The sequence below is a fragment of the Corynebacterium sp. ACRQK genome, assembly GCF_022345965.1.
GTDB lineage: Bacteria > Actinomycetota > Actinomycetes > Mycobacteriales > Mycobacteriaceae > Corynebacterium.
In genome coordinates, this window is the sequence record NZ_JAKRMU010000003.1 from 57,010 (window position 1) to 269,978 (window position 212,969).

Annotated in this window: 201 protein-coding genes, 1 tRNA gene and 4 pseudogenes (1 of these 206 running past the window's edge); 77 read left to right on the top strand and 129 right to left on the bottom strand. The window is 62.0% G+C overall.

From position 1 onward, the window contains the following. The 10 genes from MHX63_RS04445 to MHX63_RS04490 all read left to right on the top strand — a co-directional run. Positions 1–520, top strand: partial view of a ribose-phosphate diphosphokinase gene (locus tag MHX63_RS04445; RefSeq protein ID WP_370643976.1) — the 3' portion only. Its footprint begins 452 nt before the window's first position; the window shows 520 of its 972 coding nt (coding positions 453–972); the start codon falls outside the window, past its left edge; its stop codon occupies positions 518–520. 280 nt (positions 521–800) lie between these two features. After that, positions 801–1,436, top strand: a complete 636-nt coding sequence (locus MHX63_RS04450) for a 50S ribosomal protein L25/general stress protein Ctc (RefSeq protein WP_239387413.1) — start codon at positions 801–803, stop codon at positions 1,434–1,436. A gap of 164 nt (positions 1,437–1,600) precedes the next feature. Continuing rightward, the gene (gene pth, locus MHX63_RS04455; protein ID WP_239387414.1) at positions 1,601–2,182 is read left to right on the top strand and encodes an aminoacyl-tRNA hydrolase; all 582 of its coding nucleotides are present in this window, start codon (positions 1,601–1,603) and stop codon (positions 2,180–2,182) included. Then, positions 2,182–2,907, top strand: a complete 726-nt coding sequence (gene pth / locus MHX63_RS04460) for an aminoacyl-tRNA hydrolase (RefSeq protein ID WP_239387415.1) — start codon at positions 2,182–2,184, stop codon at positions 2,905–2,907. The genes pth (MHX63_RS04455) and pth (MHX63_RS04460) overlap by 1 nt, the downstream gene beginning before the upstream one ends. Positions 2,908–3,135: 228 nt before the next feature. Continuing rightward, complete coding sequence (locus tag MHX63_RS04465) at positions 3,136–5,700, top strand: acyltransferase family protein (protein ID WP_239387416.1); 2,565 nt, start codon at positions 3,136–3,138, stop codon at positions 5,698–5,700. 27 nt (positions 5,701–5,727) lie between these two features. Continuing rightward, a complete protein-coding gene (locus MHX63_RS04470; RefSeq protein ID WP_239387417.1) occupies positions 5,728–7,374 on the top strand; it encodes a peptide chain release factor 3 in 1,647 nt (548 codons plus the stop codon). Positions 7,375–7,456: 82 nt separating this feature from the next. Further along, positions 7,457–9,883: an MMPL family transporter gene (locus tag MHX63_RS04475; RefSeq protein WP_239387418.1), complete on the top strand. Its 2,427-nt coding sequence runs from the start codon at positions 7,457–7,459 to the stop codon at positions 9,881–9,883. A gap of 26 nt (positions 9,884–9,909) precedes the next feature. Next, positions 9,910–10,572, top strand: coding sequence for a TetR/AcrR family transcriptional regulator (locus MHX63_RS04480; RefSeq protein ID WP_239387419.1), 663 nt, complete (start codon positions 9,910–9,912; stop codon positions 10,570–10,572). Between the two features lie 126 nt (positions 10,573–10,698). Then, entirely contained in the window at positions 10,699–11,421 is a 723-nt protein-coding gene (locus MHX63_RS04485) for a TetR/AcrR family transcriptional regulator (RefSeq protein WP_239387420.1), read from the top strand. A 54-nt stretch (positions 11,422–11,475) separates the two neighbouring features. Then, positions 11,476–12,195: a nicotinamide riboside transporter PnuC gene (locus tag MHX63_RS04490; protein WP_239387421.1), complete on the top strand. Its 720-nt coding sequence runs from the start codon at positions 11,476–11,478 to the stop codon at positions 12,193–12,195. Here the strand turns inward: MHX63_RS04490 and MHX63_RS04495 are convergent. Together MHX63_RS04495 and ppk2 are read right to left on the bottom strand one after the other, a co-directional pair. Beyond that, a complete protein-coding gene (locus MHX63_RS04495) occupies positions 12,192–13,271 on the bottom strand; it encodes an enoyl-CoA hydratase/isomerase family protein (protein ID WP_239387422.1) in 1,080 nt (359 codons plus the stop codon). The genes MHX63_RS04490 and MHX63_RS04495 overlap by 4 nt on opposite strands. A 54-nt stretch (positions 13,272–13,325) precedes the next feature. Beyond that, on the bottom strand, positions 13,326–14,306 hold the full coding sequence (gene ppk2 / locus MHX63_RS04500) for a polyphosphate kinase 2 (RefSeq protein ID WP_239387423.1): 981 nt from the start codon (positions 14,304–14,306) through the stop codon (positions 13,326–13,328). A gap of 109 nt (positions 14,307–14,415) precedes the next feature. Between ppk2 and MHX63_RS04505 the strand changes: the two genes are divergently transcribed. Further along, the gene (locus MHX63_RS04505) at positions 14,416–15,696 is read left to right on the top strand and encodes a glycosyltransferase 87 family protein (RefSeq protein WP_239387424.1); all 1,281 of its coding nucleotides are present in this window, start codon (positions 14,416–14,418) and stop codon (positions 15,694–15,696) included. Between the two features lie 29 nt (positions 15,697–15,725). On the opposite strand, the gene MHX63_RS04510 is transcribed toward MHX63_RS04505, so the two are convergent. From MHX63_RS04510 to MHX63_RS04550, 9 genes are all read right to left on the bottom strand, one after another. Beyond that, positions 15,726–17,207 carry an L-serine ammonia-lyase gene (locus MHX63_RS04510; RefSeq protein WP_239387425.1) on the bottom strand — a complete coding sequence of 494 codons (1,482 nt, stop codon included), beginning with the start codon at positions 17,205–17,207 and terminating at the stop codon, positions 15,726–15,728. Positions 17,208–17,263: 56 nt separating this feature from the next. After that, positions 17,264–17,593, bottom strand: a complete 330-nt coding sequence (locus MHX63_RS04515; protein WP_239387426.1) for a putative quinol monooxygenase — start codon at positions 17,591–17,593, stop codon at positions 17,264–17,266. A gap of 90 nt (positions 17,594–17,683) precedes the next feature. Next, positions 17,684–19,537: an alpha/beta-hydrolase family protein gene (locus MHX63_RS04520; protein ID WP_239387427.1), complete on the bottom strand. Its 1,854-nt coding sequence runs from the start codon at positions 19,535–19,537 to the stop codon at positions 17,684–17,686. Further along, positions 19,524–21,356 carry an ABC-F family ATP-binding cassette domain-containing protein gene (locus MHX63_RS04525; RefSeq protein WP_239387428.1) on the bottom strand — a complete coding sequence of 611 codons (1,833 nt, stop codon included), beginning with the start codon at positions 21,354–21,356 and terminating at the stop codon, positions 19,524–19,526. Before MHX63_RS04525 ends, MHX63_RS04520 begins: the two co-directional genes overlap by 14 nt. After that, complete coding sequence (locus MHX63_RS04530) at positions 21,349–22,389, bottom strand: 4-(cytidine 5'-diphospho)-2-C-methyl-D-erythritol kinase (RefSeq protein ID WP_239387429.1); 1,041 nt, start codon at positions 22,387–22,389, stop codon at positions 21,349–21,351. The genes MHX63_RS04525 and MHX63_RS04530 overlap by 8 nt, the downstream gene beginning before the upstream one ends. Continuing rightward, a complete protein-coding gene (gene rsmA, locus MHX63_RS04535) occupies positions 22,386–23,321 on the bottom strand; it encodes a 16S rRNA (adenine(1518)-N(6)/adenine(1519)-N(6))-dimethyltransferase RsmA (protein ID WP_239387430.1) in 936 nt (311 codons plus the stop codon). The genes MHX63_RS04530 and rsmA overlap by 4 nt, the downstream gene beginning before the upstream one ends. Positions 23,322–23,415: 94 nt before the next feature. Then, on the bottom strand, positions 23,416–24,615 hold the full coding sequence (locus tag MHX63_RS04540; protein WP_239387431.1) for a resuscitation-promoting factor: 1,200 nt from the start codon (positions 24,613–24,615) through the stop codon (positions 23,416–23,418). 301 nt (positions 24,616–24,916) lie between these two features. Next, positions 24,917–25,834 (bottom strand): TatD family hydrolase, encoded by a 918-nt coding sequence (locus MHX63_RS04545; protein WP_239387432.1) that lies wholly within the window; start codon positions 25,832–25,834, stop codon positions 24,917–24,919. A gap of 22 nt (positions 25,835–25,856) precedes the next feature. After that, positions 25,857–27,140 (bottom strand): CynX/NimT family MFS transporter, encoded by a 1,284-nt coding sequence (locus tag MHX63_RS04550; RefSeq protein ID WP_239387433.1) that lies wholly within the window; start codon positions 27,138–27,140, stop codon positions 25,857–25,859. A 136-nt stretch (positions 27,141–27,276) separates the two neighbouring features. Between MHX63_RS04550 and MHX63_RS04555 the strand changes: the two genes are divergently transcribed. After that, positions 27,277–27,957: an HAD family hydrolase gene (locus MHX63_RS04555; protein ID WP_239387434.1), complete on the top strand. Its 681-nt coding sequence runs from the start codon at positions 27,277–27,279 to the stop codon at positions 27,955–27,957. Between the two features lie 4 nt (positions 27,958–27,961). Here the strand turns inward: MHX63_RS04555 and metG are convergent, their stop codons facing one another. The 3 genes from metG to rsmI form a co-directional block, all read right to left on the bottom strand. Then, the gene (gene metG / locus MHX63_RS04560) at positions 27,962–29,800 is read right to left on the bottom strand and encodes a methionine--tRNA ligase (protein WP_239387435.1); all 1,839 of its coding nucleotides are present in this window, start codon (positions 29,798–29,800) and stop codon (positions 27,962–27,964) included. Between the two features lie 48 nt (positions 29,801–29,848). Continuing rightward, positions 29,849–31,534, bottom strand: a complete 1,686-nt coding sequence (locus MHX63_RS04565; protein ID WP_239387436.1) for a BCCT family transporter — start codon at positions 31,532–31,534, stop codon at positions 29,849–29,851. 170 nt (positions 31,535–31,704) lie between these two features. Then, positions 31,705–32,628 carry a 16S rRNA (cytidine(1402)-2'-O)-methyltransferase gene (rsmI, locus tag MHX63_RS04570; RefSeq protein WP_239387437.1) on the bottom strand — a complete coding sequence of 308 codons (924 nt, stop codon included), beginning with the start codon at positions 32,626–32,628 and terminating at the stop codon, positions 31,705–31,707. Positions 32,629–32,638: 10 nt separating this feature from the next. Here rsmI and MHX63_RS04575 point away from each other — a divergent pair, with 10 nt between their 5' ends. Next, on the top strand, positions 32,639–34,309 hold the full coding sequence (locus MHX63_RS04575) for a dolichyl-phosphate-mannose--protein mannosyltransferase (protein WP_370643978.1): 1,671 nt from the start codon (positions 32,639–32,641) through the stop codon (positions 34,307–34,309). Between the two features lie 10 nt (positions 34,310–34,319). On the opposite strand, the gene MHX63_RS04580 is transcribed toward MHX63_RS04575, so the two are convergent. From MHX63_RS04580 to MHX63_RS04605, 6 genes are all read right to left on the bottom strand, one after another. Beyond that, positions 34,320–35,102: a zf-HC2 domain-containing protein gene (locus tag MHX63_RS04580; RefSeq protein ID WP_239387438.1), complete on the bottom strand. Its 783-nt coding sequence runs from the start codon at positions 35,100–35,102 to the stop codon at positions 34,320–34,322. 36 nt (positions 35,103–35,138) lie between these two features. After that, positions 35,139–35,561 (bottom strand): DoxX family protein, encoded by a 423-nt coding sequence (locus MHX63_RS04585; RefSeq protein ID WP_239387439.1) that lies wholly within the window; start codon positions 35,559–35,561, stop codon positions 35,139–35,141. A 16-nt stretch (positions 35,562–35,577) separates the two neighbouring features. Beyond that, on the bottom strand, positions 35,578–36,948 hold the full coding sequence (gene glpR, locus MHX63_RS04590; RefSeq protein WP_239387440.1) for a gephyrin-like molybdotransferase receptor GlpR: 1,371 nt from the start codon (positions 36,946–36,948) through the stop codon (positions 35,578–35,580). Between the two features lie 109 nt (positions 36,949–37,057). Next, a complete protein-coding gene (locus MHX63_RS04595) occupies positions 37,058–37,771 on the bottom strand; it encodes a GNAT family N-acetyltransferase (protein WP_239387441.1) in 714 nt (237 codons plus the stop codon). 7 nt (positions 37,772–37,778) lie between these two features. Further along, on the bottom strand, positions 37,779–39,080 hold the full coding sequence (glp, locus tag MHX63_RS04600) for a gephyrin-like molybdotransferase Glp (RefSeq protein ID WP_239387442.1): 1,302 nt from the start codon (positions 39,078–39,080) through the stop codon (positions 37,779–37,781). An 11-nt stretch (positions 39,081–39,091) separates the two neighbouring features. Continuing rightward, positions 39,092–40,009, bottom strand: coding sequence for a UTP--glucose-1-phosphate uridylyltransferase (locus MHX63_RS04605; protein ID WP_239387443.1), 918 nt, complete (start codon positions 40,007–40,009; stop codon positions 39,092–39,094). Between the two features lie 86 nt (positions 40,010–40,095). Here MHX63_RS04605 and MHX63_RS04610 point away from each other — a divergent pair, with 86 nt between their 5' ends. Both MHX63_RS04610 and mscL read left to right on the top strand, forming a co-directional pair. Further along, entirely contained in the window at positions 40,096–40,719 is a 624-nt protein-coding gene (locus MHX63_RS04610) for a 5-formyltetrahydrofolate cyclo-ligase (protein WP_239387444.1), read from the top strand. A gap of 51 nt (positions 40,720–40,770) precedes the next feature. Then, positions 40,771–41,205, top strand: a complete 435-nt coding sequence (mscL, locus tag MHX63_RS04615) for a large conductance mechanosensitive channel protein MscL (protein ID WP_239387445.1) — start codon at positions 40,771–40,773, stop codon at positions 41,203–41,205. Between the two features lie 253 nt (positions 41,206–41,458). Here mscL and MHX63_RS04620 read toward each other — a convergent pair whose 3' ends face one another. From MHX63_RS04620 to MHX63_RS04645, 6 genes are all read right to left on the bottom strand, one after another. Next, on the bottom strand, positions 41,459–42,100 hold the full coding sequence (locus MHX63_RS04620) for a molybdopterin-binding protein (RefSeq protein WP_239387446.1): 642 nt from the start codon (positions 42,098–42,100) through the stop codon (positions 41,459–41,461). Positions 42,101–42,185: 85 nt separating this feature from the next. Beyond that, complete coding sequence (locus MHX63_RS04625) at positions 42,186–43,655, bottom strand: S1C family serine protease (RefSeq protein ID WP_239387447.1); 1,470 nt, start codon at positions 43,653–43,655, stop codon at positions 42,186–42,188. A 134-nt stretch (positions 43,656–43,789) separates the two neighbouring features. Next, positions 43,790–45,214 carry a HAMP domain-containing sensor histidine kinase gene (locus MHX63_RS04630; protein ID WP_239387448.1) on the bottom strand — a complete coding sequence of 475 codons (1,425 nt, stop codon included), beginning with the start codon at positions 45,212–45,214 and terminating at the stop codon, positions 43,790–43,792. Between the two features lie 125 nt (positions 45,215–45,339). After that, the gene (locus MHX63_RS04635; RefSeq protein WP_034988140.1) at positions 45,340–46,035 is read right to left on the bottom strand and encodes a response regulator transcription factor; all 696 of its coding nucleotides are present in this window, start codon (positions 46,033–46,035) and stop codon (positions 45,340–45,342) included. Positions 46,036–46,179: 144 nt separating this feature from the next. Then, the gene (gene rpmF / locus MHX63_RS04640; RefSeq protein ID WP_011273951.1) at positions 46,180–46,347 is read right to left on the bottom strand and encodes a 50S ribosomal protein L32; all 168 of its coding nucleotides are present in this window, start codon (positions 46,345–46,347) and stop codon (positions 46,180–46,182) included. A 66-nt stretch (positions 46,348–46,413) separates the two neighbouring features. Next, entirely contained in the window at positions 46,414–46,677 is a 264-nt protein-coding gene (locus MHX63_RS04645; RefSeq protein WP_005293662.1) for a type B 50S ribosomal protein L31, read from the bottom strand. A gap of 461 nt (positions 46,678–47,138) precedes the next feature. Here MHX63_RS04645 and rpmB point away from each other — a divergent pair, with 461 nt between their 5' ends. The 6 genes from rpmB (at position 47,139) to MHX63_RS04675 (ending at position 50,118) form a co-directional block, all read left to right on the top strand. Then, positions 47,139–47,375: a 50S ribosomal protein L28 gene (gene rpmB / locus MHX63_RS04650; protein ID WP_005293665.1), complete on the top strand. Its 237-nt coding sequence runs from the start codon at positions 47,139–47,141 to the stop codon at positions 47,373–47,375. Positions 47,376–47,377: 2 nt separating this feature from the next. Continuing rightward, on the top strand, positions 47,378–47,542 hold the full coding sequence (gene rpmG / locus MHX63_RS04655; RefSeq protein ID WP_005279910.1) for a 50S ribosomal protein L33: 165 nt from the start codon (positions 47,378–47,380) through the stop codon (positions 47,540–47,542). Between the two features lie 3 nt (positions 47,543–47,545). Continuing rightward, the gene (gene rpsN / locus MHX63_RS04660; RefSeq protein WP_005293669.1) at positions 47,546–47,851 is read left to right on the top strand and encodes a 30S ribosomal protein S14; all 306 of its coding nucleotides are present in this window, start codon (positions 47,546–47,548) and stop codon (positions 47,849–47,851) included. A 15-nt stretch (positions 47,852–47,866) separates the two neighbouring features. Next, positions 47,867–48,115 carry a 30S ribosomal protein S18 gene (rpsR, locus tag MHX63_RS04665; protein WP_005293672.1) on the top strand — a complete coding sequence of 83 codons (249 nt, stop codon included), beginning with the start codon at positions 47,867–47,869 and terminating at the stop codon, positions 48,113–48,115. Between the two features lie 263 nt (positions 48,116–48,378). Then, positions 48,379–49,128: an RDD family protein gene (locus tag MHX63_RS04670; RefSeq protein ID WP_239387449.1), complete on the top strand. Its 750-nt coding sequence runs from the start codon at positions 48,379–48,381 to the stop codon at positions 49,126–49,128. A gap of 45 nt (positions 49,129–49,173) precedes the next feature. Next, positions 49,174–50,118: an AEC family transporter gene (locus MHX63_RS04675; RefSeq protein ID WP_239387450.1), complete on the top strand. Its 945-nt coding sequence runs from the start codon at positions 49,174–49,176 to the stop codon at positions 50,116–50,118. Here MHX63_RS04675 and MHX63_RS04680 read toward each other — a convergent pair. From MHX63_RS04680 to MHX63_RS04760, 17 genes are all read right to left on the bottom strand, one after another. After that, entirely contained in the window at positions 50,107–50,580 is a 474-nt protein-coding gene (locus MHX63_RS04680) for a CD225/dispanin family protein (protein WP_239387451.1), read from the bottom strand. The genes MHX63_RS04675 and MHX63_RS04680 overlap by 12 nt on opposite strands. A 94-nt stretch (positions 50,581–50,674) precedes the next feature. Beyond that, entirely contained in the window at positions 50,675–51,133 is a 459-nt protein-coding gene (locus tag MHX63_RS04685) for a DUF2752 domain-containing protein (RefSeq protein WP_239387452.1), read from the bottom strand. Beyond that, positions 51,124–52,317, bottom strand: a complete 1,194-nt coding sequence (locus MHX63_RS04690; protein ID WP_239387453.1) for an acetyl-CoA C-acetyltransferase — start codon at positions 52,315–52,317, stop codon at positions 51,124–51,126. Before MHX63_RS04690 ends, MHX63_RS04685 begins: the two co-directional genes overlap by 10 nt. A 105-nt stretch (positions 52,318–52,422) precedes the next feature. Further along, positions 52,423–53,064: a CoA transferase subunit B gene (locus tag MHX63_RS04695; protein ID WP_034988126.1), complete on the bottom strand. Its 642-nt coding sequence runs from the start codon at positions 53,062–53,064 to the stop codon at positions 52,423–52,425. Further along, the gene (locus MHX63_RS04700) at positions 53,061–53,837 is read right to left on the bottom strand and encodes a CoA transferase subunit A (protein WP_239387454.1); all 777 of its coding nucleotides are present in this window, start codon (positions 53,835–53,837) and stop codon (positions 53,061–53,063) included. Before MHX63_RS04700 ends, MHX63_RS04695 begins: the two co-directional genes overlap by 4 nt. Positions 53,838–53,885: 48 nt before the next feature. Beyond that, on the bottom strand, positions 53,886–55,580 hold the full coding sequence (locus tag MHX63_RS04705; RefSeq protein ID WP_239387455.1) for an AMP-binding protein: 1,695 nt from the start codon (positions 55,578–55,580) through the stop codon (positions 53,886–53,888). 85 nt (positions 55,581–55,665) lie between these two features. Further along, on the bottom strand, positions 55,666–56,562 hold the full coding sequence (locus MHX63_RS04710; protein ID WP_239387456.1) for a CoA ester lyase: 897 nt from the start codon (positions 56,560–56,562) through the stop codon (positions 55,666–55,668). Beyond that, positions 56,555–57,055 (bottom strand): MaoC family dehydratase, encoded by a 501-nt coding sequence (locus tag MHX63_RS04715; RefSeq protein ID WP_239387457.1) that lies wholly within the window; start codon positions 57,053–57,055, stop codon positions 56,555–56,557. The genes MHX63_RS04710 and MHX63_RS04715 overlap by 8 nt, the downstream gene beginning before the upstream one ends. A gap of 84 nt (positions 57,056–57,139) precedes the next feature. Then, positions 57,140–58,309, bottom strand: a complete 1,170-nt coding sequence (locus MHX63_RS04720) for an acyl-CoA dehydrogenase family protein (RefSeq protein WP_239387458.1) — start codon at positions 58,307–58,309, stop codon at positions 57,140–57,142. Between the two features lie 75 nt (positions 58,310–58,384). Then, on the bottom strand, positions 58,385–60,493 hold the full coding sequence (locus MHX63_RS04725; RefSeq protein ID WP_239387459.1) for a biotin carboxylase N-terminal domain-containing protein: 2,109 nt from the start codon (positions 60,491–60,493) through the stop codon (positions 58,385–58,387). Positions 60,494–60,541: 48 nt separating this feature from the next. Beyond that, positions 60,542–62,158 carry an acyl-CoA carboxylase subunit beta gene (locus MHX63_RS04730; protein WP_370644102.1) on the bottom strand — a complete coding sequence of 539 codons (1,617 nt, stop codon included), beginning with the start codon at positions 62,156–62,158 and terminating at the stop codon, positions 60,542–60,544. A 193-nt stretch (positions 62,159–62,351) separates the two neighbouring features. Further along, positions 62,352–62,966 carry a TetR/AcrR family transcriptional regulator gene (locus MHX63_RS04735; RefSeq protein ID WP_239387460.1) on the bottom strand — a complete coding sequence of 205 codons (615 nt, stop codon included), beginning with the start codon at positions 62,964–62,966 and terminating at the stop codon, positions 62,352–62,354. 50 nt (positions 62,967–63,016) lie between these two features. Then, positions 63,017–63,826: a hypothetical protein gene (locus tag MHX63_RS04740; protein WP_239387461.1), complete on the bottom strand. Its 810-nt coding sequence runs from the start codon at positions 63,824–63,826 to the stop codon at positions 63,017–63,019. A gap of 82 nt (positions 63,827–63,908) precedes the next feature. Beyond that, positions 63,909–64,724, bottom strand: coding sequence for a hypothetical protein (locus MHX63_RS04745; RefSeq protein WP_239387462.1), 816 nt, complete (start codon positions 64,722–64,724; stop codon positions 63,909–63,911). Positions 64,725–64,841: 117 nt separating this feature from the next. Next, positions 64,842–66,428: a bifunctional phosphoribosylaminoimidazolecarboxamide formyltransferase/IMP cyclohydrolase gene (gene purH, locus MHX63_RS04750; protein ID WP_239387463.1), complete on the bottom strand. Its 1,587-nt coding sequence runs from the start codon at positions 66,426–66,428 to the stop codon at positions 64,842–64,844. 25 nt (positions 66,429–66,453) lie between these two features. After that, complete coding sequence (gene purN, locus MHX63_RS04755) at positions 66,454–67,020, bottom strand: phosphoribosylglycinamide formyltransferase (protein ID WP_239387464.1); 567 nt, start codon at positions 67,018–67,020, stop codon at positions 66,454–66,456. Continuing rightward, positions 66,965–68,722 (bottom strand): DUF6350 family protein, encoded by a 1,758-nt coding sequence (locus tag MHX63_RS04760; RefSeq protein ID WP_239387465.1) that lies wholly within the window; start codon positions 68,720–68,722, stop codon positions 66,965–66,967. The genes purN and MHX63_RS04760 overlap by 56 nt, the downstream gene beginning before the upstream one ends. Positions 68,723–69,165: 443 nt before the next feature. Here MHX63_RS04760 and MHX63_RS04765 point away from each other — a divergent pair, with 443 nt between their 5' ends. Further along, a complete protein-coding gene (locus tag MHX63_RS04765; protein ID WP_239387466.1) occupies positions 69,166–69,924 on the top strand; it encodes a M23 family metallopeptidase in 759 nt (252 codons plus the stop codon). Positions 69,925–70,092: 168 nt separating this feature from the next. Here MHX63_RS04765 and MHX63_RS04770 read toward each other — a convergent pair whose 3' ends face one another. The 3 genes from MHX63_RS04770 to MHX63_RS04780 all read right to left on the bottom strand — a co-directional run bounded on the left by MHX63_RS04770 (position 70,093) and on the right by MHX63_RS04780 (position 75,453). Beyond that, on the bottom strand, positions 70,093–70,893 hold the full coding sequence (locus MHX63_RS04770; RefSeq protein WP_239387467.1) for an SGNH/GDSL hydrolase family protein: 801 nt from the start codon (positions 70,891–70,893) through the stop codon (positions 70,093–70,095). Between the two features lie 60 nt (positions 70,894–70,953). Further along, positions 70,954–72,654: an acyl-CoA synthetase gene (locus MHX63_RS04775; RefSeq protein ID WP_239387468.1), complete on the bottom strand. Its 1,701-nt coding sequence runs from the start codon at positions 72,652–72,654 to the stop codon at positions 70,954–70,956. 117 nt (positions 72,655–72,771) lie between these two features. After that, on the bottom strand, positions 72,772–75,453 hold the full coding sequence (locus tag MHX63_RS04780) for an ATP-dependent helicase (RefSeq protein ID WP_239387469.1): 2,682 nt from the start codon (positions 75,451–75,453) through the stop codon (positions 72,772–72,774). Between the two features lie 103 nt (positions 75,454–75,556). On the opposite strand from MHX63_RS04780, the gene MHX63_RS04785 reads away from it, so the two are divergent. Then, positions 75,557–75,883 (top strand): chorismate mutase, encoded by a 327-nt coding sequence (locus tag MHX63_RS04785; RefSeq protein ID WP_239387470.1) that lies wholly within the window; start codon positions 75,557–75,559, stop codon positions 75,881–75,883. A 14-nt stretch (positions 75,884–75,897) separates the two neighbouring features. On the opposite strand, the gene MHX63_RS04790 is transcribed toward MHX63_RS04785, so the two are convergent. The 3 genes from MHX63_RS04790 to MHX63_RS04800 all read right to left on the bottom strand — a co-directional run bounded on the left by MHX63_RS04790 (position 75,898) and on the right by MHX63_RS04800 (position 79,074). Then, positions 75,898–76,755: a S1 family peptidase gene (locus MHX63_RS04790; RefSeq protein WP_239387471.1), complete on the bottom strand. Its 858-nt coding sequence runs from the start codon at positions 76,753–76,755 to the stop codon at positions 75,898–75,900. Between the two features lie 123 nt (positions 76,756–76,878). Next, positions 76,879–78,138 carry a phosphatase PAP2 family protein gene (locus MHX63_RS04795; RefSeq protein ID WP_239387472.1) on the bottom strand — a complete coding sequence of 420 codons (1,260 nt, stop codon included), beginning with the start codon at positions 78,136–78,138 and terminating at the stop codon, positions 76,879–76,881. Between the two features lie 180 nt (positions 78,139–78,318). Continuing rightward, positions 78,319–79,074, bottom strand: a complete 756-nt coding sequence (locus tag MHX63_RS04800) for an NADPH-dependent oxidoreductase (protein WP_239387473.1) — start codon at positions 79,072–79,074, stop codon at positions 78,319–78,321. Between the two features lie 174 nt (positions 79,075–79,248). Between MHX63_RS04800 and MHX63_RS04805 the strand changes: the two genes are divergently transcribed. The 6 genes from MHX63_RS04805 (at position 79,249) to MHX63_RS04830 (ending at position 84,953) form a co-directional block, all read left to right on the top strand. Then, a complete protein-coding gene (locus MHX63_RS04805; protein ID WP_005293749.1) occupies positions 79,249–79,809 on the top strand; it encodes a LemA family protein in 561 nt (186 codons plus the stop codon). Positions 79,810–79,921: 112 nt separating this feature from the next. Next, entirely contained in the window at positions 79,922–81,037 is a 1,116-nt protein-coding gene (locus MHX63_RS04810; protein WP_239387474.1) for a M48 family metalloprotease, read from the top strand. A gap of 13 nt (positions 81,038–81,050) precedes the next feature. Then, entirely contained in the window at positions 81,051–81,497 is a 447-nt protein-coding gene (locus MHX63_RS04815) for a DUF1990 family protein (RefSeq protein ID WP_239387475.1), read from the top strand. Positions 81,498–81,686: 189 nt separating this feature from the next. After that, entirely contained in the window at positions 81,687–82,874 is a 1,188-nt protein-coding gene (gene sucC / locus MHX63_RS04820) for an ADP-forming succinate--CoA ligase subunit beta (protein ID WP_239387476.1), read from the top strand. A 36-nt stretch (positions 82,875–82,910) separates the two neighbouring features. Next, positions 82,911–83,807 carry a succinate--CoA ligase subunit alpha gene (gene sucD / locus MHX63_RS04825; protein WP_239387477.1) on the top strand — a complete coding sequence of 299 codons (897 nt, stop codon included), beginning with the start codon at positions 82,911–82,913 and terminating at the stop codon, positions 83,805–83,807. 33 nt (positions 83,808–83,840) lie between these two features. Next, complete coding sequence (locus tag MHX63_RS04830) at positions 83,841–84,953, top strand: glutathione S-transferase C-terminal domain-containing protein (RefSeq protein ID WP_239387478.1); 1,113 nt, start codon at positions 83,841–83,843, stop codon at positions 84,951–84,953. A gap of 193 nt (positions 84,954–85,146) precedes the next feature. Here the strand turns inward: MHX63_RS04830 and MHX63_RS04835 are convergent, their stop codons facing one another. Next, positions 85,147–85,338 (bottom strand): hypothetical protein, encoded by a 192-nt coding sequence (locus MHX63_RS04835; protein ID WP_239387479.1) that lies wholly within the window; start codon positions 85,336–85,338, stop codon positions 85,147–85,149. A gap of 271 nt (positions 85,339–85,609) precedes the next feature. Beyond that, positions 85,610–86,320, bottom strand: a complete 711-nt coding sequence (locus MHX63_RS04840) for an IS6-like element ISCef5 family transposase (protein ID WP_035004237.1) — start codon at positions 86,318–86,320, stop codon at positions 85,610–85,612. A 41-nt stretch (positions 86,321–86,361) separates the two neighbouring features. Between MHX63_RS04840 and MHX63_RS04845 the strand changes: the two genes are divergently transcribed. From MHX63_RS04845 to MHX63_RS04855, 3 genes are all read left to right on the top strand, one after another. Further along, on the top strand, positions 86,362–86,637 hold the full coding sequence (locus MHX63_RS04845; protein ID WP_239387480.1) for a CueP family metal-binding protein: 276 nt from the start codon (positions 86,362–86,364) through the stop codon (positions 86,635–86,637). 94 nt (positions 86,638–86,731) lie between these two features. Continuing rightward, complete coding sequence (gene trxA / locus MHX63_RS04850; protein ID WP_099299417.1) at positions 86,732–87,055, top strand: thioredoxin; 324 nt, start codon at positions 86,732–86,734, stop codon at positions 87,053–87,055. A gap of 320 nt (positions 87,056–87,375) precedes the next feature. Beyond that, positions 87,376–88,326 carry a replication protein RepA gene (locus tag MHX63_RS04855; protein WP_099299418.1) on the top strand — a complete coding sequence of 317 codons (951 nt, stop codon included), beginning with the start codon at positions 87,376–87,378 and terminating at the stop codon, positions 88,324–88,326. Between the two features lie 556 nt (positions 88,327–88,882). Here the strand turns inward: MHX63_RS04855 and MHX63_RS04860 are convergent. Both MHX63_RS04860 and MHX63_RS04865 read right to left on the bottom strand, forming a co-directional pair. Continuing rightward, positions 88,883–89,119 (bottom strand): antitoxin, encoded by a 237-nt coding sequence (locus MHX63_RS04860; RefSeq protein WP_144691027.1) that lies wholly within the window; start codon positions 89,117–89,119, stop codon positions 88,883–88,885. 69 nt (positions 89,120–89,188) lie between these two features. Next, positions 89,189–90,733: a type ISP restriction/modification enzyme gene (locus tag MHX63_RS04865; RefSeq protein ID WP_370644169.1), complete on the bottom strand. Its 1,545-nt coding sequence runs from the start codon at positions 90,731–90,733 to the stop codon at positions 89,189–89,191. A 62-nt stretch (positions 90,734–90,795) separates the two neighbouring features. Between MHX63_RS04865 and MHX63_RS10480 the strand changes: the two are divergent. From MHX63_RS10480 to MHX63_RS04885, 6 genes and pseudogenes are all read left to right on the top strand, one after another. Then, positions 90,796–91,015: pseudogene (locus MHX63_RS10480) on the top strand (hypothetical protein). Positions 91,016–91,135: 120 nt separating this feature from the next. Continuing rightward, complete coding sequence (locus MHX63_RS04870) at positions 91,136–92,056, top strand: IS3 family transposase (protein WP_370644084.1); 921 nt, start codon at positions 91,136–91,138, stop codon at positions 92,054–92,056. A gap of 55 nt (positions 92,057–92,111) precedes the next feature. Further along, positions 92,112–92,159, top strand: a complete 48-nt coding sequence (locus MHX63_RS10485) for an erythromycin resistance leader peptide (RefSeq protein WP_011116968.1) — start codon at positions 92,112–92,114, stop codon at positions 92,157–92,159. A 99-nt stretch (positions 92,160–92,258) separates the two neighbouring features. Beyond that, complete coding sequence (locus MHX63_RS04875; RefSeq protein WP_011117480.1) at positions 92,259–93,113, top strand: 23S rRNA (adenine(2058)-N(6))-methyltransferase Erm(X); 855 nt, start codon at positions 92,259–92,261, stop codon at positions 93,111–93,113. Positions 93,114–93,277: 164 nt separating this feature from the next. Then, a pseudogene (locus MHX63_RS04880) lies at positions 93,278–93,695 on the top strand (transposase family protein); the annotation flags it as partial. Positions 93,696–94,048: 353 nt separating this feature from the next. Continuing rightward, on the top strand, positions 94,049–94,312 hold the full coding sequence (locus MHX63_RS04885) for a hypothetical protein (RefSeq protein ID WP_011117479.1): 264 nt from the start codon (positions 94,049–94,051) through the stop codon (positions 94,310–94,312). An 861-nt stretch (positions 94,313–95,173) separates the two neighbouring features. On the opposite strand, the gene MHX63_RS04890 is transcribed toward MHX63_RS04885, so the two are convergent. Further along, positions 95,174–95,767, bottom strand: a complete 594-nt coding sequence (locus MHX63_RS04890; protein WP_011117489.1) for a recombinase family protein — start codon at positions 95,765–95,767, stop codon at positions 95,174–95,176. Beyond that, positions 95,767–96,021: a hypothetical protein gene (locus MHX63_RS04895; protein WP_034659529.1), complete on the bottom strand. Its 255-nt coding sequence runs from the start codon at positions 96,019–96,021 to the stop codon at positions 95,767–95,769. Before MHX63_RS04895 ends, MHX63_RS04890 begins: the two co-directional genes overlap by 1 nt. 188 nt (positions 96,022–96,209) lie before the next feature. On the opposite strand from MHX63_RS04895, the gene MHX63_RS04900 reads away from it, so the two are divergent. From MHX63_RS04900 to MHX63_RS04915, 4 genes are all read left to right on the top strand, one after another. After that, on the top strand, positions 96,210–96,755 hold the full coding sequence (locus tag MHX63_RS04900) for a TetR/AcrR family transcriptional regulator (protein ID WP_034997557.1): 546 nt from the start codon (positions 96,210–96,212) through the stop codon (positions 96,753–96,755). After that, positions 96,752–97,111: a multidrug efflux SMR transporter gene (locus MHX63_RS04905; RefSeq protein WP_048733039.1), complete on the top strand. Its 360-nt coding sequence runs from the start codon at positions 96,752–96,754 to the stop codon at positions 97,109–97,111. Before MHX63_RS04900 ends, MHX63_RS04905 begins: the two co-directional genes overlap by 4 nt. Next, entirely contained in the window at positions 97,108–97,437 is a 330-nt protein-coding gene (locus tag MHX63_RS04910; RefSeq protein WP_003849969.1) for a multidrug efflux SMR transporter, read from the top strand. The genes MHX63_RS04905 and MHX63_RS04910 overlap by 4 nt, the downstream gene beginning before the upstream one ends. Before the next feature lie 99 nt (positions 97,438–97,536). Continuing rightward, complete coding sequence (locus MHX63_RS04915) at positions 97,537–97,851, top strand: NIPSNAP family protein (protein WP_174232238.1); 315 nt, start codon at positions 97,537–97,539, stop codon at positions 97,849–97,851. Between the two features lie 157 nt (positions 97,852–98,008). On the opposite strand, the pseudogene MHX63_RS04920 reads toward MHX63_RS04915, so the two are convergent. After that, positions 98,009–98,273: pseudogene (locus MHX63_RS04920) on the bottom strand (IS6 family transposase); the annotation flags it as partial. 116 nt (positions 98,274–98,389) lie between these two features. Continuing rightward, a complete protein-coding gene (locus tag MHX63_RS04925; protein ID WP_239387482.1) occupies positions 98,390–99,949 on the bottom strand; it encodes a SulP family inorganic anion transporter in 1,560 nt (519 codons plus the stop codon). 169 nt (positions 99,950–100,118) lie between these two features. On the opposite strand from MHX63_RS04925, the gene MHX63_RS04930 reads away from it, so the two are divergent. Further along, positions 100,119–100,523 (top strand): MerR family transcriptional regulator, encoded by a 405-nt coding sequence (locus tag MHX63_RS04930; RefSeq protein WP_239387483.1) that lies wholly within the window; start codon positions 100,119–100,121, stop codon positions 100,521–100,523. 333 nt (positions 100,524–100,856) lie between these two features. Here the strand turns inward: MHX63_RS04930 and MHX63_RS04935 are convergent. Further along, positions 100,857–100,933 (bottom strand) — tRNA-Met (locus MHX63_RS04935). A 96-nt stretch (positions 100,934–101,029) separates the two neighbouring features. Beyond that, a complete protein-coding gene (locus tag MHX63_RS04940; protein WP_239387484.1) occupies positions 101,030–104,092 on the bottom strand; it encodes a UPF0182 family protein in 3,063 nt (1,020 codons plus the stop codon). A 132-nt stretch (positions 104,093–104,224) separates the two neighbouring features. On the opposite strand from MHX63_RS04940, the gene MHX63_RS04945 reads away from it, so the two are divergent. Continuing rightward, complete coding sequence (locus MHX63_RS04945) at positions 104,225–104,785, top strand: PPA1309 family protein (protein ID WP_239387485.1); 561 nt, start codon at positions 104,225–104,227, stop codon at positions 104,783–104,785. Between the two features lie 24 nt (positions 104,786–104,809). Here the strand turns inward: MHX63_RS04945 and MHX63_RS04950 are convergent, their stop codons facing one another. Continuing rightward, a complete protein-coding gene (locus tag MHX63_RS04950; protein ID WP_239387486.1) occupies positions 104,810–105,889 on the bottom strand; it encodes a PDZ domain-containing protein in 1,080 nt (359 codons plus the stop codon). Positions 105,890–106,033: 144 nt separating this feature from the next. Here MHX63_RS04950 and MHX63_RS04955 point away from each other — a divergent pair, with 144 nt between their 5' ends. Continuing rightward, positions 106,034–107,530, top strand: coding sequence for a zinc-dependent metalloprotease (locus MHX63_RS04955; protein ID WP_239387487.1), 1,497 nt, complete (start codon positions 106,034–106,036; stop codon positions 107,528–107,530). On the opposite strand, the gene MHX63_RS04960 is transcribed toward MHX63_RS04955, so the two are convergent. Next, positions 107,531–108,121 carry a M48 family metallopeptidase gene (locus tag MHX63_RS04960; RefSeq protein ID WP_239387488.1) on the bottom strand — a complete coding sequence of 197 codons (591 nt, stop codon included), beginning with the start codon at positions 108,119–108,121 and terminating at the stop codon, positions 107,531–107,533. It lies immediately after the preceding gene. A gap of 131 nt (positions 108,122–108,252) precedes the next feature. On the opposite strand from MHX63_RS04960, the gene MHX63_RS04965 reads away from it, so the two are divergent. Then, positions 108,253–109,134, top strand: a complete 882-nt coding sequence (locus MHX63_RS04965; protein WP_239387489.1) for a hypothetical protein — start codon at positions 108,253–108,255, stop codon at positions 109,132–109,134. A gap of 27 nt (positions 109,135–109,161) precedes the next feature. Here MHX63_RS04965 and MHX63_RS04970 read toward each other — a convergent pair whose 3' ends face one another. The 7 genes from MHX63_RS04970 to MHX63_RS05000 form a co-directional block, all read right to left on the bottom strand. Next, entirely contained in the window at positions 109,162–111,252 is a 2,091-nt protein-coding gene (locus MHX63_RS04970; protein ID WP_239387490.1) for an ATP-dependent DNA helicase UvrD2, read from the bottom strand. Between the two features lie 11 nt (positions 111,253–111,263). Beyond that, a complete protein-coding gene (locus MHX63_RS04975; protein ID WP_239387491.1) occupies positions 111,264–112,346 on the bottom strand; it encodes a TrkA family potassium uptake protein in 1,083 nt (360 codons plus the stop codon). A 23-nt stretch (positions 112,347–112,369) separates the two neighbouring features. Next, positions 112,370–115,990, bottom strand: coding sequence for a UvrD-helicase domain-containing protein (locus MHX63_RS04980; protein WP_239387492.1), 3,621 nt, complete (start codon positions 115,988–115,990; stop codon positions 112,370–112,372). Continuing rightward, positions 115,991–119,356 carry an ATP-dependent DNA helicase gene (locus tag MHX63_RS04985; protein ID WP_239387493.1) on the bottom strand — a complete coding sequence of 1,122 codons (3,366 nt, stop codon included), beginning with the start codon at positions 119,354–119,356 and terminating at the stop codon, positions 115,991–115,993. Positions 119,357–119,429: 73 nt separating this feature from the next. Beyond that, on the bottom strand, positions 119,430–120,374 hold the full coding sequence (locus MHX63_RS04990) for a TIGR02569 family protein (RefSeq protein WP_239387494.1): 945 nt from the start codon (positions 120,372–120,374) through the stop codon (positions 119,430–119,432). Beyond that, positions 120,338–121,282: a DUF3152 domain-containing protein gene (locus MHX63_RS04995; RefSeq protein WP_239387495.1), complete on the bottom strand. Its 945-nt coding sequence runs from the start codon at positions 121,280–121,282 to the stop codon at positions 120,338–120,340. Before MHX63_RS04995 ends, MHX63_RS04990 begins: the two co-directional genes overlap by 37 nt. A 19-nt stretch (positions 121,283–121,301) precedes the next feature. Further along, the gene (locus tag MHX63_RS05000) at positions 121,302–121,565 is read right to left on the bottom strand and encodes a DUF3107 domain-containing protein (RefSeq protein WP_239387496.1); all 264 of its coding nucleotides are present in this window, start codon (positions 121,563–121,565) and stop codon (positions 121,302–121,304) included. An 80-nt stretch (positions 121,566–121,645) separates the two neighbouring features. Here MHX63_RS05000 and MHX63_RS05005 point away from each other — a divergent pair, with 80 nt between their 5' ends. From MHX63_RS05005 to MHX63_RS10490, 4 genes are all read left to right on the top strand, one after another. Next, positions 121,646–123,007 (top strand): DEAD/DEAH box helicase, encoded by a 1,362-nt coding sequence (locus MHX63_RS05005; protein ID WP_239387588.1) that lies wholly within the window; start codon positions 121,646–121,648, stop codon positions 123,005–123,007. Continuing rightward, positions 123,004–124,302 (top strand): hypothetical protein, encoded by a 1,299-nt coding sequence (locus MHX63_RS05010; protein ID WP_239387497.1) that lies wholly within the window; start codon positions 123,004–123,006, stop codon positions 124,300–124,302. The genes MHX63_RS05005 and MHX63_RS05010 overlap by 4 nt, the downstream gene beginning before the upstream one ends. A gap of 365 nt (positions 124,303–124,667) precedes the next feature. Further along, the gene (locus tag MHX63_RS05015; protein WP_005293852.1) at positions 124,668–124,934 is read left to right on the top strand and encodes a WhiB family transcriptional regulator; all 267 of its coding nucleotides are present in this window, start codon (positions 124,668–124,670) and stop codon (positions 124,932–124,934) included. Positions 124,935–125,028: 94 nt separating this feature from the next. After that, positions 125,029–125,103, top strand: a complete 75-nt coding sequence (locus tag MHX63_RS10490) for a 50S ribosomal protein bL37 (RefSeq protein WP_011274008.1) — start codon at positions 125,029–125,031, stop codon at positions 125,101–125,103. Between the two features lie 93 nt (positions 125,104–125,196). Here the strand turns inward: MHX63_RS10490 and MHX63_RS05020 are convergent, their stop codons facing one another. From MHX63_RS05020 to MHX63_RS05035, 4 genes are all read right to left on the bottom strand, one after another. Continuing rightward, positions 125,197–125,568, bottom strand: coding sequence for a PH domain-containing protein (locus MHX63_RS05020; protein WP_239387498.1), 372 nt, complete (start codon positions 125,566–125,568; stop codon positions 125,197–125,199). 114 nt (positions 125,569–125,682) lie between these two features. Further along, a complete protein-coding gene (gene rsrA, locus MHX63_RS05025; RefSeq protein ID WP_239387499.1) occupies positions 125,683–125,946 on the bottom strand; it encodes a mycothiol system anti-sigma-R factor in 264 nt (87 codons plus the stop codon). Between the two features lie 6 nt (positions 125,947–125,952). Next, positions 125,953–126,582: a sigma-70 family RNA polymerase sigma factor gene (locus MHX63_RS05030; RefSeq protein WP_239387500.1), complete on the bottom strand. Its 630-nt coding sequence runs from the start codon at positions 126,580–126,582 to the stop codon at positions 125,953–125,955. A 33-nt stretch (positions 126,583–126,615) separates the two neighbouring features. Continuing rightward, positions 126,616–127,248 (bottom strand): SOS response-associated peptidase, encoded by a 633-nt coding sequence (locus MHX63_RS05035; RefSeq protein WP_239387501.1) that lies wholly within the window; start codon positions 127,246–127,248, stop codon positions 126,616–126,618. 72 nt (positions 127,249–127,320) lie between these two features. Between MHX63_RS05035 and aroA the strand changes: the two genes are divergently transcribed. Beyond that, positions 127,321–128,610 (top strand): 3-phosphoshikimate 1-carboxyvinyltransferase, encoded by a 1,290-nt coding sequence (gene aroA, locus MHX63_RS05040; RefSeq protein ID WP_239387502.1) that lies wholly within the window; start codon positions 127,321–127,323, stop codon positions 128,608–128,610. Beyond that, positions 128,611–129,618, top strand: coding sequence for a ribosome small subunit-dependent GTPase A (gene rsgA / locus MHX63_RS05045; RefSeq protein ID WP_239387503.1), 1,008 nt, complete (start codon positions 128,611–128,613; stop codon positions 129,616–129,618). Between the two features lie 8 nt (positions 129,619–129,626). On the opposite strand, the gene MHX63_RS05050 is transcribed toward rsgA, so the two are convergent. Together MHX63_RS05050 and MHX63_RS05055 are read right to left on the bottom strand one after the other, a co-directional pair. Next, positions 129,627–130,133, bottom strand: a complete 507-nt coding sequence (locus tag MHX63_RS05050) for a hypothetical protein (protein WP_005293871.1) — start codon at positions 130,131–130,133, stop codon at positions 129,627–129,629. A 3-nt stretch (positions 130,134–130,136) separates the two neighbouring features. Next, positions 130,137–130,547, bottom strand: coding sequence for an HAD family hydrolase (locus MHX63_RS05055; RefSeq protein ID WP_034984727.1), 411 nt, complete (start codon positions 130,545–130,547; stop codon positions 130,137–130,139). A gap of 136 nt (positions 130,548–130,683) precedes the next feature. Between MHX63_RS05055 and MHX63_RS05060 the strand changes: the two genes are divergently transcribed. Continuing rightward, the gene (locus MHX63_RS05060; protein ID WP_239387504.1) at positions 130,684–131,184 is read left to right on the top strand and encodes an Rv3235 family protein; all 501 of its coding nucleotides are present in this window, start codon (positions 130,684–130,686) and stop codon (positions 131,182–131,184) included. On the opposite strand, the gene secA is transcribed toward MHX63_RS05060, so the two are convergent. The 9 genes from secA to MHX63_RS05105 all read right to left on the bottom strand — a co-directional run bounded on the left by secA (position 131,181) and on the right by MHX63_RS05105 (position 142,186). Continuing rightward, on the bottom strand, positions 131,181–133,784 hold the full coding sequence (secA, locus tag MHX63_RS05065) for a preprotein translocase subunit SecA (RefSeq protein WP_239387505.1): 2,604 nt from the start codon (positions 133,782–133,784) through the stop codon (positions 131,181–131,183). The two genes, MHX63_RS05060 and secA, sit on opposite strands and share 4 nt — an antisense overlap. Positions 133,785–133,969: 185 nt before the next feature. Beyond that, positions 133,970–134,662: a ribosome hibernation-promoting factor, HPF/YfiA family gene (hpf, locus tag MHX63_RS05070; RefSeq protein WP_239387506.1), complete on the bottom strand. Its 693-nt coding sequence runs from the start codon at positions 134,660–134,662 to the stop codon at positions 133,970–133,972. 130 nt (positions 134,663–134,792) lie between these two features. Continuing rightward, entirely contained in the window at positions 134,793–135,470 is a 678-nt protein-coding gene (locus MHX63_RS05075; protein WP_239387507.1) for a ComF family protein, read from the bottom strand. Between the two features lie 11 nt (positions 135,471–135,481). Continuing rightward, positions 135,482–137,215: an MtrAB system accessory lipoprotein LpqB gene (lpqB, locus tag MHX63_RS05080; RefSeq protein ID WP_239387508.1), complete on the bottom strand. Its 1,734-nt coding sequence runs from the start codon at positions 137,213–137,215 to the stop codon at positions 135,482–135,484. Further along, positions 137,208–138,944, bottom strand: a complete 1,737-nt coding sequence (gene mtrB / locus MHX63_RS05085) for an MtrAB system histidine kinase MtrB (protein ID WP_239387509.1) — start codon at positions 138,942–138,944, stop codon at positions 137,208–137,210. Before mtrB ends, lpqB begins: the two co-directional genes overlap by 8 nt. Positions 138,945–138,950: 6 nt before the next feature. Next, entirely contained in the window at positions 138,951–139,628 is a 678-nt protein-coding gene (gene mtrA, locus MHX63_RS05090; protein ID WP_370644081.1) for an MtrAB system response regulator MtrA, read from the bottom strand. Positions 139,629–139,633: 5 nt separating this feature from the next. Continuing rightward, on the bottom strand, positions 139,634–140,284 hold the full coding sequence (locus tag MHX63_RS05095) for a dTMP kinase (RefSeq protein WP_239387511.1): 651 nt from the start codon (positions 140,282–140,284) through the stop codon (positions 139,634–139,636). A gap of 2 nt (positions 140,285–140,286) precedes the next feature. Further along, a complete protein-coding gene (gene ahcY, locus MHX63_RS05100) occupies positions 140,287–141,726 on the bottom strand; it encodes an adenosylhomocysteinase (RefSeq protein WP_239387512.1) in 1,440 nt (479 codons plus the stop codon). 79 nt (positions 141,727–141,805) lie between these two features. Next, positions 141,806–142,186, bottom strand: a complete 381-nt coding sequence (locus MHX63_RS05105) for a DUF4259 domain-containing protein (protein ID WP_239387589.1) — start codon at positions 142,184–142,186, stop codon at positions 141,806–141,808. Positions 142,187–142,340: 154 nt separating this feature from the next. Here MHX63_RS05105 and MHX63_RS05110 point away from each other — a divergent pair, with 154 nt between their 5' ends. Next, the gene (locus MHX63_RS05110; protein ID WP_239387513.1) at positions 142,341–143,150 is read left to right on the top strand and encodes a hypothetical protein; all 810 of its coding nucleotides are present in this window, start codon (positions 142,341–142,343) and stop codon (positions 143,148–143,150) included. On the opposite strand, the gene manA is transcribed toward MHX63_RS05110, so the two are convergent. The 3 genes from manA to MHX63_RS05125 are packed head-to-tail and all read right to left on the bottom strand — an operon-like array spanning position 143,128 to position 146,041. Further along, positions 143,128–144,210, bottom strand: coding sequence for a mannose-6-phosphate isomerase, class I (gene manA / locus MHX63_RS05115; RefSeq protein ID WP_239387514.1), 1,083 nt, complete (start codon positions 144,208–144,210; stop codon positions 143,128–143,130). The two genes, MHX63_RS05110 and manA, sit on opposite strands and share 23 nt — an antisense overlap. A 9-nt stretch (positions 144,211–144,219) precedes the next feature. Beyond that, positions 144,220–145,596 (bottom strand): phosphomannomutase/phosphoglucomutase, encoded by a 1,377-nt coding sequence (locus MHX63_RS05120; RefSeq protein ID WP_239387515.1) that lies wholly within the window; start codon positions 145,594–145,596, stop codon positions 144,220–144,222. Positions 145,597–145,612: 16 nt separating this feature from the next. Continuing rightward, a complete protein-coding gene (locus tag MHX63_RS05125; RefSeq protein WP_239387516.1) occupies positions 145,613–146,041 on the bottom strand; it encodes a DUF3499 domain-containing protein in 429 nt (142 codons plus the stop codon). A gap of 82 nt (positions 146,042–146,123) precedes the next feature. On the opposite strand from MHX63_RS05125, the gene MHX63_RS05130 reads away from it, so the two are divergent. After that, positions 146,124–146,576 carry a metallopeptidase family protein gene (locus MHX63_RS05130; protein ID WP_239387517.1) on the top strand — a complete coding sequence of 151 codons (453 nt, stop codon included), beginning with the start codon at positions 146,124–146,126 and terminating at the stop codon, positions 146,574–146,576. Here MHX63_RS05130 and MHX63_RS05135 read toward each other — a convergent pair whose 3' ends face one another. From MHX63_RS05135 to MHX63_RS05150, 4 genes are all read right to left on the bottom strand, one after another. Continuing rightward, positions 146,577–146,942, bottom strand: coding sequence for a WhiB family transcriptional regulator (locus tag MHX63_RS05135; RefSeq protein WP_296110280.1), 366 nt, complete (start codon positions 146,940–146,942; stop codon positions 146,577–146,579). It abuts the gene before it with no gap. Positions 146,943–147,267: 325 nt separating this feature from the next. After that, entirely contained in the window at positions 147,268–148,350 is a 1,083-nt protein-coding gene (locus MHX63_RS05140; protein ID WP_239387518.1) for an NDP-sugar synthase, read from the bottom strand. Positions 148,351–148,425: 75 nt separating this feature from the next. After that, a complete protein-coding gene (locus tag MHX63_RS05145; protein ID WP_239387519.1) occupies positions 148,426–149,295 on the bottom strand; it encodes a glycosyltransferase family 2 protein in 870 nt (289 codons plus the stop codon). Positions 149,296–149,306: 11 nt separating this feature from the next. After that, complete coding sequence (locus MHX63_RS05150) at positions 149,307–150,131, bottom strand: sugar nucleotide-binding protein (protein WP_239387520.1); 825 nt, start codon at positions 150,129–150,131, stop codon at positions 149,307–149,309. 47 nt (positions 150,132–150,178) lie between these two features. On the opposite strand from MHX63_RS05150, the gene MHX63_RS05155 reads away from it, so the two are divergent. Continuing rightward, positions 150,179–151,846, top strand: a complete 1,668-nt coding sequence (locus MHX63_RS05155; RefSeq protein ID WP_239387521.1) for an LCP family protein — start codon at positions 150,179–150,181, stop codon at positions 151,844–151,846. Continuing rightward, positions 151,846–152,427, top strand: a complete 582-nt coding sequence (locus MHX63_RS05160) for a TIGR03089 family protein (RefSeq protein WP_239387522.1) — start codon at positions 151,846–151,848, stop codon at positions 152,425–152,427. The genes MHX63_RS05155 and MHX63_RS05160 overlap by 1 nt, the downstream gene beginning before the upstream one ends. On the opposite strand, the gene MHX63_RS05165 is transcribed toward MHX63_RS05160, so the two are convergent. From MHX63_RS05165 to MHX63_RS05200, 8 genes are all read right to left on the bottom strand, one after another. After that, positions 152,420–153,154, bottom strand: coding sequence for an ABC transporter permease (locus MHX63_RS05165; protein ID WP_239387523.1), 735 nt, complete (start codon positions 153,152–153,154; stop codon positions 152,420–152,422). The genes MHX63_RS05160 and MHX63_RS05165 overlap by 8 nt on opposite strands. Next, on the bottom strand, positions 153,154–154,086 hold the full coding sequence (locus tag MHX63_RS05170; protein WP_239387524.1) for an ATP-binding cassette domain-containing protein: 933 nt from the start codon (positions 154,084–154,086) through the stop codon (positions 153,154–153,156). Before MHX63_RS05170 ends, MHX63_RS05165 begins: the two co-directional genes overlap by 1 nt. A 20-nt stretch (positions 154,087–154,106) precedes the next feature. Further along, the gene (locus MHX63_RS05175; protein ID WP_239387525.1) at positions 154,107–154,847 is read right to left on the bottom strand and encodes an ABC transporter permease; all 741 of its coding nucleotides are present in this window, start codon (positions 154,845–154,847) and stop codon (positions 154,107–154,109) included. Between the two features lie 28 nt (positions 154,848–154,875). Further along, positions 154,876–155,811 (bottom strand): ABC transporter ATP-binding protein, encoded by a 936-nt coding sequence (locus MHX63_RS05180; protein WP_239387526.1) that lies wholly within the window; start codon positions 155,809–155,811, stop codon positions 154,876–154,878. A 59-nt stretch (positions 155,812–155,870) separates the two neighbouring features. Further along, positions 155,871–157,031, bottom strand: a complete 1,161-nt coding sequence (locus tag MHX63_RS05185) for an HNH endonuclease signature motif containing protein (protein ID WP_239387527.1) — start codon at positions 157,029–157,031, stop codon at positions 155,871–155,873. 169 nt (positions 157,032–157,200) lie between these two features. Next, positions 157,201–157,884 carry a response regulator transcription factor gene (locus tag MHX63_RS05190; RefSeq protein ID WP_239387528.1) on the bottom strand — a complete coding sequence of 228 codons (684 nt, stop codon included), beginning with the start codon at positions 157,882–157,884 and terminating at the stop codon, positions 157,201–157,203. Then, positions 157,885–159,105: a sensor histidine kinase gene (locus MHX63_RS05195; RefSeq protein WP_239387529.1), complete on the bottom strand. Its 1,221-nt coding sequence runs from the start codon at positions 159,103–159,105 to the stop codon at positions 157,885–157,887. A gap of 15 nt (positions 159,106–159,120) precedes the next feature. Continuing rightward, positions 159,121–159,903, bottom strand: a complete 783-nt coding sequence (locus MHX63_RS05200) for an SDR family oxidoreductase (RefSeq protein WP_239387530.1) — start codon at positions 159,901–159,903, stop codon at positions 159,121–159,123. Between the two features lie 1,657 nt (positions 159,904–161,560). On the opposite strand from MHX63_RS05200, the gene MHX63_RS05205 reads away from it, so the two are divergent. Next, entirely contained in the window at positions 161,561–162,013 is a 453-nt protein-coding gene (locus MHX63_RS05205) for a hypothetical protein (RefSeq protein WP_239387531.1), read from the top strand. Positions 162,014–162,047: 34 nt separating this feature from the next. Here MHX63_RS05205 and purE read toward each other — a convergent pair whose 3' ends face one another. The 4 genes and pseudogenes from purE to MHX63_RS05225 all read right to left on the bottom strand — a co-directional run bounded on the left by purE (position 162,048) and on the right by MHX63_RS05225 (position 165,147). Further along, positions 162,048–162,560 (bottom strand): 5-(carboxyamino)imidazole ribonucleotide mutase, encoded by a 513-nt coding sequence (purE, locus tag MHX63_RS05210; protein WP_370644170.1) that lies wholly within the window; start codon positions 162,558–162,560, stop codon positions 162,048–162,050. 9 nt (positions 162,561–162,569) lie between these two features. After that, positions 162,570–163,799 (bottom strand): annotated as a pseudogene (locus MHX63_RS05215) (5-(carboxyamino)imidazole ribonucleotide synthase); the annotation flags it as partial. Next, positions 163,796–164,308: a hypothetical protein gene (locus MHX63_RS05220; protein ID WP_034971233.1), complete on the bottom strand. Its 513-nt coding sequence runs from the start codon at positions 164,306–164,308 to the stop codon at positions 163,796–163,798. The gene MHX63_RS05220 and the pseudogene MHX63_RS05215, both read right to left, overlap by 4 nt. Next, complete coding sequence (locus MHX63_RS05225) at positions 164,305–165,147, bottom strand: biotin--[acetyl-CoA-carboxylase] ligase (RefSeq protein ID WP_239387532.1); 843 nt, start codon at positions 165,145–165,147, stop codon at positions 164,305–164,307. The genes MHX63_RS05220 and MHX63_RS05225 overlap by 4 nt, the downstream gene beginning before the upstream one ends. Before the next feature lie 85 nt (positions 165,148–165,232). Between MHX63_RS05225 and MHX63_RS05230 the strand changes: the two genes are divergently transcribed. The 3 genes from MHX63_RS05230 to MHX63_RS05240 are packed head-to-tail and all read left to right on the top strand — an operon-like array spanning position 165,233 to position 167,390. Next, a complete protein-coding gene (locus MHX63_RS05230; protein ID WP_239387533.1) occupies positions 165,233–166,597 on the top strand; it encodes an acyl-CoA carboxylase subunit beta in 1,365 nt (454 codons plus the stop codon). Positions 166,598–166,607: 10 nt separating this feature from the next. Next, complete coding sequence (locus MHX63_RS05235) at positions 166,608–166,802, top strand: acyl-CoA carboxylase subunit epsilon (RefSeq protein ID WP_034984823.1); 195 nt, start codon at positions 166,608–166,610, stop codon at positions 166,800–166,802. Between the two features lie 3 nt (positions 166,803–166,805). Next, positions 166,806–167,390: a nucleoside triphosphate pyrophosphatase gene (locus tag MHX63_RS05240; protein WP_239387534.1), complete on the top strand. Its 585-nt coding sequence runs from the start codon at positions 166,806–166,808 to the stop codon at positions 167,388–167,390. Positions 167,391–167,395: 5 nt separating this feature from the next. Here MHX63_RS05240 and MHX63_RS05245 read toward each other — a convergent pair whose 3' ends face one another. The 3 genes from MHX63_RS05245 to MHX63_RS05255 form a co-directional block, all read right to left on the bottom strand. After that, entirely contained in the window at positions 167,396–168,628 is a 1,233-nt protein-coding gene (locus MHX63_RS05245) for a bifunctional 2-methylcitrate synthase/citrate synthase (protein ID WP_239387535.1), read from the bottom strand. A gap of 19 nt (positions 168,629–168,647) precedes the next feature. Next, a complete protein-coding gene (prpD, locus tag MHX63_RS05250) occupies positions 168,648–170,144 on the bottom strand; it encodes a 2-methylcitrate dehydratase PrpD (RefSeq protein ID WP_239387536.1) in 1,497 nt (498 codons plus the stop codon). 123 nt (positions 170,145–170,267) lie between these two features. Continuing rightward, positions 170,268–171,332, bottom strand: a complete 1,065-nt coding sequence (locus MHX63_RS05255; RefSeq protein WP_239387537.1) for a Cj0069 family protein — start codon at positions 171,330–171,332, stop codon at positions 170,268–170,270. A 151-nt stretch (positions 171,333–171,483) separates the two neighbouring features. Here MHX63_RS05255 and MHX63_RS05260 point away from each other — a divergent pair, with 151 nt between their 5' ends. Genes MHX63_RS05260 through MHX63_RS05280 form a run of 5 tightly spaced genes read left to right on the top strand, consistent with a single transcriptional unit; the run spans position 171,484 to position 176,975 of the window. Next, entirely contained in the window at positions 171,484–172,350 is an 867-nt protein-coding gene (locus MHX63_RS05260; RefSeq protein ID WP_239387538.1) for a sulfurtransferase, read from the top strand. 56 nt (positions 172,351–172,406) lie between these two features. After that, positions 172,407–174,200, top strand: a complete 1,794-nt coding sequence (locus MHX63_RS05265; protein ID WP_239387539.1) for an acetyl/propionyl/methylcrotonyl-CoA carboxylase subunit alpha — start codon at positions 172,407–172,409, stop codon at positions 174,198–174,200. A 22-nt stretch (positions 174,201–174,222) separates the two neighbouring features. Continuing rightward, positions 174,223–174,783 carry a hypothetical protein gene (locus MHX63_RS05270; RefSeq protein WP_239387540.1) on the top strand — a complete coding sequence of 187 codons (561 nt, stop codon included), beginning with the start codon at positions 174,223–174,225 and terminating at the stop codon, positions 174,781–174,783. A 36-nt stretch (positions 174,784–174,819) separates the two neighbouring features. Then, on the top strand, positions 174,820–176,370 hold the full coding sequence (glpK, locus tag MHX63_RS05275; RefSeq protein ID WP_239387541.1) for a glycerol kinase GlpK: 1,551 nt from the start codon (positions 174,820–174,822) through the stop codon (positions 176,368–176,370). A 23-nt stretch (positions 176,371–176,393) separates the two neighbouring features. Further along, positions 176,394–176,975 (top strand): DUF1707 domain-containing protein, encoded by a 582-nt coding sequence (locus tag MHX63_RS05280; RefSeq protein ID WP_239387542.1) that lies wholly within the window; start codon positions 176,394–176,396, stop codon positions 176,973–176,975. On the opposite strand, the gene MHX63_RS05285 is transcribed toward MHX63_RS05280, so the two are convergent. Next, positions 176,956–178,188: an amidohydrolase gene (locus MHX63_RS05285; protein ID WP_239387543.1), complete on the bottom strand. Its 1,233-nt coding sequence runs from the start codon at positions 178,186–178,188 to the stop codon at positions 176,956–176,958. The two genes, MHX63_RS05280 and MHX63_RS05285, sit on opposite strands and share 20 nt — an antisense overlap. Positions 178,189–178,245: 57 nt before the next feature. Between MHX63_RS05285 and MHX63_RS05290 the strand changes: the two genes are divergently transcribed. Together MHX63_RS05290 and MHX63_RS05295 are read left to right on the top strand one after the other, a co-directional pair. Continuing rightward, entirely contained in the window at positions 178,246–179,058 is an 813-nt protein-coding gene (locus MHX63_RS05290) for a purine-nucleoside phosphorylase (protein WP_239387544.1), read from the top strand. Beyond that, positions 179,055–180,590 (top strand): phospho-sugar mutase, encoded by a 1,536-nt coding sequence (locus tag MHX63_RS05295; protein WP_239387545.1) that lies wholly within the window; start codon positions 179,055–179,057, stop codon positions 180,588–180,590. Before MHX63_RS05290 ends, MHX63_RS05295 begins: the two co-directional genes overlap by 4 nt. On the opposite strand, the gene upp is transcribed toward MHX63_RS05295, so the two are convergent. After that, positions 180,561–181,199: a uracil phosphoribosyltransferase gene (gene upp, locus MHX63_RS05300; protein ID WP_239387546.1), complete on the bottom strand. Its 639-nt coding sequence runs from the start codon at positions 181,197–181,199 to the stop codon at positions 180,561–180,563. The genes MHX63_RS05295 and upp overlap by 30 nt on opposite strands. A gap of 157 nt (positions 181,200–181,356) precedes the next feature. Here upp and MHX63_RS05305 point away from each other — a divergent pair, with 157 nt between their 5' ends. Genes MHX63_RS05305 through MHX63_RS05320 form a run of 4 tightly spaced genes read left to right on the top strand, consistent with a single transcriptional unit; the run spans position 181,357 to position 184,027 of the window. Next, positions 181,357–181,599 carry a hypothetical protein gene (locus MHX63_RS05305; RefSeq protein ID WP_239387547.1) on the top strand — a complete coding sequence of 81 codons (243 nt, stop codon included), beginning with the start codon at positions 181,357–181,359 and terminating at the stop codon, positions 181,597–181,599. Between the two features lies 1 nt (position 181,600). Then, on the top strand, positions 181,601–182,521 hold the full coding sequence (locus MHX63_RS05310) for a C40 family peptidase (RefSeq protein WP_239387548.1): 921 nt from the start codon (positions 181,601–181,603) through the stop codon (positions 182,519–182,521). Between the two features lie 32 nt (positions 182,522–182,553). Next, positions 182,554–182,724, top strand: a complete 171-nt coding sequence (locus MHX63_RS05315; RefSeq protein ID WP_005291698.1) for a hypothetical protein — start codon at positions 182,554–182,556, stop codon at positions 182,722–182,724. 40 nt (positions 182,725–182,764) lie between these two features. Next, the gene (locus MHX63_RS05320; protein ID WP_239387549.1) at positions 182,765–184,027 is read left to right on the top strand and encodes a hypothetical protein; all 1,263 of its coding nucleotides are present in this window, start codon (positions 182,765–182,767) and stop codon (positions 184,025–184,027) included. A gap of 3 nt (positions 184,028–184,030) precedes the next feature. Here MHX63_RS05320 and MHX63_RS05325 read toward each other — a convergent pair whose 3' ends face one another. From MHX63_RS05325 to MHX63_RS05390, 14 genes are all read right to left on the bottom strand, one after another. After that, positions 184,031–184,315 carry a hypothetical protein gene (locus MHX63_RS05325; RefSeq protein ID WP_239387550.1) on the bottom strand — a complete coding sequence of 95 codons (285 nt, stop codon included), beginning with the start codon at positions 184,313–184,315 and terminating at the stop codon, positions 184,031–184,033. Positions 184,316–184,674: 359 nt separating this feature from the next. Beyond that, on the bottom strand, positions 184,675–185,592 hold the full coding sequence (locus MHX63_RS05330; protein ID WP_239387551.1) for a hypothetical protein: 918 nt from the start codon (positions 185,590–185,592) through the stop codon (positions 184,675–184,677). 93 nt (positions 185,593–185,685) lie between these two features. Continuing rightward, on the bottom strand, positions 185,686–185,943 hold the full coding sequence (locus tag MHX63_RS05335; protein WP_239387552.1) for a hypothetical protein: 258 nt from the start codon (positions 185,941–185,943) through the stop codon (positions 185,686–185,688). Between the two features lie 26 nt (positions 185,944–185,969). Beyond that, entirely contained in the window at positions 185,970–186,539 is a 570-nt protein-coding gene (locus tag MHX63_RS05340; protein ID WP_239387553.1) for a hypothetical protein, read from the bottom strand. A gap of 168 nt (positions 186,540–186,707) precedes the next feature. Further along, the gene (locus MHX63_RS05345; protein ID WP_239387554.1) at positions 186,708–186,941 is read right to left on the bottom strand and encodes a hypothetical protein; all 234 of its coding nucleotides are present in this window, start codon (positions 186,939–186,941) and stop codon (positions 186,708–186,710) included. A 49-nt stretch (positions 186,942–186,990) separates the two neighbouring features. Further along, a complete protein-coding gene (locus MHX63_RS05350) occupies positions 186,991–187,776 on the bottom strand; it encodes an ATP-binding cassette domain-containing protein (RefSeq protein WP_239387555.1) in 786 nt (261 codons plus the stop codon). After that, on the bottom strand, positions 187,777–188,772 hold the full coding sequence (locus MHX63_RS05355; RefSeq protein WP_239387556.1) for an ABC transporter permease: 996 nt from the start codon (positions 188,770–188,772) through the stop codon (positions 187,777–187,779). It lies immediately after the preceding gene. Continuing rightward, positions 188,769–189,794 (bottom strand): sugar ABC transporter substrate-binding protein, encoded by a 1,026-nt coding sequence (locus tag MHX63_RS05360; protein WP_370644079.1) that lies wholly within the window; start codon positions 189,792–189,794, stop codon positions 188,769–188,771. Before MHX63_RS05360 ends, MHX63_RS05355 begins: the two co-directional genes overlap by 4 nt. A 63-nt stretch (positions 189,795–189,857) precedes the next feature. Next, on the bottom strand, positions 189,858–191,177 hold the full coding sequence (locus MHX63_RS05365) for an adenosine deaminase (protein WP_239387557.1): 1,320 nt from the start codon (positions 191,175–191,177) through the stop codon (positions 189,858–189,860). Positions 191,178–191,224: 47 nt separating this feature from the next. Beyond that, positions 191,225–192,307 carry a YhjD/YihY/BrkB family envelope integrity protein gene (locus MHX63_RS05370; protein ID WP_239387558.1) on the bottom strand — a complete coding sequence of 361 codons (1,083 nt, stop codon included), beginning with the start codon at positions 192,305–192,307 and terminating at the stop codon, positions 191,225–191,227. 100 nt (positions 192,308–192,407) lie between these two features. After that, positions 192,408–193,439, bottom strand: coding sequence for a tryptophan--tRNA ligase (gene trpS / locus MHX63_RS05375; RefSeq protein WP_239387560.1), 1,032 nt, complete (start codon positions 193,437–193,439; stop codon positions 192,408–192,410). 11 nt (positions 193,440–193,450) lie between these two features. Continuing rightward, on the bottom strand, positions 193,451–194,308 hold the full coding sequence (locus MHX63_RS05380; RefSeq protein WP_239387562.1) for a trimeric intracellular cation channel family protein: 858 nt from the start codon (positions 194,306–194,308) through the stop codon (positions 193,451–193,453). Further along, positions 194,302–195,300: an exodeoxyribonuclease III gene (locus MHX63_RS05385; protein WP_239387563.1), complete on the bottom strand. Its 999-nt coding sequence runs from the start codon at positions 195,298–195,300 to the stop codon at positions 194,302–194,304. Before MHX63_RS05385 ends, MHX63_RS05380 begins: the two co-directional genes overlap by 7 nt. 59 nt (positions 195,301–195,359) lie before the next feature. Further along, positions 195,360–196,604 (bottom strand): MFS transporter, encoded by a 1,245-nt coding sequence (locus MHX63_RS05390; protein ID WP_239387564.1) that lies wholly within the window; start codon positions 196,602–196,604, stop codon positions 195,360–195,362. Positions 196,605–196,822: 218 nt separating this feature from the next. Here MHX63_RS05390 and MHX63_RS05395 point away from each other — a divergent pair, with 218 nt between their 5' ends. The 3 genes from MHX63_RS05395 (at position 196,823) to MHX63_RS05405 (ending at position 202,251) form a co-directional block, all read left to right on the top strand. Beyond that, positions 196,823–199,051, top strand: a complete 2,229-nt coding sequence (locus MHX63_RS05395; RefSeq protein WP_239387565.1) for an NADP-dependent isocitrate dehydrogenase — start codon at positions 196,823–196,825, stop codon at positions 199,049–199,051. A gap of 637 nt (positions 199,052–199,688) precedes the next feature. Further along, complete coding sequence (locus tag MHX63_RS05400; protein ID WP_239387566.1) at positions 199,689–201,020, top strand: O-acetylhomoserine/O-acetylserine sulfhydrylase; 1,332 nt, start codon at positions 199,689–199,691, stop codon at positions 201,018–201,020. Positions 201,021–201,054: 34 nt separating this feature from the next. Then, a complete protein-coding gene (locus tag MHX63_RS05405) occupies positions 201,055–202,251 on the top strand; it encodes a homoserine O-acetyltransferase (protein WP_239387567.1) in 1,197 nt (398 codons plus the stop codon). Here MHX63_RS05405 and MHX63_RS10495 read toward each other — a convergent pair. From MHX63_RS10495 to MHX63_RS05425, 4 genes are all read right to left on the bottom strand, one after another. Then, positions 202,248–202,607: a DUF3017 domain-containing protein gene (locus tag MHX63_RS10495; RefSeq protein ID WP_239387568.1), complete on the bottom strand. Its 360-nt coding sequence runs from the start codon at positions 202,605–202,607 to the stop codon at positions 202,248–202,250. The genes MHX63_RS05405 and MHX63_RS10495 overlap by 4 nt on opposite strands. Beyond that, complete coding sequence (locus MHX63_RS05415; protein WP_239387569.1) at positions 202,600–203,457, bottom strand: bifunctional methylenetetrahydrofolate dehydrogenase/methenyltetrahydrofolate cyclohydrolase; 858 nt, start codon at positions 203,455–203,457, stop codon at positions 202,600–202,602. The genes MHX63_RS10495 and MHX63_RS05415 overlap by 8 nt, the downstream gene beginning before the upstream one ends. 74 nt (positions 203,458–203,531) lie before the next feature. Beyond that, positions 203,532–204,161: a hypothetical protein gene (locus tag MHX63_RS05420; RefSeq protein WP_239387571.1), complete on the bottom strand. Its 630-nt coding sequence runs from the start codon at positions 204,159–204,161 to the stop codon at positions 203,532–203,534. 90 nt (positions 204,162–204,251) lie between these two features. Continuing rightward, entirely contained in the window at positions 204,252–204,767 is a 516-nt protein-coding gene (locus MHX63_RS05425) for a tRNA (cytidine(34)-2'-O)-methyltransferase (RefSeq protein ID WP_239387572.1), read from the bottom strand. 30 nt (positions 204,768–204,797) lie between these two features. Between MHX63_RS05425 and MHX63_RS05430 the strand changes: the two genes are divergently transcribed. Beyond that, positions 204,798–206,087, top strand: coding sequence for a trans-acting enoyl reductase family protein (locus tag MHX63_RS05430; protein WP_239387573.1), 1,290 nt, complete (start codon positions 204,798–204,800; stop codon positions 206,085–206,087). Positions 206,088–206,097: 10 nt separating this feature from the next. On the opposite strand, the gene MHX63_RS05435 is transcribed toward MHX63_RS05430, so the two are convergent. Next, positions 206,098–207,375 (bottom strand): alpha-hydroxy acid oxidase, encoded by a 1,278-nt coding sequence (locus tag MHX63_RS05435; protein ID WP_239387574.1) that lies wholly within the window; start codon positions 207,373–207,375, stop codon positions 206,098–206,100. 171 nt (positions 207,376–207,546) lie between these two features. Then, the gene (locus MHX63_RS05440) at positions 207,547–209,340 is read right to left on the bottom strand and encodes a S9 family peptidase (RefSeq protein ID WP_239387576.1); all 1,794 of its coding nucleotides are present in this window, start codon (positions 209,338–209,340) and stop codon (positions 207,547–207,549) included. Positions 209,341–209,441: 101 nt separating this feature from the next. Here MHX63_RS05440 and MHX63_RS05445 point away from each other — a divergent pair, with 101 nt between their 5' ends. After that, entirely contained in the window at positions 209,442–210,641 is a 1,200-nt protein-coding gene (locus tag MHX63_RS05445; RefSeq protein WP_239387577.1) for a DUF4272 domain-containing protein, read from the top strand. Positions 210,642–210,689: 48 nt separating this feature from the next. On the opposite strand, the gene MHX63_RS05450 is transcribed toward MHX63_RS05445, so the two are convergent. Together MHX63_RS05450 and MHX63_RS05455 are read right to left on the bottom strand one after the other, a co-directional pair. After that, on the bottom strand, positions 210,690–212,126 hold the full coding sequence (locus MHX63_RS05450; RefSeq protein ID WP_239387578.1) for a prolyl oligopeptidase family serine peptidase: 1,437 nt from the start codon (positions 212,124–212,126) through the stop codon (positions 210,690–210,692). Positions 212,127–212,206: 80 nt separating this feature from the next. Then, positions 212,207–212,969, bottom strand: a 763-nt coding sequence (locus tag MHX63_RS05455) for a helix-hairpin-helix domain-containing protein (RefSeq protein ID WP_239387579.1), incomplete at its 5' end; no start/stop codon positions are given.

Sequence of the window (212,969 nt, forward strand, 5' to 3'; positions counted from 1 at the left end):
GGATCACATGCACGCCATGCCGATCCTGACTGACTACGTGAAGGCCAACTACAACCTGGACAACATCTGCGTGGTCTCCCCCGACGCTGGCCGCGTGAAGGTGGCCGAGAAGTGGGCCAACGTGCTGGGTGATGCCCCGCTGGCGTTCATCCACAAGACCCGCGACGTGGACGTGGCCAACAAGGTCACCGCCAACCGCGTGGTTGGTGACGTGAAGGGCCGCACCTGTGTGCTGTTGGATGACATGATCGATACCGGTGGAACCATCGCCGGCGCCGTCGGCGTGCTGCGCGAGGCTGGTGCGGGCGACGTGATCATCGCCACCACCCACGGCGTGTTCAGCGGTCCGGCGCGCGAGCGTCTGAGCAGCTGTGGCGCCCGTGAGATCATCACCACCGATACTCTGCCGCAGTCTACCGAGGGGTGGGATAACCTGACGGTTCTGCCGATCGCCCCGCTGGTGGCCAAGACCATTCACGAGATCTTCGAGAATGGCTCCGTGACCACACTGTTTGAGTAGTTTTAATCCCCGGTTGGGGGTGTGCTAACATACTTTCGAATCTCGGCGAGGGCTGAATTCTCACCCAGAATTTGGCCGTTATCGGCGCGAAAAGCACACTCCCCCTTCTTTTTGTGTGGCGTAACCTTTCAAAGCGAGTCCGCTCGCGTGCGGGTGCGTGACCAATAAAACTGTGGGATGCATACACGCCGCGAGATATCGCGGCATTTTTTATGTCCGCGGTTGAAACGCAAGAGCGATTCAGAGCACATCTGAAGCACAAAAATCGAAGGAGAAAATCATGGCTGACATTACCCGCCTGAAGGGCGAGCTGCGTACCGAGTTCGGCAAGGGCGCTTCCCGCCGCCTGCGTCGTGACTTCCGCGTTCCGGCTGTTGTCTACGGCAACAAGCTGGACCCGATGCACGTTCACGTGGACATCCTGGAGTTCCAGGCCATCCTACGTAACGAGGGCGTGAACGCCGTTCTGGAGCTGGAGATCGAGGGCCAGGACCACCTGGTCATGATCAAGGCTGTGGATCAGAACGTACTGACCCTGGACGTGGACCACGCTGACCTGCTGAACGTTAAGCGCGGCGAGAAGGTTGAGGTTGACGTTCCGGTTATCTTCACCGGTCAGCCTGCTCCGGGCGCCCTGGTCACCCAGGAGGCAGATGTCATCACCATCCTGGCCGACGTTCTGAACATTCCGGAAGAGATCACCGTCGACATCGAGGGCAAGGAAATCGGCGACCAGGTTCTGGCCGGCGACCTGCAGATGCCGGGCAACGCATCCCTGGTCTCCGAGGAAGACACCCTGATCATCAACGTCGTGGAGCCGGAGGAAGAGGAACTGCCGGAGCCGGACGAGGAGGGCGAAGGCGCCGAGGGCGAGGCAGCCGAGGGCGAGGCAGCCGAGGGCGAGTCCGAGGAGTAATCCACTCCCCCTTCCCCCCCCCACTGGGCCACACCGCGTGCAATTCTCGCACCGGGTGGCCCCTTTTGTTGCCCTTTTTATTGACGCCACCCCACGGCCGCGGGGGCTGTCCGGGGTGGACAGTACAATGACCGTCAGTGAGCTAGAGAGAGGGTTGGGAGACGGTGGCGTCACCAAATAAGAAACAACAAACCAACAGCGATACATGGCTGATCGTCGGCCTGGGCAACCCCGGCGATAAATACGCCAACACCAGGCATAACGTTGGGCGAATGGTGATCGGCGAACTGCTGGATCGGCAAGTACCGGTGGCCAGCCTGAATACCCACAAGAAGACGAACACGGACATCGCCGAGGTGACTATCGCGGGGCGCAAGATAGTGCTGGCGCAGCCGCGGACCTACATGAATGTGTCGGGCGGGCCGGTGCAGCAGCTGGCGGCGTTTTTCAAGATCCCGGCGGGTAACATCATCGTCGCCTACGACGACCTCGAGGGCGATCCGGGGGCGGTTAAGTTGCGGCAGTCCGGTGGCGACAAGGGGCATAACGGATTGAAGTCCATCACGAAGTCCCTGGGCACGAAGGACTACTGGCGCCTTTCGTGCGGCATTGGGCGGCCACCCGGACGCATGGATCCAGCGGCCTATGTGTTGAAGCCCTTCCCCAAGTCGGAGGCGGCGGATGTGGCGATCATGTGCGCTGACGCAGCCGACGAGGTTGAGCGCACCCTCGGTGTGGGAAACTAGTGGCTGTGTCATTCCTCCAGTCTTTATTTTCCGTTTTTCGCAAGAGCTCCGCACTACAGGAGCCGGTAGATAAAAGCGCAGGTAAGAAGCCTGCGAAGCGTTCCAAGCTCACCGTCGGGCAGCTGCAAGAGTTTGCCCCTGAATGGATTGTGATCGGCCTGGGAAACCCCGGAACCAAGTACGCGGAAACCCGACACAATATCGGCTATTGGCCGATTGATCGCCTGGTTGAGCGGTACGAGACGCAGTGGCTGCCGGTGGAGGGCCAGAAGGCTCATGCGGCGTTGATCACGGTGGAAGAAACCCCCGTGCTGCTACTGCGCTCTACGACGTACATGAATAACTCTGGTGAAGCGGTGGGTCCGCTGGCTTCCGCTTTGAGTCTGCCGGCAGAGCGAGTCATTGTCTGCCACGACGAGTTGGATATCGCCACCGGCCAGGTGCGCATCAAGGATAAAGGCGGAGAGGGCGGCCACAATGGGCTGCGCTCAATGACTGCCGAGCTAGGCACCCAGCACTACGTGCGCGTCCGCATGGGCATCGGTCGCCCGCCCAAGGGAACGTCGGTGATTGATTTCGTTTTGAGCCCGTTCGAGGATGCGGACATCGCCCCAGAGAGCGGGTGGATGGAAAATACTCTTCGAGCTTCGGTGGACTCAGTGACTCTCATCGTGAACAATGGCACAGACATTGCACGAAACGATATCCACACACGCAAGCACTAATAAGTGCTGCGGTGCAGGTAGCGCGCAGTAACGAGGATACTCGCGGTTTTTCGAGCTAACTAGCGTTAGTATTGTTGAATCAATGCACTCGATCTTGCCTTTGGGAGATGCAAAGTGAAGCAGGTTTTTGGACTACTGCGCGCTGTTCGTAACGATCGAACAGGTTCAGCGAAGTCGTCCCCCGACCAGCAGAAACACCAGGAATCTGGTGTATCTTCCGGGGCTTCTGTGTCTTCTAAACCGTCTGCGGATTCCGAACCGTCTGCGGATTCCAAGCCTTCCGAGGAGAAGACCTCTGCAGAGAAAAAGCCTGCCGCTCCGAAGCCACCGAAGGCTTCCGCTCCCCAGAAGCAAAAGCCACCGAAGGCAACCGCAGCCTCGCAGGATCCCAAGAAGTCCACTACGGCTGCGAAGGCTCCTAAAGCAGACAAAAACAAGAAGCAGACAAGCACTAGCCCCAAGCAGGCTGCTACTACCCGACCAGCTGCGGCTGCTCCGGCCATCAAACTCGGTAGCGTAGGCGCGCCGCCTGCCCCGGGGGTTGCACCTGGCGTGACGCGACAAGCACCTGCACCCAAGAAGTCAACGCCTCCCGCAAAACCTGCGCCCAAGAAGTCAACGCCTCCCGCAAAACCTGCGCCCAAGAAGTCAACGCCTCCCGCGAAACTTGCACCCAAGCAGGCCGCCAAGCCGGCGCCCAAAAAGACGCCTGCAGCAAAGGCCACGCCGACTGCAAAGCCGAAGGCGGAGCCGAAGCCGGTGCCACCAGCGGCGGAGAAGTCGGCGTCACAACCAAAGAAACAGCCCGAACCGAAACAGGTGGCGACGGCACAACCTGCGCCACAGCAGAACAAGGTGCCGGAAGCGCTGGCGATCCCGCCGGAGAACAAGACGATTAAGAAAGATCGCCGTGCTCGCCTGCGCCAGGTAAAGGGACTCGATGGCTTGCGTGGCCTCGCCGTGCTCGCAGTGGTGATCTACCACTTCTTCGGCGATGTTCTGCCCGGCGGTTACCTGGGCGTGGACCTGTTTTTCGTCCTATCGGGCTTCCTGATCACCTCGCTGCTGGTGCGCGAGTACCGGGTAAACAACACGATCAGCCTGAAAGACTTCTGGATCAGGCGTTTCCGACGAATCCTTCCTGCCGCGCTGGTCACGCTGTTTATCGTCACCGCAATCGTCACCGCCATAGGTGGGGACATTGCCGTGGGCATCCGCGAGCAATTCCTGGGCACGCTGTTCTTCGTCAACAACTGGACGCAGATCGCTACCTCCCAGTCGTACTTCGCGGAAAACGAGGTTCAGGTTTTCGCCCACTACTGGTCGCTGGCGGTCGAAGAGCAGTTCTACATCATCTGGCCGCTGGTGACACTCGGCATTTTCGTGTTCACCCAGCGTCGGCTCCACCGCAGTCCGCGCCGCGTCCCGATGCTGATGACGGCGCTGCTTGCCGTGCTTTCCGCTGCAGCCATGGCGCTGCTGTTCACCCCCGGCGAGGATCCGACGCGCGTCTACTACGGCACGGATACGCACGCTTTCGGCCTGCTCATCGGTGCTTTCCTTTCGCTGGCTGTCACCTCCACACGCAACGATCCAAGGGTGGATTCCTGGCCGTCGGCAGGAAAGTTTGAGGCGCGAGCTGCAGGAGCCATCGGTGCCCTTGCCCTTATCGGCTACGTCATCCAGCTGCTGTTTATGGGCGACGCCCTGGCAGTGACCTACCAGGGCGGCCTGCTGCTGACCAGCGTGCTGGGCGTGCTGATGATCTGGGGAGTGATCCGCGAGACCGGCCCGCTGACGTGGGTCTTCCGTACCAATGTCATGCGCTGGCTCGGCCAACGCTCGTTCTCGTTGTACCTGTGGCACTGGCCAGTCATCATGATTCTGCGCGCTCTTTTTGACGCCGACGGTCACATGGACCACAAGTGGATTCTGGGACTGGTAGCGGTGCCGATCGCACTGCTGATCTCCGAGATTTCCTACCAGCACGTGGAAAACCCCTTCCGCCGCCGCGGCTACAAGCAGACGTGGAAGGACTACTGGGCTTCCCGCCCGAGCTTCCAGGAGATCAACGAAGGCTTTAAGAAGGTCGCTTGGCCCGTCGTACCATTGCTTGTCGTGGCCTGTGTCGGCGGTGTGGTCTACGGAGTGGTGAACTCCAACGATAAGACTGCACTGGAACAGGAACTGGACCAGCTACAACGTATGAACCAAGAGGCTAACAAGGGTAAGGCCCCCACCCCGGCCACTCCACCGCCTCCGAAGGAGAAGAAGGCCGCGGCCGTGCAGGGCAAGGACATCACCGCCGTGGGTGACTCTGTGATGCTGGCAGCCAGCGAAGCGCTGAACACGAACTACCCGGGCATCTACATCGATGCGGACGTTTCCCGCCACTACACCGCCGGCATAGATGTTCTGCGTCAACTGAACGATTCCGGCGAGCTGCGCAAGAACGTGTTCCTTGGCTTCGGAACCAACGGCTCAGCCTTCCCGGGACAGCTGGAGGAGATGATTAACCTCATCGGCCCCGACCGCCAGATCTTCATGGCCATGCCCTACGGCGATCGAGAGTGGATGGCACAATCCCGCCAGGAAGTGCTGGATGCAGCCAAGGCTCACGACAACGTCTACATCGCGGACTGGTGCGGCCACGCGCAGTCCCACCAGAACCTGCTGTTTGAAGATGGTGTTCACCCGATGCCCGAGGGCGCGCAGGAGTATGCGAAATCCTTCGACGAGGCGCTGGCACAGGCTGCAGACCATAAGAAGAAGACCACGACTACCTGCGCCTAATGCCCACCCGCTAGACTTGTGGGCATTATGAGTACAACCGCATCCGAAGCCTCGCGCCGCCGCACATTCGCCGTCATCGCCCACCCGGATGCCGGTAAATCGACCCTCACCGAGGCGCTAGCTCTGCATGCCCACATGATCAAAGAAGCCGGCGCCGTGCACGGCAAGGCCGGCCGCAAGTCCACCGTCTCCGACTGGATGGATATGGAGAAGGACCGTGGCATTTCCATCGCCTCCTCCGCGCTGCAGTTTGAGTACGCCCCTGAGGGCCACGACGGCGAGCCCTTCATGATCAACCTGGTAGACACCCCGGGCCACGCGGACTTCTCGGAGGATACCTACCGAGTTCTGTCTGCCGTGGATGCCGCGGTGATGCTCATTGATGGTGCGAAGGGTCTGGAGCCACAGACGCTGAAGCTGTTCCGTGTGTGCAAGGCCCGCGGCCTGCCGATCGTGACCGTCGTGAACAAGTGGGACCGCCCCGGCCGCAGCCCGCTGGAGCTGGTGGACGAGATCGTCAACGAGATTCAACTGCAGCCCACTCCCCTGTTCTGGCCGGTTGGCGAAGCTGGTGACTTCCGCGGGTTGGCGCGCATCAACGACGACGGGGAGGCCGAGGAGTACATCCACTTCCTCCGCACCGCAGGTGGATCGACCATCGCCCCGGAGGAACACTACAACCCGGAGCAAGCCGCAGAGCGGGAGGAAGACGTATGGGAAACTGCCGCTGAAGAAGTAGAGTTGCTGGCCGCCGACGGTGCGTTGCACGACCAGGAGCTGTTCCTGGAGTGCACCACTTCCCCGCTGATCTTCGCCTCCGCGATGCTGAACTTCGGCGTGCACCAGATTCTGGATACCCTCTGCGCGTTGGCGCCCGCCCCAGCGGGCCGCGATTCCGACCCGAAGGTGCTCGAAGCCGCCGCGGGCGGAAACTCCGTCGCGGTGGAGGAGCACCGCGACCCCACCGATGATTTTTCGGGCGTGGTGTTCAAGGTGCAGGCCGGCATGGACCGCAACCACCGCGACTCCTTGGCGTTCATGCGCGTGGTCTCAGGTGTGTTCGAACGCGGCATGCAGGTCACACATGCTCAGTCCGGCCGGTCTTTCTCCACGAAGTACGCCCTGACCGTCTTCGGCCGTACCCGTGCCACCGTTGAGGCCGCCTACCCCGGCGATATCGTGGGTCTAGTCAACGCGGGTTCGCTCGCCCCGGGAGACACGATCTACGCCGGCAAGAAGGTGCAGTTCCCGCCCATGCCGCAGTTCGCACCGGAGCACTTCCGCACACTGCGCGCGAAGTCGCTGGGCAAGTACAAGCAGTTCCGCAAGGCCCTCGAGCAGCTCGATTCCGAAGGTGTTGTGCAGATTCTGCGCAACGACGCGCGTGGTGACGCCAACCCGGTCATGGCCGCCGTCGGCCCGATGCAGTTTGAGGTTATGCAGGCCCGCATGGACGTTGAGTACAACGTGGAGACCGTGGCCGACCCCGTCCCTTACTCTGTCGCTCGTCGTACTGACGCCGAGTCCGCGCCGGTGCTGGCCAAGCAGCGAGGCGTGGAGATCTTCACCCGCACAGACGGGGAGCTGATTGCCCTATTCGGCGACAAGTGGAAGCTAGCCTTCGTGGAGAAGGAACACCCGGAGGTGACGATGGAGACCCTGGTTGCCGACTAGGCGGAGTAGCGATTCGTCGCGACCCCATCTAAATATTTGCACAAGTCTTGCAAAGTTTCACATGCTGTGCAATATTTTACGCATGGCAAAATTCCTGTATCGCGTAGGCCGCTCCGCCTACCTTCATAAGTGGCGCTTCCTCGCCGTCTGGCTGATCGTGCTGATCGGCGTGGGCACCGCCTCCGCACTGTTAACCAAACCAACCTCGCAGTCCTTCACCATCCCCGGCCTGGAATCCATCGAGACCCAGGACAGGATCAAGGAAGAATTCCCCAACGGCAAAGATGCTGATCAGCTAGAGGCCGCCACGGGCAAGCTCGTGATTCAAGCCCCTGAAGGTCAGACTCTTGCCCAGGGCGAGGCTGCACAGTCGACCGAGGACATCCTTCAAGCACTGCAAGAGCTTGATTTCCTGAAAGACAAAGAAAAGCTCGTCTCCCCCGTGCTGGCCAGCGAAAGCATGCACCAGCAAATGGCTCCCATGAAGCAGAAGCAGGGAATGCCGAAGGAGCAGATCGCCTCTGACATCGCCGCGCTAAGCCCGCTGAGCCCCGACCAGCGCACTGGCACCATCGAGATTTCCTTCGATGCGAAAACTGCAGCAGACGTGCCCGCAGAGGACGTGCAAAAATTCGAGGAAGCAGTAAAGGACAACGAGGGCAACCTCAAGGTTGGCTGGAACGGTAACGCATTCCAACAGCCAGAGATGAGCATGGCCTCCGAAGCCATCGGCCTAGCGGTCGCCGCTATTGTTTTGATCGTCACCTTCGGCAGCCTCGTGGCCGCAGGCCTGCCGCTGCTCTCCGCAGTGATCGGCGTGGGCACGGGTATTGGCATCGTCATGGCCGCCACCTCCGTCACGGACAGCATCAACTCCATGACCCCCACCCTGGCCTCCATGATCGGCCTGGCCGTGGGCATCGACTATGCGCTGTTCATCCTCTCCCGCTTCCGCAACGAGCTGATCGCCCATGTGGGTGGTCAAGATCTGGAACCGAAGGAACTACACCAGAAACTCAAGACGATTCCCGTCAAGGAACGCGCCCACCTGGCCGGCCTCGCAGTCGGCAAGGCTGGTTCCGCTGTCGTGTTTGCCGGCCTTACGGTGCTAATTGCACTGGCAGCACTGTCCATCATCAACATCCCGTTCCTCACCGCGATGGCCTTGGCCGCTGCCGGCACCGTTGCCATTGCCGTGATCGTCGCGATCACCCTGCTGCCCGCCATCATGGGCCTCATTGGCACGAAGGTATTCGCGGGGCGCGCGCCTTTCGTCAAGGCTCCGGACCCAGAGAACGAGAAGCCGACCATGGGGCTGAAGTGGGTGCGCATCATCCGCAAGAAGCCCGCCCTGTGGTTGGTAGGCGCTGCAGTGTTGTTGATCCTGCTGGCCATCCCCGCAATGAACCTGCGTCTGGCTATGCCTTCCGATGGTTCTATGGCCAAGGGCACTCCCAACCGCGTCGCCTACGAAATGACGGAAGATGGCTTCGGTGCAGGCCGCAACGCCCCGATGGTAGCCCTCGTGGAATACCCTGACCTCAATGACAAGGAAAAGGCCGCCGCCACCCAGGAGGCCGTCGCGACCCTCCAGGGCACCGAAGGTGTGGAGAACGCACAGGTAGTGCAGACCAACGGCGATCCGCACAACCCAGCCGACCTGGGTACTGCGGCTCAGGTGATGATCACCCCGTCCTACGGTGCAACAGATGCCCGCGCCGCCGATGTCCTGGAGCAGATGCGTGCCGAGGAAGCCGGCTATAACGAAGAAACCGGCGCAACCTATGCCATCACCGGTGTCACCCCAATGTACGAGGACATTTCTCAGCGGCTTTCGGACGTCCTCATCCCCTACATCGCCATCGTCCTCGTGTTGGCTTTCATCCTGTTGATGATCGTCTTCCGCTCCATTTGGGTGCCACTGATCGCGGCGTTGGGCTTCGGCCTGTCGGTGGCTGCTACGTTCGGCGTCACCGTCGCACTGTGGCAGGAGGGCTTCGGCGGCATCATCGACGACCCGCAGCCCATCATCTCCTTCCTGCCAATCATGCTGATCGGTATTGTTTTTGGCCTCGCAATGGACTACCAGGTCTTCCTGGTCACCCGTATGCGCGAGGGCTGGGCGCACGGCAAGACCGCCGGCAACGCCACCGCCAACGGCTTCAAGCATGGCGCGCGCGTGGTCACTGCAGCCGCGCTCATCATGATTTCGGTCTTCGCTGCCTTCATGATGGCCGACGAGCCGTTTATTAAGGTGATGGGCTTTGCGCTGGCCGCCGCCGTATTCTTTGACGCCTTCATCGTCCGCATGACCTTTATTCCAGCAACGATGTTCCTTCTCGGTGAGCACGCGTGGAAGTTCCCCAAGTGGCTAGCGAAGATCGTTCCCGCTGTCGACGTCGAGGGCGAGAGCCTGGTGGGATTGAACGCTGACGGTAGCCGCACTCCGGATACACCTACCGAGTCAGGTGAGGCAGATCCGCGAGACGCACAGGCAGCAGTAAAGTAAGGCGTCACTCGAGAAAGGTTGTGAAAGTGAACTTCGAAGGCGGAAAGAGCGTAGAGGCAGCAACGCCGAGCCTACGGGATCGCAAAAAGGCCGAAACCCGTGAGCGCATCGCCTGTGCCGCCGTTGACTTGCTAGTCAACGAGGGAGCGGAGAATGCTAACATCGCGAAGATCGCAGAAAGAGCTGATATTTCCCCGCGCACTTTTCACAACTATTTCCCTCATCGAGACGCTGCTTTACTATTCACGCTTAATCAATTCGTTGAGGAAATGGTTGGCATGGTGGATACTGCACAACCTGGGCAACAATTGATATCGATTGGCGAGAATATCGCGGTGGACTTCTTTAACCGAACGACGGGCAGCCCGAACAGCATTCAAACCCTCTCCCGCCTTGCGGACCACTTACTCTCTATCCCCGCCCAAGCTCGTACAGAGCTTTTCACAGAGAACGATGGCCTTCCCCGCAACGCCGTGGAGTTCTTCTCTCCGCTCGTACAGGCTTTTCAGCAGTACAGCGAGCGCGAAGGTCGGACGCTCAACACCGCCCACGCGCTGTTGCTCATCAATTCGATCATGGTTGTACCCACAGTTTTCGTGGAACTCAACGAGAGTGGGGAATGTGCGACGGAAGAAGAGATTCGAGGCGCTTTCCAACTACTAGCGGGAGGGCTTTCGCAGCTCGGCTAGCTGAGATGAGAAACAGTTAAATACCCGGCCTCCGTTTTGTTAATATCAGATTTGCTACGCTAGCCCGCATCGTACGATGTCCATCAAATCGGATCATCTGGGCATATTGAAAGGTTTCTCACTCACATGTCATCGAGTTCGACGATCCCCGAGCCCTCCGCTTCCCGGCGCGAACAGAAGAAGGCCGAAACAAAGCAGAATCTCATCGATGCAGCTATTGAGCTGTTCATGAGCTACGGCCCGGAGGAAGCGACGGTCCAGGCCATTACTAAGCGGGCGGGCGTATCCACACGCACATTCCACAACTACTTCGAGCGTCGCGACGATGTCTTCGCCTACTACCTGCACGAAGTCTTCGAACACTTCGCTCACCGCATCCGAGAGATTGCGGTGGACCATCCCACCGGCCGAATCGTGGACATCATGCGAGATGCAATGTGGATCTACTGCTTCCCTCCGCAAGGCGATCAAGGGGGCTCGGCCAGCCAGACAGACTCTGCCGACTCTGCCGAGGTTTCCGAGCTAGTGGATCCCGTTACACCGGATATCCGCAAGTTCAAACCCCTGCTCATCATGCTGGAGAATCCGCAGGATAAGGGCAGCAGTGAGCACCTGGATGTGGATCTGCCTACCCTCACGGCCCCGGGAACTAAGGCGCTGTGCGATGTCGCCCCCGACCTCTCCCCCTTTAAGGCATTCCTGTTGCTGGATGTTTCCTTCAGCATCGCCATGCGCGCCATGGAGGCATCTGTAGACGAGAAGCTATCCGGTGGCCTCAGCCCCGAGGAGCTCTACAACCAGGCCTTCGACATGCTGGCTCGTGTCGATCGCATTGAGGACGAAAAGTAGGCACCTCACCGAGAATCAAACCCGGTTTCCTTTGCCCAGACCGGATAAGGGAAGATGGGCACTGTGGAATCAGAGGGAATCTTTACAACACTGCTTAACGCAACGCTGGTCATCGGCGGCTACCCGATCCTCTGGCGCGAAATCATCGGCAATCTCTTCGGTCTAGCCTCCGCCGTCGGCGGGATGAAGCGCGTGGTGTGGGCCTGGCCCGTGGGAATCGTCGGCAACGTGCTGCTGTTCACGGTGTTCCTGGGTGGGCTGTTCCACACCCCGCAGGATCTGGACCTCTACGGGCAGGCAGGCCGCCAAGTGATGTTCCTCATCGTTTCGCTGTACGGCTGGTATCAGTGGAGCCGCGCCCGCACGGCAGGCATGCGCGAGCCTGATAACACCGACCCCTCCCGCTCCATCGTCAGCGAGCCCGCCGCCGACAGCGCCGCAGTGCAACCCAGCTGGGCCAGCACCAAGGAACGCCTCGGCATGCTCGCCTTTGCGGTGATCGGCACCGTAGTCTTCGCACTGATCTTCGACGCGCTAGGTTCGTGGGGGCCGTGGGCAGACGCCTGGATCTTCACCGGCTCCATCCTGGCCACGTTTGGCATGGCCCGCGGATGGACCGAGTTCTGGCTGATCTGGATCGGCGTGGATATTGTCGGCGTACCCCTGCTGCTCGCCGCGGGCTACTACCCCTCCGCGGCGCTATACGTGGTCTACGGCGCGTTCGTGCTGTGGGGATTCTTCGTGTGGCTGCGGGTGCAACGTACAAGAGCCTAGCCCAGCAGCGCCCGCCATTTCTCCACGTCCACGTCATCCGTGGAAGCCGGCTCGAACTGCGCGTTGTGATCCTTGTGTTCCAGCACTGCGCGCACTCCCTCGATGAAGTTCGGCCCCCGGCGCAGCTCACCACCGACCTTGAATTCCATATCCAGCGCCTCGCGCAACGTTGCGCCCTCCGCGCGGCGGAAAAGCTCCACCGTGGCCACGAGGCTCTCCGGGTTAGCACCCTTCAGGGAATCGATCACCTTGATTATAAACTGCGCCAATTCGGCGTCCGAAACAGAACCCTCATCCCGCACGATCCGGGCTTCGATGTCTGCCCAAGAACCTTCGGCGAAGGTCCGCTCGATCCAGTCCGCATGCTTCTGCAGCATAGAGGTCGGCTCGTCCAGTTTCTGCGGGTCGAGCGCGTTAGACCGCAGCGCTTCCGGAAGGACACCCGAGTGGAGGTCCGATTCGAATGCATGCACATCCGCCACAAGGTTCGTGGCCAGGCCGGTGTACAACATGTCCGCAGGGCTCAGGCGCCACCCCGTCGTGGCAATAAACAACCCCACTGCGGGCGAGCAATCCAGGTGCGTCAGCCGGTAAGACATACCCACGTCGGGCACAAACCCGATCGCAGCCTCCGGCATTGCCCCCAGGGTGCGCGGAGTGACCACGCGGTGCGAGCCATGCATGGAAATACCCATGCCGCCGCCCATCACGATGCCTTCCAGCAGCGCAATGACGGGCTTGTTTACCCGCGACAGCCGCTCGTTGAGGTCATATTCTTCCTCAAAGAAAGAGTCCCCGAAGCGGTACATGCGCTTCATGTCCCGCATCCGCACATAACGCACGTCCCCACCTGCGCAAAAGGCCCGGTCGGAGGACGACTTAATCACGATGAACTGAATCCAGTCATCGTCGACCCATTTGTCGACCGCCTCGCGGATTAGGCGGATCATCTCCACGTTTAAGGAATTCAGAGCCTTAGGGCGATTCAGCTCGATAACCCCGACGTGACCTGCAACGACGGTGGTTACTTCCGCGTCCGGATCGTACGTCGGGTGTTTCCTTCTCTTGTCTGCCATGTCACCATAATTACAGGAACGACAAGGAAGTGCAGCCTAATTTAAATCTAAGGGCTACTTAGATTTCTTGCCCTTCTTGGACTTCTTGCCCTTTTTCTTTTTGTCGCCCTTGTTCTTTTTGGACGCCGCAGCCCCCTTGTCCTCGGACTTCGACTTCTTCTTGGAGTTCCCCCCGGACTCAGCCTCCTGGACTTGCTTGGCTTCTTCAGCTTGCTGCTTCAGCAGATCCTTTTCCAGCAGCTTCGCAACGTCAGGCACGTAGCGGAACTGGGTGCGCGGCGGGCGCTCGTAGGTGGAGTCGGATGCCGGGCGCTCCGGAATCTTCGGCACGTTCTTTTCCACATACTCCCAGGGGATCGTGTTCAGCAGGTGGGTGATCACGTTGATGCGGGAACGCTTCTTGTCCTCGGACTCCACGGTGTACCACGGGGCGGACGGGATGTCGGTGTGTACGAACATCTCATCCTTCGCACGGGAGTAGTCCTCCCAGCGCGTGATGGACTGCAGGTCCATCGGGGACAGCTTCCACTGGCGCAGCGGGTCGGACTGGCGGGACTGGAAGCGACGAATCTGCTCTTCGTCGGACACGGAGAACCAATACTTGCGCAGGATGATGCCATCCTCCACCAACAGGCGCTCGAAGATTGGAGCCTGGTGCAGGAAGCGACGGTATTCCTGGGTGGTGCAGAAGCCCATCACGCGTTCCACGCCGGCACGGTTGTACCAGGAGCGGTCGAAGATGACGATCTCTCCGGCGGTGGGGAGCTTCTCGATGTAGCGCTGGAAGTACCACTGGCCCTTCTCGCGCGAGTTGGGGGCTGGCAGAGCCTCAATGCGGCAGACGCGCGGGCTGAGGTACTGGGTGATGCGCTTGATCGCAGACCCCTTACCCGCTGCATCGCGCCCCTCCATCACGATGACGATGCGGGCTCCGGTTTCCACCACCCACTGCTGCATTTCGACGAGTTCAGCTTGGAGCCTTTTGAGCTCCTTTTCATAGGCCTGTTTGTCCAGCTTGGGAAGTCTATCGCTCATTGTTCCAAGTTTAGTTCTTCGCAGGCCGAACGCCTAATATTTTCTTAGCTTTGAGCATTGGTGAGCCTGGGCGAGAGCGACCTCACAGATAGTGCAATAATTAGCCCTTATGCAGACAATGGAAGCCGCTTCGGCGCGGTTGGATAACTATCGGCACCTCAAGATCAGCCTCCCGGTTAAGATCGCGCTGTGTGTGCTGCTAGTGCTTTCTGTCATACCGAAAATCTTCAACACTCGTGGCTTCCACTACTACCTGGATCTGGACGTCTACCGGGTGGGAGCCCAGCGTGTTCTGGACGGCCAAGAGCTCTACAGCGGCCACTTTCACATTATTGGCGATACATACCTGCCGTTTACCTATCCTCCAATTTCGGCACTGCTGTTTACTCCCCTCGCGGTAATTCCTTTTAACCTGGCCGCAGTCCTGCTGGTCTGTGCCACGGTGACCGTCACCTGGTGGGTGCTCGCCCACACCGTGCACGCGGCGGCGCGCCTGGATCGTGCCTCCGCCGGGTGGGTGTCGGTGGTGCTCACCGCAGTGTTGATCCACTTGAGCCCCATCCACACCAGCTTGGCCTATGGGCAGATCAACGTTCTGCTGATGGGTATGGTCTTCGTCGATGCGCTCGTTGTGCCTCGTCGCTACCGCGGCCTGCTCACGGGCGCTGCGGTTGCTATCAAATTGACGCCCGCAGTTTTCGGCCTGTGGTTCCTTCTGCGCAAGGACTGGGGTTCCATCCTGCGCATGGGCGCAGGCACGCTCGGCACTACGGCTCTAGCCTGGCTTATCCTGCCGCGGGACTCTCTGGAGTATTGGACGCACACGCTGCGCGAAACCGGGCGTATCGGCAACCACGAATACGCCCTGAACCAGAGCATCAACGGTCTGCTGTACCGCTTCGGCTTGCGTACGGACGATTCTTCCAGCTTGCTGTGGGTAGTGCTGGTATGCGTTTCGCTGGCAGTCATCACCTTCGTCATGATCAAGCTGCTCCGGGTACAGGCACCGATCGTTGCGCTGTGCGTCAATTCCCTGTTTGCACTGCTGGCCAGCCCAGTCTCCTGGAACCACCACTGGTCGTGGGCTCCGGTGCTACTGGTGGCTCTGGCCTGCTACGCGATTGCGAATCCCACTTCCCCGCTGGCCACTCCGCGCTGGCTGTGGATTGCGCTGGTTGCCCTGGGCTTTGTCGCTTTCGCCTTCGAGCCCACCGTTTTCGTGCCCTTCCAGGAACAGCGCGAATTAGAGTGGAATGCCTGGCAGGCACTCCTGGGTAACTCCTACCTGTGGTGGACAATCCTGGCCCTGCTGGTGATGGCGATTCGCCTAGCGCTTTACCGCGATAAAACTCCAGGCTCTCGGGTCGACTCTGCGGCGAAAGGGGCTTGAGTAGCTTAAGGGGCTCAAGCCCCTTGCTCCTAGCACTCCGGCACGTTCACGGAGACGTTCGTCGCCAACCCACCGCCGGCCGTTTCCTTGTACTTTTCGGACATGTCCCTGCCGGTCTGCCGCATGGTCTCAATGACCTCATCGAGGGTGACGTGATGGTCCCCGTCACCGCGCATCGCCATTTTGGCGGCATTGATGGCTTTACCGGCGCTGATGGCGTTTCTTTCGATGCACGGGATCTGCACCAAGCCCCCAATGGGGTCACAGGTGAGCCCCAGCGAATGCTCCATCGCGATCTCCGCCGCGTTCGCCACCTGTCGCGGAGACCCTCCCAGCACCTCCGCCAGCCCGGCGGCGGCCATGGAGGCCGCAGAGCCGACTTCACCCTGGCAGCCAACCTCTGCGCCAGAGATGCTGGCGCGCTCCTTGTAAAGCGAACCGACCGCACCCGCGGCCAGCAGGAATCGCCGGTTCACCTGAAACGGGTCCTGCTTTCCTGCGGGCGTGAACTCACGGGCGTAGAACAGCACGGCGGGGATGATGCCCGCAGCGCCATTCGTCGGCGCGGTAACCACCCGCCCGCCGGCCGCGTTCTCCTCGTTCACCGCCAGGGCAACCAGGTTCACCCAGTCCTCGGAGAACTCCGCAGTGCGATGCGGATCTTCCTCCATCAACTGGTCGTACCAACGCTTCGCACGGCGGCGAACCATCAAGGCTCCCGGCAAAACTCCGGCGAAGGTAACGCCGCGCTTGGCACAATCCTGCATGGCTTGGGCAATCGCATCCAAGTTCGCGTCGATCTGCTCGTCGGTGCGTAGCGACTGTTCGCAGCGCCGCTGCACCTCCCCCAGGCTGATGCCCGCATGCTCTGCCAGGGAGATCAGCTTGTCACCGGACTCGAACAGCCATGGCCCGCTGAGCTCGTCCAGGGTGGGGACTTCCTCCTCTGTGCGGATGAATCCACCACCGATGGAGTAGTAAGTCTGCTTCAGCGGCTCGGACAGCCCGCTGACCACGAATGTCATGGCATTCGTGTGTATCGATCGGCGCACGGTAGGCCGCAGCACAATGTCTTCGAAACCGCAGGTGACGGGCAGGCTCTTATCGCCCGCCAGGTAAATGGTGCGAGTATCGCGGATCTCATCCAGCCGGGACTGCATGTAGTCCGGATCCACCTGCGCCGGATCGGCACCGTCCAGCCCCAGCAGGCAGGCCCCCAGGGTGCCGTGGCCGGCACCCGTGGCCGCCAACGAGCCATAGAGGACGACGCTGATGGTCAGCGAGTGTTCCCCCTCCTCGGGCAAGCTCACCACGTCCGCCAGCTTGTCGGAGCCCAGCAGGCACAGCCCTTCCTCGGTTGCTGAATCGGCGGCCCGGGGAGACGTGGCGTCATTACCCAAAAAAGCCTTGACCCGCTGCGCGAAGGACAGACCCGCGCGCATCGGCCCGACGGTGTGCGAAGAAGACGGGCCGACGCCGATCTGGAAGAGGTCGAAAACGCTGACAGTCATATTGATGCTGAGGGGAGTAGGTTAAGGAGGTGGGGTTAAGGGGGCGAGACTAAGGGCTAGTTATCCTCGACGCGGAACTCTGCCATCCGATCCCACTCGGTCTTGCCTGGGATCTTCGTGTTGATGATCTCCGGAGTTTCCAGCAGGTACTTCGGCATCTCGTCGCAGGCGCGCTTGAAGTGCTCGGACTCGACGTGTGCGACATCGGCATCGTCCTGGAAAGCCTCGATCAGCAGGTACTCGTTTGCGTTCTCCGGATCGCGGAACCAGTCGAAGAAGATGTTGCCTTCCTCGGCGCGGGTGGCCTCGGTGAACCAGGAAACCTTCTGTAGGAAGTTGTCGGTGAACTCGGGGCGGACCTTGTACCTAACGTTGATAAGGATCATGGTGCCCCACCCTACGCTGTGCACCCGAGTGTTGGCAGATGTCCAGCTGACCCGACATGTCCGGCCCTACATCCGGCCCTTTCTCCGTCTCTAGCCGTTGTCCACGCCGACTTCCTTCTCCGGGCCTTGCGATTCCATCGCCTCGTCCAGCTGCTCCCGCAGCTCCTCGGCGCGCTGCGGGTTGAAGTCCCGCCCGCCGACCATCGCCAGCATCCCGTCCAGCACGCTGTTGCCGTAGTTGTGCCCGTGGCCATTCGGCACGTTGGCCGCAACCGGAAGATCCATAGTGACCTGCCAGAAGGTAACAAACGGGATCCAGGACATTGACGGCGAGCGGTCGAAGCCCGCCGGTTCCTTCAGCCAATCAGGTTCCTGGGCGATCAGCGATGGCGACCACCACACCACCGGGTCCGAGGGGTGCTGGATAAACAGGATTCGAGGTTGGTGCCAGCCCGCACGCGAGGTCAGATCTTCTTCTCGACGCCACCGCCAGATCTCGTCGGAGTTCTCCGCAAAGCGGACATTCAGCCCGCCCGCGTATTCGGCAGAGACTTGCGGCGAGCCGGGGTCGCGCCGATCCACCAGGTCGTGCCACAACTTGTTGGAGTTCGGCGGCCCCACCCACAGCAGGCCATCCACGCTAGAGACGATGTCGCGCACACCGGAGAAGGCTCCGCCACCGGCATTGGTACCCAGCGATTCACCGTAGACGTACAGCTTCGGACGATCGTTTTCCGGCAGAGTGTGCCACCAGTCCACGACGGTGGAAACCAGCGCCTCTCCCGCATCTTCCACGCGCTGCTGGTCAGCGATGAACTGTACGCCACTAGGCAGGTAGGAATACTGGGCCGAGGCGATCGCGGAATCGCCGTCGAACATCAGCTCGAAGGCTTGGGCGGCCGTGGGGTTCACCCACCCGGTTCCGGTCGCAGGCACCACGAGCAACGCCTCACGGTCCTTCGCGCCCGTTCGCTTCAGCTCTTCGACCACGCTTTGCGCGCGGGCAATGTCCGTATCCTCCGCACCGTTTTTCAGGCTGGCGTAAACACGGATGGGTTCCTTGCTGGGCCGACCTGTCAGCGCCTCCAGCTCATCTTTGTACAGACCCAAGCCCACGAACCTAGTACCGAAGGCGCCCAGATCCTCCCATTTGTGGGGCGACTGCGGGCTACCAGAGCGCTCTGGCACCTGGGGTTGCTTTAGATCTTCCCGAATCTCCTGGTCCCGGACCGAGAACACCCGTTCGGTGGCGCTGACAACCGTGCCGGGAACGACGGTATCCACCAGGAAAAGCAAGGCCATGCCGACGGCCAGCCAGGCGAACAGCGGGCGGGTAACGCCACCCAAACGGCGCCCCACAGGGCCATCTTCCAACGCCTCGATCAGCCACAGCAGCCCCTTACCCACCAGCACGATCAGCGCCCACAGTCCGATGCCGATGGGCAGCACAAGCAGGAACTCCACCGCCGTATAAGCCTCCGCGTCCATCAGGTGTGCCAGCTCCTGCTGCCAACGCACGGCGAAGGAAACCCACACAAGTAGTGCCAGAACCACGACGGCCACGAAGCCGATTTCCAGGCCGTTCTTCAGCTTTCGCATCCCTCGGTCGCTAAGCTCCAGCTTGAGCTGCAGCTTCTCTAGCAGACCCAAGGCCTTGCGCCGACCCCGCCCCATGGGCTCGTTGAAGCGCCGTTGCAGGAATGCCTCCCACAGCCAGTGGAGGAACACGCCAACGGTGTAGCCGGTGCCACCGGAGATACCTGCAACCACGCCCTGAAACAGCCAGTCACGCGGCAGCAGCGAGGGCGTGAGCGAAGCCGCGAACAACAGCGCGCCGACGATCACACCGCCGGGATCCACATGAGCCTCCCACTGATCCCTGGCGGCGCTCAGTCTTCCTGCGATCTCCTCCTCTGCGGAGGAGGCGACATCAGCTATCTTCAAGCTTCTCCCCGATTTCCAGCCACTGCATCTCCAGTTCGCCGTGTTCCTCCTGATTGGCCTTCAGATCCCTATCCAGCGTGGCCAGCTCGTCAGTCACGGGCTCGCCGGTGGCTGCCTTCTCTGCCACCTCGTTCATCTTCTCGTGGATGGAGTTGATCTTCTGCTCGATCTTGGCCATCTTCCTTTCCAGCGCACTCATTTCCTTGGTGAGCGCGTGAACTTCCTTGGCGCCGAGACTGGGGCGTCCAGAAGAAACAGCGCCAGAACCGGCAGCGTCGAAGGTCAGAGTGTTCTTGCGCCCCTCGTCGCTGGCCTCCTGCTTGCGGCGTTCCAGATACTGCTCAATGCCGCCGGGCAGGTTCGTAAGCCGGCCATCGCCGAACAGCGCCCACGTAGAATCACAGATGCGCTCGATCAGGTAGCGGTCGTGAGAAATCACCACGAGCGTGCCGGGCCATTCATCCAGCAGGCTTTCCAGCTCCTGCAGAGTGTCGATGTCCAGGTCGTTCGTCGGCTCGTCTAGCAGCAGAACGTTCGGTTCGGCCATCAACACGCGAGTCAGCTGCAGCCGGCGCTTCTCGCCGCCCGAAAGGTCCCCGATGGGCGTGCGCTGGCGCTTCGCGCTAAAGCCCAGCCGCTCGGCCAGCTGGGAGGCGCTGATTTCCTTGTCGCCGAAGGTCACGTAGCTGGCAACGTCCTCGACGGACTCGATCAGGCGTTTCGTGGGGTCCAAGTCGTCCAACTCCTGCCGCAGCCAGCCCAGGCGCACGGTCTTGCCCTCAATGCGGCGCCCCTGCTCCAGCGGCGCCTCGCCGGCCAGGGTGCGCAGCAGGGTTGTCTTGCCGGAACCGTTCACCCCCACCAGGCCGATGCGCTCGCCGGGGCCTAAGCGCCAGGTCAGGTCATCAACCAGGGTGCGGCCGTCCGGGGTGGTGATGCGCGCGTCCTCCAGCTCAATGACCTTCTTGCCCTGGCGGCGTGCAGAGAAGCTCATCAGCTCCACTTTGTTGCGCATCGGCGGCACGTCCGTGATCAGAGACTCGGCAGCCTCGATGCGGTAGCGCGGCTTCGAGGTTCGCGCGGGTGCCCCGCGGCGCAACCACGCCAGCTCCTTGCGTGCGAGGTTCTGGCGGCGCTGCTCGGCCGCGTCCGCCTGCCGGGCGCGCTCGGCGCGGGCGAAAGTCCAGTCGTTATAGCCACCCTCGTAGACGTCCACCGCGCCGTCGTGCACCTCCCAGGTGTGGTTGGCTACGGTATCCAGGAACCAACGGTCGTGGGTAACCACAACCAGCGCGGTGTTGCGCCCCAGTAGGTGCTCGGCTAGCCACTGCACGCCTTCAACGTCCAGGTGGTTGGTCGGCTCATCAAGGATCAGCAGGTCCAGGTCCTGCACCAGCGCGGCGGCCAGGCCGGTTCGGCGCCGCTCACCACCGGACAGCGAGCGCACAGGGGTATCCAGCCCCAGACGGGCGATCTCCAGCCCGTTGAGTACACTGCGGACCTTTGGGTCGCCTGCCCATTCATATTCCTGCAGGCCTAGCGGTTCCAACACTGCCCCGGCGACGGTCGTGTCTTCCGGTGCATCGCGCAACACGTCCTGGGTGACCATGGCCATGCGTAGGTCGTTGTTGTGGCTCACGCGCCCGGAGTCCGGCTCGTCTTTCCGGCTCAGGATGTTCAGCAGGGTGGACTTGCCACCGCCGTTGAGCCCGACCACGCCGATGCGGTCGTTGCTGTCCACGCCGAGGCTCACGTCGTCGAGCAGAGTCTTGAGCCCGTAGCTCTTCGAGACTTTTTCTAGGTTGATGAGGTTACTCACGTACTTCTTCCCTTTTTATGACGCCCGCAGCCGCAGCTGGGGAACTTGTCGTCATCGTGGAGCTGGCTTTCCCGGCCACGCTAACGGCTGTGGCCACTTCCACCGCATCGTCAGCGGATGCGCACAGCATGGCGACCGTGGGCCCGGAGCCGGAGACAAGCGCGGCGATGGCACCGGCCTCCTCGGCGGCCTTAAGAGTCTCGCGCAGGCTAGGCAGCAAACTGATGGCCGGGGCTTGCAAGTCGTTAACCAGCAGCTTTCCCACTTCTTCCGGGTTGCCTATCCGCAACGCAGCGATCAGATCCTCGGGACTTCCGGCTCGCGCTGCCTTGGGGCTGGCCTCCGGGGCTGTGGCGCGCTGCTGGTCCAGCTGCTTAAACACTTCCGGGGTGGATAGGCCACGCTTGTCGGTGGCAATGGCCCAGTGGTAGGTGCCCGTAGCGATGACCGGCATGAGGTTCTCCCCTTTACCGGTGCCCCTGGCCGTGCCGCCGAGCAGGCAGAAGGGCACATCGGCGCCCAGGTCGGCGGCGATGTCGGACAGTTGCGTGGCGTCCGGACGGCGCGGGGAACGCGGGCCCGGGAAGTACAGCTCTGTCGCCGCAACCAATGCAGCTGCCGCATCCGCCGATCCCCCGGCCATCCCACCAGCGACGGGGATCCCCTTGTCGATGTGGATATGCACGGGCTGGTCGGCCCAAGGTACGTGCGCGTTCCGCGCCTGCTCTTGAATAGCGGCAACTGCCTTCCACGCCAAGTTGCTCGAGTCCTGGGGCACCAGGTGGCTGTCGAAGCCGGAGACGCTCCAGGTGCATGGCGCGGTGTCGGTGGCCTCCTGCGCACCTTGTGCATCCCGCAGCGCGACGGTCACCTCTTCCTTCAAAGAAACTGCCTGAAAGATCGTGTCTAGCTCGTGGTAGCCGTCTTCCCTGGCCGACCCCACCCCGAGGTGCAAGTTCACCTTTCCATGCGCGCTGGCCGTGACGGAGCGGTACTGGGGCTCCTGGGAACCGAAGATGTGGGAGACCGTCATTGCGCACCCCTCAGCGAGGCCCCGGCCAATTGCACGAATTGCTCCGTCGAGAGCTTTTCTCCGCGCAGGGTCGGGTCGATCCCTGCGCGGCGTAGCGCCTCCTCTGCCGTTTGACCGCTGCCGAAGTGGCCGGACAGAGCGGCACGCAGTGTCTTGCGGCGCTGTAGAAAGGCAGCATCTGCCAAGGCGAAAACCTCGCGGCGCAGTTGCTCGGCATCCAGCTGTTCAGTACCCAGGTCGGTACCTAACTGCCCGCCGGCCCACGGCTGCGAGCCCTCTGCATAGCGGTCGATGCGCACCAGCCCGGAATCGATCTTCGGTGCAGGCCAAAAGACGTTCTTGCCAATGGTCGCCGCCCGGGTCACGGCACCGTAGAAGCCGGCCTTCACGCTGGGCACGCCGTAGATCTTGGATCCGGGCGCGGCGGCCAGACGGTCGGCAACTTCCAGCTGCACCATCACCAAGACGCGGTCGATGCTGGGGAATTCCTCCAGCATGTGCAAGAGCACGGGCACCGAGACGTTATAGGGAAGATTCGCTACCAACGCGGTGGGAAGGGGGCGTCCGGCATCAGCAAAGTCCTGCGCCGTTACCGCCATCGCGTCCTTGAGGATCACCGCCGTATCGGCTTCGCCTGCGCCTTGTTCTTCCAGGGTGGCGGGCAGCTTCGCGGCGAGGCGTGGATCGATCTCCACGGCGGTAACGCTCGCGCCCGTTTCCAGCAGTGCCAGGGTTAAAGACCCCAGGCCAGGGCCGATTTCTACGATTGCGTCGTCCGCTGTGACATCGGCGACCTTCACGATCTTGCGCACCGTGTTGGGGTCGTGGACGAAGTTCTGCCCCAGCTTCTTGGTGGGGTTTAGGTCCAGCTCCTCGGCGAGCTGCCGGATCTCATTGGGCCCCAGCAGCCGAATCTTCCGTTCATTCACCATTCACAGGGTAGTCGAGCTGGTGCCCGATAAAAACCGAGGCTGGCGCGCGGTTGCGCACTGCTGTGCATAGCCGCGCGCTGCAATGGTCTACGGCTTAGCGCAGACCCATCTTGGAGGTGCAGGCAGGCCATGCGCCCCAGCCCTGTCCGGCCTGCACGCGCTCGGCAACTGCGATCTGCTGCTCGCGGGTAGCCATGTGGGCCGCCGGTGCGTACTCGGTGCCGCCGAAAGCAGCCCAAGTAGACGGGGTGAACTGCAGGCCACCGGAGAAGCCGTTGCCGGTGTTGATGGACCAGTCGCCGCCGGCCTCGCACTGCGCCAGCTGGTCCCAGACGGAACCGTTGGCCACAGCCGGAGCTGCTGCGCCGGTGTTGGAGCCCTTGTCCTTGCCCTCGCCCTTGTCCTTGCCCTCGCCCTTGTCAGCCTTCTTGGTACCGCGGATAATCACGCGCTCCTTCGGAGCGGTGATCTCCTTGCTGGACTTCTCCTTGCGGCTGACCTCTGCGCCATTGACGGTGCGGACGGTCGCAACAACGCGAGCCTTACCCGGCGCGCCCTTCTCTACGACCTTCTCCTCGCCCTCGGGCATGTTCGGGTCTTCCTTCACACGCTCCGGAGCCGGGATCTCCTCGACCTTGGTCTCCTCGCGGTTAGCGATGCGGGTGACCTCGACGTGCATGCCCTCCTTTAGAGGGGTGTTGGCAGCCGGGGTGACCTTGTCATCCTTACCCAGCGGGGTGCCGCGCATCTCGAAGATCTCACCGACGGTGCGGGCAGGCAGGCTCATGCGGCCGTCCTCGCCACCGTCGTTCAGAGTGAACTTCTTCGGGGTGACGATCTCCAGCTCCATGCCATCGAGCGGGATCTCCTGGTTACGCGCCTCGGATAGATTGCTCGCAGCGTCGCTGCGGCCGATCTGGTCCAGCAAGGAGCCAACGGTCAGTGCGGTGGTGTCGATCTGCTCCTGCTTGCCGTCGATGGTCAGCGCTACGGTGCGGGCGCTGCGGACGGTGATCTTGGAGTTGTCGCTGATCGCCTCATCCAGCGCCGGGGTAACCATTGCACGGTTGTCGATCTCCACGCCAGCGGACTTCAGTACCCCCTCGACGTCACCGGACATGGTACTGGCCTGGATGATGTCGCCGTTGACATCCAGGGTGACCGACTTCTGTCCTGCGACTGCAACGCCACCGCCGACAACCAGGGTTGCAAGCATGCCACCCGTGGCGATACGCAGCGGGGTGGAGCTGGTGTTGTTAATGCGGTGCAGGTGGGACTTCTTCTTCGGTGACACTAGATCGTTGCCTCTCTTGTTGCTGACGCCCTTTAGGTTTCAACTTCGCCACGTTATGTGCACGTAGCGATGGGGCGCCCAAACGCCGATTCTCTCAACTTTTGTCACAATACGATAACGATCCTTGTTAAACAAAGATCCACGCCAAAATGTTCTGCAAATCACAAATATGGGGGTACAGCTGCGGTAACAGCAACCACAGTCCCCAACATGCGTTAATTTCTATATATTTTCGTTACCTAGAGTCACAGCAGGAACAGAAACCTCACTAGCGGAGTCACCGGCGAGATCACACTATGCACTAAGCGCCCAGGTCGATTCCGTAAAGCCGTTGAGCATTCGCCGTAACCAGCTCCCCCAACTCCTGTGGCTCCATCCCGCGCTGCTCCGCCACGCAGGTCGCGGTGTAACCAACAAAAGCCGGCTCGTTGCGCGCACCCCGGAAAGGCTCGGGGGTCATGTAAGGTGCATCGGTCTCCACCAGGATCTGCTCCGCCGGAGCAATACGTGCCGCCTCGCGTAGCTCCTCATTGCGTTTGAAGGTCACGTTACCCGCGAAGGACAACACATAGCCGCGATCCAGCGATTCCTTGGCCACGTCCAACGGGGAGGAAAAGCAGTGCAAGATCACATTCTCCGGCTGCGGCGCGTCGGCCAGCACCCGCAGTAGATCTGCATCGGCCTCGCGGTTGTGGATCATCAGCGCCTTGCCAGATTCACAGGCCAGATCAATGTGGAAGCGTAGTGCCTCTTCCTGCACCTCGATACTCGGGGTTTCCTCCCCGTCCCCCGGATCCTTGCCGATCCAATACGCATCCAGGCCGGTCTCACCAATCGCCACACAGCGCGGGTGGGAGGCCATCTCACGCAAACGCTCGCGCACTTCCCCCGTCACGGTCTGCGCCTTGGTCGGGTGCACCGCGCAGGCCGCCCACACGCGGTCGTGGAATTCCGCAGCCTGCAATGCCTTCTCCGTCTCTTCGATACCGTCGCCCACCGTGCACACGCCGCGCACACCCACGGCATAGGCACGGTCCATAAACTCTCCTACCAACCGGCGGTGATCTTCCTCTCCGAACTCCCTGCCCCCTACGCGCGATGCCCCTACGTCCTGCCGGCGCTGATTCTTCAGCACCGTGGACCACAGGTGGGTGTGCGAGTCGAACAGCGGAACAATCGGCTCGGGCGGAACGGGGGTCGGACGCTTCTTTCTTGCCATGCCCACTACCCTAGCGCCACCCTTAAGTGCGATCGTCCACGAACACCTTCCGGCTGGCCACCAAGCCCGCCGCCAGCAAAACGAAGTTGAACCCCACAAGAACTAACAGTCCAGGAGTCCAGGTCGCGGTGGCGTCATAAAAAGCACCAAAACCAAAAGGCCCGATGCAGGCGACCGTGTACCCGATGCCCTGGGCTCCGGAAGATAGAACAGCAGCAGCCTTCGGTTCGCGGGTGCGGGTGGCGATCAGCATCAGCCCCAACGGAAAGGTAGAGCACCCCAGTGAAACCAGTGAAATCCACACCACTGGCAGGCGCATCGGGTCGGTGATCACCATCAGCAGGGCGACGAACATGCAGCTGCACGACAGGATCGTCGCCCACGCCGCGCCGCGCTCGAAGCGCGAGGTCATCCACGGAACGATGAACGACGAGGCAGTTCCGACGAGCGCAAACACTCCGCCGATAACACCGCCGAACTGCGCTGACCCGCCGGATTCCACAATGATCTTCGGCGCCCAAGTGATGAAGCAGTAGGAAATGGAGGACGTCATGGCGAACATCACCACAATCCCCCAGCTCACGGGGTTGCGCCATATGTGCCGATACGCGCCGCGCGACTCGTTGTTTTTGTTCTTAATGACGCCCAGCAGCTTTCGCGGGTGCGCCTGTCGCAGCATCTCGCTGCCACGCTGGGCGGCGGTTCCCGGAGTCACCGAGAACACGAGAACTCCCCAACACAGCAACGCCAGAAACGGTGGGATCGCCCACACTCCAATCGCCACGCGCCACCCGCCGAGCTCGGCCAGCGGCACGGACACCACCGATGCGGTAGCCATGCTGACCTGTCCGACGGCCATGTATGCGATCGACATGACCGTGAGCTTGAACGGGAAATAGTCCTTAATGACCGCAGGTAGCAGGGTGTTTGTAATACCCACCCCGACCAGGCCAATCATTGTCCCGGCAAGGAACAGCAACTCGTTGGGCGCCGCAGTGCGCAGACCGAACCCGGCAGTCGCCAGCACCATGGCGGTGCTAATAACCGCGCGGAAGGACAGGGCCTTGGCTAGAGGGCTGGAAAGAACCGCGGCAACTGCGAACATGGCCGTAGGGGCCATGCCAACCAGGCCGATGAAAAGGTCTGAGGCGCCGAGGTCAATGCTGACTTCGTCGGCGATCGGCGGGAAAGCGCTGACGGGGCTGCGCAGGTTGGAGCTGGTCAACAGCACTGCAAGTGCGGCGATGAATGCTACCGCGGAGGGCACTCGGCGGGTCGCACTGGCCGCACTGGTCATCTTCGTCATTTTGTTCACCCCCGGTTCGTCTTAGCTTTGCGTCGGCGCCACTTTCTAGTCACGCGGGCGCGTCACACTAGCTACAAACCCTACTAGACCAGCAACCTCCCGCTACATTGCGACTGCAAAGGCAGGCACCAACACCATGGAACACTTGATCGTTTTCGACCTGGGCGGCGTACTGGTTCAGCGCCGCCACACCCTGCGCGAGCTCACCACCGTGATGATCCGCCACGCCAACATTCAGTCTCGCTCCAACAACGGCAGCCAGACCAGCGTTCCCACCATCATCACCGACCCGTTTAGTTTCGAGGCAGCATACGGCCGTTACCGCGAAAGCTACAGCCTGTCGATGGGGCCGAACGACTATTTCACCACGCTCTGCCGAGCTGCTGGCGTGCAGCCCACAGAGGAACTGATCGCGGAGCTGTTGGAGACCGACACGCGCCTGTGCTCCACCGTGAATGCTTCCGTGCTTAACCTGCTAAACCACCTGAATGCCATCGACCAGCCATGGGGCATCTTCAGCAACGCACCGCGCCCGGTCATGGAGGCCGTGATGGATCAGGTTTGGACGAACACCGCGGCCGTCACCTGTTTCTCCCCCGACCTGCGCTTCACCAAGCCCCACCAGGGCGCATTCCGCCGCTTTGAGCAGGCCGCGGCTGCAGCCGGCCACGAGTACGCTTCCCTGATCTACTTCGACGACCGCCAGGCAAACCTGGATGCTGCCCAGCGCCGTGGTTGGGAGGCCTTCCCCTGGCGTGGAGTGGAGTCCGTCCACGAGGTACTCACGCCTATCACCGGCCTGCGCCGCGCGGACTAGCCCGCTACTTCTGCACCGGCGCCCACTCCGGGCCGGTCTCCGCCAGCTCCGGGTCGAGCTTCGGGAACAGCGGCTTGGGCTTGTTGAGCTGTGTCCCCGGCTGAATCTCCTGACGTGCCCACGTGGCCTTTTGCTTAGTGTAATCGCCCATGATGACCGGGTAGGTGCGCCCTTCTTCGGGCAGCCCGACGCCCACTGGCTCCCGCGGAGAGTCATCCGTTACCTCGATAACCTCCGGCTGCGCAGCCCAAATGCCCTCGCCGCCGAGGGTTTCGAAGATCTTTTGCGCAGAGAACGGTAGGTAGGGGGTCAGCAGGGTATTCACGTCGGAGACGACCTGCAGGGCGGTGTACAGCACCGTGGCCAGGCGCTCACGCTGCTCCTCGTCCTTTGCCAGTTTCCACGGCTCCATGGCCGCGATGTACTGGTTGGCGCGTCCCGCGATACGCATGGCCTCGGTGATGCCAGCCTTGAAGCGGGAGAGGTTGATGTTATCTCCGACATGCTCAAAGGCCTTAGCGGACTCGGCGAGTAGCGCCTCATCTTCTGCGGTCAGCGGCCCCGGGGTGGGAACCTCACCGAAGTTCTTGTAGGCCATGGAGACGGTGCGGTTCACCAGGTTGCCCCACTCGTTGGCGAGTTCGGAGTTGATACGGCGGACGAACTCATCCCAGGTGAAGTCGGTATCAGTGGTCTCCGGGCCAGCGGTGGCGATGAAGTAACGCAGCGCGTCGGGGCCGAACTCCTTTAGGAAGTCGCGCACGTAGATCACCACTCCCTTGGAGGAGGAGAACTTGGAGCCCGACATGGTCAGAAACTCAGAGGATACGACCTCCGTCGGCAGGTTCAGTGCCGGTTCAGCGAGCTCGCCAGCCTCGCCCCCCTTGGAACCCTGGCCGCCGTAGCCCAGCAGCTCTGCCGGCCAGATCTGAGAGTGGAAAGTGATGTTGTCCTTACCCATGAAGTAGTAGGACAGGGCCTCCGGGTCATTCCACCACTTCCGCCAGGCATCCGGGTCGCCGATACGCCAGGCCCATTCGATGGACGCAGAGAGGTACCCCACGACGGCGTCAAACCATACATAGAGCTTCTTGGCGTTGTTGTCCTGCCAGCCTTCGACGGGGATCGGCACGCCCCAGTCGATATCGCGGGACATGGCGCGCGGACGGATGTCTTCCAGAAGGTTCAGGGAGAACTTCAACACGTTCGGGCGCCAGTCGGTGCGGCCCTTCAGCCAGGTGGTGAGGGCCTCTGCCAAGGCGGGCAGGTCTAGCATGAAGTGCTCGGTGTCGATGAACTCCGGCGTTTCACCGTTGATCTTGGAACGCGGATCAATCAGGTCCTCGGGATCCAGCTGGTTTCCGCAGTTGTCGCACTGATCGCCGCGGGCGTCATTGGCACCACAGATCGGGCAAGTGCCCTCGATGTAACGATCCGGGAGAGTACGACCCGTGGACGAGCTGATGGCACCGCGGGTGGTCTGAGTGACCATGTAGCCGTTGTTGTACAGGCCGGTGAAAAGCTCCTGCACGACCGCGTAGTGGTTGCGGGTGGTGGTGCGGGTGAACAGGTCATAAGAAAGGCCGAGGCCCGCGAGATCCTCGACGATGATGCGGTTGTAGCGATCCGCCAGTTCCTGGACGGTCGTGCCTTCCTTTTCCGCCTGCACCAGCAACGGGGTGCCGTGCTCGTCGGTGCCCGAAACCATGAGCACCTCGTTGCCAGCCATTCGCTGATAACGTGCGAAAACGTCCGAAGGCACGCCGAATCCGGCGACGTGGCCGATGTGGCGAGGGCCGTTAGCGTAGGGCCATGCAACTGAGGTGAGAACTCGTTTCGACATAACCCTTAGATTAGGTGATCCCCTACCACGACGCGAAAGCAGCCCGGCTTAGGAATGCTCTGCGTTGCCGTCTGCGACGGCCTGCGGAACATCGCTCCCGCCGTAACGACGGCTACGCTTAGCGACCTTAGCTTCGCCCTGCTGGTTGATACGACGCTCGCGAGCCATACGCAGGGCGTATTCCCGGTGCGCCTTTTCGTCCAGGTACAGCTGGTCGTTAGACAGAGCCTTGTAGATGGAGAACATCAGGGCGATAATCACCAGCAAGAACGGGCTGGCGGCGATGATCGTCACGTTCTGCAGGTTGGTCAGCGCCTCGTCACCACCGGTAAGCAGCAGCATCAGGGCGATCCCCGCGGTGAGCGCACCCCACAGCACAGTGACGCCACGGTTGGCGACCAGCTGTCCACGCTGCGACATGGAACCCATAACGGTGGAGGCGGAGTCTGCGGAGGTAATGAAGAAGGTCGCCAGCAGGATCATCGCAACGATGCTTGCCACCTGGCCCATCGGCAGGGTTTGCAGCAGGTTGAACAGCTGGCTGGTCGCCTCGCCATCACCCCAGATGGAGTTGCCGGTCTCCTCCGCGTTGATCGCGGCACCGCCAAAGATAGAGAACCAAATGATGGTCACAATAGTTGGGACCATCAGGATCACGCACACGAACTCGCGAATCGTACGTCCGCGGGAAATGCGGGCAACGAACATGCCGACGAACGGAGACCAGGAGACCCACCATGCCCAGTAGAAAATGGTCCAGGTACCCAGCCACTCATCCGCACCATCGCCAGAGTTAGCGGTACGGGCAGCCATCTGGAAGAACTGGGACAGGTAGTTACCCAAGGAGGTCGGTATAAGGTTCAGAATCACCACGGTTGGCCCGACGATCAGGACGAACAAAGCGATGAGACCGGCCAGAACCATATTGGTGTTGGACAGGTACTGAATGCCCTTGCCCACACCGGAAGCGGCGGAAGCCAGGAAGCAAAGACCCAGGATCACGATGGTGCCGACAATCACCCAAGTACCGGGGTTGGAAATCAGGCCCGTGGCATCCAGGCCGGCCTGAATCTGCACGGCACCCAAGCCCAGAGAAGCTGCGGTACCGAAAACCGTCGCGAAGATGGCGGCAATGTCGATGATCTTGCCCAGCGCGCCCTCGGCGCGCTTCTCCCCGATCAACGGAATAAACGCCGCGGACAGAAGCTGCTTGCGCCCCATACGGAAGGTGCCATATGCAATGGCCAGCGCCACGATGGCGTACAGCGACCACGGGTGCAGGCCCCAGTGGAACAGCGTGGAGGCAAAGGAGCTGGCCACATCGTTCTCCTGCGCCCCCGGCACGCCGTCGCGGTAGTACGTCAACGGCTCGGTCACACCGTAGAACATCAGGCCAATACCCATGCCCGCGGCGAACATCATGGCCACCCAGGAGATGCTGTTGAACTCCGGCGGCTCGTTATCCTTGCCCAGGCGAATGTGCCCGAACTTACTGAACGCAATGAACAGAATGAACCCGACAAACACCGTGCCGGCGAGGACGTACAGCCAGCCCCAGTCACCTACGACATAGCTCAACGCCGTCGAGGCGAAGGCGGCGAAGCTATCGCCACCAAATACGCCCCACAGCACGACAGCCAGGATGAGGGCTGCCGCACAGCCCGTGACTACCCAGTCGATGGACTGTTCCTGATCAGCCTCAGTCGGTGCTACTTCTTCTCTTGATACAGTCATTCCTCAATATTGGGGGGTATTGTGGGGGCTTTTCAACCGCGCCGGTTCCCCAACCGCGCCCAGATGGCGCTCTTAACCCCTACCTCAACCCCTCATAAACCCCATCTCACCTGGCTTTATACCGCACAGAAGCCAACCACCGCGCTGCCTGGTCAAACTTTTAAAAAACTCTAATTTTTCTCGCGTCCGCGCAGCACAGCTTCATAAAGCTCACGTTTGCTCACACCCTTGGCCTTTGCCACGTCTCCAGCCGCCGCCTTCAGACGCTCCCCCTCCGCCACTTTCTGCTCCACCAACTCGACCAACGATTCCACGTCCGGCTCCGCCTGCTCGTCCGCGGCATCCACCACCACGCAGATCTCCCCCTTCACACCGCTCTCCGCCCACTCGGCCAGCTCCCGTAGTCCGCCGACCTTCACCTCTTCGAAGGTTTTCGTCAGCTCACGGCACACCGCCGCCTGTCGGTGATCCCCCAGCTCTTCGGCTGCCGTTTGCAGAGTCTTGGCCAGCCTGTGCGGGGATTCAAAGAAGCAGACGGCGTAGGGGGCGTCACTAAAGGAACCAAAAAACGAACGCCGAGCGCCGTCCTTGCGTGGTGCGAAGCCCAGGAACGCGAAGTGCCCCACCCCCAGGCCGGACAGTGCCAGAGCGGTCGGCACCGCAGAAGGGCCCGGCAGGCATGTCACGGGCACTCCAGCGCGACGGGCAGCGACGACCAGCGGGAACCCGGGATCGGAAACGGAGGGCATGCCGGCGTCTGTCACCACTAGCACGCGTCGGCCCTGCACTGCCTGCTCGACGAAGAACTCCGCCCGCTCGGCCTCGTTGTGGTCGAAGTTGGAGTAGATTCGACCGGAAATCTCCACTCCCAGCGTGTCCGCGAGCGCCCGGGTGCGGCGAGTATCCTCCGCGGCCACGATGTCTGCGCTGGCCAGAGCGTCGATCAGCCGCACCGAAGCATCCAGCGGATTGCCCAGCGGCGTGGCCGCCAAGATGATTCCCCCCTGTGGCAGAGGTCGATTCTCGGCGGCGCGGGCAAGTAGCGCAGCGGCTGCGTCTGCGGGGAGAGTCTTGGCTTCTACAGGTTCACTCATACCCGCCAGTATGCCCGCCAGTGCGCCCGATTGTCCGGAGCTTCTACTACAGTTGGCTTTCGTGCCGACCACACCGACTCCCCCTCTAGCGGACAGCCATGAAGTGTCCGCCGACCAGCACGACATGACCGACGTGACCCGTCGCGTGCCTACCGCTGCGTCCGGCCGGCGCGCGTTCGCCTTCACCCGGTGGAAGGGCATCCTGATTGTCCTCGGCCTGTTCGGCGCGCTCAGTCGCCTGCTCATGCTGCAGCGCCCCACCGACGCGGGCACCCCGGTGTTCGACGAAAAGCACTATGTGCCGCAGGCCTGGCAGATTCTGCAGAGCTGGTCTAACCCACTAATCGGTGGCATTGAGGACAATCCAGGCTACGGTCTGGTCGTCCACCCGCCCCTGGGCAAACAGTTCGAGGCGCTGGGCATGGCCGTGTTTGGCTACACGCCATGGGGGTGGCGAATCATGTCCGCCCTGCTGGCTGCGGTGACGATCCTGCTTATTGCCACGATTGCGCGCCGAGTGTCAAAGTCCGACCTCATCGGCTTGTTCGCCGGCATTATTGCCCTGTGCGACGGCATCCTTTTCGTCACAGGGCGCTCGGCAATGCTGGACCACTTCCAGGTGTTTCTGGTGTGCCTGGCGACATATTTCGTGGTGCGAGATGCCGAGCAGATGGAGGCTCGCTTCCAGCGCGTCTGGGCCACTGGACGCATCCACGATTTCGCCCTCGGCCCGCGCATGGGCTATCGCTGGTGGCGATTCGCCGCGGGCGTGGCGCTGGGCTTGTCGCTCTCGGTGAAGTGGAATGGCCTGTACTACATGGCCTTTTTCGGGGTGACGATTGTTACGGTTGATTATTTTCGACGCCGCCGTTTCGGCGTGCGCCGTCCCCTTTTAGGAACCGCGTTCTTCGACGCTCTGCCTTCCTTCTTCTCCGTGGTGATTGTCCCCGCGATCCTGTACCTGGTCAGCTGGCGGGCGTGGTTCGCCTCCGAAACGGGCGTGTTCCGCCACGCCGTGGAGTCCGAGCAGTACACCAACACCGCCGGGGATTGGTTCTGGTCCTTCCTTCCAGATACTCTGCAGAACTTCATCTACTATCACGTGTCCGTCATGCGCTTTCACACGGAGCTGACGAACTCTAATGGCCACCACCACAACTGGGAGTCCAAACCGTGGTCCTGGCTGGTCTCCAGCCGTTCGCTGATGTACTACAACCCATCCAGCGACGAGGGCATCCACAAGGTGATCCTGCTGGTTGGTACGCCCGTCATCTGGTGGTTCTGTGTCCCCGTCATGCTGTGGGGGCTGTGGTGTTTGGTCGTGCACAAGGATCGCCGGTGGGTGGTGCCCGTCATCGGCTTCGCAGCTGGCTTCCTGCCTTGGCTAGTCAACCTGGATCGCCAGATGTATCTGTTCTACGCGGCTAATTTGGCTCCGTTCCTGGCGATTGCGCTGGCCATGGCTTTGGGGCAGCTGCTGCGCTGGCAGCGCCCGGGCGTTGCCGCCCAGCCGCACTCCTCCCCCAAAACCTTTGTGAAAGCTCGCCCTGGCCAGCTGCTGGTAGTAATCTACCTGATGCTGGTGGTCTGGAACTTCCTTTATTTCCTGCCGATCTACACGGCAACTCCGCTGTCCGATTTCGCCTTCGATATGCGGATGTGGCTGCCTTCCTGGCGCTAAACTCCCGGCGCTAGTCCCAGCCCCGCGGGCGCGGCTGACCAAGCTCAAAGGTGGAGTTACGTCGGGCGTCGCTGGGGCTGAAGTGCACCGGCTGGGCCATCAGCGCGCGGAAAGACTGCTGCAACGGCATGAACACGTTTTGCCTACCGGCCCACACCACGACCAGGGCCACGACCGCTGCAAGATGCACCAGCAGAAGCCATAGGGTAGTCAGGCTGCCTTCTTCCCCGACCATGCTCAGCACGATCTCCCGCGTTGCGAACCCTAATCCGAAAGCCCATAGCCCCAGATAGATAGGCAAAACCGCCGAGGCCGCCTTCGGGCGCCAAGCTGCCCACAGAAGGCCACCGGCCAGTGCAAAGCGCATCGTTGCCGCGTCGGAGACCAGACGGAGTTGAGACGAGTCGGCGTCATCCCCAAGGGGCGAGCCAAACAACATCGACAGGCCCCACACAACATAGACCAGCGCCACGATGACAAGGGCGGAGCGCCCAAAGAGCAAAGGCAACTGACGGCGGCGCAGTCCCCCGCTGATCTGTGGATTGTGATCGGCCTGCTCAAGAACCTGCGCGAGGAGCGCGGCCTTCCGGTCGTCGTTCGGTTCCGCCTGGGGCGCGTCTTCCTCCGGGGTGGCGGAGACGTTCATCCGGCGGCCCAGCGCGGTGACGGTGGAATACCAGCGCTGACAGTCTTCGCAGGCGGCCAGGTGCGCATCGACCAGATCGTCGGGCAGCTCTGCAGTTTCGCCGTCGAGCCGGGCGGACATCGAGGTCCTGACCGCTTGACAGTCCATGCTCTTAATCCCGCCTCTTGCGTGCTTGACTTAACTTCAGCCGAAGCGCGACAGCGCCTTATCCAGGCTCGCGCGCCCCGCGCCGAAAACAACAATCATCATAAGCGAGACGACCAGGAGCATCACAAACTCCATGCCCCCATCGGTGACGAAAAAACCGTTGGACCAGTGCACGAAGTACAGCACCAATGCGCTGTAAATGGCGAATAGTCCGGCGACTGCCGTGGTCAGCAAACCAACGATGAGCATTGCGCCGCCGAGCATCTCGAAGCTGGCGGCCGCCCAGGCGCTGACTTTCGGCTGCGGAATGTGCAGGCGGTCGAAGGTGGCGATGGTGCCGGTTACTCCGCTCATGCCGTCGATAAAGACCTTCTTCCAGCCGTGGGCAATGAAGATCACGCCGGTGACAAGGCGCAGTAGCAGCAAAGCCGCGTCACGCGCTGCAGGGTAGTTCAGCATGTGGAAGGTTTTACCCCTAGACCGCGCGGATGCCGGAGCGCGGATCGATGTATTCCTCGTCCGAGCCGGAAGCGGATGGTCCGTTCGTGTCCGGACCCCCACCCGGAAGGTCGAAGAAGTCGCTGCCGTCGGCGTACTCCAGGTTGCTGAAGGCCGGGTCGTCTTCGTCGGTCTCCAGGATCACGGCGCCCGGGCGGATCAGGCGATCCGGCACGCCCAGCTCGTCATCCTCCGTGTTGCGAACACCCAGGCGGGCGCGGCGCATACGCACCAGCCGGCGGTGGCGCAGCTCGCGCTCCTCGATGGCTTGGCGGCGGAGCATCACCAGGTAGAAGGCAGTGAAGGCAACCATGGCCACGAAGGTCAGCCACACGCCGCTACCCAGAGCCAGGCTGGCGCCGAAGGTCAGGGCGCACAGTGCCAGCAGCACCAGCAGCACCTTCTTGCGGCGGTTCTGGCGCTCGCGGGCCAGGCGCGCGGAGGCCACTGGGTCGTACACGCCGCGGCCGCGACGGGCGGCCAGGTACTTCAGATCGGCCTCGCTCAGCTCGTCGGACTCCTCGAGGATGTCCAGGCTCTTGTCCGCCGGAGGTGCGTCGACGTGGTCTACCAAATCTGGTGACGCCTTCACATCCCCACCGCGCAGGTACTCAGTCGGGACTGCGGCGTATGCGGCTTGGCGGGTGCTTTGCTCTTCGTTCTGCTCTGCGCGCTCCGTGGATTCATCGGAATCAGAAGACTTAGTGGCCTCAGCGCCAGTCTCCGCAGCTTCAGCACTCATCTCCGCCGTCTTGATCGGGGAGAACTCGCCGGTATCCATCTCATCCTGAGCGGTGTAGCGCACTGCACTGCTCGTCGATGCTGCTGCCACGACCTTCTCGGAGCCCTCATCGGCTGCGTCAGCGTCGTCAGTGGTCGCGGCCGCCTGCTCGGGCGCTTCGGTGGACGTTGCCTCAGTGGTCTTCGCCTCGGCGTCTGCCGCTTCGGCGTCCACTACCTCGCCGTCTACCACCTCAGCGTCCTCGCTGCCCTCGCTGCGCTCACTGTGCTTGCTGTCCTCGCTCCGCTCGCTGCCCTTCGTGGTCATCAGCGCCCGCAGTCCACGCGGCTTATCCGACGTCGCGCCGGCTGTGGAATCTTCGTCTTCTAGCAGAACATACTCCGGCTCTGCGTCGACCAGCTCCAGCTCCTCGTCATCGGAGGACATGTAGAGCCCTTCGGCCGGCTTGAGCTTGCGTTTCGCCTTCAGCGTGCTGCCTCCTCGGTGCAACACGCGGGTTTCGCTCAGCGCCTGGGCAGTCCGTCGCACGGGTTTCTGGTTGCGCAGCAGAAGCGGCGCCAGCAGCACCAACCAGACCGCGGCAATGAGCAAAAGGGAGCCGGACACGTGTATCAGTTCTCCTCGAAGTTTGGGAAGTTTATGCGGGCAGCGTGAGTGGTCAAGTGCTTGCCACGCTACCCGCGCAACCCCTATCTATACGCTCGCCACGCCGAGGCTAGTTTCGGTTCACAGCCAGTCCCAAGATTCCGTGGTTTACCAGCCTGCGCACCACCCCGTCCGGCGCCGTTTCTTCCTGCGTCTGTGCCACCAGTAGGTGGTCCCGCCATTCGCCGTTGATGTGCAGGTTTCGCTGTAGCTGTCCTTCGATGCGGAAGCCGGTTTTCTCTAGCACTTTTCTGGACGCCACGTTCTCCGGCATGACCGTAGCCTCTATCCTATGCAGCCCCACTGCCTGCATCCCCAAGTCCACACCCAGCGCTACCGCCGCAGTAGCCACGCCATGGTCTTGGAACCGCGAGTGCACCCAGTAACCGATCCAGGCACTGGAGACTGTTCCGTATTGGATATTGCCTAGCGTCAGTTGGCCCGCGAACTTCCCATCGATGTCGATGACCATCGGCACCAACAGGCGGTCGGCGGACAAGACCTGCAAATTGTGGAAGGTCTGCCGCCAGGCCTGCGGGCTGTGCGCTGCAGCCCAGTCTCCCGGCACCGTCGGTTCGAAGGGTTGCAGTAGCTTCTGGTCTTCGATCCGCGCGGCGCTCCACTGCGCCCCGTCGGTGGCGCGCACGGGACGCAAACTAACCGGCAAGGCGGCCGTGGAGGCGTCATTAAGAGTTCCGTACATATGCCCACGGCTCAGAACGGTCCGGGTGTGCTGCTCGGGCACCGCAGCAGGGGCGAAGGCGGCGCGCAGTCGGTGAAGCACGAGCGGGCTAATCCTTGTTGTTGAGGAACAACACGTCCACTTCCTGCCCCGGCGCCACGTCCGTCACGTCCGACGGGACCACGATCAGGCAGTTGGCCTGTCCGTGGCTGCCCAGCAGGTGAGTCGGCTCACCACCATTCACCGCTCCGAGGGGATCCACCAGGAACTCGCGGGTCTCCCGGTCGCGCATCAACTGGCCGCGGATAAAGCCTCTGCGGCCAGGAGCCGAGGCGATGCCGGCGATCGTGCGGGCAGGCACCACACGGCGGGTGGCCTGACGGCGGCCACGGATCAGCTGCACCAGCGGGCGCACGATGACTTCAAAGGACACAAGGGCGGCAGAGGGGTTAGCGGGAACTAGGAAGGTCGGCACCTTGTCCTGCCCCAGCGTGCCAAAGCCTATGACTGAACCCGGGTGCATGGCGATGCGCTGGATGTCCATCTCCCCCATCTCAGAGAGGATTTCCCGCAGCTCGTCGCTGGCCGCGCCGCCCACCGCGCCGGAGATCACCACAACCTCGGAGCGCAACAGCTGGCTTTCCAGCACTTCGCGCATCTTGCGCGGTTCGCCGCCGAGGATCCCCACGCGGTGCACGTCCGCGCCGGCCTCGCGGGCAGCAGCGGCCAGGGCGTAGGAGTTCACGTCGTACACCTGCCCCACCGCCGGATCGCGGTCGATGTCTAGCAGTTCACGGCCGAAAGACAGCACAGACAGGCGCGGGCGCGGATAAACCAGAACCTTGGAACGCCCCACGGCAGCCAGCAGACCCACCTGAGCTGCGCCAATAACGGCGCCTTCTTCCACAACCACGTCGCCGGGCTGCACATCGGAGCCCATCCGGTGCACAAACTCGCCGGAAGCAATGGCCTCCAGTGGGCGGATCTTGCGGCCTTCTTTTTCCACCCAATCCAGCGGGAGTACTGAATCCGCCAGGGTGGGCAGCGGTGCGCTCATCTCCACCCGCACTGCCTGGCGCGGCTGCAAACGAATCGGGCGCAGGGAACCGGCGGTCACATCGCCGACGATCGGCAGGGTTTCCTTCACACCGCTGGTGTTCTCCGCGGCCGCGGCATCCTCCGGACCTCGGTCGGGGTCGCCACCCCGGGTGGCCGCCAGAGCCTGGCGGATATCCACGCTGCGTACGGCATAGCCATCGATGGCGGCCTGGTCGAATCCGGGCAACGGTTCGGCCCCTTCGACCCTTTCGGCGCAGCGCAGCCCCAGGGACTCGGTGATGGCGATGCGCACTGGCTCGGGGGTCACCGCCGCAGAGGTGATGATTGCCAGTTGTTCTTCGACCGATCGCATGTTTGCTGCCCCTAGTTTTCCTGGTTCAGGCGCTCCCGCAGCCAGGTCTTCAGGCTGGGGCCATATGTCTCATTCTGAAGCGCGAAATCGACACAAGCTCGAATGTACCCACCCGGGTTGCCTAGGTCATGGCGCAGGCCGTGGTGGACGATGATGTGCACAGGGTGGCCCTCGGTAATCATCAGCTCGATGGCGTCGGTGATCTGGATTTCCCCGCCCTTGCCCGGCTTCGTGCGGCGCAGAGCATCGAATACCTGTCGATCCAGCAGGTAGCGCCCGGTGGCCACAAAGTTGGACGGAGCGTCCTCGACGGCCGGCTTTTCCACCATGCCCTTCACAATCTTCACGTCGGCGTGGTCCGCCTCGTCAATCTCGAAGACTCCGTAGTTGCTTGTCTCCTCGCGCGGCACTTCGAAGGCACACAATACGGATCCGCCGTACTGCTTGCGCACGGCCAGCATCTTCTCCATCACGCCCATCGGCAACACCAGGTCATCCGGCAGCATGACGGCAAAGCAATCCTCGTCGTCATCCAGCGCATCTTCGGCCAGACCGATGGCGTGCCCCAGTCCGAGTGGCTTTTCTTGCTCGACAGCCACTACGTCGATCAGCCCATCGGTGGCGCGCACCTTGTTCAGCTGGTCGGTTTTGTTGCGCTGCTCTAGCGTGCGCTCCAGTTCTTCGTCGGTATCAAAGTGGCCGAGCACCCCGCCTTTTTTCGGAGCCGTCACGATCGCCAAGCGGTTCGCGCCCGCATCGGCGGCTTCCTTTGCAATCAGTTCGATCCCGGGAGTGTCCACGACGGGCAGCAGTTCCTTGGGAACGGTTTTGGTGGCGGGCAGAAAGCGGGTTCCAAGCCCGGCAGCTGGAACTACGACGGTACGCAGTGCTGCTTGCTCGGACGTGGAGATCGTAGGGCTAGAAGTCATGCCGGAATAGTAGCGCTTTAAGCTCCGGGTTTCGTGCTCTACACACCACTTAAGGAGAGTTTTCTTCTGCAGTATGCTTTTAGGCGATGACCACCCCCGCTGACCTGAAGAAGCGCGCCCGCTCCCGAGTGCGAGCTGCCCGCGCCGGCCGCGTCGACGAGCGTTCTTTACGCGACCGAAGCATTCAGACTCACCTATTGGACGCTCTCGCGGAACTCCCCAGCACGCCTTCCATCATCGGCGCCTATGTCCCCCTCTCCAATGAGCCGGGTGGTGCTGATCTTCCTGATGTCCTGGCGCGTACCAGAGCGCGGGTGGTGCTCCCTCGCGTTGTTCGTGGTGACGCCCCTAGTCTTGAATGGATCGAATATCAGCCGGACAACCCAAACCTCGTCGAGGGTACGTGGGGAATCCTCGAGCCGGTGGGGGAACCATTAATTGAATCGGATAGTTCGGATAGTAATGCAACTCACACTTTCCCAGCGTGCGCAGATGTAATAGTGACACCTGCACTATCGATTGATTATCATGGGACACGGCTCGGACAGGGCGGTGGTTTCTATGATCGAACTCTTGCCAATCGCCCGTCGCATGTGAAGGTATGGGCTGTGGTAGACCACGAAGAATTCACCCGTGAGGTTCCCTGCCAAGACCACGATCTGGTCGTAGACGCTGTAATCAACGATCTCGGATACTTCCCCATTTTTTAGTCGCTTTGCAAAGTCTGCGCTAGGTCGCGGACAAGAAAGGTCTTTTGCACCATGCTTGAAGGTTTTAAGAAGTTCATCATGCGCGGCAACGTCATGGAACTTGCCGTAGCCGTCATCATCGGCGGTGCCTTCACCGCCATCATCACCGCTTTCACCAGCGGCATCGTCGAGCCCCTCCTGGCCGCAGTGGGTGGCTCCCCCGAGTTCGGCCTGGGCTTCCACCTCCGCGAGGGTAACGACGCTACGTTCGTTGACATCGGAGCTGTCCTAACCGCCGCCGTCAACTTCCTGATCATCGCTGCCGTCATCTACTTCATCATGATCATGCCGATGAACAAGCTGGCTGACCTGAACGCTCGCCGCAAGGGCATCGAGCCGGAGGAGGCTGCAGCTACTGAGACCGAGCTGCTGGCCGAGATCCGCGACCTGCTGGTAGAGCAGCGTGGCGGCGAGGCAGAGCCGACCGGCAAGCACGCAGAAAACTAACGTGCCCCAGCCCCGCTAGCACCAGTGCGGCGGGCGCTGTTCCTCAAGGAAGCGGCGCTCCTGCTCTGCGGAAGGGCGATCGTCACCCCACTCATCCCGTGAAGGGCTTGAGTGGGGTTTGTTTTTGCCGGGGGCAATGACGTCAATAAAAGAAGAACCCGAACTCCCAGCTTGGCCGGCCTTTCCTACCTTGCCGTAAAACCTACGACGACGGCGACCCGGCTGGCTCTCACTTGAGTGGCCGGTGCTCATTCTAGGCTCGGTTGTTCATATCGTCGACAACGTGACGCACCAAAGGCCCGAGAGTGGCCATGCCATCGCGGATCGCGCCGCGGGACCCGGCAATATTGACCACCACGGTCGAACCCGAGATGCCTGCGACTCCGCGGGACAGACCCGCATCCAAGGAGTTAGCCGCCAAACCGGAAGCGCGCAGAGCCTCCGCGATGCCCGGGACCTTTCGGTCCAGTTCAGCGCGGGTGGCCTCCGGAGTCTTATCGCGCGGGCCGGTACCCGTACCACCGATCGTGACGACGAGATCGGCACCGCCGACCACAGCGGTCTGGATGACCTTGCGGATTGCGGACTTGCGGGATTCGACGTTGAGCACGGCATCGACGAGGAAGCCTTCCTCTGCCAGCAGCTCTGCAACCAGCTCGCCGTTCTTGGCCTTTTCTTCCGGAAAGTCAGTGACCAGCACAACCATGGCGTGCAATGGCGGCTCGTCGCTGAGCTGCTCCCGGCTGCGCTCCTGGGCATCCAGAGAGTGGAACAGTGCGTCGTCCGGCTCCGGGATTTCCTCTGCCAGACGGTCCACCTGCGCGTGATCGACGGAACTCATGGCCATAACTTCGCTGATGTCCGCAGACCCTTCTTTAGCCTTCCGAGCTGGCACGGCGATCCTCCTGAATCGATAATCGGATGTAACTAATAAAATATCCCGTTCGCCCTCTGCTGTACAGACGAACGGGAATATGGGTTTACTCGGCGGCGGTGAGCGTCAGCTCGACCTCCCGCTCCTCGCCATCGGGGCCGTCCTTGACCTTCAGCTTGACCTTGTCGCCCACGGCGTGCGAACGGATGGCTGCGATCAGTCCCACGCCCGAATCGACGCGCCGGTCATCCACGTGGGTAACAAGATCGCCCTTCTTCAAGCCTGCCTTGTCCGCGGGGCTGTCCTTGTTCACATCCGCGATAACGGCACCGTTCTCGCTAGAGCGTGTATCGACCTTCGCTCCGATGATCGGGTGCTCGGCCTTGCCGTTATCAATTAGCTGCTTGGAGATGCGCTCCGCCTGGTTGATCGGGATGGCAAAGCCCAGGCCGATGGAACCGGCCACTTCCCCACCACCGGTCGAGGCGATGACGGAGGGAATGCCGACGAGCTTGCCCTCCATGTCCACCAAGGCACCACCGGAGTTACCGGGATTAATGGAGGCGTCAGTCTGGATCGCATCGATGAGGGAGGCCTCTCCGCCGTCCTCGCCAGTAGCCTGGACGGGGCGGTTCTTCGCTGAAACAATGCCGGTAGTGACCGTGGCTGACAGCCCCAGGGGGGAACCGATCGCCATCACGTCCTCGCCGACATTCACCATGTCCGAGTCTCCAAACTCGATGGGTTGCAGGTCCGTGACGTTCTTTGCCTTGATAACTGCAATATCCGTGGGCTGATCGGCGGCAACCAGATCTGCCTCGAGGGTACGGCCGTCGTTGAGAGTAACTTCCATCTTCGCGCGACCGTCCTCGGCACCCGCGACGACGTGGTTGTTCGTGAGGATCAAGCCGTCTGAGGAAATAACTGAACCAGAGCCTTCTTCCCCGCCCCGAGATGTCATAACTCGGATTGAAACCACAGCGGGCAGGACCTTGTTGGCAATGTCGGTCGTGCTGCCCGGCTTTACCGGGTTGGAAGCCTTCCTATCCTGCGAGGACTTGCCAGAATTGTTGGAGTTATCGAAGGAAGATGTGGCGTTGTTGCTGGCCTGGTTGCCGTTGATCGAGTCCATGCCCACATATGTGACGGCGGAAGCAACAACAGCGCCCGCCAGTAGCAGCGCCGCAACGGCCGGGGTGGACCAGCGCTTCTTTTCCTGCGGCTGGCTGCTCAGCTGAGACTGGTACGGGTCCGTGAAAGGCTCCTGTCCAGGCCCCGGCGGCGGGGTCAGCCCCTGCGGCGGCTCTGGCTGCTGTGGACTTTGTTGCTGCGGGAATGGCTGTGAGCTCGGAGGTGTCGCCTGCTGTGCCGGCGGTGCAGGTTGCTGAGGCTGCACCGCCGGACCTACCTGTGTAGCCGGCTCCTGCGTCTGCCCCTGCAGAGCGTCCCAGCGCATGTGGTCCCGGCGAACTCCACCCAGCGGCTCGCCGCCCCCTCGCACCGGCTTCTGGCCACGGTTAGAAAAATTCGGTTCGCCGGGCATCCGCTGCCCGTCCCCCGAGTTGTTCTCGCCCATATTGTGTTTCCTTTCGTCCATAGCGACCAGTATGTCCGTTATGTATGTAATTCAGCACTGCGAATGCTGTAGTTTTTCTGCCAGTTTAAGGAAAAACCTTAGAGAAAAGTTCCCGACCCCCCGCCTGGATCCAGCTAACTCGGCTCCCCCGGCAGCACCGCACGCATCAGGGCGCCGCCGTCGTCCGACTCGTCGGCCACGATCACCCCGTGGTGCCTCTCGATGACCTGCTTGACGATCGCCAACCCCAGGCCGGAGCCAGGCATTGAACGCGCCTGGATCGAACGATAGAAGCGGTCAAAGACATTTTCGCGATCCTCCTTCGGAATGCCAGGGCCGGAATCCGCCACTCGAATCTCCACTTCCTGGTGTGCTGTGGCGACGGTATCGAAGCCTGTGGCGTCACCTTCCTCAACAACAATCGGCTGCATCCACACGCGCACCACACCGCCCTCCGGCGACCACTTTGCGGCGTTGTCCAGCAGATTCAGCAGTGCGCGCGACAGGGCGAAAGCATCTCCCCGCAGGTGCCACTCAATCAGGTGCGTATCGAAGATCACGTCCGGACGGCGCCGCTGCACGCGCTCGATGCCCAGGGTGATGAGTTCGGAGATCTCGACGATGCTTAGAACCTCCGGGTTGGAGTCCTCGCGGGCAAGGTCCACCAGGTCACCAATCAGTCCACTCATCTCGTCGATCTGCGCGATCACGTCGCGCTCTAAGTCCTTGAGGTCTTCCTCGCTGATGCCGGGGCCTTCGCCGTCTTTTGTTTGTGACGCCAACATCAGCAGCTCCACGTTTGTGCGTAGCGAAGTCAACGGTGTCTTGAGCTCATGCGAAGCATCCGCAACGAGGTTCTTCTGCTTCGTCTGCGCCTCCTGGAGCGCATTCATCATGTTATTGAACGAATTCGTGAGGGACCCGAGCTCATCATGGGAGTAGACGGGGATCTGGCGCAGCTCGCCGGTACGGGAAACCTCGTCGGCAGCTCGGCGGAGGCGAGTAATCGGCTGAATGCCGGAGTTCGCAATTGCGATGCCCGCGATGATGGAGGCGATGAAGCCGGTCACCGATATCAGAATCAGAACCAACCAGAGGGATTCCAGCGTCTGGTTCGTAAAGGCAATATCCAAGCGCAGCACAATCACGCGACCGTCGAGGGCGCCGATGGCGAAGCTTCGCTTGTCGCCTTCTGATTCGAAGGTATAAGGGTCGTCGCCAACAAGGACGGCTATCTCGTTGGGGCTGAGAATGCCCTCGAACTTGTGGACTGCCGCTTGCCGCCCCGCCTGGTCGGCGGGCACGACGAGGACACTCATGTTGTTATCGGAGTCGAGAAAGCGGGGACGGTAGTCATCGCCCTCTCCGGTCTCGCTGACTGGGAACTCAAAGCCCGAGTCGATATAGGCTTGCGCCTGCGTCTGCAGCGTCTTATCCATCTCCTGCGACAGCACCTGCTTCACTGTGGCGTAGGAGGAGGTGGTGATGATGGCGATACATAGCATCACCACCATGGCGGTGAGGGCGGCCAGTCGGGTACGCAGAGATAATCCACGCACTGAAAAACGGAGGGACTGGATCAGCCGGTCCCTCCTGCTCTCTCCTCGAGTATCCGCGCCCCTGTTCTCGGCTGAGGCGTGCTCGGGCTCTACCGCGAGGTAACCCTCCGGGAGCCTACGCAGGATCACGGTGCGGTCTCACGCAGCGCGTAGCCCACCCCACGAACAGTGTGAATCAAACGAGTCTCGTTGTTGGCCTCCGTCTTACGGCGCAGGTAGCCGATGTAGACTTCCAGCGCGTTTCCGGAGGTTGGGAAGTCATAACCCCAGACCTCTTCCAGGATGGTATTGCGGGAAAGCACCTTGCGCGGGTTGTTCATCAGCAGCTCCAGCAGGGCGAACTCCGTGCGGGTCAAGCTGATCTGTCGGTCGCCGCGGAAAACGTCCCGCGTCTCCGGGTTCAGGGTCAGATCCTCGAACCTCAGTGGCTCGTGCGCCTCCCCTTCCTGGATCGCGGGGCGCGCCGCGCGGCGGAATAGCGAACGGGTGCGAGCCAGCAGCTCCTCCAGAGCAAAAGGCTTGGGCAGGTAGTCATCTGCACCGGCATCCAGGCCGGCGACTCGCTCCTCTACGGAATCACGGGCGGTCAGCAGCAGGATCGGCAGGTCATCGCCGTGGCTACGCAGCTCGCGGCATACGTCCAGGCCGTCCTTCTTGGGCATCATCACATCGAGGATGGCCAGATCCGGTCGTTCGTCAGCGATGAGCTTAAGGGCCTCCTCGCCGTCCGTTGCCAGGACGACGGTGTAGCCGTTGAAGATCAGGGAACGGCGCAGGGATTCGCGCACGGCCTGATCATCATCTACAACAAGAATCTTCATGCACTCCATTGTGCCTATGATTCTGTAATCACGCCTGCGCGCCACAACATTTTTAAGAAAAGCACAGGATTTCTTAGGCCTAGTTTGCATACGCAAAACCCCGCCACACGGGCATGTGTGACGGGGTGCGCTACTGGGCTCGTATTAATCCAGGTCGATGAGACCCAGCTGAGCTGCCTTCACCAGGCGGCGAGGAATCTGAACATCCTGGCCCTGAACCTTAACGTGCTGCAGAGCAACGTTGTCGGCCTTCCACTGGGAACGGCGGGAGTGCGTGTTTGCACGGGACATACGGCGCTTCGGAACTGCCATTGTCTTCTACCTCCTTATTAAAGGTGTGAAATAGGTTTCTTGTGATCTTCTTTGTGTGAAGAGGTCTTACTTCTTCTTGCGGCGGGTCATGTTGCCGTAGCGGCGCTGGAACTTCTCCACGCGGCCGGCGGTATCCATAACGCGCTGAGCGCCGGTCCAGAAGGGGTGGGACTCGCTGGTCACGTCAACGACGATGAGCGGGTACTCGTTGCCGTCTTCCCATTCAACGGTGCGGTCGGAGGTAGCAGTGGAGCGAGTGATGAACTGGTGGCCAGTGCTCGCATCCTTGAAGACTACGGGGTGGTAGTCGGGGTGGATATCCTTCTTCATGGTTTCCTCTTATTCCCTTAGGTACGTGTACATCAGGTCGGTCCCGTGCGTTACTTGCGCGGGTCGTGCCTGAGTCGGGTCATAAAAAGCAGCGCGCCTTCTTCTTACTGACGCCCTTTAGGCCAGCCCGCTAAGCAGGTGGATTTTGGGCGTGACAAAGTCGGTCGCACAACGAAGAATTATCATAGCGAAAGAGAAGGCCATAAAGAAAATCGCGTTTCCCGAGCTGGGATGGGGCCAACTGGGGCGTAGGGCGTCAAGAACAGCGATTAGGTTATGGCGCAGCGGTGCTGTAAAGTTAGCTCCCGCTGTTGTCTATGTAAACGTCATCGCCGGACAGATTTTAGGCTAGATACGCTAGATGCAGCGCCCCACCACCTAGAGCTCTTGGCCCGTCTAACCATGGGTTTTGGAAGTGCGCGGCGCAGGCACCTGAGATCTCCGGCGGAAGGAGAAAACCCATGTCGGCATATTGCCAGGTCACGGGACGCAAGCCGAGCTTCGGCAAGTCTGTGTCCCACTCGCACCGCCGCACGAACCGTCGCTGGAACCCGAACATCCAGCGCCGTACGTTCTACTTGCCCTCTGAGGGCCGTTCCATCACACTGAACGTGTCCACCAAGGGCCTGAAGACCATTGACCGTGACGGCATCGAGTCTGTCGTTGCCAAGATCCGCGCCCGTGGGGAGAAGATCTAACTATGGCACGTAACGATATCCGCCCAATCATCAAGCTGAAGTCTACGGCTGGCACCGGTTACACCTACGTCACCCGTAAGAACAAGCGCAACAACCCGGATCGCATCACTCTGAAGAAGTTCGATCCGATTGCCCGCAAGCACGTCGAATTCCGCGAGGAGCGATAGTTTATGGCTAAGAAGTCCATGATCGCGAAGAACGAGCAGCGCAAGGAAATCGTCGCCCGCTACGCGGAGCGTCGCGCTGAGCTCAAGAAGATCATCAAGAACCCGAACAGCACCGACGAGGAGCGCCTGGATGCACAGTGGGAGCTGAACCGTCAGCCCCGCGACGCTTCCCCAGTTCGCGTCCGTAACCGCGATGCAGCTGATGGCCGCCCGCGCGGCTACCTGCGTAAGTTCGGCCTGTCCCGTGTACGTGTCCGCAACATGGCTCACCGCGGTGAGCTGCCGGGCGTACGCAAGTCCAGCTGGTAAGGGGGAGCTTTCACAATGAAGCGCACCAACATGAAGAAGGCGCGGATGGAACAGTCCCGCCGCCCGAAGAAGAACCCGCTCAAGGCCGAGGGCATTGAGACGGTTGACTACAAGAACTACGACCTGCTGCGTAAGTTCATCTCTGAGCGTGGCAAGATTCGCTCTCGCCGCGTGACAGGCCTGACCCCGCAGCAGCAGCGTCAGGTTGCCACCGCCGTGAAGAACGCGCGCGAGATGGCCCTGCTGCCCTTCCACAGTCGCTAAGCCGCTGTGCCCTTTCGGGCTAGCAGCGAAAGGCTGCGGCCTGGAGACGTTTAACAGACACGATCAAGACCCACCGCCCCGTGCGAAAGCGCGAGCTAGGCGGCGGGTCTTTTTCGTGCCTTTGGCCACCCGTTCGGCAGCCTGTCTACTTTCTTCGCTAAGCTTGCACAGTAAAACTCTTACGCGCTCCCCTTGCCCGCCGGGTTGAGAAGGGGCGCAGACACATTCGGACGCAAGCCGAACAACAGTTAGGAAGCCTGCAGTTGAGCAATAACAACAACTATCCCAACGGCGACTTTGGTTCCAATGATCTGCCGGATTACAACAGCTACACCGGCGGAAACGCCGGCGACTCCAACCCCTACGAGCAGACCGGTTACGGCGCTGAGCAGGGTGGCTACGGCGCCGGCAACTACGGCGCCGGCGATCCCAATGCTTATGGCGCGCCCGCATTCCCGAATGCTGCGGCCAACAACGGTGCCATGTTCGGCAACAACCGCCCGGGCGCCTGGAAGCGCCTTCTGGCGCTCATCATCGACAGCCTCTTGGTGCAGGTGGTTATCGGCGGCATTGTGATGTTCGCTATCGCTGGTCAGGATCTCATGGACTGGTTCCAGGCCACTGTCAATGCAGAATCTCCGGATGCCGTGGATGTCCCCTACCCGACCACCAAGGTGATGATCTCCAGCATCATCATGCTGATCGTCTGGTTGGCCTACCGTGTTTTCATGGAATCCAAGAAGGGAGCTACCCTCGGCAAGATGGCTATCGGCGCCCGTGTGATGTCCGCCGACGGGCAGAACATCCAGCCGGTCGAGTCGCTGAAGCGCAACGGCTGGTACATCATAGGCGCGATCCTGGGTATGATCCCGAACGTGGGTGCTTTCGCGCAGGTGGCTATCTATATTGCCGTGGGCGTGACCATTGGCCAGAGCCCGGAGAAGCAGTCCTTCACCGATAAGTTCGCCAACGCCTATGTGGTGGACAAGTCCGCGTACTACGGGGTTAACTAAGGTCGCGACTACTGCGCTTAAGGCGCAAACACCTAAGATAGCCCCATGTTGAACGTCCTCTCCGGCTTTGCCGTCGTCATCTTCGTCATAGCGATCGGCTTCGGAGTAGGGCGTCTTCGGCTTTTAGGCCCCAATGCGGTCTATACCCTGAACATGTTTGTGTTCTGGATCGCGCTGCCCTGCACGCTGATCACGTTCATGTCAAAGACGGACATTGCCCAGCTATTCGGTCCAAACCTTCTGGTCGTGGCGCTGTCCACGCTCACCACGGGCTTCTTGGCATTCCTCGGCTATCGCTGGATTACGCGACGGTCCATCGAGGATTCCATCATCGCGATGCTGGCCTGCACCTACTGCAACGGCTCCAACCTGGGCATCCCACTAGCCGCCCATTTGATGGATGACCCCACGCTTACCCTCCCAGTGATCCTCTTCCAGGTCGGCTTCTACGGCCCGCTGAGCGTGCTAGCCCTGGATATGCGCACCGGCAAGCAGGCCACGAGCTTTGTGCGCTCTACTCTGCTGACGATCTTGAAGAACCCTCTGATCATCGGCGCCACCATCGGCATCGTCATCTCTCTTCTGCAGCACAACACGAGCTTTATCCTGCCGACGATTGTCGCGGATCCGCTGGGGATTATCGCGGACGCCACCGTCGGCTGCGCACTGATCGCCTTCGGCATGTCCATGGCGGAGGTGCGCGTGCTCCAGCCCGGACTGTCGCCCCGTCGCTCCGTATGGGCGGCGTCGTTTGTCAAGACCGTCGTGCACCCCGCCATCGCCGCGTTCTACGGTGTCTTTCTTTGTGACGCCTCGTCCCAGTTGCTTTTGGCCATGGTTCTCCTGGCGGCTCTTCCGACCGGGCAGAACGTCTTCACGTACGCCCAGCGTTTCGGTGTGAATAAAGTTTTAGCCCGAGACACCGCGGTGGTTTCCACGGGGCTCGCGCTACCAGTGATGGCGCTGATTATGGTGTTTCTAAGTTTCTGATAGTTCGCTCATGCTTAGGCCTAGCACTCCGACGAAAAAGACGAAGTACAGGATGATAAGGGCAGCGGATACCACTGCAGATGCAATGGCTAGGTTCTTCGCCTTGTCCGACGCATCCTGTGCACCTGCATAGTCACCGCGGTACCAGCGGCTTTCTACTTGCGAGGAGTAGTAAATACCTACTGCGCCGAGGGGCAGGCAGCACAAGATTGTCGTTAGAATCGTCGCCCACATCCAGTTATCCGGCGGGGTGCTACCCACGCCCGGCTGGTAATTCTGACCCAGCTGCGCGCCGTAGCCGGCGGATTGATTCGGGTAACTGTTGTTCTGATAGCTGCCGTAACTCGGGGGCTGGTTCTGGCTCGGGTTCTGGTTGTACCCGCTGTTGTATGGGTAGCCCTGGTTTCCCTGCTGGCCGAAAGGGTCCTCGTTGGAAGGGTTCTGATCGTATGGGTTGGTCACTAGCTTCCTCGGCTGACTTCTTGGAGTTGGTTGGTAAATGAAATACGTCATTAAAATACCAAAGCAGCGCAGAATGTTCCCGGATCGAAAGAATTTATACGCGCAATTCTAGAAACGGCGAGAACGGCAGGATGCGCGCGATGAACCATAGTCCGATCACTATTCCCACCGCCATGGGTGCGCGCCGGAAATGCTCCCAGTTGGGGATTCGTTTCCCCCATGACCGTGCGGTCCACGCCAGCCAGCTCCAGATCAAGAGGACGACGGCGAAGATCCCAACCGCGTTGTAATGCAGAGCTGCGCCGAAGTCTCCCTGGACAAGCGCCTGGATCATGCGCATCGAACCGCAGCCGGGACAGTTGAATCCGAATAGCGCCTTCGTGGGGCATTCTGGGATCACCCCACCCGGGGTCTGCGGATCGGCTGCGGCTATGGCGCAGCACGCACATACCGCTGCCGCGCCGACGGCCAGCGGCAGCAGCTTTGCAAAAACCCCGGTAGCCGCGCCGATGCCAGTACGGTCGCCGCTACCCGAACGGAGGCCTAGCGCCACAGCAGCAGCGCGTCACCCTGACCGCCGCCGCCACACAGGGAAACGGCAGCCTTGCCGGAGCCGCGGCGCTTCAGCTCGTGTGCCGCGTGAACCACCAGACGGGCACCGGAGGCGCCGATCGGGTGGCCCAGGGAGATGCCGCCGCCGTGGATGTTGGTCTTCTCCAGCGGGTAGTCGAGGTCCTTGATGGACTGTGCGACAACGGAGGCGAACGCCTCGTTGATCTCCAGGAAGTCCAAGTCGCCGGCCTCCCAGCCGGCCTTCTTCAGTGCCGCGGCGGTGGCCTGCGACGGCTGGGAGTGCAGCTTGGTATCCGGGCCGGCGGTCTGGCCGTACTCGCCCAGGGTGGCTAGGATCTCCAGCCCCTTGGCCTCAGCGTTCTCGCGGGTGGTCAGCACCACGGCTGCCGCACCGTCGGAGATCTGGGAGGCAGAGGCGGCGGTGATGGTGCCGTCCTTCACGAAAGCCGGACGCAGCTTCGCGAGCCCCTCAGCGGTAGTACCGGGCCGGATGCCCTCGTCGGTGGAGACGGTCACGGTCTCCTTGCGCCCCTTTACCTCGATGGAGACGATCTCATCGTTGAAGACGCCGTCGTTGGTCGCGGCCTCGGCCAGCTGGTGGGAGCGGGCAGCGATCTCGTCCTGCTCCTCGCGGGTGATGCCGCGCTCGGCGTTGCCCTCGTCGGTCTCCAGCCCCATGGCGGTGCCCTCGTTCGGGTCGGACAGGCCGTCGCGCTCCAGGGAGTCCTGCAGCGCCAGGGAGCCGTAGCCCTTGCCCGCGCGCACGCCCGCGGCGACGTGCGGGGCGTTCGTCATGGACTCCTGACCGCCGGCGACGACGATGCTGGCGTCACCCAGGCGGATCAGGCGGGAAGCGTTAATCACGGCATCCAGGCCGGATAGGCACACCTTGTTCACCGTCATAGCGGGAACGTTCATCGGGATGCCTGCGGCCACCGCGGACTGCTTCGCGGGGTTCTGTCCGGAGCCCGCCTGCACAACCTGGCCCATCAGTACGTAATCCACGGCATCCGCCGACACACCGGAGCGCTCCAGTACAGCCTTGATGGTCTCTGCGCCCAGATCGACTGCACTCTTCTTCGCCAGCGCGCCGAGCATGCGTCCCTGCGGGGTGCGTGCTGCGCCTACAACGACAATGTCCTTCGGGTCTTCCTGCAAGGTCATCTGATAAATCCTAACTTTCGAAACTAGTGGCGTCATCGCTTAAAAAGCCTTCGTTGTGCCCTCAAGTATGGCACGAACAATGGCCCAGCGAGGCCGATTGGGGGTCTACCCCAGCGCCGTCCTAAACGGCACTGCGGTCTTTTCTTCTACCTCTTCTGTAGTGACGCCAGGTGCCAGCTCCACCAAGGTCAATCCACCTTCGTCACGATCGAAAACGGCCAGATCCGTAATGATCCGATCGACCACGCCGAGGCCCGTAGTTGGCAGCGTGAGCTCCTCGATGAGCTTCGGCTCCCCGGTCTTGGTGGTGTGATCCATGAGGACGATCACCCGGCGCGCGCCGACGACCAGATCCATGGCGCCACCCATACCCTTGACCATCTTGCCGGGCACCATCCAGTTGGCGATGTCGCCGCGGGCGTTAACTTCCATGGCGCCCAGGATGGCGACGTCGATCTTGCCCGCGCGAATCATGCCGAAACTTAAGGCGGAATCGAAGTAGCTGGTGCCGGGCAGTGCCGTCACCGTCTCCTTGCCCGCGTTGATGAGGTCCGGGTCGGCGTGGCCCGCTTCCGGGTAGGGGCCGATACCTAGCATGCCATTTTCCGATTGCAGGGAAACGGTCACTCCCTCCGGCACATAGTTCGGCACCAAGGTGGGCATGCCGATGCCCAGGTTTACGTACTGGCCATCCTCGAGCTCCTGGGCGGCACGGGCGGCCATTTCTTGCCTGGTCCAGCCGGTCATCGCACGGTCTCCTTTTCAATCATCTTGTCGGCTGCCTGTTCCGGGGAAAGCTCCACGATTCGATGGACGAACACACCGGGCAGGTGAATGTCATCCGGGTCGAGTTCGCCGACCTCCACAACCTTTTCGGCCTCCACGATGCAAATCTTGCCGCTCATGGCAGCCAGGGGGTTGAAGTTGCGGGCAGTCTTAGCGAAGCGCAGGTTGCCGTCCTTGTCGGCTACGGCGGCGCGGACCAGGCCAAAGTCGGCGCGGATGGCGGTTTCCAGCACATAGTCCTCGCCGTCGATGGTGCGGGTTTCCTTGGCCGGGGAGGCCACCTCCACTTTGGTCTTGTCCGCCTGATCGTACTTCCACGGCATGCCGCCCTCGGCGACGAGCGTGCCCACGCCGGTGCGGGTGAAGAAGGCGCCGATGCCGGAGCCGCCGGCGCGCAGCCGCTCGGCTAGAGTGCCCTGCGGGGTGAGCTCTACCTCGAGCTCGCCGTCTAGGTACTGGCGGGCGAACTCCTTGTTCTCGCCGACGTAGCTGGCCACGATGCGACGTAGCTGGTGGTTCGCCAGCAGCAGCCCCAGGCCGCGGCCATCCAGGCCGGCGTTGTTACTTACCGCTTCCAGGTCTTTGACCTGCGTGCGGCTGAGTTCCTCGAGCAGGACCTGCGGGATGCCGCACACCCCGAATCCGCCGACGGCCAGGGTGGCGCCGTCTGTAATGTCAGCGATTGCCTCCGCGGCAGTGCGCAGTTTTGAATGATGTGGCGCTGTGGTGCTCACGGTTGCTTCCTTTCTGTTTGGGTCAGTATGAGCAGTTTGGGCTGTTGCTTACTTCTGGTAGATCCCGAGCAGCTCCACCGCGTGCTCGCGCAGCTCGACCTTGCGGACCTTGCCCGAAAGCGTCATCGGGAAGGAGTCCACGCATTCGACGTACTTCGGGATCTTGTGGCGGGTCAGGTCGCCAGCGCAGAACTCACGAACTGCTGCCTGATCCAACGGTTCGGCGTCCTCGCGCATGATGATGAAGGCCATCAGTTCCTCGCCGTACTTCTCGTCCGGTACGCCGACGACCTGCACGTCGGAGATGTCCGGGTGCGCCATGAGGAACTCTTCGATTTCCCGCGGGTAAAGGTTCTCGCCACCGCGGATCACCATGTCCTTCGCTCGTCCCGTGATGCGTGCGTAGCCTTCCTCGTCCATCGTTCCCAGGTCGCCGGAGTGCATCCAACCGTCCTCGTCGATAGCATCCGCCGTCTTGCCGGGCATGTCCCAGTAGCCCTGCATCACCAGGAAGCCACGGATTAGGATTTCGCCCTGCTCGCCACGCTTCACGGTCTCGCCCGTCTCGGGGTCCACGATCTTCACTTCGATGTGCGGGTTGGGACGGCCGACGGTGCCCACGCGCTTCTCAATTGGGTCATCCACCAGCGTCTGGTGGTTCACCGGAGAGGTTTCCGTCATACCGTAGGCGATGGTGATCTCGTTGATGTTCATGATGTCCATCACCTGCCGCATCGTGCGAGTTGGGCAGGCGGTGCCGGACATGATGCCGGTGCGCAGGCTGGAAAGGTCATAGGTCTTGCCCTTGGCCTTGGAGTGTTCGATCTCGTCGAGCTCCGCCATGAACATCGTCGGCACGCCGAACAAGCTGGTGGCCTTGCCGTGCTCGACGGCCTCCAGCACCGACTGCGGGTTGAACACCGGGCCGGCGATGATCGTCGTTGCGCCGTGGGTGATAGCACCCAGGTTGCCCATCACCATGCCGAAGCAGTGGAAGAAAGGAACGGGGATGACGACCTTATCCTGGTCGGTGTACTGCAGGGTCTCCCCCACCAGGTAGCCGTTGTTCAGAATGTTGCGGTGGGTCAGGGTGGCGCCCTTGGCCATGCCGGTGGTGCCGGAGGTGTACTGGATGTTGATGGGATCGTCCGGGTGCAGCTGCTCGCGCACCGGGTTCAGGTCCAGGATCGCATGGTTGGCCAGCTCGTCCCAGCGCTCGGAGCCGAAGAAGATCGTCTCCTTGTAGTTGTGGCGGCTGAACTGGCTTTCCGCCGCGTCAATCATCGCGCGGTAGTTCGAGTCCTTGAAGCGGCCCGCGGAGAACAAGCCCTTCACTCCGGACTGGCCCATGGCGTAAACCAGCTCCTTGTGGCGGTAGGACGGGTTGATGCAGACCAGGATCGCGCCGATCTCAGCGGTGGCGAACTGCACCAGAGTCCACTCCCAGCGGTTGGGCGCCCAGATGCCGATGCGGTCGCCCTTGCGGTAACCGGCAGCATGTAGGCCGGAGGCCAGGCGCTGCACCTTGCGGTAGAACTCCGTATAGGTCAGGTGTACGTCGCCGTAGAAGTCGATGATCGCGTCGTGGTCCGGGTACTCGGCCACGATGCGGGCGAGGCACTGGCCGATGGTCTCGTCCAGCAGGTCTACGTCGGTACGTCCAACCTGGTGCGACAGGGTGGGGTCCAGGTCCGCCGGGTCGGAAATAACAATCGGACGGTCGTTGCGAGTCGGGGTAGTCATGGTTATCAACCTTTTCGTTGGAAAGGGATCTTGCGTTGGAGTTGAAGCAGTTTGGAGTAGGTAGAGAGGGAAGAATTTCAGGAAACTAGCGAATCCTGGCAGCAATCACCTCGGCCTGGCGCAGCAGGGGCGCATCGATCATCTGGCCGTCCAGCGCAAACGCCCCGGAGTTCTCGGCCGCCCCTTCGATGACCCGGCGCGCCCAGGTGGCTTGCTCCTCGGTGGGCGCGTAGGCCTCGCGGATGACGGGCACCAGGCCGGGGTGGATCGAAACGGTGGCGGCGAAGCCACTGGCGGCTGCATCGATGGCCTCGGCGCTAGCACCTTCCGTATCCTTCGTGTCCGCGTGGATGGAATCCAGCGCCACGATGCCCGCCGCGGCTGCGTGCAGCAGCACCATTGCACGGGTCAGGCGCGGGACCTCGCGGTAGCCTCCCGGGTGGCCGGACGGCCCGCCACCGGGGGTGGGAACTTCCCCGGCACCGTAGCGGGAGCTCGTCCCACCGAGTGCCGCAGTGAGGTCCTCGGCACCCCAGAACAGGGCCATCACCTGCGGGTCTGCGGCGATCTCCGCGAGGTTCACCACGCCCCTGGGGGTTTCGATCAGGGCGATTGCGCGAAAGTCTTCGGGAAGCGCACGGCGGTTGGAGTCGGCGTCACCAAGGACGAGAGCGCTTTCCACCTTCGGCACCATCACGGTCCTAAACGGCGAGTCCGTGACGGCGGCAAGGTCCGCGGCGAAATCGGGCGAATCGGTGGGGTTAATGCGCACGATGGTGCGCTCCGGGTCTAGGTCCGCGTGGATTACGTTCTGCCGAGCCTCGGCGCGGTTTTCGGCGCGGCAGCCGTCCTCGAGGTCGAGGATGACCATGTCGGAGCGGTCAGCGGCCTTGGCGAAGCGCTCGGGGCGGTCGGCCGGGGCGAACAGCAGCGCGGGACCCTGTGGTAGCCATGCGGTGTTAGACCATGCAGTGTTAGACATCGTCACCCGAGCTTTCCGGCGCGCACTGCATCAGCGTCTTGCGCGTGGCCTTGCACACGATGGTGCCGTCCTGGTTGCGCCCGATGTGCTCCAGCTCCACGATGCCCTGCCCGGGGCGCGACTTCGACAGTCGCTTACCCACGCAGCGCGTTTCGGCGTACAGGGTATCGCCGTGGAACATGGGCGCGGGGAAGGAAATCTCGCTAAACCCCAGGTTGGCCACGATGGTGCCCAGGGAAAGCTGGCTGACGGACAGGCCCACCACCGTGGACAAGGTGAACATGGAGTTCACCAGCCGCTCGCCACCGAAGCCATCCTGCCTGGCGGCCCATGCCGCGTCGATGTGCAGCGGCTGGGTGTTCATGGTCATGGTGGTGAACAGGGTGTTATCCGCCTCGGTGACGGTACGCCCGGGTTGGTGCCGGTAGACCACACCCTCGGTGAACTCCTCGAACCATAGGCCGCGCTGCACAACTTGTTTTTCTGCGCTCATTGTCGCTGGTCTCCTATACTTTTCGCTTGCTTGCTGATGCTTTTTGTTGACGCCTTCTCGTCCCCGCGCTGCGTAGGGGGTGGCTTATACGCCCAGGGCTCGGGCGATGAGCATTTGCTGCACCTCGGTGGTGCCCTCGCCGATCTCGAGAATCTTGGAGTCGCGGTAGTGGCGGGCAACGCGGTATTCGTTCATGAATCCGTAGCCGCCGTGGATCTGCGTTGCATCGCGGGCGTTATCCATCGCCGCCTCGGAGGCGACCATCTTGGCGATGGAGGCTTCCTTGCTGAAGTTCTCCCCCGCGGCCATTTTCGCCGCCGCTGCGTACCAGGCCTGGCGGGCGGTCCAGGCGCGGGCCTCCATGCGGGCGATCTTGAAGCTGATGGCCTGGTACTCAGAGATCGGCTTGCCGAAGCTGGTGCGCTCCTTGGCGTAGCGCACGCACTCGTCCACGCAGCCCTGGGCGGCACCCGTGGCCAGCGCGGCGATGGCGATGCGTCCTTCTTCGAGGATGGACAGGAAGTAGGCGAAGCCGCGGCCGCGCTCGCCGACGAGGTTCTCCTCCGGCACGCGGACGTTGTCGAAGGTCAGCGGGTGGGTGTCGGAGGCGTTCCAGCCGACCTTGTTGTACGAGGGCTCGGCAGTAAAACCAGGAGTGCCGCTGGGCACGATGATGGCGGAGATCTCCTTCTTCCCGTTCTCCCGCTGGCCGGTGACGGCGGTGGCGGTGACCAGGGAGGTGATGTCCGTGCCGGAGTTGGTGATGAACTGCTTGGAGCCGTTGATGACCCATTCGCCGCCGTCGAGCTTAGCGGTGGTCTTGGTGCCGCCAGCATCCGATCCGGCCTCGGGCTCGGTCAGGCCGAAGCCCGCCAGGTTCTTGCCCGCCACCAGGTTGGGTAGGTAGGTCTCCTTCTGCTTGTCGCTGCCGAAGCGGTAGATCGGCATGATTCCCAGGGAAACTCCGGCCTCCAGGGTGATGGCGACGGACTGGTCTACGCGGGCAAGCTCTTCCAGAGCCACGCCGAGGGCCATGTAGTCGCCGCCCATGCCGCCGTATTCCTCGGAGATCGGCAGGCCGAACAGCCCCATTTCTCCCATCTGGCGGACAACATCGTAGGGGAAAGTGTGATCGCGGTCGTGCTGGGCGGCGACGGGGTCGACCACGCGGTTGGCGAAGTCCTCCACCGCGTCACGCAGCTCGTGCAGCTCGTCGGAGAGGTAGGGGTTGCGGTTCTTGGTGCTCTGGCTCATGGTTTCGGTCCTCTTTCTGGGTTGGGTGTTTGGGTTGGGTGTCTGGGTTAGGGAGATACGTGTGAAGTGAGGTTTCTAGCTGTCGGCGGTATCGGCGCTGTCGGCGACGATGACCTCCGCCAGCACCTCTCCGGTGCCGACCTTCTGCCCGACGGTGGCGTTAATCTTGACCCGTCCGCCGCAGGTGGCCTCGAGGGTGTGCTCCATCTTCATGGCCTCGATGACGATCACGGGCTGGCCCTCGGTGACCTCGTCGCCATCGGCGACTTCCACGGCGATGACCGTGCCAGGCATGGGGCTTAGAATGTCCGGCGACTCCTCCGAGCTGGCTTCCGCGTCGTTCGCAGTGCCGGAGAACACCTCCACTACGTGCGTGCCGTGCGGGCCGGTGATGCTGCCGTTGGCAGTGGCGCTCCACTTTTCCGCCGAGCCGCCGTCGAAGGAGAGCCGCCATTCGGTGGCGCTACCCTGCGGGTTGGCGACCACCTGGATGCTCCTGGTCTCGGGCTGCACTGGCGCGTCCTCGTCGTCACCGCTGGTCAGCGGCGTGAGCTGAACCTCCCAGCTGCCGTCGTTGTACTCCGCGCGGGCTTCCACCGGCGCCGCAACGCCGCTCGGATCCGCCAGCACCAGCCGCAGCGGAGCGCGGTGCCCAGCGCCGCGCCAACCGTCGCGGGCGGTCCACACACTGCCCAGCGGGGATGCGGTTGGCTTTGTTTCGGACGCCCCCTCGGCCCCACCGGCCAGCGCCCCAGCCAGGTGCAGCAGTGCAACGGCGAAGGTATCCGCGGGAACCTCGCGGGGCTCGAAGTCCTCCACAATGGAGTCCAGCAGTCCGGTGTGCAGATCCCCCGCCACGACTTCCGGGCGGGTGACCAGGAAGCGGTTGAAGTCGATGTTGGTGGTCAGACCCTCGATGCGAGTGTGGGAAAGTGCCTGGTCCAGGCGCTCCAGGGCTGCTTCACGCGTGTCGGCATGGGTGATAATCTTCGCCAACATTGGGTCGTAGTCGGAACTGACCTCTTGGCCCTCCACCACGCCGGCGTCCACACGAACCCTTTCCCCGCGTGGCCAGGAAAGACCCGTGATTAAACCACCGGTGGGCAGGAAGCCGGCGGCGGCGTCTTCGGCATAGACGCGCGCCTCCACCGAGTGGCCGTTGAGCTGCACGTCGTCCTGTGTAATTGGCAGGGCCTCGCCGCGAGCCACGCGGATCTGCCACTCCACCAGGTCGCGTCCGGTAACCATTTCCGTGACTGGGTGCTCGACCTGCAGGCGGGTGTTCATCTCCATGAAGAAGAAGCGCTCGGGCTGCTTAGCGGAGACGATGAACTCCACGGTGCCCGCGCCGCAGTAGCCGCAGGCTCGGGCTGCATCACAGGCGGCCTCGCCGATCTCCTGCCGGGTCATTTCGTCCAGCAGGGCCGACGGCGCCTCCTCGATAACCTTCTGGTGGCGGCGCTGCAGCGAACACTCGCGCTCGCCCAAGTGGATGACGTTGCCGTGGGAATCGGCGACGATCTGCACCTCGATGTGTCGGGGCGTGTCCACGAAGTGCTCCAGGAACAGAGTGTCATCGCCGAAAGAGCTGGCGGCCTCTCGGCGGGCGGAAACCAGCGCACTGGCCAGCTTCTCCGGCTCCTCCACCAGGTGCATTCCCTTGCCGCCACCGCCGGCGGAAGGCTTGATCAGCACCGGGAAACCCACCGAGTCGGCAGCGTCGATGATCTCCTGGTCAGTCAGGTTCGGCCGGGAAATCCCGGGTACGGTCGGCACGTCGCGGGATTCCACGGTCGCGCGGGCGGTGATCTTGTCGCCCATCTTGTCGATAGCGCCAGCGGGCGGGCCGATGAAGATTATCCCCTCGTCCTCGCAACGCTTTGCAAAGGTCGCATTCTCCGAGAGGAAGCCGTAGCCGGGGTGGATGGCGCCGGCGCCGGTCGCCTTGGCGGCGTCAATAACCTTATCGATGTTTAGGTAAGACTCCGCAGCGGCGGCAGGACCCAGGCACACGGCCTTGTCGGCGGCGTGCACGTGCGGGGCGGCGGAGTCCGCCTCGGAATAAACGGCCACGGCCTTCAGCCCCATGCGATGCACGGTGCGGATCACACGCAGCGCGATTTCGCCGCGGTTGGCGACCAGCACCGTATCGAACGGGCCGGTGAGAGCATGTGTGTCACTCACGTCAGTATCTCTTTCTTGTGGTGGGTACGTAGGTAGCTTGAACAGGAGTTACATGCGGAATACGCCGAAGCCGGTTTCCTCGCGCGGAGCCTGGGCGCAGATGTCGAGGGCCATGGCGAGGGTGCGGCGGGTGTCCGCGGGGTCGATGACCCCGTCGTCCCAGAGGCGCGCGGTGGAGTACCAGCAGGTGGATTTCTCGTCGAACATCTCGCGGATGGGAGCCTCGAAGGCCTCTTGCTCCTCGGCCGACCATTCCTCGCCCCGGCGCTCGATCTGCGCGCGGCGGACGGTGGAGAGGGTCATAGCCGCCTGGGGGCCACCCATCACTGCGATGCGCGCATTCGGCCACATCCACAAAAAGCGCGGCGAGTAGGCCCGCCCGCACATCGAGTAGTTGCCCGCGCCGAAGGCAGCGCCGGTGACGACGGTGAGCTTGGGCACCGATGCGGTGGCCACGGCGTTCACCATCTTCGCCCCGTGCTTCGCGATGCCGCCCTCTTCGTATTGACGCCCCACCATGAAGCCGGTGGTGTTTTGCAGGAAGATGATGGGGATGTTCCGCTGCTCGCAGAGCTCGATGAAGTGTGCGCCCTTCATGGCGGCTTCGGCGAAGATGATGCCATTGTTGGCGATCACTCCGACCTGGTGGCCTTCCAGCCGGGCGAAGGTCGTGATGATGCTGTTGCCGTATTCGCTCTTGAACTCCGACAGGCTGCCCTCGTCGCACAGGGTCTCGATGACCTCGTGCGCATCGTAGGGAATCTTCGGGTCAGTGGGCACAATGTCGTAGAGGTCCTCCTGCGGGCGCGGAGCCGGTACGGGGGCGCTGCGCTTCCAGGGGGTCGGCTTGGATTCCGGCAGAGTCTCGACAATGTTGCGCATGATCCGCAGCGCGTCCTCGTCGTCGGCTGCCAGGTGATCCGTCACGCCGGAGATCCGGGAGTGCATCGCGCCGCCGCCGAGCTCCTCGGGGGTTACGTCCTCGCCGGTGGCGGCCTTTACCAGCGGTGGGCCGGCCAGAAAGATGGTGCCCTGGTTTTCCACGATGATGGTCTCGTCGCTCATGGCGGGAACGTAGGCGCCACCGGCAGTGCAGGAGCCCATCACGGCGGACAGCTGCGGGATGCCCTTGGCCGACAGGTTGGCTTGGTTGAAGAAGATGCGGCCGAAGTGGTTGCGGTCCGGGAACACGTCATCCTGCTGCAGCAGCATCGCGCCGCCGGAGTCCACCAGGTAGATGCACGGCAGATGGTTCTGCTCGGCGATCTCCTGAGCACGGAGGTGCTTCTTCACGGTCATCGGGTAGTAGGTGCCGCCGGAGACGGTGGCGTCATTAGCGGCGATCAAGCACAGGCGACCGCTCACGAGCCCGACTCCAGCGACGATGCCCGCAGCCGGCGCCTTACCGTCGTACATTTCCTCGGCGGCCAGCGGCGCGATCTCCAGGAACGGGCTGCCGGGGTCCAGCAGCAGGCGGATGCGGTCACGTGGCAGCAGCTTGCCGCGGTCGGTGTGGCGCTTGCGGGCCTTCTCCCCTCCTCCGGCCTGAGCACGGGCTAGGCGCTGGCGAAGCTCTTCGACGAGCTCGCGGTGGCTCGGGATTTCGCGGGTGGTAGCACCGCGGGGCTTGGCCGGATCTGTCGCTTGGGTGGTTGCAGTATCCACGTATGCAGCTCCTTGGAAGATGACGGAAGGTGGCGAAATGCGAGTGCCGAAGAGCCGTCGAGCGCCCGACACTTCAGTTTCAGTTACAAGCGATTAACTAACTTGTTGCCGTCACCTTAAGTGACCTAGACCACTTTTGCTAGTGAATCTAAAAAGTTTCCCCTCTTTAACCACCCCCGAAAGCGGTACCTGCCTACGACAGCCCCACCGCCGCGCGCGCTGCAGCCGCAGCCTGCCGCCGTACCAACACAGTAGATGCCCAGCCGTGCGTCAACTCCGAGGAGTTAATCATCCCCACCACCAGCTGCGCAGTGATACGCCCTGCCTCCCCCTTGTAGCGCGCGTTCATCTCCCCCAACGCCTCCGCAAACATCTTCAAATAGCTTCCCTGGGCGGAACGCACGCGCCCGCGCCCCTCCTCCCCCATGCGGAAAAGTTCGCGATTATGCAGGCGAATTAGCTCCGGCTGGGACAGCGCAAAGTCCACCTGGAAGTCGATCAGCACCGCCAGGCGCTCACGCGGATCTTCCAGGCCGTCGACGATTTTGCGCGCTTCGGAAAGCAGGTGTTCCGAGATGCCTGTCATCAGTTCCGTCAGGATCTCTTCCTTACCGGAAAAGTGCCGATACACCGCCGGTCCAGAAACTCCTACAGCGTGCCCGACTTCTTCCAGGCTCGTTCCGTGGAATCCCTTGTTGGCCATGATCGTAGCAGCGGCGCGCAGTAGCTCCACCCGTCGCTGCTCCTTTGCCGCGGCACGTGCAGACAGGCCTTCCGTGGCGGGCTCAGCTAGATAATGAGAACGCATAGCCAACACCCTACTGGTTAAGCGTCGCTAACTGAATACGTTCTCCGCGATTAGCAGGCTGCCTCCGGCAGACTGTCCACCTTCGACCGCAGAAACTCCGCCGCAGCAGTCAGCTCCGCTTGTCCGGCCTCGTAGCTACCATCCGGGCTTTCCACTGCGATGGCAACGGCCACATAGCCCGAGCCCCCAGACCTCGGGATTAACCCGAACTGTCGCAGCCCAGATACGCCCGCGGCGTTCGGCCCCCAGCCGCCCTTAAAAATCGCGCCCGGGATCGTCCCCAGCCCGTAGCCACCTCCATTGCCGATGTTGCCCATGGCGGAAACCACCGGCTCGGCCCCTTGAATACACCGCAGGTGGGAGGCGAAATCTGCCTGCGCGCTCAGCGACCAATCGCTCTGCCCGAAGGAGCTAAACCCCGGGCGCACCACTTGTGACTCCACCCTTGCGCTACTATCACCCTCGCGGATCACTGCGCCGGTCGCCTCCGCTGCCTGCTCCGGGGAGCCCAGCGAGCCCCACAGCGTTTCCGCCGCCGCATTGTCCGAATTCTGTATCGCCTGCGTCATCACGTCCTGGAAGCTCGGGTCATTCCGCAGCGCAGCTATCGCAATCGGTACCTTCACGGTTGACCACGGAGCCACAGCCGTTTCCCCCGCGCCATCCATTCCGGCCACTGCGATGGTCGCGGCACCGTCGTAGTCAAGTTCCCCGCGCTGCCCTTCCTGCGGTTTTTCTGGTGTGGACGCCCCAGTGGTCGGCTGCGGGCCGCGGGACTTCGGCTTCCCGTCCTGTTGGGCTGGACTGGACTGGTTGGACGGGTTGGCCTGGCCGGACCCGGTGGCGCCATCCTTTTCCACATCCCCAATCGTGCACCCCGCAACGGCAACGCTCGCAGCGCAGAGCACGGCGGCGGCCAGACTGCGGCGAAGCGAGCTGAGCCTAGGAGATGTAAACGATGGCATTGTTGCCTCCCGTGCAGGTCACGTACTCACCGTTATCCCTGCACTTCATGGAGTAGGTCTGCCCCGTGACGGACGAATACGCGGAAACGGTACCGTTCATCCTGTCGGTATCCAGGTAGTGGGACACAAAAGCATCGCGTACGGCTACTGCGAAAGGCTTAGAAGTAAGGTCGCTGCCGGTGTAGACGCTGTTGAAGTCGCCCGCAGGCTTGCCTTCCTCAGCTGCGCTGTTGGCCGGCACTGCGCCGGAGGGCAATTTCGGATGAGCCGGGCGGGACTCTTCGTCGTCCGTGGCTTCTTCCTCGTCGTCGGTTACGGCGTCTTCGCCTTCCGCGGCCGCATCCTCGTCGTCAGCGCTTTCGCCTTCTTCGCCCTGCGACTGGGAGGAGCTGCTCGCAGCCTTGTCATTCTTGCCATCTGTGCCGTCCTTGTCCCCAATCCAGCCCATGTAATATGCGGCACCCGCGACCAGGGCAAGGGCAAGGAGCACGGCCAGCACGACACCTAGGATCGGCAGGAACTTGCTTTCCTTCTCCGGCTCCTGCGGGTAGGCGTACTGCTGGGCTTGCAGGTTGGGCTGGTATTGGGGTTGCGGGGGCTGCTGATACTGCTGCCCCTGCAAGTTCTGCTGCTGATTCTGGGGCGGCTGCGCCCCCGAACCGCCGCTCTGTTGCGACGGCACCTGCCACTGATTCTTCCCCGTGCCCTGCTCGTTGTGGCGGTACTGCGGCGGCTCCGGCTGATCTGGGTTGTTCTTCCCGACTCCGGGATCAGTGGGGTGCTCGTTAGACATAACCAGGGAACTCCTGCATTGAAACGTCTTGGAATTATTAAAACTAATTCAACTTTAGGTGCTCCCCCGGCCTCGCGGGTAGCGAACCGTTAAGCCCACTCACCGCGAGTGCGCACTCTAGTGCGCGAAGTGGCGCTCACCGGTGAGGTACATGGTGACGCCCGCCTTCTCCGCTGCCTCGATGACTTCCGCGTCGCGGACCGAGCCACCTGGCTGCACGACTGCACGAACGCCAGCGGCAGCCAGCACCTCAAAGCCGTCGGCGAAGGGGAAGAAAGCATCCGATGCCGCAACTGCACCCTCGGCACGCTTTTCGTCTCCCGCCAGGGAGTTTGCACGCTCCACGGCCAGCTTGGCGGCGTCCACGCGGTTGACCTGGCCCATGCCCACACCCACAGTGGCGTCATCCTTGGCCAGCAGGATCGCGTTCGACTTCACCGCACGCACGGTGCGCCAAGCGAACTCCAGCTCGCGCAGGGTGGCCTCGTCGGCAGCCTCGCCGGCAGCCAGCGTCCAGTTGCTCGGGTCGTCGCCCTTCGCATCGATGGCGTCGACCTGCTGCACCAGCAGTCCGCCGGAGATCTCGCGACCCTGCAGCTCCGGCTCCTCGCTCGGGGCATCTGCCTGCAGGATGCGGATGTTCTTCTTCTGGGACAGAACCTCGACCGCGCCTTCCTCGTAGCCCGGCGCGATAATGACCTCAGTGAACACCTCAGCTACCTGGTTGGCCATTTCCACGCTAACCTCGCGGTTCACTGCGATCACGCCGCCGAATGCGGACATCGGGTCGCAGGCGTGTGCCTTCTTGTGGGCATCGGCGATCGACGCATCGGAAACAGCGATGCCACACGGGTTGGCGTGCTTGATGATGGCCACGGTCGGACGCTTGTGATCCCACGCAGCGCGCCAAGCGGCATCCGCGTCGGTGTAGTTGTTGTAGCTCATCTCCTTGCCATGGAACTGCTTGGCGCCGGCCAGGCCGGTGCCATCGGAGTACAGCGCCGCAGCCTGGTGCGGGTTCTCGCCGTAGCGCAGCACGTTGGCACGCTCGTAGGAGGCACCGATCCACTCGGGGAACTGCGCGACGGTCTGCTCGCCCATCCAGGTAGCTACAGCCACGTCATACGCAGCCGTGTGACGGAAAGCATCCACAGCCAGGTCGGTGCGCTCGGCGCGGGTGAAGCCCCCGGCATTGGCAGCTGCCACGACGTCCTCGTAGCGATTAGGGTCCACCACAACGGCCACAGACGGGTGGTTCTTCGCGGCGGCGCGCACCATGGACGGGCCGCCGATGTCGATCTGCTCCACGCAGGCATCGAAGTCGGCTCCGGAGGCCACGGTCTCGGTGAACGGGTACAGGTTCACAATGACCAACTGGAAGGCCTCGATACCCAAGTCCTCCAGCTGCTTCAGGTGGTCTTCCTTACCGGTGTCGGCCAGGATTCCTGCGTGCACGCGCGGGTGCAGGGTCTTCACGCGGCCTTCCAGCACCTCCGGGAATCCGGTCAGCGATTCAACCTCGGTCACGGGCACTCCGGCTTCCGCGATCTTCTTGGCGGTGGAACCGGTGGAGACGATGTCCACGCCCGCGGAGTGCAGCCCCTTGGCCAGCTCCTCCAGGCCGGTCTTGTCGTACACGCTGATCAGTGCGCGACGGATTTCCTTCTTGTCTGCGCCGTTGGTTGCTGTGGTGCCATCACTCATGGTTTTGGATCCTGGCCTTTCGTTCCTAGAAGGTTCCCTGTTCTTGAAAATCGTGCAGCACCTCTACCAAGAGTGTGCGCTCCACCTTCTTGATTCTCTCATGCAAGCTGTCGACCGTGTCGTCCCGCGCGACCTCCACCGCCTTTTGGGCGATGATCGGTCCCGTGTCCACGCCACTATCTACAACATGAACTGTAGACCCGGTTACGCGAACACCGTAATTCAGTGCGTCTTCGACGGCGTGCGCCCCAGGGAAAGCGGGTAGCAGCGCTGGGTGGGTGTTGATGATCTTCCCCTCGAAGCGCTCGACAACCTTCGGGCCGATGATGCGCATGAAACCTGCGCTCACCACCAGGTCGGGCTCATAGCTGGCGAGCTTGTCCGCCAGCTCTTCGTTCCACTTATCCCGGTCGGTCTGCTTCGGCACGTATTCGACCAGGAAGTTCTCGATGCCCGCGCGTTCGGCACGATCCAGCGCTTCGCACTGTCGGTCGCTGCCCACGGCGAGGATATCCACCCGCGAGCGGTCGACGTTATCAATCACGCTCTGGAGCAGAGTCCCCGTCCCGCTCGCCAGAATCACTATCCTCATCGTCTGCTTCTTCCTCTGTTTCTATGTCTTCTGTGTCTTCTGTGTCTTCTGTGTCTTCTTGTTCTTTCTTAATGACGCCCCCATCTTCCCCCTCTTCCGGTTCTTCCGTAGGGGCGTCATCTTCAGAAGAGTCAGAGTCCGTGCTTTCCGTGCTTTCCGCACTTTCCATACTTTCTGCACCGTCCACTACACCCTCAGCATCATCGGCATCTGCCTCATCCTCGACTTCCGTGTCGTCTTCAGCCTCGCCGTCGTCCACCGATTCACCCGGATCCACAACCTCGGCCTCCGGGATGTCCTCAACCACGGACTCGCCGCGACGGGCGGTGAAGAACATCATCACGGCGGCAGGCACCAACAGCCAAGCGGCGAGCTCCACGGCGAAGAGCCACTCGACTGCGCCTGCGCGCCCGTACACCCCCAGCTCTCCGCCGGCCAGCCATGAGGCGCAGAAACCGATCAACCCGGCGCAGGCACCAGCCCCCACGCCTTGCAGGAGTGGCGCCTCCACATAAGTGCGGCCGCGCAGGAACTTGTAGACACACGCTACTGCCACACAAGCGGGGGCAGCCAGCAGCACAGCACCGAAAGGAATCTGATCATTGGGGATGGCCGCCAAAACCGGCAGCGGCGGTAAATTCACGTTGTTGGCGGTAAAGAGGCTGACCGCGCCGTTACCGACGTGGAATTCGCCGCCCAGCAAAACAGCCATCGCCGCGACCACCACATTGGGCACATACAGCAACGCGACAAAGGTCAGTCCCAGCACACCCATGGTGGAGGAGGTGATTTCGTATGCCTTGCCGACTGCCTCCATGTTCGTCAATAGACATACAACAGCGGCGAGGGCACCGGCTGCGGCCATCCACTTAAGGAAGCGCTGGGCCAGCAGCATCGACTCCACCGGCCACGTGGACCAACCACGGCGCAACAGCAGTGCGCGCCATACACGAGCCCGCATACCGATGACGATCGCAGCGCCATTAACCAGAGCCGTGGAGATCAGCGCCACCAGCAGGTTCGGCGTGGTGATGTCGTACACCCTGGAGGCATCCCACAGCATCACCCACGCGATACACGTCAACAGCATGGGGATCAACAGACTTAATGTGGTGAATACCCGCAAGCCGCGCACGCTAATCGAATTGCCCAGCACCGTGGTCGCACGCTTCGCATGCCCCCACACCAGCACCAGCGCGGGCAGCAAAGGCACGAAGCCCAGCTTCGCCCCCGCCATCTCAATGGGGGCCAGATTAAACACCATCCACATTGAGGCAATGCTGGCGGGCACCTTATTAAAACCTGCGCCGATGCCGATGAGGACGGCGATGATGACGATGACGCCCAAAGTTACGGCGTGATTAATCATCAGCTGGGGGCCGAAGCGCTTGACATGGGGCTTCCACTTCGACCACCAGTCCACAACCGCAGCCTTCGCACCGCCAGCCGACGCATCTGCGGCGGCCTTGGACTTGGCTTTTGGAGTTGCCTTAGCGTTCGTGGCGCCGGTGGGCTTCGCCGCTACAAAGCGCTCGTTGCCAGTACCTTCGGTGGTGTTGGCACCAGCGCCTTTAATACCCGTGCCTTTAATTCTGTCTGCACTGCTGGCAGGCGACGTCCGCCTGGTGCGGCTGGAGCCGGGGCGTCGTGAAGACGCAGATCGTCGGGATCCGGGTCGTTGGGCAGCAGAATCTTTACTCACCCGTCCTATTGTGCCTAATAGTGACAACTACCTGGCGGACTGACCCACCTTCCAGACCCTCTTCTACACCCTTGAGCGCAGACACGCCTAAGGTTCTACTTGAGGGTTTGTGGGTAGCGTAATGAAGATCACTAGCGGGGTTCAAGCACTACAAAAGCAGCATAAAAAAGCCTGGAACAGGGGAAATTGATTCTTAGACTCAGGTAAGGTTAGCTCCACTACCCCCGCAATGTAATCAAAGCGTTATTTTTCGCCGTTTTAGTTGCCGCAATGTTGCCAAACCGATAGTGTTACGTTCCGTTGATAACAAAGTGGTTACAAATTGCTTTCACAACAGACTCAAGCCCCAACCGTGAGGCTAGAGGAGGAGCGAAAGCGATAGTGCGAAATCACATGTGACAGTTGTTAAGAAACATCGATTAGGTCAAAGGGTTACTAGGACAGTGCGAAACACTACTGAAGCGAGCCGTACCGGCATCCACCGCAAGCAGGAGCACACCGCGAAGCGCCGCTTCGCGGTCGTGGCCGTCGCCACCACCGCTGTGACTACTGCTGGCGCTGCCGGCGCTACCGCTGGTGCATCCCAGAACTCCAAGGACGATATCGCCCTGGCTTCCGAGAACACCACCATCCTCGCCCAGGGCGAGGGAGCTCAGGGCTCTGCAGCTCCGGCGGACGCTCAGGCGACCGCCAACGAGGCTCCGCAGATCCTCGAGGTTCCGCAGGCTAAGCCGGTTTCCGATCTGTCTCAGCAGCTCGACTCCGCCCTGCGCTTCGCCAAGGAGCGCACCGAGGCTGATCTGGCTGCTCGCATGCCCGAGTACGTCAAGCCCGCCGAGGGCTCCTTCACTTCCGGCTTCGGTTCGCGTTGGGGCACCGTCCACAAGGGCATCGACATCGCCAACGCTGTGGGCACCGCCATCCGCGCCGTACACGACGGCACCGTCATTGACTCCGGCCCGGCTTCCGGCTTCGGCAACTGGATTCGCATCAAGCACGACGACGGCACCATCACCGTCTACGGCCACATGGCCACCCTGGACGTTAAGGTTGGCGACCGTGTAACCGCCGGCCAGAAGATCGCCGGCATGGGCTCCGAGGGCTTCTCCACCGGCTCCCACCTACACTTCGAGGTTCACCCGAACGGCGGCGAGGCTATCGACCCGAAGCCTTGGCTCGCTGAGCGCGGCATCCAGCTCTAAGGCGAAGCTCTAAGCCCGAGCTTTGAGCCTCTGGCCGATTAGAGCCACAAAAAACCTCCCGACCGCCTCCGTACGGCGGTCGGGAGGTTTTTCGTCTACCCAGTGCAGCTTTTCAAGACTCTTCAAGGTGAGGGGGATCCCCCCCCACCTTCCAGAAGCCGGTGCGTGCTACTTCAGAGCCGCACCAATCTGCTTAGCTGCATTGGTCACACCGTCGTGGGACATGTGCAGAGTCAGGTTGTAGTGCGGAGTCTGAGTATCGATGACTCCGGCAACCCAAGCCTTGCCACCCGGCTGGCAAGTATCGTGCCCGCGGGTGGAGCGGTGTAGGTCAACGAAAACGCCACCGTTGCGCTTGGCTGCATCGTTAGCCTGTCGCCACAGCTGACGCTCGGCTTCCTTCACGATCGGGAACGGAGCCTGAATCGGCGTTAGACCATTCAGACGGATCAGGCACAGGCCAGCGCGATCGTTCGTGAGGTGCGGGTAGCTTACGAACTGGATACGAGCGTTCGGAGCAGCGCGCTTGATCTTGTTAGCGAGACGATCATAGGATCGAGCCGCTGCACGGTTGTTGATCGGATCCAGGGTGCGGTAGGTGTCGTTAGCACCGACCATGATCGGCACGTTGCGCGTGTGGCGGTTCAGCTTGCCATCGCGGATAGCCTGATCCAGGCGAGCCTCCAGCGGCTCGCGGCCCAGGTACAGCTCCTTGCCGTTGCAGGAGTAATCATCCACGCGAGCGCCCGTCAGGCGCTGCAGCTCAGTGGCTACGCGGAACTTGCCCTTGATGCAACCACGTGCGCCACCGCGCTTGGCGTCAATAATCTGGTTGAGCGTTGTATTAGCGAAGTAGGAATCACCAAGCAGCACGGTGTTTCCCGGGGCAGCCTGGGCAGCAGGCGCCAACCCCATGACCGATCCCGCCACGGCAACCGCCGCAGTCAGAATGCGTGCAAATTTCTTCATCAGTTTCTCCCGTATGTGTTTTTATGCCGTACTAAGGCTATCGATCGAGAATCGAAAATGTTAGCTGTTCGGAAGCTTTGCCGGCATGACCTTACCAGTTGGGTTCCTTGGAAGCTCATCCAAGAACGTAACTTCACGCGGAACCGAGTGCTCCGCCAGGTTGTCCCTGACCCATTCCTGGACGGACTCCTTGGTCAGAGCCTCGCCTTCCGGATTGTCTTCACGCACGATCCAGACGGCCATGCGCTTGAAGTTCTCCTCGTCGTCCACGCCCTTTGCGTAGAGGTCTCGAATGCCAGGCATCGGCGCCAACACCTCTTCCACACTGCGCGGATACACGTTCTCGCCACCGACGATGATCATGTCGTCCGCCCGGCCGAGCACAAACAGGCGACCTTCCTCGTCGAGGTACCCACGGTCGCCGATCTCCAGCAGGCCATGCTTGATCTTCATCTGATCTCGCGTGTGCGCATAACGGCGCATGGTCATGGTGCCTCGAGCATAGATGCGGCCCGGGGTGTTCGGCGGCAGTACGTTGCCGTCATCGTCCAGGATCTTGACGCGCACGCCGCGAACCGGGCGCCCGGCCAGAGCTGGGTTCTCGACCAGTTCCTCCCTCTTTGCAATGGCTACCACGCTGTTTTCGGTGGAGCCGTAGAAGTTGCAGACCACGGGACCGAACTGCTTGTGCAGACCGCGGAGCAGATCTTCGTGCATGGCGTTACCAGAGGACACGATGAACTCTATCGACGAAGCATCGTAGTCGCCGTTCTGTGCGACCTTGAGCTGCTCCTTGATGAAGATAGGCGAGGTGATGATGCCGTTGACCTTGTAACGATCGACGTCCTCCATGGCCTGCACAGGGTCGAAATCACGGCGGAACACCACGGTCGCGCGGTGGGCGAAGATCAGGTTGAGGTTCGCCCAGCCCCACGAGTGGAACATAGAGGCGGTCTGCTGGATCATCATCTCCGCCCGCCACGGGATCCACGTAACAAGGTCCGCCAGCGGAGTCGGGATGGGCGGCTCTCGGTGCACTACGGCCTTCGGAGTGCCAGAGGTGCCGGAGCTCAAGATGGTAATAAAACCGCGCTTCGGGATCTTGGGCAGCTTCTCCTCCGCCCCGGAGGGCGCGTGGTCGATGATCTGCTGGAACGTCTCCCATTCCGGGTTCGGAGCCTGCGGGTTCTGCAGATCCTCCGCGTAACCGATGATCACCTTGGCACGTGAATAGTTCGCGGGCAGCCTGTCCGCGAACTCCTCGTCGATGATGATGGTGTGAACATCCAGCTCCTCCATGCTCTTCTGCAGCTGGACTGGACTGGAAGCCGGGTTGAGCAGGCTGATGTCCGCCCCGATGAAGCCCTTGGCGACCAGTGCGTAAACGACCACTCGGGAATTGCGTGCCATGACCGCAATGTTCTTACCCGGCCCCAGCCCCATACGCTGCAGGGCGCGGGCGAAGGCCAGCGAATCGCTGCGAACCTCCGCGTACGTACGCTCGCCAATGTCATCGATGATGGCCGTACGGTTCGGCGCTACTTCTGCCGCGTACCATGCTTGGCGTCCAGCAGTGAAGCCATAGCGGGCGATACTCTCGACCAGCTTGGCTTTGCCCTTAAGGCCGCCACCCCTGACTACCACGCCCGATTTCAGCGCAGTTCCCAGGCCGGTGGCAATTGCGTGAGTCTCCGCCCAGGCGGCCTCACCTAGATGTTTAAGGTCTTGCAATTTGGAGGTCACTTGTTGATTGTTCTGCATTAATACCCTTCTAGTTACGCCTCAACCATCGAAAGAGGATGCTGTTACGTTACATTAAGAAAATATTTCCTGCGCAACATTAGTCACAATTGTCACTTCCGTAACATGTAACCGGGTCTAGAGCTTCTCCATTGGCACGCCACCGAATAGCATCAGGCGAACCGTACCCTGGCTGCCGAAGTCGATCATGCAGGTCGTGTGCGAGCCACTGCCGTCCACGCTCTTCACCGTGCCCAGGCCGTACTTGTCGTGGTTGACCTTGTCCCCCACCGCCAAGTCCAAATCCTGGTTCCTCTTCGCCCCGGCACCGAAAGCAGGCTTCGCCTTCTTCGCTGGCTTCCGGTAGGACTGGCCGCTCCAGCCGCTGGAACCCGCACCCCAGCCACCCGAGTCGCCAAAGCTGGTGCCATCGGCATAGCCACCGCCGCCCCAGGCGGAATCCACACCGCTGCCGAAGCGCGCGGGCTCCTCGCGGATCCACTCCATAAGATCCTCTGGCACCTCAGACAAAAAGCGCGACGGCGGGTTGTTTACCGGCGCTCCCCAGCCGCTCCGCGTAATCGCGCGGGTAAGGAACAGCCGCTGCTTCGCGCGAGTAATGCCCACATAGGCCAAACGCCGCTCTTCAGCCAGCTCCGTCGGGTCGCCCAGCGCACGCATGTGCGGGAACTGGCCGTCCTCCCAGCCGGTCAGGAACACCACGGGGAACTCCAGGCCCTTGGCCGTGTGCAGTGTCATGAGCGTCACCATGTCCTGCTCGTCTGCGGGAATCTGATCCGCGTCCGCCACCAGGCTCACGCGTTCCAAGAAGGCCTGCAGGCTGCCCAGCGGCGCCTCCCCTTCGGCGAGCATGGCGTCGGCACTGCCATCGCTATCGCCGGCGCTACCTGTACTGCCACCACCCGGCATCTCCTCGTACGCCTTCAGGTTCGCCGACTCCTGCGAGAACTCATGCCCCACGCTCACCAGCTCGTTCAGGTTGTCCAGTCGCGCGCCGTCCTGCGGGTCGTTGGATTTCTCCAGCAGCTCCTTGTAGCCGGTCACGTCCAGCACCGCAGAGATCACCCGGCCCAAGTCGGGCAGCCCCAGGCCGGACCCATCCGAGGCCGTCATCTCCATCGACTCTGTCTCCGCCCGCAGCGCGTCCATCATTTCCAGGAACTTGCCAATGGAATTGCGGCCGCGTGCGGAAAGGCCGGCGACCTTCCCCGCGGCGGCGTCACCAAGAGCAGCCGAAAATCCGATCCCCTGGCCTTCCGCGTGAACAGTGACCTGTGCAATGGCCTTATCCCCGATACCGCGGCGCGGGGTGTTGATGATGCGCCGCAGCGCCACCGTGTCGTCCGCGTTGTCCAACACCTTGATATAAGCCACAATGTCACGGATCTCGCGGCGCTCGTAGAAACGCGTACCGCCGACGACCTTGTATGGCAGGCCGGAGCGCACCAGAACGTCCTCAATCGCGCGGGAGGCGTTGTTGGTGCGGTACATGATCGAAATGTCACCGTAGGAATAACCCTCGTTGTCCACCAAGTCGTCGATCTGCTCGACGATGAAGTTCGCCTCGTCATGCTCGTTGTCCGCAACGTAGCCACCGATCAGCTCACCATCGCCCAGATCCGTCCACAACTTCTTCGGGCGGCGCCCCTGGTTCCGGTCGATCACCGCGTTCGCAGCGGACAGGATCTTCTGGGTGGATCGGTAGTTCTGCTCCAGCAGAATAGTGTGGGCATCCGGGTAGTCGCGCTCGAACTCCTCGATGTTGCGGATCGTCGCGCCACGGAAGGCGTAGATCGACTGGTCGGCATCGCCCACCACGCACAACTCGCATTCGGCCTTGCCCTTGCCCGCGAGCGCTGCCACCAGCTCGTATTGCGCGTGGTTAGTGTCCTGGTACTCGTCGACCATGATGTGGCGAAAACGGCGGCGGTAGTGCTCGCGCACGTCCGGATTGTCGTTTAGGATCGCCACGACCTCGCCGATCAGGTCGTCGAAGTCCACCGCGTTCGCCGCCCGCAGGCGGTTCTGATACGTCTTGTACAGCGTGGCGATCTGGGCGGTGTGGGGGTTGGAATCGCGCTGTGCTTCCTCCAGCGCCCCGGCCGGGCCGACCAGCTCGTTCTTCCAATTGGAGATCACATGCAACACCCCACGCGGCGAGAACTCCTTCAGATCCAGCGAGGCATCCTTGATGATCATCGTCATCAGTCGCTTGGAATCGTCCGAGTCGTAGATGCTGAAATTCGTGTTCAACCCCGGCGCGAGGTGCGCATTGGCGCGCAGCACGCGCACGCAGAAGGAGTGGAAGGTGGAGACCCACATGCGCTCCGCCTGTGGGCCGACCATATCCACCACACGCTCGCGCATCTCCGCTGCAGCCTTGTTAGTGAAGGTGATCGCCAGGATCTGCCACGGCCCCACTCCATTTGCCAGCAGGTAGGCGATGCGGCGGGTCAGCACACTCGTCTTGCCAGAACCCGCGCCCGCCACAATCAGCAACGGGCTGCCCATGTGCTCGACCGCCTGCCGCTGCGGCGGGTTGAGGCCTTCGAGAAGCTTTTCTCTATGACGCCCCGTCTCCCCCGCTGCCGTCCCAGCATTCCTGTGCGGTAGCGCCTGGGTGTGGCGTGCCTGTGGCGGCTCCGACGTACCCTGCGAGCTATCGGAGTGCATGTTCGCCAGCACGCTTTCGTACCCCTCTGGCGGCAGCTCGTCCGCTGGCGGCGGAACCTCGTCGTCGAAAAGCGTTGGTTCTTCGGGCAGCGGCAGATCGGCGAACGGATCGTGCTGATTGTTCATGTTTCCCTTGGTGCTCCCTCAAAAAATTCCCGTAACCGCTGGCGCCTTATGCTCTGGGGCTCTTCCGAATCTCAGCTTCCTGACTAGCGGTAGAATACAACGCATGAGCGACAACGATTCTGCGGCTTCGTCGAACCCCAACGAGTTCACCGTCCGCATGCCCTCGGGCACGGACGATCCCTTGTCGGATTCAGAAATTCAATCCTACCGCGAGGAGATCAACCGCCTCGACCGCGTCATCATCGACGCAATCCACCGTCGCAGCGAGGTATCGAAGGCGATCGGTAAGACGCGTCTAGGATCCGGTGGCACGAAGTTGGTCTACACCCGCGAGGTCGCCATCATTAACCAATTCCGCGCAGAGTTCGGCTCAGAGGGCGTAGAAATAGCAAAGGCCCTGCTGCAGCTAGGCAGAGGGCGCTTGGGCTAGAGAATGGGCCGGGGCTAAGCCAACCGGAATCCGGCTCCGACCCCACCGGCCGCATTGAGGTCTGCGGCAATCACGTTCCATGCGGCGCCGGCCGTCGGCGCGTGCAGCGGCCCTTGCAGCGGAGTGGTGCAGGAAGGCAGGTTGGCCACTCCGCCGTTGACGATGCCGACCAACCGGTTGCCGACGTAGATCGGGCCACCCGAATCTCCCATAGAGCCGCACAGGTGGGAAACCAGGAACGGCCCGGAGATCGCCAGCATGGGGCCGCAGGAAACACCTGTGGCCACACCGGTCTTGCACATCTGCTGCAGGCTGGCCGGGGTGGGGCCACCGAGGGAGTTCAGGTGAACGTTGTTGTAACCGCGGGTTAGACGCACCTTGTTGTTGAACTTGATCACGGCGTAGTCCGGGTAACCGTTGCGGACAACGGTGCCGATCTGGCCGGCCCCCTCGGCGTCCATGGAAACGACCGGGCTACCGGGACCACCACAGTGTCCTGCCGTAATGCCCACCTTGTTTCCGGCCTTGTCGTAACCAACCACACCCAGGGTGCAGATGTTGTTGCCAACATAGATCGGCATGGAAGGCCCGGCCAGGACGCTGGGCGCCGCAGCACGCTGAGCCTGCGGAATGCCTGGAGAAGTGAAGTAGTGACCCGGAACGCGGTGCGGTCCGGGCTGGCCGGTGGCCTGCAAGAATGCATCTGCGGAACCAGCAGGCGCGGCTGCGGCCTCTGGCGCGGTGAAGGCCGAGCCAAAAACAGCGGAGGTGGCCAACGCCACGCCCGCCATCAGGGCTCCGATTCGGCGACGGGTGGCGCTGCGGAGAGAGCGCCCAACTGGGGTGCGAGTGGATACAGATGCGGCTGACATGCACCTAACCTTAGCGCAGAAGCTCGGTTTCACATGCGCCACAGAGGTAACAATTTGGACAAGGTTACCCCTGCTCCCCGCCTCGCGGCTTAGACCGCCAATTAGCTGGCGACCAACCGCTGACTAGCGCAGAACGGTGACGCTGCCGTCGCCGTTGACCTTGACCTTTGCAGCGAATGCAGCGGCCATGTTCAGGCGCTGCCAGGAGCCACGCGGGCCCTGATCGTCCAGCGGAGAACCGGACGCAATGGCGGTCTGACGCAGGATAGATGCGCGCTGCTTGTAAGTGAGCTTGGGGAACTTCGGCAGCAGCAGATCCGGCGCGGCCTGCGGCACGATCATCGGCGCATCCTTGCGGTAGATCTTCGGAAAGCCGTAGGTCATGCGGTCGGTGTACTCGCGCACAGCTTGGTCGGTGGACCGGTATGCCTTGTCGCTCTTCACAACCTCGGCAATCGGGCGACCCGCGCGCCACTCCAGCTCCGCGCGCAACTCCTTGCCCGCCTGTCGGACCGCGTCGCGCATCTTCGGATCGTTCCAGCGGTCAGCGGCAGCAGCGGTGCCGGACATACGGCCTCCCATGACGTCCAGCGGGTAGTGCACGCCCATAACAACACGGTTGTTGCCCGCCTCGGAACCGCGAGCCAGGATCTGCGGAGCCAGCTCCGGCAGAGTCAGAGCCAGCAGAGTGGTGGACCACACGGCCTGGTTGGTGTGGCCAGATGGGTAGGACTTGGAGGTGCCGTAGTACTTGTTCTGGCCGTCCTCGTACTTCTTGATGCGATCCGGGGCAACCACGAACGGACGGTCGTGGTTGAAAACGACCTTCTCTACGAAGGTGGAGGAAGCTACTCCGCCTGCGCGAGCCAGGTAGCCGTTGCCCAGCAGGTACTGGGTCTTCGGCAGACGATTCTCACGCAGGGCGGCACGGAAATGGCGGCCAAGCTCTGCACCCAGCGCGTCGGAGAACGCATCCAGTACGCCCGCCTTGTCCGCGCGAGCGTCCTTCTGCGCGCGCTGGATAGCTGCCGGGTTGTTCTGAGCAGCATTGTTGATCTTCACGACCTTGTCCAGGTTCTGCTTCATGATGCCAGGGTGGTTGGCGCGCACGTCGTTGAAGCCATCGACGACATCCAGGTAGATGCCGTAGCCGTGGGAGCTGATGTCAGAGATATAGCCGCCCAGGTACTCCGGGCCGAAAGGCTGCGGGGTCGGGGCACCCTTGTGCTGCACGGGGTGCGGGTAGCTCGGCAGGCCCTCGGAGCCAGCAACCGCCGGCACGCTCGGTGCAGCCTCCACCGGCGCGACGTTCACTGCGGAAAGGGACATGGTCGTAGCCATCATGGCTGCTGCCGTGATCTTTAGGCTCTTGGTCTTGGTCACTTTTTCTCTCACCCTTGAAGTCTCGTCCTGCAAATCGTTTTGACGTCAAGCATCCAGGCTCGCCCGGCGACTATTTGCAATAGTTTTATAAACTCCTGCGGATGTTAACCCAGGTTTCTGAACGGAAGGTTAATTTGAGGTTAGGCGCGGATGACGCTGAGGGCGTCATAAAGAAAAACGCTAAATAATAAAGCCTTGCCAGCGCGCAGCTTGCAGCGAGTCATCGTTACTGTCACGGGTGAAGGGGAAGTTCTTCAAGACCTGATTGGTGAAGCTATCCACGCGCTGATTGGCGTTGCGCAGGTCGTAGTAGGTCGTCATCTCCGCATCATAATCCGCCAGGTCGACGGTCAGATTCTCGCTGGTCTGGTAGCCGTTTTCCATTACGCGGAACTTGCGCGGCATGCGAGGCTTCAGCTGCGGATCCTGGTTCGGCCAGCCCAGGGTAAGGCCAACCACCGGGAAGGTGTAGCGCGGCAGATCGAGTAGCTCGATAACCCCGGCCGTGTCGTTGTGGATATTGCCCAGGAAGTTAGCGCCTAGGCCAAAGGACTCAGCGGCGTTCACCACGTTCTGTGCCATCAGGCAGGCTTCGGTGAAGGCCTCCACAAAAGCCTTCGTACGCCCGGCGCCCCGCGGGTCGCCGCCATTTTCCTGCAGGATCTGCGCATTCCGCGCCGTATCCGCCAAGAACAACAGGTACACCGGTGCGCGGCGAACATACTCCTGGTTGCCAATTTCCGCCAGGTGCTCCCGCAACTGCGTATCTGTCACGCGAATGATGCTGGCCTGCTGCATACCGCGAGAAGATGCCGTGCGCATGGCTATGTCATAGATGGTTTCCAGGGTCTGGCCGTCCACCGGCTGATCCGTGAACTCTCTAATCGTGCGGTGGGAAAGCTGACGTTCGACCATAGGGTTCGAGTTTTTAGGCATGGCCCCAACCCTAGCTAGAAATTTTTTCCAAGTTTTCCGGCCTGCGCCGGGAACAAACATTAGTGATAATACATTCCAACACTGTTAGCCTGTGCGGGTCGCTACCGGACCGCCACGGCACCGAGAGTTTTTAGATAGGTACGTTCAAGAGTTTCCCAAGGAAGTATTGCTTACATGATCATCGCAGTTATCATCCTCGCCATCCTCGTAGTCCTCGCCATCATCTGGTTCGCCATGTACAACGGCCTCGTCAAGAAACGAAACACCGTTAACGAGGCGTACGCCCAGATCGATACCCAGCTGCAGCGCCGCGGCGACCTGATCCCCAACCTGGTAGCCACCGTCAAGGGGTACGCCAACCACGAAGCCAAGGTATTCCACGACATCGCGGAGCTACGCACCGCCACCGACCGCGCCCGCGCCACCGGCGACGTGCAGGATGCCTCCCAGGCCGACGCTGTATTCGGCCGCACGATGGCCACCCTGCGCGCTACCGCCGAGGCGTATCCGGAGCTGCAGGCTTCCCGCAACTTCCAACAGCTGCAGGAGGAGCTCGCCTCCACCGAAAACAAGGTGGGTTTTGCCCGCCAGTACTACAACGCCTCCACGAATACCTACAACACCGCAATTCAGTCCGTGCCGACCAACATCGTCGCTTCCGTGCACGGCTTTCAGCCCTTCGGCTTCTTCCAGGTGGAGGAATCCAAGCGCCAGGCTCCGGACGTTTCCTTCTAGCCTTCTTGTCCTGCCACGCCCCCCTCTCAAGACCACTTCCGCTTCTTAAGCATCGCACCTAGCGGGCAGGACTCGTGAGCACTGAAAGTGCTGAAAGGACGGATAACGGACAATGGCCAACCAGCCGAGAACCTTTGACGAATCGCTTTCGCAGCTACGCAAAGGCATCGCTGTCGCGTGGATTGCGAACGTATTTGTGCTGCAGCTTTCCATCGTGGCGTGTGCCTGCGCCGCCTACGTTGGCATCCAGGGAAGCGACATTGACTACAACACCCTGGGCAAGGTCATCCTGATCTCCGCCGGGGTCGCCATCCCGGTTGCCGCACTGATCCTGCTGTATTCGTATTTCTTTTCCACCAAGACCGTGATTTCCGCCATCGGCGGCGAGAAGCGCAAAGTGGAAAAGGGCATGGTCTACAACATCGTGGAGGAGATGTCGATCGCCGCAGGCCTGCCCTCCCCGCCGAAGGTTTATGTGCTCATCGGCACCGGAGTGCCCAATGCCTACGCTCTAGGCGGCAAGCGCAACAAGCCCCATACCGGCACCATCGTCGTCACCGAAGAGCTTGGGTATCTGCTCAACCGCGAGCAGATGCAGGCTGTCATCGCCCACGAAATGAGTCACTTGACCGCCGACGATAACCGTGTGATGACCCAGCTGGTGGCCATCGCGTCCGTCATTTCCATCCTGCAGTCGGTGTTTATCTACGGCAGTTTCAGCAACAACAACCGGAGCCGCTCCAACTCGAGCGGGGGCGGGAATGCCGTAGCTGCCATCGTGATCTTGCTGATCTCCTTCTGCGTTATCCTCGCCGCCCCAGCACTGGCCAATATCGCCCGGGCCTACATGTCTCGCCACCGCGAGCAACAGGCCGATAGCCATGGAGTCTCCCTGTGCCGCAACCCCACCGCACTGGCGCAAGCCCTGATCACGATCCGCGCGTTCCACCAGGCGAACCCTTCTACGGTGCAGAACTCCATGTACGGCACACCCGGCTCCCTGGCTTTGTACGCACCGGAACAAGACATCATCCAGGGCTTCCACAATTCCGACGCAGGCAAGAAGGGGTCCTTCTTCAAGCGCGCCATGACGAAGAAACGAAACTTTTCCGCTACCCACCCGCCGATCTGGGAAAGGGTCAACGCGCTGATTGCCATGGGTGCCTACGTGCAAGATTTCGTCCCCTATGTGCCGGAGCACCAGCAGATCGCCGGGCACCTCAAGTAGCCTGGGGCTTTCTATGACTCCCCTCTCCTATACCTCGACCGACGGCTTCCCGGAGCTGCACATGTCGCGGGTCATCAATGCGGACTTTGATGCCGCCGCGGCCAGGCTTTTCCGCTGGGGTGTGCAGCGCAGTGGCCTCTTTCGCGTGCGCCCCACCCACGAGGTCGTGGAGACTGGCGCCGAGGTCGCACTGGGCTTCGGGCCGTGGACGTTCCACTGCAGGATAGTCGATACTTTCTCCACGCCCGGCCGCTGCGGCTTTACCTATGGCACCCTCCCCGGCCACGCTGAGCGGGGCGAGGAGACCTTCACCCTCGAGCGGTTGCAGGATGGAAGGGTTCTTTTTCTTATTGACGCCAAGTCTCAGCCCGCCCGCTTCCCCGTGCTGCGCCCAGTCATCGACCTGCCGCGGCGTGCCCTAATCCGTCGCTTCTACCTGCGCGCCTTGGACGATGAATAGCCGATAACTGGCCGATGACTAGCGAGGAAGCTTTTGGTTTCCCCGTTCCGCGCTTTCTGTCGAACAGGGAATTTTTCATTACGATGGTTTCCGAGAGCTCACAAAGTCGCCTCCAACGTGAGGTAAGTCATAGGTGAGCTCGTCGCATATCCTGACCTTTCCCACCTACAGACTGTATGGAGAATTTAAGTGGATCTATACGAGTACCAAGCTCGAGATCTTTTCGAAAACTACAACGTACCTGTCCTGCAGGGCATCGTTGCCACATCATCTGCGGAAGCTGAACGGGCTGCTGAGAAGCTAGGCGGCACCGTAATCGTAAAGGCCCAGGTGAAGGTTGGCGGCCGTGGCAAGGCTGGGGGTGTGAAACTGGCCCACTCGCCGGCCGAAGCAGCCGCGGCGGCGAAGGACATTCTGGGGCTGGATATTAAGGGGCACACCGTGCGCAAGGTCATGGTTGCCGAGGGGGCGGACATCGCCGAGGAGTACTACTTCTCCATCATGCTGGACCGCACGCAACGCCAGTACCTTGCCATGCTGTCACGCGAGGGCGGCATGGACATTGAGAAGCTGGCCGAGGAGCGGCCGGAGGCGCTTGTCCGGTGCAACTTCTCCCCGCTGGAGGGGCTGACGGATTCCATTGCTCGCGAAATTGCAGAAGACGCAGGCTTCCCCGCAGACGATGTGGACAAGCTTGAGCCCGTTCTGCAGAAGCTCTACGAGGCTTACGTTGGCGAAGACGCCACTTTGGTCGAAGTTAACCCGTTGGTCAAGACCAATTCTGGGGAGCTGTTGGCCATTGACGGCAAGATGACCTTGGACGACAATGCAAGCTTCCGCCACCCGGAGCATTCCGAGCTAGCAGATCACAACACCACCGATCCGCTGGAGTTGAAGGCCCAGACGATGGGCTTGAACTACGTGAAGTTGGACGGCTCGGTGGGCGTAATCGGCAACGGTGCCGGTCTAGTGATGTCCACCCTGGATGTGGTCGCCTACGCCGGCGAGGAATTTCCCGGCTCCCCGAAGCCCGCCAACTTCCTGGACATCGGCGGTGGTGCCGATGCTGAGATCATGGCCAATGGCTTGGAAGTAATCCTTGCAGATGAACAGGTCAAGTCGATCTTGGTCAACGTTTTCGGTGGAATCACCGCATGCGATGAGGTTGCTAATGGAATCATTCAGGCTTACAAGATCCTCCATGCCCAAGGAATCGAGCCAAAACCCCTAGTTGTCCGTCTGGATGGCAACAATGCCGAAGCGGGACGGAAGCTCTTGGACGATGCCAACCTGCCGAATCTGCAGCGGGACGACACGATGGACGGCGCCGCGCGCAAGGCCGCGGAGCTGGCTTCCCAGGCTGATCAGAACAAATAAGCACCACGGATTCCAACAGGTAGAGGACTGAAAATTATGGCTATTTTTCTAGATCGCGATTCCAAGATCATCGTCCAGGGAATGACCGGTTCGGAGGGCATGAAGCACTCCCAACGCATGCTGGACTCCGGATCCAACATTGTCGGCGGCGTGAACCCCTCCAAGGGCGGACAGACGGTCACCTTTGAAGGCGGCAAGCAGGTGCCTGTTTTCGCCTCCGTTGCTGAGGCAATGGAAAAGACTGGCGCAAATGTCTCGGTTATCTTCGTCCCGGCGAAGTTCACCAAGGCTGCGGCAGAAGAGGCAATCAAGGCGGAAATGCCGCTGGTTGTGGTCATTACAGAGGGCGTGCCGGTCAACGACACGGCAAGCTTCTTCGCCCTGGCAAAGAACTCCAAGACCCGCATCATCGGGCCGAACTGCCCTGGCATCATTTCCCCCGGCCAGTCCAACGCGGGCATCATCCCCTCTGATGCCGCTGGCAAGGCTGGCAAGATCGGCCTGGTATCCAAGTCCGGCACACTGACGTACCAGGTGATGCACGAGCTCTCTGATGTGGGATTCACTAGCTGCATTGGCATCGGCGGCGATCCTATTATCGGCACCACCCACATCGATGCGATCGAGGCCTTCCAAAATGATCCAGAGACCAAGGCGATCATCATGATCGGCGAAATTGGTGGCGATGCTGAGGAGCGCGCCGCCGAGTACATCGCCAAGAACGTCACTAAGCCTGTGGTGGGCTACGTCGCAGGTTTCACGGCCCCAGAGGGCAAGACCATGGGGCATGCCGGAGCTATCGTCAGCGGTTCTTCGGGCACGGCTGAGGCGAAGAAGGTCGCGCTGGAGGAAGCTGGCGTGCGGGTGGGTAAGACTCCCACCCAGGCAGCGGAACTGATGCGGGAAGTGCTCGCAGAGATCGGCGAAGCTTAAAACTAGCTAGGGCAAACAACAGAGAGGACGGGCATGGCCACAAAAGCTCAGAAGGATTCACAGAAAGGCTGGGCCGGCGATGCCCAAAATGCCTCGAAAGACGGCGAATTCAAGCGGGATACCAATTACATCGGTGACCGCATCGTCGCTTCCGTCACCAGCGAGGAACCGCAGCCTGCCGGTGCCGACGTACTGCACTGGCCCGTGCAGCCGAACCGCTACCGTCTGATCGCCGCACGCGCCTGCCCGTGGGCGCACCGCGCGGTCATCGTACGGCGCCTGCTGGGGCTGGAAGATGTGATCTCCCTGGGGTTGGCAGGCCCTACCCACGACAAGCGCTCCTGGACCTTCGATCTGGATCCGGGTGGCGTCGATCCCGTGCTGCAGATCCCCCGCCTACAGGATGCGTACTTTAAGCGTTTCCCGGGCTACCCGCGCGGCATAACAGTGCCGACGTTGGTGGAAGAAGCCAGCGGCAAGGTCGTGACCAATGATTTCAATTCGATCGTCCGCGACTTCCAAACTGAATGGACCGAGTACCAGCGGGCCGGCGCTCCCAACCTGCTTCCACCGGCAGAGCAGTGGGAGGAGATGGAGGAGATCAACGACTTTATCTTCCGAAAGTTCAATAACGGCGTGTACAGGGCTGGGTTTTCGGCGTCACAAGAAGCTTATGAGCAAGCCTATGAGGATGTATTCGAGGTCCTCGATTGGTTGGAGGAGCGCCTGGAAAACCGGCGATTCATCATGGGTGAGCACATCACGGAGACCGACATCCGGGCATATGCCACCCTGATCCGCTTCGATGCTGTCTACCACGGGCACTTCAAGACGAACCGGAACAAGATCACCGAGATGCCGAACGTCTACGGCTACGTGCGCGAGCTGTTCCAAACCCCTGGGTTCGGCGATACCACCGACTTCAAGGAGATCAAGCAGCACTATTACATCGTCCACCGCGAGGTGAATCCCACGCAGGTCGTCCCGGCCGGCCCGGAGCTCTCAGGACTGGCGCAACCCCATGGCCGCGACCACCTGCCGGGTGCACCGTTTGCTGAGGGCACCACCCTGCCAGGTAAGTTGCCGGACGCCGAGCGGCTGAAGAACCCCACGCAATTCCAGCGGGAGCTATTCGGATTGGACTAGGCCTTTCGCAACGAGAAAATCCCCTCGCCGGTATTTCAACCAGCGAGGGGATTAATTTGTAGCGGGGGCAGGATTCGAACCTACGACCTCTGGGTTATCGGATCACATTCAAGCCTATCAGGGGTTATCGGTAGATAACCTCGCATTTCATGGACTTAAACGATCATCGGGAATCATTCAGGATCATTCAGGATCATGCCCCCAGTGCACCGTCTAGTGCACCACCCGCAAGCGCCGACTGCATGGCCGAAACGTCGGTGAGGTCCGTGTAGTTTCGAGCGTTCAATGCTTCGGTGTGACCGAAAAAAGCGCTGCGGATCTCAGCGGGAACTCCACGAGCGATCGCGCGGTTATTGAGTACCGTGCGCCAGGCGTGAGATCTCATGGTTGAAATAGTCTCGTCTTCAAGCCGGGCGCCGATATCGCGGTAGAGCGCTGCACATGCCTTGACGGCATTATCTGTCCGCCAGTGCGAGTGCGCATCCCCCGGTGCGGGAATGAGCGGATCGCCGGGGCCAATTGTTTTGATCCGCTCTCGCCAGAACTTCTCACACCGCGCGTCCAACATTGGCACGGTGGGTGCTGTTGCAAACTTCAGGCGGAGAGCCGTGACGACCCAGTCTTCATCCTCTGATGCTCGCTGCGGGTCGGCGTTCTCAGGCAGCCTCGAACACCCGGCTGACGATCACCGCATCCGGGTTCGGTTGCTCGTAGGCAAACATCGCGCCCTGGCCTTTCCGTAATGAGTGCATCGCTTCCATCCCTTTCAACGTCCGGTACGCCGAGGTCCGGTTTTTGAACGCCCCCTTCGGTCCGAGGATCCGTTTCAGCCGCCCATGATCTCCTTCAATGACGTTATTGAGGTATTTCACCTGCCGGTGTTCCACGGTCTGCGGGCAGATTCCCTCTGACTTCAACTCGGCGATTGCCCTGGCCAGGGAGGGTGCTTTATCGGTGTTGATCACCCGCGGGAACCCGGTTATCGTGTTCGACCTCAGGGTCTTGGCCAGGAAACGCTTCGCTGCGGCGACATTACGCTTTGGGGACAGGTAAAAATCCAGGGTATGCCCACCCGCGGTGATGGCCCGATAGAGGTAGCACCACTTTCCCCCGACCCGGATATAGGTCTCGTCCACCCGCCAGGACCGGGCCTGCCAATCCGGGACTTGTCGGTACCACCGGGTCTGCTTGTCCAGCTCAGGAGCATATTTCTGGACCCAGCGGTAGATGGTGCTGTGATCGACCGGTACGCCGCGTTCGGTCATCATTTCTTCCAGATCGCGGTAGCTGAGCCCGTAGCGGCAGTACCACCGGACCGCCCACAGGATGATTTCACGGGGGAAATGACGACCGGAGAAGATGCCCATGGCTGTGATTATTTCACGCAGGTCTTCCTGTCGCCCGAACTTTGCAACAGCACCATTGCTACTACCACAGCCCGACCGGATGCCTGGGCGAGCTGCGCAACGCAGACGTGGCCGTAACGGTGACGGATGCGACGACCGGCGAGACGATCGTCGACGAGGAGTTGAGAACCCTCGACAACGGCTTCGTCGGGATCTGGCTGCCCCGAGGCATCGAGACATCGATCTCGATCACCCACGACGGCCAGACCGTCACCTCCGAACTTTCGACCGTCGGCGACGATGCGCAAACCTGCCTGACCACGATGCGACTGGTCTAAAACTAGCACCACGGGAATACCCCCACCGGGTAGGGTGTTGTGATGTGCGCGCGGTCTATCGCACGCGACGTGTAATAGGAAGGAAAGCAGTCCCATGAGCGAAGTCACCACCGTCGACACCCAGGCCTTCGAAGAGGTTGTGCTCCAGAGCGAGGTCCCCGTTCTCGTGGACTTCTGGGCAGCCTGGTGCGGCCCGTGCCGTGCGATCGCGCCGGTCCTGGACCAGATTGCAGCTGAGCAGGATGGAAAGCTCCTCATCGCCAAGCTCAATGTCGACGAGAACCCCGACATCGCCTCACGCTACAACATCAGTTCGATCCCTGTGATGAAGGTCTTCGACAAGGGTGAAATCGTGCGCGAGATCATTGGGGCGATGCCGAAGCCGCAGATCGAGCAACGCCTCGAAGGCATTATCTGAGGCTCGGCCGTCGAACCGTTCCCGAACTCCGCCGACCGTTGCGCGGCAGTTGATGGTCGCCCGACTCAGCGTGATTGCATACGTAATGCAAGACTGCGCAGTGCAACGAGCGCTTGAAGTGGCAGGACCCCGTTACCGAAGGCGGTCTTCTGCTGATTTGCAGTCAGTCCGCCCATCGTGTCGGTAATCCATCTGACTGGCAGATCCATAAGCCATTCCACGAACTCCGGCGACGGGCGTGGCCCTCTGTCCTCGTTCATATACACCAAATACACGGTTTGCAAGAAGTTAAGCAGTGTCACCAGAAAAGGGATTCTTCCATGGCACTGCCACCAGAAAAAATTGCTCAGCTTCAAGCAGCCCAAAAGACTGCCCAAGACCGAGAAGTTAATCAAGCAAAAGAACTTATAAACGCCCAAGACATTGGCTACACATCCAAACTCTTCGTCCAAGCATTATTTCCATACCGCAAGACCGACGAAGAAAAACGAGTCATAGAGACAGCACAAGGCCGAATCGTTGTCTACGCCGATGGAGGATTGCCCTACGGCAAATATCCCCGACTAATCATGGCCTACATCGTCACCCGTGCCGTGGAAAACGCAGGAAAGCTCAAAGCAGGCAAAATAGACCTTGAGCAAGCAGTCCGCATCCCTCTCGGACACTCCATGAACCACTTCCTCCAAGCCATCGGAGTAACTGGACGCGGCACAGGTGGCGCAACAGGGAACTTGGCCAATATCCGCGAGCAATTATTGCGCCTGGCTGATGCTCGCGTGACCGTCAAAGAGGACGATGGCGTACGCGCACGTGGTAAACACACTCAAATTATGGATGAATGGGACTTATGGTTTGATGCACGCGACCCTAATCAGGGAAGCTTCATCGAGTCCTACATCAAACTCACGCCACAATTTTTCCAGCACATTGTCGAAGCCCCCATCCCTATCGACCTTGCTGTACTACGCCAGCTCACCAAGCCACGGTCAATGGACATTTATATCTGGCTAACGGTCAAGCAGTTTTGGCTTAGCAAAAACAACCGAGACTCCTACCTTTTTACCTGGGACATGATGGCACAAAGCTTCGCCACCAAAGAGCTAGTATCAGGGCAAGACTGGGTGAACTTCCGCAACGAAATCAAGAAAGCCATCCACGATGTTCAGGCGATATGGCGTAATTGTGGAATAAAAGCCGACCTCGATGGAGTCACCGTCACTAAGACATCTCCCTCAGTTGAGAAAAAACCGCCACGTCCGCAGCTGGATTAATACTCATCAACGAGTGAGCGCCCCCTTGTGGGCGCTTTCTTTATGCCCTGGTCAGGCTGCGCATATTTACCAATACGGCTGCGCATATTTACCAATATCCAAGCAGTTATCCACAGAGCTTGAACTGGGATTTTATCTATTTCCCCTGGTCGCTTATAACTATAAACTGTAGAACTATATCCAGCAGGGGTAAACCAACCAGTCAACGCTAACGCTAACTAGTAAATAAGATTCCATCGTGGCTCACGCCCTCACTAACGTTCGGTTGTGCTGCCGCCCAAATCAAAGATTTGGTTGCCACCGAGACAACCTGGACTACTCACTGACCACAGCCTCCAGGACTACAGATAACCAAAGAATCTTTAAAGAGAACTCTCACAAAGGAACCCCAATAATTTCATCCTTACTGTCAATGCTCACTGGAGTGGGCACGCCCTTGTTACTTTTGTCGAAGCTCCGCAGAATAGTTTGTAGACCGCTCCCTCCCCCCCCCCCCCGGACGGTCACTGTCACACTCAAGCCCTGCCTCTAGCCCCTCAGGCAGGGCTTGAGCGATTTAGTGCTTCTTGAGTTGATTCAGCACGAATGCTTCGGCTTCTTCGGTGGCCTGTGTGGACGCTTCCAGCGCTGTAATAAGCGCACGTTGTTGTTGACCATCGAGCCTGTCCCAATCTGCTCGCAGAGCACTGACAATACGTGCGATTGCCATCTCTCCACCACTGAGTGTGCCGTTGTTTGACCCTAACGACGGCACACCAGCTTGGCGCAACAGCTCATCAATTGGGCGAGTCATGACGTTATTGTTGCACACTGCTTCGACATAATCTCCTGGCTTTCGAACAAATGTCTAATAGCCAGAATTTTAAAATAGATCGCCTGGAAAGTGTGGTTTCCGATCTTTATTTTCTGCTGGCCACTGCACCCCATGAAAGGCTAATTCGTCTTTAGTTAGTTGTTCGCCAGCAATGATTTGCTCCAGGAGTTCCTTCTGTTCAGCTTCGAGCTGAATTAAATGGGCAAGCGTAACTAGCAGTTCGTGAAACTGTCTTGACCATTGTGTCGGCCAGCTTGTGGTGATGATGTCATCGAGTGGTGAGGACTTTCTGCCTTTAGGTTTTTTACGGCGATAACCTACCCAGGATTTGATTGTGGAGTTTCCACCCACTGTGTAGTTCCACACGGCTGGTGACACATTCGACCAGCTGCCCTTGCCTAGATAAATAGTTTGGGTTGTCTCGTCGTAGGTAACATCGTCCGGCATTCCAACACCAACGGCAGTGTCATAGGTTGGCAGCGGCAGCGTGCTTTCAACATCAAACAGACTCTTTGCGTTATTCGGTGCGTGCCCACGGTCGCCAAAAGTATGTAGCCAGATAATGAACTGACCAATTTCTACAGCCTTATCCCACAGCTCTACATCGACGGTAAGTGGCACACGATTGCCGCTATAATGCAGTTCTTCATCAAATGCTTCTACATATCCAGGGTGGGCGGAAATACCTGCAATATAAGCAGTAAGTTTTTGTACCGTAATCTCTCTACCGAAGCGCTCCGATAATGCTGCTAGCAGCCCAGGAGCAACGTTAGGTTGACCATCAGGGTGCAACATAGGAAGCGCTCGCCCACCGTCGCTTCCTTTGAAGCTGTTCATATCGGGGATCAAGCTAGAAAACATAAGGCCAGGGCCAGATTTGGGGTGACGCGAATGAAATTCAACTAGGAATACTTGTTCTGAAGAGCGTGCCGCCCATAGATCTGGCCTTGCCCTGTCCAGGACACGACTATCGGCAATGATGTACTGGCGGTCAAAAGACCTATACCCCACTTCAACGATTGTTGGGCGGCTTGGCCACTCCACACTGACCAAGGGGTGTCCAGTGTCTTGTTCAGTATCTAAACCAGGTAAAGGAGATTTTGAAGCATCAATTTTTGTAGAGCTAGTTTCTTTGGATAATTCTCGTTTTCTCTCCAGGCTTGTTTCTTGTATGAGTTCATCCCAACGCTGCTCTAGGATGGCGCGTTCTGGTGCGTACACCCAGGTTTTGTTTGGTTTAACCCCAGGCGCAGTCCATGGATACATATCGTTGAGCGCTGGGTAATGTCCCCATTGCTCATTAGTTTTAGGAGTAAATCCAGCGTCCCAACTATCACCAGTGTCTTGAAAACTGTCACTGTCGAGGTCAAGGTCCCTGAGTTCACTGAACTTTTCTTCCCGAGTGCCATGTAGGTCGATGTATTTAATCTCAGCTGGTTCGGCTTCGTCGTTTTCTTTATTGCGGATAAAAAGGCCGATACCTACGGGCGTTTCGATGTTAAATACGGCGTTTTTTGCAGGTGGTTGCATGCCTTCTGGGGTGAGATTAATAATCCAACCGCGTGAGGTATTACGGCGTATCCATTCGCGCATGCCTTTAAACCCAGGGCCGTTAAGATATCCGGTCGCTTGAAGTGTCCCAGGTTTTGTTCCGTTTGAGTAGATGGGAAAATCTGGAATATGCCAAGAAAATTTGACCAGGATGCGAAGGATCGTGTGGTCCGTCTTGTAGAGGACCGCATCTTGGCGGAAAATATGTCGATGCAAGCCGCGTGCCAGGCAGTAGCCCCAAAGCTGGGGGTGTCATGGCACACAGCCCGTCAATGGACTTTGGCAGGCCCGCCGTGCGGGAAACATCCCAGAACCCGTGCCTGAAGATCTGGCCGCCGAAAACGCGAGGCTTCGCCGTGAAAATCAAGAGCTACGCGACACCAATGAACTTTTAAAGGCTGCCTCAGCTTTTTTCGCGTCGGAACCAGGTCCAAAACGTCGGAAATGATCCGGTTCATCGATGAATACCGGAATCGTTTCTCTGTCGAGTTCATCTGTAAGACGTTGAAAAATAACCGCGCTGGTGGGTTCATCACCTCGCGTGGGTATCGTCAGTCCAAGGCCCGTGGGGTAAGTGCTCGCGGCCTTCGTGATGCTGTGCTGGTTGAACGCATTAGTGCTATCCATCGGGATAATTACGGCATCTACGGTGTGCGGAAAATGTGGCATGCTCTTCATCGTGACGGAATCGATATCGGTCGTGAACAAACCGCGCGGCTGATGCGTCTAGCCGGTGTATCAGGCAAAGGCAAAGGCCGCTCGCCTATGACCACTCGCACACCTCAAAGGCCGGATTTGCGCCCGGACTTGGTGGAGCGAGAATTCAAAGCCGAAGGCCCGAACAAGCTGTGGGTGGCTGATATTACCTACGTGCGCACGAAGAAAGGCTTTGTGTATGCCGCGTTTGTCACCGATGTTTACTCCCGACGGATCGTTGGGTGGGCGTTATCAGATTCCATGCGCACCGAAGCGTTGCCGCTGCAAGCTCTCAACCAGGCGATCGCGTCTGCTGAGGAAACAACAGGTCTCATTCATCATTCGGATCACGGCTCGCAGTATGTCAGCGTTGTCTACAACGAGCGTCTTGCCCAGCACGGGATTGCCGCTTCCACCGGAACTGTTGGCGACTCCTATGACAATGCTCTGGCGGAAAACGTTAATGGTTCCTACAAAAACGAGCTGATCCATACTCGCAGGTGGGATGAGGTTGTCGAGGTGGAAATCGCGACGTTTGAGTGGGTGTCATGGTGGAACGAGACGAGGCTTCACCAAAGCTTGGGCTACCGCACGCCAGCTGAAGTGGAAACCGAATTTTGGGACCAGCACCCGCCGCAAGCAATAATAGAAATCAAGGCAAACGCCTAGGAACAAAACCCGGGGCACTTCACACCCGCGAATTTAAATGGATATAATTAGACCCATGTTGATTTCAGGTACCGCTTTCTTGCGGTTGCGCACCAACCGCTAAGGCGGTTTCCTACCCCGTAGGTTAAAAACCGCTCCGGTCCTTTAGCCGGGCGGCTATTTGTCATGCCCGGCTCCCTTTCAAATCCAAGGAGCACACCTGATGTCTGCATACGGACACGGCCGTCACGAGCATGGCCAAAATTTTCTCACCAACCACAAGATCATCAACTCCATCATCGACCTTGTGAAACAAACCTCCGGCCCCATCATTGAGATCGGACCAGGAAGCGGTGCCCTCACTCACCCGATGGCCCACTTGGGGAGGGCGATAACGGCAGTTGAAGTGGACGCAAAACTAGCTGCCAAAATCACACAAGAAACCTCCTCGGCGGCGGTCGAAGTGGTCCATGATGATTTCCTTAACTTCCGGTTACCCGCCACTCCCTGCGTCATTGTGGGAAACATTCCCTTTCACCTCACCACTGCCATTCTTCGAAAGTTGCTGCATGCGCCAGCATGGACTGACGCTGTACTCCTCATGCAGTGGGAAGTCGCTCGCCGCCGGGCCGGGGTAGGCGCAAGCACGATGATGACGGCTCAGTGGTCCCCATGGTTCACATTTCACCTGGGTTCTCGGGTACCAAGGTCTGCTTTCCGGCCACAGCCAAACGTTGACGGGGGGATCTTAGTGATCCGCCGGGTGGGTGACCCGAAGATTCCGATAGAGCAGCGCAAAGCCTTTCAGGCGATGGTGCACACCGTTTTCACTGCCCGGGGACGCGGGATAGGGGAAATTCTCCGAAGGGCAGGGTTGTTTTCATCACGTTCAGAAACACAATCATGGTTGCGCTCGCGAGGAATCGACCCCGCGACCCTACCTCCCAGATTGCACACCAACGACTGGATCGATCTCTTCCAGGTGACTGGTTCCTCTCTACCTCACCATCGACCCATTTCACCATCGGGAAGTAGTCAACGACCTCCTCAACGGAAAAACCGAAGCCGGCGGCGTTAATCCCCACCAAAACCGAAATCCACCAGTAGTACTAAAAGGGCTCTTCCGGTTTTAGAGTGCATTGATTAGTTCGCCGGGGGTTCGGGCGTGGCACAAGATATTGGGGTCCTTGGCTTTGTAGGAAAAAGGTATCTAATCCATCCGTACAAAACTAAGGACCTACTGTGCAGCCTAACGGAAATGTCATCGTCGATACCATCTGCCGCACCGCAAAACTAGGAACTACTATCACCGGTGCCACAGAAAACGGTGACGTCACTGTTATTGAAGCCGAACCCGTCGAGCCGATCAATGAATGCCCTACCTGCGGGCAGCCTGGAGTATTCCGCGACCACGTCATCCGCAGCCTGGTCGATCTGCCCATCGTCGGCCACCCAACAACTTCATGTGCGCCTTCCACGCTACCGGTGCACCAACAAGCGTTGCTTGCAGAAGATCTTCCGTGCTGGCCTTGCCTGCGCGCCCGACAATTCAAAGACCACGGACCAGGTGACCCACTGGATCCTGCAACGACTCTGCCTAAATCGGATGAGCGTTGCCGCTGCACCCAAGTCATTAGGCCTGGGGTGGGATATGAAGTGTCCCAGGTTTTGTTCCGTTTGATGAAACCCGTTTTTGAAACAACGTACGGAGCACAACGCACGCCGATGCCAAAGCTTCCGCAACATCGACTACCTCATCAAACCCACGACAGTGGGATTCACACCCTCAATCCCCACGCGTGCAATCTTCGCACCTCAAAGATTGAAAAATGAAAGAAACCGGAGGTAACATACCCTTTCGAGTTTGTTACTTCCGGTGGTGCAGTTTGTTCAACTGCTCATCAGGATCTTACGGGGGATAACACTAACACACCCTGACTCTTGGAAAACGCAGCACACAGACCGTGCACACCCTCACCGATAAAATGGGCACCAGTCCCGAAAGGAGAAGGAATGTACACGACCATCACCCTCGCCGCACTCGCAGTACTTTTCGTCTTAATCATCCAGACCATCCGCCGCGAACGGCCAGAAGACCGTATGTATTACGCCGCGCTTGGAGGCAGCATAAGCGCAGCAATGATCCTTGTCCCCTCCTTCCTTTTCACCCAGGCCGGTCTCTCGCGAGAACTGGCCGCACTGCTCATCTCCTTCGGCCTACTAGCCTTGTGGATTACCATTTTCGGACTCCGCCTAAACGCAAGAACTAGCAGGTAAACCTGCATAACACAGAACATATGCTTTAGCATATGGCGGAACATACGCTATAACATATGCCTAAACATATGTTCCGCCATATGGCAGGACTCGCGGGCGCACGAATACGCAGATTCCCGCCCGCAGTAGAGAAAAGGAGGGCTACGGGCTCAGTGTGGGAGTATTGCGAAACCTTCGCGCGCCCATTAGCCTAAAAAGTGACAGCACAGTTCATCCCTGAATTGCGGCTGCACAATAAAAAGAGCCCCAACGAGTGCCAGCTCGTTGAGACCCTCGGGCCTAAAGACCCACGTGAAGCATCGCGGTAACGAGCTTCACGATTACGGTCACAAGAACTATGACCTTGGTAGCCACATCTAGCCAGTCAAGCTTGGTGGCATCAAGGTCTTTTCTTTTGCGACCGGGTGTATCCAATGAGTGTTTACCCATTGTCTACCTCCCTTTACGTCGTAGGGTTGTCCGCTCGCCTGAAAAAGGCGCGCGGGACAGCCCACGTCACGCGCGGGCCTTACCGCGCACCGACGAGGAAGTCACGCCCACGCCCCACCACAGGTGGCGGGGCATGATTGTGAACCGGCACTAACGTTAGCAGCCACCCCTGACGAGACCTAGAAGCATGATTTCACCCCTGCCTTTATAAAAGCCGCCCATGAGGGGAAACCCGTACAGTGCTACTTGCAGCTGCACTCAACACCGCTAATTTCTCTGCCTGTCACCCTATCTAGACGCACGAAAATGCTGGCAGTGCTACATAACTGCCGACATATGCTTTAGCATATGCCTAAACATATGTCCCGCCATATGGCAAGACATATGACGGGGCTCATGGGCGCGCTGATCTACCATCACGGCTGCACTACCCTAGGTGTTTTTCAATGCTCGATACACCGTAGGACGGGTTACCCCAAATTCCCGCGCTAGTGCTGCCTTTGACTCCCCTGCCAATATGCGCCGTTTAATCTCCGCTACTTGCTGCGGGCTAAGAGCGGGTTTGCGGCCTTTGTACTTTCCGGCCTTTTTCGCCAACGCAATCCCCTCCGCCTGGCGCTCGCGGATAATGGCCCGCTCAAACTCCGCGAAGCTACCGAGAATTCCGAGCATTAAATCCGCGCGCGGATCGGACGTGTCTTTCGCAAACGCGAGATTCTCATGCAGGAAAGTAACAGTCACACCCTTGCCGGTAAGTTCATCAACAATACCGCGCAGATCTGTCAGCGATCGGGCGAGACGGTCAATCGACGACACGACAAGTTCGTCACCGTCTCGCACGTACGCCATACACTCGACAAGTCCAGGGCGGGCAGTCTTGGTGCGGCCGGAAATCCTATCTTCAAAAAACCGGTCAATCCTGCCGGAAGCATTGAGTAGTTCTTTCTGGCGCTGATTATTCTGCTCCACCGTGGAGACACGGATATAGCCCACCCGCTGCCCATGCGAACCAGAGTCATTGACCATTAGTCTTCGCTCCGCGAAGGTTTAAAGGCGGCATTCTCTTGTTCTATGACTGCATCACGATACGACTCGATTGCATCCGAGAGGGCATAAAGCTGAACACCGTCGAGGCCATCAGCGTCAGCAAGCAAGGATTGTACAATCCTGCCCAACGCCTGCTGCCCCGACGAGAGTCCACCATGCAGATCTTTCACCCGCGCCAACGCGGGTACAGAGTCAATATGACTTTCAATATGGAAACCGTCAGACGATAACATCACACTCACCACTTTCTGTAAACATAAGGCTTAGACCCCGCTAGACACGTGTAAAACAATGCTAGGAACGGCCCTATTTTACAGGAAACATTCTGCCGCACACCGGCGTAACAATAGGGTGTACCCCAGGTGCCCCTACCAGCGCCCGCAGTTGAAGGCTTCACCTACCAAATGGTAAAGTTAGCTATATGCGAACCAGTCAGCGCTCCGAGATCCTGGAAGCTGCCCTCCGCGTCATGAACGCAGCGGAGGGTGGCGACATTACCCTTGACGCAGTGACCCACGAGGCCGGGCTCACCAAACCGGGATTGCTATATCACTTCCGCAACCGCGACGTACTGCTCGCCGCGATCGTCGACCACGCTGCGGCCAACGTCGAGAACGACATGACTGCCACCCTTGGCAAGCCCCTCGAGAACGCCAACGCCACCGAGCGGCTCCTGAGCTACGTTCACGTCGCCGCCCACGGGGCCGCCAAGCGCGCCGAGTTCATCATCTGGGGCCAAGCGACGTATCGGCCCGAACTCACCGAACCGTGGACTACGCGGATGGGCCGCTGGCTCGAACTCCCGGACGATCTCGACGCCGCCACCCGAGCCAGGCTGACCACCGCCCGACTCGCCGCCGACGGACTCTGGGGCGCCCAGGCCACAGGTGTGTCCACCCTCCACGGCGCGGATCTCGAAGCCGTCGTCTCCAGCATTCGCTCCCTGATCGAAGGAACAACCCCATGAAGCAGTGGTTCCTGCTCGCTGGCGCCATCACTACCGAAGTGGCGGCGACGCTGTCTCTCAAGGCGGCGCTCAATCACCCATCCTGGTACATCGTGGTTGCTGCCGGATACATCGGCACTTTCGTCTTCCTCACCTTCTGCCTGCGCGAAGGAATGCAGATCGGCGTCGCCTATGGCATCTGGGGAGCCAGCGGGGTCGTGCTCGCCGCCGTGCTATCCGCCGCGATTTTCGGTGAACCTCTGACCGCTGTGATGGGTCTTGGAATGGTTGCGATCATCAGCGGTGTCCTCACCGTCGAACTCGGCTCCCAGAAAGCTCAGCAAACCGCAGCCCAGGAAGCAGGAGTCAACTCATGAGATGGATCTTCCTCGCAGGCGCCATCTTGTCCGAAGTCGTCGCGACCATGTCGCTACGAGCCTCCGACGGTGGCCGGGTGAAGAAATGGTTCATCGGCGTCATCGCGGGGTATCTCGTGGCGTTCGTCGCCTTAAGTCTCGCCTTGGCCGACGGCATGGCCCTTGGCGTCGCCTACGGCATCTGGGCAGCATCCGGCGTAGCTCTCACCGCGATCCTCGCCCGGGTCATCTTCCACGAACCCCTCACCCGAACCATGGCCCTCGGCATCCTCCTCATCGCCGTCGGAGTTCTCACCGTTGAACTCGGCGCCAACTTGGCGAACTGACGCATTTCCGCAGGTAAACCAGGCAGATTGGTGTGCTGCACCACGAGGCGCACAGACAAAGGCTCCCCAATGAGCGCCTGTGGGCCTAGCGTTGTGGATGTGATCACCTGTGTCGTCCACTACACCATCGACCCCGACCAGATCGCAGCCTTTGAACAGTTCGCCCGCGCTTGGATGCGGCATGTCGACGAACACGGCGGCACCCACCACGGGTACTACCTACCCGCGGAAGGTGTGAGTGACCGTGCGGAATCCCTGTTCAGCTTCCCCAGCCTGGCTGCCTACGAGCAGTACCGCACCTTGTTCGGCACCCACTCGGACTTCATCGCCGCTGACCGGATTCGAGACGAGTCCGAGTGCGTCCTGCGGTACGAGCGCACCTTCATGCGGCCGCTCCTACCCCAGGGACACTGAAAGGGACTCCGGCAGCACGCTCGGCACAACCCACAACGCCGCAGGTCAGCGCGTACAGATGGGTGTACCCCAGAGCGCGAATCAGCATGGACCTATAAAGCGACTATCCTATACCGGTCTGGCCACCGGCGGTGATCGCCCGATAGAGGTAGCATCACCTGCCGCCGACTCGGATATAGGTCTCATCGACCCGCCAGGAACTGGCCTGGCAGTCAGGTACCTGCCGGTACCACCGTGTTTGCTTGTCCAGCTCAGGGGCGTATTTCTGGACCCAGCGGTAGATCGTGGTGTGATCGACCGGCACGCCCCGCTGAAGTCATCATTTCCTCCAGATCGCGGTAGCTCACCCCGTAGCGGCAGTACCACCGCACTGCCCATAGAATGATGTCACGGGGGAAATGACGACCGGAGAAGATACCCATGGCTGTGACTATTTCACGTCACTCTTCCTACTGCCCCAACTGTGCAACAGCACCAATAAACTGGCGCCCCGGTTATAAGTTGGGGCGCCAAGTCGATGTGCTCGAGTCGGGGGATGTTAGTGGCCGGTGCCAAGCCGGCCAGACAGGCGGTTCAGCCGGTCCTGACTGGGACCGTCGAGCCCGATAATGGACACGGTTTTGCCTCTGTCCTGGAACTTCTGCGTAATCGCGTCAAAGGTCGCGACCGTGGAGGCATCCCAGATCTCCGCCTCAGTGAGATCAATAGTGATATGACGGGCAGAATCGGTGTAATCAAAGCGATAAACCAGGTCATTGCTTGATGCCCAAAACAACTGGCCATGCACCCGGTAGGTACGAGTATCAATCTCTCCATCGCCGTCGCCGTCGATCTCGGAGACCTTTTCAATGGAAGCGATATGTGCCATCCGACGGGCGAACATGATCATCGCGGTGACCACACCCAACACCACACCAATGGCCAGGTTGCTGGTGGCTAGGGTGGCAATAATCGTCACGGCCATAACAATGGTCTCAGAGACCGGCATGAGTTTAAGGGTGCGTGGATGCACCGAGTGCCAGTCGATGGTGCCGACCGAGACCATGATCATGATTGCCACCAGCGCAGCCATCGGGATCATGCCAACGATGTCGCCCAGTGCCAGGACCAGGACCAGCAGGAACACACCGGCTAACAGGGTGGATAGGCGGGTACGTGCCCCGGATTCGCGGACGTTGATCATGGTTTGACCGATCATCGCGCAGCCACCCATGCCGCCGAAGAAACCGGAGGCAATATTAGCCACCCCCTGTCCCCAGGATTCACGAGTTTTATCGGAATGAGTGTCGGTGATGTCATCGACGAGCTTGGCGGTCATCACCGATTCCATGAGACCGACCACGGCCATGGCCAGGGCATAAGGCGCGATGATCTGCAGGGTCTCCAACGTCCACGGCACGTTCGGAATAAACAGGGACGGTAAGGTCTCCGGCATCTTGCCCATGTCCGAGACCGTCGGGACAGTCAAACCGGCGGCAATGACCAAACCGGTGAGCACGATAATCGTGACCAGCGGGGCGGGGATCACACTGGTGAGCTTGGGGAAGAAAATCATGATCACCACACCCAAGCCGACGAGTGGGTAGACTATCCAAGGCACATCAATGAGGTGTTCGAGTTGGGCGGTGAAAATCATAATGCCCAGTGCATTGACGAAACCCAGCATCACCGATCGGGGGATAAAACGCTGAAGTTTCGCCACACCGAGGGCGCCGAGCACGATTTGTAGGACACCGCCCAACAGGACGGTGGCGATGAAATAATCCATCCCGTAACCACGCGCCACAGGAGCAATGACTAGGGCAATAGCCCCGGTGGCGCCGGTGGTCATTGCCGGGCGGCCACCGGTAAAGGCGATCGCAATGGCCATGACTACCGAGGAAAACAGACCCATGGCTGGGTCAACACCGGCAAGGATGGAAAAGGCAATGGCCTCAGGGATCAGCGCCAGGGATACCGCCAGTCCGGCCAGAATCTCTATACGGATACGGGCGGGGGAAGAAAATGCGTAACGGAAGGATGCGATGATCCCGGTAGGGGCATCAGCGCCGTCTGGACTCAGGAGGGGGCGGGGGGCCGCCGTGCTAGTTTCAGTCATAGATGTCCAATCTTTGAGGGGATAGGTAACTGGGCGAACGCCCGAAAGGAATCCAACCCTCTAGTAACTTTAGGTTTGGTGATGGTGGTCATGGTAGCGGGAGTTTTACTCAACCGCCAACCCAGGCACAGGAACCCGTGAGCAACATCACCGTGAAGGAGAACAGGCAATGCAAAACAGTAATTTCAAGATCGGCGAGGTCGTTGACCAGACGGGGTTGTCGATTCCCACCTTGCGTTATTATGACAACGTCGGCCTGATTACCCCATCGGGGCGTAGCCCTGGTGGGTTCAGGCTTTATAGTGAGGCTGATGTACGTCGTGTTTTGCTGGTGCGACGGATGAAACCGCTGGGGTTTACTCTGGATCAGATGCGGGAATTCCTGGAAGCTGCGGAGATTCTTCATAGTTCAGATGGCGGGCAGGACAGTGATACCGCACAGCAGGCACGGAGTAATGCCAAGGCCACCCTTGCCGACATTCGTGAGGAGACGCGCACCCGCTACGAAAAGCTACGCAAGCAAATTTCCTACGCTGAGGAATTCCTCGATCTGGTCAACACCCTGGCACCCTAAACTGCCCCCATCCTTCGCAGGGAGAAAAAGACCATCGTATTGAATGCGCTCTGTCGAATCGCGTTCCAGATGAAGTGGACGAACGCCCGCGGCCTCTCCGGAGTGGATGGCGATAGTACAGAGGACTTCTGAAATCCGTGCAGACGACTCCTCAAAACGACACAGTCATCCAAGGTCACAAAATCGAAAATTGTCACTTAACCCCATCACTTCCAAACCGGCTTAAGTGACAAAATGCCATCGCTAAAGTCCCGATTTGAGTCCCAGGACGTGCGCCTTAAGAGAAATAACTAAAGCCCCTACCAGTGTTTCTCCTGGTAGGGGCTTGGAAGTTGGTAGCGGGGGCAGGATTCGAACCTACGACCTCTGGGTTATGAGCCCAGCGAGCTACCGAGCTGCTCCACCCCGCGACGAGTGCTGTACGCCATCGCGTCAGCGACTCCCCTACTGTAACGCAGAGCTTGGATAAAGTGAAATCGCCTGGTCACAGACGATTCCACCGGGGCTTAGCGCTCAGACTGCAAGTCCTGGACCGCCTTGTCCAGCTCGTCCAGTGCCTTACCGAACTCTTCGAAGGTGCCGGACTCGCGGGTCTTGTTCACCTTGTCCATCGCATCGCGCACACGCTGCTCCGGAGCCGTATCGGTGCCCTTGTTGTCAGGCTTGCCGGCAGCGCCCTTCGCATCCGAACTCTGCTCGTCATTGGACTTCTTGTCCTTGTCTGCATCCTTGCCCTTATCACCCTTGTTACCGCTGCCTCCGTCCTTAGTCGGATCAACGACTGAACCGTCGATCTCCTGGATGTCAGTAGTGGAGGATGTCTTGATCCCTACCTGGTCCAGGGCCTCAGCAATGGTCGGGGCATAGCCCACCTGGCCGTTGTAGCTCACCAGCACGCGCAGTAGCTTCGGGAAGGCCGAATCCTGGCCACTGCGCTGCGAGTACACCGGCTCGACGTACAGGATTTGCCCGTCGCCCACCGGCAAAGTCAGCAGGTTACCGTTCGTCAGGTCGTTCGTGCCCTTCAGCAGGGTACGCTCGCGGGCGATCTCGTCGGAGGACATCATCGTGTCCTGCGCCTGGTTCGGACCCAGCGTCTGCGTGCCCGTCGGCAACACTCGCACGTTGATTTGTCCGTAGTTATCCGGGTCGGAGCCCACGGACATGTGCGCCGCCAGGAACTCACGGCGCAGGCCACGGAACGGGGTAATCAGCTGGAACGACGGCTTGTTGGTCTCCGGGTCAGCCGCCACCACGTAGTACGGCGGCTGCGCATTATCCTGGCGGTCCTGCGGAGCCGTCGGATCCGTCGGCACGGACCAGAAAGAGTCGTTCTGGAAGAACACGCCCGGGTCGGAGACGTGGTATTTGGCGATGAGCTCGCGCTGCACCTTGAACATATCCTCCGGGTATCGCAGGTGGTCCTCCAGCTCCTTGCTGATCTCGGAGCGCGGCTTAACCACGTCCGGGAACGCACCCCGCCAGGCCTTCAGCACCGGGTCCGATTCATCGAAGGCGTACAGATCCACGCTACCGTCGTAGGCATCGACCACGGCCTTCACGGAATTGCGAATGTAGCCAACCTCATTGTCGACGACCTGGGTTTCACTAACGCCGTCGGGATTAAGGGCGTCCGCAGTAGAATCAGTAAGCCCAATCCGCTCGGAGTAGGGCAGGTTATTCAACGTCGTGTAACCGTCAACGACCCACTTCACCCGGCCGTCAATGACGACCGGGTAGGTCTTGGAGTCCGTGGTCAGCCACGGAGCTACCTTGTGCACACGCTCGCGGGGGTCGCGCTCGTAAAGGATCTTCGAGCCCTCACCAATGCGGTCCGTCAGCAGCATGTTCATCGACTCGAAGTGGGCCGAGAACATCAGGCGGTTGAAGTAGTTAGAAACATCCACACCACCGGTACCGGTGTAGGTGTAATTGGATGCGTCGGTATCGTACTCCAGCGGCTCGCCCTCGGTATTGCCAACGATCGCGTAGTCAGAGTTGTTCTGATTCGACGAAGCAATAACCGGGCCGAAGTAAATACGCGGCTGTTCGATATCCAGTTCCAGCTCGCCACCCTGCTTACCGGACTGCATCGACTGCAGATCTGCGACCGTGTACACCGGGTAGCCACCGCGGGCAGACCCGACGTCGCGGGCGACCTCATCCACCTTGCGGGCTGGGGCTGCTACAAAGCCGTTGCCGTGGGTGTAGACCGTGTGGCGGTTGATCCAGTCGTTCTGGTTGCCGTCCAGGGTGTTCGGGTTCAGCTCGCGGGCGGCAACTACAAAGTCGCGCATCTTGCCGTCCACCTCGTAGCGATCGATCGCCAGCTCGTCCGGGAACCCGTAGAAGTTACGCAGCTGCTGTTGCTGGGTGAACGTCGGGCTCAGCACCTCCGGGTCCAGCAGGCGCACGTTAGAGAGGGTGGCGGAGTCATCGGCAACGGCCTTCTTCTGCTCCTTCGAGGCGGCATCCCCAGCAGCACCCCAGTCACGGTCGTAGGTGATCTTGTCGTCACCAATGCCGTAGGCGTACCGGGTGGCCTCGATGTTGCGGGCGATGTACTCGCGCTCCTTCTCCGCACGGTTCGGGTTGACGGAGAACTGCTCCAGCATCGCGGGCCACGCCAGCCCCACGGTCAGCGACGAACCGACCATCAGCGCCACCGCTAGTGCCGGGATACGCAGGTCGCGCAGAACAATCGTGATGAAGAACATGGCTGCCACGAAGATCGAGATCACCAGCAGCACAATCTGTGCGGGCAGCACAGCATTGATGTCCGTGTAAGAGGCACCCGTGAAAGTCTCGTGCGAACGGGTAAGCAACCCGTAACGGTCGAACCAGTAGCCGACTGCCTTAAGCAGCATCCATGCGCCAGCAATGACCGCCAGCTGACGGCGAGCATTCGTAGAGATAGAGGCCTTCTCCCCCACCCGCGGGTTACCTGTTGTGATGGACCCCAGCAGGTAGTGGCCAATCCCGTTGATCACAAAGGCCAGGATCAGCAGCACACTGAAGGTGGAGACCAGCATCTGCAGGAAAGGCAGATTAAAGGCGTAAAAACCCAAGTCCTTGTCGAACTGCGGATCGTGCACGCCAAAGTTCGACCCGTTCAGGAACAACAAAACCGAACGCCAGTTGGATTGCACGATCATGCCGGTGATCACCCCCACGAACAGCGGAATGCCCACCAGGAATGGGCGCATGTTGCGGCGGATCAGCGGTCGGTACTCAGCCAGGGGCGAGGAGGATCCCAAGGATTCGATCTTGTCCGGCCGCGCCCGGTAGGCCAGATACGCCGCCAGCCAGGAGATCAGTGCACCGATCAGTCCAAAGACTGCGAAGAGCACCAGTCGAGCCACAATCACATTCATGAACACACCCTGGTAATCCACGCTGCGGAACCAGGCGAAGTCGGTGTATGTGCTCACCACCACCGGCACGATAAAGATGATGATGGCGATGGCTGCCACCAGGATTCCCAGGAATTTCGAGCGCTTACTCGACCCTGGGCTGGACGGGAACTGTGGCTTCGGGCGGTCCGAAGACGGTGGCGTGGGCGTGTTCAAGGCTTAATTACTCTCCTGCTAATCGCGCCTGTGGGGATCGCTGATCGCGATGTTTCTACAAGGATACGTACAATTCTTAAAGCTTCATAACAAACCCCCAACCCATCCCCCAACAATAGAAAGGCATCACGAATGACCTCTCCCGACCACTCCCCGAACGTCGATCTGCAGGACGAGCGCGTGCTCAACGCAGCTCTGCGCGAGGCCGTGGACTTCGTGCAGGCCGAGGGCTGGGATCAACCGGCCACCTTATTTGCCCTGGTTCCGGCCTCGCTAGTCGCCGATGCCGCGCCCCAGGCCTTCGACGACGATGCCCCGGCCAACCCTTTGGCTCTGGTGGTGCAGGAGGACATCCCGGAGCACATCCGCCCCGGCAGCGAGGAGCTCGGCCAATTCCTGGCCACCATCCGCTGGCCCGCCCCCGTCGTCGGGGCGATCCTCGCCCAGGAGATCACTTTCTCCAACGCCGCGCCCGGTGCGGACCCTGCCCCGCACCAGGCTCGTTTGTTCAGCGGAGTTCTTTGTGACGCCGACTTTTCCGGCCCCGAGCGTTCCCTTATCCAGCTACGCCCCAGCGAGGAGGAGCTTGCGGAAGACCCCTTCGGCCAGGACAAGGTGCAGCTGCTCGGCGGGGACGACATCGCCCCCGGCGTAATTCACACCCTGCGCGCCACCTTCGAGGCTGATGAATAGGCCCTACCTGTAAACGCTACTTGGCTACTTGCAGGTATCGGCCTGCTTGCCGTCGTTGTAATCCTGAAGGTCCTTGATTGCATCGTCGAGCGTATCGACCTTCAGCAGGGTGATCCCCTCCGGCGGCTTGTGGACCGCCTCAGCGCAGTTCTGCGCCGGCACTAGGAACACCTCTGCGCCGGCTTCCTTAGCGGCGGCGATCTTGTGAGTGATGCCACCAATCGGGCCGACCTTGCCTGCGGCGTCAATAGTTCCGGTGCCGGCGACGAACTTCCCATCTGTCAGGTCCTCAGGCGTCAGCTTGTCAACGACCGCCATAGAGAACATCAGACCGGCGGACGGGCCGCCGATATCTGTCAGGTTGTACTCCACCTTGATGTTCCCGCCCGGCTGAGCAACGGCCGTCACACCGAGGAAAGCAGTGTCCTTCGGATGGTCGCCACGCACCTCCTCCGGTAGTTCGGCGAGCTTGACCTTGATGTCCTTGTCCTTCTCCTGGCGCTTGACGGTGACGGTGACCTCATCGCCCGGCTTGTAGCCCTTGATTTTGTCGGACAGTTCGCTGGGCAGCGTGATCTTCTCCCCATCGACCTTGGTGATGATGTCGTTGACCTCGATCTTGCCCTGTGCGGGGGAATCCTCGGAGATCTCCAGCGCCATGGTCTCCAGAGGCTTGTCCAGGTGGTTCATCGCCGAAATGGTGGCGTTGGACTCCGAATTGGCGAAAGCGGCGGCATTCTGGCGCTGTACTTCCTCCGAAGACTTGCCCGAGGGGAATACATGCTCAATCGGCACCAGGGTGTCGTCCGTGGAGATCCAGCGCTTCAGAGCCTGCGCCAACGTCATATTCGTGCGGACGGACACGGTGGTCATGTTGAGGTTGCCGCTGGTTGGGTGAGTCTTCGCGCCACTGATGTCCACGACCTCTCGGCCATCGACCTCGCCCAAGGTATTGAACGTCGGCCCGTTACCCTCGGCTGCATAGGGGACGGTCAAGTCAATGTTGGTGCCGGGGATCGACGGCAGGCCAAGGAGGGAAAAGATCGCCACGACGGGCACTGCGCCCACGACGATGGTGCGATTTCGCCTGTTCCAGAATTTCACCCGCCCAACTTTACATGCTTCACCGGCAAGGTTTGCCCACCCCAACACAGGTCGGCCCCTGTTCGCTCTCAGCACACGCAAATAGGCGCCTTCGCGGCCTTTCGAGGTCGTTTTCATCCTGCAACAGTCGGTACGGTGGGGTACATGAGTAAATTCGGTTTTGGCTTCCACGGCCCGCACGATTCCGATGACGATCGCGACAAAGACCACGATAAAGACGACGACAACAACCGCGACGAAAACGGGAACCAGAACAACCCGTTCAGCTTCTTCTTCGGCGGCCCCATGGGAAGCGACGCCGGCGGTATGAACGGCGGCGCGGGCAACATGGGGGCAGGCAACCTGGGCGACATCCTGAACCAGTTTGGTTCCATGCTCTCCGGATTCGGTACAGACATGAACAGTGCCGAAGGCCAGGGGCCGGTCAATTACGGACTGGCCAAGCGCACCGCCCGCCAGCGGATCGCCGCCACCAACAAGGACACCCGCCCCAGCCAAAACGATTCGCAGGCGGTAGCCGATTCCGTTCGCCTAGCCGAGCTGTGGCTGGACGAAGCCACCAACCTGCCCGCTGGCGCCTCCGGCTCCGTGGCCTTCGGCCCGGCGCAGTGGCTGGACGAAACCTTCGAAACGTGGAAGCGCGTGGTCACTCCCCTGGCAGACAAGCTCGGCGACGCTGCCCTGGGTGGCGTGCCGGAGGAAATGCGCAGCCAGCTCGGCCCACTGGCGGGAATGATGAAGCAAATCAACGCCATGAACTTCGGCGCCCAGTTGGGCAACACCCTGGGTGCGATGGCCACCGACGTGGTGCTTTCCACCCAGTGGGGCGTGCCGCTGGCCGAGGGCGATACCGCCGCAATCGCAACCGAACACCTGGACTCCATGGCCAAGAAGCTGGGCTGCGAGCCCCGCGAGGCGCTGATCTACCTGGCCGCCCGCGAGGCCGCGCATCTGCGCCTGTTCAAGCACGTCCCGTGGCTGGTGGAGCGCCTCATCCTGGACGTCGAGGAGTTCGCCGCCGGCCTGTCGCTGGACTACTCCGCCATTGAGGAAGCCACCCGGGAGATCACCCCGGAATCCATGAACGATCCAGCGAAGATGCAGGAGATGATGGAGCGGATGCAGGGCCAGGATCTCTCCCCCCAGGTTGTCTCCACCAACGCCCACGCCCGCGAGCGCCTGGAAACCAGCCTGTCGCTCATCGAAGGCTGGGTGGATTATGTCGTAGGTTCCGCCCTGAACTCCCGCATCCCTGGCGCGGCCATGATTGGTGCCGCTTGGTCCGAGTTCCGCAACAACGGTTCCCCCGCTATGGATGCGCTGACCAAGGCCGTCGGAATTAGCTTCACTGCCCCGAAGGCAAACGAGGCAGCCGAGCTGTGGCGCAAGCTGGATGATGCGGTGGGCGTCACTAAGCGCGACGGCGTGTGGGACCACCCCGACTTCCTTCCCGTGGCCTCCGACCTGGACAACCCGGCGGCCTTCATCAGCAGCGTGGCTTTCGACGAGGACGAGATGGAGGACTTCAACCCCATCAGCGAGATCGAGAAGCTGGAGCGGGAGCTCAACGAGAAGCGCAGCGATGACAACGGCACTGGCGAGAACGATGCCGACGAGAACGGCGAGAGCAACAAAGAGTAGCTAGCCGCGCATCCCCCAGCGCTTAAAGGCCTCCAGGTAGCCCTGCGCCCTCTCCAGGTGCGGGGTGCGCGCCTCCCATTTGCGAAACTCCGGGCCGTGATTCGGCACAATCGTGTGGATCAGCTCGTGGATAATCACCGCATCCAGCACGTATCCGGGCACTTCCTGTAGCTGGTGGGCGATCCGGATGCGCATGGATTGCACCGAGCAGCTGCCCCAGCGCGTGTTCATGTTCGTGACGAACTTAATCTCCCCGATTGTCGCCCGGCCGCCGAGGTACTTGTCGTTGAGCTGCACCGCCCGCTCGGCTAGCTCCTGGTTGCCCATTGTTTGACGCCGACTCTTCAGCGCCTTGCCCACCAGCTCTACGCTGATTCTGCGCAGCTCGGCCTCTCCGATGGCCGCGGGAGACATGACCAAGAACCCATCGCCTTCTTCCCGCACCGCAACCGTCTTCTTGCGCCGGGTGGACAGGCGGATGGTGACGGGCGGCACCGTCACCTCGGGGCCTAGCTGAGCCGAAAGCTCTCCCTGCACCTCGCGGGCCAGCTGCTGCGGGTCGACAGCGCGGGAGCGGAAGGAGGGAGCCATCTGAAACAACCTTTCCACCAGCGAAGACAATGCTGCGCTGCTAGGGTGAGAGGCGACTGCACAACGCGCATGGGGAGCGCAGGCTGCCGCACTGGGACTTAAGGGGACAGGGGTTTTAGGGGAATGCAATCATGCTAGAGCTTAACTTGCCGTCGAGCACAGCCATCCTGGCCAGGCCGACTATCGGCCTGCAGTTCGGGGTTTTGCCGCATGAATCGATGATTCTGCCGCTGCCGAAAAGCGTGAACCCTGGCCAGGTGGCACACGTGTTTGCCTTGGCTCGCGGAGGAATCTCCTTTGACGAACTACACCAGAAGCTGGGCTACTGCGGGCTAAAAGCAGAGGATGCGCGGTTGATGCTCTCCGAGATGATGCAGGCCAGGATCCTGCGGCCTTCCCAAAGAAACGTGGACTTCCACGTCCTGGCCTCCGGCGTGGCCAGCGAACGGCTGGAACCCGTACTGGAGGCACTGGGCTTAAGCTTCCGTATCACCTCCACGCCCAGCGAGGCTCGGCGTTCGCTGATAGCCCTGCCCGGCGCGGTGTTCCCCACCCCGGACGTGCAGCATGCGCTGATGGTCAACCGCGTGGCCCACTACCCCGCCGGCATCGTGGACGGGAAAACCGTGCTGGGGCCGCTGGTTGTCCCGGGTGTTACTCCGTGTCTGGCCTGTATGGATAGCTACTACGGGAAGATTGACGATGGCTGGCGCGGAGTTCGACTGCAGGCCACCGGCAGGCCCGGCAGCACGGAACGGCACCTTATTCAAGCCGCCTCCACGCAGCTGGCGATGATGCTGAACGAACATGTGCTGCCCTGGTGGCGGGCACACACAGAGTTCGTCCGAACCCGCCGGATGGCGCGGCTCCAGCAGGAGCCCCCGCCGGAGGAGCCGGAGATCCCGGAGGTCCTGAAGCACCGGCGGCTGGTGGACTTCGCCACCGGAGCCACACAGACCTATCAGATGCCCTTCAACGACAACTGCCTTTCCTGCCGGGCGGTGAGGGTTTAGCTAGGCACGCAGCCCGGTTAGGCATAGTTAGGCATAGTTACTGACGATCGCCAGCACGTCCTCGCCGAACTCCTGGACCTTCACTGGGCCGATGCCCGGCACGGCCAACAACTGGTCAGACGTGGTGGGCAGCTTCTCGGCGATGGCACGTAACGTGGCGTCAGTAAAAATGACATACGCCGGCACCGCCTTGTCCTTCGCCTGGGTGATGCGCCAATCGCGCAGATCAGTGAGCAAAAGGTGGTCGGTTTCGGGAGCGTGCTGGCCGCAGCGGCCGAGGATCTTCAGCTCCGGGCTGCCCAGGCGAGCTCCGCAGACAACGCAGGCGTTCTTTGGCGCGCCAAGCCTCTCACGGGAACCTCCGTTTCCGGAGCGACGCTGCGCGGCGGCTGCTTCCTCCTGCGGGACCAGCCCGTCGAGGAAGCGGGTGCGGTGGCGGTTCGCCTTCGACCCCTCTTGGCGTGCGAGCGACCAGCTGAGGTGCAGGTGCTCGCGGGCGCGGGTGATGCCCACGTAGAACAGGCGGCGCTCCTCCTCTATGGCTTCCTCCGAGCCTGCGCCCTTGAGCGCATGGCGGATCGGCAGGGTGCCTTCGTTCAGGCCGACGAGGAAGACCGCGTCCCACTCCAAGCCCTTGGCGGCGTGGATGCTGGCGAGGGTGACCCCCTGGAACTTCGGCGGGTTCTTCGCGCTCATGCGCTCCTTCAGCAGCGCCACTACGCCCGGCATGCTTAAAGGCTCGGCGGCGCTGGAGGTGATCTCCTTAACCAAGTCGAACAGAGCCTGCAGGGACTGCCAGCGGGCGCGTTCCTGCGAGCCGGAAGGTTCGGTGGTGGTCAGGCCGACGGGGACGAGGGCGGCGCGGACAGCATCGGGTACATCTTCCGGAGCTGGGTCGTACTTCTTTGCCGCGGCGATGATGGCATTCATGCCCTCGCGGATCTCGGTGCGTTTGAAGAAGCCCTCGCCACCCTTGACCTGGTAGCCGATTCCGGCCTGCTCCAGCTCGTATTCGTAGTTCGCCGACTGGGAGTTGATGCGGTACAGGATCGCGATGTTCGCAGGCTCCACACCCTTGTTGATGAGCGACTGGATTTCCTTAACCACCGCTACGGCTTCGGCGGGTTCGTCCGGGTATTCGTGAAACTGCGGGAGGGGACCTGCTGGGCGCTGGCCCTCCAACTTCAGGCGAGTGCCCGCCACGCGCCCCTTCGCCTTGCCGATGACGTTGTTGGCCAGGTCCACGACCTGCGGGGTGGAGCGATAGTCGCGGTACAGGCGCACGGTGGTGGATTCCGGGTACTTGGTGGTGAAATCCAGCAGGTACTCCGGGGTGGCGCCGTTGAAGCTATAAATCGTCTGGTTGGCGTCGCCCACCACGGTCAGGTCGTCCCGGTCACCCACCCAGGCGTCCAGCACGCGCTGCTGCAGGGGCGTGACGTCCTGGTACTCGTCGACGACGAAGGTGCGGTAACGGGAGCGAAACTCGTCTGCAATGCCCGTGTTGGATTCGATGGCCGCCGCCATGTGCAGCAGCAGGTCGTCGAAGTCCAACAGCATGCCCTCAGGCGTGGCCTTCATGCTCTCGTAGCCCTGGAAGACCTTGACGAATGTCTTGGGATCCACCGGGCAGTCGCGGCGCCGGGGCTCGACGTAATCCGGGTAGTCTTCCGCGCTGATCAGGGAGGATTTCGCCCATTCGATCTCCCCGATCAGGTCGGCGAGCATCGCCGTGCTGGTTTCCACTCCCACGGCTCGAGCGGCGCGGGAGACAATGCGGAACTTGTTATCCAGCAACGTCCACGGCAGATCGCCGGCGTAGGCGGGCCAGAAGTACTTCAGCTGCCGCATCGCCGCAGCGTGGAAGGTCTTGGCCTGCACCTTGGGGATGTTCATGAGCGCCAGGCGCTCGCGCAGTTCCGCGGCGGCGCGGGCGGTGAAGGTGACGGCCAGAACGTGGTCGGGGTTTACGAACCCGCCGTCCACTAGGTGGGCAATGCGGTGGGTAATGGTGCGGGTCTTACCGGTGCCGGCGCCGGCGATGATGCTGACCGGTCCGCGCGGGGCCGAGGCAGCTCTTGCCTGTTCCGGGTCCAGTCCGTCCAGCAGGGAGCTCACTCAAAGCACCCCTACTTCGTGCCGAGGATGTCGTCGGCTCCCGGATTGGAGCGCACATACAGCACGCGGTCGCCCGGTTCGATCGTCTCCGCCTCGGCGGAGTCGATGCGGTACAGCTCGCCGGAGCGCACCACTCCCAGCACCACGTCCTCCAGCACGCGCGGGTTGCCGCCAACTTCCTCTTCGCTGACCAGCCGCTCGGCGATGGAGACGCCTTCGTCTGGGGACAGCAGATCCTCCATCATTTCCGTCACCGACGGGGTGACGGTAGCCAGTCCCATCAGGCGGCCCGCCGTTTCGGAGGAAATCACCACGGAGTCCGCGCCGGATTGGCGGAGCAAGTGCGAGTTATCGGATTCGCGCACACTGGCAACGATGGTTGCGGCCGGGGCGATCTCGCGTACCGACAGGGTGATCAGCACGGCGGTATCGTCTTGGTTGGGAGCCACCACGACGGCGCGGGCACGGTTAACACCGGCGAGTTTTAGCACGTCGGACCTGGTGGCGGAGCCCTGCACAGTTACCAGCCCTTGTGCGGAGGCCTGGTCCAGTACCTCCCGATCCGTATCCACTACCACGATCTGCGAAGGCGATACACCGTCGGCCAAGAGCGCGGCGATGGCGGAACGCCCCTTGGTGCCATAGCCGATGACGATGGTGTGGTTGCGCATTTTCTTCCTCCAGCGGCGGATGTTGAGGGTCTTGCGGGACTCTTCGGTAAGGACGGACAGTGTAGTACCGACCAGCAGGATCAGGAAGACCAGGCGGGCCGGGGTGATGATGAGAGTATTGACAAGTCGCGCATTCTGCGTCTGCGGCGAGACATCACCGTAGCCCGTGGTCGACAGGGATACCGACGAGTAATACAGGGCATCTACAAACGTTTCCATCCCCTCATACCCGTCCCGGTCGAAATAGGCCAAGCAGGCGACGAACAGCACCAGCAGGAAAGCGTAGAACATTCGCCGGACAATGAGCCACCAGGGGCTTTGCACCACTGAGGTCGGAATCTGGACGATGTTAAGCAGCGCGTGCGGCGGTAGCTCATCGACTTCATCATCGGCGCGGAAGCGTTCGCGCAGCCGGTTCTTCATCTACGTCCTCTCGTCACTGCTCGTCACTGCTCGTCGTTGTCTTGGTTGGTCTTTGTGGTGACGCCCCCAAGCATCCCTTCGAGCTCGTCTGCAGAAAGTAGTGTACGCGGTTCATAGGTTTCATTTGCCGCGACATAGTGGAACGCAGCCCGGACGTTCTCGGCCGGTATTTCCACCCCCAGTTTCGCACTGAGCAGTTTCGCCCAGGCAAGCCTGTAGACGGCCAGCTGCATGGCGGCTGCGTCCATATCCGCGCCGGTGGGTTTGCGTCCGGTCTTCCAGTCCACGACGATCCAGCCGTCGGTGGGGTCGGTTCCGTCGTGGAAAACTGCGTCGATCCGCCCCTCGAACACGTGGCCGCCGATGGTGACGGAGTACGCCCCCTCCACGCTTTCGGGTTGGCGGTCGGCCCACTCGGAGCGCAGGAAGGCCTCCTTGAGCGTTTCGAGGTACGGGTCCTCCAGGGATGCGTCGGAAGCGCCGGGGAGCTGTTCTTCATCCAGGAGGCTGACCTGCTGGTAGCGTTCCTCCACCCAGTTGTGGAAGGCGGTACCGCGTTTGGCATAGGGCTTCGGTTCCAGCGGGATGGGGCGACGTGCGCGGAGGGCGAACTCCTGGTCGTCCTTGCGTAGGCTCACAGCTTCGGTGGCTGTCATGCGCACGTTCAGGGGCACCAGAAGTTCGGCGTTATCCATTGCCGAAAACTCCTCGAGCAGCAGGTTCGTCTCGAGGTCCCAGGCCTCGGCGAGGGTGGTCGGCGCTTCACCCGCAAAGGCGTTTGACTCGGGCTGGTGCTGTGCGTGTTGCATGTGTTCTGCGTACGCAGCCTCGATTTCCTTGCGCACCTGCTTTGCACCTTCGGCCACGCCGGGGCCCGCAATGGCTGAGGCAGGGGACGGCCAGACGGCGCCGGTGGCTGCGGCAACATCTCGTTCTTTGCGCGCCTCTTCAAAGTCCAAGCGCTTGCCGTTGGTCTCTGAGTCGGGCAGCATCTCTTTGTCTTCAATGGGCAGGCCGTCCGGATCGTCCAGCATTTTATCCAGGTCCTTGTAGTACTTGCCCATGTCGGACCAGTACCCCACGCTGTCCGTTGCGCCATTCTGCTGGAGGTGCTCATGCAGCAGCGTAAGACAAATTGATGGGTCGTTGCCTCGGTTCGCAGACGCTTTAAAGGCCGATCCGCTGACGTACAACACCCGTTCGGAGCGGGTGATGGCCACGTAGAACAGTCGATCGTTCTCCTTGGCGCGGAAGCGGCTGACCTGCTTGTTGAACTCCTTGTACGCCTTGGTATGACCGGCCCGGTCTTCCGCCTCGTCGGTCAATAGTCTCGGGTACGCCCCCGGGCCGTCACCGGCATCGCCGCGCAGGCTGCTCGGCAGCACTTGCGCCTTGGTGGTCCATGCATCCTCGGATCGTGGCTGGGAATAATCCCCGTAGCGTTCACGCGAGGCATGCGGCACGGCGACGATGTCCCACTCCAGCCCCTTTGCCTTGTGAACGGTGAGAATCTGGACGGTGTTGTCCTTGCGCTGCACCTCGCCCGGGTCCAGCCCGTCTTCTTCCGATTGAGCTGCTAGCAGGTATTCCACCAATGCCTTCGGGGTGGCGGTTCCGGTGCGGGAAACGTCCCGCACAATCTGCGCGAATTTATCCAGGTGGCTGGTGCCGATCGCCTGTTCGGGGCGGCGGTGCCAGCGGGTGAGGACTTCCGTGCGGACTCCCAGCATCTTTTCGATGTCCGCCACCAGGTCCGGCAAGTTCTTACCCAAGCTGTGGCGGCGCAGGTATCCAAGCTCTCGGCCGAGCTGTACTAGCCGCTGGGCTCCCTCGGCCGACATGCCCATCTCCTCGGCGTCGGTCAGGTCGGCGAGTGCATCGATCAGTCCCACGGAAAACTCCGTGGCGTTCGGGATGGCCTCTAGCACTGCCTCGATCAGCTCGTCGCGCACTCCAGGGGTGCGGAGTAATTCGATGCTTTCCTGACGCTGCCGTTCCATTGCGGCGTCGTCGATGGCGTCCGTTTCCCCGGCTCCGCGTTGGGCGATCTGCTCTGCCCGGCGCGTAAGAACTGCAAGGTCGGCAGCTCCGATGTTCCAACGCGGGCCTGTCAAAAGGCGCAGCAGTGCCACGTCATCTGTCGGATCCACCAGCACTCGCAGTGTTGCGAATACGTCCGCGACCTCGGGAATATCCAGTAGTCCCGGCCCTGCTGTCATATCCGCGGGCACCCCGCGCTCCACTAGTTTTTCGTAAATCGGCACTGCGTCGGCGTTTACGGTCACTAGCACCGCTGCGGAGAACGGCTTGACCTTCGCCGGGTCGTCCGCCGTCTCCAGTTTCCGTTGGTAAGCCTGCCATTGGGCCTGCAGCTTGTCGGCTAGCCAGTCGAGTTCCTGTTCCCGCTCGTCGAAGAAGGCAACCTCCGAATCACCTTTCGCGGCACCGGGGCGCGGGCGTAGTTCGGAGACCAGGCGCCCGGTGCTTTCGGTGCTGCGTTCCATGGACCACGTTGAGACCTTGTTGGCCATGTCCAACACCATGGTGGGGTTGCGCCAGGAGGTCAGCAGCTGCAGCTTTCCGGCCGGCTTCCCGGCCGCGTCAGGAAAGTCGGTGCGGAATTTCTCCAGGTTGGAGGCCGTAGCTCCACGGAATTGGTAGATCGACTGCATGGGGTCGCCCACCGCCATCGCGGAGAAGGTACCTTCGCCCGCGCGCCCGCCGCCAAATAGCGAACGCAGCATGACCCGTTGGGCATGGCCGGTGTCCTGGTACTCGTCCAGCATCACCACGCGGAAGCGGCGCCGCTGGTCCTGCCCCACTATCTCGTGATCGCGCACGAGCTCCGCTGCTTTGCTCATCTGCTGCCCGAAGGTCAGCAGGTCGCGCTCCTGCAGGGTCTCGCGGAACTTCCGCACCAGCTTCAGCAGCTCGGTGCGATACTGCTGGGCTTCCAGGAATCTGGTGTTGTCGTCGGTGAATTCCTTCCTGCTTCGCGCTCCCTTGGGCAGCTCCTCCAGCAGCTTCATCGCTGCCATGTTTTCCTGCTCGACCTCCTCGATGCCAACCAGGTGGTTATCCATTTCGTCCGATAGAGCGCACACGTCCGCAATCACGTTGGGGACGGTCCGCTGCGCGCTTAAAGAGCTGTCAGAGTTGTACACCACGTCGCGGGCGACCATCCACCGTTCGGCAGCGGTAATGAGCCGGGCGGCTGGCTCCGAGGGGATCAGCAGACCGTATTCACGGACAATATCCCCCGCGTAGGAGTCGTAGGTCGCCACCGCCGGCGCAATGTTCTTTAGCACCTCGCGCCGCGGATCGTCTGCTGGCAGTTGGTCCATGAAGGCGCTTCCCGCCAGGGTCTGCAGGCGTTGGCGGATGCGCTCTCCCAGCTCGGCCGCGGCCTTACGGGTAAAAGTCAGACCCAGGATCTGTTCGGGCCGAGCGTAGCCGTTGGCCACCATCCACACGGCACGGGCCGCCATGGTTTCGGTCTTGCCCGCACCCGCGCCGGCGACGACCAGGAAATTGCCGAACGGGCCGGCCTGGATAACGTCCGCTTGTTCGTCGGTCGGGGCAAACTTCTGCCCCATCAGTTGGGATAGCTCCTGAGGATTGAAGATGTGTCGGTTGCTATCCATTTAAACCACCTGGTTTCCTTCGTCTTGCGAGGGGCAGATCGCCTTGAAGTCACAATGCCTACAGCCGTCGTACGGCGTGGCCAGGTATGTCGGCCCTGCTGTCACTGGCGCAATCTCCATAAGTTGATCGTGTACTCCGCTCAGTTGTTCTTCCGTCAGCTCCGCCTGGTTTCTTTCAGTAACCGTCTTGGCCGAAGTCCCCGGGTACACCAACTCTGCGCCCCCGGGGCGGTACTTTTGCCCATTACCACCCGGGCGCTCGGTGAGCGTGAGTAGGAACTGGTACGCGCTCAGCTGCGGACTTTCCGCTGCTGTATTCTTCGTAACTGCGGTCTTGCCGGTCTTGAAATCGATCACCTGCGTCAGTCCATCTTCCGGGTTCGTGGCCAGCAGGTCCGCGCGCCCGCTCAGCGTCACCTCGACACCTTCGGGTGTCTGCCCGACCCGCGCCCGTAGTGTTCGCTCGGTCTCAAGCTCGAACTCTTTGTCCCTATAGCTGTTAATGAAGCCGTGTAGCTTTTTGACGCCTACTTCCCAGCGTTCTATCGTTTGCGTGCCCTGCCACGTTGGTCCGTCGAGCACGTAAGGGAGGATTTCGCGGACGGCTAGCTGCGCCTCATCGAGTTCCATGCCCTGCACTATCTGCTCGGCGATGGCGTGAATGAATATGCCCACGCGCATCGCCTCGGTGGATTCGCTCACCCCGCCGTTGCTGTCCAGGAAGGTGCGCAGCGCGCAGGTGTTCCAGCTTTCCAGCTTGGAGGGGCTCAACCGGATTTTGTCGCCGGCCAGCACGCGTGCGTCCGTGGAGGGCTCAGCCATGCCCCACCAGTCTTCAGGAGCTGCACCATGCACTCCGGCCTGCGCCATTTTGGCCAGGTTCCGTGCTGCCGCACGCCGCTCGTGGCCGGGGCGGTTGGGGTCAGTGACGGCATCGCGTAGCTCCGCCAGCAGAGATTCGATGGCCAGTACGCGGGGCAGCGCGCCCGCCCCGGAGCCGGAGACCTTGCGGCCCACTGCCTCCTCTGTCTCGTCGGTTGTAGCCAATTCCGTAGGTTCCACGTCCATCTCGGCAATGAATCGGGATGGCACCAGCGCCTCATCGCCCGAGTTCCGCACGCAGGTCACGTGGACCCTGTCGGTCGCGCGGCTGAGTGCCAGCAGGAAGAGCCGGCGCTCCTCCTCAATGGCATCGTTGATACGCGCCACCGGCACGCTCGGGTTGATCCCCCGGTCCAGCAGGTCCACAAGCTCCAGCTGACCGAAAAGTCCGCCGACGGTCGGCCCAGTCGGCCACTCGCCTTCCTGAACTCCGGCGATGGCCACCACCTTCCACTGGCGCCCCGCCGCCGCGTGGGCGGGCAGAATTTCCACTGCCCCGGCGCGCACTCCGCGCTGGTCGCGCCCGCCGGTGGGCACCTTCTGGGCGCGGAGGTTCTCTACGAAGCTCTCCATCTGTGCGTGCGGGTTGCGCTCTGCGAAGTCGCCCAGAATATCGAACAGGCTCATCACCGCATCTAGGTCCGCGTCGGCCTGCGCGCCGAGTGATCCGCCCTTCAGCGCCTGCGTGCGCAAGTGCATGTCCAGCTTGGTGGCTTGCCAGATCTTCCACAGCACCATCTCCGTCCCCTGGTTGTTCTTCCACGCCTGCCGCCCAGCCTCCAAGACCGTGGACACGCGCTGGATGACCTCCTGCTCGCGGGGGCCGCAGTGGCTGGTGATCCACTGGTTCGCCGGGTCTTCGGGGTGATTCAGCAGCTCCGTGACGTAGTCCACGGCCTGGAAGGGCCTGCCGTCCTCGTGGGCCCGCAACGTCTGCCCGGCCACCTGCGCGGAGCGGATGGCCAGCGCCACCGCACGGTGCACGCGGCGCACCATCACCGGGTCCGCGCCACCCACGCTGCCTTCCAGCACACTGTGCATCTCCGCCACCGTGAGGTTCCGGTAGCTCGCCTCCGCGGCCAGCAGCAGCATCCGTACCAGGGGTTGCTCGGCCAGCACCACGGAGGTTGGGTCCACTTTCACCGGCACGCCGTAGGCCATCAGCGTCCTGCGCACCCGCGCGATGCTGCCGGTGCCGCGCACGATCACCGCGATGTCATCCCACGCGACCTGTTGTTCGATGTGCGCGCGCCGCACCACATCCACGATCTTCAGGCGTTCCGCGGTCTCCGTCGGGGTGATCGTCACCTGCACAGAATCGACGCCTGCGGAGCTGCCATCTGCCCGCGCGCTCAAAATGGCACTGTCACTAGTACCCGCAGAGCGCAGCTCCACGCGGCTCGGCTGCACGCCCAAGTGCCTACGGAGAGCGTTCACGGACTGGGCCGCAGGTGGCGTCAAACGATAAGAAGCGCTCAAAACCACCCGGTGATCCGGGTCCTGCGAGCAGGAGTCCAGGAAGGCCTCGTCTGCGCCTCGGAAGTGGAACACGCACTGGTCCGGATCGCCTGCGATGAGGGTCCGGGTCCCCGGCACCATGAAGCTCTCGATCAGCCGGGCGGAGGCCGGGTCCAGGTTGTGCGCATCGTCGACCAGCAGCAGCTTCACCTTCTCCCGCTGCCGCTCGACCAACTTCTCGCCTTCCGGCTTTTCAAAGGCGGCCAAAGTCGCGTGCAGCAACTCGGAGGCATTTAGACTCTCCGAACGGCTCAGGCGCTGGACCTGCTGATATTCCTCCTGGAAGCGCCCCGCGGCCTTCCACATCGGGCGGTTGTGTTCGACCCCTAGCTGCTGCAGCTGCTGGGCTGATAGACCACGCTCGGTGGCACGCAGCAGCAGATCACGCAGCTGCTGCGCAAAGCCCGCGTAGCTCAGCGCGGGTACGACGTTGGCGGGCCAGTACCGATTACCGTCCTCCTTGGTGCCCCGCAGGATCTCGCGGATCTGCATGTCGTGTTCCGCACCCGTGATAAGTCGCGGCTGCTTCTGTCCGCGCAGAGTCTGCACGCTGCGATAGAACGCAAAGGCCCATGAGTGCACCGAACGCACAAACGTGCCGGACGCAGCGTAGGCGCCCTCCCCAGCCATGCGCTGGTACAGCGCCGCGCGCACGGCCGTCGCTGCCTCCTTCGACGGCGCGAAGAACATTATCTCGGACGCCGATCCCCCCTGCAGCAGGAAGTTCCGCGCCGCAGAGATCAACAGGGACGTCTTGCCCGTTCCCGGCCCACCGAGGATCGCATAGGGCTGCGAGTAATCCACCTGCGCCGAGCCCTCAACCAGGGCTCCGGCCAGGCCGTCGAAAACCTCCGTTGGCTGAATCCCATCCGTGGGCTGCCCCAGCCGTACCTTCGGTTTCCCGCTGGCGCCGAGGCGCTTCTCGAGATCGTGGTTGGTGTCCCTGTGAGCGCTGTCCCGTTCCATGACTCTTAGTCTGTCATGCGCCCCGGACAACCTCCCGACGAATACCTATTTCGTGTTCGATTATGAGCGGCGACTAGCCTTCCCGCTTAGCCACCCAGGCCGCCACAACGTCGGCCACGCGTGCTAGCCCCTCCCAAGACTCCGGCTGGGAATTTGGCAGCATGGCGTGCAGGAACAGCCGATACATCACCGCGCGCAATACCAACTGCGTGAAGTCTGGCAGGTGCGCCCAGCGATCCAGCAGGGCATCCGGCGCGTTGCCCCAGGACATCGTATCCACGATCAGCAGCGCAACGGTCCAGGCCGCCGGGTGCCAAGCCGGGTAGAGATCCGTCACGATGGGATCGGCGGTTCCGTCGAAGATGGTGCACCCAGCAATATCCCCGTGCACCAGCTGGTCGTCCTCCACGATCGGTTCGCGCAGCTCGGCAAGGCTTGCGGCCTTCACCAAAGCGGCGGCGACATCCTCCCGCGGCACGCTCTCGGGCGCCAACACCGGGGTGACCCATTCCGCCGGATCCTCGGCGAATGCGGCCTGGTCCGCCGCGGCGAAGAGGTCGTGTTCGTGCCACTTCTCCCCTGCCACAGGCGGCGCCAGGAACGTCGGCTTCTTCTCGCCACGCAGAGCTTCGTTGAGGCGCAAGGCGGCCGCCACCATCTCGTCGAAGCGTGGCGACTGGTGGCCGGACATGAAAGTCCGCGCCCGCCACCCGGACACGCTAAAGCGCCCGTCGGAAGAGAAGATGGGCCGCGACATGGACACTCCTGCCGGGCGCACCTTCGACATGATCTTGGCGATCCACGCCGCCCGCGCCGGCTCGTCTGTCCGGGAGATCACCGCCCGGTCGCAGCGCCACCCCTGGCTCCACTCCTGTTCCAACAGCACCGGGTGCGCCGAGGGCACCTGGAAGCTAGCCAGGATGTGCGCCGGTGGCGGGGAGTTGAAGTCGCTGTAAGAATCGTCGTTGATCATGTGCTCGCTTATTTGCTGTTCTTGTACCCAAACGGAAACACCCATGGGTTTGCCTTGCAGGTGTTCGAATTGTCCTTGAAGGCCTTGTCTGGGTTGATTTTATAGATCTCGGCGTTGTTCAAGCTGATGGTTTGTTGCATCATAATCGGCGCCAGCGCACCGTCCTTGGAGCAGGGCACGTGTGCCTTGTGCCCGATGCCGTGGCCGACCTCGTGGTTAATCATGTACTGCCGGTAGGCACCCAGATCCCCCTCGAACGGTATGGCTCCGCGCACCCAGCGTGCCTCGTTGAGCACCACCCGCCCCTCGCCCGGGAGGTTGCAACTGGTCTCAATGCCATAGCTATCACCACAGGTCTCGGCGGTGGTCTCCGGCGAGGTCAACTGAATCCGCATATCCGGCTTCTTCCCCTTCGGCAGCTTCTTCTCGTCCACGTGCTGGAAGGAGTACTGCGGATCGCCCACCCACGACTTCGGGTTGGCCAGGGTGGCGTCCACCATCGCGGCAAAAGCATCGTCACCGCCGTAGGCGGAGGACTTCAGCCTCGTCTCAACCTCCACCACGTAGGTGAATTTCTTCTTCCCCTTGCCGAAGGTTTTGCCGGGCTCGCCGGCGGTGCGGAATTTGCCGCCGCCCTTCTTCGTGTACTTGCCGCCCGGGGGCAGGGAACCGAACTTCAGCCCCTCGTAATCGCCGTGTTCGGCGCCGACCGTGCCGCCGTCGTCGCTGGTCGTAACCGCGACCTCACCGGTGGCCTGCGTGCCTTCTTCGTCGCCCAAGCCATGCAAAATGCTGTACATAACCAGGAGGGTAACCAGTACAAACGCGACAGAAATTAGTATTACGCTGCGGAAGCTAAACCGCCCATTCTGGGACTGCGCGCTCGGTGCTTCCGGTGCAGACTTCCGCGCCGGCGGGATGGGGTGGCGCTCCACGATACTGCCGCTACTCATACAGCTAGTCGCAGCCTCCCTAGCTTACGAAGCCGACGGAATTCTTGGCCTCTGCGCCGACCTCTACATAAGCGATCTGTCCACGTACCAGCACGTAGCGTGCCCCCTTGGCACCTTCGATGGTCAGCGTCTCATTCTCGCCGGAACGCAGGAAGTTCTCGATCTCTGCCACGTACTCGTCCTGGGACTTGGCCTGTTCGCTCTTGGAGTCGATGGTGATAGCCAGCTCGCGGGCATTGTGTACGAATCCGACCTTGATCTGCATGGGAAACCCTTCCTTCATATTCGTTTTCTACTCACGTGCAGTATTGTGACCATCATAGCTATCGGGTCGAGCAAGGAAGGCAGGTGCTGCAGGTGCTAATGCCCTCGGGGTCATCTGGAGCTTTTACTGGGGACTCTGCCTCCCACCCGACTTTCGGCTCGCTCGGCGTGGCCGTGGAGATCACGGAAGCCCTAGCTGCAGCCAACATTACGCACGCCTTCGCCATCCAGGAATACACCCTGCCCATCGCGCTGAAGGGCTCCGACGTGATTGGCCAGGCGCGCACGGGTATGGGCAAGACTTTGGGTTTCGGTATTCCTGTTCTCGATCGGGTTTTTGATGACGCCACCGTCACCGCTCCGGACGGCACCCCGCGCGCCTTGATCGTGGTGCCCACCCGAGAGTTGTGCCTGCAGGTGACCGACGACCTGACCCTGGCCGCCCGTAACCTGCGTGTGCCGGTGGGGGCCGAGGGTGCGTCCCAAAGAAAAAAGAGCAAGACCCGTGCCCTGCAGGTACAGGCAGTGTACGGCGGCGTGGGCTTCGATGCACAGACGGCGGCACTGGCGCGCGGCGTGGACGTGGTCGTCGGTACTCCGGGACGGCTGCTGGACCTGGCGCAGCAGGGGTATTTGCAGCTGCAGACGGTGGAGATCGTCGTGCTGGACGAGGCAGACGAGATGCTGGATCAGGGGTTCCTGGACGATGTGCGCGACATCATCACGCAGACCAGCCCACAGCGGCAGACGATGCTGTTCTCCGCCACTATGCCAGGCCCGATTGCGGCGCTGACTAGGACATTCATGCGGCACCCGGTGCTGATCCAGGCCGACAGTGCGGCGACGGAGGCAACCCACGAGTCGACGAAGCAGGTGGTGTTCCAGTCCCACAAGCTCGATAGGCTCTCCGCGCTCGCCCGAATTCTGCAGTCTCCTGGCAGGGGCCGCAGCATCGTGTTTGCCCGTACAAAACGGCAGGCGGCGGGTGTGGCCGAAGATCTTGCCAAGCTGGGCTTCCGCGTAGGCGCGGTGCACGGGGATATGCGCCAGAAGGACCGCGAGGAATCCCTAGACGAGTTCCGCCGTAACGAGGTGGACGTGATGGTGGCAACCGACGTGGCGGCGCGCGGCATCGACATCGAGGACGTCACGCACGTGATCAACTACCAGGTGCCGGACGACGAGCGCACTTATGTTCACCGCATCGGTCGCACGGGGCGCGCGGGCAACACGGGCACGGCGGTGAGCCTCATCGGCTGGGACGAGGTCGCGCGGTGGAACGCCATCAGCGACGCCCTGGGGCTGGACTTGCAGGACCCACCGCAGTGGTTCTCCTCCAGCGCGGAATTTCTGGCTGAGTTCGACCTTCCCGGCGATGTTGGCGACCGGGTGGGGGCGCCGCGCGGCGTGAAAGGCGCAGCGCTGAAGGTGAAGAAGTCCCGCAGGGGGCCGCGCCCATGAGCCATCGCTTCCCTTCCCCCGAGCGCGCCCGCCGCAGCGACCACATCGTCGCCGCCGCGTTGGCCTGCGGGCTGCTTGCCCTCGGCGGGATCACGTGGCTGGGTTCCGATGCTCGCGAGGTAGACCACCGGGTCGCCGATCACCCGATCGAGGCCGAGGACAAGACCCTCGCCTCTTCCGACTCCGCCAAGGGCGACCGGCAGATTCCAGAGCATCTGCGCGAGCTGTGGGATGCCAGGACGGACTCCGCCGGCCTGGTGGTTGATCAAGGCGGAGTGGTTTTGACCTCCGGCAACAAGGCCACCATGGTGCGAGGCGACGACGGTACGGAGGTCTGGCAATACAAAGCGCCGCACGACCTGTGCGCAGTGGCGACGAACTGGGGGAAAACGAACCTCTTTCTGCAGGGTCCCAAGGGGTGCGGGCAGGTAGTGGCACTGGATAGCGGCACCGGCGAATATCGCCACACACGCGACATGCTGGCCTCCGACCACGTGGAGTTGTTCCAGAGCCGAGACAACATCGGGATGCTTTCCCCCACCCGCACGGAGCTGCTGCGTTCGGACGGTGTGCGGCGAGTGGAGGTTGGCGACAAGCTGACGGCAGTCAAGCCGAACAAGCAGCCCTATACCGAGTGCACCTTTACCTCCGCCCTGACGCGCAGGGATCTGCTGGTTACGGCACAGACGTGCCCCAATAGCGAAAAGAAGCTGATCCGGCTGCTCAAGACGAACCCGGAGGACTCGGATGCCCCGGAGAAGTACCACGAGTACGAGGTTCCCGCCGACAGCGAGCTGGTGGGCGTGGGGCTAGACCGGGCGGTAATCTACGCCCCCGGCAACGGCACCCGCGCGAAGGACGAGAACGATAACGAAGGTTCGCGCTTCCAGGTGCTGGATAAGGACGGCGCCTTTCAGCAGTTCCCCGCCGACCCCGCCCCGCTACTGGATCCGCAGCAGCGGAATGGCACGCTGTTCCGCCCCCAGACGGCGGATTCGGCGCATCTGATGAGCTGGTTTGATGGCTCCCGGGTGGTGACCTTCATCCCATCGACCATGGAGCCTGCGTTCCAAGTTAATGGCGCAATCGGCCCTGCAACTCCAATGGGTGGGCGGCTGCTGGTTCCCACTGCTAAGGGGATCGCAGTAGTGGACTGGGATAACGGCAAGGTTCTGCGCACCATCCCGGTGGATCGCAAGGGCTACACCGGACAGGTGACGCTCAAGCTGGCGGGTGAGGTGCTGGTGGAAAAGCGCGGCGAGTCCGTCGTGGCGCTGGGAAATGCTATCCCATAACCGCTTTCCCCTGGCATACCAAATTAAGATCTTGTGATGTTTGTCACAATTTGAGAAAAAGCTCTAGCCAAAGCGCGAATAACGTGCAACAATCTTTCGAGTAACCGATAAGAGACCAAAAGGTTAACAACAAACCAACAAGGTCTTAATCGCAAGGCGAGAAGCCGCCGCGACCCCCTCTACACACAGGTCTGCACGCCACTTCGCCACCACCACTTTTGCCTGAATTTACCTAGAGATTCTCTAGGTAAATTCGTCGAGCCCAACTTCGATCCCCGGCCAAAGTGCCCACACCGACTGCAAAGAACCAAAACGACGCACCTTCGGACATCCTTTGTCCGAAAAAATAGAAGGGAAATACAATAATGGATTGGCGCCACAAAGCCGTTTGCCGTGAAGAAGACCCCGAGCTGTTCTTCCCCGTAGGAAACTCCGGCCCTGCCCTGGCTCAGATCGCCAAGGCCAAGCTGGTCTGCAACCGCTGCCCCGTCGCTTCCCAGTGCCTGAACTGGGCTATCGAGTCCGGCCAGGATGCCGGCGTGTGGGGCGGCATGGCCGAGGACGAGCGCCGCGCACTGAAGCGCCGCACCAACCGTGGCCGCACCCGTACCCGCAAGCGCATCACTGTTTAAACCCCAACCTTTTGTTCAGCTATTTTGTCCAGCTTCGCACCCCCGCTAAGCTGAACAGGTTGAAACTGTCCCTTAAAATTCAAGGAGCTGCACAATGAGCAAGCGTGGCCGCAAGCGCAAGGATCGTCGCAAGAAGAAGGCTAACCACGGCAAGCGTCCAAACTCTTAAGCCGTAACTCAAAAAAGGCCGGCAGGCGCACCGCATACATCGGTGCCCGCCGGCCTTTTGCTTTGCTCCAGGCTGGCAGAGCTACTATGCAAGCTATAGCGCCCCCAACACGCTATGTGCAATCAAAGAATCGACGCGACGTACATCAAGGCCACGGCCGATTTTTACCTTGATCTTTCCGGCCCGCGTCCAGAGTTCGATCTCAGCATTGACATCGAACGTTCCCGCATTCTCCTTGGACCACATGTTGATCGCCGAATACGGCAGAGAATAGACCTCCACCTTCTTACCCCTCAACCCCTGAGCGTCACGCATAATCAGGCGCTTCGTGGTGAAGATTGCACTATCTCTGAAAGTCTTAAAGGCCACGACCGCCTGTTCTCCGGGCACGAGCAACGCCATGACGTCCCCTGGAATCGGAACTTCTTCAACGAACGTCCATTCCGCGATCTCAGCAGCTTCCATTGTTCTCTCCTAATGCTAAGTGGGCTAAACCTTCTGACTATCTAACCTAGTACCAAATGTAGATTGCATTGCGATGTAACGGCCAGGAAAGAACAATAAACTCGATACTGCGAGCTACTCCTCCACCCGGTAGCTAATCACCCGCAACTGCGTGCAGATCCGCGCTCGCAGCTCCACTGGGGCGGGCTGGCTGCAGCAGCTCCGCAGGAGGTCCCGGACCTGCTGCTCGAGACCCAACTGCTGCAGGCACTCCGGGCAATCGTCGGCGTGGGCTCGCAAACGTTCGCGGCTCTCCCAGTCGGCGTCACCATCAGCAACCTCGTACAGGGCATCCAGCAGGTCGTCACAGTCCGTCTTTCGCGAATTGTCTTTGCACATGTGCTCTTATCCCTTCGCTTCCGTCAGTTTGTTGTGTGCCGTCTTGTTGTGTGCCGTCTCCGTCACGATCCCGTGCTCCGCGGCTACGTCCTTCAGCTTGCTGCGCAGCTGCTTGCGCCCGCGGTGCAACCGCGACATCACGGTCCCGATGGGAGTGTCCATAATCTCGGCGATCTCTTTGTAGGCCAGCCCCTCCACATCGGCGTAGTACACGACCATGCGATAGTCCTCGCCCAGGCTCATCAAGGCATCCTGGATGCGCTTATCCGGGATGTTCTTTAGCGCCTCCACCTCGGCGGATTGCAGTCCCACCGAGTCATGCTTCGCCGTTTCGGCCAGCTGCCAGTCGGTCATCTCCTCCGCGCTGGATTCCGTCGGGCGGCGCTGCGCCTTGCGGTAGCTGTTGATGTACGTGTTCGTCAGGATTCGGTACATCCATGCCTTCAGGTTCGTGCCTTCCTTGAAGGAACCGAACGCCTGGTAGGCCTTCATGTACGCATCCTGCACCAGATCCTGCGCGTCGGCCGGGTTGCGCGTCATCCGCAGCGCCGCACCGTAGAGCTGATCCAGCAGGGGCAGCGCGTCTGTTTCGAATCTTTGCAGCAGCTCGTCTGCAGTGTCATCGCTGCGTTTCATTCGCTCACCTCTCACCTTTCTTCCAACGCAATTCTATCGCCGGTTCATTCCCACCAGTTCCGGGAAGTTGTTCGCCACGGAGCCAACCCTCCTATCTGCCTTCCTGCTGTGTACTTCTGTTGTCTTGTTTGGTGACGCCACCAGCTCCGCCTCTGTGCCCTTCAGCCAAGTTTCTAGCTCGTCGCCCACCAGGATCCTGGGCATGCGGCTGTGCAGCCATTCAAGTTCGGGCAAGGCCGCGACGGTAATGATGGTGCCGTAGAGCTTGTCTTCCACGGCCTTGCACAGCCCGGCGGCGTACAGGGGGTGGCCGTCGGTGGCGGTGGTGAACCAGGGTTGCTTCTTCCCGTCCTCCCCGACGGTCCACTCGTACCAGCCGTCCATCGGGAAAGCGCATGGCAGGGATCCGGCAAACAGGGGCTTGGAGAATGCGGTCTCTCCCCGCGCGTTAAAAACCGTCTTCGGCGGATAGCCCCAGCGTGCGGGGCCGATCGTGGCCTCGTTTCTAAATTCCCGCACGATGGGCACCTCGGTGGTGGGGGCCACGTTGTAGTTCGCGGGCCACGCCCCGACCCCGGCGCGGGGTATGCGCGGGGCTCCCAGCCGTCGTTGCAGGTCACCCGAAAGCTCTTCTAAGGAGCTGAACAAAACGTATCGGCCACACATACTCGCCCATTATGCCCACCCCACGCTTCTTTTCCAGCGAAAAAGTGAGACAATGTGGGTATGTCTGCAGGTATGTCTGAACAACTCTGGCCGGCTCCGGTCGCCACCGAGCCCGTACAGGCCACCGTGGCTATCCCCGGCTCGAAATCTATTACGAACCGTGCGCTGATCCTCGCCGCGCTGGCGGATGCGCCTTCCACCATCACCGGCGGGCTGGTGAGCCGCGATACGGAGCTGATGATGTCGGCTCTGCGTTCCATGGGAACCCAGATCCTGTTGAAGAACGACCAGATGTACGTCACCCCGGCGGAGAAGCTGCACGGCGGTCAGGTGGATTGTGGCCTGGCTGGCACCGTGATGCGCTTCGTCCCGCCGATCGCTGCCCTGGCCACTGGCACAGTTGCCTTCGACGGTGATGTGGAGGCCCGCCGCCGTCCGATGTCCACCACCCTGAACTCCCTGCGTGCCCTCGGCGCCACCGTGAACACCAGCACCGAGTGCAACCCGGAGGGTCTGCCCTTCTTCGTGGAGGGTTCCGGGGAGGTCCAGGGTGGGGAGATTACCATCGATGCCTCCCAGTCGTCCCAGTTCGTCAGCGGTCTGCTGCTGGCCGGAGCGCGCTTTACCGAGGGCGTCACCGTTATCCACGAGGGCAACTCCCTGCCCAGCCAGCCCCACGTCGAGATGACGGTGCAGATGCTGCGCGAGGCCGGGGTGAACGTGGAGACCTCCTTCAACCGATGGACCGTCCACCCCGGCCCTATCAGTGGCCGCCAGTGGCACGTGGAGCCGGACCTGTCGAATGCCACGCCGTTCATGGCCGCGGGCGTGCTTACCGGCGGTACCGTGCGCATCCAGAACTGGCCCGCCACCACCAACCAGCCGGGCGACCAGTTCCGCCAGATCCTGCTGGACATGGGCGCGGAGGCGGAGCTGGACGTCCACCACGGCGATCTTGTCGTCTCCGGCACCGGTCGCGTCAACGGCATTACCTGGGACATGCACGATATTGGGGAGCTCACCCCCACCGTCGCCGCCCTGGCGGCCCTGGCCGACAGCCCCAGCCACCTCTACGGAATCGCGCACCTGCGCGGGCACGAGACCGACCGCCTACAGGCATTGGCGGATAACATCAACGCTCTCGGCGGCAACGTCGAGCAGACCGCCGACGGGCTGATCATCCACCCGGCCGCCCTGGAGGGCGGTCGCTGGGAGTCCTACGCCGATCACCGCATGGCCACCGCCGGAGCAATCCTGGGCCTGCGCGTCGAGGGCATCGAGGTCTCGGACGTGGACACCACCGCCAAAACCCTCCCCGGCTTCCGTCGCCGCTGGGCGCAGCTGCTGGGCCAGGAACGCTAGATGGGGCGAAAGCACAGCAACGTCCATCACTGGGACGAATCCGATGTCCGCGTCCGCCCCGGCAAGGGCTCCCGCCCACGGACGAAGGATCGGCCGAGCCATAAAAACGCCAAGCGGGGCATGGTCGTCTCCAAAGATCGCGGCCGCTGGGGCGTGGTGCTAGACGAAGACGGCACCCTCGTCACCTGCATGCGCGCCCGCGAGATGGGGCGCACCAACGTAGTCGTCGGAGACCACGTCTGTGTGGTCGGCGATACCTCCGGCAAGAAGGACACCCTGGCGCGCATCGTGCGGCTCGAAGACCGCACCTCCATTCTGCGCCGCACTGCGGACGACACGGACTCTTTCGAGCGGATCGTCGTGGCCAATGCGGACTACCTGCTGATCGTCAGCGCCGTGGCCGATCCACCGCCGCGCACCGGCTTCGTGGAACGCGCCCTCATCGCCGCCTTCGTCGGCGGCCTCACCCCGCTGGTCTGCCTCACCAAATCCGACCTCGCCGACCCCAGCGCCTTCGCCGCCGAGTTCCGCGATCTCGACGTAGAGGTCCTCACCACCGGCGTCAGCGACTCCCTGGACGAACTCACCGAGCACATCACGGGCAAGGTCAGCGCCCTCGTCGGCCACTCCGGGGTGGGCAAATCCACCCTGTTTAATCGCCTCATCCCTGACGCGGAACGCGCCACCGGAGAAGTCAGCGGGGTGGGCAAAGGCCGGCACACCTCCACCCAGTCCGTAGCGCTCCAGCTGCCCGCAGGCGGCTGGATTATCGACACTCCGGGCATCCGCAGCCTGGGGCTGGCACACGTCGACCCGGACACCGTAGTGGACGTCTTCGAAGACCTCCGCGAGGTCACCGAAGACTGCCCCCGCGGCTGCACGCACATGGGTCCGCCCGCCGACCCGGAGTGCGCCCTGGATACCCTCACCGGTGCCTCCGCCCGGCGCGTCACCGCGATCCGCCGCTTGCTGGAGGCCCTGCGCAGCAACAACGAGTGGGAAATGTAGCTAACCTGCTACATCAGATCCACCAGGAACGGCAGCTCCTTCGCGTCGTACCAGCTCATCAGGTTGTCCTCGCAGTCCCCCAGCGCGAACTCCGCGTCCTCATCCCCCAGGTCAGCTGCGTCGATGCACTCGATCGCTTTCGCCGTGGCGGCCTCCGCGTCGGCGTCATCAACATGGATCGCCAACAACTGCTGCACCTTCACAACCGCCGGGTCCAGCCGCACCACGGACTCGCCGTCGGTCGGCGCCAAAGTAACCGCCGAGTCATCGATCTCCGCGCTGATCACCACGCGCCGGTGCGGGAAGCGCTCCTCCCCGCCCGCGCTGAGCAGCCGCAGCGAGGCCCGCGCGGCATCCAGGAAGGCCGTGTACGCCAGCTCCTCCTCGTCGCCGCCGGTGTAGAACTCCCGCACCGCCGGGGTCAGGGCAAAGCCAACCGCAGACCGCACCGGGTGTTCCCCCTGCTCCGCAAGGGTGCCCAGCATGTCAAAGGTCGCGGGAATGTACACCAGCATGGTTTAGAACTCCCCCTCCAGCTCGAACACGCCGGTGATCTCCACCACCGCGCGATCGAACTGCTGGTAGTAGATGCCAATCAGGCCGGCATCCACGGCGCCGCGGATGTTCAGGATGTTGTCGTCCACCAGCACCAGATCCTGCTGCGGCAGGTCCAGACGGTCGGCGGTGATACGGAAGATCTCCTCCGAGGGCTTCTCCGCCCCAACCTCGCCGGAAAGCACCACGGCATCCACGTAACCGCCCTCCAGCCACGTGCGGATGGGGGCAGCTCCCGCCCCGCCCGGATCGTTGGAAAGAATCGCCGTGGCAATGCCCTCCGCTCGCGCTGCTGCCAGCAGCTTGCGCCACCGCCTGCGGTCTTCCTCGGCACCGTCCAACACTCCGCAATAATCAACTACTAGTCCACGCATGCCCTATATTCTGCCATCTTTTCGCCCTCCGGCGCCCCGCGGGGCATGCACTTCGCTATAGTTATGCCCGTATGGCGCCTTCGGGGGAACGCACCGTACAGCTTCACTGGCATGAACAACAGGGGGATTTTCTTTCGTGACCACTTCAACTACCACGCGCCCACTTCCGGACTTCGTGTTCCTGCGCCCACCCACCCCGGCCGTCGCTGTGCAGGCCGCCGAGGAGGAGGTCACTGATTCTTTTCGGGACGCCAACACCCCACCGCCCCAGCGCATCGCGCAGATCGTAAAAATGTGGCTGGAGGCTTTGGAAGGCCGCCGTCCGATCGACCATTTGCGCCGCGCGCCCTTCGGCGAGCGCGTGCTAGAGCAACTGCGAGTCCGCCGGCACGTGCGCCCAGAACCGACGAGTGGGCGGGTGGAAAAGGGGGCGTCAATAATAAGCCTGCACATCCAGCCCAGCGCGGGCGATTGCGTCCGCTTTTGCGCATCGGTGAAGATGGGCGAACGGGTGCGGGCCATTGCGGGAAGCATGTCGCAGCACACGCAGAAACGCCGCGCGGAGCTGCATCAACTGCACAGCTCCGCGCGGCGTGGGGTCAAGGTCTGGGCGATCGATAGCCTCAGCTTGATTTAACCACCCATGGTGGTCTGCGTGGCGCGGTCCACGGCCACGCCCTCGTTGCCCGCGGCCGGGTCATCGACGTGCACCTGACCGGCCTGCTTCAGCTGGTTACGCACCAGGAAAAGCTGGCGAACGGTCTCTTCCTTGATGCCGTCCTTCATGTGGTTAAACATGTCGCCGCCCTCGCGCTGGTACTCCACCAGAGGATCGCGCTGCGCCATTGCGCGCAGGCCGATGCCCTCCTTCAGGTAGTCCATCTCGTAGAGGTGCTCACGCCACTTCTGGTCCACAACGTTCAGCAGGGCTGCGCGCTCCATGCCACGCATCTGCTCCTCGCCGGCGATCTCCGTGACCTTCTCCTCCAGCTCGTCGTACTCGCGGTTGGCATCGTCAAGCAGGGCCTCGAGCAACTGAGAGGAGCTCAGCTCACCCGAGCGACCGTAATCATCGCCTTCCACCAGTTCCTCGTGGGTAAAGGTCGGGCCGTAAAGGGAATCCAGGGCGTTCCACAGGGTATCCAAATCCCAGTCCTCGACAAAACCCTCAGCCGTCGCGCCGTCGACGTATGCCTCAACGGTGTCCTTCAGCATGTTGCGGATCTGCTTCTCCACATCCTCACCCTCGAGGATCTGGCGGCGCTCGCCGTAGATCACCTTGCGCTGCTCGTTCATGACTTCGTCGTACTTAAGCACGTTCTTGCGCATTTCGAAGTTGGCGGACTCCACCTGGGACTGTGCGCCCTTGATGGCATTAGTGACCATCTTCGAGTCGATTGCCTCGTCGTCCGGGATGTTCAGGCGAGTCATCATCGCCTCCATCGTCTGGCCGACGAAACGCACCATCAGATCGTCACGCATGGACAGGTAGAAGCGGGTCTCGCCCGGATCGCCCTGACGTGCGGAACGGCCACGCAGCTGGTTGTCGATGCGGCGGGATTCGTGACGCTCCGTGCCCAGCACGTACAGGCCACCGACCTCGCGGACCTCCTCCGCCTCTTCCTTGGACTCCTCGCGGACCTTCTCGATCTCGTCGTTCCAGGCCGCTTCGTATTCCTCCGGAGTCTCCACCGGATCCAGGCCGCGCTCGCGCAGGTTGATGTCGGCGATGATGTCCGGGTTACCACCCAGCACGATGTCGGTACCACGGCCGGCCATGTTGGTAGCCACGGTGACGGCGCCCAGACGGCCTGCCTGGGCGACGATCTCCGCTTCCTTCTCGTGGTACTTCGCGTTCAGCACGTTGTGCTTGATGCCGCGGCGTTGCAGCAGCTTGGACAGGTACTCGGAACGCTCCACGGAGGTGGTACCCACCAGCACCGGTTGGCCGACCTCCACGCGCTCGGCGATGTCCTCGGCCACAGCCTCGAACTTCGCCTCCTGCGTCTTGTAGATCAGGTCGACGTGATCCTTACGCTTGTTTTCCTTGTTCGTCGGGATCGCGGCAACGTCCAGCTTGTAGGTGGACTTCAGCTCGGCGGCCTCGGTCTCCGCCGTACCGGTCATGCCGGCCAGCTTGTCGTACAGGCGGAAGTAGTTCTGCAGGGTAACGGTGGCCAGCGTCTGGTTCTCATTCTTGATCTCGACGTGTTCCTTCGCCTCGATCGCCTGGTGGATGCCCTCGTTGTAGCGACGGCCGTCCAGGATACGGCCGGTGAACTCGTCGACGATGACGACCTCGCCGTTGCGGACAATGTAGTCCTTATCGCGAGTGAACAGCTCCTTGGCCTTGATGGAGTTGTTCAGATAGCTCACCAGCTGCGAGTGCTCCGGGGCGTACAGGTTCTCGATGCCCAGCTGGTTCTCGACAAACTCCACGCCCTCTTCCTTGACGCCCACGGTCTTTTTCCGCTCGTCAACTTCGTAGTGGATGTCGCGGGTTAGCTTCGGGGCGATTGCGGCGAAGGCGGTGAACCACTTGCTGGAGCCCTCGACGGGGCCGGAGATGATCAGCGGGGTACGGGCTTCGTCGATGAGGATCGAGTCGACCTCATCCACGATGGCGTAGTTGTGTCCACGCTGCACCAGGTCGTTCAGGGAATGCACCATGTTATCGCGCAGGTAGTCGAAGCCGAACTCGTTGTTCGTGCCATAAGTGATGTCGGCGTTGTAGGCCTCACGTCGCTCAGCGGGGTTCTTGCCGCTCAGGATCACATCGGTGCTGAGCCCCAGGAAGCGGTGCACACGGCCCATCCACTCGGCGTCACGCTTTGCCAGGTAGTCGTTCACGGTAACGACATGCACGCCCTTGCCGGACAGTGCGTTGAGGTATGCGGGGAGCACACAGGTCAGGGTCTTACCCTCACCGGTCTTCATCTCGGAAACATAACCGAAGTGGAGGCCAGCGCCACCCATGATCTGCACCTTGTAGTGCTTCTGGCCGAGCACGCGCCAGGAGGCCTCACGCGCTGTGGCAAAAGCCTCGAGCAGGATGTCGTCCAGGCTCTCGCCGTCTTCCTGAACTCGCTTCTTCAGCTCGTCGGTTTTGGCCTGCAGCTCCTCGTCGGTGAGTTCGGTGTATTCCTCATCGAGGTCCATCACCTGGTCGGCGATTTTCGCGAGACGCTTGACCGCACGGCCTTCGCCCATACGGAGGATTTTCGAAAGTCCTAGCACGCTGATGCTGTCCTTTGCTCGATTTCTAAAACTGGTTAGCTAATTGGTCGGCTTCGGATAATCCTACCCCCACCCCCAAGGCCGGGGGCAACTACACCCGGCAAGTCCAGGCATAAAAAACCCGGCCTCCACAGGTTAGTCGTGAGGGCCGGGCTGCTGGGTTAAAGACGAATTAGAGAAAAATGTTACTTCTCTGCGTCCTTCTCCTCCAGGGTGATCAGACCGTAGTCGAAAGCGTGGCGACGGTACACCACGGACGGCTGGCCGGTCTCCTCGTTAATGAACAGGAAGAAGTCGTGACCCACGAGCTCCATCTCGCTCAGCGCCTGGTCAACGCTGATCGGAGCCGACTTGTGTACCTTCTTGCGCACGATCTGGCCAGGCTTGAACTGATCCTCGTAGGGGTCGACGTCGTACGGACCTGCCTCCTCCGGCTTGGTCTCAGCCTTCGGCTGTGCCTCTTCCACCAGGCTGGCAGCTGCCTCGCCCATGGACATCGGAGCGCGGTGGCCGGAACGGGCGATCTTGCGACGTGCCTTCACCTTGCGCAGGGAGCGCTCCATGCGGCCGATTGCGACCTCGAGGGCAGCGTAGAAGGAGTCTTCCTTAGCTTCTGCGCGAGCGATGTGTCCCTTGCCGGTTGCGGTAATCTGCAGGCGATCCTGCTGGTCGCCACGGCGCGGGTTGGGCTCGTGCTGCAGCTCCACGTGGAAGAACGTGAGGGTCGGATCCAGGCGCTCGATCTTTGCGAGCTTGCCCTTGACGCGGTCTGCGAAGTGCTCTGGCACCTCAACGTTGCGTCCCGTGATCTCTACGCCTGCCTCGGGTGCAGCAAGTTCCTCGTTGCCAAAGTCGGACGAGTTTTTTCCGGTCGACATTGCTCAACCTCCAAAGTCATTCACCGCCAAAATCGGGCCGGATTACCCATCTTCCAACGGCGATCGTTCCAATTCCTATTCTACCTATCACCGTTGCTGCACTTGTGTATACACCCCTTATTGATGTGATCTACGCACCGGCCAATACCAGCGTCAATCGCGGCCGTACTCCCCGGACCGCCAGAGCCAGCGCAAACTGCGCTGTTGTGGCGCCGGTAGTGCACACGTCATCCACAATCACAACCTCCCCCACGCCACGCAATCGTCCGACCCCTGCCGAGTCGAACAGGATGCTGCTGGCCACGTTTTCGCGTCGCTGATGGCGGTTCAGCCCTACCGAGTCCACACTCGTCTCGCTTAGCCACGCCACCGGGTGGACCTCCACTCCGGGATACAGCGCGGCGGCAACGTGGCAAAAGCGGGCAACAATGTCCCCGCCGCGCTTCCGCGCCGCCGATCTGCGGGTGGGAGCGGGTACCAGCACTACTCTCCCCAAACGCGGATCGGGCACCAAGCCCAGGCCACTAACGTGCAGAATTCCGGCGGCAAGAACTCTGCCGGCCACGTCTATGGCCGCCGGCCGTAGTCTCTCCTTGGCGCTGAGGATTAGCATCCGCCTCGCTCCGCCGTACACCCCACTGGCGAAGACGGGCACTACCGACACTCGTGGTTGCCAGCGTTGCCAACGCTGCATCAACTGGAGCCCGCAAGCCTCGCACAGTTGTCCACCGGTCACCGCCCCGCAGCACACACAGTCCGCCCGCCACACCAGCCCGGCAAGCGCACCGAAGTCCCCCTTAATCCCCACGGGCACTCAGCCTAGTCGGCTAGCACCGGGGTTGCCCGCTTTCCCTGCATAGTCGGTACTTCGCGCCAGAAGCGCGACTCCTCGGAGGTGACGTCGAACTGCATCAACGCATTGGCATCCGTGACGTAAATCTTGCTGCCGTCCGTGGCCACCGACACCACCGGGGCGGATAGGTTGCGGCCCGTGATCTGCTGCGAATAGGACCCATCAACCTCGATATCCCACACTGGGGCATCATTGGCGCGCGTGCCCACCAGGACGGACCCGTCATCAGACCAGTCGGCGCTGACCGCGGTATCACCCACGGCATGTCCGATCTCCACCGGCGCGCCCAGCCGTTTCGTGCCATCGTCGGTCTTCTCCAACGTCACCACGTAAACCCTTCCGTTCACGATCATCACGGCGCGGGCACCGTCGTGCGATACGCGGAATACACTGATGCGCTTCTCGTCCCCGTCGACCATTCGCATCGTGGAGCTATCCACCTTCTGCTCCCCCACGGCGCCGGTCTCCGGGTTGCGAGTGATCTCCGTGATCCGCTCGCCATCGGCTACCACGTAGGCCGATGTGGCATCCAAGCCCCAGGTCGGGCGCGTCAGCGAATCCGCCCGCACGGAGCTCACGGGCTGATCCCCCTTCGCCCCGATCATCAACTGGCGCGGTTCATCGCCGCGTCCGGTTACGGCCGCGAAGACTTCGTCCCGCGGGCTGAGGGCCACAGATTCGACATATTGCTGTGCAAGCCAGCCGTCCAGCTTCTGCGCTCGCGTCCCGTCCTGCTGGTAGATGTCGCCGCCGGATACGGCCCGCAACGGCGCCTGCACCTGCACATTCGGGTCGTATTGCGAAAGGTCCTGCACCAGCCACTTGCCATGCATTTCATCGTTCATAGGCGTGCCGTCCGCCGTGAGCTCATAAGGTCCACGAACCTCGGACCCCGCCAGCGTCCACACCACCTGAGCCGCCAGCAGTCGACGCGCGTCTGGCGATAGTTCCTGCAGTCCGGTGAAGTGTACAGCGGGGTCTCCCTCGTTGTCGCTGGAGACCTGGGCGGTGGCGTCCTCAGGAATAAGGTTTCGCACCGCCTTCTTTAAACGGTCCTGCGGCCCCGCAACCAGCAACGAGACCAGGGAGGCGGTGGTGGACTGCTGTCCGGTGTAGATCCAACGGCGGTCCGGCACAAGCGCCCGACCGTTGATATCCGGGAAGTAGATGTTCCGCGCGCGGTAGGTGCCCACGAAGTCCTGCCGATCCAGCACCACGACGTTCGGCAGGTTGCTGATGCGCCACTGGCCATCGACATTTTGCATCTCGTAGCTGGTCTCGAACGCGGTGTACTGCGGGTCAAACACGCCGCCCACGCCGAGTGTGCCGACGATATTGCCGCGCACGCGGTAGGTGATCTTCGAATCATCGCCCGGGCCTTCGGAGGCGATGTCGATCCGGTCCAGCACCATCGTCGGCGCATCGGACTGCCACCGCCCCTGCATGCCGCTGGTGAGGAACCTTTTTGCCGCCTGGTGGTTGCGCAGCGGGTGGGCGCTGGCGGTGAAGAAATCGCGTAGCAGCAGGTCGGAAGGCTGCCCATCGGTCGGGGTCGGCGCCTCTTGCCCGCTGGGGGCCGGAGCGTAGCTAGAGATCGCCTCGGGACTCGTATCGTCCGGCAGGGTCGAGCACGCCGCGAGTAGGCCCAAACCGACTACCGCGGCCAGTACCTTTTTGACCTTTGTGGTCTTGTTACTCATCATCGCCCCCTTCTTGTTCTTGGGTAGTGACGCCCTCAGCCCCCACCGCCAAAGGCAGCGGCGAAGCATTTACCTTGTGTCCCTGCTCCAGCGGGAGGGTCAACAGGAAGCACGCGCCCACGCCGGGTTCGCCGATGGCCTCGAGGCGACCGCCGTGCAAATTGGCATCCTCCTTGGCGATGGCCAGGCCCAAGCCAGTGCCGCCCGTGCGGCGCTCGCGCGACGGGTCGGAGCGCCAGAAGCGGTTAAAGACCATCTCCTCCTCGCCGGGTTTCAGCCCCACTCCGTGGTCGATGACGGCGACTGCCAGTGCGTCCTTGCCGATGGCCATCTTCACGTCGATCGGATTTCCTTCCGAGTGGTCGACGGCATTGGCCAGGAGGTTGCGCAGGATGCGCTCCACGCGGCGCGAGTCCACGGCGACAATCACGGGGTCTTCCGGCAAGTCCACGTTGAACTCGGTGCCGATCTCCTCGGCGATGGCACGCACCTGCTGCAGAGCGGAGCGCACCACGCCGCGCACGTCTACCTTTTCAGCGGATAGGTTTGCCACACCCGCGTCGTGCCGGGAGATCTCCAGCAGGTCGCTTAGGAGGGTCTCGAAGCGGTCGAGCTCTTTCGTCATCAGGTGAGCTGCCCGGGCGGTCAGAGGATCGAGCTCGTCGGCGTTGTCTTCGATCATGTCCGCCGCCATACGCACCGTCGTAAGCGGGGTGCGCAGCTCGTGGGAAACGTCGGATGTGAATTGGCGCTGCAGCGAGCCGAATTCTTCCAGGTTGCGAATTTGGGTGGAGAGTTTCTCTGCCATGTCGTTGAAGCTGTAGGCGAGCCTGGCGACTTCGTCTTGGCCGTCCACAACCATGCGTTCGTGCAGGTGGCCCGCCGCCAGCTTCTCGGCGATCTTCGAGGCCGCGCGGACCGGGCCGATGATCTGCTGGGAGAACACCCAGCCGATCACCAGCAGCAGGATGATGAGGACGATCCCACCGGCCATCAGCAGGCCGCGCATAAGGTTCAGTGTGGCCTCTTCGGAGGTCAGCGGCACCAGCAGGTAGAGCTCTAGACCAGGGATATCGGAGTATACGGGACTGCCGATAATGAGTGCCTTGTAACTGCCGTTTTCACCGTCGACGCTGGCGTACTGGTAGGCCACCTGACCCTGATGCACAAACTCGCGCAGATTTTCAGGGATATCGATGTTATTGGGAATCCGCGTTTCCGTCTTGCTGGCATTGTTGGCGATAAGCACCGAGTCGTACACTGGGACGCTTGTCTGCTCCACCCCTGCCGAACGGTTGGTCAGCACAGCCCTGGCGGAAGTCAGCCGCACGGACACCGGATTGGAGGAGTCGGTGGCGCTGATCTGCTCTTCCACCGCCGTGCGTGCGCGGTCCATGCTGTCTATGGCCTCGGAGAACTTGGTGGCCAGCAGCTGCTGGCTCAGAAAGCCCACCAGGAGGAAGCCGATGAGCAGGAACGCAAAGGTACTGGAGGCCAGCACGCTGCCGATCACTCGCAGCTGGATGGACTGGTGCCAGCGCAAGCGGATCGAGTTGATGAGCCGCCGCCAGGTATCCCGAGGCCGGCGGAAGAAGTCGCGCAGCACGGACCAAAACGTCGCACCCGCGGTTAGCGTCTTCCCCTGCACTTTCTGCGGGAAACCCGGGGCCTTCGGTTGCGTTTGGCGGGCCGGCTTCTGCTTCTTGACCTTTGCTTGTTCCTGCTCCACGAGAACCTATTCGCCGGTCTTGTAGCCGATCCCGCGGACAGTCTGGATGATCTTCGGATCATCCGGGTCCTTCTCCACCTTCGAGCGCAGGCGCTGGATGTGGACATTCACCAGGCGGGTGTCGCTGGACTTGCGGTAGCCCCACACCTGCTCCAGTAGTTCCTCGCGGGAGAACACTTGACGTGGGCGAGAGGCCAGCGTGACCAGCAGATCAAACTCGATCGGGGTCAGCGCGATCTCCTGGCCATCCCGGATCACTTGGTGGCCGGGCACGTCGATCTTCAGGTCTGCCACCTCGATCGTCTCCGCAGGTGCCTCCTCGGGGGTGCGGCGCAGGCGAGCCCGCACTCGCGCCACCAGCTCCTTCGGCTTAAACGGCTTGTGCACGTAGTCATCGGCACCAGATTCCAGGCCCAGTACCACGTCCACGGTGTCGGTGCGTGCCGTCAGCATGACGATCGGCACCGTGGAACTTTCGCGGATCGCCTTGCACACGTCAATGCCGTTCATGCCGGGCAGCATGACGTCCAACAGGATGAGGTCCGGGTTGTGTTCCTCCGCGGCCTTCACGGCCTCTACGCCGTCGCCCACGACCACGGTGCGAAAGCCCTCACCCTGCAAAACAATGGTGAGCATTTCCGCGATTGCCGGGTCGTCGTCGACCACCAGAATCTTCGTTTCCACGGTTGTCATCCTCTCATTTCTTCCAGCAGGTCCGCGACCTTAGCCGCGCGGGCCTCGTAATCGTCTCCGGTGCTGTCGACTGTCACCCACGGGCTCAGCCACTGCTGCTCCGCCAGCGCCCGGTAGGCACGGACGGTGCGTTCCTGCAGGCTGCTGTCCCGCTCGTAAGCATCCCGCGCCCGCGATTGGTCCTGAGCCTCCCGAGACTCGGCGCGTTGCCCGGCGACAGCTGCCTCGACGTCCACCAGGATCTGCAGGTCGGGCGCTGGCACTCCCAGCTTGTCCTGCTCCAACTGCGTCACCCACGTGCCGACCTCGGCTACGTCACCGTCGACTCGCGCGGCGGAGTAGGCGACGTTGGAGGCGGTGTAGCGGTCGATCAGAATCACGTAGCCATCTGCGTCGAAGTCCGCCAGTTCCGCCCCAATCTCGGCGCGGTCGAGAGCGAACAGGGCGGCCATGCCGTGCACGGAATCGATCAGGTCACCCAGGTTCTCGTGCAGCGCCTCTCGCGCCAGCATCGCCGGGTGGGATTCCTCGTAACGCGGGAACGCGATGCGCGCTACCGGCACCTCGCGCTCCACCAATTCCTTTTCTACGGCCGTGACCAGGGTGTTCTTTCCGGCGCCGTCGACCCCTTCAAAGCTAACGATCATTTTTAGTAGCGGTAGTGCTCCGGCTTGAACGGGCCGGCAACATCCACGCCGATGTATTCAGCCTGTTCCTTAGTCAGCGTCGTCAGCTTGCCGCCGAGCGCCTCGACGTGGATGCGCGCAACCTTCTCGTCCAGGATCTTCGGCAGGCGGTAGACGTCATTGCCGTACTGGTCGGACTTCGTGTACAGCTCGATCTGCGCGATCGTCTGGTCGGCGAAGGAGTTGGACATCACGAACGACGGGTGGCCGGTGGCGTTGCCCAGGTTCAGCAGGCGCCCCTCGCTCAGCACCACGATGGAGACCGGGTCGCCGTTGGCGCTTGGGAAGGTGAACTCGTCCACCTGTGGCTTAATGGTCACGCGGCTGACGTCCTCGCGGTGCAGCAGGCTGGCCATGTCGATTTCGTTGTCGAAGTGGCCGATGTTGCCGAGCACTGCGTGGTTCTTCATCATCTGCATGTGCTCAAACGTGATGATTCCGAGGTTGCCCGTTGCGGTGATGACGATGTCGGCGTCGCCAATAAAGTCCTCTACCTGCACGACCTCGAAGCCGTCCATGAGCGCCTGCAGTGCGTTGATCGGGTCGACCTCGGTGACCTTCACGATCGCGCCCTGACCCCCCAGCGCCTCAGCACAGCCCTTGCCAACATCGCCATAACCACACAGCAGTACCGACTTACCACCGATCAGCATGTCGGTCGCGCGGTTGATGCCGTCGATCAGGGAGTGGCGGGTGCCGTAGCGGTTGTCGAACTTCGACTTTGTCACCGCATCGTTGACGTTCATCGCCGGGAAGGGCAGCAGCCCCTGTTCCGCGAAGTGGTACAGGCGGTGCACGCCCGTCGTCGTTTCTTCGGTTACGCCCTTGATGTTTTCTGACGCCCGGCTCCAGAACTTACCGTCCTCCGCCAAGGTTTCACGCAGCATTCCGAGGAAGGCCTTGTACTCGTCTGCGTCCTGCTCTTCCGCGTCGGGGACAAGGCCGGCGTTTTCGAATTCCATGCCCTTGATGACGGCCATGGTCGCGTCGCCACCGTCGTCGAGGATCATGTTGGCCTCCACGCCTTCACCCCAGGTGAAGATCTGCTTCAGGCACCACCAGTACTCGTCCAGGGTCTCGCCCTTCCAGGCGAAGACCGGTACGCCGGCGGGAGCCTCCGGGGTGCCGTCGCCGACGACGATGGCCGCAGCGGCTTCGTCTTGGGTGGAGAAGATGTTGCAGGATGCCCAGCGCACCTCTGCGCCGAGGGCCACCAGGGTTTCGATGAGCACAGCGGTCTGCACGGTCATGTGGATGGAACCGGCGATGCGGGCACCCTTCAGGGGCTGCTCTTCTGCGTATTCGCTGCGCAGCTGCATCAGCCCGGGCATCTCGTACTCCGCCAGGCGGATCTGGTGGCGGCCGGCCTCAGCCAGCGAGAGATCCTTGACTTTAAACTCCATGGGTGGGGTGACTCCTCGGTAAAATTCTCAGGGTATAGCTTCCAGACAGTCTACTAGCTCGGGTTCTTGCGCTCGCGCATTAGCTTAAGGCCTCGACAAATGTTTCCAGCCCCTCTGCCTCTAGGTCTTCCTCGCCTTCGCGTCGTTCCATTTCCCCGTCCAGCAGCTGCAGCGCAACTTCCTGCAGGTTGGTTGGGCATTCACCGATGTGGGCGCGGATAAAGGGGTGTTCGTCAGCCACCGTTGCCGTGCTGAAGGGCGCGCCGCCCCAGATGGCTGCGACCGTGGCCGCGCACAGGCCGATGGAGTAGTCCACCGAACCGGATTGTTCTTCGCGCAGGGCGAGGTTCACGGCGTCCACGAGACCCCCAGCTACCTCGGGACCGTCCAGGTCGGCCAGTTCGTCCAGGAAGTCCACGTTGTCTTCCTGCGAGAAGATGAATTCGTCCCAGTTGCTCATGGTGCTGCCCTTTCTGTCACTCAATTACCGACTGTAGCGCGTTTACACGCCCAACAACTGTGGTCAAAACCGCATATCCCTGCTAGGCTCTGTTGTGCCTTAACCAAATTGTGATCTTTATTGAAGTATCTTTGCCGAAAAGGAGGTGAGCCAGATGGCCGAAGGAGAACAACGCGGCGCCGAAGAAGAAAAGGGCACCGCCGTCATCTACGAGACCGGCGAGCAGCACTCCCCGGTTCCCCGCGCCATCAGCGGCATCGCCATCGTCGGCTTAGTCTTGGCTGGAGTCATCGGCGTCTGGACCTGGCAGTCGGGTTCGGAGGCCACCTCCCCGAAGCGCAATACGACAGAGGAGTCGACTGTCGCCATCAGCACAGGAGCGGCTTCCCAGGATCACGATGTGGTTTCCGACGAGCCGACCTCGCAGCCGAAGCCTCCTGCCTACTCCACGCGCGCCCCGCAGTCCGGGAATGGGTCGAACTTCAGCAATGTCGCCCCGCTGGGCCAGGATCCCTACCTGCCGCCCAACGCCTGGAACGGCCAGCAGAACAACGCCTGGAACGGCCAGCAGAACAACGGCTCGCAGCCATCCGAGACCATCGTCGCGGAAGGCCTGGAGTCCCCCGGGCAGGCACAGCAGCCACAGGTTCCGCCCCAGCCCCCGTCGACCCAGCAGGCTCCACAGGTCTCGTCGGCTCTGCCGGGCGCGTCGCAGGCGGAACAGCCCGGCACAACTAAGCCCGGCCCCGTCACCGAGACCGGCGAGACCACGGACGGCAGCGCCGAGATCCCATTCCCGACGGATGGCTTCCCTCTGGAGCCTTCCGACTCGACTAAGACCACCGAGCCGCAGCACGGGACTGACGAGGCCGAGGATCCAAAGGAACCTAACAGCATTGAGGCCTCAGACGGCCCCACCGACACCACGGCAGGATCGAAGCCTAAGCCCCGGGACGGGCGATAAAGGCCTTCCCGCTCACACACGCTTCCTCGCCAGCGGGCACCCACGCGGCGGCGCCGCTGTCCAGGTGCAGCTCCCCACACTCCGTGGCTCCCCCGACGGCCAACACGATTGCCGGCCCGGCGACTTCTGCCTCCCCGTCCACTCTGCGCAAGCTGAATTCCTCCGCCGGAGTGTGGTACACCCCATCCGCATCGGCCTGCAGGCGCGGATCCGCGAGCTCCTCCCAGCGCACCACGCTCAGCAGCTCCTCGACATCGATGTGCTTCGGCGTTAGCCCGCAGCGCAGCACGTTGTCCGAGTTCGCCATGATCTCCACGCCGGTGCCGCGCACATAGGCGTGCAGCTGCCCGGCATCCAGGTATAGCGCTTCGCCTTCCTGCAGAACCACGCGGTTGAGCAGCAGCGCAAACAGCACCCCTCGGTCGTTCGGGTACTGCTGCTCCAGGCGCAACACCAGGTCCGCCACCTCGCCCACCCAATCGTCCGCGTTGGCCACAAGCTCCCGGCAGCGCCGCGTGAGGGCGTCAATAGTCTCCGGAAGATCCCCCGGCGGCATGTGCAGCGCGCACTCGACCGCACCGCGCAGATCGCCGCGCAGGAAATCCAGCTCGGGCAGGGCCAGCCGATCCAGCAGCTCGGCAGTGCGGGCGACCGGCCGGAAGCCCGCCATCGCCTCGAACTCACCCAGGGCGACCAGCAGCTCGGGTTTGTGATTGTCGTCCTTGTAGTTGCGCTCGAAGGCGTCGCGGGCGATCCCGGCGGCCTCGTCGGCGGCGAATCCCGCCTCGGCCTGTGCCTTCGTCGGATGCACCTGAATGCTCAGTGCGCGCTCAGCGGCCAGCAGCTTCAGCAGGAACGGCAGGCTCTTGCGCCCCTGTCCCAGCTGCCCTTCGGGGTCGGCCTCGATCAGGTCCAGCAGCACCCCAGGCGCCCCCGGGTGGGCGCCGAACCACAGCTCAGCTTCGGGTTTTTCGGTGGGAGTCGGCCGCCCCTGCAGCTTCGCCAGAGACTCGTGTGACCCCCAGGCGTAGTTCTGGACAGCACCTTCGATGCGGCGCATATGTGCCTCCTAAGCCCGGATCACGGCGAGTGCTTCGTCGACGATGGCCTGTACTCCCTCGTCGTCGCGCGCCTCGACGTTGAGGCGCAGCAGCGGTTCGGTATTTGACGCCCGCACGTTCAGCCACGAGCCGTCCTGCAGCTCGATGGTCACGCCATCCAGCCGGTCGACGGATGCAGTGCGGTCGGCGAAGGCCTCCACCACGGCCTCGGTGCGTCCCGCCTGGTCGGCCACCTCGGAGTTGATCTCCCCGGAGGCACGGTAGGTCTCGTAGGCCCGCTTCAGCTCGGAGAGCGGCTTATCCTGTCCGCCAAGGGTAGCCAGCACATGCAAGGCGGCCAGCATGCCGGAGTCCGCGTTGAAGAAGTCGCTGAAGTAGTAGTGGGCGGAATGCTCGCCGCCGAAGACGGCGCCTTCCTTGGCCATCTGGGCCTTGATGAAGGAGTGGCCCACGCGGGTGCGCACCGGCTTGCCACCCTTGGCCTCCACCAGTTCGCGTACGGACTTGGAGGTGATCAGGTTGTGGATGATCGTCGCGCCCGGCTGCTCGTCCAGGTAGCGCTCGGCGATCATGGCGCAAATGGTGGAGGGGGATACAGCCTCGCCCAGTTCGTCCACGATGAAGCAGCGGTCCGCGTCGCCGTCGAACGCGATGCCGAGGTCCGCACCCTTCTCCAAGGTGAACTTCTGCAAATCCACCAAGTTCTTCGGGTCCAGCGGGTTGGCCTCGTGGTTCGGGAAATTGCCGTCGAGCTCGAAGTAGAGGTCAAAGATCTCCAGCGACTCCTGCTTCAGCACGGCGGGAACGGTCAGCCCGCCCATGCCGTTGCCCGCGTCCACCGCGACCTTCAGTGGGCGGATGCTCAGCGGCACCAGGTTGTTCAGGTACTCGGCGTAGCCTTCCAGCACATCCTCGGTGGTGCTAGTGCCGGGCTCGCCGTCGTAGGCGGGGATGCCTTCGACCAGTTCGTTGGAAATGCGATCCAGGCCGGAATCCTGCCCCACCGGGCGGGCGCCGGCACGACAGAGCTTGATGCCGTTGTACTTCGCCGGGTTGTGGGAGGCGGTGAACATGGCACCCGGGCATTCCTTCACACCGCTGGCGTAGTACAGCTCGTCGGTGCTGGTGAGTCCCAGGGTGATGGTGTCCAACCCCTGCGCGTTCACACCTTCGGCGAAGGCGGCGGCCAGACTCGGGGAGCTGTCGCGCATATCGTGGCCGATGACGATCGTCTCCGCGCCCTCTTCGTGCATCAGGCGGGCGAAGGAGGCCGCCACGTCGCGCACGAACTGCTCGTTGAGGAATCCGGCGCCCTCGCCGACAACTCCACGGACGTCATAGGCCTTGATGGCCGCTGCTACGTCTTTGGGGGAATGGGTAGCCATGGGGGGGTTCCTTTCGCTAGTGCTGGTCGCGAACCGCGCGCAGGTGGCGGCGCGGCGTGGACCGGGGCAGGTTCTTCATGGAGGGATGGTGCGGCGTGGCTTCGGGGATCTCCGAGCGCCGGTAGAGCCGGGGGGCCGGTTGCGCTTCCGCCTGCTTCTCGTGCTCGGCGGCCTGCTGCACGGCCTCGGCCAGCGCCATCAGGTCTTCTTCCTCGGCGTCGGAAGCTGTGTCCTCGCCCACCACGGGCTCGTCGGCGAATTCCAACGTCCAACCCTGCGGGACGGTGGTGCGGCGGGCGTGGTTTTCACAAAGGTCCCACCGGTGAGGGTTTCCGCTAACGCTCAGCGGCCCCACGATGGCCAGCTGCTCTGCATAGTTGAACTCCAGCGTGGCAACGGCGGGCTTGCCGCAGCCGGGGCGAGAGCATTGTCGGATAAAAGTCACGCGCATTAGTGTAGCCCTTTTACTCTGGCTTTCGAGCGTGCCCTCGTGGCATGTCGCCACGGCGCGGTTAAGATGTGTTCCTATGAAGCAGGACGCGCGCATGAGGCAGGACCCCCGCGGCAGGGGCATCCGAGGCATCTTGCTGCCGGAGGTGCCGCGGAACAAGTCGCGTTCGGAGCGCTTCGACGATGCAGTCTTGGATGCGTTCGAGCCTATTTTGGAGCGTTTTGACGCCGAACTTTCCAGCCTCGATGTCGCCGTCGACGTCGTGCCGCGCATGCGGCTGAGCACGGGTTATCGGCAGTGGCCGGAAGATGTGGTCGCCGATGGTCAGGTTCCGCTAGGCCGGCTAGTAACTGCCGGCGTGGACAACACTGGCGCTCCTACCCGCCCGCGCATAATTATCTTCCGTCGCCCAGTGGAGTCTCGCGCGGCTTCTGCGCGGGAGCTACAGGACATCCTGCGAATGATCATTGTTCGCCTTGTGGCCTGCTATCTGAACGTCTCCCCCAATCAGATCGACCCCCGACTTTAGTTAGCCGATACGCTTCTTCAGGCGGCGACGCTCACGCTCGGAGAGGCCGCCCCAGATACCGAAACGCTCGTCGTGCTCCAACGCATATTCCAGGCATTCGTCGCGCACGCCACAGGCCTGACAGATGCGCTTAGCCTCGCGGGTGGAGCCGCCCTTCTCTGGGAAGAACGCCTCCGGGTCGGTTTGTGCGCAGAGCGCCTGCTCTTGCCAGTCCTGCTCTACCGCGTCGAAGAGCAGATCGAAGTCCTGCGTCAGATCGAAGAGGTTCTTCTGGCGAGCTTCATTGTCCACGTTCGCCTCCTGCTCTACTGCCGAGGAGCCGTCAGCAAAGTGGCCACGAAGGGCTGTGTCTACTGACTTTTCCACGGGAGTCTCCTCTTCTAATGATCTGATGGTTGCTTGATTACCGGCATCTCTTTATCGGTCTACTGAAGATTACACACTGGTAATTACACCGCGTCAAGCTTTGAGCAAATCCCTCAAGTCACATCAGCATCATCTGCCACAAACTTCTCAGCAGCCCCAGCCTCCTGAGAAAATAGGCTCACATCCAACCACAACGTATGCACGAAGCACTATCTAAAACCACAATATATAGACATTTTCCTGAACCTTTAGTTTAGGACACACTAGATGTAGTGAAATTTGTCTAAATTTTTCCTCGGACGGCAAAAACGCTCAAGAGCCCGCACTAGATATCGGACGAGAAGCGCACACCACCGTCCGGCAAGCTCACTCCCGGCCACACGCGCAGGCCATCGCGCAGCTCGCAGCGGGCACCGATAACGGCCCCCTCACCGATCACGCAATCCACCAGGTGAGCCCGCGCGCCGATGCGCACGCCCGCGGCAATCACGCAGCGCTCCACAGTCGCGCCCGCCTCGATCTGCACGCCATCGAAGACCACAGATTCCTCCACGCGTGCCCCGCCGCCGATCTCCACGCCCCGGCCGATCACGGTGCCGCCTAGCAGCAATGCACCGCCGGCGATGGCGCTGGACTCGTCCACCAGGCTCTCCCCGTGGCGTCCGGCAAGCAACGGCGAGGGGGCGATGCCGCGCACCAGGTCCGAGGACCCGCGCACAAAATCCGCCGGCGTGCCCATGTCGCGCCAATAGGACTGGTCCACGTGGCCGAACACCCGGGCGCCGGATTCCAGCAGGGCCGGGAAGATCTCGCGTTCCACGCTGACCGGGCGACCGGCGGGGATCTTCTCTATTACGGAGCGGTTGAACACGTAGCTGCCGGCGTTGATCTGGTCCGTCGGCGGATCCTCCGTCTTCTCCAGGAACGCGCTCACGCGACCGTCGGCGTCCGTCGGCACGCAGCCGAAGGCGCGGGGGTCGGAGACGCGCAGCAGGTGCAGCGTCACGTCAGCCTCCTGCTCCACGTGGGTCTTCAGCACGGCATTCAGATCCGTCCCGCCCAGCACGTCGCCGTTGAAAACCATGGCGCGGTCGTAGCGCAGGTGGTCCAGCACGTTGCGGATGCCACCACCGGTGCCCAGCGGCTCTTCCTCCACCACGTACTCGATCTCCAGGCCCAGGTGGCTGCCATCGCCGAAATGTTCCTCAAAGACCTCAGCCTTGAACGAGGTGCCGAGCACCACGTGTGTCATACCGGCGGCCTTAATGCGGGCCAGCAGGTGCTCCAGGAATGGTGCGCCCGCTACCGGCAGCATCGGCTTCGGGATGGAGTTAGTCAGGGGGCGCAGTCGGGTGCCCTTGCCTCCGACCAGGATCACTGCGTCGGTCGTGGCTGCGAGATCTACCACTTCTATGGCCTTTCTGTTCCTTACTGCTTCTTGCTATTGGTTTTCACACACTAGTCACTGTTTTTGCCGCGGCGTTCAACCCACGCCGTGTGCTGCCGCAATTGCAATCTTCTCGCGGATCTTCAGCCCTGCCTTCAGAACCATGCGCACCGGGAGGTAGCGCCACCCTGGCAACCTGTCCGCCTGAAAGCGGTAGGCACTGTCGTGGTGAGCCTTGAGCACTACGTCCGGGTGCTTGCCCGCCACGTGCCCCTTGGCGTGACGGATCTGCGCGCTTGGAACGAAAACGTTTAACCATCCTGCACGCCCCAGCCGGTCGCCCAGGTCCACGTCTTCCATGTACATGAAGTAGCGCTCATCGAACCCGCCCAGGGCTTCGAAGGCGTCCCAGCGCAGCAGCAGGCAGGATCCGCTCAGCCAGCCCGCGGTTCGCTCGCTGTCCATGTCTTCGTCGTCCAGGTAGCGCTTCGTCCAGGGGTTTGTCGGCCAGATCTTACCCAGCAGCGCATGCCCGATACCGGAGCCGAGTTGTGGCACCACGCGAGCGGATGGGTAGGCGCTGCCGTCTGCCTCTACGATGCGGGGGCCTAGGGCTCCTGCTCGAGGGTGACGCCGTGCCGCCTCCAATAGTTCCTCGATCGTGTCTTCGCTAAACACGACATCCGGGTTGGAGATCACCAGGTAGTCCGGGTTGATTTCGCCGGCTTCGCGGGCCGCGCGGAGGTGGCGGGCGCCAAGGTTCATCCCGGCTCCGTAGCCGACGTTGCCCCCGCTGTAGATCAGCTCCGCGCGACCGGCCTCCGCGGCCGTCTCAGGAGCGCCGTCCGTGGAGCCGTTGTCCACCATGACGACCCGCGCGTTAGTCGGCACCGAGTCCAGGAACTTGTTTAGGTACTCCCCCGGTGAATAGGTCACGGTGATAATCGCGATGGGTGCCTCTGTCATGGCCGTTGAGGTTACCCCAGGGCATCCCGCAAACTATCCCGCCACGCGGGCAGGCCGGTCGTTGGAATCTGGAGGGCACTGTTGTGGGGCCGGCGCGCGGGAGTGGGATACTCGCTGCTCGGAATAGCCTTCACCCGTGCCGGATCGTGGCCCAGTGTGGCGAAGATCTCCCGAGCGAAGCCACACCAGGTCGTCAGCGGCCCGGAGCCGGTCACGTGGCTGATCGCCGGAGTCTGTCGCCTATCCACCATCGCCGCCAGCTCCGCCGCCAGCACGTCGGTGTGGGTGGGCCGGCCGTATTGGTCGTCCACCACCGCGGGGTTCACGCCCGCCCGTGCCAGGCGCGCCATAGTGGTGGCAAAGTTGCGTCCAGTCGCGTCGTAGACCCAGCCCGTGCGGACCACGTGTCCGCCGAGGTTCAGCACCCGCCGCTCCCCCTCCAGCTTGCTGTGCCCGTACGCGTTCAGCGGGCCGGGCTGGCCGTCGACCGGGTTTTCGCAGCCCACCGGCAGGTCCCCGGAGAACACATAGTCGGTGGAGACGTGCCACATCGGCACCCCGTGCACTTGCGCCCAGGAGGCTAACCTTCCCGGGGCTACCGCGTTTACTTGATGCACCACGCTCGCGTTCTCAGGCTTCTCGGCATCGTCAACGGCTGTGAATGCGGCGAGGTTGACGATGGCTTTCACGGGAGACGGCGGCGTCAATAAGAAAGAATCCACAGATCCTGCAACGGCGAGGTCCGCGTGCGCACGCCCTACCGGCACAAAGTCGGGGCGGAGGCGCAGCAGAGCCCGGCCGACCTGACCGGAGGCTCCGAAAACCAAAACACTCATAAAATCAGTACTACACCAGCGGCATCATTGCCGCTAAAGTGTGAACAATGACAGAGCATGAGAGAAGCCGCCATTCACGGCGTATCCAGGCAGCCCCCGGTGGCGTAGAAGCCAAGCAGATCGGCCCCGGCTGGTCGCGCGGGGTGCTGGCTGCTGTCTCGACACTCGCACTAGTCGTGATGGGTATCGGCTACATGGCGGTCGGCAACCTGAACGGTGGGCTGGCCCAGGCGGACAACCTGAACCTCGGCAACCAGCCGGACGGAGCAACTGACATTCTGCTGGTGGGCGTGGATTCCCGTACGGATGCGAAGGGCAAACCGCTGTCCCAAAAGGAAATCAACATGCTCCGTGCGGGCGAGGAAGAAGCCACGAACACGGACACGATGATCCTCATCCGCATCCCGAACGACGGTTCCTCGGCGACCGCAGTGTCGTTGCCTCGCGACACGTACGTCAGCACCCCTGACAATGGCAACATGAAGCTCAACGGCGTGTACGGCACAGCTAAGTTCGAGAAGTCACAGCAGCTGGAGAAGGATAGCGACAACAGCGAGTCCGACATCGAGCAGAAGTCCACGGAAGCGGGCCGCCAGGCGCTCATCAGCTCCGTCGCCGATCTCACCGGCATCACCGTCGACCACTACGCCGAGGTTGGCCTGCTGGGCTTCGTGCTGCTCACCGACGCAGTTGGTGGCGTGGACGTGTGCCTGAAGAACAAGGTCGACGAGCCACTGTCTGGCGCAAAGTTCAAGAAGGGCCGCCAGACCCTCAACGGCCAGGACGCACTGAGCTTCGTCCGCCAACGCCACGAACTTCCGCGCGGCGACCTAGACCGCATCACCCGCCAGCAGGCCTACATGGCCAGCCTGGCCAACAAGGTGCTCTCTTCCAAGACTCTGACCGACCCGGGCAGCATGTCCAAGCTCAACGACGCGGTGCAGCGCTCTGTGGTGCTGGACAGCGGCTGGGACGTCATGGGCTTGGCCACGCAGATGCAGAACATGGCCGGCGGCGACGTGAGCTTCCAAACCATTCCCGTGACCAGCATCGACGGCACCGGCGACTACGGCGAATCCGTCGTGACGGTAGACACCGACCAGGTCCACGAGTTCTTCGAGGATCTGCTGGGCGACAAGACGGGCGAGGAGAGCACTTCCTCCGATAAGCCCGCCGACATCACCGACTACAAGGCCAAGGACTACAAGGTCAACGTATTCAACGCCTCTGAGGCGCCCGGTCTCGCCGCCCGGGTATCGGACCTGGCGAAGGACTACGGCTACAAGGCAGGTAAGGTCGGCAACCACGCCGAAACGGGCATTTCGGAGTCGCAGGTAAACGCCAAGAACCCCGACGATCCGGCGGCTCGCGCCCTGGCAAAGCAGCTGGGCGGGCTGAACGTGGTGGAGGATTCCTCCCTGGACGAGCACGAGCTCTCCGTCACCCTGTCCGGCACCTATGCCGGCCCGGGCATTCTGGAGCAGTCCGCCCCGCTTACCAAGCCGGACGACCCGAATGTCGGCACGCTCACCGAGGGCATCAAGGACCTCGACGGCGACGGCATTCCGGACGAGGACGCCTCTGCAACTCAAAGCACCACCGGCACTGACACTGACAAGGCCACCGCCGTCGGCACGCCGGGCTCCGGCGAGGGCATCATCGACCGAAAGGATCCGATCGACGCCGGTGGCGACGGTCCGATGTGCGTGAACTAATGGATATTATCGCCCCACTCGTTGCCCAAGATCCGGCCAGCCCGCGCCTGACCACCTACACCCCGGCTGGCCGCATGGAGCTGTCCGCCCAGACCCTGCACAACTGGCAGTCGAAGGCCGCCCACCTGCTGGATTCGCTTGCCCCAGCCTCGGTAGGGATCGCCTGCGCCCCGGGGTGGCAGCCGCTCATGATTGTTCTGGGTTGCTGGCGGACTGGTGTTTCTATTGTTGACGCCGACTCTTGCGACGTGCTTTTTACCGATGATCTCACCCTGGCAGAAGACCACTCGGGGGAGGTTTTCGTGCTCTCCGACGATCCTTTCGGCCGTGGTGTGGAGGAGTCCGGCGGCGAGCTGCCCTTTGGACTGAACGACTTCTCCCCCGAGCTGCGCGTGCAGCCGGATGCCTATCCCGGCCCGGCGGCCGCCCCCGCCCCTGAAGGTCCGCGGGTGTTGGTTCCCGCGTGGACCGATACCCAGTCGATGCTGGATACACTAAAGCCGCTGCGCGACGGCGGGTCGGTGGTGATGGCCACCGAGCCCACTGCCGAGATCGCAGCGGCGGAGAACGCGACTATTTAACGTCCTTGCGCTGGTGGACAAAGAAGGCCCAGGCCACCAACACCACCGTCCAAGCGCAGACAATTGCCACGCTGACCGGGGTGTCGTGCCCGCCAACGGAGACGTTGCCGCCCAGGATCATCCAAATGTTGTTGAACGGCAGGTAGGGCGCGATGTTGTCGGCAATCCATTGGCTGAGCTGTTGAGAGATCAGCTCCACCGCAGTCGCCCACACCAGCGGCAGCGCTACGGCGCCGGCCGGGGAGGGAATCAACACGCCGATCGCCGAGGCCATCAGGCTGATCAGCCCTGCAAATAGGATCGTGTAGCCCAGCAGCGGCAGCTGGTCGGTGTTGATCTCCTGCGGCAAGGTCGCCACCATCGCCAGCGATACTCCTACTGCAACAGCCATGGTCACCATCGCCAGGGCTGCGTTGACAAACATCTGCGCGAACAGCTGCTGCCAGCGGGCGGGGATCACCAAGAAGGACTGCGCATGCAGGTTGTGCCCGCGCGTACCGCTGACTCGCACGGCCGACAGCGACAAGATCAGCAAGTAAGCCGGCATAAGGCCCACGCCCAGCTCTGTCAGGCCGATCTCGGGCTCGTTCGCTCCGTATTCCGACTTGTAGTAGTTCAGAGTCAGTGCATTAGCACCGATGTAGAACAGCAGGACGAAACCCAGCATGATCCAGGTGCCCCACATGACGCGCGAGCGCGTCCACTCGCTGCGAATGATTCCCAACATTACTGGCCCCTCCTGTCCTGAGTCCTGTACTCCACTGCCTGCCCGGTCGCGTCCAGGAACTTCTGCTCCAGCCCCACGCGTTGCGGGGTCATCTCCAGCACCACCGCGCCGGTGTCGCGCGCCAGTTCGCCGAGGCGCCTGTCCAGGTCGGGGGCTTCGGAGGCGAACTCCAGGGAGCCATCGGTTTGCCGTGTGAGGTTGATGCCATCGACGCGCGAGGTGGCGTCCACAAAAGAATCGGGATCGGCCACGCGCATCCGGATGGTGGGTTGGGCGCCCGTGCGCAGGAACTCATCCATCGTGTATTCGCCGATGAGGGAGCCCTTGCCAATGACGACAAGGCGGTCGGCGGTGAGTTCCATCTCGTGCAGCAGGTGGGAGCTGACCAGCACGGCGCGGCCCTCGGCGGCACTGCGGCGGATCAGTCCGCGCATCCAGTGCACGCCTTCGGGGTCGAGGCCATTGACGGGCTCATCGAGAATGAGGTGCTGCGGGTCGCCCAACAGCGCCACGGCCAGGCCCAGGCGCTGCTTCATGCCGAGAGAGAACTTCTTGATCTTGCGCTTCTGCACCCCGGCCAGCCCCACCAGTTCCAGGCACTCGTCGGCGCGGGACTGCGAGATCCCGGCCGCCTGCGCGATGGAGCGAATGTGCGCCCTGGCGGAGTGGCCGGGCATGTACCAGGTGGGTTCCAGTAGCGCGCCGGCGATGTGGGGGCGTTGGGCACGGTAGGCGCTTAAGGGCTGGCCGTCGAAGGTGACCTCGCCCTTGCCTATCGTGTCCAACCCCAGGATGCAGCGCATCGTTGAGGATTTGCCGGAACCGTTCGGCCCTAAGAAGCCTGTGACCTGCCCGTCTGGGACAGAAAAAGTGAGCCCATGGAGAACCTCCGTGGACCCATACTTTTTGGTTAATTCTTTTACTGCGATCATGATGCCAGTATAACCAGAACTTATTTCACGTCTCGGACTTTGTTGCTGTACAGCCCCAGAGCCAGCAGGGCAACCATCCAGGCGATCATCACCGCGAAGCCGAAGCCGGGGCTGACCATGTCGGTGTGGTCCTGGGCGTAGATCCAGGTCTGCATGTCTTGGACGCGGCTGCCCGGGGAGAGGTGGTACAGAGTCTTCAGGAAGGAGATCTTGTCACCCGCGGCGTACAGCAGCCCCTCGACCACCAGCATCCACACCAGCGGCAGTGCGATGGCACCCACTCGATTACGCAGCAGTGCGGCGATTCCGACGGCCATCACGGCGAAGGCGGGGGCTCCCACCGCGTATCCCCACACCAGCAGCTGGTCTTCGCCGGTGAAGTGTCCGGCCGGGAATACATTGAAGACTGCCCAGCTGAGCGCCAGGCCGAGGATGTAGTTCAGTTCCACAAACACCGCCGCCACCAGCGCGCGGGCCAGCAGCCAGGAACTCCGGTGTTTCTGAGTGAGGAACGCGTGGGCCGTCATGCGGTTACTAATGTCGCCACCGGTCGTCGAGGCACCGAAGATAATGGCGATCATCAGGAAGATCATCCCGCCGAAAAGCAGGTCGGGCCAGCCGCCATCCAATCGCGAGGAGTCGTTGAACAGCATGTAGAGGGTGGTCGGGCCGTAGAGCGACCCCGTGAACAGAATCACGTAGAGCCAGGTGCTGCGGAGGCTTAGCAGCTTCGTAGTTTCGGAGGAAATTGCTTTGAGCATGGTTTGTCTCTTTTCTGTGCGGTGGGGGCTAGTTGCTGCGGTATTCCTGTTGGCTGGCGGTCGCGGCGAGGAAGCGCTGTTCCAGGTTGTCTGCGGTGGTCGCGAGCTTGGTCACCGCGAACTTTTCCTCCAGCGCCGTTGCCGCGATCACTGCGCGCACTTCGTGTTCTGGAACGTTGTTGACGCCCACACGCAGCGTCCGCTCCCGGTCCAGATCGACCTGGAAGCCGCGGCTGCGCAGGCTGTCTGCCAGGAGGACCGCTTCCTTGCACTCGACCTCCACGTGAGCGCCGCCGGCGAGGAACTCCTCCAGGGTTTGCTCACCGATGAGCTTGCCCTGGCCGATCAGTACGAGGCGGTCGGCGGTTTGCTGCATCTCGCTGAGCAGGTGGGAGCTGACCAGCAGGCTGCGCCCGTCGTCGGCGAGATGGCGGATGATCCGGCGCATCCAGGACACGCCCTCGGGGTCGAGGCCATTGACCGGCTCGTCGAGGATAAGGTGCTGCGGGTTGCCGAGGAGGGCGGCGGCCAGGCCGAGACGCTGCTTCATGCCCAACGAGTATCCGCCAACTTTCTTCTTGCCAGCGCTGGTGAGACCCACCATGTCGAGGCATTCGTCCACGCGCTTGTCGGAGATGCCGGCTCCCTTCGCAATGACCCGCAGATGGTTGCGGCCGCTGCGGGCAGGGGTGAACCACGCGGCGTCCAGGACTGCTCCGGCGATGCTGGACTTGTTATCCAGGCCTGCGAAATCGCCGGCGTATCCCTTGCCGCTGAAGGTCACCTTGCCAGCGCTCGGCTTATCGAGGCCGAGCATGCAGCGCATGGTAGTGGACTTGCCCGCGCCGTTGGGCCCGAGGAAGCCGGTCACCTGCCCGTCCGGGACGGTGAATGAAAGGTCGTTGACTACTGTTTTCTTGCCGTACCTCTTGGTGAGGTTTTCCACGATGATCATGGTTCCCATGCTGCCGCCCGGGGTGGTGCTCCCACATCGGACGAGGGGTTGATCTTGCGTGTCCTACCTCAGTATGACGGCCCGCCCTCCTGCTCTTCGATCGCCTGGTGGTACTCGGCCAGCGCCTTGGTTTTGCGGACGTTGCGCTGGGCGAAGGTCTCCCGCCCCAGTGGCCCCTCCGCCTCGGTGATCACACTGTGCCCGTCGCCGTGAGAGGTCCACACCTCGTGCCCGTCGGGGTGCAGGGCGACGTCCCAGCTGCCGGCGGTCTTGAGGTTGTGGTGCTTCGAGCAGAGTAGGTGCAAGTTCGCCGTGGACGTCGGCCCGCTGCCGTATCGCCTTACGTGGTCGTATTGGCACTTGTAGGCGGGAACTTCGCAGCCCGGGAAGCGACAGTGCAGGTCGCGCCCCGCAACAGCTGCCTTGATGCCCTCCGTCGGCACGTAACCCTCGCATTCCGCGTAGCCCGGCGCGGACAGGTGCGTCACCCGCTGCAGCCAGGTCTTGGAAGCGGAGCGGTTCAGCCAGTGGTCCTCCCCCAGCACGGCACCGTCGTTCGCCGGGTCGTGGTACAGGTTCAGAGTCACCGAAACTTCGGCCTTGTCGGTGATCAGCCGCAGCATTGCCTCCGGCTGTGAGCAGTCGTACTTCTTGGCGGTAGCTCGCACGATCTTGTCGATCTCGATGCCCTCCATCCGCGGGACCCGCAGCGTGAAGGTGGTGTATTCCGGGTCGCGGCAATCCACGTTGAAACTCGGCTCGGCCGCGGTGGCCTCATCCTTAGGTACGACGTTCCGATCGACCTCCCGCAAAATCTTCGAGATGCGGTTGTGGATAGTCCTCGGTGAGAACACGTGCTGGTCGGGACGTGAGGGCGTCAATACCTCAAGAACCTTGCCCTCAACCCTCTCCCGATCGTCGGGCGACACCGGCAGCAGATCCTGCGCCACCCGCAGAACGTGACGGGCGGTATAACACCCCTGGTCAAACAGCCCCACGAGGCGCGGAAAGTCGCGCAACACGAAAGCGGCCTCGGCCCAGGCCTCCGCGACCCCGGCGGAAACACCCAGACGCACGGCGAGGCGGGTGCAAAAATCGGGCACCAGATCCTCCCCGTCCGGGGCGCATGCCATGATCAGTTGGAATTGTTGTTGATTGAGCTGCCGGGCCGCCACGGTCAGCGGATCCTGCGAACTGGCTATTCGAAACGATGGTGGTGAGGTAGTCATGGAATTTCCCCTAATCCAACGACGAGGTTGTGGCGCCCCCGCCAAACTTCCTAACCCAAGAATAGAACACACCAACAAACAAAGTCAATACCCCCACCAAAACTTTTTTCTTTTTATTGACGCCACCAGCCTCACCATCGAGAATGCCCGTAAAGCTAAGGTAGAGTTTTTAGAAAGTCTGTTCGAGTATATCCTCGGAGCTTACGAGGTGATACTTAAAGGCAAAAAGCACCGCATGCACCCGATCCCGAGACTGGGTTTTCGTGAGCACCCTGCCAACGTGCGTCTTTACAGTGGGCAGCGAAATGTATAGCTTGTCGGCGATCTCCTGGTTGCTGAAGCCCAGCGCAATAAGCTTCAGAATCTCCAGCTCGCGCGGGGTGAGAGGATCGGGAAGATCCAGCTCCACGGGCTCGCGACGCTGCGGGGTTTGCTCCATGCGAATGCTGCGCAACAGCCGTGCAGTGGCCTTCGGGCTGATCACGGCCGCCGAATCACCGACGGTGCGGACGGCGGAGATGAGATCCTCGGGGTCGGTGTCCTTGAGCAAAAAGCCACTGGCCCCCGCCTCCACGGCACCGAGGACATAATTGTCGTTATCGAAGGTGGTCAGGACGACCACGCGCGCCCCGGAATCACCGGAAACCACCCGGCGGGTCGCCTCGATGCCGTCCATGCGCGGCATCTGCACGTCCATGAGGATGATGTCCACGGGCTGCGATTCGGCCAGCTCGCAGGCCTCCTGCCCGTCGGCGGCCTGCCAACGGACGGTGATATCGTGCTGCGAATCCAACACCAATCCAAAGCCGGCGCGCACCAACTGCTGATCGTCGGCCAATCCAACGCTAATCACTTAATCCTCCTTCGCAAAAGGTACCGTCGCGGTCACGTTCCACCCTCCGGGGTACACCGCGGAAGCACCCCACTTGGCCTGACCACCGTGAATAGCCACACGCTGGCGAATGCCGGTCAGGCCGCGGCCGGAGCCTTCGATCCGGTCATCGCCCGGCGCGTTATCCACGCTAATTGTCACCCGGGCGGGCTCCCACTCCAGCCTCACTTGCGCGGGCACAGAACCCGCGTGCTTCAGCACGTTGGTCAGGGATTCCTGCACGATGCGGTACACGCTGAGGTCGCGGACCTCGTCCAACTGGTGCGGTTCGCCCGTGACGTGCAGCTCCACCTGCACCCCGTTGCGCTTCGCATCCTCCACCAGGTCGGGCACGCCAGCCACCCCCGGGGTGACGGTGGTAGAACGCGGCGAGGGGGCGTCATCGTGAAGAACAGAGAGCAGCTCCCGCATCTGGGTCAGGGCCGAGCGACCGCGCGCGGCGATAGTGTCGAGGGCTTCGATGGCCTTGTCGGGATCCTTGCGGCCCGCGTAGCGCCCGCCGTCCGCCTGCGCGATGACGACGGTGAGGGAATGTGCGACGATGTCGTGCAGCTCGCGGGCGATGCGGTTGCGCTCGCTAACGGTGGCGAGCTCGGCGCGGGCGGCCAGCGCCTCGACAGCCTGATCGCGGCGCAGCGAATAGCGTCCTGTCAGCCACATCAGGGCGACAGTCACGACGGTGAGCAGGATAATTAGCCCCCAGAACAGCCAGAACTCGGCGGTCCGAAAGTCATCACCGCCCCACGCAAAATCACTATCTTCTCCCTTGCGCGCATAGTAGTAGATGGTCCCCCACGCCATCGCGTAGACAGAGCCGAGCAACAGCAAAGTCAGCCACAGCTTGCGGCGCAGCGTCAGCTTCGCGGAGATGAAGTAAGCCTCATAGGCCACCACCAAGTAGCCAAGCGGCCACACTAACAGCGCAGACGTCGCATAGGCATACATGCCAACTGCGGTGACTGCCACACCCCATTCGGGTCGAAAGCGTTGGAGGAGCAAGCCAATGAACCCCAAAACTAGACCTGTGCTGGCAACAACAACCTGCCAGGGGGCGATGTTCATGCCGGTACCAAATGTGCTTCCGACACCGAGAAAAAAGAACACCATGACCACAACAGCTACGAACACCCACCAGGAGGCATCCCGCCACCACACCGGGCGAGGAACTGCTTCATAAGACATGTATGAAGAGTCTAGTTACAGGCGCACCCTATCGCCGTAAACGAGCAGGCCATTAACGAAACGGGTGAGGAACGGCGGCGAGAAGTGGCTGGTAGCCTCCAACAGCTTCGTCTTCCAACCGACCGGAAAATGCACCTTCGTGGGGCTACGGCGCGGGGTGGCCACGGCCCTTACTACCTCTGCAGCCACATCTTGTGGGGTTGTGGACGCCCCCAGCCGCCGCATGCCCGCCGTCTCCACATCGGCAATGAGCGCCGTCCGCGAGTACAGGGGCAAGACGGTGCGGACGCGAATGTTGTGCTTATCCCATTCGAAATCCAGCGCCTCGGAGATGCCACGGACGGCGAACTTGGTGGCAGAGTAGGTGGCCATATCCGGGGTGCCGTAGATGGAGGAGGCACTGCAGACGTTGACGACCACGCCGTTGCCGGCGGCTTTGAGGTGTTCGAAGGCCGCCCGGCAGCCGTAGATCACGCCCTTGACGTTGACGTCGACGAGGGCGGAATCCTGCTGGAAGCTCCCGCGGTCGATGAAGTCGCCGCCGTAGAGAACGCCCGCGTTGTTGATGAGTGCATTGATTCCCCCGGCGCGGGCGGCGAAGTCGGCGACAGTGGCGGACCACTGGTCGGGGTCGGTGACGTCGAGGGTACCGGGGATGATGTTGGGGTGCTGAGCCCAGTCACGGACCTTGTCGCCGTCGAGGTCGTAGGCGCCGACGGTCCAGCCGGCCTCGGCGAAGGACTCAGCGATTGCGCGGCCGAAGCCTTGGGCTGCGCCGGTAACGAGTATTGATTTCATACCCCTAACTACTACAGTAGCCAGAGTACATAAGCTACGAATTCCCGTAAGAACGCCGCCGGGCGGGCACTGGCAAGCAAAGAGAACCTCGCGACCGTGAAAATGAAGGAGCAGCTCGCAGGTCAAACCGTAAGATGACCTTCAGCTTTTGGTTCACCCCCGTTACCTGAAGTTTAACAGGAGAAAAGCCCCCTCTTAACGCAACAACTCCATCCGCCTCCCCAGGTTTCTATCTTTGGATAGCCAGAACGCGTGTGCCCGACGTTTCGTCAACTTTAGCTTCAGACTGTTCGCTTGAAGATCACGCCAATAGACCGTACGGGGGTATCTTTTAGGTTTTTTTGGCGAACGCTCGATAGAAACCGAGATCCTCTACGAACCTTGTGCTTAGATCAGAATCAACAATAAAGAAGGCGACCTCTGAACTGTAGTGGCTCCCCCCCTGCCGAGAACCACAAAAATCAACGCCCAGCACATATTTAACTTTTACTCAAGTAGGTACCATCCATGAAAAAACAGTTTAAAATAGCGTCTACTCTATCGGTACTGATCGCAGCATTTTCACTACCACAAACAGTCGCTCTAGCTAACACACAGCAAGAGCTCTCACAATCAGCAATCCCAGCCTCAGCCAATACCCCTAACGTCATGGGCCCATTTGAAGAACTCCCACTTGAAGCCGTGCGCATAGTTCCGGGAGTTCAAACTTTTGCAACTAGCGTATGCACGGCCAGCATTGACTATCCACACATATCAGGAACCCGTGGTGTCACTTACACCGTAAATGTGCACCTCGACGGAAAGTGTCGAACCATCCCCTCTAAGCATAATATCTCGGGCGATCTAAGTAGGAGCAGGTGGTACGGATGGGAGCGCCTAAATTCAAAGCAGCGATCTTTTCCAGGAAAATCTAAAGCGCGGGTAACAATTGAAAGTAGGTGCAAACCAGGCAGCATGTACAAATACCGCGCTAACGGAAGATTTTACGCCCTCATAGGAAAAACATCCTGGGTTCGCTCTTTTTATAATCAGAACCCTAGAGAAATTCGATGCACCCGATCTGCATAGAACCCAAGAAGACTAAGAGGATAATTTTCACCATTATCCTAGCTTGTACTGTTGTATATACGACAGGATGCGCCGAATCAGAAAAAATACTTCACAAACCTACTGATCCGAGAGCTGAAGGTTTTGTCCAAACTCACAGCTTGGATGAGTTTCCCTCGATCCCTTCCGGCACAATTAACGGTACACTCGCACCGTTGATTAGCACAAGCACCTGGAATAGAGATGAAGATACCCTCAAGGATCCAGAAGAGGTAAATTGGGAGTCGTTACCCTTCGTTCAAGAAGACGTTCCACTCATTATAGACTCACCATTTCCTCCAAATGAGGTTTGGATAACTCGTCTTGAAACTGCAGTAGACCAGTCTTTGTCTCAAGAAAACTCGATGGCCGAACCTGTGCTCTGCTCACAGGATAACCAAGAGGTGTGCCAGGTAAGCATCAAAACCTCCACCACTACGCAGATAACACCTTCAGGAAACATATCCAGTTACGGTAGGTATCGGTTTATGACTATTCAGGCCATTTGGTTTACACCTACTGGGGATGAGTCGGTCTCTTGGGCTACACAAATTGCGAGATGAGGTAAATTATGGCCTATTTAATCATCGACCCATCCGGCTACCCATTAAGTCGCCCGAATGATGGAGATGTTGTATCCAATCCAGACACAGGGCAGGTTCTTACCGTCAGCTTCCTAAGAATAACCACGCCCGACGGGGACTATGAAGTTGATTTTCTTCCCGGAATTGTCAACCTCTACCAAGGAAGCAAGGATAAATCATCCTACTCCACAAATATTCAAGAGATAAGCGTCAAGAAAGGAACTCGACTTCACAAAATTGGCAGCATTGACCATATAGATGATGTAACCCTGACGCATTTAGGGGATAAATACCGAGTTCAGGCCGCGAAACTAGACGACACGAAACCAGATAGTTTAATCCTCTGCGAAGATGGTTTTATAAGAACTTTGCAAGATAGTTTTTCTGCTACCGACAGGCCTCAAGGAGTATTCCCCGTTCTCTACAAAGTCGATGAGTAGGCAGCCCCGCCGAGCACTACCCAGTTAGAACGCTTCACCCCATCAGCTTCTGCTGCAGAGCACGATCCTTCTCCAGCACCGCGTCGCGCATGTTCTCCTGGTATTCGACCATCTTGTCCATCAGCGCCGCATCCGCCACCGCGAGGGTGCGCACAGCCAGCAGGCCAGCGTTCTTCGCGCCGTCGATGGAGACGGTGGCAGTCGGCACGCCGCCGGGCATCTGCACGATAGAGAGCAGGGAATCTAGGCCATCCAGATTGCCCAGGGCACGCGGAATGCCAATCACCGGCAGCGGAGTGGCCGCGGCGACCATGCCCGGCAGGTGGGCGGCACCGCCGGCGCAGGCGATGATCACCTTCACGCCGCGGGTGTGGGCGGTGCGGGCGTAGTCAAGCATGCGCTCCGGGGTGCGGTGCGCGGAGACCACGCCAACCTCAAAGGGAATACCGAACTCGGCCAGCAACTCGGCTGCTGGTTCGACAGTGGGCCAGTCGGAATCGGAGCCCATCACCAGGCCCACCAGTGGGGTGCGTGCATTCTCAGTCATCGGTTGGTCCTCCCATTCGGCGGTTTCCAGGAACTTCGCGGCCAGGCGCGCCTGTTCGCGCGTGCGCACTGGATCCTCCCCCAGCATATTGACGTGGCCGATCTTGCGGCGTGGGCGCCAATCCTTGCCGTACATGTGGATCTTTGCGTTCGGGAAGCGACGCCACACCGCATCCATGCGCTCGTGCATCGGCATCGCCGGATCCTCGGCCGCTCCCAGCACGTTTGCCATCACTACCACCGGCGCGGTCGGCTCCGTGGAACCCAGCGGGCGATCCAGTACGGCGCGAACGTGCTGCTCGAACTGGCTGGTGATGCAACCATCCTGGGTCCAGTGGCCGGTGTTGTGCGGGCGCATCGCCAGCTCGTTGACGATGATCTCCGGCTGGCCGTTCTCGTCGGTGGTCTCGAACAACTCCACCGCCAGCACACCAGTGACGCCCAACTCGGTGGCGACGTCGCGGGACAGCTGCTCGGCGGCGGCCAGGATCTCAGGCGTGGAGTTTGGGGCGGGCGCCACGGCCTCCACACAGATTCCGTCCTCCTGCAGGGATTCCACTGCCGGCCACGCCTGCACCTCGCCGGACGGAGTGCGAGCCACCATGGCGGACAGCTCGCGCACCAGCGCGACCTTCTTTTCCGCCATCAGGGGGATCTCCTTGTCCAGCAGCTTCTCCACCAACTCGCGGGCCTCGTCCACCGTGGCGGGGAACCACACACCCTTGCCGTCATAGCCGCCGCGGCGGGCCTTCAGGCACACCTGGCCGCCCACGGCATCGAAGAACCCGGCGATGTCGTCGGCGGATTCGATGGCGGCAAACGCCGGCACCGGGGCGCCCAGCTCGCGCAGCTTCTTGCGCATCACCAGCTTGTCCTGCGCGTGGATCAGCGCCGCGGGCTGCGGCTGCACGTTCACGCCGTCGGCGATGAGGGCATCCAGGAAGCGATTGGGCACGTGCTCGTGGTCGAAGGTCACCGCGTCGGAATCCTGGGCAACCTCGCGGACGTGCTCCTCCAGTGCGTAATCCCCCAGCACCACGTCGGCGGTCACCTGCGCAGCCGAGGAATCCGGCGCCCCGGCCAGCACACGGCAACTTAAGCCCAACTCGATCGCCGCCTGCTGAGTCATACGCGCCAACTGACCATCGCCGATGATCGTCACCAGCGGCGCTCCCGGCGCGTGTGCGGCAGGGCGCGCTAAAGACCAGTCGGCTGTGTTATTCCCATTGCTCTCACTCACAGCTCCCAACTATAGTTCCCCGGCCCGACACTCTTAATCTGGCTCTTCAGCAGCCTCTCGAACTTACGGGTATAGGGAACCGAATGCAGCACCAAAGGCACGCGCGCCCCGGCCACGTACACCGCCACGTCGCCCCGGTGGGCCCTGCAATCCACCACGTTGGCCAGTGGGATCTGGCCAATGCGACTGCGCAGGTGGCCGGTCGCGGTGATCAGGCGCCTGTCGGTCAGCAGCATGCGGGAGCGCGCACGGAAAACCAGGTGGCGCACGCAGCGCCTCCAGCACACCAGCAGCCACGCAACCAGCAGCCCCCGACGAAGCCACATGCAGGCTTCCACCGTAGGGGCGTCCAGAAATTGGGTGGCCATGTACTGATCCAGCGCGCCGATCCCCATCCAGAACAATCCCGTCCACAACAGCAGGCGCAGGACGGGGAAGAACATGGAGCGGCGCGCGGGGCTGAGCTCGGCGAGGATCTGCTCGTCCGGGTCGAAGGTGATTTTGCTCATGCGTAGCGCCCTCCGTAGTCGCCCGTGCCGTCGGCGCGCAGGTGCACGATCTCCCCGGCGCGGATCACGCGCGTGCCCTCGCGGGTGCGGACCAGCAGCTCGCCGTCGTCGTCGATGTCGGTGGCCGTGCCCTCCACGACCTCGTCGCCGGGTAGGAAAGCGCGCACGGAGGTGCCGATGGTCGCGGAAGCCTGGCGGTAGCGCGGTAGTACGGTCTGGGCCGCCCCTCCTAGTCGACGCCACCTCTCCAGATTCGCCGTCAGCTCCGCGAACACGGCCACCGCGACGTCCTCGCGGCTTGGGCAGGGCCGTCCCAGGCGGTTGCACTCCAGGTCGATGGAGCTGGCGTGGGCGACGGGCAGCTCGTCGGTCTGCAGGTCGTAGTTGATGCCGAAGCCCAGGATGATCGCCGGGTGCGGGTCCAGGTGCACGGCCTCTACCAGGATGCCCACCAGCTTACGGCCGTCCAGCACGCAGTCGTTGGGCCACTTCAGCTGGATGGGGATGTCCGCGGAGGCGCGGATGCCCTCCACGATCGACAGACCCGTGAGCAGCGGCAGCAGGCTAATGCGATCCACAGGCACGTCCGGCAGGCGTAGCAGCACGGAGCAGATCAGCTGGCTGCGGGCCGGGGCCTCGAAGGAGCGGCCCTTGCGTCCGCGCCCGGCGGTCTGCTCCTCGGCCATGAGTAGGGACATGTCGGGCAGGCCCTCCCCACAACGCACGCGGTCGGCCAAATCGGTGCTGGTGGAGCCGGTGGTTTCCAGCACTTCGACGTGGCGGTAGCCCAGCGGGGCCAGGCGCTCGGCCAGGCGGCGGGGGTCTAGCGGCGTGCGCATGGGAGTACTGTCCTTTCTCTTCACATGCCTTCCCTCAGACACTCTAGCCCCACCAATCACGGCACTGGAGTTTTTACACCGTATTATGGCGACCATGAGCTCTACCACCGACACATCGACAACCGCCGGGAAGATCGCCGACCTCCGCGATCGCCTGGCGGAGACCCACAAGCCGCAGGGGGACGAGATCCCGCGCGCCCGTCGCCGCGTGGACGCACTGCTGGATGCCGGTAGCTTCGTGGAGACCGACGCGCTGGCCCGCCACCGCGCCACCGCCTTCAAAGCCGACAAGTTCCGCCCCGCCACCGACGGCATCGTCGCCGGCTACGGCACCATCGACGGTCGCCCGGTGTGCGTGTTCTCGCAGGACGCCACCCTCTTCGACGGCCAGATCGGCGAGACCGCGGGCGAGAAGATCCTTAAGGTCATGGAGCTGGCCGTGAAGTCCGGCACCCCGCTGATCGGCATCTACGAAGGCGCCGGCGCTCGCCCGAACGAGGGCATCACGGCCCTCGAGTTCTTCTCCCGCATCCACAGCCTGCAGACAAAACTCTCCGGCGTGGTTCCGCAGATCGCCCTGGTCGCCGGCCCCACCAGCGGCGCGCTGGTGCACTCGGTGGTTCTGTCCGACGTCGTCGTTGCGGTCAAGGGTGCCGGGGAGCTGGTAGATGACGCCACCGACGGCACCGCCCACATCCTCGCCGAGGACGACGCCTCCGCGCTGGGACTCGTCGCGGACATCCTGAGCTACCTGCCCAGCAACAACCGGGCACTCCCCCTGCGCGGGGACGAGACGGAGGCAGAGCCGGAGACAGACGAGCTGGACGGCCTGATCCCTGACTCGGACGCGCAGGCCTACGACATGCACGAGGTGCTGAACCGCGTGGTCGACGCGAGCTCTGTACTGGAACTCCAGAAGTTCCACGCGCCGCACCTGATCACGACGCTGGCGCGCGTGGGCGGCCGGAGTGTGGGCGTCATCGCGAACCAGCCCGAACAACAAGCAGGGGCGATCGACGACGCGGCGGCCGAGAAGGCAGCGCGCTTCATCCGCTTCTGCGACGCCTTCAACGTGCCGCTGGTGACCTTCGTGGACTCGGCGGGCTACGTGCCGGACGTGCTGTTCCGCCGCACCGCGAAGCTGATCGGCGTGACGGCCGCGGCGAGCGTCGGCAAGATCGCCGTTATTACCCGCAAGGCCTTCGGCGACGCCTACCTTTCCCTGGGTGCAAAGCGCCTGGGCACCGACCTGGTGTATGCATGGCCGACCGCGCAGATCGCGCAAGACGATAGCTACCAGGCGGAGCCCTACTCCGCCGCGGAGCGGGGCCTGGTGGACGCGGTGATCCCGCCGCGCGAGACCCGCGCCCGCATCGTCGACGGCCTGCGCCTGGTGGAGCGCAAGGCCGAGGACGGCTACCCGCGCAAGCACGACAACCTGCCGTTCTAGGAGGAAGCGCGTGACTGACTTTCAGGTGATCAAGGGCAACCCGGACGAGGTAGAGACCCGGGCGCTGCAGCTCATCGTCGACGACCTGGCCAAGGAGGCCGAGGCGCTGCGCAATGCGAAGCCGGATACGCGCGGGCACTACGGCCGCGAGCTGCGCCACAGCAGCCCCGGCGCGTTCCGCAATCCGCGGATGCCGCGGGGGTAGGACATGCAGCTAACTTTGGCCAGCACCTCGCCAGCGCGCGAGAAAGTGCTGAATGCTGCCGGGGTAATCCCCCGCAAAGTCTCCCCCGGTGTGAACGAGGAAGCCGCCGTCGCGAGCCTGGTGGACCCCACCCCGGTGCAGTATGTGCAGCACCTGGCCACCGCGAAGGCGCAGGCGGTAGACGGTGAACTAGTGCTGGGCGGCGACAGCATGCTGCTGATCGACGGCGAGCTGCAAGGCAAGCCGCACACGCGCGAGGAGACGGTGCGGCGGTGGCACCAGCAGCGCGGGAAGCGCGCAGAGCTAATCACCGGACATGCACTTATTGACGCCGCCACGGGCCAGATCTACGAGGAAGCCGTGGCCACGCAAATCCAGTTCGCCGAGGTCTCCGACCGAGCGATCGAGGCGTACGCCGCCACCGGCGAGCCGTTGGAATGTGCTGGTGCCTTCACCCTGGAAGCGCTCGGCGGCTGGTTCATCGAGAGTATCGACGGGCACCCGTCGGCCGTGATCGGCCTATCACTCCCCGCCCTGCGGCGGGGGCTGGACTATTTCGGCTACGACTTCTCCGACCTCTGGGGCTAGGTCGGCTAGTCGGCCTTGACGGAGCGTTGCTCCGGGCCGACGTAACTGGATAGCGGGCGGATCAGGGCGTTGTCCTCGTTTTGCTCCACGATGTGGGCGGTCCAGCCGACGACGCGAGCCATGACGAAAATCGGGGTAAAGAACGGGATGTCGATGCCCAGCATGTAGTAAGTCGGGCCCGCCGGGAAATCCAGGTTCGGCTGGATACCGGTGCGCTGGTCCATGGCCTTCTGCATGTTGTCGTACATATCCACCCAGCGCTGGCCGTCGTGATTGGCGGCGGTGCGGCGCATAGCGGCCTCCATGGTGGGCACGCGCGAGTCGCCCTTCTTGTATACGCGGTGACCGAAGCCCATGATCTTGTTCTTCGCGTCGCACTGGTCCAGCACCCACTGCTCGGCGGCCGCCGGGTCCTCGACAGCCAAGAAGTTGTGCATCACGGCCTCGTTCGCGCCACCGTGCAGCGGTCCCTTGAGGGCGCCGATGGAACCGGTGACGGCGGAGTAGACGTCGCTCATGGTCGAGCTGATCACGCGGCCGGTGAAAGTGGAGGCGTTGAAGCCGTGCTCCGCGTACAGGGTGAGGGACTGGTCGAAGGCCTCGACGTCGTCGCGGTTGTTGGCGGGGCTGCCCTCCTCGTCGCCGAAGCACATGTAGAGGAAGTTCTCGGCGATATCGCGGTCGCGGGAGGGCGGGATATAATCCAGGTTCTTGCGGCGGCGTAGGTCGTAGGCGATGATCGTCGGCAGCTTGGCCAGCAGGGTCAGCCCAGTGCGGCGCACGGCATCGGGGCTGCGGTCGTCCGCATTGAGGTCCTCCGTGCCGAACACGCTCACCGCAGTGCGCAGCACGTCCATGGGGTGGGCGGTCTTCGGCAGGGAGTTAATGAGGTCCAGCATGCTGCGGTCGATGGGGCGCAAGGCGCGCTCTCGCTGGCGGAACTGCTCCAGCTCGCGGAAATCCGGCAGTTCGCCGTTCCAGAGAAGGTAGGCCACGTCCTCGAAGGTGCAGTGCTCGGCCAGTTCCTGGACGGGATAGCCCCGGTAGGTCAGGGAGTTGGTCTCCGGGTTCACCTTCGAGACACCGGACGTGTCCACCACCACGCCGTTTAGGCCCTTGTTGATGTTCTTGTCGGTACCGGTGACGTTGGAGGTCTTGCTGGATTGAGCGCGGGGCGTGGTGAAGTTGGTGCGTCCGCGGTCGAAGGGTGCGTTGGAAACCTTGATCGGCTTAGTCATGGTGAGTAGTCCTTTCGGGTTAGAAGATGCCGCCGGGGATCTGTGGGGCACGCGCCAACACGTCTTCGCTGACCACGAGGTTCAGCTGGCCAAGCTCACCGGGGGCCAGGTCCGCGGTGGCCTCGGCGACGGCTAGGAAGCGATCCTGCTCCGCCTCGTCCACCACGCCCTCGGCCAGGGTGCGGAACTTGCTGATGTAATCGGCGCGGCCGAAGGGGCGGGCGCCCAGCGGGTGGGCGTCGGCCACGGCCAGCTCGTCAACGATCTCGGTGCCGTCGCGCAGGGTGACTACTGCCTTGCAGCCGAAGGCCTTCTCGGCCGGGTCGGTGGAGTGGTAGCGGCGGGTCCACTCCGGATCCTCCACGGTGGAGATCTTGTGCCACAGCTCCACGGTTTCCGGGCGCTGGGCGCGCTCGGGGGCGTAGGAGCGCTCGTGGTGCCACTCGCCGTCTTCGAGGGCGACGGCGAAGATGTACATCACGGAGTGGTCCAGCGTCTCGCGCGAAGCCTTTGGATCGAACTTCTGCGGGTCGTTCGAGCCGGTGCCGATCACGTAGTGGGTGTGGTGGCTGGTGTGCAGCACGATGCTTTCCACCTGGCTTAAATCCCCGATCTTGTCCCGCATGCGGCGGGCCAGGTCAATCGGCGCCTGGGACTGGTACTCCGCGGAGTGCTCCTTGGTGTAGGTATCCAGGATCGCCCGCTTCGGCTCCCCCGCCTCCGGCAGGGGTACGACGTAATGAGCGTCCGGGCCGTCCAGCAGCCAGGCGATCACGCCGTCCTCGCCCTCCCAGATCGGAGCCGGGGCGCCCTCGCCGCGCATGGCGCGATCCACAGCCTCCACCGCCATCTTCCCGGCGAATGCGGGCGCGTGGGCCTTCCAGGAGCTGATGAGCCCCTTGCGGGACTGGCGCGTAGCCGTGGTGGTGTGCAGCGCCTGGCCGACGGCCTGGTAGATCACCTGCGGGTCCAGTCGCAGCAGCGTGCCGATGCCCGCGGCCGCGGACGGCCCCAGGTGTGCGACGTGGTCGATCTTGTGCTTGTGCAGGGAAATGCCCTTGACCAGGTCCACCTGGATCTCGTAGCCGGTGGCGATGCCGCGGATCAGGTCGCGCCCGCCCAGCCCGCGCGCCTGCGCTACGGCCAGGATCGGCGGGATGTTGTCACCTGGGTGGGAGTACTCGGCGGCCAGGAAAGTATCGTGAAAATCCAGCTCGCGCACCGCTACGCCGTTGGCCCAGGCGGCCCATTCGGGGGAGACGGTGGCGTCAGTACCAAAAACGGCGCTGGGCCCGGTGTGGCACAGCGACTGGGTGCGCGCCGAAGTGACGGGGCGGCGCAGGATGGAAGCGGCAGCGACGGCCGCGTTGTCGATAATGCGGTTGACCACCATGTCCGCGGTATCTTGCGGCACCTCGACCGGGTCGGCGGCGACCTGCGCGACCTTCCAGGCAAGGTGCTCTTCCTGCGGAAGGTCGTCGGCAGAGGGGTGGACGCGAACGTCGTGGTTAATCATCGCGGGGGTTAGATCCTTTCGGAGATGGAGACTGTGATGCGCCTCACTCTAACGCCCCGCGGCGAGTTATGTAGTTAAACAAATATTTTTTGACACCAAAACGTCAGTGTTGCGCTGACGCGCTTAAGCGTGCTTTTCCTCCACGCGCTTAATGGCCTCTTCGGCAACCAGCTGCTGGATGCCCATGTCCAGCTCGGAGGTGAAGCCCACGCAGGAGCAGTTGATCTCGCCCAGGACGTAGGTGTCCTCGCCGGTCTCGTCGTCATCGGCCAGCATGAAGTCGGCGGTCCAGATCAGTGGGATGTTGTCGCCACCCAGCTTCTCGGCGATGACCGGGCGAGCCTCGGCGAACATGTCCACCAGCCCCTGCCACCCCTCCGGCTTCTGGTAGGTGTACTTCGCGCCAGAGAACAGGGTTGCGGAGAACGCGTCGCCGCCCTCGGCCGGCTTCTTGTGAACCACGAACACCGGATGCGGGCCGACCAGCAGAATACGGATCTCGCCCTCGACGATGCGCGGCAGGAAGCGCATGTCCACCAGCATGCCGTTGTCGCCGACGATGTACTGGTCGCAGAAGTCCATGAACTCGCCCAGCTCGCGAACCTCAGTGTGGTTGTCAACTGCCTCGGTGCACTTCAACTTCGTATCCAGGGGCAGAGCCGTGCCCGGCTCGATGGACTCGGCCAGCTGCTTGTCTTCCAGCTGCACGCGCCAGATACCAGAGCCGGTGGAGCCGCGGTTCTGCTTCAGCACGCGCTCGCCGTAGGACAGGGAGGTGGGGAAAGTCTTGTGGAAGGAGTCGACGTCGTAGTAGGCGGCGGTGTCGTCCGGCACCAGGTCGGTGTCGTTCAGCTTCACCAGCGCATCCTTCGCGCCGTAAGCCATCATCTCGGCCGGGGTGGACATGCCCACCAGGCCGGCCTCCTCGGTCAGCTTGGTCAGCATGTCGAAGTAGCCCTTTTCGCCGCCGGGGATGTGACCCGGGTTGACGCGGGAGATGTAAGCGTCGTACTTAGCGGCAACGTCCTCGTAAATTTCGCTGGCCTTCTCCGGGTCGAAGTAGAGAACCTCGGCGCCCCAGCCCTTCTCACGGATGGCCTCGACGATGGGCATAGTGTCGCGGCGGTGGCCGTCCTCGCCCTTGTCGTTTCCGCCCTGAACCTCAAAGACAACAATGTTCTTGTGCACGGTTTCCCCTAGCTCTGGAAGTAAAAATGCAGTGCGTGTGGCCACGTTTAGCCAACATCTTTAATTCTATGACCAGCCAGCCTGGGCGGCAGTGTAAGAAAGGCTGGCAAGAAGGCGCTAGACTCTCAATCGATCGAAAGGCAGGTGTTTCATGGGAATCGAATTCGACCCTAGCCCACAGCTCAAGCAGTACGCGCACCCAAACAAGCTGGTCACGAACGCGTGGCTCGGTGCAAAGCTGGGAACCCCCGGCCTCAAAGTCGTCGAGGTGGATGCCGATTCGCTGTTATACGATATTGGTCACATTCCCACCGCCGTGCGCCTGAAATGGTACGAAGACCTGTCGGATCCGGTGTGGCGCGACCTTATCGGGCCAAAGGAATTCGAGGAACTCATGGGGCGCCTAGGCATTTCCCGGGAAGACACAGTGGTGTTCTACGGCGACCACGCGAACCTGTGGGCCGTGTACGCGCTGTGGGTCTTCGAACTCTTCGGCCACCCGGATGTGCGGATCCTGGACGGCGGGCGAGACGCCTGGATGCAAGAGGAACGCGAAATCTCCTATGCCGTCGATGAGGTGTCGCCCCGCCCCGTTTACTCGGTGCCCTCACACCGTAACGACCACACCCACCGCATCTTCGTCGACGAGCTGCGCACGAAGTTCGACGGCACCCAGGTAATCGACCTGCGCAACGCCGAGGAATACACCGGCGAGGTAACCCTGCCCGGCTACCCTATCCGCCGCAACGGACACGTACCGGGGGCCAAGAACCTACGCGCCGACTCCTCACTGCTGGCCAACTCGCGCTTCCGCCCTGTCGAAGCCATCAAGGACATTCATGCCGAACTGGAGCTGGACCCCCACCGCGATACCGTTGTTTATTGCAACAACGGAGCCAGGGCCGCGCTCGAATGGTTCGTACTGCGCTTCCTCTTGGGGTGGGAAAATGTGCGGGTTTACGATGGCTCGTGGATCGAATGGGGAAACATGATGCGCGTGCCCATCGAGCGTGGCTAACCGGGGCGTGTAGCCTCATTAACTAACACCTAACTAATAACCCGAAAGGATTGCCCGTGACTTCCAGCTCCGCCGCTGATTTGACGAAGGTACTGATCGCCAACCGTGGCGAGATCGCAGTGCGCGTCATCCGGGCTGCGCGCGACGAGGGCATCGCTACCGTCGCCGTGTACGCGGACCCGGATGCAGAGGCACCCTTCGTGCGCATGGCTGATGAAGCACTGGCTCTCGGCGGCCAGACCTCGGCTGAGACCTACCTGGACATCGAGAAGATCATCGGTGCCGCGCGCAAGTCCGGCGCCGATGCGATCCACCCTGGATACGGATTCCTGTCGGAGAACGCGGACTTCGCCCAGGCCGTCGTGGATGCGGGTCTGAACTGGATCGGCCCACCACCAGAGGCTATTCGCAAGCTCGGCGATAAAGTCACTGCCCGAAACATTGCTCTTAGTGTTGACGCCCCTATGACTCCGGGCACTAAGGAACCCGTCGCGGATGCCGCAGAGGTCACCGCCTTTGCGGAGCGCCACGGACTTCCGATCGCCATTAAGGCCGCCTTCGGCGGCGGTGGGCGTGGCATGAAGGTCGCCTACACGATGGACGAGATCCCGGATCTCTTTGAATCCGCAACCCGCGAGGCCATCACCGCCTTCGGGCGCGGAGAGTGCTTCGTGGAGCGCTACCTGGACCGCGCCCGCCACGTCGAGGCGCAGGTCGTGGCCGATAAGCACGGCAACGTTGTGGTCGCCTCCACCCGCGATTGCTCCGCCCAGCGGCGTTTTCAGAAACTCATCGAGGAGGCCCCCGCGCCGTTCTTGAGCGACGAGCAGAACGAGCGCATCTATTCCTCCGCCAAGGCCATCTGCCGCGAGGCCGGCTACTACGGCGCGGGCACGGTGGAGTACCTGGTGGGGTCCGACGGGCTGATCAGCTTCCTGGAGGTTAATACTCGCCTGCAGGTGGAGCACCCGGTCACCGAGCAGGTCACCGGCTGGGACCTGGTGCGCGAGCAGTTCCGCATCGCTCGCGGCGAGGAGCTATCTCGCACCGAGGATCCGGAAATTGTCGGCCACTCCATCGAGTTCCGCATCAACGGCGAGGACCCGACGAACAACTTCATGCCGGCCCCGGGCCGCATCCAGACCTACCGCGAGCCCGCCGGCCCCGGCGTGCGCATGGACTCCGGCATCGAAACCGGCGCGGTGGTCGGCGGACAGTTCGACTCCATGCTGGCCAAGCTCATCGTCACCGGCACCAACCGCACCGAGGCGATCCAACGTTCCCTCCGGGCGCTGGAAGAGTACGAGGTCGAGGGCATCCCGACCGTGATCCCCTTCCACCAGGCCGCACTGACCGACCCGGCCTTCGTCGCCGAGGACGGCAACTACCGCGTGTACACCCGGTGGATCGAAGAGGAATGGGACAACCAGCTGCCCGCCTACGAGGAGCCGCTCGCGGCCGCCGCCGAAGGCGAGCTACCGAAGGAGAAGCTGGTCGTCGAGGTCGACGGGCGCCGCGTGGAGGTGCTGGTACCGGGCGAGATCCTGGCGGGTCGTGGCTCGGTGAGCCGCGCAAAGAAGCGCCGCGCGAACGCTGCGGACATCGCCATCACCGGCGACACGGTGGCCGCCCCAATGCAGGGCACCGTGATCAAGGTGGAGGTCGCGGAAGGCGATGAAGTGGCCGAGGGCGACGTTCTGCTGGTACTAGAGGCAATGAAGATGGAAAACGCCGTCAAGGCACACAAGTCCGGTGTGGTGCAGTCCTTGAGCGTCGGAAGCGGCGATGGCGTCACAAAGAACCAGGCACTTATGGAGCTGAAAGACGACAGCTCTACTGAGAACGAATAAACGGAAATAGGAAGCGCCCCCCATGACTGAAACCACCTCTGAGCAGGCCAACACCTTCGAAAGGAAGACGCCCAAGGGCATGATCTTCCTCGGCCTTGGGCTGCTGATCGTCGCCGTGATCACCGCTATCGTTTCGCTGGCGGGTGTGAAGGACTTCGGCAAGGGCTACGACGTTTCAGTCGGCAAAGAGTACTACCTGCTGGCAGATGAAGAAGCACTGAACGCGAAGGAGTGCACCCTGGTCGACAAGGAGGACAAGCCCCTCGTTGACCGCATCGAGGCCGCGGATCTGAAGTTCAGCCAGGATGACCTGGAGATCTCCGATGTCTCCCTGCCACTGACGAAGAACAAGGGCGTGTACACCTCGATCAAGTTCACCGAGGACATCGAGGGAGCCAAGTACACCTGCGACCAGGGCAACATCTACATCTCCAAGTACTCGTCTGGCACTCTGCAGGCCCTGCGGTGGGTGACGATGCTGTGCGGCGCTGCGGGTGTGGCCATCCTGATTCTGGCGGCGTTTGCCAGCAAGCGTAAGCCGGTCGCTGATGATGCAGATGACACAGAGGACACAGAAGACTGAGTGGTAGAAAACCTTACGAATCAACTGACTGGGACCTTGGCTAAGTGGAAAAGCTCCAAGCGGGGCTACGTATTGGCGCTCGATCAGGGGACCACGTCTACCCGCTGCATCATCTTTGACGCGCACGGCAAGATCATCAGCTCCAGCCACATGGAGCACCAGCAGATCTTCCCGCGCCCCGGATGGGTAGAGCACGATCCGGAGGAGATTCGGCGCAACACCCGCCGCGTGATGGCGGACGCTGCGGCCTCCCACGACATTCCGATCGAGGATTTCGCCGCGGTGGGCATCACCAACCAGCGTGAAACGACCGTCGTGTGGGAGCGTGCTACCGGCAAGCCCATCTACAACGCCATCGTGTGGCAGGACACGCGCACTGACAAGATCGTGAGCTCCTTGAGCGAAGAGCAAAAGGACATGATCTTCGAGCGCACCGGCCTGAACGCCTCTACCTACTTCGCCGGGCCGAAGATCCAATGGATCCTGGACAACGTCGACGGCGCACGTGAGAAGGCAGAGCGCGGGGAGCTGGCCTTCGGCACTATCGACTCGTGGCTGATCTGGGAGCTCACTCGCCGCTCACACAAGAAGTCCAAGGCGGGCCGCAGCGGCAATGCCCGACATGTCACGGACGTCACCAATGCCTCACGCACCATGCTGATGGATCTACGAACGCAGACGTGGGATCCAGAGCTGTGCGAGCTGTTCGGCGTGCCGGAATCCATGCTGCCGGAGATCGTCAGCTCCTCCGAGGTGGTTGGGAAGGTTCGCCGCAGCGGACCGGTGCAGGGGGTGCCGATCGCGGGCATCCTGGGCGACCAGCAGGCCGCTGCCTTCGGCCAGGTGTGCTTCAACCAGGGCGAGGCGAAGAACACCTACGGCACTGGCAACTTCCTGCTGATGAATACCGGCACCGAGCCGCAGTGGTCCGAACACGGGCTGATCACCACCGTCGCCTACCGGCTCGGCAATCAACCGGCTGTGTATGCGCTCGAGGGATCCATCGCCGTGACTGGCTCCCTGGTGCAGTGGCTGCGCGACAACCTGGGGTTCTTTGAAACCGCCGACGACATTGAGCCGCTGGCCCGCAGCGTGGAAGATAACGGCGGTTGCTACATCGTGCCGGCCTTCAGTGGCCTGCTGGCGCCGCACTGGCGCCCCGAAGCCCGCGGCATCGTTGCCGGGCTGACCCGCTATGTAACAAAGGCACATATCGCCCGTGCTGCACTGGAGGCCACGGCCTTCCAGACTCGCGAGGTGGTCGAGGCCATGAACGCAGACTCGCAAGTGGACCTGAAAAACCTGCGCGTCGACGGTGGAATGGTCGTCAACTCGCTGCTCATGCAGTTCCAGGCCGACCAGCTGGAGGTTCCGGTGACGGTGCCGGAAGTCTCGGAGACCACCGCCCTCGGAGCGGCCTACGCCGCCGGGCTGGCCGTGGGCTTCTACAGGGACCTCGACGAGCTGGTTTCCCTCTGGCAGGAGGAAAAGACCTACTTCCCCAAGGGCGATCCCGAGGAGCGCAAGATCGCCTACGACAAGTGGAAGCGCGCCGTGGAACGGACGTTCAACTGGACCGAGGATTAGGCTCCGGGTGCTACCTTAAAGGTATGAACGAACCGTCCCGCCGTGAAATCCGCATCTCCGATGTCGACCGTAGCGACGCTATCAGCGCGCTCGGTGAGCACTTCGCCGACGGTCGGCTCACCATGTCCGAATACGAGGAGCGCGTGCAGCAGGCCACCACGTCCCGCTCCGAGCGCGAGCTCGCGCAGTTATTCACCGACCTTCCACCGCTGGAGGCTTCGCGCGAGCTGGTTCCCTACTACTCCGCCCACGAGGTCGATCGTCAAAACCGCAGCGGCCGGAACGTGCGCCTGGGTTTGTTGCTCAGCACCGTGATTGGCAGCAGCGCCCTGGCCATGATCCTCAATGGCGTGTGGGCGAACTCCCCCATCCTTTTGCTAATGATCCCACTGGTCTTCGTGCTGCTCTACATCATGAAGGTCGGCCCTAGAGCCTGGTACGAGCCCAGCCCGGCACAGTTGGAGCGCCAGCGCTTCCGGGAACTGAAGATGCAGCAGCGCGCGCAGCAGGCGCAGTGGAAGTTCGAGCGCAAGCAGCGCACCCACCAGCTGACCAGCAGCGCGATGAAGTTCGCGCAGAAGCGCCTTAACGGAACTGGTCAATAACCCCGGCGAACAGGCGGATGCCGATGCCGAGGGCGCGCTCGTCGAACACGATGTCCGGCTGGTGCAGGTCGGGGCGCTCCCCCTTGCCAGTCCACGCGCCCAGGCGCGCCATGGAGCCCGGCACGTGCTCCAGGTACCAGCTGAAGTCCTCGCCGCCGGTGGATTGCGGGGCCTCCTTCAGCGCGTTCGGATCCACGTCCTTGACGGCCTGCGCGAGCGCGGCGGTGGAAACATCGTCGTTCATCACCGGCGGCACGCCCTTGGTGTAGCGCAGCTCGAGCTCGGCCCCGGTGGGCGCCACCAGGTGCTTTAGAAGTTCTCGCAAGGTTTCTTCGCCACGACGCCACACTCCAACCTCCGCGGTGCGGAACGTACCGAGCAGGCGGACCTCCTGCGGAATTGCGTTGAACGTGGAGCCGCCGTTGATTGCGCCGAAGGTCAGCACCGTGCCGGTGCGTGGGTCCACGGTGCGGGACAGCAGGCCCGGCAACTGCGAGGCGATGAGGCCTGCGGTGTACACCAGATCCGCCGCAAGGTGCGGACGGGAGGTGTGGCCGCCATGGCCGCGCAGGATGATCTCCACCACGTCGCTGGCGGAGGTGATCGCACCGGTGCGCACGCCGATCTCGCCGGTGCGCAGCTTCGGCTCGCAGTGGACGGCAAAGATGCGGGACACACCGTTGAGCGCCCCGGCCTCGATGACGTCCACTGCGCCACCGTCCATGACTTCCTCGGCGGGCTGGAAGATAAAGCGAACCTGGATCCCCAGGGCATCCTCCCCGTGGGCGTCAACAAAATCGGCAAGGGCGACGGCCAGCCCCAGCACGATCGTGGTGTGGATGTCGTGACCGCAGGCGTGCATAACCCCCGGCACCTCGGAGGCGTAGTCGAGGCCTGTGACCTCCTGCAATGGCAGCGCGTCGATGTCACCGCGGAAGGCGATGCGGGGCGCGCCGACAGGGCCGATGTCGGCGATCAGACCCGTGGAAGGCAGGGCCACGGGCTGCAGCCCAGCGCGCTCGAGTTCGGCGGCGAGGAAGCGGGTGGTCTCCGTCTCCATGTGCGACAGCTCGGGGTTGCGGTGCAGGCGACGGCGCCAGTCGATGACCCGCTGTGCGTTGTCCCGCGTCCAGTTCTGCACGAACTGGGCGACAGAATGGGTGCTGCTTTCCTGCGCGCGTTCCTGTGTGCCGTCTTGCACTTGAATACTCACGTCCCTCTCACTTTTACTGACCTGTCTAGTCTAGCGCCTGCGGTATTCTTGGTTGGCATGACTGCTTCCCCAAATCCCTATGAACTGGCCGCAGAGGCTGCGGCGGCGCTGAAGAAGCGCACGGGCCTCGATTCCTATGACTGTGCCGTGGTGCTCGGCTCTGGGTGGCGCCCCGCCGCCGACGTGCTGTGCGAAGGCGCGGAAGACCTGCAGGAGTTCCCGATGTCGGAGCTGCCGGGCTTCCTGGCGCCGACCGCGCAGGGGCACGGCGGCACGGTCCGCAGCGCCCGCATCGGCAGCCGCAACGTGCTGGTGCTGTTGGGCCGCACACATGCCTACGAGGGTCACGAGCTGTGGCGCACTGCCCATGCGGTCCGCACCGCCGCGGCTGCGGGCGTGCAGACGATCGTGCTGACCAACGCAGCGGGCGGCCTGACCGAGGGCATGACCGTCGGCGAGCCGGTGCTGATCGCCGATCACATTAACTTCACCGCCAAGACACCCCTGACGGGCGCGAACTTCGTGAACCTGGTGGATGCCTACAGCCCCGAGCTGCGCACCAAGGTGCAGAAGCTGCGCCCCGGCATGCGCGAGGCCGTGTACGCGATGATGCCTGGACCGCAGTACGAAACCCCGGCGGAGATCCACATGCTGCGCACCCTGGGCGCCGGCTTGGTGGGCATGTCCACGGTCTACGAGACGATCGCCGCGCGCGAGGCGGACGTGGACGTGCTGGGTATCTCGCTGGTCACGAACCTGGCGGCGGGGGTTACCGGCGAGGCTCTGAACCACGAGGAGGTTCTGCAGGCGGGCAAGGAAGCTGCCAACGACATGGGCAAGCTGCTCGGCGAGCTGGTGAACAACCTATGAGCCAGTTGAAGTTCGGCACCGCCGGCCTACGCGCCAAGATCGGCCCCGGGCCAGACGAGATGAACGTCAGCACCGCCACCCGCGCCACGGCCGGTGTGGCTGCGTGGCTCAAGGAGCGGAAGCGCCCCTTGCGCGCCGACGGGGTTTTTCGTGCGGCTGTGGGCTATGACGCCCGCTACGCCTCCCACGCTCTAGCCCGCGCGACGGCAGAAACCTTCGCCGGTGCAGGCTTCGACGTGACTCTCATCGCGGAGCCCTCCCCCACCCCGGTGTTGGCGTGGCTGGTGCGCTCCCGGCGCATGGACGTGGGCGTGCAGATCACCGCCTCGCACAATCCGGCGCAGGACAACGGCTACAAGCTGTACCTGGACGGCGGAGCACAGCTGGTCTCCCCCGCCGACCGGCAGATCGAGGAGCACATTGCCGCCCAGCCAACGGACGCGGCGAAGATCCCCCGCTCCGAGGCGAAGTCTGTAGACCTGTCCGTGGTCTCCGGCTACGTCACCGAGCTGAGCACCCTGGTGGCCACCGGCCGCCAGGCAGAGCTGGCGCCGCGGCGGAAGCTGAAGATCCTCTACACCCCCATGCACGGCGTGGGAGGCAATGCCCTGGAGTGGGCCTTGCGCGAAAACGGCTTCGGCAACGTGCACGCGGTGGCCTCGCAGCGCTGGCCGGACCCGACCTTCCCGACTGTGGATTTTCCCAACCCGGAGGAGCCGGGTGCCACCGACGCGCTGCTGGAAGAAGCCCGCGCCATCGACGCGGACCTGCTGATCGCCCTGGATCCGGATGCGGACCGCTGCATGCTGGGGCTTAAGCGCGCGGACGGCGATTATCACATGCTGTGTGGCGACGAGGCCGGCCCCTTGCTGGCGCGCCGGGTGTTGGCGGGCGTAGGGGCGTCCACAAAGAAAAAACCTGTAGTGGCGACAACGGTGGTCAGCTCGCAGCTGCTGGGACGCATGGCGCGCGCCGAGGGCTGGGACTATGTGGAGACGCTGACTGGCTTTAAGAACCTGGCGCGTGCTGCCGACAATCGGCCCGGTGAGCTGGCCTTTGCCTACGAGGAGGCGATCGGCACCGCGCCCGCGCCGCGCATCGTGGCGGACAAGGACGGCATTGCGACGGCGTTGATCGCGGCGGCGTGGGCGGCCGAGACGGATCTGGCCGCCGAGCTGGATGACATCGAGGCCACCTATGGAGTGTTCCGGACTGCGCAGGTCAGCGCCCGTTTCGACAGTGCGGAAGAAGCGCACGAGTTAATCGCGCGCTGGGCGGGGAACCCTCCGGCCAAGCTCGCGGGTGCGGCCATGCAGGCAGGGCCGATCGAGGATTCCGCGGGCAACCGCACCGACGGCGTGCGTCTGGTGGGCACTGCCGGGGATATGGGGCTGCGCGTGGTCGCCCGAGCGTCCGGCACCGAGCCAAAGGCGAAGTTCTATTTGGAGGCCAGCGCGGAACCGGGTGCGGACGCGAAGGCAGTGGAGGAACTGCTGGAGCGCCTAAAGGTCGATGTTTCGGGGGCCGTATAGGCGGTCGCCAGCATCTCCCAGGCCAGGAACGATATACGCTTCCTTGTTCAGGCTGGGGTCGATGGTTGCGGTGAACAGCCGGCGCACACTCACGTTGGCCTCCACCAGCGCATCCACACCCGGCTGGGCGGAGACCATGCACACACAGGTGATGTCGTTGGCGCCGCGGTCCTCCAGGAGACGGATGGCGTGCAGCAGCGAGCCACCGGTGGCGAGCATCGGGTCGACCAGGAACACCGGCTGGTCGCTGAGGTCGTCCGGCAGTGCCTCCAGGTAGGGCACGGGCTCGTGAGTGGTTTCGTCGCGGGCCATGCCGATGAAGCCAACTTGCGCGTCGGGGATCATGGACAGCGCCGGGTCGATCATGCCCAGGCCGGCGCGGATGACGGGCACGATGATCGGGGGCTTTTCCAGCCGCGTGCCCGTGGTGGTGGCGACGGGGGTTTCGAGCTCAAAGTGTTCCACCACCAGATCCGCCGAGGCTTCGTAGATCAGCATGGCCCCCAGGTCGGACAAAGCGGCGCGGAACTGTGCGTTGTCGCTGTTCTTGTCGCGCATGATGCTGAGCCGGGAGGCGACGAGCGGATGATTAACCACCTGAATTTCCATGGTTCCCCATTTTAGTTGATCCGCAATTGAACCTTTTGCGCCGCGGTGGAGTCTAAAGAAGCTGCAGAGTGTTTTTGGGGAGGGGTTCATGCTTTCAGGGGATGCGTTAGCAGCCGATTCGGAACTAATCGGGAAGCTAAGAAGCCGCGCACTGGACGTGAGTACGGCGCTGCAGGGAAAGGCCGCGCCGCTGCACGGCGCCGTGGGTATGGTGGCGCCGCCGGCGCTAAAGGATTTTCTACGGGCACTATCCACGGCGCGGAACGCCCACGATGGATTGTTGCGGGATGCGGAAAGTTACTTTAATGACGCCACGTTTGCCCTGGGGAGCGTTCAGCGCGGACTAGACGGACACGAGGGCGAATATTCCCACGCCTTCAGCGGGTTGAGGGAGGTCTGAAGTGCTGGACATAGCGAGTCTCGTAGCTCCACTGGCCGCGGCGATTCCCTCGCCTTTTAGCCCGGGCCTCAGCGCCAGCGTCTCTGGGGTAAGAGGCCTGGAGAATCTAGGGAATCTGGCGGCCTCCGCCCTGCAGGGGCGGGCGGGCGATAACGTCCACGGCTCCTTGGACTCGGTGGCCAAGGTCGTTTCCCAGGCCTTAGGTGCAGGCGGTGCACTGGACAAGCTGGCGGGGCAGGCAGCCCAGGCCGTAGAGCGAGCAATCGGGGATTTGAGCGTCATCTTCGACGACTGCGTACGGGAAGTCGGCCAGGCGGTGGCCACCAGCGGCTTGGCAGGCCCGCTGGGCTGGGCTAATGGCCTCGGCGCGGCGATGCCGGTGGTCGTGCGACACGTCGGGCGGGCGGAAGGTCGCGTGCACACTCTGGAGGAGGAGCTGCGCGGGCTGACCCTGGACGTGCAGCAGGTGGAGAAGGAGCAGATTCCCGAGCGGCTGCCTGCCAGGAATCCGGATACGGCAGAGGTTGCGGCGCCAGCGTCACCGGATAACAACAGCGCGCCGGGCGCACCAACGGGCCAGGCACAAAAGGCCGTAGCCGCGGCGAAGACGGCCCTGGGAACTCCGTATCAGTGGGGCGGGACGGTGCCGGGCAAGGGGCTGGACTGCAGTGGTCTGGTGCAGTGGGCCTACCAGCAGGCCGGGGTGGATCTGCCGCGCACGGCGAGCGCGCAGGCGGTCGGACCGCAGATCCCGCGCGCGGAATTGCAGGCGGGTGATCTGGCGGTGTGGGACGGGCACGTGGCGATGATCGTCGACGGCGGGAACATGATTGAGGCCGGTGATCCGGTGCAGATCAACCCCATCAGGCAAGACAATATCGGAATGCCCTTCAAGGGTTTCTACCGGCCGACGGCGGCCTAAGTAAACAGGCAAAGGACTTAGAGGAGAAAAACATGCCACTCATCAACGGACGATCCCACGGCAGCGGGTTGGCTCGCATCGTGAGCACTCCCCCACCTCGGGAGTATCTGGCTGCGCAGTTCCTGGGCGAAATGCCGGAAACCGTGCCCGCTGTACTGACGGCGGAGCTGCGCAACCGGCGGGCCGACCAGACGCAGGACTAAACACCGACGTAACCAGACCGACCTAGTAGAATGCCTAGCCATGGCAGCAGATAATGGCTTGAGGACATTCGGCAACGGCATCGTCGCCGTGGAGTTAGAGATCACCAGCGGCACCTGGTACACCCTGTGGGCCCCGAACTGGCTGGTCAAGGGTGAGCGCTGGCAGGGCTTCCTGGGCGATGACGACGATCTTTTCGTCTTCGACTCCCCCGCCAAGCTCCTGGCTTTCCTCGAGGACGGCGGCCGCAACGAGCTAGCCGACCACCCCAAGTGGGCGCAGTTCAAATCCGACTTGGTCACGAACGTAGTGCCAGCCCGCACCGGCAAGATCAGCCTGGTCGAGGTACCCCGCAAGCTGGCTCAGCGCCCGGGCTATGAATCCACCTCCGCGGTCGCCCGCGGTTTCGAGCTGCTGCGCTCCATGGGCAATGTCTTGGGGCTGAAGAGCGTGAACAATTGGTTCCACTCCTACTCCATCCTGGATAACGTGCGCCGCGGGCCCGACCACTACCAGTCGCAAAACGGCCTGGAAGAGTGGTCGGGCGTTGGCCGCACCGTGCTGGATCGGTGGAAGGGGATGCTCGACGACGTCGAAGTACACCTGACCGAGCCAGAGGTCGACGAAGCCAAGGTAGAGGACGCACAGAAGCGCATCGACGAGGCTCAGGAGGCCCGCGAGAAGCGCCAGAAGGAAAAGGAAGCCGAGGCGGCGGCTGCGGCCACGGCCACCGAGGGCAAGGACTCCGATCCTTATGACAAGACCATCTGGGCCGACGCCGGCATCGATCCGATCCGCATCAGCCTGAACGGCCAGTACGTCTACACCCTGCGCTGCTACGTCGGCGACAAGCCGCGCTTCCTCGGCCGCCACGGGGAGATCAACACCTTCCCGAACTCTCGTGCCCTCGTGCGGTGGCTTATTGACGCCCACGATCACGACCTCGAAGAGCTGGATACTTGGGGCGACCTGGTCAGTGCCGCCAACGCCGGCGAGCTGGAAGTCACGGTGCACGAATCGAACCAGTACTCCTTCGCCGGCCTGCACGACGACATTTCGGAATCCCTCGATGCCGTAGATACCGACCAGCTGGGCCGCGCCTACGAGCTACTTGCGGATGCTGCAGACTGGGCGGGCGACGACGGTGTGAACAAGATTCTGCTGAGCTACCCGAAGCTGCAGAACTACCTGGCTTACATGCTGGGCTCCCCATCGGACGCACAGCCGTCCGCTCCCTTCGACGAGGAGGCGAAGGGCTGGAAGGCTTTGGAGGATGGCCTGATTAAGCGCTTCACGCGCTTTTAGAAATTAGATGGCTGGCTCCGGCCAGCCCCAGGGCATCTTCGCCTGGCCGTTGTATTTGAAAAGCGCAAATACACCAAGAGAGACGGCCGCCAACGAAAGGTTGATTGCAAAATAAACGCCGATTTCTGCACTCCCTTGGAACACCTCCTCGAAAACCAGGCCTTCTTCCCGCAGTCGAGCGCCCTCTTCCCTCTCCATGGCCTTCAATGCTCGCTGGATCTTCATGATCGACCAGATCGCCCAGCCTAGAACCACCAGACCCGCGCCGATAAACATGGAAAAGGCCACACGCGGCTTCACCGCCTGTGACGACAACCCTGCCCCAGCCGTTCACATTCAGCCTCATAATTCCTTCATCGTAGTTAAACCTCAGCTCCGTCCATCCGAGAAAGCTCGCAGTGAATATAAGCAGGGCTAAAGCTGTAGCGCCGCCGGAGACGAGCAGCATCCATGTGCCGGGGCGGGCCCCCTACGACGGGTTTGGTTGCGGACGGTAGCTGTATCCAAACTGAGGGTTTCCACCCATCGCGCCGTAAGGATTGGGGTTGTTCATGGATCAATCGCTTCCGGTCATTCAAGGGCAGCTACTAACAAAAGAGCTCGTCTGGGCTTACCATGACGAGCTCTCTTGCGATGTAGAAAGGTTCTTACTGCCCCGGCTGGTTAAACGGGTTCTGGTTGCCCGGCTGGCCAGGCTGATTCTGCGGTCCTGGCTGCCCGAACTGGTTTGGCTGGTTCTGTGGCTGACCAAATTGCGGCTGCTGGTTCGGCTGGCCGAACTGCTGAGGCTGGCCCGGCTGGTTCGGCTGACCGAACTGCCCCGGGGCGTTGTTTCCATTACCCGGAACGTTCAGTTGCGGGCCGAACTTCACGATCGCCAGCACGCCGAGCACAATGATTGCCAAGGCAACGATGATGGCCAGGAAAACCGCGAACTTCGGACCACCGTCCAAGGTGATGTCAGATGCGAACCCGTAATCACTGTTGGTGGACTGAACGGCGTCCAGCTTGTCCTTTGCTTCCTTGTAGGGGCCGTTGAAATCAACGATTGTCCAGATGGCCCAGATCAGATGCACCGCACCACCGGCGATGCCGAGGTAGACCGCCACGCGCGGCTGGATCTTCAGCCACAGCATGACGGCCGCGGCGATCAGCAGACCCAAGGTCAAAAGCATGAAGAGCACGCCCAGGCCGGTGTTACCGAAATCCTCGGCGAAATCCTTCTTGTCGGCGTTGTCACTCACCGAGAGCATGCCCCAGCCGTTCACTCCAGCGGTGTACTTATCTTCACCAATTTTAGTCGTTAAGCCAACCCACTTGAAGAAGCTGAAGAACAGCACCAGCAGCGCTGCGATGCCTGCTACGCCTGCGGCCAACTGGTTCCACGCGAAGGATTGTAGCCCCTGCTTCCCTGCCGGACCAGGCTGACCCGGCTGACCAAACTGATTCGGCTGTCCCGGGTGGCCGAACTTGTTCTGCGGCTGCGGCTGGTTCGGCTGCTGCGAGTACGGATTCTGACCACCGGGGTTCGGTCCCGGCTGGCCATAAGGATTCGAATTGCTCATGGGCGAATGCTCTCAATCTTCTCTGCGAATAATTCCTATTTAGGATTCGCCTCATTATTGCAGCCCACTACCGAATCGGCGACCGAAACGGCGTTATCGATCAACCACAAAGAATTGGTCGAACTCCACGTTGCTGGCCACCTCGCCGTGTTCGTAGACTTTTAGGTCTTTTTGGTTGATCTCAATGCGCGTTCCGCCCCCGACCGGCACGCTGTAGCTGCCGCGGCTCGGGTCTGCGTAGGACATGTCCACGTCCTTCTCGATCGAGTGCCCGCCGACAAAGCTTCGGTAGTAGTAGTCGCCGTCGCCATAGGCTGCGTACAGCCACTGGTCGTCGGCATTGCAGTGCACAGGGCTTCTTTCCCATCCGTAGCTACTCAACCTGTACTCCGGACGGCCGGTATTACGACTATTCGGCTCCTCCGGGGTCGGCTCCGCTTCACTGGTCTTGGTTTTTTACGTTTGGTGGTCGTGGCGGGGCTCTCGCTAGTATTTTCGGACGCCACCGTCTCCGCCGCTACCGGCGATTCCTCACCGTCACCACCGTCCTTGCCCATAGTTGCTGTGGCTGTCAGCACGCCGGCGAGCAGCAGCTTTGGGTCGCCATCATTTAAGCCAAAGAACAACAGTCCCTTCACCTTGCCATTGTTGTCATCCACGGAGACGAGGTAGTAGTCCTCATAATCGTCAACCTGGTACTCGGTCAGGACAAAGCGAGCGAGATCGTTGCTCTTGGTGACTTCTCCGGCCTCGAGAGCGAGGGCGTCAAAGTGCTTATTCATGCCCTCGTATCCGCCGTTGTTCAGGTTAAAGTAATCCCAGTTACCTTCGAAAGCCAAAGCAGCGTGATTGTCGAACCACGCCTTGGTCTCGCCCTCCTTGCGCAGATCCAGAAACTCCTGGGAAAGGTTCTTCACTTCTCGCTCGTCTCCGAAGAACCAGTTCACACCCTTGTAGGCCCCAAACAACACCAAGACTTCGAGGAGGGGACAACAGCTGTCACGGTCAGCGCCAGCTTCGAGGAGCGGGCGAACTCGCGCTTCAGTTTGGACGGCTGCTTAGGCTGCTGTGGTTGTTGCGGTTGCCCCTGCGCCGGCACCTGAAACTCGCTTAAGTCACGCAGCGCGGCAATGTCGATCTCGGGGGGCGCTGGGATCATCCAGGCGGGCATCGTACATGCCGCGCTTCGTCGGATCCGCAATCACCTGACGCGCTACCTGCAGCTCGTCCTTCCCGCCCGGGTTGGAAGTGTTGCCCGTGCTCAGGCGCTTATCGATGTCCTCCGCGATGTCCTGAGTACTTGTGCTCCGGCCAATCCCAGGTGACTCGTACAGGTTGTAGTGCGCCACAGCTTAGGTCAGCTCCCATCCTTAAAACGTCGTTATACAGGCATTTAGATTAACTTGAATCCCGCAGCTCGTGGTTGAGAGAATCCAATTCGCCCCCGCCGGCCATCTCCAGCGTCAACTGCTCCAGAGCGACCTCAGAGTAGTCCGCGTCCAGGGTCTGCTCGCCCATGTTCAGCAGCACAAAGTGACTGCCCACCAGATAGGCATGGTGGGGATTGTGGGTAATCAGCACCACACCTACCCCACCTTCGGCGGCGGACTTGATGAAGCGCAGCACCATGCCGGATTGTTTGACGCCCAACGCTGCGGTTGGCTCGTCCAGAATGATCACTCGCGCACCGAAGTACACAGCCCGCGCAATGGCCACGACCTGCCTCTGGCCACCGGAAAGGTTGGCGATGGGCACCTCAACATCGTCCAGGTGCACTCCCATCTTCTCCAACTCCTCGGCCGCGATGCGGCGCATCTCATCGGCACGCAGCAAGCCGAAGCGCCCGGTGAGCTCTTGGCCCAAGAAGAAGTTGCGCCACACGGACATCTGCCCGACCACTGCTAGATCCTGGTAAACGGTGGCGATGCCCTTATCCAGGGCATCCTTCGGGCCGTTGAAACTGACCTCCTCACCGTCGACCAATACCTCGCCACTGGTGTGCTTGTGGCGGCCAGCGAGGATCTTGATGAGGGTGGACTTGCCCGCGCCGTTGTCACCCAGAATGCAGGTCACCTTGCCGGGATAAATATCCAGGTCTATATCCTTCAGCACGTGGACATCGCCATAGTCCTTGTCCACATTGCGGAGGCTGATAATCGGGGTGGCGTCATTAGAAGAAGACATTTAGCTGCGACCTCCCGAAGTGAACTTGGAGACAGAGTTGTTGGTGAGGACCGCAAACAGCAGCATGGCCCCAAGGAAGAACTTGAACCAATCAGGGTTCCAACCTGCGTAGACGATGCCCTGGTTCGTCATGCCGAAGATCAACGCGCCGATGGCCGTACCGATGGCGGTGCCGCGCCCACCAGTGAGGGCACAGCCGCCAATGACTGCGGCGATGATGTAGAGGAACTCATTGCCCACACCCTGGCCAGCCTGGATCGAATCGAAGGCGAACAGGTTGTGAATGCCCACGAACCAAGCGGCGAAGCCGACGAACATGAACAGGGTCACCTTCACGCGGCGGACGGGCACGCCGGTGGCGCGGGCTGCTTCGGCATCGCCGCCGACGGCGAAAATCCAGTTGCCGAAGCGCGTCTTAAACAGCAGCACGCTGGCCAGGGCCACGAAGAGGAGCCACCAGAACACGATGGTTTTAACCTCCACGCCGAGAATGTTGATCGAGGAAGCGAAAACGGCCTTGGCGGATTCGAAGCCCTCCATGTCGGCGATCGACGGGGTGGCGACCTGGCCGGTGACTAGCTTCGTTACGGCCAGGTTGATTCCCTGCAGCATCAGGAACGCGGCCAGGGTGATGAGGAACGACGGGATGCCCGTGCGCATCACCATCATTCCGTTGAAGGCGCCGATGGCCAGGGCGATCAGCAGGGAGAGGAATACGCCCACCCAGGAGTTCAGCCAGAAGTTGTAGTTCAGCATCGTGGCGGCCAGGGCGGCGGTGGTGACGGCCACGCCGGAGGACAGGTCGAACTCGTCGCCGATCATCAGCAGGCCGACGGCCAGTGAGATGATGCCCATCGTGGAGCTGGCATACAGCACAGTGGAGAACGCATCGAGGGAGCGGAACGACGGCGCGACGATCATGAACAGCGTGAAGATCAGGACCGCGCCGAGCACCGAGGTGAACTCGGGGCGCTTGAGCATACTCATCGCTTTCATCGCAGTCCTTCCTTGGCCGCGTCCGCGATGGTGTCCACGTTGGACTTATCCACGAACGACGGGCCGGTGAGAACCGGCTGGCCGCCACCCACGGTGGAGCCGTTGCGCTTGGCCAACCAGAGCGCGTCGATGGCCATGTACCCCTGCAGGTAAGGCTGCTGGTCCACGGCCCACTCGATGGTGCCCTTCTTGATAGCGGCGACGAGCTCCGCGTTGGTGTCGAAGGTGGAGATCTTCGCCTTGGAGCCGGCCTGCTCCTTGGCCTGCACGGCGGTCAGCGCGACGGGCGCGACCAGTCCCATGACCCAATCAATATCCCTCTGCTGTGCCAGCTTCGCTTGCACTGTGGACTGCACGCTGGTCAGATCCATGCCGTTAACGTAGAGGTTCTCCACAGACCCCCCACCGAGGCCCTTCTTGATGCCCGCGCAGCGGGACTCCTGGCTGGGGTTGCCCTGCTCGTGGATCACACACAGCACCTTCTTGGCGCCGTCCTTCGACAGGCGCTCGCCGGCACGCTCGCCGGCGACGGACTCGTCCTGGCCGAAGAAGGCGCTGACCTCGTACTTCTTGTAGTGCTCCATGCCGGAGTTCAGGCCGACCACGGGAATGTCCGCCTTCGCCGCGCGCTTCGCCGCCGGGCCCAGAGCCTCCGGGGTGGGCATGGTCAGGGCCAGGCCGTCGACGTTGGAATCGATGGCATTCTGCACCAGGTTCGCCTGGTCAGGTGCCTGTGGGGAGGAGCTGTAGCGGAGCTCCAGGTTGTTCTTCTTGGCGGCATCCTCCGCGCCCGCGCGGACGAGATCCCAGAAGGTATCGCCCGGCGCGCCGTGGCTCACCATCGCCACGGTGTAGCGCGGAGTATCCACTCCCCCGCCGCCGTCGCCGGACGCACCGCCACGCGGCCGACCACCGGTCTCCGAGCACGCGGCAAGTGCCGCGCCAGTGCACATAACCACCAGCATTGCCACCGCGCGGCGGAGGTTGAACTTAATTCCCCAAGAATTCGCCATGCAGAGCATTTTGCCAGTTCACAGGGTCAAAACCCAACCCTAAGCGGGCTAACTTAAAGCATTCAGATGCGTCTAGCTGGAGGTTTGGTTGCCCGCTTCGCCGTCGCTTTCGTCATCATCCAGGCTAAGCCCCAGCTCCTCCAGCTCGGCCTTGAGGTTCTCCATAGAAAGCTCAATATCCTGCTGGCCCGCGCTCGCTGCAACGCCCGCGCCGTGCGGCTGGCCGTGGCCGTGCAGGCGCTGCATGCCGTTGGAAAACTCGGTGCCCTCCGCGTCGCCTGCATCCAGGGCCTCGTCCGGCAAGGTATTGCCGACCTCGGCGTAGGCCGGATAGATCACGTTGCGCTCGAGGTCCTCGCGCAGCCCCTCGTCGCAGTACGCCACCTGCAGTGCGTTGCTCGTAAGCTCCAGCAGCTGCCACAGCTCCAGGTCGCAGTGCTCGGCCAGCAGCTCGAACTCGCGGGACATCGTGGTGCCGGAAACCAGGCGGTTATCCGTGTTCACGGTGCAGAAGAAGCCCATCTCGTACAGCAGCCCAAACGGGTGTTCCGCCACGTCGTCGCAGATACCCGTCTGCGTATTAGAGGTCGGGCAGATCTCCAGGGCAATGCGCTGGTCGCGCATGAAGCGGGCGACAGGACCCAGCTCAATGCCGCTCATGGTGGCATTAAAGTCCTCGTACACACGCACGCCGTGACCGATACGTCGGGCGCCCTGCGCAAGGGCGTCACGAAGAGAATCCACACCGGCAGCCTCACCAGCGTGAATGGTAAAAGGAATGAGGTTCCTGCGCAGCAGGTCGAACGCGGCGGCGTGCTTGGACGGCGGGAAGCCATCCTCAGCACCAGCAATGTCGAAGCCCACCACGTAGCCCTCGCCCGGGGTGTGCTCGCCGTAGTTGTCCACCGTAAGTTGGGCGATCTCCTCGGAGCGGTCCGCGTGGCGCATGGCGCACAGGATCAGGCGCACGTGGATGCGACCGCCGCGCTCGGCGACCAAACGCTCACCCTCCTTCACACCCTGAACGGTGGCTTCGACGACCTGTTGCAGGGAAAGGCCATCGGCCTGGTGTTGCTCAGGGGCGTAGCGCAGCTCGGCGTAGCAAACGTTATCGGCGGCCAAGTCCTCGACTGCCTCACGGGTGATGCGCACCAGCCCCTCGGCGGTCTGCATAACGGCAGTGGTGTGGTCGAAAGTGGTGAGGTAGGTCGGCAGATCGCCGGAGTTAGCCGCCTCGTAGAACCACTTTTCCAACTCTGCGGGGTCTGTGGTGGGCAGCTCATAGCCGATCTTCTCGGCGAGCTCGACCAGGGTGGCGGGGCGTACGCCGCCGTCGAGGTGATCGTGAAGCTCTACTTTGGGAAGGGACGCGATGATGTCAGAGTCAATCATGTCTTAAGATCCTAGCTGCATCCGCGCCCCACGCTTGCAGCCAGCCGCTAGCGTTTAAAGATCTTGGTGACCAACCCGCCGACGACCACGCCCGCGGCTGCGCCGACACCAAGCAGGCCGGCACGGTTGGCGTCGGTGCTTCCCGCACGCACCTCCTGGCGTACGCGAATGACAGCAGCCGGGGGTGCGTCCGGGCGCAGGTTAGCCAGGGCTTCCGGCGTAGTTGCAGCCCACGCGGAGCAGTACAGCAGGATGCGCCAGATGAAGTACATCAGCACCATCACACCGATCACCGGACCGAAGGCGGCGCCGGCGGGGTTGGACAGTGCATTGGAGAAGAACACGGTAGCGAACTGCTTGAAAACCTCGAACAGGATCGCGCCGATGATAGCGGCCTTCACTGCGGACTTGCGGGGCACCTTAGTGCGCGGCAGGTAGAGGATCATCCAGAAGAACACGCAGAAGTTGGCGATCAGCGCCACCAGCAGAGCCACCGCGAAGGTGATGTAGCGAATGCCCGGCACGTCGGCCAGCCCGACTGCATCCAGCAGCTGGGTGGTCAGTCCGGAGTTACCGATGGTGGTAATAGCAAAGGCGGCGATCAGGGAGACCAACAGGCCGATCAGGCCGATCAGGTCTTTGATCTTGCCAGATACGAAGCCGGCAGGCTTGCCGTCGACCTTCCACATCTCGGAAACGCCCAGGCGCAGGTGGGCGATCCAGCCCAGCCCGGTCCACAGGGCCAGCAGAAGACCGATGGAGAACACGGACTTCCTCTGTTCGATGGACTGTTCGATGATGGTCTGCAGCACCTCGCCCATGTTGCCTTCGCCCAGGTTGGCGACCTTGTCCATGACGTCGTTCAGCAGCTTCTCGTTGCCCGCCAGAATCATGGCCGTCACGGCCAAGGTCAGCATCATCAGCGGGAAGATCGTCATCACTGAGAAGTAGGTGATGCCAGCGGCGTACTGGTTGCCGCCCTGTTCGGTGTACCGATCCTGCATCCGCAGCACGTGATCCAGCCACGGCCATTTGTCGCGGTACTTATCCAGCGGGCCTGGATCGTCCTTGCGGGATCGCTCCACGCCGTAGTTATCCAGCTTGTTTTTGTCAGGATCGGTGGTCGCCAAAGGGACGGCCCTTCCTTCCGGTCGTCTCGTCTTGAAGATTCTCACATTAGTAAAGCACGGCGGGGGCTGCCGTGCTTTACTGTTTCGCGTTGCTGTCTTACTACTGCTTCATTTCCGCCAGGAAGCCCACGCGCTCGTAGACCTGCTCGATGGTCTTCGCCGCGATTTCGCGGGCGCGACCCGCACCATTTGCGAGGATGCGGTTCAGTTCGGCGGGGTCGGCCATGTACTCGTCGTAGCGCTGGCGCAGCGGGGTGCAAAACGCCTCCAACACCTCGGCCGTGTCCTTCTTCAGGTCGCCGTAGCCAGAGCCGGCCTTCTGGTAGCCCTCCACCAGTTCGTCGATGCTCTTATCCCCCAACGCGGATTGGATGACCAGCAGGTTCGATACGCCCGGCTTGTTTTCCTTGTCGTAGCGGATCTCACCATCGTTATCGGTTACTGCCGAGCGGATGCGCTTGGCGGAGATCTTCGGGTCGTCCAGCAGATTAATCAGACCCTTGGGGTTGTCCGTGGACTTAGACATCTTGGCCGTCGGGTTCTGCAGGTCGTAGATCTTGGCCGCGCCCTCGGGGATGAAGCCCTCGGGAACCACGAAGGTCTTCTTGTAGCGGGAGTTGAATCGCTCCGCCAGGTTGCGGGTGAGCTCCAGGTGCTGGCGTTGGTCTTCGCCGACCGGCACCAGGTGCGGGCGGTACAGCAGAATGTCTGCGGCCATGAGCATCGGGTAGGCGTACAGGCCGGAGGTGGTGTTGTCGCCGCCCTGCTTGGCGGACTTGTCCTTAAACTGCGTCATGCGGCGCGCCTCACCGTCGCCGGTGATGCACATCAGCACCCATGCCAGCTGCGCATGCTCCGGCACGTGGGACTGCACATACAGGGTGGAGCGCTCCGGGTCGATGCCCAGCGCCAGCAGCTGTGCCACACCCGCGAGGGTGCGCTTGCGCAGGTCCTTGGGGCTGTAGCCGGGCACGGTGATGGCGTGCTGGTCGGGGATGAAGTAGAAGGTCTCGTAGTCTTCCTGCAACTGGATAAACTGCTTGACTGCTCCCAAGTAGTTGCCCAGGTGGTAGGAATCGCTGGTCGGCTGCAAGCCGGAGACGACGCGCTGTTTCTTCGCAGGTTGGTTCATATTATGTAACCTTACTCGTCGCTGTTTCGGGGTTCTTCGTGCGGGTTTTGTGACGCCTGGTCGTCCCCGTATTCGTACTCTCCCCGATCGACCAGTTCGAACCGATTTTTCCTCTTGCGCTTCTTCTGCCCGGTTTTGTCCTTCGGCGCCTTCGGCGCGCCCACGCTACGCCGGCGCATCTCGCGGCGCTGCACTCCGGCCTTGTTGAGCGCCCACATGGTCAGCCGCCCGGCGGGGTCGCGGACGTACTCGCGCTCCTGGTATTCGAAAACCGGCAGGGAAATGCGGTAGAAGATCGCCAGCAGGCGCAGGCCGAAGGCGAAGATCAGGCAAATGACAATGACCAGCTGGCTGCCGATAGTCTCGTCTAGGTTGAAGTGCAGCATGCCCATATACATCACCGCCACGAGGATGGCGATGGAGGCGTATAGCTCCTCGCTAAACACCAGCGGCACCCGGTCGCATAAAACGTCGCGCAGCACGCCGCCAAACACGCCCGTCACTACGGAGGAGACGATGACGATCAGGGGGTTGTACCCCAGCTCGAGCGCCACCTGCGCACCCAGTAGGGCGAAGGTGGAAAGGCCGACCGCGTCAAGCACCAGAAAGACGGTGCGAAAGTAGTCCATCAAGAAGCTGGCCAGCACTGTCACCAGCGCGGCGCCCAGCACAATGGCTAGGAAGATCGGCTCGTCCACCCAACGCAGCGGGTAGTGGCCGAACAGCAGGTCACGCACCGTGCCGCCGCCGAAGGCGGTTACCGAAGCGATGAGCATGACGCCGAACATGTCCATCCGCTGACGTCCCGCGGCTAGCGCCGCCGTCATTGATTCGGCGGTAAGCCCCAGGACGTAGAGGACGGTCAGCATGCATACTCCACCAGAACCGGGGAGTGGTCGGACCAGCGCTGGTCGTAGGCTGCGGCCTTATCCACCCACACGTTGTTGGCGGTCAGCGCGCGTTTCAGCATGCCGCGGGTGGCCACCTGCAGGTCGATGCGCCAGCCCGCGTCAGTATCGAAGGCCTGGCCGCGATAGGTCCACCAGGAGTAAGGCCCGGCCTGGTCGGGCAGCACCCGGCGCATCACGTCGAAGTAGTGCGGTTCCTCCGCCGCGCCAGCAGCCAGGCGGGCGATGGCGAGGTCCCCCGGCGCGTAGTCCACGGCTCCGAAGAAGTCGCCGGCCACGCCCGCGGGGTTTCCGTTGCGGCCGGAATCCTCGGCGTCCGCCACCTGGGTGGCTTTATCCGGGAAGGTGCCCAACAGGGAATCCATAAAGGCTCGCTCGTCGGGCAGGAAGCCGGACTTCTTGCGGTTAGTCTTCCAATTCTTCAGGTCTTCACGGCGGTGGCAGATGTTCCAGTCTCCGCCGACCACCAGCTCGGGGTGCCCGGCTTGCTCGGCCCGTGCTGCCCGGTTTTGCAGGTACTCACCGAAGGAATCCAGGAAGCGGTACTTCTCGTCCTGCTTCTCCGTCCCCGCCGAGCCGCTGGGCAGGTACAGGGAGGCCACGCGCACCGGCAGGTCTCCGGCATCCACCGTGGCTTCGATATAGCGACCGGAATCGGCGAACTCCTCTACTCCAAAGCCGATTTGCACGTCCCGCAGCGGCAAACGCGACAGTATGGCCACCCCGGCGCGCCCCTTGGCGGCGGCGGGCGCCTGAGCCAGGTGCCACTCCCCCAGGACGGGCTCCAGGGCAGCGCGCGTCTGCTTTTCGTCCGCGCGCACCTCCTGCATCAGCACCACGTCCGCCGGCGTGGCCTCCAGCCACGGCAAGATCCCCCGGTTGTTCTCGTGGCGCACCTTCGCTGCCGCTCGAATTCCATTGACGTTGACCGTCGCAATAGTCAGTGACTTCATGAGTCCCTACCCTACTAACCCAGACGACTAACCCTTACTATTCCTTAAAGCTTTAGAATCTACGCCCGGGCGGCCGCGAGCTGACGGCGTCGTAAATAATAGGCAGGAATCCACAGCAGAGCGCCACAGGCGGCCATCGCCGCACCGGCGAGCGCCGGGGTGGAATAGCCATAACCAGCGGCGATGACGGCACCGCCGACCGCCGCTCCCGCCGCATTCGCCATGTTCAACGCTGAGTGGTTCAGCGCCGCGGCGAGGGTCTGTGCGTCGCCCGCAACATCCATCAAACGGGTCTGCAGGTTCGGCACCAGGGTGGAACCCAACAAGCCGATCACGCCGAAGTTGATGATGCCTGCCACCGCGTTGTGGGACAGGAAGTAAAAGGCGGAGAGGACGACGATCAGTGACAGCAAGGTGCCGAGGATCGCGTACTCCAGGTTCCGGTCGGCCAGCACACCACCGATATAGGTGCCGATGACCATGCCAATGCCGTAGACCATCAGCGGAATCCAGATGAGGTTGGCGTTGAAGCCCGCGTTTTCCGTCAGCGTCCAAGAGATATAGGTGTAGACCGCGAACATGCCGCCGAAACCGACGGTGCCAATGGCGAGGGTCATAAGCACCTGCGAATTCACCAATGCGCCGAGCTCCGTCAGCGGCTTGGTGCGGGGCATCAGCGTCATGTGCGGCACGGTGAACCACAAAGCGACGAAGGTGATCACGCCGATGGCCGCGACCATCGCGAAGGCCGCGTTCCAGCCGAAAGTGGAACCCAACCACTGCGCAATCGGCACGCCGATGACCGTGGCGATGGAAAGGCCCATGCCCGTCAATGCCACGGCCTTACCGCGCTTGCCGTTCGGAGCCATGGAGGCGGCGATCAGCGCGGTGACGGAGAAGTACGCGCCGTGCGGGAAGCCCGCAATGAAACGGGAGAGCATCAGGATCCCATAGGAGTGTGCGAATACACTCAGGCCGTTGCCGATCACGAAGGCGCCCATCAGCAGCAGCGCCAAGCGGCGGCGCGGGATAGACCCCGTGAGGGTGGTAATCAGCGGAGCGCCGACGACCACGCCCAGCGCATAAGCGGAAATCACGTGGCCGGCCTGGTCCTCCGAGATAGAGAAGTCCTCCGCGATGAGGTTCAGCAAACCCATCGCCACAAACTCCGTGGTGCCGATGCCAAAACCACCGAGGGCCATCGCCACCATGGCGATATAACGGTGACGGTTGGAGATCTCCGTCTGGCGCGGAACCGGACGGCGGGAGGGCAACTTTGTAAGTTTCGTTTCGCTCACGGGCATCGCTCGCTTTCAAAAGTTGATAGGGCGGGAAGTGCGGCGGGTAGGTCGCAAGAGCGCGGCGGGCAGGCGTCAAAAAAATTTTTAGGCTTTAAAACAGAACAGGCCGCGCGGTGGGCAATAACCCCGTACCATTCACAGGTTTGATGTTTGCCGTATTCTTGGATCGTAAACCACTAAAAGACCAACTGACTAACTAGAGGCTGGGAGACGAACGCCACATGGCAAAGATCATCTACACCCGCACCGACGAAGCCCCACTCTTGGCGACGTATTCTTTGAAGCCGATTGTGGAGGCTTTTGCTTCGACCTCTGGAGTGGATGTGGAGACCCGCGATATTTCGCTGGCCGCCCGCATCCTGGCCGCGTTCTCCGACGTGCTGCCCGAGGAGCAGAAGGTTGACGACGCTCTGGCTGAGCTCGGCGAGCTGGCCAAGACCCCGGATGCGAACATCATCAAGCTGCCGAACATCTCTGCGTCTATCCCACAGCTGCAGGCAGCCATCGCGGAGCTACAGAAGGCGGGCTACGACCTGCCGGATTACCCGTCCGAGCCGAAGACCGACGAGGAGCGCGACGCGCAGGCTCGCTATGACTCCGTGAAGGGCTCCGCCGTTAACCCGGTGCTGCGCGAGGGCAACTCCGACCGCCGCGCGCCGAAGGCCGTGAAGAACTTCGCCCGCAAGCACCCGCACTCCATGGGCAAGTGGTCGCCGGATTCCAAGACGAATGTCGCCACGATGGAGGCCGACGACTTCCGCCACAACGAGCAGTCGGTAATCATCGATGGCGGTGATACGCTGCGCATCCAGCTGGTCAAGCCGAACGGCGAGACACAGGTGTTGAAGGAAGAGCTGCCGGTGCTGGACAAGGAGATTGTTGACGCCACGGTGATGCGGGCCGAGGCTCTCAGCACCTTCTTCCGAGCTCAGGTGGCTCGCGCTAAGGCAGAGGGTGTGCTGTTCTCCGTGCACCTGAAGGCCACGATGATGAAGGTCTCCGACCCAATCATGTTCGGCCACGCGGTGCGCGCATACTTCCACGACGTGTTCGAGCAGTACGGCGACCAGCTGCTGCCGGCAGGCCTGAACGGTGAGAACGGCTTGGGTGCCATCCTGGATGCACTGGATGCGGACAAGGTAGACAACGCAGCCGAGATCCGCGAGGCCTTCGACAAGGCTCTGGCCGACGGCCCGGACCTGGCGATGGTGAACTCCGACAAGGGCATCACTAACCTGCACGTGCCGTCCGACGTGATTGTGGATGCTTCCATGCCGGCGATGATCCGCACCTCCGGCCAGATGTGGAACAAGAACGATGAGACCCAGGATGCGCTGGCGGTTCTTCCGGATTCCTCCTATGCGAGCATCTACCAGGTCGTTATCGACGACTGCCGCAAGAATGGAGCCTTTGACCCGACCACGATGGGCACCGTGCCGAACGTTGGTCTGATGGCGCGGAAGGCCGAGGAGTACGGTTCCCACGACAAGACCTTCCGCATCGAGGCCGAGGGCCGCGTGCAGGTGCTGAACAGCGCCGGCGACGTGCTGATGGAACACGAGGTTGCCGAGGGTGACATCTGGCGCGCTTGCCAGGCCAAGGACATCCCGCTGCAGGACTGGGTGAAGCTGGCCGTGAAGCGCGCCAGCGCCACCGGCGCCCCGGCTGTGTTCTGGCTGGATCCGGAGCGCGCGCACGACCGGAACGTGCAGAAGCAGGTGGAAACCTACCTGAAGGACCACGACACCGAGGGGCTGGACATCCGCATTCTGCCGCCGGAAGAGGCAATGCAGCTCTCCCTCGACCGCATCCGCGCTGGCGAGGACACGATTTCCGTCACCGGTAACGTGCTGCGTGACTACCTGACGGACCTTTTCCCGATCATGGAGCTGGGCACTTCCGCGAAGATGCTTTCCGTGGTGCCGCTGATCGCCGGCGGTGGCCTGTTCGAGACCGGTGCGGGTGGTTCCGCACCAAAGCACGTGGCTCAGCTGACTGAGGAGAACCACCTGCGTTGGGATTCCCTGGGTGAGTTCCTGGCGCTGGCGGAGTCTCTGCGCAAGCTGCAGGAGACGGACGACAACCCGCGCACCCCGATCCTGGGTGACGCTCTGGATGCTGCCACCGAGTCCGTGCTGAACGAGTCTAAGTCCCCGTCCCGCAAGGTCGGAGAGATCGACAACCGCGGTTCCCACTTCTACCTGGCGAAGTTCTGGGCCCGCGAGCTGGCTGACCAGACTCGCGATGCTGAGCTGGCGGAGATCTTTAAGCCTGTTGCTGACGCCCTCAAGGCCAACGAGGAAAAGATCTCCCAGGAGCTGCTGGACATCCAGGGCCGCGAGGTGGATCTGGGCGGCTACTACTGGCCGAACGATGAGAAGACGAATGCTGTGATGCGCCCGTCTTCGACGTTCAACGAGATCATCGACGGCCTGAACACCAACAAGTAGCCGGCTGGGCTGGCGATAACCCCGGCGCTGGCACTGTGCTGCTGGCGCTGGGGTTTTCTTGTGCCTGCGTCCGCCCTTCTCCGCCGCCCTTCCCCTTACCCTCACTCAGCCAAGCCTCAGGAGACCCAGATGTCGTTAGAACGGGAATACGTCACTCCTTAAAAATCCAGAGCTCCAGCGCCAACCTTCTGACCAGTGGTTTTGCATATTTGCAAACAGTTACAAATAACACATTCCCGTTCTAGCGACATTTCGCCCGCCAGAGAGGCCTTAAGTATCGGAAATCTTGCAGAACATGGGCGGCAGGGGGCACCACCGGCAGCGGAGCCGCGGAGGCGACGAGGTCGCGAAGCAGAGAGCCACGGAGGTGTTGTGGTGAACCGGTGAGTTGGCGCGGCGACTACTTAGTGGCGAAGTATTACCAAGACAGACAATATCCCAGAGTTTCTAGACCAAGCGGTACAGCGATTTCCAAAATAGCAAACACCTTACCAACTGGGACTTTGTGGCGTCAATAAGAAAAAAGTAGACAGAGCGGTTTACTTTTAATGCGCGTGGGTCTATCGTCGTAACACAGCAAAGCTAAACAGCAAACCAAAGCGCAAACCAACCAACAAAACCCCAAAGGACCACACCAATGCCGAAGTACACCAACGAGAACGCAGAACAGTGGGGCTTCGCCACCCGCCAGATCCACGCGGGCCAGCCCGTCGGCGACACCGGCGCACGCAACCTGCCGATCCACTTCACCACCAGCTACGTCTTCAACGACGCAGAGCACGCCAAGCAGCGCTTCCACCTGGAAGACCTGGGCCCCATCTACTCCCGCCTGACCAACCCCACTGTAGAGGCGCTGGAGAACCGCCTGAACTCCCTGGAAGGCGGCGTACACGCAGTCGCTTTCGCCTCCGGCATGGCTGCCGAGACCGCCGCAATCCTCAACCTGGCCGGCGCCGGCGACCACATTGTCGCCTCTCCGCGCCTGTACGGCGGCACCGAAACTCTGCTGCAGCACACCTTGCCGAAGCTGGGCATCGAAACCACTTTCGTGGAAAACCCCGACGACCCGGAATCCTGGCAGGCCGCCGTCCGCCCGAACACCAAGGCCTTCTTCGCCGAGACCTTCGCAAACCCGCAGGCAGACGTCCTGAACATCCCGGCCGTCGCAGAGATCGCCCACGCTAACCAGGTCCCGCTGATCGTAGACAACACCCTGGCCACCGCCGCCCTGGTCCGCCCGCTGGAGCTGGGCGCGGACGTCGTAGTCGCATCCCTGACGAAGTTCTACACGGGCAACGGCTCGGGACTCGGCGGCATCATCGTCGACGGCGGCTCCTTCGACTGGTCAGTCAAGCGCGACGGCCAGCCGGTCTTCCCCGGCTTCGTCAACCCGGACCCGGCCTACCACGGCCTGAAGTACGTGGACCTGGCCCCGGCTGCCTTCGGCATGAAGCTCCGCGCCGGCATTATCCGCGATACGGGCGCCACCCTCTCCGCGTTCAACGCATGGGTTGTGGCCCAGGGCTTGGATACGCTGACCTTGCGCATCGCCAAGCACAACGAGAACGCGAAGGCCGTGGCGGAGTTCCTGGCCGAGCAGCCGCAGGTGGCCACCGTGAACTACGCGGGCCTGCCGACCTCCCCGTGGTTCAAGGTCAAGGAGGAACTGGGCCTGGAGTACACCGGCTCTGTCTTGAGCTTCGACCTGAAGGTCGACGACCCGACCTCGGAGGAGGCGAAGGAAAAGGCCTGGGCCTTCATCGATGCCCTGCAGCTGCACTCTGACCTGGCAAACGTTGGCGATGTGCGTTCCCTGGTGGTGCACCCAGCCACCACCACCCACTCGCAGTCCGATGCGCATGGCCTGGCCCGCGCGGGTGTGTCCCACGCTACGGTTCGCCTGTCCGTGGGCATTGAGGACATCACCGACATCATCGACGACCTGAAGCTCGGCTTCGCGGCCATCTAAGGCTGTCTAGGATCTAGGCTTTAGGCTGATTCCCATGAACCCCGAGTTCCTCCCCGCTTCTGGCGCGTCGCGCACGGTCTCTATCGGCGACGTGGTCACGGAGGCGGGTGTAACTATTTTTGACGCCGAACTCCGCTACTTTGCGTTCTACGACTCTCCGGAGGGCGCCGCGGACTATGCCGAGTTCTCGGCCGGCCCCGAGGCGGGCCTGTCCCCGGAGGACCGACCGATTGTTCTGATCGAGCATGCCCTCACTGGCGACGGCAATGCCGCCGACTGGTGGGCGGACATGGTGGGGCCGAACAAGCCCATCGACACCACCCGCTACCTGGTGCTCTGTGCCAATGTGCTGGGCAGCTGCCAGGGGTCCACCGGCCCGAGTTCGCCTCACCCCGACGGCCAGGCGTGGGGCTCGCGATTCCCTGGCCTGTCGATCCGTGACATGGTTACGGCGGAACGGCTGTTGTTGGAGCGTGTGGGCGTCACAAAGGTCCATGCCCTTGTGGGTGCCTCGATGGGCGGGGCACGGGTGCTGGAGTGGTCGCTCATGTACCCGGAGATGGTCAACGCGGCGTTACCGATCGCGGTGAGCGCGCGTGCGTCTGCGTGGCAGATTGGCCTGCAGTCCAGCCAGATCCGCTTCATTGAGGCGGACCCGGCCTGGCAGGGCGGCGATTACTACGACACGGGCGTGGTTCCTTCGCATGGGCTGGGGCAGGCGCGCCGCATCGCGCACCTGACGTATCGAGGCGAGCTGGAAGTCGATGAGCGTTTCGGCGTGGATCCGCAGAACGGCGAAAACCCCTACGGGCCGTACCGCGACCCTCACCAGCGTTTCGCGGTGGAGAGTTACCTGGATCGCCAGGCCGAGAAGCTGGTAGCGCGCTTCGATGCGGGCAGCTATGTAGTGCTGACCGACGCACTAAACAGGCATGACGTCGGCCGTGGCCGGGGTGGCATGAACGCCGCCTTGGGCTCGTGTGAGGTACCGACGATGGTGGTGGGTGTGGATACCGACATTCTGTACCCGCTGCACCAACAGGAGCACCTGTCGCGCAACCTGGGGGACTTCATCGGCATGTCGAAGATCACCTCGCCGACAGGCCACGATGGGTTCCTGATCGAGTCGCGCCAGATGGGCCAGGCGTTGGCGAAGTTCCTGGCGAAGGCGAAGATCATCGCCGAAGGCACCGAGGGCGCCGAGGGTAACGAGGGCGCTGCGCGGAGTTAGCTGGTCAGCGGGTCGACGCTCACGGCGATCCACAGAATGATTATGCCGATGGCGGCGGTGAAGGCGGTATCGAACTTGCGCGAACGCACCGCCAGCACGCCCAGCACGCGGGAGTCCAGGAGTAAGCGAAGTACAGCCAGGTAGACCATCGCGCTGCCCAGCATGACGCTAGCTCGACGCCACCTGTCCACCAACAACAGCGCCAGCACAGCCAGCAGCATCAGCCCGAACAGCCCCAGCAGCACGTACTGGACGGACCGAGAGAACCGGGAGGGCGGGTTGTTTCGGTCGTGGGGGTTATCGAGGAGCCGCTGGCGGGCGTCGCCAATGCGGGCGGGGCGGGAGCGATTAGGCACGCAGCAGCTTCTCCGCGCGCTCGACGACGTTGCGCACCAGGAAGGCTCGGGTCAGCGGGCCTACTCCCCCGGGGTTCGGGGAGACGGCGCCGGCAACGTCCCACACGTCCGGGTGTACGTCGCCCTTCAGCTTGCCGTCCTCGCCGCGGGAGACTCCCACGTCCAGGATCGCCGCACCCGGCTTGACCATGTCCGCGGTGATCATGTGCGGCACGCCAGCGGCCGCGACGATCACGTCCGCGGCCTTCGTCTCCGCCGCCAGGTCTTTCGTGCCGGTGTGGCACAGGGTGACAGTGGAGTTCTCGCTGCGGCGGGTGAGCATCAAGCCGATCGGGCGGCCGACCGTCACTCCGCGGCCGATGACTACAACTTTCGCGCCGTTCAACTCCACACCGAAGCGGCGGAGCAGGTGGATCGCACCGTTAGGGGTGCAGGGCAGCGGAGCGGGCTCGTTGAGCACCAGCTTGCCCAGGTTCACCGGGTGCAGGCCATCGGCATCCTTGTCCGGATCGATGCGCTCCAGCACAGCGTTTTCATCCAGGTGCTTGGGCAGTGGCAGCTGCACAATGTAGCCGGTGCAGGCATCGTCAGCGTTTAACTCGTCGATGACTGCGTTGAGCTCTTCCTGGGAAACGTCCGCCGGGAGATCCTTGCGGATGGAGTTCACGCCGATCTGCTCGCAGTCCTTGTGCTTCATGCGCACATAGGAGTGGCTGGCCGGGTCGTTGCCCACCAGCACCGTCGCCAGGCCGGGAGTCACACCCTTTTCCTTCAGCGCGGCGACGCGCTGTTCCAGGTCGGCGAAGATCTCGTCGCGGTAGAGTTTTCCATCCAATTTAGTAGCTGCCATGCGCCCCATTATTCCACGCGGGCTCGCTGGGATCGAGGTGGCGTCATGGCTAAGAGAGCAACTAGTGCACGAAACTAGTAGGGCCTACCCGGCCAGTGCGGCGCATAGGCGACAGTCTGACGAGCAGGGTTCGTGGCGGCCACGACCACGCCAATGACGACGATGGCGATTCCAGCTAGCGCGACCAAGGTGGGGATTGTGAGAGTATGCTGCAGAGTCGTTTCGGTATCCAGCCAGGTATCGAGGATTTCGATGTAACGCTGCCCATCTTCCGTGGTCATTACGTCCCGGCCATTAGGTCCCCCGGTGGGCCAAGCTTTCTCTCCGTACTCTCGGATTTCCTCGCGGAAGTCCCACCCTGGCACCACCGCGAAAGCCGCCCCGCCACCCCACCAGACGAGCATGCCGCTCCAAAAAATGGCGAGGGAATCATTGCACCACTTCGGGATCGCGAGCGCCACGAAATTGAGGAGGCACTGAATGCCGAAGAAGAGCGGGCCGACCGCGCCGGCGATTAGAAGTATCCCCACCCAGTCCTTGCCATAAAACACGAAGCGCAGGATGCAATACACAATCGGCATGAGGAAAGCAGCGAGCCAGCCGATGAGCAGGGGCATGAAGCGAGAGTCTTGGCCGGTTTGCGGCGGCGGGGCATACCCGTAGGCGGGCATGGGGGCAGGCGAGCCGAAGTGAGGGTACGTCATGCCACCGATCCTGTCAGACGGCGGGCGCTTTGGCTGGGGATAAAGGCGAACATGATTATGGGAGGGGTTCGGTTAGAGGAATGTTCCCCGCTACACCCCGCCGGCGAAGCCCAACTGGCGCCACGCCTCATAGGCCGCCACCGCCGCCGCGTTCGATAGGTTCATGGACCGCCGCCCCGGAAGCATCGGGATGCGCACCTTCGCCGTCACCCGCGGGTCGGCCAACACATCGTCGGCCAGGCCAGTCGGCTCCGGACCAAAGAGCAGCACGTCCCCGGCACGATACTCAACTTCCGTAAACCACGTGCCCGTCTGTGCGGTGAAGGCGAATACCCGCCCCGAGCCGCGAGCCGGATCAGTCACATGGGCCAACGCCTCATCGATCCCCTCGTGGGTGTGCACATCCGCCAGCTCGTGATAATCCAGCCCCGCTCGGCGCACATGCTTGTCGTCGAACTTGAAGGCCAGCGGCCCCGCCAGGTGCAGCGAAGCCCCCGTGCCCGCGCACATGCGGATCGCGTTGCCCGTGTTCGGGGGGATCTCCGGGCGGTCGAACACTACGTGCAGTGGAGGATTCACACCCGCAAACTGGTTTTCAGACGTCATTCACCCAATCTAACCGGTACAAATGTAGCCATGAGCAACTCCCCCTCCCGCAGCTTCGACATCACCCTGATGGGTGCCACCGGTTTCGTCGGCGCGCTGACCGCCGACTACCTGGCCGCCAACGCCCCCGCCGACGTGCGCATCGCTCTGGCCGGCCGGAACCAGACAAAGCTGGAGGCCCGGCGCGAGCAGCTGGCTGCAAAGCACCCACGGGCCAAGGATTTCCCGCTGGTCATCGCCGATTCCAGCGATAATCGTTCCCTGGAGAAGCTGGTCCGCGATACTCGCGTGGTCATCTCCACTGTCGGCCCCTACTACCGCCACGGCTTCCCCTTGGTCCGCGAATGCGCCACCCACGGAACGCACTATGTCGACCTCGCTGGAGAGGCGCTCTTCATGCGCGAATCCGCTGATTCCTACCACGACCGCGCTACCGCCAGCGGGGCGCGCATCGTCCACGCCTGCGGCTTCGATTCTGTTCCGAGTGACCTGGGAATGCTGCTGCTGGGGCAGAGGGCGTCCGAAAATAGAGACACCCTCAAGTCCGCCACCATGATCGTGAAGATGAAGGGTGGGCTCTCCGGCGGCACGATCGACTCGATGCGCGAGCAATTCGCTGCCGCCAAGGGCAGCACCGAGAAGAAGCGGATGCTAGCCGACCCGTACACCCTCTCCCCTGACCGCGCCAACGAGCCGGACCTGGGCAAGCAGCCGGACTTCGGTGTGGTGCGCGAAAACGATATAAGTGGCACTAGCACAAGCGCTAGCGACAGTGGCGAGGACGTCTGGGCCGGCCCGTTCATCATGGCGAGCTCCAACACGCGCGTGGTGCGCCGCTCGAACGCACTGCTCGGCTACGAGTACGGCGACAAGCTGCGCTATAGCGAATACCAGTACACCGGCAAGGGGCTGAAGGGGCGCATGCGTGCCTTCACCATGGGCGCAGTGCTCGGCACGGCAGTGACGGCGCTGAACCAGGACAAGCTGCGCACGTTCCTCTCTCGCTGGGTACCTGAGCCCGGCGAGGGGCCGTCTGAGGCCGAACGCGATGCCGGTTTCTTCCACGCTAAGCACTACGGCGTCGGCGCCGGCGGCAGCACGTACACAAACACCATCAGCCTGGACGCCGACCCGGGGTACAAGGGCACGTCCCTGATGCTTAGCGAGGCTGCGCTCACTCTTGTTCTTTGTGACGCCGAACTGCCGACAGGCTCTACCTACCAAGGCAAAACCGGCGGCGGAGTGCTTACTCCGGCCACCGGCCTGGGGATGCCCTACGTGCGCCGCCTCAGCGACGCGGGCATGAAGTTCAGCGACTAGCGAACCATGCCTAGCTGAACAGGGTCTGCTCGTCCTCAGGTACGCCGTTCACCCGGTTTAGGCCCAGAGTATTGAGTTGGGTGACATGCTCCGGGGTCAGTTCGTCCAGGGAGGAAACCTGCAGCAGGCGCATGGTGCGGCGAACCTCGCTGGCCAGGATCTCGATGGCGCGGTTCACGCCGGCCTCGCCACCTGCCATCAGCCCATAGAGGTACGCGCGGCCGATCAGGGTGAACTTCGCGCCCTTGGCGATCGCGGCGACGATGTCCGCGCCATTCATGATGCCGGTATCCATAGCCACGTCCAGATCCTTGCCGACCTCGCGGGCGACCTCCGGCAGCAGCTGGAAAGGCACTGGGGCGCGATCCAGCTGGCGGCCGCCGTGGTTGGACAGGATGATGCCATCGACGCCCAGGTCGGCCAGCTTCTTGGAATCCGGCAGGTTCTGCACGCCCTTAACGACCAGCTTGCCGGGCCACATTTCGCGGATGGTCTTTAAATCCTCGAACTTGATGGAGGGATCCATCGCGGAGTCCAGCAGCTCGCCGACTGTGCCGTCGGTGCTGGTCAGGGAGGCAAACTCCAGCGGCGGAGTGGTCAGGAAGTCCCACCACCACCAGGGGCGCGGGATGGCGTTGAGCACGGTACCCAGGGAGATCTCCGGTGGGATGGAAAAGCCGTTGCGGGCATCGCGCAGGCGGTTACCAGCGACGGGCGTATCCACGGTGAACAGCAGGGTATCGAAGCCGGCCTTGGCCGCGCGTTCCACCAGCCCGTAGGAGATCTCGCGCTCCTTCATCACGTACAGCTGGAACCAGTTGCGGCCGTTCGGGTTGGCCTTCTGCACGTCCTCAATGCTGGTGGTGCCCAGGGTGGAAAGGCAGAACGGGATTCCTGCGGACCCCGCGGCGCTCGCGCCCGCGAGCTCACCTTCGGTCTGCATCAGGCGGGTAAAGCCGGTCGGAGCGATGCCAAACGGCAGAGAGGACTTACCTCCGAAAACCTCTGCGGTGGTGTCCACATTGGATACGTCGTTCAGGATCGACGGGTGGAACTCTACGTCCCGGAAAGCCTGGCGGGCGCGGTTCATCGAGATTTCTTCGTCGGCGGCGCCATCGGTGTAGTCGAATGCTGCGGCCGGGGTGCGGCGCTTAGCGATGGCGCGCAGATCCCAGATGGTCTGTGCATCGTTGAGGCGACGAGCCTTGAAATCCAGGGTGGGCTTTTTAAACTTCAGCAGGTCGAAAATCTCAACGGGGTTCGGGATCTGGCGTTTCTGGTGTGCCATGGGAAAATCGCTCTCCTCACAGGGTGTCTTCGCGGTTCATTCGCGCGAAATAGCGTGGTTCTGTAGGTCGCTGTTTTAGGGCCCAACAATTCCACGATAGGACGCTTCCCCGAGCTTCGCTGCCTGGGTATGCTGCAGCACTTCCCAATAGTGCAGCGACTTCCGCTTCCACTAGCTCAGCTCCGCGAAGAACTCCAGGATCCGCTCCCCGATTAGCTGCCGGGACTTCGGCTTTACAAACTGGTGGCCCTCCCCCGGAACCTCCAGGAACTGCGGGGTACGGCCCAGCTCCACTAGCGCGTCGTATAGCTGCTGGGATTCCTGCAGCGGCACGTTCGAGTCGTTAGCCCCGTGGATAAACAGCACCGGGGTGGTGATCAGCTCTGCCTTGTGCAGCGGGGAGATCTCCCACAGCAGCTCGGCATCGTGCATCGGGTACCCGTACTTCGGGGAGGCCGCGCTCGCCAGCCACGGCTCGGTCGACTCGTAGTAGGTCTCGAAGCTCGTCATGCCGCAAGCATCCACCACGCCTAGGAACATGTCCGGGTAGCGGGCAGCCGCCAGCACGGCTAGGAACCCGCCGTAACTGCGGCCTCCCAGGAATACCCGCCCTGCGGTGCACAAATCGGCGTCACAAAGAAAAGAAACAGTATCCGCAACGTCGTCGATCGCGGCGAAGCGACCATAACGGTCGTCGGCGTGGATGAAGGCGCGGCCGTTGCCCTTACTCCCGCGAATATTGGGTGTAAACACGGTGTAACCAGCGGCGACGATGTCCGCAAGCACGTCGTGGTGGGCGGGGCGGGATTGGCCTTCGGGGCCGCCGTGCAGATGCACGTACACCGGGCGGCCCGGCGCGGGGTCCTCCGGCAGGTACAGCCAGCCGGATAGCTCCAGGCCGTCGCGGGCGGTGTAGTAGACCAGTTCCGGGACGTCGCCCTGCCGGGCGCGCTCGTCCAGGCGGTCGGTGCGGTCTGAGTCCAGCGGCTCCACGCGTCCGGCCTCCAGGCGCAGTACCTCCACCGTCGGCGGCAGGTTTGGCCCTTCGACTGTCAGCGCCAACAGTTGGCCATCGTCAGTGATGGACAGGCCCGCGGCGACCATTCCCGGCAGCTCGACGGTGCGGCGGACCTGCACGCGCTGATCTTCGCCGAGGCTTAGCAGCTCCAGGTTGGAAATGCCCGCCTGGTTCCACAGCACCGCGGCGGTCGAAAGGTCCTCGCTGATGGCGAACTCGTCGACGTCCGCCTCGGGGTTGCTGATCAGTTCCTCGCGCTCGATACACACCGGACGCTCGCCCTCGATATCCACAACCAGCCGCATGAGCCGACGGCGGTCCGCGCCATGGTCGGTGACCACTAGAATCACCAGTCGGCTGTCCGTGATCGGCAGAATCCGGCCATCCTCCGTGGTGGCTCCCGGCTCCGGCGGCAGCAGCGGCATCCAACGGCCCCGCGGGGTAACCAGTAGCAGTTCGCGGTTGCCACGCGGGCCGACGCGCATGAGGCTATACCCGGCCTCCGAAGCGACGAGCAGCGCGTCGATGCGGCGGTCCATCACCTGGTAGCGCGACGTACTCGGGTCGACCAGACGCGCTTCCGTCATGCCGTCGGCCGCCACTGCGTCCATCGCCAGCTTGTCGCGGTCCCATTCGACCAGATGCGTGCGGGCGTCGAACGTGTTTCTTAGTGGTGACGCCCCTTCGACCTCAGGGTCCGTAGATACCGTGAAGGTCTCGAGCTTTTCGGAACCCTTAGGGGAAACCTCGCAGGCGATCCACTGTGCGTCCGGGGAGTGCAGCACGCGCGTGACGGGGCCTTCGATGGGCAGCTGCACGGGGCGTTCCTTGCCCACGCCATCCTCGGTGAGTGCTGCCTGGACGGCGTAGGGATACCCGCCATCGCGGACGATGTAGGCGATGGCAGTGCCGTTGGGGGCTAGCGAAGGGGCGGTCGTATGGCGCATGAATCCAGTATTCTAGCGAAGCCCTTTCGGCTGACCTAACAGTTTCGCCTTTAGGTAGAGACTGGTGCGGGTGGGGCGGAGAGACTCTATGCTGTGAAGACATGAGCATTTACGTGAACGCCTACTCCACCGTCCGCGCGGACGTGCCCTTCCGCGGACCGGGCGAGCCCGCCATCGCCTCCCGCGAGTTGTGCTTCGACTCGCCAGACCGGCCGTTCTTGAAGACCACGGCCAATGGCGCTGGCGAGGACGAGGAGCAGCAAACTCGTGAGCTGCTGGAACACCTAACTGGTTTCGAGGGGTACGCAGCCACGCAGGGTGAGGAGCGATTCGGCAGCTTTAACTCTTATATCCACACGGTGATGCAGCACATCCACAGCGTGCGGCGGCACTATGTGTTCGAGCGCGACGATGACTTTGACTTCTCCCACCTGGGAGAATTCGCCGACTGGGCACGCGAAGCCAACGCAATCTTCTTCCTGACCGACGGCACCGTGCGCAATGCAGGCGGCGCAGATCTACTGGATCCCGCACTGGTCGGCAGTTCCCAGGCCAGTGGAGCGCAGGCGAACTCTGTACCGCAGCACCCGGGCTCCGTAGAGCGGATGCGCCGCGTACGTGGAGGCCTGTGGCGGCAGGGTTTCCAGGTGGCGACGACGCTGCCGCCGGTGCGCAGCGAAGCCGAGGTGCTGCTGCGCCCCGCCGAGGAGGTCTTCAACCGGGCCGTGACTTTGTCCGTGGTGGCGACCGTTGCCGTAGCAGTGTTGAACGGCGAGCCCGTGGACTTCGACGCGTTGCGCTCTGGATCGCGGCGGACCTTCGACAACCTCACCCCGATTGAGCGGTCCTTCCTCGACGCCGCAGAGACTGCGCAAGAAGCGCAGGAGGCACAGGGAACACAGGCCTATAACCAGGAGCTGCAGGACGATGCGTACCAGCTGGCCTGGGCCTACACCGCTGCTGAGTTCCTCGCCTGGGTCGTCGGCCTGATCGACATTGACGTCTTCGGTTTTACTCCCGTGGATCTTCCCGCCCTGCGGAGTGCACTACGCACCGTGGATAAGGAAGGGCGCGATGCGTCCGCACTGCCACTGCGCAGCCTCCCGGAGATCTGCGACGTCTTGGAGCACATCTACTCTCTGCGCTGGGTTTCCGTGGAGCTGCAGTCCGATAACCCCAGCCAGACCGGCCCTGGCACCCTCCAGCCTCAGGATCACTCCACCCTCGTCGAACGTCACCGCGCCGTCGCCTGGCTGACCGATCCGGTTATCGCGTATGACGACGTAGATCTCTCTACTTAAAGGTCGACTCTCTCCAAGTCGCCCCCAACGCCCGCACGCGGCCCGGGGTCACCGGTGATGGGACTCAAAGAACGCGGCGACTTCGCCCGACGCGGTCACCGCATTAGAGCGGCGCTCGCGCGAACGGTCCTCCGCGCCCGCGCCGGCCTCGCCCGTGCGCTCGCCCATCCAGGTGTGTCCCGCATCGCCGATCGCCAGATGCATGACCTCCATGTGTTGACCGCAGTTCGGCCACTGGACGCGCTGCACGGCGTCCGTCACGCGGGTGGCAATCGGCGCGCCCACGCAATGCGCGCGGCTCGCATATAGCTGCGAGAACTCGAAAGCTCCCAGGTACTCGTCCTTGTATCGTTCGCCGCCACCATAGTGGATCGTCTGATCCTTGCGGCCATGAATGTCCAGGTACGGGGTGGTTTCACCGCGCTTGAAGCGGACGTCCTGTGGCTTCTTCGGGTCCGCTCCCTTCTCTGCGCAGGCGCGCCACGTGCCCGAGTAGTAGGCCGCGGATACGGCCGCGAAGGCCGCAAACTCGTCCGGCATCTCACAGGCCAGCTTGCCCACGAAACCGCCGCCGTTGGACATGCCCGTCGCGTAGATCCGGTTCGCATCCACTTGGTAGGTGGAAGACACCGCATCCATCACATCGCGGACGAAGCGCACGTCCTCGCCGGCCTTCACCCGCGCGTACGGGGCGCCCTCCCATGCGTTGCCGATGCCCTGCAGATACACCACGATCGCGTTCTTGCCCGCCAGGTCGGTGTAGCGCGCCATCTGGCTGGCCTGCTCGCGGTAGCCGTGGAACGCGAAGATCAGCGGGAGGGGCTTCTGGTTCTTCGCCTCCTCCTGCTGGTTCTCCTTCTGGTTCTTGTCATAGGGCTGCGCGCCGCGCGGGACGTTAATGATGTAGCGGCGGTCGCGCTTGCCGGACTTGAGCTCGAGGGTTTTGTTCTGCCCTGCCTTCGGCACTTCGCGGATCGGGTGGAAGTGCTGCGGGATTCGCGCCACCGCAGGAGAAACCTGCACGTTGGGGCCTGCGGGTGGGATGGCCACCGCTTCCGTCGGAGCGAAATCCGCCGGTTCCTTCACCGCGTTGTGCGCCTGCGGATCGTCATGGGGGGCGTGGGTGATCTTCTGGATGGCCACGCCCATCCCGGCTGCGCAGAGCAGCAGAAATGCCGCGAAAACGGTTGCCGCGATGCGCCTGCGGCGGAATTGTTGTTCCGTGGGGCGGCTGCCGGTGGGGCGCTCCGGCGCGCGGCGATTGTTGGCGCGGTCCGCTCGGTGCCGTCCGCCCTTCGCGCGGTTTTCGGGATTCTGTTGATGACGCCGCCGGCTGCCCCGCCAGTATTCCTCCCCGAAGCGCGCAGCTTCCTGACCGCTGACCTGTGGAGGCGCCGCCAGGTGGAGGCGCTCCTTCCGAGCCGAGTTTCCCCGCGCGCGACGTTGCGCGCGGGGGTCATCGGGGTCGAAAGGCTCACGAGTCACGGGGACGATTGTTCTTGGCTGCTACGCCTGTGTCAATTACCGGCCCAGTGTTCAGCATCATCCCAGCGAGAAGCGCCGACTTAGCGGAAATCTCGCGAGCCCGCGTGTGCTCCCGCGATCTCGCCGGCCGGCCGCAGCTGAGTCTCCACCTGTTCCAGCAGATCCGCCGTCACGGTAGCCGCCCCCTCCGCGTTGTGGACAATCCCCCGAACGACCAGGATCTTTGCATTTAGCGCGACCGCCCGCTGCCGCACCCACAGCCCCTGCGAGACCACAATATTCGCCAGCCCGGTCTCGTCCTCCAAGCCGAAAAACACCACCCCACCTGCGGTTGCGGGGCGCTGCCGATGGGTCACCACGCCAGCGACGCGCACCCGCGTGCCATCGGGGACGCGCAGCAGGCTATCGGCCGTCACCACTGCCGCGCCGCCACGCGGGGCAGTATCACCGGAGTGCGCAACCCGCGGGGCAGGGCGCAGGTGCCACTCGTCCAGGTATTCGCGCAGCAGATGCACCGGATGCTCGGCCGTCGTCACGCCCGTGGTCGCTAGTTCGGACGCCACCATCTCAAAAGCACTCATCCCAGGCAACGCCGGTGCATGCACGCCGGACGTCCCCGGCAGCATTCCCGGCCGCTCGGTCGCCGCCACCCCGGCGGCCCACACGGCCTGGCGGCGGGTCAGCCCGAGGCTCCCCAAAGCCCCCGCCCGCGCCAGCTTCTCCACATGAGCCACGGTCAGCCCGGCTTCGCGGGATAGGTCTTCCACGCTGGTGAAGCGGCCGATCCGCTCGCGTGCTTCCACGATGCGCTCCGCCACCTCGGCGGAGATCCCCTTCTGTCTC

What these genes read in the sequence shown, in the direction of transcription:
- MHX63_RS04450 (WP_239387413.1), top strand. Translation starts at nt 801, where the DNA reads ATGGCTGACATTACCCGCCTGAAGGGCGAGCTGCGTACCGAGTTCGGC.
- MHX63_RS04470 (WP_239387417.1), top strand. Translation starts at nt 5,728, where the DNA reads ATGAGTACAACCGCATCCGAAGCCTCGCGCCGCCGCACATTCGCCGTC.
- MHX63_RS04475 (WP_239387418.1), top strand. Translation starts at nt 7,457, where the DNA reads ATGGCAAAATTCCTGTATCGCGTAGGCCGCTCCGCCTACCTTCATAAG.
- MHX63_RS04485 (WP_239387420.1), top strand. Translation starts at nt 10,699, where the DNA reads ATGTCATCGAGTTCGACGATCCCCGAGCCCTCCGCTTCCCGGCGCGAA.
- MHX63_RS04490 (WP_239387421.1), top strand. Translation starts at nt 11,476, where the DNA reads ATGGGCACTGTGGAATCAGAGGGAATCTTTACAACACTGCTTAACGCA.
- MHX63_RS04495 (WP_239387422.1), bottom strand. Translation starts at nt 13,271, where the DNA reads ATGGCAGACAAGAGAAGGAAACACCCGACGTACGATCCGGACGCGGAA.
- ppk2 (WP_239387423.1), bottom strand. Translation starts at nt 14,306, where the DNA reads ATGAGCGATAGACTTCCCAAGCTGGACAAACAGGCCTATGAAAAGGAG.
- MHX63_RS04505 (WP_239387424.1), top strand. Translation starts at nt 14,416, where the DNA reads ATGCAGACAATGGAAGCCGCTTCGGCGCGGTTGGATAACTATCGGCAC.
- MHX63_RS04510 (WP_239387425.1), bottom strand. Translation starts at nt 17,207, where the DNA reads ATGACTGTCAGCGTTTTCGACCTCTTCCAGATCGGCGTCGGCCCGTCT.
- MHX63_RS04515 (WP_239387426.1), bottom strand. Translation starts at nt 17,593, where the DNA reads ATGATCCTTATCAACGTTAGGTACAAGGTCCGCCCCGAGTTCACCGAC.
- MHX63_RS04530 (WP_239387429.1), bottom strand. Translation starts at nt 22,389, where the DNA reads ATGACGGTCTCCCACATCTTCGGTTCCCAGGAGCCCCAGTACCGCTCC.
- rsmA (WP_239387430.1), bottom strand. Translation starts at nt 23,321, where the DNA reads ATGGTGAATGAACGGAAGATTCGGCTGCTGGGGCCCAATGAGATCCGG.
- MHX63_RS04545 (WP_239387432.1), bottom strand. Translation starts at nt 25,834, where the DNA reads ATGGCAAGAAAGAAGCGTCCGACCCCCGTTCCGCCCGAGCCGATTGTT.
- MHX63_RS04550 (WP_239387433.1), bottom strand. Translation starts at nt 27,140, where the DNA reads ATGACGAAGATGACCAGTGCGGCCAGTGCGACCCGCCGAGTGCCCTCC.
- MHX63_RS04555 (WP_239387434.1), top strand. Translation starts at nt 27,277, where the DNA reads ATGGAACACTTGATCGTTTTCGACCTGGGCGGCGTACTGGTTCAGCGC.
- metG (WP_239387435.1), bottom strand. Translation starts at nt 29,800, where the DNA reads ATGTCGAAACGAGTTCTCACCTCAGTTGCATGGCCCTACGCTAACGGC.
- MHX63_RS04565 (WP_239387436.1), bottom strand. Translation starts at nt 31,534, where the DNA reads ATGACTGTATCAAGAGAAGAAGTAGCACCGACTGAGGCTGATCAGGAA.
- rsmI (WP_239387437.1), bottom strand. Translation starts at nt 32,628, where the DNA reads ATGAGTGAACCTGTAGAAGCCAAGACTCTCCCCGCAGACGCAGCCGCT.
- MHX63_RS04575 (WP_370643978.1), top strand. Translation starts at nt 32,639, where the DNA reads ATGCCCGCCAGTGCGCCCGATTGTCCGGAGCTTCTACTACAGTTGGCT.
- MHX63_RS04580 (WP_239387438.1), bottom strand. Translation starts at nt 35,102, where the DNA reads ATGGACTGTCAAGCGGTCAGGACCTCGATGTCCGCCCGGCTCGACGGC.
- MHX63_RS04585 (WP_239387439.1), bottom strand. Translation starts at nt 35,561, where the DNA reads ATGCTGAACTACCCTGCAGCGCGTGACGCGGCTTTGCTGCTACTGCGC.
- glp (WP_239387442.1), bottom strand. Translation starts at nt 39,080, where the DNA reads ATGCGATCGGTCGAAGAACAACTGGCAATCATCACCTCTGCGGCGGTG.
- MHX63_RS04605 (WP_239387443.1), bottom strand. Translation starts at nt 40,009, where the DNA reads ATGACTTCTAGCCCTACGATCTCCACGTCCGAGCAAGCAGCACTGCGT.
- MHX63_RS04610 (WP_239387444.1), top strand. Translation starts at nt 40,096, where the DNA reads ATGACCACCCCCGCTGACCTGAAGAAGCGCGCCCGCTCCCGAGTGCGA.
- mscL (WP_239387445.1), top strand. Translation starts at nt 40,771, where the DNA reads ATGCTTGAAGGTTTTAAGAAGTTCATCATGCGCGGCAACGTCATGGAA.
- MHX63_RS04625 (WP_239387447.1), bottom strand. Translation starts at nt 43,655, where the DNA reads ATGGGCGAGAACAACTCGGGGGACGGGCAGCGGATGCCCGGCGAACCG.
- MHX63_RS04635 (WP_034988140.1), bottom strand. Translation starts at nt 46,035, where the DNA reads ATGAAGATTCTTGTTGTAGATGATGATCAGGCCGTGCGCGAATCCCTG.
- rpmF (WP_011273951.1), bottom strand. Translation starts at nt 46,347, where the DNA reads ATGGCAGTTCCGAAGCGCCGTATGTCCCGTGCAAACACGCACTCCCGC.
- MHX63_RS04645 (WP_005293662.1), bottom strand. Translation starts at nt 46,677, where the DNA reads ATGAAGAAGGATATCCACCCCGACTACCACCCCGTAGTCTTCAAGGAT.
- rpmB (WP_005293665.1), top strand. Translation starts at nt 47,139, where the DNA reads ATGTCGGCATATTGCCAGGTCACGGGACGCAAGCCGAGCTTCGGCAAG.
- rpmG (WP_005279910.1), top strand. Translation starts at nt 47,378, where the DNA reads ATGGCACGTAACGATATCCGCCCAATCATCAAGCTGAAGTCTACGGCT.
- rpsN (WP_005293669.1), top strand. Translation starts at nt 47,546, where the DNA reads ATGGCTAAGAAGTCCATGATCGCGAAGAACGAGCAGCGCAAGGAAATC.
- rpsR (WP_005293672.1), top strand. Translation starts at nt 47,867, where the DNA reads ATGAAGCGCACCAACATGAAGAAGGCGCGGATGGAACAGTCCCGCCGC.
- MHX63_RS04675 (WP_239387450.1), top strand. Translation starts at nt 49,174, where the DNA reads ATGTTGAACGTCCTCTCCGGCTTTGCCGTCGTCATCTTCGTCATAGCG.
- MHX63_RS04690 (WP_239387453.1), bottom strand. Translation starts at nt 52,317, where the DNA reads ATGACCTTGCAGGAAGACCCGAAGGACATTGTCGTTGTAGGCGCAGCA.
- MHX63_RS04695 (WP_034988126.1), bottom strand. Translation starts at nt 53,064, where the DNA reads ATGACCGGCTGGACCAGGCAAGAAATGGCCGCCCGTGCCGCCCAGGAG.
- MHX63_RS04705 (WP_239387455.1), bottom strand. Translation starts at nt 55,580, where the DNA reads ATGACTACCCCGACTCGCAACGACCGTCCGATTGTTATTTCCGACCCG.
- MHX63_RS04710 (WP_239387456.1), bottom strand. Translation starts at nt 56,562, where the DNA reads ATGTCTAACACTGCATGGTCTAACACCGCATGGCTACCACAGGGTCCC.
- MHX63_RS04715 (WP_239387457.1), bottom strand. Translation starts at nt 57,055, where the DNA reads ATGAGCGCAGAAAAACAAGTTGTGCAGCGCGGCCTATGGTTCGAGGAG.
- MHX63_RS04720 (WP_239387458.1), bottom strand. Translation starts at nt 58,309, where the DNA reads ATGAGCCAGAGCACCAAGAACCGCAACCCCTACCTCTCCGACGAGCTG.
- MHX63_RS04735 (WP_239387460.1), bottom strand. Translation starts at nt 62,966, where the DNA reads ATGCGTTCTCATTATCTAGCTGAGCCCGCCACGGAAGGCCTGTCTGCA.
- MHX63_RS04745 (WP_239387462.1), bottom strand. Translation starts at nt 64,724, where the DNA reads ATGTCTAACGAGCACCCCACTGATCCCGGAGTCGGGAAGAACAACCCA.
- purH (WP_239387463.1), bottom strand. Translation starts at nt 66,428, where the DNA reads ATGAGTGATGGCACCACAGCAACCAACGGCGCAGACAAGAAGGAAATC.
- purN (WP_239387464.1), bottom strand. Translation starts at nt 67,020, where the DNA reads ATGAGGATAGTGATTCTGGCGAGCGGGACGGGGACTCTGCTCCAGAGC.
- MHX63_RS04770 (WP_239387467.1), bottom strand. Translation starts at nt 70,893, where the DNA reads ATGAAGAAATTTGCACGCATTCTGACTGCGGCGGTTGCCGTGGCGGGA.
- MHX63_RS04775 (WP_239387468.1), bottom strand. Translation starts at nt 72,654, where the DNA reads ATGCAGAACAATCAACAAGTGACCTCCAAATTGCAAGACCTTAAACAT.
- MHX63_RS04780 (WP_239387469.1), bottom strand. Translation starts at nt 75,453, where the DNA reads ATGAACAATCAGCACGATCCGTTCGCCGATCTGCCGCTGCCCGAAGAA.
- MHX63_RS04785 (WP_239387470.1), top strand. Translation starts at nt 75,557, where the DNA reads ATGAGCGACAACGATTCTGCGGCTTCGTCGAACCCCAACGAGTTCACC.
- MHX63_RS04790 (WP_239387471.1), bottom strand. Translation starts at nt 76,755, where the DNA reads ATGTCAGCCGCATCTGTATCCACTCGCACCCCAGTTGGGCGCTCTCTC.
- MHX63_RS04800 (WP_239387473.1), bottom strand. Translation starts at nt 79,074, where the DNA reads ATGCCTAAAAACTCGAACCCTATGGTCGAACGTCAGCTTTCCCACCGC.
- MHX63_RS04805 (WP_005293749.1), top strand. Translation starts at nt 79,249, where the DNA reads ATGATCATCGCAGTTATCATCCTCGCCATCCTCGTAGTCCTCGCCATC.
- MHX63_RS04810 (WP_239387474.1), top strand. Translation starts at nt 79,922, where the DNA reads ATGGCCAACCAGCCGAGAACCTTTGACGAATCGCTTTCGCAGCTACGC.
- MHX63_RS04815 (WP_239387475.1), top strand. Translation starts at nt 81,051, where the DNA reads ATGACTCCCCTCTCCTATACCTCGACCGACGGCTTCCCGGAGCTGCAC.
- sucD (WP_239387477.1), top strand. Translation starts at nt 82,911, where the DNA reads ATGGCTATTTTTCTAGATCGCGATTCCAAGATCATCGTCCAGGGAATG.
- MHX63_RS04830 (WP_239387478.1), top strand. Translation starts at nt 83,841, where the DNA reads ATGGCCACAAAAGCTCAGAAGGATTCACAGAAAGGCTGGGCCGGCGAT.
- MHX63_RS04835 (WP_239387479.1), bottom strand. Translation starts at nt 85,338, where the DNA reads ATGAGATCTCACGCCTGGCGCACGGTACTCAATAACCGCGCGATCGCT.
- MHX63_RS04840 (WP_035004237.1), bottom strand. Translation starts at nt 86,320, where the DNA reads ATGGGCATCTTCTCCGGTCGTCATTTCCCCCGTGAAATCATCCTGTGG.
- trxA (WP_099299417.1), top strand. Translation starts at nt 86,732, where the DNA reads ATGAGCGAAGTCACCACCGTCGACACCCAGGCCTTCGAAGAGGTTGTG.
- MHX63_RS04855 (WP_099299418.1), top strand. Translation starts at nt 87,376, where the DNA reads ATGGCACTGCCACCAGAAAAAATTGCTCAGCTTCAAGCAGCCCAAAAG.
- MHX63_RS04860 (WP_144691027.1), bottom strand. Translation starts at nt 89,119, where the DNA reads ATGACTCGCCCAATTGATGAGCTGTTGCGCCAAGCTGGTGTGCCGTCG.
- MHX63_RS04865 (WP_370644169.1), bottom strand. Translation starts at nt 90,733, where the DNA reads ATGCGCGAATGGATACGCCGTAATACCTCACGCGGTTGGATTATTAAT.
- MHX63_RS04870 (WP_370644084.1), top strand. Translation starts at nt 91,136, where the DNA reads ATGATCCGGTTCATCGATGAATACCGGAATCGTTTCTCTGTCGAGTTC.
- MHX63_RS04875 (WP_011117480.1), top strand. Translation starts at nt 92,259, where the DNA reads ATGTCTGCATACGGACACGGCCGTCACGAGCATGGCCAAAATTTTCTC.
- MHX63_RS04885 (WP_011117479.1), top strand. Translation starts at nt 94,049, where the DNA reads ATGTACACGACCATCACCCTCGCCGCACTCGCAGTACTTTTCGTCTTA.
- MHX63_RS04890 (WP_011117489.1), bottom strand. Translation starts at nt 95,767, where the DNA reads ATGGTCAATGACTCTGGTTCGCATGGGCAGCGGGTGGGCTATATCCGT.
- MHX63_RS04895 (WP_034659529.1), bottom strand. Translation starts at nt 96,021, where the DNA reads ATGTTATCGTCTGACGGTTTCCATATTGAAAGTCATATTGACTCTGTA.
- MHX63_RS04900 (WP_034997557.1), top strand. Translation starts at nt 96,210, where the DNA reads ATGCGAACCAGTCAGCGCTCCGAGATCCTGGAAGCTGCCCTCCGCGTC.
- MHX63_RS04905 (WP_048733039.1), top strand. Translation starts at nt 96,752, where the DNA reads ATGAAGCAGTGGTTCCTGCTCGCTGGCGCCATCACTACCGAAGTGGCG.
- MHX63_RS04910 (WP_003849969.1), top strand. Translation starts at nt 97,108, where the DNA reads ATGAGATGGATCTTCCTCGCAGGCGCCATCTTGTCCGAAGTCGTCGCG.
- MHX63_RS04925 (WP_239387482.1), bottom strand. Translation starts at nt 99,949, where the DNA reads ATGACTGAAACTAGCACGGCGGCCCCCCGCCCCCTCCTGAGTCCAGAC.
- MHX63_RS04930 (WP_239387483.1), top strand. Translation starts at nt 100,119, where the DNA reads ATGCAAAACAGTAATTTCAAGATCGGCGAGGTCGTTGACCAGACGGGG.
- MHX63_RS04945 (WP_239387485.1), top strand. Translation starts at nt 104,225, where the DNA reads ATGACCTCTCCCGACCACTCCCCGAACGTCGATCTGCAGGACGAGCGC.
- MHX63_RS04955 (WP_239387487.1), top strand. Translation starts at nt 106,034, where the DNA reads ATGAGTAAATTCGGTTTTGGCTTCCACGGCCCGCACGATTCCGATGAC.
- MHX63_RS04960 (WP_239387488.1), bottom strand. Translation starts at nt 108,121, where the DNA reads ATGGCTCCCTCCTTCCGCTCCCGCGCTGTCGACCCGCAGCAGCTGGCC.
- MHX63_RS04965 (WP_239387489.1), top strand. Translation starts at nt 108,253, where the DNA reads ATGCTAGAGCTTAACTTGCCGTCGAGCACAGCCATCCTGGCCAGGCCG.
- MHX63_RS04975 (WP_239387491.1), bottom strand. Translation starts at nt 112,346, where the DNA reads ATGAAGAACCGGCTGCGCGAACGCTTCCGCGCCGATGATGAAGTCGAT.
- MHX63_RS04980 (WP_239387492.1), bottom strand. Translation starts at nt 115,990, where the DNA reads ATGGATAGCAACCGACACATCTTCAATCCTCAGGAGCTATCCCAACTG.
- MHX63_RS04985 (WP_239387493.1), bottom strand. Translation starts at nt 119,356, where the DNA reads ATGGAACGGGACAGCGCTCACAGGGACACCAACCACGATCTCGAGAAG.
- MHX63_RS04990 (WP_239387494.1), bottom strand. Translation starts at nt 120,374, where the DNA reads ATGGGTGTTTCCGTTTGGGTACAAGAACAGCAAATAAGCGAGCACATG.
- MHX63_RS04995 (WP_239387495.1), bottom strand. Translation starts at nt 121,282, where the DNA reads ATGAGTAGCGGCAGTATCGTGGAGCGCCACCCCATCCCGCCGGCGCGG.
- MHX63_RS05000 (WP_239387496.1), bottom strand. Translation starts at nt 121,565, where the DNA reads ATGAAGGAAGGGTTTCCCATGCAGATCAAGGTCGGATTCGTACACAAT.
- MHX63_RS05005 (WP_239387588.1), top strand. Translation starts at nt 121,646, where the DNA reads ATGCCCTCGGGGTCATCTGGAGCTTTTACTGGGGACTCTGCCTCCCAC.
- MHX63_RS05010 (WP_239387497.1), top strand. Translation starts at nt 123,004, where the DNA reads ATGAGCCATCGCTTCCCTTCCCCCGAGCGCGCCCGCCGCAGCGACCAC.
- MHX63_RS05015 (WP_005293852.1), top strand. Translation starts at nt 124,668, where the DNA reads ATGGATTGGCGCCACAAAGCCGTTTGCCGTGAAGAAGACCCCGAGCTG.
- MHX63_RS05020 (WP_239387498.1), bottom strand. Translation starts at nt 125,568, where the DNA reads ATGGAAGCTGCTGAGATCGCGGAATGGACGTTCGTTGAAGAAGTTCCG.
- rsrA (WP_239387499.1), bottom strand. Translation starts at nt 125,946, where the DNA reads ATGTGCAAAGACAATTCGCGAAAGACGGACTGTGACGACCTGCTGGAT.
- MHX63_RS05030 (WP_239387500.1), bottom strand. Translation starts at nt 126,582, where the DNA reads ATGAAACGCAGCGATGACACTGCAGACGAGCTGCTGCAAAGATTCGAA.
- MHX63_RS05035 (WP_239387501.1), bottom strand. Translation starts at nt 127,248, where the DNA reads ATGTGTGGCCGATACGTTTTGTTCAGCTCCTTAGAAGAGCTTTCGGGT.
- aroA (WP_239387502.1), top strand. Translation starts at nt 127,321, where the DNA reads ATGTCTGAACAACTCTGGCCGGCTCCGGTCGCCACCGAGCCCGTACAG.
- rsgA (WP_239387503.1), top strand. Translation starts at nt 128,611, where the DNA reads ATGGGGCGAAAGCACAGCAACGTCCATCACTGGGACGAATCCGATGTC.
- MHX63_RS05050 (WP_005293871.1), bottom strand. Translation starts at nt 130,133, where the DNA reads ATGCTGGTGTACATTCCCGCGACCTTTGACATGCTGGGCACCCTTGCG.
- MHX63_RS05055 (WP_034984727.1), bottom strand. Translation starts at nt 130,547, where the DNA reads ATGCGTGGACTAGTAGTTGATTATTGCGGAGTGTTGGACGGTGCCGAG.
- hpf (WP_239387506.1), bottom strand. Translation starts at nt 134,662, where the DNA reads ATGTCGACCGGAAAAAACTCGTCCGACTTTGGCAACGAGGAACTTGCT.
- lpqB (WP_239387508.1), bottom strand. Translation starts at nt 137,215, where the DNA reads ATGAGTAACAAGACCACAAAGGTCAAAAAGGTACTGGCCGCGGTAGTC.
- MHX63_RS05095 (WP_239387511.1), bottom strand. Translation starts at nt 140,284, where the DNA reads ATGATCGTTAGCTTTGAAGGGGTCGACGGCGCCGGAAAGAACACCCTG.
- ahcY (WP_239387512.1), bottom strand. Translation starts at nt 141,726, where the DNA reads ATGGAGTTTAAAGTCAAGGATCTCTCGCTGGCTGAGGCCGGCCGCCAC.
- MHX63_RS05105 (WP_239387589.1), bottom strand. Translation starts at nt 142,186, where the DNA reads ATGAGCAACTGGGACGAATTCATCTTCTCGCAGGAAGACAACGTGGAC.
- MHX63_RS05110 (WP_239387513.1), top strand. Translation starts at nt 142,341, where the DNA reads ATGGCCGAAGGAGAACAACGCGGCGCCGAAGAAGAAAAGGGCACCGCC.
- manA (WP_239387514.1), bottom strand. Translation starts at nt 144,210, where the DNA reads ATGCGCCGCATCGAAGGTGCTGTCCAGAACTACGCCTGGGGGTCACAC.
- MHX63_RS05120 (WP_239387515.1), bottom strand. Translation starts at nt 145,596, where the DNA reads ATGGCTACCCATTCCCCCAAAGACGTAGCAGCGGCCATCAAGGCCTAT.
- MHX63_RS05130 (WP_239387517.1), top strand. Translation starts at nt 146,124, where the DNA reads ATGAAGCAGGACGCGCGCATGAGGCAGGACCCCCGCGGCAGGGGCATC.
- MHX63_RS05145 (WP_239387519.1), bottom strand. Translation starts at nt 149,295, where the DNA reads ATGACAGAGGCACCCATCGCGATTATCACCGTGACCTATTCACCGGGG.
- MHX63_RS05150 (WP_239387520.1), bottom strand. Translation starts at nt 150,131, where the DNA reads ATGAGTGTTTTGGTTTTCGGAGCCTCCGGTCAGGTCGGCCGGGCTCTG.
- MHX63_RS05155 (WP_239387521.1), top strand. Translation starts at nt 150,179, where the DNA reads ATGACAGAGCATGAGAGAAGCCGCCATTCACGGCGTATCCAGGCAGCC.
- MHX63_RS05160 (WP_239387522.1), top strand. Translation starts at nt 151,846, where the DNA reads ATGGATATTATCGCCCCACTCGTTGCCCAAGATCCGGCCAGCCCGCGC.
- MHX63_RS05165 (WP_239387523.1), bottom strand. Translation starts at nt 153,154, where the DNA reads ATGTTGGGAATCATTCGCAGCGAGTGGACGCGCTCGCGCGTCATGTGG.
- MHX63_RS05170 (WP_239387524.1), bottom strand. Translation starts at nt 154,086, where the DNA reads ATGATCGCAGTAAAAGAATTAACCAAAAAGTATGGGTCCACGGAGGTT.
- MHX63_RS05175 (WP_239387525.1), bottom strand. Translation starts at nt 154,847, where the DNA reads ATGCTCAAAGCAATTTCCTCCGAAACTACGAAGCTGCTAAGCCTCCGC.
- MHX63_RS05180 (WP_239387526.1), bottom strand. Translation starts at nt 155,811, where the DNA reads ATGGGAACCATGATCATCGTGGAAAACCTCACCAAGAGGTACGGCAAG.
- MHX63_RS05185 (WP_239387527.1), bottom strand. Translation starts at nt 157,031, where the DNA reads ATGACTACCTCACCACCATCGTTTCGAATAGCCAGTTCGCAGGATCCG.
- MHX63_RS05195 (WP_239387529.1), bottom strand. Translation starts at nt 159,105, where the DNA reads ATGTCTTATGAAGCAGTTCCTCGCCCGGTGTGGTGGCGGGATGCCTCC.
- MHX63_RS05200 (WP_239387530.1), bottom strand. Translation starts at nt 159,903, where the DNA reads ATGAAATCAATACTCGTTACCGGCGCAGCCCAAGGCTTCGGCCGCGCA.
- MHX63_RS05205 (WP_239387531.1), top strand. Translation starts at nt 161,561, where the DNA reads ATGGCCTATTTAATCATCGACCCATCCGGCTACCCATTAAGTCGCCCG.
- purE (WP_370644170.1), bottom strand. Translation starts at nt 162,560, where the DNA reads ATGACTGAGAATGCACGCACCCCACTGGTGGGCCTGGTGATGGGCTCC.
- MHX63_RS05220 (WP_034971233.1), bottom strand. Translation starts at nt 164,308, where the DNA reads ATGAGCAAAATCACCTTCGACCCGGACGAGCAGATCCTCGCCGAGCTC.
- MHX63_RS05225 (WP_239387532.1), bottom strand. Translation starts at nt 165,147, where the DNA reads ATGCGCACGCCGCTAGACCCCCGCCGCCTGGCCGAGCGCCTGGCCCCG.
- MHX63_RS05230 (WP_239387533.1), top strand. Translation starts at nt 165,233, where the DNA reads ATGGCGACCATGAGCTCTACCACCGACACATCGACAACCGCCGGGAAG.
- MHX63_RS05240 (WP_239387534.1), top strand. Translation starts at nt 166,806, where the DNA reads ATGCAGCTAACTTTGGCCAGCACCTCGCCAGCGCGCGAGAAAGTGCTG.
- MHX63_RS05245 (WP_239387535.1), bottom strand. Translation starts at nt 168,628, where the DNA reads ATGACTAAGCCGATCAAGGTTTCCAACGCACCCTTCGACCGCGGACGC.
- prpD (WP_239387536.1), bottom strand. Translation starts at nt 170,144, where the DNA reads ATGATTAACCACGACGTTCGCGTCCACCCCTCTGCCGACGACCTTCCG.
- MHX63_RS05260 (WP_239387538.1), top strand. Translation starts at nt 171,484, where the DNA reads ATGGGAATCGAATTCGACCCTAGCCCACAGCTCAAGCAGTACGCGCAC.
- MHX63_RS05270 (WP_239387540.1), top strand. Translation starts at nt 174,223, where the DNA reads ATGACTGAAACCACCTCTGAGCAGGCCAACACCTTCGAAAGGAAGACG.
- MHX63_RS05280 (WP_239387542.1), top strand. Translation starts at nt 176,394, where the DNA reads ATGAACGAACCGTCCCGCCGTGAAATCCGCATCTCCGATGTCGACCGT.
- MHX63_RS05290 (WP_239387544.1), top strand. Translation starts at nt 178,246, where the DNA reads ATGACTGCTTCCCCAAATCCCTATGAACTGGCCGCAGAGGCTGCGGCG.
- MHX63_RS05295 (WP_239387545.1), top strand. Translation starts at nt 179,055, where the DNA reads ATGAGCCAGTTGAAGTTCGGCACCGCCGGCCTACGCGCCAAGATCGGC.
- upp (WP_239387546.1), bottom strand. Translation starts at nt 181,199, where the DNA reads ATGGAAATTCAGGTGGTTAATCATCCGCTCGTCGCCTCCCGGCTCAGC.
- MHX63_RS05315 (WP_005291698.1), top strand. Translation starts at nt 182,554, where the DNA reads ATGCCACTCATCAACGGACGATCCCACGGCAGCGGGTTGGCTCGCATC.
- MHX63_RS05320 (WP_239387549.1), top strand. Translation starts at nt 182,765, where the DNA reads ATGGCAGCAGATAATGGCTTGAGGACATTCGGCAACGGCATCGTCGCC.
- MHX63_RS05330 (WP_239387551.1), bottom strand. Translation starts at nt 185,592, where the DNA reads ATGAGCAATTCGAATCCTTATGGCCAGCCGGGACCGAACCCCGGTGGT.
- MHX63_RS05350 (WP_239387555.1), bottom strand. Translation starts at nt 187,776, where the DNA reads ATGTCTTCTTCTAATGACGCCACCCCGATTATCAGCCTCCGCAATGTG.
- MHX63_RS05355 (WP_239387556.1), bottom strand. Translation starts at nt 188,772, where the DNA reads ATGAAAGCGATGAGTATGCTCAAGCGCCCCGAGTTCACCTCGGTGCTC.
- MHX63_RS05360 (WP_370644079.1), bottom strand. Translation starts at nt 189,794, where the DNA reads ATGCTCTGCATGGCGAATTCTTGGGGAATTAAGTTCAACCTCCGCCGC.
- MHX63_RS05365 (WP_239387557.1), bottom strand. Translation starts at nt 191,177, where the DNA reads ATGATTGACTCTGACATCATCGCGTCCCTTCCCAAAGTAGAGCTTCAC.
- trpS (WP_239387560.1), bottom strand. Translation starts at nt 193,439, where the DNA reads ATGAACCAACCTGCGAAGAAACAGCGCGTCGTCTCCGGCTTGCAGCCG.
- MHX63_RS05380 (WP_239387562.1), bottom strand. Translation starts at nt 194,308, where the DNA reads ATGCTGACCGTCCTCTACGTCCTGGGGCTTACCGCCGAATCAATGACG.
- MHX63_RS05385 (WP_239387563.1), bottom strand. Translation starts at nt 195,300, where the DNA reads ATGAAGTCACTGACTATTGCGACGGTCAACGTCAATGGAATTCGAGCG.
- MHX63_RS05390 (WP_239387564.1), bottom strand. Translation starts at nt 196,604, where the DNA reads ATGCCCGTGAGCGAAACGAAACTTACAAAGTTGCCCTCCCGCCGTCCG.
- MHX63_RS05395 (WP_239387565.1), top strand. Translation starts at nt 196,823, where the DNA reads ATGGCAAAGATCATCTACACCCGCACCGACGAAGCCCCACTCTTGGCG.
- MHX63_RS05400 (WP_239387566.1), top strand. Translation starts at nt 199,689, where the DNA reads ATGCCGAAGTACACCAACGAGAACGCAGAACAGTGGGGCTTCGCCACC.
- MHX63_RS05405 (WP_239387567.1), top strand. Translation starts at nt 201,055, where the DNA reads ATGAACCCCGAGTTCCTCCCCGCTTCTGGCGCGTCGCGCACGGTCTCT.
- MHX63_RS05415 (WP_239387569.1), bottom strand. Translation starts at nt 203,457, where the DNA reads ATGGCAGCTACTAAATTGGATGGAAAACTCTACCGCGACGAGATCTTC.
- MHX63_RS05420 (WP_239387571.1), bottom strand. Translation starts at nt 204,161, where the DNA reads ATGACGTACCCTCACTTCGGCTCGCCTGCCCCCATGCCCGCCTACGGG.
- MHX63_RS05425 (WP_239387572.1), bottom strand. Translation starts at nt 204,767, where the DNA reads ATGACGTCTGAAAACCAGTTTGCGGGTGTGAATCCTCCACTGCACGTA.
- MHX63_RS05430 (WP_239387573.1), top strand. Translation starts at nt 204,798, where the DNA reads ATGAGCAACTCCCCCTCCCGCAGCTTCGACATCACCCTGATGGGTGCC.
- MHX63_RS05435 (WP_239387574.1), bottom strand. Translation starts at nt 207,375, where the DNA reads ATGGCACACCAGAAACGCCAGATCCCGAACCCCGTTGAGATTTTCGAC.
- MHX63_RS05440 (WP_239387576.1), bottom strand. Translation starts at nt 209,340, where the DNA reads ATGCGCCATACGACCGCCCCTTCGCTAGCCCCCAACGGCACTGCCATC.
- MHX63_RS05445 (WP_239387577.1), top strand. Translation starts at nt 209,442, where the DNA reads ATGAGCATTTACGTGAACGCCTACTCCACCGTCCGCGCGGACGTGCCC.